138 protein-coding genes, 1 tRNA gene and 1 CRISPR repeat array are annotated in these 163,835 nt (G+C 48.1%); of the genes, 45 read left to right on the top strand and 94 right to left on the bottom strand.

Annotated elements, in window-relative coordinates; genetic code table 11:
* The coding region (locus G7Y46_RS02225) for a PD-(D/E)XK nuclease family transposase (RefSeq protein ID WP_206214161.1) at positions 1-272 on the bottom strand (272 nt) is incomplete at its 3' end.
* A 353-nt stretch (positions 273-625) separates the two neighbouring features.
* A complete protein-coding gene (locus G7Y46_RS02220) occupies positions 626-2,086 on the bottom strand; it encodes a PLP-dependent aminotransferase family protein (protein ID WP_165252140.1) in 1,461 nt (486 codons plus the stop codon).
* Between the two features lie 108 nt (positions 2,087-2,194).
* Between G7Y46_RS02220 and G7Y46_RS02215 the strand changes: the two genes are divergently transcribed.
* The 4 genes from G7Y46_RS02215 (at position 2,195) to G7Y46_RS02200 (ending at position 7,246) form a co-directional block, all read left to right on the top strand.
* On the top strand, positions 2,195-4,627 hold the full coding sequence (locus tag G7Y46_RS02215) for a molybdopterin-dependent oxidoreductase (RefSeq protein ID WP_165252138.1): 2,433 nt from the start codon (positions 2,195-2,197) through the stop codon (positions 4,625-4,627).
* An 8-nt stretch (positions 4,628-4,635) separates the two neighbouring features.
* Positions 4,636-5,253: a 4Fe-4S dicluster domain-containing protein gene (locus tag G7Y46_RS02210; RefSeq protein WP_165252136.1), complete on the top strand. Its 618-nt coding sequence runs from the start codon at positions 4,636-4,638 to the stop codon at positions 5,251-5,253.
* An 11-nt stretch (positions 5,254-5,264) separates the two neighbouring features.
* Positions 5,265-6,452, top strand: coding sequence for an NrfD/PsrC family molybdoenzyme membrane anchor subunit (nrfD, locus tag G7Y46_RS02205; protein WP_165252134.1), 1,188 nt, complete (start codon positions 5,265-5,267; stop codon positions 6,450-6,452).
* Between the two features lie 149 nt (positions 6,453-6,601).
* Positions 6,602-7,246 (top strand): molecular chaperone TorD family protein, encoded by a 645-nt coding sequence (locus tag G7Y46_RS02200; protein WP_165252132.1) that lies wholly within the window; start codon positions 6,602-6,604, stop codon positions 7,244-7,246.
* A 49-nt stretch (positions 7,247-7,295) separates the two neighbouring features.
* Here the strand turns inward: G7Y46_RS02200 and G7Y46_RS02195 are convergent, their stop codons facing one another.
* From G7Y46_RS02195 to G7Y46_RS02180, 4 genes are read right to left on the bottom strand one after another with little or no spacing between them, the layout of a single operon-like run.
* Positions 7,296-7,718, bottom strand: a complete 423-nt coding sequence (locus G7Y46_RS02195; RefSeq protein ID WP_165062984.1) for a peptide deformylase — start codon at positions 7,716-7,718, stop codon at positions 7,296-7,298.
* Between the two features lie 7 nt (positions 7,719-7,725).
* The gene (locus tag G7Y46_RS02190; protein WP_165252130.1) at positions 7,726-8,637 is read right to left on the bottom strand and encodes an ACP S-malonyltransferase; all 912 of its coding nucleotides are present in this window, start codon (positions 8,635-8,637) and stop codon (positions 7,726-7,728) included.
* Positions 8,634-9,617 (bottom strand): nitronate monooxygenase, encoded by a 984-nt coding sequence (locus G7Y46_RS02185; RefSeq protein WP_165062982.1) that lies wholly within the window; start codon positions 9,615-9,617, stop codon positions 8,634-8,636. The genes G7Y46_RS02190 and G7Y46_RS02185 overlap by 4 nt, the downstream gene beginning before the upstream one ends.
* A gap of 31 nt (positions 9,618-9,648) precedes the next feature.
* Positions 9,649-9,867, bottom strand: coding sequence for an acyl carrier protein (locus tag G7Y46_RS02180; protein ID WP_165062981.1), 219 nt, complete (start codon positions 9,865-9,867; stop codon positions 9,649-9,651).
* A 160-nt stretch (positions 9,868-10,027) separates the two neighbouring features.
* Between G7Y46_RS02180 and fabG the strand changes: the two genes are divergently transcribed.
* The 4 genes from fabG to G7Y46_RS09125 are packed head-to-tail and all read left to right on the top strand — an operon-like array spanning position 10,028 to position 15,068.
* Entirely contained in the window at positions 10,028-10,783 is a 756-nt protein-coding gene (gene fabG / locus G7Y46_RS02175) for a 3-oxoacyl-[acyl-carrier-protein] reductase (RefSeq protein ID WP_165252128.1), read from the top strand.
* Positions 10,780-12,096, top strand: a complete 1,317-nt coding sequence (fabF, locus tag G7Y46_RS02170) for a beta-ketoacyl-ACP synthase II (protein ID WP_241157014.1) — start codon at positions 10,780-10,782, stop codon at positions 12,094-12,096. The genes fabG and fabF overlap by 4 nt, the downstream gene beginning before the upstream one ends.
* 42 nt (positions 12,097-12,138) lie before the next feature.
* On the top strand, positions 12,139-12,669 hold the full coding sequence (gene fabZ / locus G7Y46_RS02165) for a 3-hydroxyacyl-ACP dehydratase FabZ (RefSeq protein ID WP_165252126.1): 531 nt from the start codon (positions 12,139-12,141) through the stop codon (positions 12,667-12,669).
* Between the two features lie 8 nt (positions 12,670-12,677).
* The gene (locus G7Y46_RS09125) at positions 12,678-15,068 is read left to right on the top strand and encodes an acetyl-CoA carboxylase carboxyltransferase subunit alpha (protein WP_241157013.1); all 2,391 of its coding nucleotides are present in this window, start codon (positions 12,678-12,680) and stop codon (positions 15,066-15,068) included.
* 8 nt (positions 15,069-15,076) lie between these two features.
* Here G7Y46_RS09125 and G7Y46_RS02155 read toward each other — a convergent pair whose 3' ends face one another.
* The 4 genes from G7Y46_RS02155 to lysA form a co-directional block, all read right to left on the bottom strand.
* The gene (locus tag G7Y46_RS02155) at positions 15,077-16,405 is read right to left on the bottom strand and encodes a putative ABC transporter permease (protein WP_241156074.1); all 1,329 of its coding nucleotides are present in this window, start codon (positions 16,403-16,405) and stop codon (positions 15,077-15,079) included.
* 21 nt (positions 16,406-16,426) lie between these two features.
* Positions 16,427-17,125 carry an HAD family phosphatase gene (locus G7Y46_RS02150; RefSeq protein WP_241157012.1) on the bottom strand — a complete coding sequence of 233 codons (699 nt, stop codon included), beginning with the start codon at positions 17,123-17,125 and terminating at the stop codon, positions 16,427-16,429.
* A complete protein-coding gene (locus tag G7Y46_RS02145) occupies positions 17,125-18,408 on the bottom strand; it encodes a homoserine dehydrogenase (RefSeq protein WP_165252124.1) in 1,284 nt (427 codons plus the stop codon). The genes G7Y46_RS02150 and G7Y46_RS02145 overlap by 1 nt, the downstream gene beginning before the upstream one ends.
* Before the next feature lie 291 nt (positions 18,409-18,699).
* Positions 18,700-20,055, bottom strand: coding sequence for a diaminopimelate decarboxylase (gene lysA / locus G7Y46_RS02140; protein ID WP_165062977.1), 1,356 nt, complete (start codon positions 20,053-20,055; stop codon positions 18,700-18,702).
* Between the two features lie 240 nt (positions 20,056-20,295).
* Between lysA and G7Y46_RS02135 the strand changes: the two genes are divergently transcribed.
* The gene (locus G7Y46_RS02135; RefSeq protein WP_165062976.1) at positions 20,296-20,553 is read left to right on the top strand and encodes a type II toxin-antitoxin system prevent-host-death family antitoxin; all 258 of its coding nucleotides are present in this window, start codon (positions 20,296-20,298) and stop codon (positions 20,551-20,553) included.
* Entirely contained in the window at positions 20,546-20,800 is a 255-nt protein-coding gene (locus tag G7Y46_RS02130; RefSeq protein ID WP_165252123.1) for a Txe/YoeB family addiction module toxin, read from the top strand. The genes G7Y46_RS02135 and G7Y46_RS02130 overlap by 8 nt, the downstream gene beginning before the upstream one ends.
* Before the next feature lie 58 nt (positions 20,801-20,858).
* Here the strand turns inward: G7Y46_RS02130 and G7Y46_RS02125 are convergent, their stop codons facing one another.
* The 8 genes from G7Y46_RS02125 to G7Y46_RS02090 form a co-directional block, all read right to left on the bottom strand.
* The gene (locus tag G7Y46_RS02125; RefSeq protein WP_165252121.1) at positions 20,859-24,542 is read right to left on the bottom strand and encodes a hypothetical protein; all 3,684 of its coding nucleotides are present in this window, start codon (positions 24,540-24,542) and stop codon (positions 20,859-20,861) included.
* Between the two features lie 134 nt (positions 24,543-24,676).
* Positions 24,677-25,486: a hypothetical protein gene (locus tag G7Y46_RS02120; protein ID WP_165252119.1), complete on the bottom strand. Its 810-nt coding sequence runs from the start codon at positions 25,484-25,486 to the stop codon at positions 24,677-24,679.
* Between the two features lie 8 nt (positions 25,487-25,494).
* Positions 25,495-26,238, bottom strand: a complete 744-nt coding sequence (locus tag G7Y46_RS02115; RefSeq protein ID WP_165252117.1) for a hypothetical protein — start codon at positions 26,236-26,238, stop codon at positions 25,495-25,497.
* A 99-nt stretch (positions 26,239-26,337) separates the two neighbouring features.
* Entirely contained in the window at positions 26,338-26,925 is a 588-nt protein-coding gene (locus G7Y46_RS02110) for a hypothetical protein (protein ID WP_165062971.1), read from the bottom strand.
* A 49-nt stretch (positions 26,926-26,974) separates the two neighbouring features.
* Complete coding sequence (locus G7Y46_RS02105; protein WP_165252115.1) at positions 26,975-29,536, bottom strand: InlB B-repeat-containing protein; 2,562 nt, start codon at positions 29,534-29,536, stop codon at positions 26,975-26,977.
* 104 nt (positions 29,537-29,640) lie between these two features.
* The gene (locus tag G7Y46_RS02100) at positions 29,641-31,638 is read right to left on the bottom strand and encodes a hypothetical protein (protein ID WP_165252113.1); all 1,998 of its coding nucleotides are present in this window, start codon (positions 31,636-31,638) and stop codon (positions 29,641-29,643) included.
* Positions 31,639-31,741: 103 nt separating this feature from the next.
* The gene (locus G7Y46_RS02095; protein ID WP_165252111.1) at positions 31,742-33,232 is read right to left on the bottom strand and encodes a leucine-rich repeat domain-containing protein; all 1,491 of its coding nucleotides are present in this window, start codon (positions 33,230-33,232) and stop codon (positions 31,742-31,744) included.
* Positions 33,233-33,329: 97 nt separating this feature from the next.
* Entirely contained in the window at positions 33,330-33,800 is a 471-nt protein-coding gene (locus G7Y46_RS02090) for a hypothetical protein (RefSeq protein ID WP_165252109.1), read from the bottom strand.
* A gap of 312 nt (positions 33,801-34,112) precedes the next feature.
* On the opposite strand from G7Y46_RS02090, the gene G7Y46_RS02085 reads away from it, so the two are divergent.
* From G7Y46_RS02085 to G7Y46_RS02075, 3 genes are all read left to right on the top strand, one after another.
* Complete coding sequence (locus tag G7Y46_RS02085; RefSeq protein WP_165062017.1) at positions 34,113-34,484, top strand: hypothetical protein; 372 nt, start codon at positions 34,113-34,115, stop codon at positions 34,482-34,484.
* Entirely contained in the window at positions 34,484-34,891 is a 408-nt protein-coding gene (locus G7Y46_RS02080; protein ID WP_165062015.1) for a type II toxin-antitoxin system VapC family toxin, read from the top strand. Before G7Y46_RS02085 ends, G7Y46_RS02080 begins: the two co-directional genes overlap by 1 nt.
* Positions 34,892-34,961: 70 nt before the next feature.
* The gene (locus tag G7Y46_RS02075) at positions 34,962-35,357 is read left to right on the top strand and encodes a molybdenum cofactor biosynthesis protein MoaE (protein WP_165062013.1); all 396 of its coding nucleotides are present in this window, start codon (positions 34,962-34,964) and stop codon (positions 35,355-35,357) included.
* Positions 35,358-35,368: 11 nt separating this feature from the next.
* On the opposite strand, the gene G7Y46_RS02070 is transcribed toward G7Y46_RS02075, so the two are convergent.
* The 6 genes from G7Y46_RS02070 to G7Y46_RS02045 form a co-directional block, all read right to left on the bottom strand.
* The gene (locus G7Y46_RS02070) at positions 35,369-35,554 is read right to left on the bottom strand and encodes a hypothetical protein (RefSeq protein WP_165251962.1); all 186 of its coding nucleotides are present in this window, start codon (positions 35,552-35,554) and stop codon (positions 35,369-35,371) included.
* Between the two features lie 204 nt (positions 35,555-35,758).
* A complete protein-coding gene (locus G7Y46_RS02065) occupies positions 35,759-39,547 on the bottom strand; it encodes a phosphoribosylformylglycinamidine synthase (protein ID WP_165252107.1) in 3,789 nt (1,262 codons plus the stop codon).
* Positions 39,540-40,271, bottom strand: a complete 732-nt coding sequence (locus tag G7Y46_RS02060; RefSeq protein WP_206214160.1) for a hypothetical protein — start codon at positions 40,269-40,271, stop codon at positions 39,540-39,542. Before G7Y46_RS02060 ends, G7Y46_RS02065 begins: the two co-directional genes overlap by 8 nt.
* 218 nt (positions 40,272-40,489) lie before the next feature.
* Positions 40,490-41,359, bottom strand: a complete 870-nt coding sequence (locus G7Y46_RS02055) for a phosphoribosylaminoimidazolesuccinocarboxamide synthase (protein WP_165252105.1) — start codon at positions 41,357-41,359, stop codon at positions 40,490-40,492.
* Positions 41,356-42,939, bottom strand: a complete 1,584-nt coding sequence (locus G7Y46_RS02050) for an ATP-binding protein (RefSeq protein WP_165252103.1) — start codon at positions 42,937-42,939, stop codon at positions 41,356-41,358. The genes G7Y46_RS02055 and G7Y46_RS02050 overlap by 4 nt, the downstream gene beginning before the upstream one ends.
* A 32-nt stretch (positions 42,940-42,971) precedes the next feature.
* Positions 42,972-43,679: a response regulator transcription factor gene (locus G7Y46_RS02045; protein ID WP_165062006.1), complete on the bottom strand. Its 708-nt coding sequence runs from the start codon at positions 43,677-43,679 to the stop codon at positions 42,972-42,974.
* A gap of 196 nt (positions 43,680-43,875) precedes the next feature.
* On the opposite strand from G7Y46_RS02045, the gene G7Y46_RS02040 reads away from it, so the two are divergent.
* The gene (locus G7Y46_RS02040) at positions 43,876-45,312 is read left to right on the top strand and encodes a Tat pathway signal protein (protein ID WP_165252102.1); all 1,437 of its coding nucleotides are present in this window, start codon (positions 43,876-43,878) and stop codon (positions 45,310-45,312) included.
* Here the strand turns inward: G7Y46_RS02040 and purB are convergent.
* Genes purB through G7Y46_RS02020 form a run of 4 tightly spaced genes read right to left on the bottom strand, consistent with a single transcriptional unit; the run spans position 45,309 to position 48,925 of the window.
* Positions 45,309-46,655, bottom strand: coding sequence for an adenylosuccinate lyase (gene purB / locus G7Y46_RS02035; RefSeq protein WP_165252100.1), 1,347 nt, complete (start codon positions 46,653-46,655; stop codon positions 45,309-45,311). The genes G7Y46_RS02040 and purB overlap by 4 nt on opposite strands.
* A gap of 41 nt (positions 46,656-46,696) precedes the next feature.
* Positions 46,697-47,368 (bottom strand): TrkA family potassium uptake protein, encoded by a 672-nt coding sequence (locus tag G7Y46_RS02030; RefSeq protein WP_165062000.1) that lies wholly within the window; start codon positions 47,366-47,368, stop codon positions 46,697-46,699.
* Between the two features lie 10 nt (positions 47,369-47,378).
* Positions 47,379-48,050 (bottom strand): TrkA family potassium uptake protein, encoded by a 672-nt coding sequence (locus G7Y46_RS02025; RefSeq protein WP_165061998.1) that lies wholly within the window; start codon positions 48,048-48,050, stop codon positions 47,379-47,381.
* 2 nt (positions 48,051-48,052) lie between these two features.
* The gene (locus G7Y46_RS02020; protein WP_165252098.1) at positions 48,053-48,925 is read right to left on the bottom strand and encodes a CMP-2-keto-3-deoxyoctulosonic acid synthetase; all 873 of its coding nucleotides are present in this window, start codon (positions 48,923-48,925) and stop codon (positions 48,053-48,055) included.
* On the opposite strand from G7Y46_RS02020, the gene G7Y46_RS02015 reads away from it, so the two are divergent.
* A complete protein-coding gene (locus tag G7Y46_RS02015) occupies positions 48,906-49,307 on the top strand; it encodes a hypothetical protein (RefSeq protein WP_165252096.1) in 402 nt (133 codons plus the stop codon). The genes G7Y46_RS02020 and G7Y46_RS02015 overlap by 20 nt on opposite strands.
* 375 nt (positions 49,308-49,682) lie before the next feature.
* Here G7Y46_RS02015 and G7Y46_RS02005 read toward each other — a convergent pair whose 3' ends face one another.
* Positions 49,683-49,877 carry a hypothetical protein gene (locus G7Y46_RS02005; protein WP_165252092.1) on the bottom strand — a complete coding sequence of 65 codons (195 nt, stop codon included), beginning with the start codon at positions 49,875-49,877 and terminating at the stop codon, positions 49,683-49,685.
* 254 nt (positions 49,878-50,131) lie between these two features.
* Between G7Y46_RS02005 and G7Y46_RS02000 the strand changes: the two genes are divergently transcribed.
* A complete protein-coding gene (locus tag G7Y46_RS02000) occupies positions 50,132-51,085 on the top strand; it encodes a hypothetical protein (RefSeq protein WP_165252090.1) in 954 nt (317 codons plus the stop codon).
* A gap of 385 nt (positions 51,086-51,470) precedes the next feature.
* On the opposite strand, the gene G7Y46_RS01995 is transcribed toward G7Y46_RS02000, so the two are convergent.
* The 15 genes from G7Y46_RS01995 to G7Y46_RS01925 form a co-directional block, all read right to left on the bottom strand.
* Complete coding sequence (locus G7Y46_RS01995; protein ID WP_165061987.1) at positions 51,471-52,316, bottom strand: hemolysin family protein; 846 nt, start codon at positions 52,314-52,316, stop codon at positions 51,471-51,473.
* A 14-nt stretch (positions 52,317-52,330) separates the two neighbouring features.
* Entirely contained in the window at positions 52,331-53,896 is a 1,566-nt protein-coding gene (locus G7Y46_RS01990; protein ID WP_165252088.1) for a hypothetical protein, read from the bottom strand.
* Between the two features lie 136 nt (positions 53,897-54,032).
* Positions 54,033-59,462, bottom strand: a complete 5,430-nt coding sequence (locus G7Y46_RS01985) for a hypothetical protein (protein ID WP_165252086.1) — start codon at positions 59,460-59,462, stop codon at positions 54,033-54,035.
* A gap of 32 nt (positions 59,463-59,494) precedes the next feature.
* Positions 59,495-60,265, bottom strand: coding sequence for a hypothetical protein (locus G7Y46_RS01980; protein WP_165252084.1), 771 nt, complete (start codon positions 60,263-60,265; stop codon positions 59,495-59,497).
* Positions 60,266-60,282: 17 nt separating this feature from the next.
* On the bottom strand, positions 60,283-61,053 hold the full coding sequence (locus tag G7Y46_RS01975) for a hypothetical protein (protein ID WP_165252082.1): 771 nt from the start codon (positions 61,051-61,053) through the stop codon (positions 60,283-60,285).
* A 179-nt stretch (positions 61,054-61,232) separates the two neighbouring features.
* Positions 61,233-61,883 carry a flagellar protein FliS gene (locus G7Y46_RS01970; protein WP_165252080.1) on the bottom strand — a complete coding sequence of 217 codons (651 nt, stop codon included), beginning with the start codon at positions 61,881-61,883 and terminating at the stop codon, positions 61,233-61,235.
* 58 nt (positions 61,884-61,941) lie between these two features.
* Positions 61,942-63,999 (bottom strand): hypothetical protein, encoded by a 2,058-nt coding sequence (locus G7Y46_RS01965; protein ID WP_165252078.1) that lies wholly within the window; start codon positions 63,997-63,999, stop codon positions 61,942-61,944.
* Between the two features lie 141 nt (positions 64,000-64,140).
* Positions 64,141-64,467 (bottom strand): hypothetical protein, encoded by a 327-nt coding sequence (locus G7Y46_RS01960; protein ID WP_165252076.1) that lies wholly within the window; start codon positions 64,465-64,467, stop codon positions 64,141-64,143.
* Complete coding sequence (locus G7Y46_RS01955; RefSeq protein ID WP_165252074.1) at positions 64,455-64,700, bottom strand: hypothetical protein; 246 nt, start codon at positions 64,698-64,700, stop codon at positions 64,455-64,457. The genes G7Y46_RS01960 and G7Y46_RS01955 overlap by 13 nt, the downstream gene beginning before the upstream one ends.
* A gap of 384 nt (positions 64,701-65,084) precedes the next feature.
* On the bottom strand, positions 65,085-66,746 hold the full coding sequence (locus G7Y46_RS01950) for a hypothetical protein (protein WP_165252072.1): 1,662 nt from the start codon (positions 66,744-66,746) through the stop codon (positions 65,085-65,087).
* A gap of 97 nt (positions 66,747-66,843) precedes the next feature.
* Positions 66,844-68,565, bottom strand: a complete 1,722-nt coding sequence (locus G7Y46_RS01945) for a leucine-rich repeat domain-containing protein (RefSeq protein WP_165252070.1) — start codon at positions 68,563-68,565, stop codon at positions 66,844-66,846.
* A complete protein-coding gene (locus G7Y46_RS01940) occupies positions 68,544-69,062 on the bottom strand; it encodes a hypothetical protein (protein ID WP_165252068.1) in 519 nt (172 codons plus the stop codon). The genes G7Y46_RS01945 and G7Y46_RS01940 overlap by 22 nt, the downstream gene beginning before the upstream one ends.
* Positions 69,063-69,323: 261 nt before the next feature.
* A complete protein-coding gene (locus G7Y46_RS01935; protein WP_165252066.1) occupies positions 69,324-70,190 on the bottom strand; it encodes a DnaJ domain-containing protein in 867 nt (288 codons plus the stop codon).
* Positions 70,191-71,078, bottom strand: coding sequence for a DUF5685 family protein (locus G7Y46_RS01930; RefSeq protein WP_165252064.1), 888 nt, complete (start codon positions 71,076-71,078; stop codon positions 70,191-70,193). It lies immediately after the preceding gene.
* A gap of 42 nt (positions 71,079-71,120) precedes the next feature.
* On the bottom strand, positions 71,121-72,377 hold the full coding sequence (locus G7Y46_RS01925) for a polysaccharide deacetylase family protein (protein ID WP_241155993.1): 1,257 nt from the start codon (positions 72,375-72,377) through the stop codon (positions 71,121-71,123).
* A gap of 477 nt (positions 72,378-72,854) precedes the next feature.
* Between G7Y46_RS01925 and dnaK the strand changes: the two genes are divergently transcribed.
* A complete protein-coding gene (gene dnaK / locus G7Y46_RS01920) occupies positions 72,855-74,606 on the top strand; it encodes a molecular chaperone DnaK (RefSeq protein ID WP_165252062.1) in 1,752 nt (583 codons plus the stop codon).
* Positions 74,607-74,732: 126 nt separating this feature from the next.
* On the opposite strand, the gene G7Y46_RS01915 is transcribed toward dnaK, so the two are convergent.
* The 3 genes from G7Y46_RS01915 to G7Y46_RS01905 all read right to left on the bottom strand — a co-directional run bounded on the left by G7Y46_RS01915 (position 74,733) and on the right by G7Y46_RS01905 (position 77,390).
* Positions 74,733-74,966: a hypothetical protein gene (locus G7Y46_RS01915; protein ID WP_165061739.1), complete on the bottom strand. Its 234-nt coding sequence runs from the start codon at positions 74,964-74,966 to the stop codon at positions 74,733-74,735.
* Positions 74,967-75,070: 104 nt separating this feature from the next.
* Positions 75,071-75,766: an ECF transporter S component gene (locus G7Y46_RS01910; RefSeq protein ID WP_165252060.1), complete on the bottom strand. Its 696-nt coding sequence runs from the start codon at positions 75,764-75,766 to the stop codon at positions 75,071-75,073.
* A 40-nt stretch (positions 75,767-75,806) separates the two neighbouring features.
* Positions 75,807-77,390 (bottom strand): lipopolysaccharide biosynthesis protein, encoded by a 1,584-nt coding sequence (locus G7Y46_RS01905; protein ID WP_165252058.1) that lies wholly within the window; start codon positions 77,388-77,390, stop codon positions 75,807-75,809.
* Between the two features lie 137 nt (positions 77,391-77,527).
* Between G7Y46_RS01905 and G7Y46_RS01900 the strand changes: the two genes are divergently transcribed.
* The 9 genes from G7Y46_RS01900 (at position 77,528) to G7Y46_RS01860 (ending at position 89,172) form a co-directional block, all read left to right on the top strand.
* On the top strand, positions 77,528-79,009 hold the full coding sequence (locus tag G7Y46_RS01900) for a hypothetical protein (RefSeq protein ID WP_165252056.1): 1,482 nt from the start codon (positions 77,528-77,530) through the stop codon (positions 79,007-79,009).
* 102 nt (positions 79,010-79,111) lie between these two features.
* Entirely contained in the window at positions 79,112-80,266 is a 1,155-nt protein-coding gene (locus tag G7Y46_RS01895; RefSeq protein ID WP_165252054.1) for a Wzz/FepE/Etk N-terminal domain-containing protein, read from the top strand.
* A gap of 53 nt (positions 80,267-80,319) precedes the next feature.
* A complete protein-coding gene (locus G7Y46_RS01890; RefSeq protein WP_165252052.1) occupies positions 80,320-80,859 on the top strand; it encodes a DUF308 domain-containing protein in 540 nt (179 codons plus the stop codon).
* Between the two features lie 47 nt (positions 80,860-80,906).
* Entirely contained in the window at positions 80,907-81,842 is a 936-nt protein-coding gene (locus G7Y46_RS01885; protein WP_165061939.1) for a serine O-acetyltransferase, read from the top strand.
* A gap of 97 nt (positions 81,843-81,939) precedes the next feature.
* Entirely contained in the window at positions 81,940-83,751 is a 1,812-nt protein-coding gene (locus tag G7Y46_RS01880) for a DUF6020 family protein (RefSeq protein WP_165252050.1), read from the top strand.
* Between the two features lie 42 nt (positions 83,752-83,793).
* Positions 83,794-84,234 (top strand): 5-(carboxyamino)imidazole ribonucleotide mutase, encoded by a 441-nt coding sequence (purE, locus tag G7Y46_RS01875; protein WP_165252158.1) that lies wholly within the window; start codon positions 83,794-83,796, stop codon positions 84,232-84,234.
* Positions 84,235-84,301: 67 nt separating this feature from the next.
* Positions 84,302-87,268, top strand: a complete 2,967-nt coding sequence (locus G7Y46_RS01870) for a thiamine pyrophosphate-dependent enzyme (RefSeq protein ID WP_241157011.1) — start codon at positions 84,302-84,304, stop codon at positions 87,266-87,268.
* Positions 87,261-87,947, top strand: coding sequence for a 2-oxoacid:acceptor oxidoreductase family protein (locus G7Y46_RS01865; RefSeq protein ID WP_165252048.1), 687 nt, complete (start codon positions 87,261-87,263; stop codon positions 87,945-87,947). Before G7Y46_RS01870 ends, G7Y46_RS01865 begins: the two co-directional genes overlap by 8 nt.
* The gene (locus tag G7Y46_RS01860) at positions 87,931-89,172 is read left to right on the top strand and encodes a phenylacetate--CoA ligase (RefSeq protein WP_165061930.1); all 1,242 of its coding nucleotides are present in this window, start codon (positions 87,931-87,933) and stop codon (positions 89,170-89,172) included. Before G7Y46_RS01865 ends, G7Y46_RS01860 begins: the two co-directional genes overlap by 17 nt.
* Here G7Y46_RS01860 and G7Y46_RS01855 read toward each other — a convergent pair.
* Positions 89,169-90,446: an immunoglobulin-like domain-containing protein gene (locus G7Y46_RS01855; RefSeq protein ID WP_165252046.1), complete on the bottom strand. Its 1,278-nt coding sequence runs from the start codon at positions 90,444-90,446 to the stop codon at positions 89,169-89,171. The genes G7Y46_RS01860 and G7Y46_RS01855 overlap by 4 nt on opposite strands.
* 421 nt (positions 90,447-90,867) lie before the next feature.
* Between G7Y46_RS01855 and G7Y46_RS01850 the strand changes: the two genes are divergently transcribed.
* Positions 90,868-92,502 (top strand): sodium:solute symporter family protein, encoded by a 1,635-nt coding sequence (locus G7Y46_RS01850; protein ID WP_165252044.1) that lies wholly within the window; start codon positions 90,868-90,870, stop codon positions 92,500-92,502.
* A 590-nt stretch (positions 92,503-93,092) separates the two neighbouring features.
* Here the strand turns inward: G7Y46_RS01850 and G7Y46_RS01845 are convergent.
* Positions 93,093-93,635: a hypothetical protein gene (locus G7Y46_RS01845; protein ID WP_165252042.1), complete on the bottom strand. Its 543-nt coding sequence runs from the start codon at positions 93,633-93,635 to the stop codon at positions 93,093-93,095.
* 271 nt (positions 93,636-93,906) lie between these two features.
* Here G7Y46_RS01845 and G7Y46_RS01840 point away from each other — a divergent pair, with 271 nt between their 5' ends.
* Positions 93,907-94,500: a QueT transporter family protein gene (locus G7Y46_RS01840; protein ID WP_241157010.1), complete on the top strand. Its 594-nt coding sequence runs from the start codon at positions 93,907-93,909 to the stop codon at positions 94,498-94,500.
* Positions 94,501-94,747: 247 nt separating this feature from the next.
* Here G7Y46_RS01840 and G7Y46_RS01835 read toward each other — a convergent pair whose 3' ends face one another.
* The 9 genes from G7Y46_RS01835 to serS all read right to left on the bottom strand — a co-directional run bounded on the left by G7Y46_RS01835 (position 94,748) and on the right by serS (position 103,353).
* On the bottom strand, positions 94,748-95,179 hold the full coding sequence (locus G7Y46_RS01835; RefSeq protein WP_165252040.1) for a hypothetical protein: 432 nt from the start codon (positions 95,177-95,179) through the stop codon (positions 94,748-94,750).
* A 505-nt stretch (positions 95,180-95,684) separates the two neighbouring features.
* Complete coding sequence (locus G7Y46_RS01830; protein ID WP_165252038.1) at positions 95,685-96,632, bottom strand: aldolase; 948 nt, start codon at positions 96,630-96,632, stop codon at positions 95,685-95,687.
* Positions 96,633-96,672: 40 nt separating this feature from the next.
* Positions 96,673-97,530: a PRC-barrel domain protein gene (locus tag G7Y46_RS01825; protein ID WP_165252036.1), complete on the bottom strand. Its 858-nt coding sequence runs from the start codon at positions 97,528-97,530 to the stop codon at positions 96,673-96,675.
* 9 nt (positions 97,531-97,539) lie between these two features.
* Positions 97,540-98,085: a YtxH domain-containing protein gene (locus G7Y46_RS01820; protein WP_165061909.1), complete on the bottom strand. Its 546-nt coding sequence runs from the start codon at positions 98,083-98,085 to the stop codon at positions 97,540-97,542.
* A gap of 111 nt (positions 98,086-98,196) precedes the next feature.
* Positions 98,197-99,204 (bottom strand): D-alanine--D-alanine ligase, encoded by a 1,008-nt coding sequence (locus tag G7Y46_RS01815; RefSeq protein WP_206214159.1) that lies wholly within the window; start codon positions 99,202-99,204, stop codon positions 98,197-98,199.
* Positions 99,205-99,365: 161 nt separating this feature from the next.
* Positions 99,366-100,661 (bottom strand): PLP-dependent aminotransferase family protein, encoded by a 1,296-nt coding sequence (locus G7Y46_RS01810; protein ID WP_165252034.1) that lies wholly within the window; start codon positions 100,659-100,661, stop codon positions 99,366-99,368.
* Positions 100,658-101,092, bottom strand: coding sequence for a hypothetical protein (locus G7Y46_RS01805; RefSeq protein WP_165252032.1), 435 nt, complete (start codon positions 101,090-101,092; stop codon positions 100,658-100,660). The genes G7Y46_RS01810 and G7Y46_RS01805 overlap by 4 nt, the downstream gene beginning before the upstream one ends.
* Before the next feature lie 24 nt (positions 101,093-101,116).
* Complete coding sequence (locus G7Y46_RS01800) at positions 101,117-102,070, bottom strand: hypothetical protein (protein WP_165252031.1); 954 nt, start codon at positions 102,068-102,070, stop codon at positions 101,117-101,119.
* Positions 102,071-102,072: 2 nt separating this feature from the next.
* Positions 102,073-103,353: a serine--tRNA ligase gene (gene serS, locus G7Y46_RS01795; protein WP_165252029.1), complete on the bottom strand. Its 1,281-nt coding sequence runs from the start codon at positions 103,351-103,353 to the stop codon at positions 102,073-102,075.
* A gap of 165 nt (positions 103,354-103,518) precedes the next feature.
* Here serS and G7Y46_RS01790 point away from each other — a divergent pair, with 165 nt between their 5' ends.
* Positions 103,519-105,816 carry a protein kinase gene (locus G7Y46_RS01790; RefSeq protein WP_165252027.1) on the top strand — a complete coding sequence of 766 codons (2,298 nt, stop codon included), beginning with the start codon at positions 103,519-103,521 and terminating at the stop codon, positions 105,814-105,816.
* Positions 105,817-105,889: 73 nt separating this feature from the next.
* Here the strand turns inward: G7Y46_RS01790 and G7Y46_RS01785 are convergent, their stop codons facing one another.
* Both G7Y46_RS01785 and G7Y46_RS01780 read right to left on the bottom strand, forming a co-directional pair.
* On the bottom strand, positions 105,890-107,263 hold the full coding sequence (locus G7Y46_RS01785) for an ROK family protein (protein ID WP_165252025.1): 1,374 nt from the start codon (positions 107,261-107,263) through the stop codon (positions 105,890-105,892).
* Position 107,264: 1 nt separating this feature from the next.
* Positions 107,265-108,479 (bottom strand): AGE family epimerase/isomerase, encoded by a 1,215-nt coding sequence (locus G7Y46_RS01780; RefSeq protein ID WP_206214158.1) that lies wholly within the window; start codon positions 108,477-108,479, stop codon positions 107,265-107,267.
* Positions 108,480-108,595: 116 nt separating this feature from the next.
* Between G7Y46_RS01780 and G7Y46_RS01775 the strand changes: the two genes are divergently transcribed.
* Positions 108,596-109,372 carry a hypothetical protein gene (locus tag G7Y46_RS01775; RefSeq protein ID WP_165252024.1) on the top strand — a complete coding sequence of 259 codons (777 nt, stop codon included), beginning with the start codon at positions 108,596-108,598 and terminating at the stop codon, positions 109,370-109,372.
* Positions 109,373-109,421: 49 nt separating this feature from the next.
* Here G7Y46_RS01775 and G7Y46_RS01770 read toward each other — a convergent pair whose 3' ends face one another.
* Both G7Y46_RS01770 and G7Y46_RS01765 read right to left on the bottom strand, forming a co-directional pair.
* Positions 109,422-109,562, bottom strand: a complete 141-nt coding sequence (locus G7Y46_RS01770) for an LPXTG cell wall anchor domain-containing protein (protein WP_165061890.1) — start codon at positions 109,560-109,562, stop codon at positions 109,422-109,424.
* 464 nt (positions 109,563-110,026) lie between these two features.
* Complete coding sequence (locus G7Y46_RS01765) at positions 110,027-110,866, bottom strand: class I SAM-dependent methyltransferase (RefSeq protein WP_206214157.1); 840 nt, start codon at positions 110,864-110,866, stop codon at positions 110,027-110,029.
* A 622-nt stretch (positions 110,867-111,488) separates the two neighbouring features.
* Here G7Y46_RS01765 and G7Y46_RS01760 point away from each other — a divergent pair.
* Both G7Y46_RS01760 and G7Y46_RS01755 read left to right on the top strand, forming a co-directional pair.
* On the top strand, positions 111,489-112,175 hold the full coding sequence (locus G7Y46_RS01760) for a phosphatase PAP2 family protein (protein ID WP_165252023.1): 687 nt from the start codon (positions 111,489-111,491) through the stop codon (positions 112,173-112,175).
* Between the two features lie 2 nt (positions 112,176-112,177).
* Positions 112,178-112,780: a helix-turn-helix transcriptional regulator gene (locus G7Y46_RS01755; RefSeq protein WP_165252022.1), complete on the top strand. Its 603-nt coding sequence runs from the start codon at positions 112,178-112,180 to the stop codon at positions 112,778-112,780.
* Positions 112,781-112,971: 191 nt separating this feature from the next.
* Here G7Y46_RS01755 and G7Y46_RS01750 read toward each other — a convergent pair whose 3' ends face one another.
* From G7Y46_RS01750 to G7Y46_RS01705, 10 genes are all read right to left on the bottom strand, one after another.
* Positions 112,972-113,493, bottom strand: a complete 522-nt coding sequence (locus G7Y46_RS01750; RefSeq protein WP_165061879.1) for an FKBP-type peptidyl-prolyl cis-trans isomerase — start codon at positions 113,491-113,493, stop codon at positions 112,972-112,974.
* A 45-nt stretch (positions 113,494-113,538) separates the two neighbouring features.
* On the bottom strand, positions 113,539-114,846 hold the full coding sequence (gene tig / locus G7Y46_RS01745) for a trigger factor (RefSeq protein WP_165252021.1): 1,308 nt from the start codon (positions 114,844-114,846) through the stop codon (positions 113,539-113,541).
* A gap of 87 nt (positions 114,847-114,933) precedes the next feature.
* Complete coding sequence (locus tag G7Y46_RS01740; protein ID WP_165252020.1) at positions 114,934-115,392, bottom strand: hypothetical protein; 459 nt, start codon at positions 115,390-115,392, stop codon at positions 114,934-114,936.
* A gap of 402 nt (positions 115,393-115,794) precedes the next feature.
* On the bottom strand, positions 115,795-118,164 hold the full coding sequence (locus tag G7Y46_RS01735; protein ID WP_165252019.1) for a methyltransferase domain-containing protein: 2,370 nt from the start codon (positions 118,162-118,164) through the stop codon (positions 115,795-115,797).
* The gene (locus G7Y46_RS01730; RefSeq protein ID WP_165252018.1) at positions 118,161-119,786 is read right to left on the bottom strand and encodes a VWA-like domain-containing protein; all 1,626 of its coding nucleotides are present in this window, start codon (positions 119,784-119,786) and stop codon (positions 118,161-118,163) included. The genes G7Y46_RS01735 and G7Y46_RS01730 overlap by 4 nt, the downstream gene beginning before the upstream one ends.
* 14 nt (positions 119,787-119,800) lie before the next feature.
* Complete coding sequence (locus G7Y46_RS01725) at positions 119,801-122,059, bottom strand: leucine-rich repeat domain-containing protein (protein WP_165252017.1); 2,259 nt, start codon at positions 122,057-122,059, stop codon at positions 119,801-119,803.
* Positions 122,060-122,127: 68 nt separating this feature from the next.
* Entirely contained in the window at positions 122,128-122,472 is a 345-nt protein-coding gene (locus G7Y46_RS01720; protein WP_165252016.1) for a hypothetical protein, read from the bottom strand.
* A 149-nt stretch (positions 122,473-122,621) separates the two neighbouring features.
* On the bottom strand, positions 122,622-122,897 hold the full coding sequence (locus G7Y46_RS01715; RefSeq protein WP_165061859.1) for a hypothetical protein: 276 nt from the start codon (positions 122,895-122,897) through the stop codon (positions 122,622-122,624).
* Between the two features lie 91 nt (positions 122,898-122,988).
* Entirely contained in the window at positions 122,989-123,345 is a 357-nt protein-coding gene (locus G7Y46_RS01710; RefSeq protein ID WP_165061856.1) for an oxidoreductase, read from the bottom strand.
* A 20-nt stretch (positions 123,346-123,365) separates the two neighbouring features.
* Positions 123,366-125,687 carry a molybdopterin-dependent oxidoreductase gene (locus G7Y46_RS01705; protein WP_165252014.1) on the bottom strand — a complete coding sequence of 774 codons (2,322 nt, stop codon included), beginning with the start codon at positions 125,685-125,687 and terminating at the stop codon, positions 123,366-123,368.
* Between the two features lie 321 nt (positions 125,688-126,008).
* Here G7Y46_RS01705 and G7Y46_RS01700 point away from each other — a divergent pair, with 321 nt between their 5' ends.
* Positions 126,009-127,799 (top strand): LuxR family transcriptional regulator, encoded by a 1,791-nt coding sequence (locus tag G7Y46_RS01700; RefSeq protein WP_165252012.1) that lies wholly within the window; start codon positions 126,009-126,011, stop codon positions 127,797-127,799.
* A 91-nt stretch (positions 127,800-127,890) separates the two neighbouring features.
* Here the strand turns inward: G7Y46_RS01700 and G7Y46_RS01695 are convergent, their stop codons facing one another.
* The 16 genes from G7Y46_RS01695 to G7Y46_RS01620 all read right to left on the bottom strand — a co-directional run bounded on the left by G7Y46_RS01695 (position 127,891) and on the right by G7Y46_RS01620 (position 143,136).
* Positions 127,891-128,811 carry a 3-phosphoglycerate dehydrogenase gene (locus G7Y46_RS01695; protein WP_165252010.1) on the bottom strand — a complete coding sequence of 307 codons (921 nt, stop codon included), beginning with the start codon at positions 128,809-128,811 and terminating at the stop codon, positions 127,891-127,893.
* A 129-nt stretch (positions 128,812-128,940) separates the two neighbouring features.
* Positions 128,941-129,588, bottom strand: a complete 648-nt coding sequence (locus G7Y46_RS01690; RefSeq protein ID WP_165252008.1) for an ElyC/SanA/YdcF family protein — start codon at positions 129,586-129,588, stop codon at positions 128,941-128,943.
* A 29-nt stretch (positions 129,589-129,617) separates the two neighbouring features.
* Positions 129,618-130,352, bottom strand: coding sequence for a B3/4 domain-containing protein (locus G7Y46_RS01685; RefSeq protein WP_165061842.1), 735 nt, complete (start codon positions 130,350-130,352; stop codon positions 129,618-129,620).
* Between the two features lie 106 nt (positions 130,353-130,458).
* A complete protein-coding gene (locus tag G7Y46_RS01680; RefSeq protein ID WP_165061839.1) occupies positions 130,459-130,641 on the bottom strand; it encodes a CcmD family protein in 183 nt (60 codons plus the stop codon).
* Between the two features lie 42 nt (positions 130,642-130,683).
* Positions 130,684-131,457, bottom strand: coding sequence for a cytochrome c biogenesis protein CcsA (gene ccsA / locus G7Y46_RS01675; protein ID WP_165252006.1), 774 nt, complete (start codon positions 131,455-131,457; stop codon positions 130,684-130,686).
* A gap of 31 nt (positions 131,458-131,488) precedes the next feature.
* Positions 131,489-132,226: a heme exporter protein CcmB gene (locus G7Y46_RS01670; RefSeq protein ID WP_241157009.1), complete on the bottom strand. Its 738-nt coding sequence runs from the start codon at positions 132,224-132,226 to the stop codon at positions 131,489-131,491.
* A complete protein-coding gene (locus tag G7Y46_RS01665; RefSeq protein ID WP_165251998.1) occupies positions 132,223-132,936 on the bottom strand; it encodes an ABC transporter ATP-binding protein in 714 nt (237 codons plus the stop codon). Before G7Y46_RS01665 ends, G7Y46_RS01670 begins: the two co-directional genes overlap by 4 nt.
* Positions 132,929-135,136, bottom strand: a complete 2,208-nt coding sequence (ccsA, locus tag G7Y46_RS01660) for a cytochrome c biogenesis protein CcsA (RefSeq protein ID WP_165251996.1) — start codon at positions 135,134-135,136, stop codon at positions 132,929-132,931. The genes G7Y46_RS01665 and ccsA (G7Y46_RS01660) overlap by 8 nt, the downstream gene beginning before the upstream one ends.
* An 8-nt stretch (positions 135,137-135,144) precedes the next feature.
* Entirely contained in the window at positions 135,145-135,816 is a 672-nt protein-coding gene (locus G7Y46_RS01655; RefSeq protein WP_241157008.1) for a cytochrome c maturation protein CcmE, read from the bottom strand.
* Positions 135,817-136,044: 228 nt separating this feature from the next.
* The gene (locus tag G7Y46_RS01650; protein WP_241155988.1) at positions 136,045-136,827 is read right to left on the bottom strand and encodes a cytochrome c3 family protein; all 783 of its coding nucleotides are present in this window, start codon (positions 136,825-136,827) and stop codon (positions 136,045-136,047) included.
* 42 nt (positions 136,828-136,869) lie between these two features.
* A complete protein-coding gene (locus G7Y46_RS01645; protein ID WP_165061794.1) occupies positions 136,870-138,111 on the bottom strand; it encodes an ammonia-forming cytochrome c nitrite reductase subunit c552 in 1,242 nt (413 codons plus the stop codon).
* Between the two features lie 99 nt (positions 138,112-138,210).
* A complete protein-coding gene (locus G7Y46_RS01640; RefSeq protein WP_241157007.1) occupies positions 138,211-139,191 on the bottom strand; it encodes a 4Fe-4S binding protein in 981 nt (326 codons plus the stop codon).
* 22 nt (positions 139,192-139,213) lie between these two features.
* A complete protein-coding gene (locus tag G7Y46_RS01635; RefSeq protein ID WP_165061791.1) occupies positions 139,214-139,468 on the bottom strand; it encodes a chaperone NapD in 255 nt (84 codons plus the stop codon).
* Between the two features lie 47 nt (positions 139,469-139,515).
* The gene (locus G7Y46_RS01630; protein WP_165061788.1) at positions 139,516-139,836 is read right to left on the bottom strand and encodes a hypothetical protein; all 321 of its coding nucleotides are present in this window, start codon (positions 139,834-139,836) and stop codon (positions 139,516-139,518) included.
* Between the two features lie 29 nt (positions 139,837-139,865).
* Positions 139,866-142,412 (bottom strand): molybdopterin-dependent oxidoreductase, encoded by a 2,547-nt coding sequence (locus G7Y46_RS01625; protein WP_165251988.1) that lies wholly within the window; start codon positions 142,410-142,412, stop codon positions 139,866-139,868.
* 145 nt (positions 142,413-142,557) lie between these two features.
* On the bottom strand, positions 142,558-143,136 hold the full coding sequence (locus G7Y46_RS01620; RefSeq protein ID WP_165061782.1) for a 4Fe-4S dicluster domain-containing protein: 579 nt from the start codon (positions 143,134-143,136) through the stop codon (positions 142,558-142,560).
* A 307-nt stretch (positions 143,137-143,443) separates the two neighbouring features.
* Between G7Y46_RS01620 and G7Y46_RS01615 the strand changes: the two genes are divergently transcribed.
* Entirely contained in the window at positions 143,444-144,829 is a 1,386-nt protein-coding gene (locus tag G7Y46_RS01615) for a PLP-dependent aminotransferase family protein (protein WP_165251986.1), read from the top strand.
* On the opposite strand, the gene G7Y46_RS01610 is transcribed toward G7Y46_RS01615, so the two are convergent.
* The 6 genes from G7Y46_RS01610 to cas9 all read right to left on the bottom strand — a co-directional run bounded on the left by G7Y46_RS01610 (position 144,830) and on the right by cas9 (position 154,188).
* On the bottom strand, positions 144,830-145,162 hold the full coding sequence (locus G7Y46_RS01610) for a DUF1648 domain-containing protein (RefSeq protein WP_165251984.1): 333 nt from the start codon (positions 145,160-145,162) through the stop codon (positions 144,830-144,832).
* Positions 145,163-145,505: 343 nt separating this feature from the next.
* The gene (locus G7Y46_RS01605) at positions 145,506-145,724 is read right to left on the bottom strand and encodes a hypothetical protein (protein ID WP_165251982.1); all 219 of its coding nucleotides are present in this window, start codon (positions 145,722-145,724) and stop codon (positions 145,506-145,508) included.
* Between the two features lie 3 nt (positions 145,725-145,727).
* Positions 145,728-146,114 (bottom strand): helix-turn-helix domain-containing protein, encoded by a 387-nt coding sequence (locus G7Y46_RS01600; protein ID WP_165251980.1) that lies wholly within the window; start codon positions 146,112-146,114, stop codon positions 145,728-145,730.
* A 57-nt stretch (positions 146,115-146,171) separates the two neighbouring features.
* A CRISPR array of direct repeats spans positions 146,172-148,051; the repeat unit is 36 nt; unit sequence GTTGGATTACCAGTCAGATTGTCACTGCTCCAAAAC.
* 735 nt (positions 148,052-148,786) lie between these two features.
* Complete coding sequence (gene cas2, locus G7Y46_RS01590; RefSeq protein ID WP_165251978.1) at positions 148,787-149,095, bottom strand: CRISPR-associated endonuclease Cas2; 309 nt, start codon at positions 149,093-149,095, stop codon at positions 148,787-148,789.
* A 28-nt stretch (positions 149,096-149,123) separates the two neighbouring features.
* On the bottom strand, positions 149,124-150,002 hold the full coding sequence (gene cas1, locus G7Y46_RS01585; protein ID WP_165063127.1) for a type II CRISPR-associated endonuclease Cas1: 879 nt from the start codon (positions 150,000-150,002) through the stop codon (positions 149,124-149,126).
* The gene (gene cas9, locus G7Y46_RS01580) at positions 149,992-154,188 is read right to left on the bottom strand and encodes a type II CRISPR RNA-guided endonuclease Cas9 (RefSeq protein ID WP_165251976.1); all 4,197 of its coding nucleotides are present in this window, start codon (positions 154,186-154,188) and stop codon (positions 149,992-149,994) included. The genes cas1 and cas9 overlap by 11 nt, the downstream gene beginning before the upstream one ends.
* Positions 154,189-155,372: 1,184 nt before the next feature.
* Here cas9 and rpsF point away from each other — a divergent pair.
* The 11 genes from rpsF (at position 155,373) to G7Y46_RS01525 (ending at position 163,543) form a co-directional block, all read left to right on the top strand.
* Positions 155,373-155,666, top strand: a complete 294-nt coding sequence (gene rpsF / locus G7Y46_RS01575; RefSeq protein ID WP_165063089.1) for a 30S ribosomal protein S6 — start codon at positions 155,373-155,375, stop codon at positions 155,664-155,666.
* Between the two features lie 26 nt (positions 155,667-155,692).
* Complete coding sequence (ssb, locus tag G7Y46_RS01570; protein ID WP_165063090.1) at positions 155,693-156,136, top strand: single-stranded DNA-binding protein; 444 nt, start codon at positions 155,693-155,695, stop codon at positions 156,134-156,136.
* A 22-nt stretch (positions 156,137-156,158) separates the two neighbouring features.
* On the top strand, positions 156,159-156,422 hold the full coding sequence (gene rpsR / locus G7Y46_RS01565; protein WP_165063091.1) for a 30S ribosomal protein S18: 264 nt from the start codon (positions 156,159-156,161) through the stop codon (positions 156,420-156,422).
* A gap of 9 nt (positions 156,423-156,431) precedes the next feature.
* Positions 156,432-157,019: a 50S ribosomal protein L9 gene (gene rplI / locus G7Y46_RS01560; RefSeq protein WP_165251974.1), complete on the top strand. Its 588-nt coding sequence runs from the start codon at positions 156,432-156,434 to the stop codon at positions 157,017-157,019.
* Positions 157,020-157,055: 36 nt separating this feature from the next.
* Positions 157,056-158,432 carry a replicative DNA helicase gene (gene dnaB, locus G7Y46_RS01555; RefSeq protein ID WP_241157015.1) on the top strand — a complete coding sequence of 459 codons (1,377 nt, stop codon included), beginning with the start codon at positions 157,056-157,058 and terminating at the stop codon, positions 158,430-158,432.
* A gap of 14 nt (positions 158,433-158,446) precedes the next feature.
* Positions 158,447-158,788: a hypothetical protein gene (locus G7Y46_RS01550; RefSeq protein ID WP_165251970.1), complete on the top strand. Its 342-nt coding sequence runs from the start codon at positions 158,447-158,449 to the stop codon at positions 158,786-158,788.
* Positions 158,789-158,815: 27 nt separating this feature from the next.
* Positions 158,816-160,135, top strand: a complete 1,320-nt coding sequence (locus G7Y46_RS01545) for an adenylosuccinate synthase (RefSeq protein ID WP_165063095.1) — start codon at positions 158,816-158,818, stop codon at positions 160,133-160,135.
* A gap of 70 nt (positions 160,136-160,205) precedes the next feature.
* A complete protein-coding gene (purD, locus tag G7Y46_RS01540) occupies positions 160,206-161,480 on the top strand; it encodes a phosphoribosylamine--glycine ligase (protein ID WP_165251968.1) in 1,275 nt (424 codons plus the stop codon).
* A gap of 2 nt (positions 161,481-161,482) precedes the next feature.
* Positions 161,483-162,892: a radical SAM protein gene (locus tag G7Y46_RS01535; RefSeq protein WP_165251966.1), complete on the top strand. Its 1,410-nt coding sequence runs from the start codon at positions 161,483-161,485 to the stop codon at positions 162,890-162,892.
* A 3-nt stretch (positions 162,893-162,895) separates the two neighbouring features.
* Positions 162,896-163,384, top strand: coding sequence for a prepilin peptidase (locus G7Y46_RS01530; protein ID WP_165251964.1), 489 nt, complete (start codon positions 162,896-162,898; stop codon positions 163,382-163,384).
* Between the two features lie 83 nt (positions 163,385-163,467).
* Positions 163,468-163,543 (top strand) — tRNA-Phe (locus G7Y46_RS01525).
* Positions 163,544-163,835: the final 292 nt, after the last annotated feature.

Below are 163,835 nucleotides of genomic sequence, written 5' to 3'. Positions count from 1 at the left end.
TATCTGTATCTTTTTGCAATATCTTTTCTAGGTTGAATTTGAAGTTCTATGTCATATACCTTATTTTCTCCTTTAGCAAACAAATCAAGGCGCACTCCTTTTGTGTGTGCCAGAGGTTCAAATGCCTGTTCTGCATTTTTGTATTCAAGGGACTCTATCTTTTTGTTTAATATACGCTCTAGCGTTTTTATGCATATATCCTCATCTGTCATAACTCTGTTGAACATGTATTGGTTTTTAATAGTTAGCTTCTGTCTTTGCTCTGATGCCATATCTTTTTATACCTTTCTAATAATTTAAGAGTACGCAATTCTCTTAAAATCTTAGATATGACATCTAATGCCTATGTATCAGAAATGCGATATTTAGTGACACCGAAAATCGCTATGAAATCAACTGTTTGCAACAGCTATTACGTCGCAAATCTGCTCAATTGCAACTTTTAATGTATACAAATCTTGCAGAAATCTTACAGAAAACTGGCACAAAACTTGTATTGGCGGCTATTGGCAACAAACACCCTACACGACCCCCGAGAACATATTGACAAATAGCGTTGCAAGACAACAAAACAGCGAAAAGTAATATTAGTTTCAGTTGCCACTTCGCTTCTTAACGTAACAACTCAAAGCCAAGCGCGACGCAGGGCTTTTACGCCCGGCTCAATATCTTCGAATGCGATGGCGGAAAAGCCAATCATCACGCTGCTCGTGGAAGCGGTATCAGGAAAACGCATGCGGGCGGTACCATACACTTTCACGCCTTGCGCAAGCGCCGTATCGATAAGTTGCTGTTCGCTCATGCCGTTGCGCACAGTTACGTATAAGTGCATGCCTGTATCGGTACCCGAAATATTCAGAATGTCGCCCATCTCGGAACGCAGACAGCGCAGAAGCTCATCATGCCGGCGACGATTACCTTTTGCCGTCTTGCGCACATGAGCGTCCCAGTACCCTTGGGCGATAAACCGGGCAAGTGTCTCCTGTTCAAGCCAAGAAACAGACGGATGCGCATAGTTAAACAGATCCCAGTAGCGTTCCAGCAATCGCGGAGGCAGCACCGCGTAAGCTATGCGCAGGCTCGGCGAGAGCGCCTTCGACACGTTACATAAGTAGATTACTCTCCCGTAAGCATCGAGCGACTGCAGCGACGGGACAGGACGTGTGGCGTAACGAAACTCGTTACAGCTATCGTCTTCGATAATGTAGGCGTCGTGTTCCTCAGACCACTTTAACAGCCGCGTGCGCGCATCAAGCGGCAAAAGCAGCCCTGTGGGAAACTGATGTGAAGGAGTGCTGAATATAATCGTAGGGCGATGCCGCTCTACAGCTGCAAGAAAAGCTTCAACACCTTGGTCGGTGGGCAGCGAAACCATAGAAAAGCCTTGGCGACGCGCCACCTCGTGCACGGTGGCATAGCCGGGATCCTCCATGCCAATAACGTCGGTTGTCCGGTTGAAGAGCTGCATGATCATGGTAAGCGCCTCACCCGTCCCCGCCTGCACAACAATCTGCTCGGGAGAACAATCGACACCACGCGTCCGGGAAAGCAGTCGCGCCAGCTCCACCTGCAACGAACCAACCTTGTCGGTGTAGGCATAGCGGGCAAGCTCGGGGGCTGTTTGGGCATACAGAACCTCGTTGAGAAGCTGCCGCCAAATGCGCACGGGAAAGGAGTCGGGCTGCAAATTGGCATGCGAGAAGTCGTAGCGCACTTCGCCACCACTTCGGTTCTCCGCGAAGAATGCCTCTCGATCGCGAGATTCGGCTAGCTTACGCACCTCATCCTCACTAGATGCGCGCTCTAACTTGAAGTAGTCGGAGTCGATGTGCTCAACAATGTATCCAGAACGCGGCACATTCACAACAAGCCCCTCGGTAGCAAGCTGAAGATAGGCTTGCTCGACAGTTGTGTGCGACACACCTAGATCTGAAGAGAGTTTACGAATGGAGACAAGCCTGTCACCTTGGACAAGCCTACCCGACGTGACAGCGTCGCGAATCTGTTCGTATATCTGCTGGTAAAGCGGTGCTCTCGCCGCCTCATCAAGCTGCAGAAATACCTCAGCCTTTCTCTTCGCGCTCACCTCAACTCCTATCTGCCCATAGCTATATTTCCGCATCTGTCCGTTTTAACACACGCAGCATCGGTTTACTCTGCCGGATGGGTGAATGACGAGAAGAGGAGGGATTCTATGAACGAAACCAAACGCAATTCACTCGCAAACGCGACGATGTCGCGCCGCGGCTTTGTGAAGGCCGCAGCCATCACAGGTGCTGTGGGTGCCGCATCGGGCAGCATGTTCAGCACAAGCTCATGGCTTGCGCCTACTCAAGCTCTAGCGGAGGAACAGTCAGAAGAAAAGACCTGCTACCTCTGTCATAACTTTCATTGCCTTGGCGGATGCGGGCTGAAAGCAACAGTTCGAGATGGACGCCTTGCCAAAATAGAACCGCGTCCCATGAAAGATGATCGCTATCGCAAGATTTGCCTACGCGGAATCAACGAAGTCCAACATGTTTACGCAGCTGACAGATTGCAGACCCCACTCAGGCGCGTCGGCGAACGAGGCGAGGGCAAATTCGAAGTTATTAGTTGGGATGAGGCTGTCAAAGAGATAGCTGACAACGTGAAAGCCGTGCAGGAAAAATACGGAGCCGGCAGTCTATATGTGAAAAAATCGGTCGAAGCTAGTCTGGGTCAAGGATTTTCATTCGTAGACGTATTTCTAAATGCCGAGGGTGGCGGACTTACAGGTCTTGACCGCGGCATCGCCAACGGCTGTGAACCGGCGCTTCAGACTGTTAACGGAAATTCGGTTAACTCGATTTGGGAGATGAAGCACGCTTCAACAATTATCAATATCGGCGACAACCTTGCCGAGAGCGGCATTATTTGGACGCAAGCGCTGGTAGATGCGCGTGAAGCAGGCGCAAAGATTATCACCTTCGATCCGCGCTTATCGCCAACAGCAGCGAAGTCCGATCAATGGGTACCGGTCAAACCCGCCGAGGACGTAGCCGTCATACTGGGAATGGCACAACATATCATTGAAAATAAGTGGTACGACGAGGACTACATGAAAAACTACACGTCGTATCCTTTCCTAGTTGATCGCGAAACTGGCGAACTTGTGGGCGAGAAGATGACCGGCACAAACCGTATCGGCAAGAAAAACGCCACAATCGTCCATTCGATGGTATGGGATGAAGCAAGTGGCACGGCAGTTCCGTACGATCAGGAAGGCGCTGTCCCCGCAATCGAAGGCGAATTCACACTGGATGGTCGCAGCGTAGCCACCGAGTTCACACTACTAAAGGAAAAATTGGAAGAATACACACTCGAATGGGCAGCCGAACGATCAGGTATTGATGCGCAAACGATAGCGCAGATTGCTGATGACTATGCAAACCGAGGTCCCGCAACTATTAATTGTGCCGAAGGCGGTCCTGATAAATACGCCAACGCCGATGTACTTGGACACGCCATTGCGATCATTGCCTCTCTTACAGGCAATTACGGCAAACTTGGGGCTAGTGTTGGGTTTTACAGCGCGGGCGGCGGCAGCTTGTCGGGTACGCTTACCGCATGGCCGCTTCCGGAATGGGCAAAGCTGTCCGAAAACAAGATGCGTTTGTATGAGGTTGCATCAAAGCCCAACGACATTCACGCCGCTATTACATTCGGAGATGCGTTCACCCTGCGTGCAGCAAACGCGAATGCCACAATCGACTGGATCAAGTCGCTCGATTTCTTCGCTATAATCGACATTTACCACTCATCTGCAGTTGACTACGCAGATATCGTCTTGCCTGCGTGCAGCAAATTTGAGAACACGGAAGAATACAAGAATGTACGCGTCTCGCAGAACCACGTCTACATTGCCCAGAAGTGTATCGATCCGCTGTTCGAAAGCAAGACCGATCTGGAAATAGAGCGGCTTATTCTCGCAGAGTGGGGATACGATCAGTATCTACCGAAAAACTATGACGAACTTAATCGCAAACAGCTATCTAACCTCAAGGGTAACTTGGAGGGAATAACTTACGAGAACCTGATTGCCAACGACTGCATGCTGCCGCTAAAGAACGGCGACAATCCAGTTGAAGATCAGGTGGGTTATCACGAGCCAATCTTCAAGACCCCAACAAAGCGGCTTGAGCTTTACTACGAGGATCTAGTCGATGAGGGACAAGCATTTCCTTCCTATGAGACATGCGATGAAGCCTATGACGGCAACCCGCTCAAGGAGACATATCCACTCGTATTCATGCAGGGAAAGACGCGCTATCGCATCCATGCGTTTTACAGCTCTTCTGAGTGGTTCCAAGAAAACTACAGCCCGTGCGTAACCATGCACCCCTCCGATGCCGAAGCACGCGGAATTAAAAATGGAGACGACGTGCTGGTGTTCAACGACCGCGGAGACTTCGTCTGCCGAGCCGTTCTTGACGAGGGTATTCGACCCGGCGTGCTATTCATGGCCGAGACGACGTACAGCAAGTATTACAAGAAGGGTTTCCTGCAAAACGTCACTAATTCGAATCTAGTAGAGCGTTGCTACAAGATGAAGTTCGGTCCCCAGATACTCTACAACGACGTGCTTGTCGACGTGAAGAAAGCGTAGGTAAAAAGATGACAAAACTTGCAATCGCAATCAACACTGATCGCTGCATAGGCTGTCAAACCTGCGCGTTCGCGTGCAAAATGCAAAACAGCGTACCGCAGGGCATGGCTTGGAATCGCGTGATAACCGAAGGATGCGATCATGAAGATGGCTCCTTGGGAACGTTTCCTAATGTAACGCGCACATATTTGCCGCTTGCTTGTCAACACTGCGAGAACCCAGCCTGCGAGAAGGTGTGCCCAACCGGAGCCACCTACAAGGATGAAAAGGGTCGCGTAGAAATCGACTACGACAAGTGCATCGGCTGCCGCATGTGCATGGCCGCCTGTCCTTATAACGCCCGCGTTTTCAACTGGGCTGAGCCCGTTCGTAAACCGGACTTCAAATACGGAGATAAAGAGGTTGTAGAAAGAGAGCGCGGCGTCATGGAAAAGTGCACGCTGTGCAAAGAGCGTACCAATCGCGACGAGCAGCCGATGTGCGTTGAATGCTGCCCTGTTCGCGCACGCGTCTTCGGCGACCTCGATGATCCGGATTCCGAAATCTCGAAGCTAAAACACGAGAAATCTGTCCGTATTCTACTCGAAGACAAGGGCACGCGCCCGCAGGTCTTCTACGTCAGCTAGGGGTGTCAACCATGCAAACCAATACTTTCAAAAAGCCTGTCTTGGGCGTGTTCGGCGTGCTTGCCGTTATCGGTGTGGCGTGCTGGATCTACCAGCTGGCAAACGGTTTAGCCGTAACCGGTATGTCAAATGCTAACTCGTGGGGTCTATACATTTGTATGTTCATGCTGTTTGTTGGTCTTTCAGCCGGCGGTCTAATCGTGGCTAGTTCGGCACACGTGTTCGGCATTGATAAGTTCAAGACCGTGGCTAAGCCCGCTGTCATCTGTTCTACAGCGTGCATCTGCGTAGCCGGCATGTTGGTACTTGTCGATCTCGGTGGCATCGCAAAGGTATGGCGCATACTTACAGGACCGAACTTCATGTCTCCTTTGCTATGGGATATGTGTATCATCACAATCTATCTCGTCATCAACATCCTTGACCTCGTCTGGATGCAAAAAGGCGACGAGGACAAGGTCCGCAAGCTATCCTACGTGGCACTGCCGGTAGCTATCCTCGTACACAGTGTGACGGCATGGATTTTCGGCTTGCAAATCGCACGTGCATGGTACACAGCAATTATGGCACCAATCTTTGTGGCTTCCGCACTCGACTCTGGCCTCGCGTTGTTGCTGCTCGGTTTAATACTGCTGGATAAAGTAAACATCGCCAAATTCGATAACAGCCTCATGGCATCACTTGGCAAGCTATTGGCAACTTTCATTGCCGTGGATGCGTACTTCGTTGCGTGCGAACTGCTCACGATGGCATACCCGGGCGCGGGCGAGGCGGTTGCTCTCTCTGAAATGCTCACCGGCGCTACAGCTCCGTTCTTCTGGTTCGAGATTATTTGCGGTTTGCTAGTACCGTTTGTGATACTAGCCATAACCAAAAACCGCGAGAAGCGCGGCATAATTGTGCTTGCCAGTGTACTCGTCGTACTTGGTGTAGCATGCAAGCGCGTGTGGCTGCTGTTTACTAGCTTCATCCATCCCAACGTATACGGTGGTCCCGGCATCGCATCTGGCACCTTCGATGCGCAGCAGAATCCCGCAGATATGTGGATGCTGCTCGGTTCCTATGCGCCAACCTTTGTTGAGATTCTCGTGGTGATCGGCGTTGTTTCGGTGGGTGTACTCATCTTCATGATTCTGTCGAATAAGCTTATTGCGGGCGAGGGTGCCTCGTCTACACACACCACAAAGACCTCTGAATAGTCTCTCCGAAAACGCACTGAGGTCATGCCTTAGCTGCGCATTCTCCCCTTGAGCCCCTGCGCTGCAATGTGCCCCCTTTAGGCGCAGGGGCAACCATGGTGCTACTGGACACTGAACCTGCCGCATCATGCCCCTAGAAAGGATCTTCGATGAACTACAACTCTCAAACATGGACAGAGCTTTCCCAAACGTTCGCTTTTTTGGGCAACTCTCTGCTTGCTCCCATGAGTCAGACAGAGCGCCATGGTGTTGACCCTTCGTTTTGGCGAGAATTCCCAAACTTCAAGAATAAGGCAGTGGCAACCGCCATCTCACACTGCCTTGCCTACGCCGAAAACAAGCGTGCGATCATGAACGAGGATGACCTTGTACGAGAGATTTCAGTAGAATATACGCACCTGTTCGTCGGTCCGCCACATCCGAGTGCCGCTCCATGGGAGACGTTCTATCGCGGAGAAAGCGTCTCTATCGGGTTCGGCGAGGCAACGTTCGAAATGCAACGTCTCTTGCGCGAAGCTGGTCTGCAAATTTCGAATGACAATAACCAATATGCAGATCACATCGGCATTGAACTTCTATACCTTGCCACGCTCTGCGAACGCGCTTCCCACGGCGAACAAAGCAGTACAGATATCGCTACCTTTACGTCTGAGCATCCCCTCTCATGGATAGGCGCCCTCGAACAGTGTATCTACGACGAATGCACAGATGGATACTACCAAGGCGTAGTTAAACTTGCAGGCGCCCTGCTATCCATGGTGGCTCACGACCCCCGAGAACATATTGACAAATAGAGTTGCAAAACAAATTGGCGACTGTTAGGAAGCCGCCAATAACCAAAAACTATATGACTTTGCCCTTTGTGTGGTCTATGCCGTGTTGAATAACTTGCGCGGTCCAATCGCGAAATTCACGCTTACGCGGCACCAACTTGCCATCTACTAACTCGTCATATTCTACAGTCATACGCTGAAAGCGCGTAACTTTATGAGGCTCATCTACAGAAAAGCATTCTTCGACAGTCTTAAACGGAGCTAACGCGCGCTTCATAACTGGATTGAACATAACATGTGGCTCGTCGTTATCGTCTACATAACAGATAGCAGCTTTCGTTTCCCCAATTTGATTAGCCGCAAGACATGCCATATCTTCGGTAGCCGCTACTGTATCAAGTAGATCCTGCGCCAGCGCAGCATCAGCATCCGTGCATTTTTCGCATGGCTTCGACAATATATCTTCGTCTTTAATTATCTCTTTGACTGCCATTGTGCTCCTAAGCGTTCAAGTAAGCGTCTAGTTGTTCGCGAGTACCTATGTTAGTACGTGTTGTAGCGCGGTCAATACGCTTCACCAAGTTTGCAAGAACACCTCCGAAACCCACTTCAACATAGTTGGTTTCGCCCTGTTCAAGCAAGGCACGCACACTCTGCTCAAACATGACTCCGCTTTGCACTTGCGCACCAAGTCGCCCGGCGGCATGTTTAGCATCGAAAGGTTGTGCGTCGGTATTGCATAAAAGAGTAAACCTTGGAGTAGCAAAATTTAGCGTATCGCAGAAATTTTTCACTTCGCAAGCCGCACTAGACATTAAGGGGGAATGAAATGCGCCGGCAGTTGCCAACTTCACGCACTTTTTCCCAGCCTCTTTCCAAGCCTGTTGCGCACGCTCTATAGCTTCACAGGTGCCCGAAATAACAACCTGCCCGGGGGCATTCATATTTGCAGGAACCAACACATCGCCATTTGCCACAGTGCAGCAAAGCTGGTGCGCGTCTTCAACAGTAGCGCCCATTAGCGCAAGCATGGCACCCGGATTTTCCTCGCAAGCACGCGCCATAGCATTCGCGCGCACCCGCAAAAGTGCCGCCGCATCTGAAAGAGAAAGCACCTCCGCTAAAACAAGTGCAGATATTTGCCCCAGCGAAAAACCAACTATGGCGCTCGGCGCAAAACCGGCATCTTTCAAAACGCTACCAACGCCGACAGATACAGCCATAGTTAGCGCTTGTGCAGCCACAGCTCCATTTATTTCTTCTTGCGTTCCTTCGCGCGATAAGCGCTTTAAATCTATGTCAAGCGCATCCGACATAAGGTCGAAAGTGTCAGACACCAAGGGCAAATCTAGCAAGTCGGAACCCATGCCGGGCTTTTGCGCCCCCTGCCCCGAACAAAGCCAAACTGTCATGCTTGCTTCCAACCACGCACGGCGTTTGCATCCGCCATCTTCTGCATATCAAAAGCGCTCCAAGCCTGCGCCTCAGCCATAAGGTCGTCAATTATTTGAAGTGCCGGCTTGCAATCGTGTACAAGAGCTGCCACTTGCCCAGCCATTACCGAACCGTTCTTAACATCGCCTTCAACCGCACGGTGAAGCGACCCAGCCAGCAAAGCTTCCAATTCAGCAGAATCTGCCTCGTTACCAGCAGCAGTCTTTTCCAGAGCCTTAGCCTGACGTGCAAAAGCATTCTTCAGCTGACGAACCGGATGCCCAGAATCGCGCCCAGTAACTATGGTGTCAGCATCGCCTGCATCCATAACTTTTTGCTTATATGCATCGTGCACAGTGCACTCTTCAGCCGTTAAGAACCTAGTGCCAATTTGCACGCCTTCAGCACCAAGAGCAAACGCTGCTGCCATACCGCGACCATCAGCCACGCCGCCTGCAGTTATAACCGGAATGCTTACGGCATCGCACACCGCAGGAGTTAGCGCCATAGTAGTTAGCTCACCAATATGACCGCCCGCTTCTTGCCCTTCGGCAACAACAGCATCAGCACCGGCGCGCTCCATTTTTTTCGCATGCGCTGTAGATGCTATAACCGGCACAACTTTTATACCAGCCGCTTTCCACATCTCTATGTAGGGCGCAGGCGAACCAGCACCTGTGGTAACAACCTCAACTCGCAAATCTGCCAAAAGCTTCGCCAGTTCAGGCGCTTCAGGGTTCATAAGCATCACATTTGCACCAATTGGTTTATTGGTTTTCGCACGCGCTTTGCGCACCTGATCTTCTACCCAAGAAAGCGGCGCTGAACCACATGCAATTATTCCCAAACCACCAGCCTCGCTGACCGCAGCAGCAAGCGATGCATCGGCAATCCATGCCATAGCGCCTTGGATTATTGGCTTTTCAATACCGAGAAGTTCGGTTACACGCGTTTTCAAATTGCGCCGCCTTTCACACCGTTGAATCGGTTTACAAAGAATCTATATAAGTGACCAAATCACCTACAGTATTCAAGCCTTCGGGTTCGCCAAAATCGATATCAAGCTCTTCTTCTAATGTGCAAGTAAGTTCTGCCATATCTAGCGAATCAATGCCTAAAGAATCGAATGTAGCATCGGCTGTTACCTTATCGGTTTCAATATCCAAATTGTCGTTCAAAATTTTTGCAATAGTATCAATAGTTGCCATTTGAATTCCTTTCTTTTCGGCCGCGGTTCATTCTAGCCTATTTCGCAACACTAACTTACTATGCCGGGCGTTTTCGTCAACTTTTCTGCTGCGCGTACAGTTATAATTCCTAAAATGCTATTTATAAATAAAAGGGGCAAAGCGCCAGTCAGAAGGACTTATGAACAATAAAGAGCAGCATGTAGCGCTAATAACAGGAGCTAACCGCGGAATAGGAGCCGCCATTGCGCTAAAACTAGCGCAGGCAGGCATGAACGTAGCAATAAATTACCGGTCTGAAAGCAGCAAAACAAGCGCCGAAGAGCTGCGTGACCGAATTGAGGAAGAATGCGGCGTGTCAGCTATGTGCGTACACGCCGATGTGTCAGGCTTTGAAAGCGCAAAAGATATGGTAGCCAAAGTGGTCGAACATTTCGGCGCGCTGCATGTATTAGTGAATAATGCCGGCATAACCGCCGACGGATTAATTATGCGCATGAGCGAAGATCAGTTTGAAACTGTGGTTGATACAAATCTTGGCGGTGCTTTCAATTGCATGCGACACGCAGTACCAGTAATGTGCAAACAGCGCTGGGGACGCATTATTAACATCAGCAGCGTAGTAGGCGTGCGCGGCAATGCCGGTCAGGCAAACTATGCAGCATCAAAAGCGGGAATTATAGGACTTACGCTGGCTACCGCCAAAGAAATAGGTGCACGTGGGGTTACAGTCAACGCCGTAGCGCCGGGCTTCATAGAAACTAGCATGACAGCGGCACTTAGTGAAAAAGCCGCCAATGCACTTACAGAGCGAATAGCGCTAAAGCGGCTTGGGCAAACTAACGATGTAGCCGCAGCCGTAGCGTTTCTAGCAAGCGAAGACGCAGGATATATTACCGGGCAAGTGCTTGGCGTAGACGGAGGGATATCGCTGTGAGCAAAATTGAAAACAACCGCAACAATACTATAGAGCCTAGGCGTGTAGTAATAACCGGAATGGGGGCAGTATCGCCCGCGGGAATAGGTGTGGATGCACTATTCAACGCCGCAGTTGATGGCAAATGCGCCATAAGCCCGCTTGAAAATGAAGTAGCAGAAGCGGTAAACATACATGTAGCAGGATTAGTTCACGACTTTGATGCCATTCAACTTGGGCTTACAAAAAAGCAGGCTAGGCGCTGGGAAAAATTTGTGCAATACGCTGTTGTAGCAGCCGATGAAGCCATGAAGCAAGCCAATCTGGTACAAAATAGCGAAGATAACAACGAATCGCCTTGGCAACTGTCAGATGGCATAGACGCACACCGTTTCGCTGTTGTATTTGGTAGCGGCATCGGAGGCATGGATACGTTCACAAACGAATCTGTGAAACTGCATGAAAAAGGTGGAAAGCGCGTAAGCCCTTTGTTTATTCCAACAATTATTAGCAACATAGCTGCCGGAGAATTAGCTATCCGTTTCGGGCTTAAAGGCGAATGCACTAACTGTGTCGTAGCGTGCGCAACCGGCACACAATGCATTGGCGATGCGTATCGGCTGATTCGCTTTGGCATAGCCGACAGAGCTCTTTGCGGCGGCGCTGAAGAATCAATATCGGATATATCTATTGCAGGATTTGCAAACTTAGGCGCTCTTACTCATGAAAGCGACCCGCTGCTTGCAAGCCGCCCATTCGACATAAACAGATCGGGCTTTGTTGCGGGCGAAGGCGCTGGGGCACTGGTGCTTGAAAGCCTAGATAGTGCGCTAGAGCGCAACGCTCATATAATTGCCGAGATAGTTGGATTCGGCGCTACCGGCGATGCGTACCATATAACAGCACCAGAACCTAGTGGTGAAGGCGTTGCTCGCGCAATGCAGATGGCGCTAGATGAAGCGGGATTTGAGCCTTCTGACATAGGTCACTTAAATGCGCACGGCACATCTACCGGGCTGAACGATTCCACCGAAGCACACGCGCTCTGCAAACTGCTAGACACAGACAAAGCTGATATACCGGTTACGTCTACCAAGGGTATAACTGGTCATATGTTAGGTGCTGCTGGCGCAATTGAAGCCATAGTTTGTGCGCTTTCGCTGGCAAATAACCTTGTGCCACCCACAGCCGGATTTGCCGAAGCCGACCCAGAATGCCCCGTTACTGTGCTTACCGAGGCACTACGCAACTATCCGCAAAAAATTGCCCTTTCTAACTCTATTGGATTTGGCGGACACAACACCACATTGGCGTTGGCTCCGTATCAGGAATAATTTTCAACTTCGCTTGACCCACGCAAGCGAAAGGAGGCAATTATGGCAAATGTAGAATTCCCGTGCAGCAAAGAAGGCGTATTGCAGCTGCTTCCGCACCGCGATCCTTTTGTGTGGGTAGACCGCATAGATATATGCGAACCCGGCGAATATATATTGGCAGAACTTGATGTGCGCCCCGACTTGCCGCTGTTTGAAGGTCATTTCCCCGGATATCCAATTTTCCCCGGAGTTTTAGTTATGGAAGCTCTGGCGCAAGCCGCATGCTGTTGCCTTATGGCTAATCAAGATGCCACAGTCAAAGTGGGTTATCTTGCAGGCATCGATAAAGCGCGTTTTCGCGAACCCGTATTGCCGGGCGACACAATAGAACTTGAAGCCAGAATACTGCAAGCCAGCAACAAATTCTGCAAAGCACAAGTGAAAGCCCGCAAAGGCAATGCGCTTGTTGCTGAGGCCGTACAGCGTTACTTCTTTGCTACGCCTGACGAAAAAGAAGACATAATAGAAAATGCCGAGAACAGCACATCGGCTGCAAAAGCATCCGATGCCACCCCAATAATACTTCCTTAAGGTGTGATATGGATCCCGAACGTTATTACAAATACAGCGATTTTGGCACAATAGATCAGCACATAGGCGCGGCTCCTGTAGAACAGCCAGAAGAAGCCGATGCTACAAAACCCGCTATGGTTTATATGCTAAGTCAGCTTAGCGAAAAACGTCCGGGACCCGTACTTATTGTTGGTTTTGGCACGCCGCTAAAAAATGCAGTACGCGCTGCGACAAATTTCGGTGTACGCCCAATATTTACAACTGGCACCGGCGACAAACTGCGCGCATTTTCTTTCGGTGGCTTAGCGCAAGTAGTGCCTTTAGGACCGAAATTCGACGAGCGCCTATTCACTAACGAATTCGCCATACTTGAAGCAGCTGAAAATATGGGGGCGAAGACTATTCTATGGTCGCTTCGCGAAAGCCCAAGTAGCCTTTTGTGCAGCGAAATACAACGCCGAGGGCTGTTTATGCTAACCCCGCACGAAGGCGACCGAGCACTTCTGATGTGGGCTAACGCAACCGCCGAAAGCCCGGAAATTCCACCCGCGCAATGGTGCAAATGCGCCCATTGTGGACTTACGCACGATAAGGCATGTGTTCAGCAGAATGAATGGAAATGTCCATCGTGTAAGAAGCTTTATCGCATCGATTCGGCAGAGCGCATAGCAATTACTTTCGACAAAGACAGTTTTCAGGAAATAGATGCCGATCTGGCAGAAATTAATCCTCTAGATTTCCCAGAATTTGATGCCATAATAGAGCGCGCCCGCAAACGCAGCGGCAAAAACGAGGGCGTATGCTGCGGAATAGCAAGCATCAAAGGCATATCTGTTGCAGTCGGAATAATGGAAACAACCTTTATGATGGGCAGCATGGGGCACGTAGTCGGCGAAAAGCTAACGCGCATGATAGAGCGTGCCACAGAAGAGAAGCTACCTGTTGTTATATTTTGCGCCTCGGGCGGTGCGCGCATGCAAGAAGGTTTAGCATCGCTTATGCAAATGGCGAAAGTTTCTGCGGCAATTGAAGCGCATTCGCGCGCGGGGTTGCTGTTTGTGTCAATAATAACCGATCCCACAACTGGCGGAGTTACAGCATCTTTCGCAACGCTGGGAGACATAATACTTGCCGAGCCTCAGGCACTAATGGGTTTTGCCGGACGGCGCGTTATACAAGACACCATAAAGCAAACTCTTCCAGAAGATTTCCAAAGCGCCGAATTTGCGCTGGAGCACGGCTTGATTGACGCAATAGTAGAGCGCACCGATATGCGCGATAAACTTGCCAATATATTAAGTCTGCACGGATACGCAAGCACCGCATACGCAAGCACCTCAGAAACAGAGAGCACGACAACGGGTATTGAAGAGTCTTTTGAAGACTTGAATGCAGCAGAGCAGATTAATACCAAAACTTCGGAAGAATACATTAAAGACACTTCATCGTTTGCGGCATTAAAAAACAGCCTGTCTGGATTGGCTGGTTCGCTCGGACATGTCTTAAGCGAACAAACGTCGGCAGCTGGCATGTGGTGGGCCATTCGCAATAAAGGCGTAGCCGATCTGCCCAACATGAAGCCTGCGACAAGCAATATAAATCTACCAGTGCGCGGTGCTAAACCTGCAGAATCTAGCAATCGAGCTTGGGAAAGCGTGCAGCTTGCGCGCAACGCAAAGCGCCCCACGTCTATGTATTACATAGAGTCCATGGTAAAAGACTTCATCGAATTACACGGCGACCGTGCATTCGGCGATGATGGTGCCATAGTTGGCGGGATAGGCAGGATAAATGGGCGCGAAGTAACGGTTATAGCCCAAGAAAAAGGACCAGATTTAAGAAGTCGCATAGCGCGCAATTTCGGCTGCCCACAACCAGAAGGCTATCGCAAAGCGCAACGCCTTATGCAACAAGCACAAAAATTTGGTCGCCCTATTGTCTGCCTAGTAGATACGCAAGGGGCATTCTGCGGACGTGAAGCAGAAGAGCACGGCATTGGCAATTCTATATCGGAATCTCTTGCGCTTATGTCGGGGCTTACTGTTCCTGTAGTTACAGTGGTGCTTGGCGAAGGCGGAAGCGGCGGTGCGCTGGCTCTTGCTGTGGCAAACCGAGTAGCCATGCAAGAAAATGCCGTTTATTCGGTACTTTCGCCCGAAGGATTTGCCAGCATTTTATGGAAAGATGGCAGTCGCGCCCCAGAAGCTGCCGAAGTAATGAAAATGAGCGCCGCCGATGCGTTAGCTATGGGTGTTATTGAAGATGTAATTCCCGAAGGTGCACAAGCTGCGCACGAAAACCCCGATCAGGCTGCGGCAGCAGTATGGGTTTACATAACCGCAGCCCTCGATGAACTTTGTGCTATGGCACCCGAAGAACTACGCGAACAGCGCTATTCCCGCTTTAGGTCGTTTTAGATAACAGCCTAAACGCTTCCTTGGCGGACGGCGTTGTCTGGGTTTATCGTCATCGACTGGAATCGATTTGCCATATATTCGTTATCGAAGTAATCGGCATAGAATTGCTGAATAGGCGTTGTAATAGGTTCTCCTGCCAAGCGCTCGTACCAGCAGTCCAACGATTCCAGCGTAAGAACCACATCGGCAAGCATAAGTACTGTAGCCACAACCGTAACAGCATAGCGCCAGTTCCAAGGAATCAAATTCACCACACGCAACAACAGCGGCAGCAATAGCTTTATCCACACTACTCCCAAAAAGCCCCACGCACACATAGCCCAACCGCAAGTACGACCATCTATGCTTAGCCATTGCCCGGTGTAATCCCACGCAACCGCACCAAACGCATACTGCATCCAAACGCTTACAAAATATTCAAAAGCGCCGCCAATAACAGCACTACACAAGAAAATAACTATAACGTTGCGCTTATACAGGCGATTAAGGAAAAGTGTCATAAGTATGGCACCGCAGCCATAAATTGGACTGAATGGACCAAACAACAACCCTGCACGGTCTTGCCATTCGCCCGGAACAACCACAAAATAGTGATACAGCGTTTCCATACCATCGCCCAAAATGCAAACCACGACAAATATCCAAAACAGATTGAAGAAGTTAAGGTCAATGTAGCCCTTACCGCTTGCATCGCGCCCTAGCGTGCCTTCTTCCTGTTCTTGGCGAATCTCATTTTCGCGCAGCATGCGCTGCAATTTTCGCTCGTCGCTTAAACTGGGATCGAGATAAACCTGAAAAGCAATAAGAATGCCGAATAATACGCCATAAAGAATCAGGTATGCGCTAACGCCGTTTAGCATTATGGAACAGACAACACCCAAAACCAGCAGCGCATACAACGCGTATATAATCAGCGCGGCAAACCTACGCTGATTGCGAAGGATGCCAATGCCGTATAACAAAACACTAAGCGAAATAAGAATCAGATCAGCTAGAAAAACAAATGTTACAACCGTGGTAGATGTGCCCATTGCAGCCATTTTGCCCGACTGAAATGCATGTATCGTATCCACTAAATCCCATACCACGTTGCCAAAACCATATAGCGCGCCCAAAATGCACAGGACACCAAATATCTTCATAGCCAGCGGCAGCTTTTCGCTATCCACCGGAGCGCTTACCATACGCTTATACCAGCTAGTGTCATACACCTCGCGTATGTCGTTGCGGATTTCGCTTAACTCTTTCCTAAAATCGGCGCTAGAGGAAAGCGTTTCGCCTTTACGCGGATGACGCCTAGATTGTTCTTCTTTTTGGCTATTATCGTTGCCCGCCATGAAATTAATCCTCCGGTTCGATCATTGATAGGCTAAGGTTAACTCAAGAAAGTCCTCTGCTGTTATTTCTGTAAACGAAGTGATAAACATATCAGCCGCTTTATTTAACTCTTCGGGCGTGCCCGCTATATCGCTATCGTATACACCCACCGTGCGATAGCCTGCCTTTGAAAGCGTGCCAACGGCATAAAGTGCGTCCTCAAAGCCCCACGTATATTTCTGCGACGTGCCAAGCGCCTTGCGCGCGGTATCGTAAACTAGCGGTTCCCGCTTTGACGAACCTACGTCTTCAACCGACACAATAGCACGCATAAAACCAGCCAGCCCCGTAGTTTCAAGCCCGGAATGCAAAAGACGAGTAGGCGTAGAAGACGCCACAGCCATAGGCACCCCAGCCGCATGCAAGCCGCATATAAAATCTAGCGCACCGGGCTTTGTTACAGCTTCGGATTCGTACCACCTAGCTGTTTCCTCGCTAATAATGCGCACTACATCTACTCCGCTTTCGCCTATGCCATATTTGTTGTGCATGTAGTTACCGCATTCAAGCAATGTGCCAGAAGTAAGAAAATCCTTGTCCTCTTTTGTGAAAGATACACCTGCACGCTGAGCCAACTTATCGTCTAGCGAATGCCACATATTCATGGAATCGAGCAGCGTGCCATCGCAATCGAAAATAACTCCTATATCCATCGTTTTGGCGCTATGCAATCTTGCCATTATTCCTCTACACGAATTAGCGAAGGTGCGCCGGACACAGTATTTGGTAAAGCGCATATTTCATCTATGGCGGCTCGCACGTCTTGTTCGCGCGCAACATGCGTTACATACACCAGATTCACCGTTCCATCTGGCGCAGCACCGCGCTGAATCATGGAATGTATGCTTACGTCGTATTTCGCAAATACGCTTGACATAGAGGCAAGCACGCCCGGACGATCTGCCGCAGTAAAGCGCATGTAATATTTCATGGAAAGGCTGGTTATAGGGCAAATTGGCAGTTTATCGGTGCAAGTGCAGCCCACTATAGGCGCAACGCCCTGCGTCAGATGGCGCGCCACTTCCAGCACGTCCCCCATTACGGCACTAGCCGCCGCACCCGCGCCTGCACCTTCTCCAAAGAACATGGTTTCGCCCACAAAATCGCCCACAACATAAATAGCGTTAAATACGCCATTTACTGTTGCCAGCTGATGACCAACCGACAGCATAGTGGGATGTACACGCACATCTATACCTTGCGGCGTTCGATGCGCAATAGCCAAAAGCTTCACCACATAACCCATATCGCGCGCGGCATCTAAGTCGGTGGTGGAAATGGTTGTTATCCCGCGTGCATACACATCTTCCATTGTTACACGCGAATTGAATGCAATAGATGCCAAAATTGCAATCTTAGCTGCGGCATCAAGACCATCCACGTCAGCCGATGGATCGGCTTCGGCAAAACCAGCAGCTTGCGCTTCGGCTAGCGCCTGCTCGTAGCTTACGCCCTCTTCTGCCATCTTCGTAAGCATGTAATTTGTAGTGCCATTCACAATGCCCATTACAGACTCTATCTGATTCGCAATAAGCGAGTGCTTTAGCGGACCAATTATAGGAATGCCACCACCCACACTGGCACCAAATGCAATTTCCACGCCAGCAGCTTCTGCTGCATCCATAACTTCTTCGCCATGTGTAGCCATAAGTGCTTTGTTCGCGGTAACTACATTCTTGCCAGCCGATAAAGCCTCTAGCACAACTGTACGGGCTACTGTCGTGCCGCCTATTAGTTCTATGACAATGTCTATATCAGGATCGTTGGTTATATCGTGGAAGTCGGCAGTAAATAGATGCCCTACGCCATGAGCTTCTGCTTCGGCGGAATTAAGAGAACATACACGAGAAAGTTCTACATCCACCCCTAAATGTCTCTGAAAATCGGTGCGATGTTTCGCCAGTATATCTATGCAGCCACCGCCAACTGTTCCGGTTCCTACCAAGCCTATCTTTATAGCCATGAATTCTCCAATGCAGCTTACTAAAATGCGTTATACCAGTATAGCGGAACTATGCGCAGGCAAACTTATTGCACCCTATTTCTTGCGCCATGCACCTCATTATGGGTGGCGGGCAATTTTTTTGGGGGAAAATGGTCAAAACTTCCGACTTTCCATGGTCGCAATGCCACATATCCTACCCCAAATGTGGAGAACACTGGGCAAACAGGAGATGCCAGTGCGCTAGTAGGCAGAATTTCGCGTCTTTCACCATGGAAAGTCGAAAGTTTTGACCACTAAAGCTGAAATTTTTTACAAATCGCGAGAATACAAGTCTTCGTAGGTTTCGCGGCGTGTAGTAACCCGTGCCTGTCCGTCAGCCACAAACACAATTGCGGGACGTGGTTGCCCGTTGTAATTGCTTGCCATAGTGGCACAGTATGCACCTGTACCAAACACGCACACCACATCGCCCAATTCGGCTTGCTGTAGAGGCATGTCAACTACGACAGCGTCGCCACTTTCGCAATGCTTGCCACAAAGCGTAACTATTTCAGTTCGCGGCTGACCGGCCTTATTGGCAATAGTAGGTTCGTAGCTGGCGTGATATAGCGCGGTGCGTATATTGTCGCTCATGCCGCCATCCACAGCCACATACTTACGAATGCCGGGAAGCGTCTTCAAAATTCCAACTGTATATAAGGTGACACCCGCATTGGCTACAAGGCTGCGCCCGGGCTCTACCAAAAGGCGCGGCAACGGCAAATTTCGCTTTTCGCACGCCTTTCGTACCGCGTCGCAGGTAACTTCGGCAAATTCATCTATTGAAGGCGGATTGTCGTCAGCAGTATAGGCAATGCCAAGACCACCGCCCAAATCTAGTTCGGCTATGGTGTGCCCGTAACCGTCGCGAATGCGCGCCATGAAATCAACCATAACCTCGGCAGCTTCACGGAACGAATGCAACGCAAATATTTGCGACCCAATATGACAATGCAGCCCCACAAGGCGCACATTGGCGGCTTCAAGCGCAGTACCCACACATGTGTATGCAAAATCATCCAGCATAGTGAAGCCAAACTTCGAGTCTTCGCAACCCGTGCGAATGTATTCATGCGTGTCGGCTTCTACGCCCGGTGTTATGCGCATATATATGTCTTGCACAATGCCTAAACGACCAGCTATTTCGCTTACACGCGCAAGTTCTATACGGCTATCGACAACTATGCGACCTACGCCAGCACGCATAGCTTCTTCCAGCTCGGTCGGTGTTTTGTTGTTGCCATGCATAAAAATGCGGTCAGTAGGGAAATTTGCGAACTGCGCACACGCTAATTCGCCGCCGCCCGACACATCCAAGCAAAGCCCCTCGTCAGCCACTATTCGCAGAACTGCTTTATTCAGAAACGCCTTGCTGGCGTATATAACATCGGAATTTTCATAGCGGCTGCGGAATGCGCGTATGTATTCTGCCATGCGCCAGCGCAGGTCGGCTTCATCAAAAACATAAAGCGCACTACCCTGTTCTTCAACAAGGTTCACCATATCAACCCCACCAATAAATAGATGGTCGTCGCGCACTTCTGCTGTGCGGGGCAACACTTTTCCAAGCTGCATAGTGGTGCGGTTATCAGGTTGTTTCGTAAGGTCTGACGCAGGTAAAGACATATTTTTCTCCTATACATAATTAATTTGCAACATTTTAACAAAGCCCAACTTGCCCGCCGATTCAGCATTGGAATTTTACAAATTGGCAATAAGGTAACTTGACATATAACGAATATATAAAATCGGAACGGTAGGGTTCGAAAACTGCGCAGCCTTCACTGTGATACCGCCAATTATATTGATTTGCAAGGTATAAAGTCATATACTTGTACAAATTATTGTACAAGTACGGAGGCTAACATGCGGACGATAACATATAGCAATTTTCGCAAAGATTTGAAATCGGAAATACAACGCTGTAGAGATAACGCAGAAAGCTTGCTTGTAACAAATCGCGATGAAACCGAAAATGTAGTGGTTATGAATGCTCGCGATTATGATTCACTAATGGAAACTATCCGCATATACGAAAATCCGGAGCTTCACAATAAAATACTTCGTGGATTGCAGCAAATTCGCAGCGGAAACGGCATTCAGCAGGAGCTGCTAAATGCATAAAGTATTTTCCGATGACGCTTGGAACGATTATTTATATTGGGAATCGCAAGACAAAAAGACGCTGAAACGCATAAATACACTTATAAAAGATATGGAACGCGATCCATTTTCTGGAATTGGCAAACCCGAACCATTGAAATTCGGACTTAGCGGCTGCTGGTCGCGCAGAATAGATGCTACAAATAGATTGATCTACACAATTCAAGACAGCAATATATGGATCTTATCTTGCAAAGATCATTACTAAAAAGGCGAGACTTGATAGTCTCGCGTCTCGCCTTTTTTACCAGTTTATTCTTGCTTCCCTATTTTTCGGCATGAATGGCAGTTTTACTTTCTTTGCGCCTGCTAGAAGAAATAACCACAACACCCACGGCAGCACAAGCAATTCCTAGCAAGCCCACCATACCGGGCAGATTTAAGTCGCCCGTCTGAGCAAGGCTGGTTAAACGTCTAATTGTGCGCGATACCGGATCTGTCGCACCTGCAGGAAGGGCGCTAACGGGCTTTATGGTTACTACAATCTCGTGGTCGTCGGCTATGTTGTTCACTTTATATGACGTCTGCGTGAAACCAGTAGCTGCCACGCCATTGTCGGTAACACCCACTACACGATATCCATTGTCAGCCTCATAGTTTAATGTGTACGAACTTCCAGCTTGCAAATACTTCACCGTGAAAGTTTCATCCGACGATGAAGTGCCCGCAATGCGACCATGCCCACCATCAATACGCGCACTTATGTTGTATTCGCGCTCCCCAAAATCGGCACGAACAGAAACGCTGGGATTATTGCCAGTGAAATAATCTGCTGGAACAACAGCCGCCCGCATACCCTCGGTAAGAACAATGTTGTCGGGCGCTGCATGCGCAACCTCAGCCCCAGTAAGCGCCGCTATTGTACGCTGCAGCGTAACTGTATTATTTACATTTTGAACAGCCGGCATAAGGTCTGTTTGCCTAGAAACGTTGCGCATGCGACTTTTCGTGGCACCGTTCAGATAATCTATAGTTGCAAGCGTATTATTAAGCTGATCAACATGGCTCTGCGTTGCTGGAACATGTTCCCATTCAACGCCATCTACCTCAAGAGTGTTCAGCCATTTGCCATTTTCGGGAGCAGATATAATAATCAATGGCAGATTACGCTTCCATGTAAACACGCCTGCAGGCAGCACGCTGCCGCCATCGCTTGCCTCCACCTTAGGCACTACATTTACAGTTAGATTAAGTGTTGTAGCAAACGACCCGGTGGGCTTTAAGTCGCGATCGGATGACGTAATTGTTACTTGCCCGGCTTCCGCATTTACTGTGTAGCGATTACCATCTGGCGTAATGTATTCACCGGTTGTTGTGTCAAAGCGGACTCCCGTAGCCGGATCAGTCAAAATGCCTGATGAATCCGGACCATCCATTGTATCTTTAAGCTCTACGCCCCACTCATCTAGTACCGTAACTCCATCAACTACGATAGTGTCAACTACACCATTATCTTCTTCGGGTACATAGGCTACGCTGTCGGCTTTGCCATCGCCATTGGTATCGGCTGCAACAACCGAGCCACCCTCAAGTTTGCCATCGCCGTTGTTGCCCGGCAAAGTGGTACCGCCGGGCAGTTCAGGATCTGCTGGAGTCGGCGGATTATCAGAACCAGTAGATCCGCCATCTTTAAGCGCGTAGCTAAGAGTTGCGCCTGCACCTGCATCTGCCACGTTTTGATAACTTACAGTAACGCTATATTCTTGCTTGCCTCCTACTGTAGAAGGTCCTGCAATTTGTGGGCTAACAGCGCCCGCACTACCTGTCAGTTTGACCGAGTTCATATCAAGCGTTTTGCCCGCATCAAGCACAATTGTCAGTGTTGCATCTGCCTCTCCACTTGCAGTTAGTGCAGCGCCCGCCGCAAGCACTTTGCCCGATGCGTCTTTCACAGTAGAACCCGGCACAACAGTTGAAAGCGTAAAACTGGCTTCAAGAGTGGCGAAGGTGAAACGCACCTGCGTATCGCGTACAACATTGTCAATTTGAATCAGACCAGCTTTGGCAGCCTCTGTTACATCCGCTCCTTCAACATCGCCGTAGAACAATTTTGCACTTTCAACCGCAAAACCACTTAGCGGTCGCACAAGCATAGTTACAGAACCCTTATCGGCAACAGTTGTCGAATCCGCCCACGTGGTAGAAGTTTCCCCGAAACCCACGCGCGCCTTAGTTTTGTCATAAACTGCACTTACAGTGTGATCTGGCACCACAATAGTGCCGTATTCAAATACAACTTCAACAACTGTATCCTCAGTTAGCTTAGATATCTGATAGCTTGCATCTATGCCCTCAAAATTCTGCCCTGCAATAGTTAGACTTTTTACGCGCGCATTAGTATCTGATGCAAATATCAGGTCTACCGCTTTGTTTTTCTCTAAAGTGTAAGTGCCATAAGTCTGACCCGTGGTGAAAACCTTTTCAGCTTCACTTACGCATGTCTCGGGCAAATTGCTTCCCACATAAACGCTACCGGGCCCTGTAGCTTTCACCGTTAGTTTGACCGGCGTTTCAGGGTCTGTGTCTTGTTTATATTTGAACGCAACTGTCAAGACTGCATAGGGTTCGTCTTTGTTTTCATTAAATGTAGCAGGCAGCGTGTACGAGTTGCCTTCCCATGTGCCATACGAACTGTCGCCCTCGGAGGCATTTTTATTCTTAATGTTGACGGTCTTTTTTGGAGCAGAGTCGCCTTTTTTCGAATAAATGGAAAGGGTAAGCGTGTCCGTTTCATATCCTTGGGTGGTAGGTTCAAATGTGAAGGTTGGAGCAGTACCGTATGCATAGCTTCCGCCACCAGATATGGTGCCATTTTCGCCTGCACTTGTTGCTATTTCGAACGCACGGTTGGCATCTTGGCTAGTTTGGGCAATAGCAAGCGAATACGTGCCAATGTCTCCAGTTTTGCCGGAATCGGACACATAGAAAGTGATAAGCCCGCTTTCGTGATAAGTAAGACCATAAGCAGCATCGCTTGAAAGCTTTATAACTTTGCTAGTTGTAGGGTCTATGCGTAGCACTTCAAAACTAGTGCCGGGAATAGGCGCAGTTGCGCCTTCAGGCCATTCAATGTCAGCTGCATTTATCGCCACCATAATTGGAGCGGAAATGTAAGCATCTGCCTCTTCTGGAACAACGTCGCGCACAGAGACACTCCAAGCGCCTTCTGTTGCCATAGTGGTACCTGCAGCTTGTACAAGTGCCTTGTAAGAGGAATCCGTTGCGAACAGGGGCGACGTGTAGATAGTCGAGCCTATCTTAATTGAACCCGCAGCATCGTTAGTATCTAAGATATGCCCATCTATCTTGTCTACACCCACACCTGCTAGCGCGAAAGTCCACTCACCGGATGGACCGTCTAAAAAAGGACCGGGCTTATACCCGCTCTCGCGCACGACCACGTAAGGATCGTCCTTCGCCTGCTGGGCAGTAGAGGCGGTAAGACCTGAACCATCCGCTACATCTAACCAGTACCAGTAAGTAGCATCCGGCGCAAGCCCGTCTGCGCGCGGTATATGCGTGAAGGCCCAGCAACGACTCTCGGTGTCGTATGTGGCACCATCGGTGGATGCTGGTGCAAGCACGGTCGCTTTCGCATAGGCACTCTCAAAATCTGGATTGCCGTTGTTCTTGTAGGCAGCAGGAGCCCACTTCCACGTGCCGGATGGTGCCTGCTCAGCACTCGAAGCGCCCGACACCCACACCGTTATGGGTGCGCCCGTCGAATAGTCTTCCTCGAGGAACTGCTCATCTGCAGGGACAACAGTAAGACCACCATATGTCACCAAGTTGATGTCGGTCGATACCTCTTGAGTACCCGTGCCCGTGTAGGTCGCGCTCTCCCCTATAAGGTCGCTTTCCGTAAGCGCTATTGCCGATGCCGGCAGCAGCCCCAATGTAAGCGCTGCTGCCGATATACAGGCTATCATCTTGTTCATGAGTGTCTTCATGGCCTTCATCCCTTTACCTTCGAATGCCCTATCCCAGTTTCTTCATCCCTTTGGGTACATTCGCACCCTTCACTGTCATAGCGGGCGTAAAGCGAACCCAGTCACGGATTCTGCTCTCTGCCCGATATGAATCATCACGAGAGAATCTCTATAACTATCTGCGCGGCTGCAACTCCCACCTCTTCCTCGGTGTTAGGGTCAAGCGCGTGGAAAGTAGCGGTGCAGAGATAGGTACCCTTGGGCAGCGCCACGCTAAGCGCGTCCTTCTGTATGTGGTAGTTCTGCTCCAAAATCCCGCTCTCGTATATCACTTCCCCCGTGTCGTCACGAGTAATAGTTACCTGCATCAGATATGGATTTCCCGGCACGTTTTCAATGCGTAAGTCGCCCTCTGCGGTGCCGCTTGCAAACTGCGCCACACTCGCAATAGAGATGTTGAACATGCCTTTCTCTACAATACGGTCCAGCTCGGCTTGTATCTCGGCTTCACTCTTCCCTTCAAGCTGTCCCAAGCTACCTGCTCGGTTGCTCGGTTTTTCTGCGAAGAAGAGCATGTATGCCAAAAAGACAGCAGCTACGAGTGCCAAGATGGCTATTGCAATACCTATCCAGAAGCCCACTCCCCGCTTATTACGTTTGCTCTCGACAGCTACACTCGTGGCAGGCGGCACGTAGTTCGCTTGAACGTACTGAGCATAGCGAGGATCGTAGTTGTAGGCTGTTTGGGCATACCCTTGCTGAGCGTAGCTTTGCCCATAGTAGCCCGGCTGTCCATACCCTTGCTGCCGTGCTGCTGTCTGAGCTTGTGCATGTACCGCATCCTGACCGGGCTGCACAGAGGGGTTTCTCATACCGAAGCTTTTGGGCGCGGCGGTGCTAGGGGCTGCAGGATATGCAGCCCCCACAGGTTGTCTAGTATCGTCTTGTCGCGAATGTCTTGACATTTAAGAGACTATTCCGCCGTCACTTCGCTAGCGAGTATGGTGGCGTTGTTCGGATGCATAGCCGATACGGTGTAAGTCACCTTCATCAACTGAACGCCAGCAGCCTCATCGGTTGCAATGCCCGTGATTGCAGATGCGTGACCTTTTAGATCGAGAGCTAGACTACCCTTAGCAGGAACAGCCCATGCCATATCTGTATATTCTTTGAATGATTGCTCGTTCTCGGTAAGCGCCTTGGTATCAGAGTTAGCAGTCACCTGCATGTAGACGGCGCCGTGACCGGTCTCAGTGGCGGATATGCTCTCGTTCTCGCCCGGCAGAGCATTCTTATTTGAGGCGGTCCAACCTTCCTGTAGCTCGGCCTTCATGCCAATAATGTAGAGGCTACCAGTCTCAACGTTATTCTGGATGGCGTAAGTACCAGCGCTCGGGCAGATGATAGGACCGCCAAGAGTCTTGGCTGCTACAGTCATCTCAAGCGGCAGCATACAGTTGATCTGGTCGGTGGTGGTGCGCAGATTAATGTCGGTCACAGCAGCGCCCGCGCCATTAGTAACAGTGCCAGCATTTTCCTCTTCATTTTTGCTCGTGTTATTCAGCTGGGTTTTGCCCGCGCCAACCTTGGAGCCATAGTTCGGTGTGCTGCCACCATCTGTACCGCCAGTACCTTCTGCGAATGCAGGCACGGCACAACCCATAGCCAGTACGGCAGACAGTGCCAGCGTACTCATAATCTTAGTGGTCTTCTTCATGGCTTTTCCTCCTTGTTGTCTATAAGCCATTTCTAACTTCGTGTATGTACTGCGGCTTCCCATCGCCGCGTGGTACCTTGCATAATTAAGCGGATGCTCCTAGCCCTTAACGTTCAGAGTTACCTTTGCTGCTGCTTGTCCTATTTCCTCGTAGGTAGTGGGATCAATAGCCGAAAAGGTAGCCGTTGCCGGATAGCTCCCAGCGTCCAAATCGCGTGCTAGAGTGATGTTTTCTATGTACTGATTGGGCTGCAGAATGCCGCTTTCGTAAAGCACATCTCCTGTGCTGTCATCGGTTATCGTCACTTGCATGTTGTATCGATTGCCCGGTACATTTTCTATATAGGCAGTACCCGATGACGTACCGTTCTCAAACTCAATGACAGAAGCGATGGAAATATTGAACATGCCTTCCTCGACCGTGCGGTCTAGTTCAGCTTGTATCTCTTCATCGGTCTTATAGGGAGCCTGACCTGTTTGAGCGCTGGGGTCGAAAAGGCTATTTCCATTGCATGCGAACAACCACACGAGCAGCCATATGGCAAGAGCAAGCACCACGCAGCCAACAATTATCAGTACAGTGCGCTTGGTGCCTGATTTTGGTGCTTGAGATGCTGGACGCTTATGCGGTGTGCCATTTGGTATCTTCATGCCTACCTGCCTGTATTTTGAATTTTTGTCTGTCATCGGTATCCTTCAAATCATCGTTTGCGTGTCGTATTTCAAGCCCCCAGACTTAGAGGGGCACGGGATGTTTCACTTGTCGTGTCTGCGAGACATCAACGCCATAAATGGCATCTTCGCTTGCATAAAGCCAGTTGCCGGAATCTTGCCCCACACCTGATTCGTCTATGTCGGCAAACCAAGTGATGGTGCTAAGCTTGCCCCAATCTGCACCCTCTTGCCTTGGGTTAGCGCTGCTGCCCAGCTGCAGAACCAGCTTGCCTGTAAGCTTGCCGCCTGCTTTAACGGCCTCACCCTCTACCGTCTTCGCCGGCGTACTTCCAATGTCTTGCGTACTGTCTAAACTGCCGTTGATCGTAATGGGGCTGCTTCCACCAGAAATGATCACAGTGCCGTCATGGTTATCGGTGGCATCGCTGGCAAACTTGTATACATAGCTGCTATCGATGTCGCCAATCGAATTAACACCCAATGCCGTCTTAATGTTCTCGGCGTTAGCAGAATCGATTACCGAGGCAGCGCTCAATTCCACTTCGCGAGGAGTCGTGCTCGTAAAGGTGAGGCTATCCGTTGCCAAAGCTTGTTTGGCACCGTTCTTCAAAGTGAAGGTGCGATTCGCTATCGTATCCAGCGGAACTGTCACCGAGTAGACCGGGGTCCATGTAGCGTAGAGTTTCACTGTGAAGTTGAGGCTTGCATCTCCTGTAGTGCCAGTGGTAGCCACACCCGCAGCCTTTGCAAGCTCAATCGCCGTTGGTGAAGCCGTACCCTCTGTCGGGTCTGCCAGCCAACAACCATTGCCCTCAGCAAGCTTAATCGCATCGCCGGTAGGAACCTCGGTGAATGCATACCAAGCAGACAACTTGTGCCCAGTAACCGAACTTGCCACATTAGACGATGTAGGCAACGTTGCCTCTGCCTGCGCTTGAACATCTGCTGTCTGCATGGCAGACAAATCCCCCGAGTATTTGTAGTAGTCGATCGTGTAGGTAATGGGTGTCCATTTCGCATAGAGCGTAGTCTCAGCAACTATCTCGGTGGTGAAGTCGAACTTGTCTCCGAACGTGATAGTGCCATCGTTAGCTTCGGTGCCCTCGAACCAGCCGTCGAAGGTGTAACCCTCGTATGCTGGCGCATCGGCCGCCTCAACCGGGCTGCCTGCCGCAACTACTTCAGTGGTCACATCACCGGTACCATCGTTGTGCTTGAAATGCACGGCGTACTCGTTCGGACCCATATCATTAAAGGTAGCGGTATAGGTGGTGTCTCGCAGCACTTTGTCAACCTTCGGAGACCAGCCGGCAAACACATAGGTGTGTTGCGCATCGCCCGCTTTAGTGGGCATCGGTCCATCGTAGGAAGGCATCTGCTCCCAACGCAGACCGGTGTCCACCTCAAGCACCTCGCCACCCTCATTAACCCACGTTACCGTGTAAGTGCTCAGGGCGTTCTCGCTGTTAATTAGGCGAATACCAAGGGCAGAAGTGGCGATGATGTCGCCTGTCAGATTGCCGTCACCGTCAGTCTCGTCGGTCACGTTCTCGCCGGGAGCCGGTCCATCCGGCACATCATTGGATGTGTTAATAACCCGGATACCCAGCGTCGTAGTAGCTGTAACATTGCCGGTCAGATTACCCAAGTCATCGCGCTCATCTTCGGTATTATCGCCGGGAGCCGGCCCATCCGGCACATCCTGCGCGGTATTGATAATCTTGATGCCAAGCGTAGACGATACCTCGTATACCGCGTACTCCCACTTGGCGTAAAGCGTCATAGGTGCAGAGACTATCGTGCTATCGAAATAGAACGGCTGGGTGCAGTAACTGTCGCGATACCAACCGCCGAACGTGTAACCTGCACGCTCGGGAGACGGAGACGGCGCTACTACTTTATAGCCGCTTCGCTTCGTCGCAGTCTCGGTGGCATACACTGTATCCCCACTCGCATCGTTGCGATCGAAGGTGACTTCGTAACTCGGCTGCGGCACGGCGGTAAAGGTAGCCTCATAGACAGTGTCCTCAAAAACGTGGTCAATAGGTTTATCCCATCCGGCGAATTCATAGGTATAGTCGTAATCCTCGGGTCTTGTAGGCTCAGAACCGGTATATGCGGGTACTGTATTCCACGGCACCGTGTCGGTAGCAAGCACCGACCCGTCGTAGTTCTTCCACTCCACCGTATAGTCCTTCACAAACTCGGAATTGGTGAAGCGGATGCCTAGCGCAGACGTAGCTATCACGTTGCCGGTAAGGTTGCCGAAACTGTCTTGCTCGGGTGTAACGTTCTGACCGGGGTCTGGAGTGTCGATACCATTCGAGGAATCTATGACGCGAATTCCCATGGTGGAAGTGGCGAACACGTTGCCCGTCAGGTTGCCCAAGTCATCCTTCTCAGGGTCGACGTTCTGCCCCGGACGCGGACCATCGGGAACGTCGGTTGAGGTATCTATGACCTTCACGCCAATAGCCGAGGTAACGGTTGCCGTAGCATCCATTTCCTCAGCAAACGCCTCCGTGTAGCCCATCAGCGATTTCACAAGTGCGAAAGCGAGCACGCACGCAAACGCCACGGCGAGGCATCTGCCTTTTCTCTGTATCTGTTGTATGCGTTGCATATGCGTACCTCTTACATAAATGTTTAAAAGTTAGAGCTTCGCTTAGGTCTGCTGGTTTTAACCAGCAGACCTTACACGATGTGTTAGTTGCTAGATGCGCCTATTTACAGGCAGAACATCGGGGAGAAGGAAATGGGAAAGTAGAATAAGGTGTAGCCTGCCAATACATTTACCCGAGACAAAGAAGATGCAGAACCATTGTAGTCTCTCTTATACAATAATCTACTTCCCGGAACGCCACTAGCAGCAGAACGATGGTTCTCCCATACAAATTCCTTGGAACCGGAATATACGGTACCGTCCTCATTCAAGTAATAGCGCTGCAACGGTTCGTTCGTAGCACTAGAAACATTATTCTGAACATTGTGAACCTTGTAATACTCGTACTGATAACCTTCTTTAGATAGTGAATTAGCATTACCAGTATTCTTGATGCCCGCATCTCCTAAAAGCTCACGAGCAGATGCAAGAAATACCTTATCTGTTGACAACTCGGCATCAATTGCGAAATCTGCACCATTCCATTCAACAGTTGCTTTGTTGACTGAAACCATATTGGTCTGCAAAGCAGATGGAATCTTATTCCAGATGCGGCTATTTGTTATATTGCTATAGTCGGATGTGTACTGCATACTCGGGGGATTCATTTCATTTCTTACTAACGAAGTCTTCCAAGTTGGGTTATTCTGTCCCTGATTATTCACTACCTTAGGCCAGAACTGCCATCCATCCGATGCACTATCTGTAAACCAAGTAGAACCATCAGGATAAGTATTTGTCTCATTCACAGGCCAATAACCAGCTTCAGTTCCTGACTTAGTTAATGCTACTCGTTTTCTATTATTTGCATCATCGAGTACGGCATCAGGATAGAGCAGACCGCTGAACTGGAAGGTTAAGCCAGCTTTGCCAGTATTGTCAGCCCTGTCATCATGCAAAAGACCAACAATGTCTAGGTCGTAGCGAATAGAATCTTTGACGTTCAGACCTTCATCCGGATCTTCCGTACCACCCTCTGTTGGTGTGCCCGGCTCCTCTGTTGTAGGCTCCTCTGTTGTAGGCTCATCTGCTATGCCTTTTATCTCGTTAGGCACCTTCCAAGATGTACCCCATGTGGTGCGGCACTCATAGGCGCTCTCGTCCTTGATGTAGTTTAGATACATGCCGTAGTAAACGGAATTTTCGCCATTTTTGGTGATATCGTTGGAGTGGTTCTTCACGTCAGTAAGGCTAAAGCACTCGTTCGTGCCTTTATCAATCAGATAAAATGCCGAGTTCTGTTCCAGCTTTGCGTTGGTAGCTTCTTGGTTTATCGTACCGTCACCATTACGCACAGTCAAACTACCTTTTGGTACATATTCGGATATGTAATACTTCACGTCTACCAACTTATGGAAGCTGCCATCAGCAATAGAATTAAGATTGGCGGCGTTAAACTGTACGTCCTTGTTTCCCGCCGTGGTTGCCGTAACCACATTGCTGTTATCGGTATAGGTAGGCATCTTGTAGTAATCGTTAGAGTCGTCGGTGTTCGTCAGGTTCAGCCGCCACGTGCAGTCAAGCTCGCCATTAGAACCGACCAAGAACAAGTCGTTGGCAAACTTAGTATAGGTACCCGCAACCAAACTCTCGTCTGCGTCGGTATCAACAGCCTGATCGGGACGAGTGGTTGGATACAGCGAAAACCAATTCTTGTAGTTCGCACCGAAGAAACGTGAGTCGTTAGTAACCTCTTCAGTGGGGCTAACTGCTTCGAACATATCTTGCCACGTAGAATCGGTGGAACCGTTAATCTCAATGCCCTTCACCATAAGAGCAGTATCACCCTTGTTCTGTATCTTAAATCCTTGGGTGATGCTATCGGAGGGATTGGCAATATCGTAACCCTCAGTGCCACCGAAGGTGACTACAACAGGAACGGATACGTTAATGGCTTGGACGGCGAGTGGGTCTATGCCTTCGTCGCTTTGTTCAACAATGGAGCCATTCGCCACACCCTCCACAGCATGAGCCGTACCGGGGATGAGCGGAAACATCGTCAGCGCAAGAGCGGCAACTGTCACCCCCGATATCATCCGTTTGGTCAAACTCGTTGTCTTCATTTCCTTCTTCCTTTACTACTCGTGGCACGCACGTGCCTTGTCCCTATGTTTATCGGGTACCTTGGATACGTGATATATCTGTATGAATTGGGGCTTTGGGGTTTTATGGTTCGAGAAGCGTAAGCGTCTCTGAACTGATGGAACCATCTGGCTGCAATCGATCGAGGTCGATTGCCAGACTTATATGGAAGCGCATATTGCCTTCAGAAAGCGCAGTTATCGTTCCTGCGTCTACATCTATAGAGAACGATTTGGCAGGGTAGGTTACTACGGGATACACATCCCCGGTTGCATAGATATATCCCTCTCCATTGAAGAGCGAGACAGTGCCCCCAACGCAAATGTCGAAGGTGTCAGAGCTCAGCTTCACGCCAAAGGGATGAAAAGTATTGCCAGTTGCAGGCACTCCCGTCTTCCAAGCGTATTCGTTTGCTTCGTTGTAGGGTGCGTATACATGAGCGTTGGTGGTGCCATCTAAAGCGTTCGCGGCTACCTCCGCCGTACCCCGCGCGTCCACAATTGTTATACCGTCGATGTTGGCGAAAGCTTCGTCATCTATGGCTTGCAGCTGCGCTGGTACCACAAAGTTACTAAGATTCGTGTTCGCAAATGCGCGCTTGCCTATGGTTTTCACTGTGTCCGGAATATAGACAGCCTCAAGATTAGCAAGACCATCAAATGCGCCATCGGCAATGGTAGATACGGTGTATTCCATGCCCGCTACAACACCAGCGTCAGGTATTACAACAGCCGACGGAATATCCTCGCCCGCCCAGCCTACTGCTAGCGTGTAGTCGTCTTGCAAGGTAAATGTAAAGCCGCTTTCGTTTTCTTCAGGGCTTTCAACTTGACCCGGCATTGCTGGGTCAGCAAAGTTGCAAAACCCTACCGCTTCCCAAGCAGCTTTAGCAGCATCGTGTTCATCTGCAGAAACACGCAGGGCAACAGTAGCACCCTGTACAACAGCGCCTGCAAACGCTGGGTATATATCGTAGGTGTCTTCAATCTGGCTGGAAACTCCAGCTTCAATGGCTTTAACTTTTCCATCTGAAACTATGGTTGACAAGCTTTCGTTTCCCCAGAAAGCACCTTCTGCAATTTGCGTGCATTCAGCTGCCACAGTAACGCTAGCGCCAATTCCGGCAGGTGCAGCTATAAGAGTAGTTTTGTCAGCTGTGTATAAGATACCGTCCTGAGTGGTAAGAGCATTTGAATTAGCCGTGCTCCCATTGGGAAATACAATGGTCTGAAGCTTGGTGCAACGGGAAAATACGCAAGCAGGGACGGCGACCAATGTGTCAGGGAGCACGGACATGCCCTCCATACCCTCCGGGACGAGGAGGAGGCTTGTTAGGTCGGCATTGCAAAGAATGCCGTTATAACTTGAGTAAACAGGGTTTTCCTCTGCCACATGTATTGCTGTGGCGTTTGGGAATAACTGGAAAAAGCCTACATCGATAGATTTAACTGTAGATGGAATAGTTATAGAGGTAACGCCAAGTGTTTTCTCGGCTTCGGCGTAATATTCACTTGTATAGGGATTTGTGGCGCTTTGGGAATTTTGGGAGTTTGCCGCGCTTGTGGAATTTGCCACATCTGCAGCGCTTGCCGCACCTTCAGCAGTGTTTGATTGAGTTACCGCACCAGCGGTTGAAATTTTTTGGGTTTCTGCGGGGTTTTCAGGGTCTAACCTAGAATCGCAGAACCCCCCCCCCCATTTCTATATTCGAACTTATGTTCGTTACTGTGTAGGTTTTCTCACCAGAAACAACTTGTTCAGGAATTTCTAGTGCACCTTCGGGGCTTGTGCTAAAACCAACCAGTGTTGCTGTGGCGGTTGCCTCATCTGCCACATAGTTTAGATCGTTGTAGGTAAGCATGGTGGCAATATCTGCATCTAAGTTCACAGGAACACTTGCGCGCACCACATCTTGCACTTCTATAGGAGTAGCAACAAGCGCATTTTCGCCTTCTTGTGTCTGCACATTTGTTGTATTGGTTTTAGAATCTGCTGCATCCGCCGCATTGCCTTTATTGTTTTCATCTGCAAAAGCTGCAAACGGCGCAAGAGAGCATGCTAGCGTTGTGGATAAAACCACAGAAGCAGCTCGTTTGAGCATAGTAGTGTCACTCATATCTATCTGTCCCTTAATGTTCATCATCTATTGCGTCCCGTGCAATAACTGCCTTGATGAACTTCGTCTTTTTTTATACCCGATGCCTTTTAAGGCTGAACAATTTATACGCCTCGCACAAAGCAAAATGCAAGCATAAATTTGAGAATGGGCAGAGCCCTTCACGATTTCAACAGATATGCATTTATCTTATCAAGATATAATACAAGTGTTCTAAATATCGAACATTATGTGAAGATTTCCCAGCTAAAAGAGTATTTTTCGCCTCTTACTTCCCTTATTAAACACAATACACTATAATGCACTTATCATTCATTTTGGATGCAATTAGGAGTAAATATGCCAGCCTTACAATTAAAAGACTGCCCCCCTGATGTATACGACACATTACGAATATGTGCCAACAACGAAGACCGAAGCATTGCCCAGCAAACTCTGCACATACTTAGAAATTATCTAGATTTATACAATCAGGTGCGTGGCACAACCAATCCCGATAGCGTGATATTTAATCCAAATTTAGCTGCGTGCCACATCAATGAAGAAACTAGATTGAAAATTAGAACAGAACAGCGCAGGAAATTATTCGAAAAGATTAGTTTATTAGAACCGATCGAGCTATCTGAGGATTTTCAAGATACGGCAGAAATGATAAGGCAAGAACGCGAATCCCGAATGGATCGTATAATTCCAGAATTAGCAGGTAAATAATGGTTGTTATGGATTGTAGTGCCGCGGTTAATATTGCTTTAGACAATGAAAAAGGAAACGGGCTTCTTATGCTCTTGCAGCCTAATGAAGAAATTATTGCCCCTACTTTTTTTCGTATAGAATTGAGAAATTCATTTTGGAAATATATTGTCCATGGCGAGATGGACGAGCTTACAGCCCAAGAACGAATGACATACGCAGAAAGCCTTATTACCAAATTTGTACATACCGAAGACTATATGACGGAGGTCTTCTCTCAAGCTGTAAAGTTTCAACATCCCGTATATGACATGCTCTATCTGTGTATGACGCGGCGCAATGGAGCCACTTTGTTCACACTAGATCAAAAGCTAATGCAGATATGTCGCGAAGCAAAAGTTAACTGCACCGAACTGGTAGATTTTTAACTAGTTGCTATCCAATTAATGTTGCGTTATTTTTGATTGCGCATAATTCGTTAACACTTTAGGAGATCTCATGTCCAAACAAGAACCATCTATAGATCAGTGGCTAAAAGAAGCGAAAACATCGCCGGAAGCAGAGCAATGCGGCATGTTTCTTACCCACAACGGCGTAGTGCGTATAACTCCGAAAGCGCAGGTGCGTGAAGGCGTTGAAGGGCTAGGCAATGTTGCGCAAGTAGAATTCAGCTACGATGCAGCTGGTGTAGACGCAGCTATAGAAGAAGCGCTTACGTGGCCCGGTGTGTATTATGTGCGCGTATGGTTAAATGAAGGTAAGTTAGGTGTGGGCGACAGTCTGATGTATGTTTTAATCGGCGCAGATATACGCCCGAACTGCATTGACGCACTACAGAAGCTTGTGGGCAAAATCAAAAACGACTTAGTTGTAGAGAAGGAAATATACGCCTAGTTACGAATTAACTAATCCCACGGATCTGGCTCATAAAAAGGCTCGATATACGGTCTGTCGCTATACGGATCGTACCCGTCATCATCTTCATTGGCGGCACGTAAATAAAGGTCGCACTTGGCAGATTTCTTAGAAGAGCCGTGTGCTTTTGCCGCGACTCTTCTCTTTTCATCAGAATCCAACTCAGATTTTTTCATAGCCTACTGCCCCATCCAATGAAAATATCAACAGTGAAATCAGAAAGACGAAGTGAAGGCTGCGTAGCTTTCGAACGTAGCCTTCCTGATTTCACGCATCGAATATAGAATCTAATCTACAATCCGTAAGTAAAGCCTGAAAGACGGAGTGAAGGCTGCGTAGCTTCTGAACGTAATCTTTCAGGCTTTACACATCAACACACCCTATTGGAAATACTTTACTCCAGCTTCAAAAATTGGCTGATACAAATTACCGGGAACGTTCTTGTACAAATTAGTTCCCGCGCGCTCAGTATGCCCCATTTTCCCAAGCACTCGTCCATCCGGACTGGTTATTCCCTCTATAGCCAACATACTGCCATTCGGGTTAACAGCCAAATCCATCGAAGGCCTAGCGCAAGAATCCACATACTGAGTAGCTACCTGCCCCGCCACAACCAGTTTATCCAACAGGTCAGGTGGTGCCACAAAGCGCCCTTCGCCATGACTTATAGCTACAGTATGCACGTCACCCACCTTGCATTCTGCAAGCCACGGCGACAAATTAGAAGCCACCCGCGTATGCACCAAACGACTTTGATGACGTCCTATCTGATTGAATGTTAACGTCGCGCAATCGGCATCTATAGGGCGAATATCTCCATAAGGCACAAGCCCCAATTTCACCAGCGCCTGAAAACCGTTGCATATGCCAAGCATTAAACCATCGCGATTTTGCAGCAAATCGCGCACAGCGTCGGTCACAGCAGGCGCACGGAAAAACGATGTTATAAATTTCGCCGACCCATCGGGCTCATCGCCCCCCGAAAAACCACCCGGCAACATAACTATTTGTGCACTTCGAATAAGTTTCGCTAATTCAGCGGTACTTTCTCGTACTGCATCGGGCGACAAATTGTTAATAACATACGTAGTGGCACGCGCACCCGCGCGCTCAAACGCTGCCGCAGAATCATATTCGCAATTATTTCCGGGAAACACCGGAATAACAACATGAGGTCGAGCAATAGCCGCGCCGCTATAAGTTGTTGCAGAGCCCGCGCTGTAGCTAATTACAGAAATATCTTCTGCCGCCTCTGTTTCTTCACGCTTAGTGCGATACGGAAACACGCTTTCAATACCAGATTCCCATATCTCTTGAAGTTCATCCAAGTTAAGTGTTTCTTCGGGCAACGCCAATTCGTAAGCTTTTGTTACCGTACCTATAACGTTAATTTCTATATCGTCTGTGGAAGCAGGCACCTGCGCACGCTCGTCCATCTCTAAGATGAACGACCCATATGCAAGACTAAACAGCGTGTCCGCAGTTGAAGTTGCACCAAAAATAGGAGGCAAATTATTTAAGCTAACACCTAGGCGATTGCCCACGCACATCTTAAACAACGCTTCCGCCACGCCACCGTAGCCAGAAATGCTAGCGGCAAGCACTTCGCCGCGACCAATAGCGGCTTCCACCCAATCTAGCACGGCGCACGCAGATGCCGCGTCAGGCACAATGTAGTTTGCAAAGTCTCTGGAATATTTGGGAGACACTAACACTATGCGACTTCCCGCGCGCTTAAATTCGGGCGATGTAATTCTGTCCACACATCCCACAGCTGTCGCAAAAGATACCAGTGTAGGCGGCACATCAAGCTGTTCAAAACTGCCCGACATAGAATCTTTACCACCAATTGCGCCAACATGGAAATCTAACTGCGCCATTAGCGCACCCAAAACAGCTGCAACTGGCTTTCCCCAGCGCGCAGGCTCGTCTCGCAATTTTTCAAAATACTCTTGGAATGTTAAATATATATCAGCACGTTTGAAGCCCGTAGCCACAAGTTTTGCCACTGATTCCAATACTGCAATATAGCTACCTACGAACGGATCAGCTTCGGTTAAGTAAGGGTTAAAGCCCCACGAAAGCCCAGAAACTGTAGTGGTCTTACCACCTAAAACTGGCAGCTTCGCCACCATTGCCAAAGCAGGTGTAAGTTGCGTGGCGCCACCAAAAGGCATAAGAATAGTAGCTGCACCTATTGTAGAGTCAAACCGTTCCGCTAGACCCTTATTCGAAGCAACGTTTATATCGGATAACAGCGCACAGAAACGCTGCTTGATAGTGCCTTTGTCATTCGACAAAACCGCCTTGCTGCCGCCTGTAGCCTTTCGCACTTCAACAGCTTGAAACTTCGGTGCCCCATTGCTGGCAAGAAATTCGCGAGAAACATCAACAATATTCTTACCGCGCCACGTCATACATACACGCGGCTCAGCTGTAACGCGCGCCACTGGAGTAGCTTCCAAATTTTCCTCGTGCGCCAAGCCAATGAATGCCTCAACATCTTCGGAAGCCAATGCGACCGCCATGCGCTCTTGACTTTCAGAAATAGCTATTTCGGTACCATCTAATCCGGCATACTTCAGAGGTACTGCGTCTAAGTCAATCTGTAAGCCATCGGCAAGTTCTCCTATTGCTACAGAAACGCCGCCCGCACCAAAATCGTTGCAGCGTTTTATCATGCGGCAAGCCTCGCCCCGCCTAAACAAACGCTGTATTTTGCGCTCGACCGGGGCGTTGCCCTTCTGCACCTCGGCACCACAGTTTTCCAAGCTGTTCAGCCCATGCGCCTTCGACGACCCCGTGGCACCACCTATACCATCACGCCCGGTACGACCGCCCAGCAAAACCACAACATCGCCCGGCGCTGGCGTTTCCCTGCGAACATGATCAGCCGGCGTAGCGCCTACAACCGCACCAATTTCCATACGCTTTGCCGCATACCCCGGATGGTAAAGTTCGTTTACCTGCCCGGTAGCCAACCCAATCTGATTGCCATACGACGAATAGCCCTCAGCTGCCGTTATACATAACTTACGCTGGGGCAACTTACCGGGCAACGTGTCAGACATGGGCGCGGTAGGATCAGATGCGCCCGTTACGCGCATCGCCTGATACACATAGCTGCGCCCTGAAAGCGGATCGCGAATGGCACCACCAACACACGTAGCCGCACCACCAAAAGGCTCAATCTCGGTAGGATGATTGTGCGTCTCATTCTTGAACAAATACAACCAATCCTGCAGTTGCCCGTCAACATCTACTTTCACGCGCACAGTACAAGCATTTATTTCTTCAGACTCATCCACGCCGCGCATAATACCCTGCGCCTTTAGCCATCGCGCACCTATAGTGCCCATATCCATCAAGCATACGGGCTTATCTTCGCGACCAAGATTGCGGCGCAATTCTAAATACTTATCAAACGCGCGTTGCACATTCGCATCGGCAATTTCAAAATCGGTTAGCTGCGTGCCGAAAGTGGTATGGCGGCAATGGTCAGACCAATATGTGTCTACCATTTTTACTTCCGTAATAGTAGGAGAGCGCCCCTCTTCACGAAAATATTGCTGCAAGAACGTTATATCAGCCAAATCCATAGCAAGCCCACGCTCGGCAATAAAGCCCGCAAGACCATCTTCGTCTAACTGAAGAAAACCATCTAACACTTCTACATCGGCAGGCTCTGGAAAATCTTGCTCTAGTGTTTTCACTGGCTCTAGCTGCGCTTCGCGTGCCTCAACCGGATTAATAACGTAATGTTTAACAGCCTCAATATCGTCTGCGGAAAGATCGCCTTCCAAAACATAAACAGTAGCCGTGCGCACATCGGGGCGCACCTGCTGTCCTATTAGAAGCATACATTCCGCTGCGCTATCGGCACGCTGGTCGAATTGCCCCGGCAGCGACTCAACGGCGAATACTTCCGCTTTCGCAGAAATGTTCGCTTCATCTAAAGTGCGATACGTGAAATCTACCTGAGGTTCGCTGAATACTCCTGCAACGCTGCTGGCAAATAATTCATCACCAGCACCTTCCACATCGTAGCGATTCAGCACACGCAGACCATGCAGCCCCTGCACGCCCAGCACATCACGCAATTCGCTTGTTAAGCGACTAACATGCGGATCAAACCCCGGCTTCTTTTCTACGTATATTCTGTTAACCATTGTCGTCCACCTTCGCAGGCTTAGTTTTAGCCTTTTCGCCAGCCTTGCCGGTAGCTTCCGGTTTTGACGCATCCGCTTCGGCATTCGCCTCATCCGCTTGCGATTTCTTACGAGCTTCCTCGGCTAACTTAGCAGCCTCAGCCTGCTGTGCCTTTTTTCGACGCGCACCTAAGCCGCGTCGGCTCTGCACCACGGGCTTCGCTTTTTCTTCCTCAGCCTCTTTCTTTGCAGCGGCAGCTTTATTGCCGGCTTTGCGCGCAGCTCTTGCGTCCTCTTCCTCAAGCGCTACCATGCGCGCCTGATAAGCCTTGCGCTCTTTGCGAATTTTTGAAAAGTCTACATAGAATGCAAAGATTATTAGCGCATACGCCAAGAACAATGCCACAATTGCCAGCCAATCGGGCTGCACGCCACGCAATGCCCACGACGCGCAAACGCACACAATAGCGCCGCCTAGCGACAACATCCATGTAATACGCAATTTCTTATAGCGGGCGGTATCTGGCTTGTAATATTTTCTGTCCAGTTCACGCTGGCGCTCTTGCTCTTTTTTGCGTGCCGCCTTTTGTGCAGCCTTTCGCTCAGCTGGCGTTTTTTTAGCCGTCCCTACCGTAACTGTTGCTGCAGCTTTCGATTTCGGCTTAGCCGAAGCCGCGCTTTTACGTGTAACTCCATGTTTATTCTCGCTGTTATACCGCTCATTCATAGGATTGCGCTGCGACATGCAAAACTCCTGTCCGGGTTCTTAAATAACTTACCAATTATAGTAAATTATCAAGCACTATCGCGCACTATTAACGACACATTGCACCATAAGTAAAGTTGGAAAGGACAAGAAATTCTGGCAATACGGAAGAACGGAGTGAAGGTTGCGTAGCCTCTGAACGTAACCTTTCCGACTTTACGCCCTGATATATCCGACGTATATCCGACGCGCAAAAGTTACAGCGGCTTACCAACCAAAAGTTCGTAAGCTTGTAAGTATTTCTGCGATGTACGCTCTATTATTTCCTGAGGCAAACGCGGAGGTGTACCTTGCTTATCCCAATTTGCCGTAAGCCAATCGCGCACAAATTGCTTATCGAACGACGGCTGATCTTTTCCGGGCGCATATTCATCAGCCGGCCAAAAACGCGACGAATCAGGTGTTAACACTTCATCACCAAGCGCTATACAACCATCTGCACCGCGCCCAAATTCAAATTTCGTATCCGCAATTATTATGCCGCGCTGACTAGCGTATTCAGCAGCCGCATTGTAAACCAGCGTAGACAGCCGCCTTAATTCCTGCGCGTCATCTTCGCCTAGTATCTGCGCGCATCGCTCGAAGCTGATGTTTTCATCATGATCGCCAATTTCAGCTTTCGTGGAAGGCGTAAACAGCACTTCGGGAAGCTTCGAAGAATTTTGTAGCCCATCGGGCAAGTGAATGCCGCACACTGTTCCTTCGCGCTTATATTCTTTCAAACCGCTACCAGCCAAATATCCGCGCACTATACACTCTACCGGGAACATCTCCATTTTGCGTACTATCATAAAGCGCCCGTCAAGCCACTCTGACCACGGCGCAAATTCATCCGGCAAATCTGCCACATCGGTGGTAATCATATGGTTATCCACCACATCGTCAAGCAATTCAAACCAGAATTTAGAAATCTGCGTTAGAACTTTGCCCTTATAGGGAATCTCGTCTTCCAAGACATAGTCGAATGCCGATATACGATCGGTTGCCACCAACATCAACTTGTCGCCCAAATCGTATATATCGCGCACCTTACCCTGAGATATCGGCTTGATTGTTATCGGATTCACGATTGCCTCCTGTCGCTTATGCGGTTGCGCTGCAAATTACTACGTGCACGAACACGCGATATTGTATCTTCATAAAGCGGAATATGTATTGTAAACGTGGCGCCTTTGCCTGTTTCGCCCTCTACGCCTATCCAGCCCTTATGGCGATCTACAATTTCTTTTACCACCGCAAGACCGATTCCTAAGCCTCCGCTTGCCCTAGCACGCCCTGCATCGGCACGCCAGAAGCGTCCAAATACCATTTTGGCTTCTTCGGGAGACAATCCAATGCCCGTGTCGCTAACAGCAATATTAGCCATAGCAGTACTGCGACGTACACTTACATCTATGCGTCCACCTTCGGGCGTATAGCGAACCGCATTCGAAATTAGATTCACAACAGCTTGACGAATCATATCGGAGTCGCCAAGTACAAGCACGCGGTCGTCGGTATAGAAAGTAAGCGTCAACCCCGATTCTGTTACAAATTGCTCGTGAGTTTGCACAACTTCGCCAATAAGTTCGCCAAGGTTTACCACGTTTTGCTTCATAGGATTGCTTCTATTTTCCAAACGCGATAACTTCAGCAATGCATCAACCAGACGGCTCAGGCGCTGAACTTCACTATTTACTCTTTCCAGATGCTCTTCGTCGGTATCGTATACGCCATCTATCATGGCTTCCATGTTTGCCTGTATAGACATTAGTGGCGTTCGAAGTTCATGCGCCACATCGGATGTTAAGCGCTGCTCTAACTTGCGATCGTTTTCAACCGAAGCAATCATGGCATCGAAAGTTTCGCCTAAATGCGCTATCTCGTCTTCACCTGTTAAATTAGAGCGCGCATTCAATTTGCCAGCCTTTACCGCAGCAGCCGTGCGTGTAAGACGATTAATCGGTGCCACCAAACGCCGCGCAAACACCATGCCAAACAGCGATGCAATCGCCACAGCAGCCAAACCCGCAAAAATCAGCGCCGCATATGAATTGTCTCTGAACTGCCTGTCCAGCTTGTTCATAAGCGTGTCAGACCCGTAAACCCACATGCGAACCGAACCTACAACTTTGTCGCCCACCTTAATTTTTGCGCCGGCAATTTGCGCAGGATCGCTAGGTTCAAATGATGTGCCATCCCCCCTAGGGGCGCTTTCATTAGAAGTTTCATAAATCGTATTGCCCGCAGCATCTAACACTTTTATGCTAACTTCGGGCGACACTTCCGCTGCCATAGCAATAGTTTCTACCGCTTCAGAGTCCAATTCGCCCGAATTCTCGTAAACCAAAGCTATACGAGTAGCGGCAGTCGAGGCTAGCGACTCTATATTTTCTGCGGTATAAGCTTGAAAATATTGACCCCAAACAGCGCTAACTACGCATACAGAAATTATGGCTGTAAGCGCCGCTATCATTGCAAACGATAGCGCAATACGTGTTACGTAGGTTAAATTTGCCCAGCGCAAGCGCGAAAAAAAGCTGCGCTTGCGCTTTGTTTCTTCCGCGTCTTCTGAAGCAAAATTTTCTTCAGAATTACTAGGGCGCTTTTCATCTGCCGCAGGCGCAGCTTCGGGCGTATTCTGATCCGTAGTAGTTTCGCTATCCATTACTTTAGATTTACAGGGCTCTACAGTTCACACTAAATAGACTGGGTAGGATCTTCAAAACGATAACCCACACCGTGTACGGTATGAAGCCACTTAGGATTCTTCGGATTATCGCCAATCTTGGCACGCAGGTTCTTCACATGACTGTCTATCGTGCGCTCGTAGCCCTCAAAGTCGTAGCCAAGCACTTTCTCAACCAATTCCATACGCGAATACACACGACCGGGATAGCGCGAAAGCGTAGTAAGCAACTTAAATTCGCTAGCCGTTAGGTCTATCTCTTTGCCATCGACCAAAACCTTATGACCTGAGATATCTATAATCAACTCGCCAAACTCTAGCACCTCGCGCTGCGGCGCATCGTTTGAATGGGCACGGCGCAGAAGCGACCTTACACGCGCAACCAATTCACGCGGGCTGAAGGGCTTTACCAGATAATCGTCCGCACCAAGCTCTAAACCTATTACGCGATCTTCCACTTCACCTTTTGCGGTAAGCATAATAATGGGAACATCCGAACTGTCGCGAACAGTGCGGCATACACGTTCGCCTGAAACGCGCGGAAGCATAAGATCCAAAATGATTAAGTCGTAGTGGTGCTTCGCGAATTCATCTAGCGCATCCTGCCCATCGCCGACAGCAGTTACCCAGTAGTTGTCGCGCTCTAAATACGCTGTTACAGCATCACGAATATTCTTCTCGTCCTCAACAAGCAAAATGCGTCGCGTATCATTATTCATAACTAACGCCTCCGAAAAGTCAGCAGCACATACCAACACAAAATAATCTTGGGAATATTGTACCTTTTGCAACCTAAGGGATGAAATCGCGTTGCCTAAATGACACAATAGAGGCATGAAAATAAACGGCAGAAAACGCCCGCAGAACAAAAGGCGCTCACAATACGCACACGCCAACACGCGAGTGCGACCGAGCGTGGCTAATTCGTCGCGTACAACACGACACAAACACGCAGCCGATCGGGCTAGCACACGAAACACCGGCGTTGAAAATGACTCCACCAACATAGCAAACATACTGCTTACCAGACGCGGATTTCTTTACGGTGTTGCAGGCGTAGCCGCTGTCGCCGCCGTAGGAACTGCCGCATTCGCAGCTACGGGTGGCTTTTCGCCAAAGCACGATACTCCGGCACTATCCGTTCCAACCAGCAGCGTTTTCACAACCGATAACTGCGAATATATTGAAAACAATCAAGCGCTTCGCGTGGTTACATCCGTTTCGCTGCCTTATGGAACTATGGTATGGGCATCCGACCCTAACGTAGCCGCCTGCTTATTGCCTACCGAAACGGGCAAACCGCTAACAAATGTAGGTCTTATTTCCCTTAGCGCAGGCACATGCCGCACAATATTAGACAAAGCGCACGGACAATCTGACGGCTTTGAAATATACGATGCACGAGCTACGTCTAGCGGGCTAATATGGACAGAAGCCGACATTTTAGATGGAAACTGGCGCGTTTATCAGGCAACACTTTCCGGCGCCCAGCTAGGAGAGCCAGTATTAATGCACGAAGGCGATACCAATTGGGAGATGCCAACATTGGCTGCCAGCGGCAATTACGCATTCTGGCAAGTGTTGCCACAACTAAACGGCAATGCCACTAAAGAAGACAGCCTTATGATGTGCGTAGAATTTGGAGGCAGCCCAGAGGCTGCGCGAACATTGTACACATCGCATGGGCGCATGGCTTGCTCTCCTAGTCCCTCAGCTTCGGGAATTGCCTGTGCCCCACGCGCCGACACTAGCGATACGCGCTACCAACTAACTCATATAGACGCAGCAACAGGCGAAGTTACCGACGCGCTGGCGTTGCCCGCCTCGATGCGCCCGATATATGTGGCATATGGCGAAAGTGGTTTTGCATTCAGCTTCGACGGCATATACAACTACGGTGATGGCATAGCGAATCTTGGCACATACACGCCTGCATCCGCACCCACATACGACTTAAAAACCGCCACAGCTGATGCCCAAAATTCGCTACGCGACAAAAACGGACAACTTTCAGAGCGCAACGCAGAAGAAGCCAACGCCAGAGCTGCCCAAGCAGTTACCGATTTGTACAGCAGCTCGACATGGTTCCGATTTCCGCGCACACCGGTTACACCGCCTGCTTGGTACAACAATTGGTTCGTTGTTAAATCTACACGCGCCGTATCGGGCGTAGATTTAGGCGCAAAGCGCTACTTCGCCTTAGATGTGGAAAACGGCGCACCAGATTATGGCGAATTCTTAGCATCGTATGGCACGTGCCAAAATTTGGTTACATACACCAATATTGACTACACACCCATAAATGGCGACCCCATTAAAGAATGCCGTATGAAAGTTTGGAAAACTGTTTAGAATTCCAAAGTTTCTAAGCGTTCAAAAATCGGATCAATTCGCGTCAAGAATGCCTTCGGATCAAAAATGGCATCTAGTTGTTCGGGTGTCAAAACAGATGCATCCGGGTCGGCCTCTATATTCTCGCGGAAACTAGGACCAGCAACCGCATTTTGAATATCGTCCCAAACGCGCATAGCATTGCGCTGCACTATTACATATGCGTCCTCGCGCGTAAGACCCGCATTCACCAGCGCAAGCAAAACCTTGCTGCTAAATATTAGCCCGCGTGTACGCCATAAATTGTGCTCCATTTTTGCCGGATAAGTTTGCAAACCATCCAGCATCCACTGCATTTTTCCAAACATATAATCTAGCGCTATGAAGCTGTCGGCTAGCGCCACACGCTCGGCACTTGAGTGGCTTATGTCGCGCTCGTACCACAGCGCCACATCATCAAGCGCCACTTGCGCGTTGGCTTTCACCACACGCGAAAGACCACATACGCGCTCGGCGGTTATAGGATTGCGCTTGTGAGGCATAGCTGAACTGCCTTTTTGCCCGCGCGTAAACGGTTCTTCAGCTTCTATAACATCGCTTTGCTGAAGCAAGCGCACCTGCATAGCGATGCTCTCAAGCGTGCTTGCCGTTGTTGCCAGCGCTGTAGCCATTTGCGCATGCCTGTCGCGCGCTAATACCTGCGTGGAAAGCGGGTCGGGCGTAAGCCCTAGCTTTTCGCACACATAGCGCTCTACAAACGGATCGATACTAGAATACGTGCCAACCGCGCCGCTTATGGCCCCCACGGCACACACTTCGCGCGCCTGCTGCATGCGAACTTTGCACCGATGCAGCGCCCAAGCCCAGCTACCAAATTTCATTCCGAAAGTCATAGGTTCGGCGTGTATACCATGCGTGCGTCCTACGCATAAAACATCGCGCATTTCCAACGCGCGGCGTTTGCAAGTTTCGCCAAGCTGACAAACGTCCGCAATTATAATGTCAGCCGCTTGCACAATCTGATAGCTTAAGGCGGTGTCTCCCAAATCGCTAGAAGTCATGCCGTAATGCACCCAACGACTAGGCTTTTCTTGACCCTCAGGTATTTCGGCATCAATGTTTTCAGCCATATTCGTTGTGAAAGCAATTACATCATGGTTCGTAACCTGCTCGATCTCAGCTATGCGACCTGCATCGGCTGCTGCATGATTGCGAATCCACTTCGCTTCCTCTGCCGTTATGCCGCACTGACCGAGCTCTGCCTGCGCTTCACACGCCAACACTTCTATTTCGCGCCAAATATCAAATTTATTCTGGAAGTCCCATATTTTGCCCATAGCTGGACGTGTGTAGCGGTCAATCATATTAAGCCCTTTCCTCTTACGCAGCCGTCCACCAAGCAAAACTATAAGGAACGAAATACTGCTCGCACTTCATCTAATACATCACTGTCGGCAACTACTATAACCTGATCGCCCGGGAATAATATTATGTCATCGTTAGCAACTTCGGCATCATCTTCGTATGCCACAGCCACCGCAAGTGCACCTTCGGGCAACTCTACATCGCCCAGCGCAACACCCTCTTCGTCGGAGTGATGACGCATGTGCCCCACGGTAAATTCAGAAAGCGAAACATTGCCATGCGTCAGCGAAGACACCACCGATACATTTCCCAGCAGCGCTTCTTCCTCAATAAGATTCGCAATAAGCGTGGTTGACGAAACGCATTCGATTCCCACTTTGCGAAAAATTCGCAAATTCTTCGGGCTATTCACGCGCGCAATAACGCGATTGACATTAAAAACGCACCCGGCTATTTCGCACGCGACCAGATTCGTGTCGTCTTGACCTGTTGCGCCAACAAATATATCAGCACGGCGCATTCCAGCATCTTCTTGGAATCGCGAATCGCAGCCGTCGCCATTTATAACTAGGCACTCGCCCTCTAGCGACACCGAAAGCAAGTCGGCTACTTGTTTGTTCTCTTCTATTATGGCAACCTGATTGCCGCTTTCCAGCAACACATTTGCCAGATAAGAGCCCACTTTGCCGCCACCGGCTATAACGATATACATATCGCGCCGCCTACCCTTGCATATACTTTGTAAACTGCTGGATATAGTCGTGGCGAACAGCTGCTAACACTGTATCACCGTTATGCAACACTGAATCGGTTGTAGGAATGCTGCTAGACGACCCGTCCTTGCGCTCGAACGCGATTATGCGCACGTTATGGTCGCGCTCTAGTTCACCAACACGCACGCTGCTCGCCGCAAAAGCATCGTCGCTATTGTCAAGTTTTAGCGAAAATTCAAGCACTTCACATTCGCCAAATGTAGCTATATGGCTGCCATGCCCGCTCATAACCTTGCTAAACATCTCTTCAGCCACAAGCGCTGTGCCGCAAACGTAATCAATTCCAAGCTGCATATAAGCGCGTTCGCGACCGGGATTATAAAGCCTTGCAATAACATGCGGAACATCGAACAATCTGTTTGCCACTTCGGCACACATCAAATTCGTATTGTCTAGCTGAGTAACTGCCGCTAAAACATCGCATTCCTCAATGCCAGCCCGCAGCAACGCCTCTTCATCAAATCCAATTCCCTGAATTGTAGAACCATTAAAGTTGCGCCCCAAATTTGCAAAAGCGTCAACCGACCGATCGATACAGCAAACATTATTGCCCGCATCAGACAACATATTCGCCAATTGCGAACCCACACGCCCGCACCCGACTATGATAACGTTGCTCATGGCTAGATTTTTGCCATCTCGTTTAGTGTATCGCGATACCAATTCGCATAATTCGGCGGACAATAGCGCTGCGCATTAGAAAAACTGATGGTGAATCCATAAACTTCTGCCAAGCCTTTTACGTGCGCGCGTATAGCCGAATCCCAGCTTGGCCACGAACCACCAGTCCAACCCCAAGCATTGTGCCACGAAAAACAGTTGCGACCTTTTGTGCTTTCAGTATTCGAAATAGCCGGCGACCACCGCGGATCAACACCGTTTTCCCAAGCAGCTTCCGCAAATGTAGCACCATAGCCAGCCAAGGGAGAACCGTCGAGATATTTATTTATACGAGAAGTCCACTCTGCAATAAACGCGTCGCGTCCAATAGAAAAATCGACCGCATAAACGCCAATGCCACCATTTGCAGCCGACTTAACCTGTGCAGCCTTAGCTTTTTCGATGCATTGCGCTTCGTGCCTGCGAGCTGCTTCTTCAGCGGCGATGCGTGCAGCCTCCTCCTCGGCTGCAATTTCAGCGACACCCGCCGACACATCGCGCTGAGAAACTTCACCCAACGCCGCGGTCTTCGTCAAATCTATTGAAGTCTCGGTGGTGGGTTGATCGGATTTCTGATTATCGTTAGAAAATGACATAAGCGCCGAACCGCCAGCAGAAGCCAGTCCTAAACCTGCTCCCCAAGCTATAACGATTGCAACGCATATAGCTACAGAAACTTTAATGGCAGCCGATCTGCGAGTAGCAACATTAGGACGTACAGCAGCGCAAGAATGCGCATTTGCGCCAGAAGCAGCATAAGAAGCAGAGCTGTGCTTGTTTGTGCGCACGCGCTGAACCTTTTTCGAGCTGGCTGCTATGTGTTTACCCTTTGTCAACTTCTCCGTTTTGCCTTCCAACACAAAAACGACCGCCGAAGCGGTGACAGCTGACTGGATTGTTGGTGGATTTGCTGCCAATGGAATAAATATGTTTTGGGATATTCTACAGCATAAAACAAGACGTGCAATCAACAATTCGTCATTGGCAACATTAACCTTTAAGCTAAGAGGAAAATTTTCTAAAACTGGTCAAAACTTCCGACTTTCCACGGTCAGAATGCCCAATAGGTCGCTTGAAATGTGGAGAACACTGGGCAAACATGAAATACCAACCCACCAACATAGGCAATTTGGCGTTTTTTACCATGGAAAACTGGAAGTTTTGACCAGTTTTTCCAAATTTTTATACCAAAGCAAAAATACACTCATAAATACCTAAATCAGTAATAATTTGCTATTTCAGCTAAAAAGATATCAACATATATTTTTGCTTTAGAGCTCCTATGCTGTTACTTCTAGAAAATCTTCGAGCGTTCGCAGTATACGTACACACATATCGCGCAATGCTGCATTCGAAAAAACTATATACAAAGGTATTTTTCTTATTTCCTGTTTGCTTGCGCGCTGCGCAAATCCGCTCAAACAATTCATTGTTTAGGGTAGTACTTCAATGTTCATTCTTAATAATTTTGCGTTTGACGTTATGGGGATGTAACAAAAGTCTTGAATGGTTATCTTGAACCGCTATATATTGAAATAAAATGCAAGAAACCCACCACATATTGTGGCAGGTTTCTTATTGATGAGACTTCTGTTACAGCCCCATAGATTTACCTGCCCAGCTAACATAACTATAAGCACATCCTGCCTCGACAACACGGCAAACACCACCTCGCTCTGCTTTGGACGAAACGTTATAGCCGAAATATTTACGCAACACCGCTAAGGTTGCCTCTTTGCTGTAGTTTTGCAAGTTGGTTTTCCTGTTTTCTGACTCAAAGTAGCTCATGCTATATCTTTGATTAAGCTGCATATAGGGATATAGGCACATCAAATAATTTAGCAACAAATGCGCTGTTAATATTTTCGAGAACACTACGAAACTATTTATAGACTGCGTTTCTTGCAAAAACCTTGCATAAATCGCACTTAATTCTTACAAAAACATTGCATAGATTCACATAAAATCTATCGTAAACCTTGCAAAAAGCTAACAGAAAAAACGGGCTTGAACTGGGGATTCTTTATGCTAATGTAATAACCATGACGATTTATATTACAGGCTACACAGCACTCGAATATTGGCGCTGGCAAATGCTGACAGGCACTTGTTTAGACAGGTCTGCAAAAACAAAGGCAACACGACTTGGACGATGCAGCGAAACACCGAACGAAATAAAAGAATTCTGCAATTCGTTTCATCAAGATTCAAGACCAATACACCTTGCTTGCGCAAATAAACGTAATTATCCAAATATTCACTTCCATTTAATCACACAAGAATTGCCGCCAAATTCACTGTTCAAAATAAACAGCAAAGTTTATGTTGCGTCTCCGGAATTAGCGCTAGCTCAAGTAGCAAATGCCGAATCTTTCATTGACACACTACTAATAATGTTTGAAGCATGCGGTCACTATACTTTAGACAATTCCGATACGCGCGGTTTTCGCCAACGCCCTCCACTTACTTCCATTAAAAAACTGCATGCTTTTACTAAACATGCAAAAAGCATCTACGGAATAAAAGCGCTTTGTAAAGCCGCGCATAACGCAATAGACGGTTCGGCATCTCCTAGAGAAACAGCTGCAGCATTACTTCTTACGCTTCCTTCTCGTTATGGCGGTTATGGGTTAGAAAAACCAAAACTAAATGAGAAAATTGAGCTTTCTAAAAGTCAGCAACATGCTTTAGGCAAGCAATTTCTTCGAGTAGACATGCTGTGGGAAAAGGCACACATAGCGCTGGAATATGATAGCGACGCCTTTCATTGCGACTCTAAAGATATATCGCGCGATTCTCGCAGACGGAACATGCTAGAACTACATAATATAAATGTATTAACGCTAACCAGAGACGAATTAAATTCTATTGACGATACAGAACGCATAGCCAAATTAATAGCACACGGACTTGGCAAACGACTAAGAATTAGATCTGACGGATTTGTACAGGCTAGATACGCCCTGCGCAACAAAGTGCTTTCTAGTCATCACTGATGAATCATTGGTGTATAGGTTTTGTATAAACAAAGCAAAAAATGAGTATCAGGTCAATTTTTACGAAAAAATGGTCAAAACTTCCGACTTTCCACGGTCAGAGTGCCCAATAGGTAGCTTGAAATGTGGAGAACACTGGGCAAACAGTGTTCAGTGATGCCTCGGCGGGTGCTATTAGGTGTGTTTGAGTGTGGAAAGCCGGAAGTTTTGACCAAGTTTCTAATTTTTTTGGACCAAACGCCCATCGTAATGCAGATTTACGCACTACTTATCAACTCGAAACAAAAGGATTTCTTTTATTAGAAGCTCATCGATACTGTCGAAAGATGAAAGCGCATTGCAATATACGACTTCAACGAATTAGGAGCGAGTAATAACTGCTTGCCTAGTTTTTTAGAACCTCGTGCTCTAAGCGTTTAACATTTATTAACGATATACGGCTGCGGCGCATTTTGAGTATCTTGAATTCGTAGCCATCCACAACCACCATTTCGCCAGTCTTAGGGACGGAATCGAGCGTTAGCATTAACCAACCGGCAATAGTTTCGTAATCGTCAGATATCTGCACAGGCCAGCCAAGCTCTATCGCGTCCTCTACGGGAAAGCGCCCATCAGCACGCCAGACACCGGGCTCTATAAAAGTTAGCAATTCGCCGCCTATGTCAGATTCGTCGGCTATTTCGCCCACAATTTCTTCGACTATATCTTCTATTGTTATTAAGCCTTCGGTTCCGCCGTACTCGTCAACCACTATTGCCATCTGCTGATGCTTAGCCTGCATTTCACCCAACAAAGGAATAACATCTTTTGTTTCAGGCACAAACATAGGCTTATACATGAAGCGCGTAACTGGCTCGTCAATAGAACCATCCATAAGCGGACCGATTAAATCTTTGTAGTGAACTATTCCTATTATGTCATCAATATTATCGTGACACACAGGAAGGCGCGAATAACCAGTACCACGCATGCGCTCTAGTGCTGCCCGACCAGTTTCGTTGTCTTCGACCAACATTACATCTACACGCGGAGTGCATATTTCATTCACAACGGTATCGCCCAAGTCGATTATGTCTTGAATCATGCGCTTTTCGTCGTCGGCAAGTTCTGGGGCCTCATCTAATAGCTCTAGAATTTCATCTTCTGACACTTCGGCACGTTTGTTTGTAAAACGCTCGAAAAAGCTAGGTTTCTGTTTTGACGAACTATCTTTATGGGAATCTTTTTCCATAATTCAATCAATCCTTACAGAAACTGTGCCAACGGTGTTGTTTGCAGGTATCCCATTATTGCGCCGGCATTCGATTCGCCATACAAGCCACCTATGAAATAAGCAACAAAGACACCAATAGCCACAGCAAGCAACAGGCTTAGCACAATACCAACAATGCCGCATACACGACCGGTACTTGCACGTGGCGCAGTACCGCCTTTCTTAGTGTAAGACTTCGCAAGAAGCACGGCAATTATTGCCAACACCAACCCAAGCGGCGGAATGAAAGCTAGCAAAATTGACAGAATGCCCAAGATAAGCGACATGGTAGCTTTGCCGCCTTTGACTGGCTCTGTATACATTACCGCATCGGGGTAGGAATTATAGGCACCCGCACCATTGCTGTAAGCAAGCGGATCGTAAAGCTGTTGCGTAGGATCGTAAGGTTGCTGCATAGAGTCGTAGAGCTGCTGTGTTTGATCGTACATTGGCTGCATAGGCTCGTAGGGCTGCTGCACTGGTTCGAATACTTGAGTTGGATCGTACATAGTAGCGGGATCAAACTCAGGCACGTTGTTGTAAGTTTGAGTATAAGGATCGGCTGGTTGCATATCGCTGTAAACCACCTCTTGCGCTGGAACTTCTATAACATGCTCAGGGCTAGGTATAACCTGAGTTGCAGAAGTTGAAACGTCTGTTGAGAATGCTGTAGAGTCGGCATAAGCAGCGGAAGCCATAGCTTCAGATTGATCGGCTACGGGCACTTGAACAGACTGCTGAGGCTGTTGGTAAACAGGCTCTACCGACACAGCAGCAGAAGGTGCCACTGCCGATGTTGGTGCCGGCGCCGGTGCTGACACTGACGTTGGCGTTGATGCCGATTGGTCAACCGCTTCAAATGAAGGCAAACTGGCAAGTATCTCTTGCGGAGTGGGAAGAGGATCGGGTGCTTCGCCGAATTTAGGAAGCCCCGACAACACCGATGCATCAACCACTGGCTGCTGCCCAACGCCAGACGCAGCAACCGCAGAACCGCCCGCAACAGAAGCAACGCGCGACTTCAGGCTTTTTATTGGCGAACTCCAACGCTTGCCACCGCGATCTTCATCGACAACCTTCGCAACGCCGGGTTCTTTCGGACTGTATCCTACAGATTCACGTAAATCGTAATTGCGCCTTACAGCAGCATCGTTATAGTAACCACTAGGATAACTGCCAGACATATCCATCATAGGCGCACGCATATTGTCAGCATATTGCGGTGGAAGCTGCGGTGGCAGCATAGGCATTGCGCCAGTGTTCGGCATACCCATGTTCTGACCCGGAAACTGACCCCACCTTGAAACCGCCACAGATTGCGCCGCCGACTGCGACAACGCATTAGCTGCCTCGCGAAGAACAGCCGCACTTTCGCGTGCCGCTTCTACAGCTTCTTTAAGCGCGCGCTCAGAGTCCTCATTCGAAACAGCAGGATTACCGCCCGCATCTAGTGTTGCCTTTGCTGCCATACCATCTTCAGCAGCCTGAGTAACTCGTTGAACCTGTACTTGTTGAGAATCAGGCTCAATATCATATTTTTTCTTATTCTTCTTTGCCATTAGCATCCCTAAACGGATAAATCTTCACGCAGTTCAGCTAATTGTAAACGAACAAAACTAACACTACGAAAAAAGCGGAAATCTATACGAAGTTAATATGTAATTGCATGCTATGAATAGGATGCTTTGGCATATTCTAGCAACGTTTTCGACGGCTCGAAGAGAAAATAGCTACGCCCACAGCCGCACAAGCAATACCTAGCAAAAGCGTTAATGCTGGCGCATTTAAGTCGCCTGTCTTTGCTAGCGACGCTAGCTGCTTTACCGCGCGATCTGTACCCATAGCCGGTCCTAATACGCGCTTGAATGTAACCTTAATATCGTGCCGCTCAGAAACATGAGCAAGCGTATATACAAAATCGCGCACATTGGCAGTAACGTCTATTCCATTATCTGTAAGCTCGGCAATTATATAACCTACATTTGGAGCAAATTTTATAGATTGAGAATCGCCCGCCTTAACATTAAAAGTAGCTTGGCTAACTAGTCTGCTTGAACTTAACTGAATGCTACCGTGACCACTATCTCCGCCTACCACTTCCACATTGACGTCAAACGTACTCTGATGCTGAGGTAGCTCAAATTTCGCAGCAACTTTCACATATTTTTCCGTTGGAAAATCGTCGCGCGTTAAATCATATGCAAGACCAGCCCCGTAAACCACCTCATCGGCATATGCCGTATCAACAGATACCAGTTCGCGTACAGTATTTATAAGCGAAGCGCTCTCAGAAGCTACATAACCTACATGTGCTGTATTACTAACTTGTTTAGCCACCCCATATGCCGCCATAGGACGTAATTCTTTAGGCTGCCAATTCGCTATAGCATCGTTTGCCTCTTCTGCTTCAAATGGAGTGCGCTCAATATTGTTTACAGTAAAAGATTTCAGCGCGTATCCATTTCTTGGAGCTACATATAAACGCAAACTTTGTGGTACATCTTCATCGTCTACAGGCCACCATACCTCGCCATTTGGCACTACCAAACCGTTTTCGGCTTCAGCTTCGTAGTCCACCAACACACCAACAGCGCGAAATACTTCAGCCGCCACGCTATGCGAGCCACTAACCTCAAGAAGCGACAACTTGCTAGCACCGGCATCGTAAATAAACTTTTCGCCAGTTTCTTTTACCGCATATACGCCCGTAATTGAATCGTAATCGAAATAGGAAGAATCGTATTGCGGGTAAACATAATGCCCATCCAGCAACACTGCTTCGATTACATTCTGAATGGGGTTATTCCCTGTATCTACAGGCGTTATCTGAAACACCGGCGACGCACCCAGCGCTACCTCATGCGTACTAGGAGCAATAACTGCACCCGTCGGCTGCTCCACATTCATTTTGTAGCGCACATCTGTAGTTATTGGTGTCTCGTCTTCGCCAAGTTCACGGAAAGTCAGCAAAAGATTACTATCGCCGTCCATCGGAAGCTGAACATAATCGGCTCCATGGGTAACGCTAGCAGTCTCGCCATTCAAAATTAGTGTATCTATGGCGTACGTGCCCACTTGTTTGTCGATAATACGGAAGGTGAAATTTTGCGCAACATTGCGCGGAAAACCTTCGGAAGCATTTGGTGTCATGTAGAAACGTACATTCTGCACAGAGCCATCAGCTTTCGTGAATGTGGACGTATAAGTTTTATACTTCGCGCCATCTACCGATACATCAGACGCAGCAGAATTCAGTACATTCACCGCAACACCATCAACAACATCGGTATGAGCAAATTCCACAACCAACCGCGTATCTTGATTGCCGCCAAGTATGCTAACCGTACCACCACGCGCCATATTAGTAACATCGTCCATGCTTACATCTGGCAAGCTACTTAGCTGTTCAATAGTTGTTGCCGTGGATACACCATTACCAGTAAATAGCAGCGCTTTCTTAACATAAGCACCACGATTAGGAGTAACGCTTATTCGCTCAACATAGCCTGACACCATTGGAATATTTGTTAGTTGTGCACCACTAGCATCAAACACGCCCACAATACCGTCTCCTGTGGACTGTATATAAATATTATTGGTTAATCCCGAAGAGATTGTTTCCGCTGAGACACCAGTTTGATTGGTGTAATCTTCTTCGCTTTGCAGCTTTAGCGACATAGTAGTTTTTGCATTTACGGTTTTAATAGTTACTAGATACGCCTCGTAATCTTCTATTGCCTGCGCTGTAGCCTGCCTAGCCATATTTCTTACCAACCGCATCTGAGACGCAGCGCTATAAACGTACTCGGTATCTAAAACTTCGCCATCGACGATAGGTCGAAAACTTACATCTACAGCAAGTCCGTCACTTTCAGCAGTTATGCCCTTAAAAACGTACCCTTTTGTGCGATTAATCCTAACTATAAAGCTAGCAGAGTCACCCATTTTTACAGACTTTGACATAGGGTCAACCGATAAAATGTCTTCCCAGTTTTCTAAAGTTGTTTCTAGGAAAGTGTTGTCGGTTTGGATAAACACCTGAACAGCCGACTCTACCTCAGCGCGCGCATTACCACTAGCACCACTTTCGCCAGCAGCCGCAGCAACAAAATTCACCTGAAGCGTGCAATCACCCGCAGGCTTCAGTTGATAGCTAGTCTGACCGCTAGCCACCAACTTACTATTACCGGAAGAATCTATTAAGAAAACATCGCCCACTTCCATGCCGGCATCCGGAGTGAACGTAAACGTGCGCCAACTGCCTTCATTAATTCTAACTTGATGAGTGCCCGCAACATCGCTTTCGGGCTTCACCACACCACCAGCGCTTGCCTGCACGCTAACCGTATAGCTACCTATCTGGTCAGCCCAATCGGAAGAGCCATCTTCCGCATCCTTCGGTTCGAAGTAAGCAACCACATCAATGTTGCCCCTTATTTCGGAAACAGTGTAACTGGGTGTTTGCCACTCGAAACGTTTATTTGATATTTCGTTGCCATGACTGTCGTACTTTACGACACGAATAGCAACTAGTTTATTGCCTTCATCAGGCATGAAATCTATAGTAGCCGATCCGTTATATTCCACAGTTGCACTTGCAGGCAACGCTTTACCGCCGCCTTCAGTACGGGCAGTTATAGTTTTATCTGATGTGTCTTCACCAACAGGAACATCTGGACTTGTAGGGTCTTCCACTACGACCTGAGAAAGCACCACATTAACAGTATTGCCACGCTGAGCATCTTCAAAAATAATGCGATAGATATACACGGGAATGCCGTTGTCATTATGTTGCATGCTCGTAGGAGAAAGCGTGTTGCCGCCCATAGAAACAGATAACACATCATGGCTTGCATCCGGCGTAACCGCAAATTCGATAGGACTGCCATCTTGCCTTACGACAGGATTTCCGTCTTTGTCGAATTCAGGCTGCCCCAATACATCTATACCCGCCCCATCTGGCACGTCGAAAAATACCGAAATAGGTGCCGGCTCAAACGTAAAGCTAACACGCAAATCGCTTAAAACTGGTGCTACGCGAAGCGTATATTGCGTTCCTGCTGCCGTCGTCTGCGCAGACCGCACAGCATCAGTCATATCCGTTAACTGGTTGTCCGCATTATCTACAATAGCAGCACTAGCAAGCTGAAAACCGGGAAGTGCCGTAGCCACAAATGTAACGCCTTGCGCATCTAACACAGTACCCGTAGAACTAGTGGTGCCCTCAATAACAACGCTACCGCTATTGGCAGGACTAGCAGCATCAACCACCGCTGCAACATTGTGTCGAACTTCGCCGCCACCAAGGTACTCTTCGAATTCTACATATATATCTATGCTGGATTGCAGCTTAGGAGTAGTGAAAGAATCGCCGCTAACAGCATAGGAAACGTATTCCGAATCGGCACTGGCATGCGGTTTTATCTTTACGGTTTTTGCACGATACGCAGTTCCTACTGTAGCGGGCTCGAAGAACAACTGGATTGCCTCGTTTACTTTCAGCTGAAATTTGTCGCTGGTATTACTGTAAGAAGTAGCAAACTGCGCTGAAGTATTTTCGCTAACCTTATTGGCAGCCTTTTTCTCACCCACGAACACAGCGCCATTAGCACCTGCAGAAACATCTGCGCTTAGCGTTTCTTCGTTACCATCTTCGTCTGTAGGCGGATTAACGTTTGATGTCTGCGCAAACGTTACTGTAAGCGTTGCGTCGTCGGTCCAAGAATCGGGAATTGTATAAGTATTGCCACTCCACTCACCCACCTCAGGATTCACAACAGCATCGCTACCAGCTTTTGGAACAACAATAGGTGCGCCAGATTTACGCTGTAGCACAACATTATCCACCTCCCAGTCCTCGTACGATTGGAAGACGAACGTGCGTGCCACGCCGTCGCCTTCAGTAAAGGTTTGCGCCTGTGCTGGAATTACCTGACCACCCGTAGAATCGCTAACCTTGGGTGTTATGGTGAACTGCTTTACCTCTTGCGGCACATCTTTCGAAATGCCAAATGTGCCAAGCTTGGCGCCAGTACCACTTATCAGAAAAGTTATCGTGTCGCCATTTTCGCCATGATTAATTTTCAGACTACCAACCTGCGGTTGTTTGGAATTAGACAAGGGTGCACTGTTTATTTGAGTTAACGTGTCGCCGTATTTCCACCATACAGAATAATTGCCGTCATTTATCATCTCTTCCGGAACGTGCATAGTGACCAAAACATCATCTATGTAAAGCGCTTCGTCGCTTGGGATGTTTTCATCACCATCTATCATCAATTGCCAAACACCAAGTGTTGTCTCATCCTGCGCGGCAGCAGCTGAATAAATGGCTGAAAAATCGGAATCAGCAGAATTGGTTAGCTGCGCATATTCAAGCCATGTCCTTTTGTGAATGCTGCCACTGGGCAGCTGTGCAACCATACTAGCATCGTTGAATTCATAGCCGCTAACTTGCCAAATAGAAGGGTTTTCGTCACCATCTTCGATAGTGCCCCCATGATACTGATCTACAAAATTCACCTTGAACGTGTAAGACTGCGCATTGGCGCTGCCAGTACTGTCGGTTACAGTAACGCGATAGTAGTAAACGCCATCATTGGGAAAATCGTCCATAGCGATAGCCCAACCAAACTTCGCATCGCCCTGCTGACCTGCAGGAACATTTTGCGGCTGCACTTCACTTTCCGAAAGCAACGCATAACCGGACGTACCCGCCTGCCAAGACGAATCGTTAATACTGAAGTTTTCGTCGGCGCTATATATACGCTCCCATTTTGCTGTGTAAGGACTTTTGCCATTTTGAGTATTCACCCACAGGCTATTAACAGCACCGCTTTTTACCTCTGACTTTTGTACGGGATTCGCAGTATGCTCCGCTATGGCAAAAGTGCTAGGGTCAACCGTTTGGTCGGTAAGTATATATACGTCAGTTGTGCCCGTACCACCCTCAGTAGTAACGTTTGGTGCATCCGGATCTACAACTGTAGGCACATTTGGCTCAACGGCACCCGAACGCTCAGATTGCCCGTTTGTATTAGCCGCAAATGCCGCAGTAGGACACATCCCAAATGCTAAAACTGTTGCCAATATGCATGCCAAAATTTTGTGTTTCAATGATTTCATGGCAAGTCCCTTATTTCCCAGTTCCCTTACTTTTACCCAAGCACATTTATTGTTATCTGAGCAGCAGCCGACCCTACTTCTTCCTCAGTTTCGGGGTCTAGTGCATAGAAAGTGGCTACACAGGGGTATTGCCCTTTCGCCAAATCCACATCCAGCTTATCGCTTTGAATATGAAAGTTTTGCTCGATAATGCCCGTCTCATACACTTGCTCGCCCGTATCTTCTCGCGTAATTACTACCCGCATTAGGTACGGATTGTTGGGCACATTTTCTATTTTGAATTCGCCTTCGCTTGTACCGTCTTGAAATTCCACCACACTAGCAATGCTTATATTGAACATACCTTCTTCTACTACGCGGTCTATTTCAGCCTGCACTTCTTCGGGCGTTTTGCCTTCTAGTTGACCAGCAGTGCCACTACGGGCCCCACGACCATCGCCGCCAAACAGCATGAAGTAAGCAAGAATGGCAGCTGCAATTAGCGCCAAAATTGCTACGACAATGCCCACCCAAAACCCTGCGCCACGTTTGCGCTTGGACGCTTGCGACGGCTGACTTGTAACAGGCGGACGATACGCATTGCTTGAATATCCGGGCTGCGCCGCCGCGTATTGTGCGTATTGCGCTTGCGCTTGCGTTTGCATTTGCGCCGCATTTGGCGCGTACGGCGCAGTTGACGCGTTGGGCGCATTCGGCGGCACAGCCCTTTCATTCATTCCGTACGTACGAACGCGATTGGCATTTGCCTGTTGCTGATAAGTATCGTCCCGGAAGATCGGGTTATGCTGATCGCGATTCGTCATACGGATGCCTGTCTTTCTTACGCGTTAGATGCGCTAATGGTATAGGTCAGGTTGAATGCGTTGTTACCATCTGCACCAGCCGTGCTGTTGAAGCCCTCAGGAGCCTTCACGACTGAACTTTGACCTGAAAAGTCAATTTCTATATCACAGGGAGTACTGGCATCCTTGGCTTTGTAAATAACCCATCCATTACCAGCAGAAAGATCTTTAACATTCTTGTTATCTGTAGTGTCAGCAGAAAGAGTCCAATTTCCAAGAGCGCTAGATGATGCCAACTTATCGCCGGAAGCGTTATATGGTTGTTTCGCAGCCATGTCTACCTTTAGGTTCGCATGCGTTGCGTCTGCAGCTGCAACACCAGCACCTACAAGAGCGCCATCCTCAACTAGTAGCCAATCTTTACCAGCTTCATTACCCGTGCTATAGTCGCATTGCACCTTGGTTACGAAAATATTAGCAGTCGTCGTATAGTTCTTAATCGTATACGTTCCAGCGGAAGGCGCTATAAGAGCACCGCCAGCCGATTCGGTTGCCAAATATAGCTTAATGGGCACTTGCACACTAAGTTGCGAAATATTTGTGCCGATATGAACTTTAGTAGAACTGTTAGAACCATCAGCAATTTCCCCTTTAGTTCCATCCTCAACAAGTGATCCCAATGCTTTAGTTTCATCATTGTTGCCGGCATCTGTCCATTGTGTGGTAGCAGCAAATGCTGGCACCGCTGTCCCGATAGCAAGCGCAGCGCTAAGCCCTATAGCACCCAATAACTTACTAGTCTTTTTCATGGCTTTTCCTCCTTTAGTTATCAGCCATTTCGTCCTGCTTATGTACGAGCGGATTTCCCTATTTATCCGCTTGATACCTCTTGTCTTATCCGTTAAGGCAGTGGTGAAATGCTCGGTCGCTCTACAGTTCTCACTTTGTGAACACACCGCCACCGCCTTAACTACTTTGACTTTCTTGATTAACCCGCCACGTTCAGCGTTATCTTTGCGGCAGCCTGACCCACTTGGTCATATGTTGTGGGGTCAAGCGCCGTGAATGTGGCAGTTGCTGGATATGTTCCCGCCTCTAAATCTTTTACCAAAACAATGCTTTCTATAAACTGATTGGGCTGTAGCACGCCGCTCTCGTACAACACATCCCCAGAGTTGTCGTCGGTTATAGTTACCTGCATGTTGTAACGATTGCCCGGCACGTTCTCTATGTACGCTGTGCCCGATGAAGTACCATCAGCAAATTCAATTACGCTAGCAATGGAAATATTGAACATGCCCTCTTCGACCACGCGGTCAAGTTCAGCCTGCATTTCTTCTTCACTTTTATAGGGTGCTTGCCCGGTTTGTGCGTTGGGATCGAACAGACTATTCCCGTTGCAAGCAAACAGCCACACGCACAACCACACAACAAGCGCAATAATTACGCAGGCTATAACTATGAAAATGGTACGCTTGTTGCCGCCTCCTTGCGCAGTCGGTCGCGCCTTGTTTTCCGCACTAGAACGCTTGTTGTTTTTGTCGTTTTCAGCAGCGCTCTCTGACTTTTGCGCTGTACGCATGCTATAGCCAGTCGGTCGCGTGTTTTTATCTTGTTGGCTGTTTTGATAGTTCGTCATTTTTTCTCTTTCAAATCGATTGCTGTCAATGATTTATGTTGTGAAATACAAAGCGGATTTACCCCACGCTTGCGGGCAATTTATATACATAGGTATTACCGGGATTAATAGCCCCAGTACCTGCGTATTGCACAGTCCAAGTAATATCTGCCACCTGTAAGTCGCTTACCAAGGCATCAGTCTTGTAGTTGAATTCATTCGCCGGGAATACAAGTGTTAAGTCGCCACTCATTTGTTTCTCGCCATTTTGAGAAGCGGCCGTCAGGGTTCCTACCTGAGTATTGGTGCTGCCATCAAAGTTGAATTGCTGATTAAATGCGTTAGTAGTTCCCACATATGAACCCGCATACTGGAATTTCAGCGCATCTTCAACCGTAACTGTAGAGTCGTCCTTGGGCCACAATAGTTGCTCTATAACGCATTTGTTACTGCTGTCGCGCACGGGTATAGACTTTGCCAGAACATTCACATCGAACGGAGAGCGAGATTCCACTACCAGCTTCTTATTTTGCCCATTAGCCGAAGTAGCCGTAATTTGATGAAGTGTTACATCTAGCGTCATATCAACACGACTATTTGTGCCATTAGTTAGCGGAAGAGCAATGTTATACACGGGCTGCCATACCGCATATAGCTTTATGTATCGTGCGGTTTTTAGTTGCTTTCCATCTTCATCAAACGCATCGTTGCCAGTAACTACGCCGCCCGATTCAGCCGGACCAGCTACGTTGTCTACCAGCGCTTTTACTGTAGGCTTATCGGCAGCATCCCCGTTCGGGTTGTAAGTGGTTGCCACAAGATTGCTATTTTGTGGCAGCGTGCGCCAGCCAACTAAAGCAAATCCGTAAGGCTTCTTGTCGTTGGCAAGGTTGTCGTTTGAAAGCAGCGTAACTTTGCTGTCTTCTCCATCGCCATAGCTAAGCGCATCGCTAGTAGCTAGCAGCGTACTTTCGTCGCATGTGTCATCGTTGTATAGCTTTACTGTATAGGTGTTTGCGTCCCACTTGACACAATATGATGCACTTAATCTATTTGCAGATACTTCTGTGCTATCAGTTTCAACTACAGCAGCATTCACTACATTGTTGGCAGGGGCATTTCCCCAACCATTAAATGTATAACCTGTTCGCTGCGCAACAGGCGGCAGCGTAACGCTTTCATTCGGTCCTGTGAAAGTTGCCGTATATGTGCTTGTGCCGCTTGTTTGCGTCCAAGCATCATCGTCGACACTACTACCTGTCGCATCTATAGTTATTTCGTAAATACGGGGTTGCCAATCGGCTACGAGCGTATAGTCAGCAAACGGCTGAAGAGTGATGTTGTTTAAACTTTGCGCATAATTGCTGCCGTTAACTTTCCAACCTGCCAAGTAGTAGCCACATATATTTTTAATATCCATTGGTGGAGCACTAAGCGTACCCTGCCCATTTTCCAGTTCTATATTTTGCACCTTGATATTGTTAGTACCATCAACCCATTGCGCATTCGGAATGCCCAAATCCCAGCTAACATGAACCGCATCAGAAGACTGCACCTGCGTGCCATCCGTTACCCAAATACCTAAGTTTGTATTCAACTCCCCTGTAGTAGATGTGTTAGGTGTTCCGTCATCCTTAAGTAAACTATTAGTAACCCACAGACCTAATTGCATGTTGCTTTCAAATGCGCCCGTAGCTTCGTTGTATTTGCCACCTGTATTGCCATCTGCCATGCCGCCTTCTTTGGTAGAGTCGGTAACATACATACCCATACTGGTAGATGTTTCTATGGCTTCATAATTGCTTATTACTGGACTGACTGTGCTGGAATCTACAACGTACAAATTCATGCTAGTAGATGTTTTTGCACTTGCGCTTCCAGTGAATGTATTTTCAGTAGAGTCGGTAATATACATATTCATGCCGACGGATGCTGCTACGCTTACTTCTCCAGTGAATGTATTTTCGGTGGAATCAGTAATGTGCATGCCCATATCGCCGGAATAATCTATGCCGGCAGCGAATGCACGCCCTGTATTGGCTATTGCTAATACGAATGCGCACAAGACTGCCAAAAAGAGCATTGTCTTTAAAGCTGAATTAGTCTTTGTTTTTTGCAGCATCGCTTTTTCTAACATGCTATCCGCCTTTTATCCGTTACATAGTCCCTTACAGGAGCTTTCTTCAATTCATGCAGCCGCTTTTGCAAACAAAAACGGCTGCCAAATTTGACAGCCGAATAGAAGACAAATATTTACTTGTATAAACCCGCGCTAAAACTAAAGATCTTCAAGACCCTCTAACCACTTTGAAGCCTTACGACTTCTGCCATCCGCTATATCTCGCAGAATTATCTCGTCGTCTTCAACGTTATATAAGACAACGTAAGTTCTAGATTTATATTCAAAAGAGAAAACTCGTCCATCTGGAACACCTCGACCAAAATCAGGATATTCTTGGACAAAACGCGCTGCTTTATCTCTTGCTGCGGTAAACCCTTTACGTATTTCAATAGGTGGACACGTTTTCCTGTACCAAAAAGCTATATTTTCTAATATCTCAAAGCTAGACTCGTGAAAATCAGAGCTGAATGTTATATGCAGCATAAAGCATCACCTGCACGATCCCATTCTTTTGCAGCAGCTTCGAGCCTGATATCTATTAGCGCGTCACTTTCTTGTGGAGTAAGACGCGTAAAACCAATCTCGCGATCGTGTTCGGCAGATTTCCTGCACGCCTCAACAATATTGCGGTAGCGCTCTTCTTCTGTGCGTGACATTCCTGTTTCACCTCCTTCCAATATAGCAATATGTATTCTAATAGTACCAGTTGCAGCCATACTATTCCTTTCCGCCCACATGTTACCCACATGCCTTTCCTGCTTAGGAGGATCTTGTAAGCGTTGCATCAGGCAAAAGGGAAAGCGCTTCGCCTCTTCGGAATAGGATGGATTAGCCACCTCTATCGCGTACATTGGCTCCGTTCAATACGTTGATATTAGCATCAAATCGAGATGAAATCAAGAACAAATGTTTGTGTTTTGTCTTCTATTCGATTGTCAAGGTTCCCCTAGTTCCGGCGGCATAAAGTCACCGGAACTGGGTGTTTACTGTTTATAAGACGCTTTGTAAATCGGTTTCAGAATGTGCTCCGCTATACCCTCAGTAAGACTGATAGGCTTAGGAATGTTCCACGTGGAACATTCCTAAATTACTCTTAACGATTAGACACAAAAACCAGTAAGCGGATTTCTTTGATATCCAGCTGAACCCGTCGAATAAGTTCCGTCATATCCTAAGACTTTGAATACTTTAGAGTCAGATTCTCCGGTACTACGCAATCTAAAACCATACTTATAGGTGTTGTTTGCCTCATCCATTTCCGTAGGCTCATATGGTACTAGCAACATATTTGATGTCCCCCAGTTCGTATTGCCTTTACCATAAGTTGCGCTATTAAACCACTGGTATTGGAAAAAGCCATCCCTGCCCTGCCTATGCCCAGCAACACTAACCAATTCGCCAAAAACTTCATAAGCACTTAGAAGAAATAGCTTATCTTCGGTCTCGCAATACCCATTATCGTCCTTCACCGGATTCATCTGTCCTGAATCGTTTTCCGACAAAGTCCAAGTTGTCGTACTTCTTTTTACAACTGGAGCTATATAATTCCTAAATGCTGCATAATTTTCCGATTCAGGAATCATGTATTCGCTTCTAAAATCGCATTTTTCCCATCCGCCATAAGCAAAAAAGCCCGTAACTACTTCGCCTTTGGTGTTCGTGTAAGTTATTTCACCATTCATGTTCCGGAATGAACATGCGTGATTATAATCACCAGCTATCAAAAAACTAAGACCTGCATAATTGCTTGCTGATCCATAATAGTTTTGCGAACTAAGATGGTCTTGGCATACACCAATCACTCTTATTGGGTATTCTTCCGTTATCCAGCGGACTTTTGCAGTATATTCTGTATTTATCGGATAACCACTTTCACCCAACTGAACGTCTTCGACAAATCTTTTATACATTGGATAATAAACCGAATCGTTTGTTCCATCTTCTTTTTGATGGAGTGATAAATCCTTTGCTTGAGCTTTTATTTGGCTTGCAGAATAAATTTGCCCCGAACTTATAAGTCCATTGCTTTTATCTTGTATAACAAGTGAGTCCTCAAGAAGGGTAGCACTTGTAGTGAACGCATCCTTTTCGCCCGTAAACACATTTGTGTCAAACGTAAATTTCACAGTGCCTATACCTTGTCGCGCTGCAGCACCATTAGCGGCCTTAGGGTTCACCTTTGCACTAGCAGAATCTAGATTCAATCGGAAAGCGCAGTATAGAGTTTCATTTTTGTTGAATTCAAAGCGTTCGTTTATTGTCTCGTTATAGCGCTGCAATTTATCAGCATCGTGAGTAGCGTACCCAAATTTCAAATTTGGCGTTGTGCTAGTGTCTATCGTGTTTTCATTCTTTATCCATAAGCTAAATAATTCCTTAGAGGAATCCATAGTATTGTTGCCATCCGCGCTGATTATCCAGCTGTTATCAACACCAGTCCAATCACTTGGCTTTGTGCATTCCACTTGGTCCAACGCAAGACGCGATTCGCTATGATTTTCGAAAAAACTTGTTGAAGTTAACGCAGCCTGACTATTGGCAGAATTGGGCTGCGCCACATCGTAAGGGTTGCTTTGACTGCCGAAATCTACATAAAACGGTGTTGACACGTTAATCTGTGCGCCAGCAGCTTTCGCTTCTGCACCTGCAGCATACGCCGTTTCGGGTGCTGCCGTTTGCGCAGCGACGGGAACCATCGTGCACGCTAAAGCTGCAGCAAATGCTAAGGATGTAATCCTTTTTGGCAAGCTTAGTTTCCTCATTTCCTTTTCCTTTACTGATCGTGGCATGCAACTGCCAAAGCCTCTGTTCTAAGGTCTGCTTATTCGTGTGAAGTTCAGCCGAATTAGCCGAAACGTATTAGGGGGTTGTAAGATCTATCTGGCGCACCTGCACTCTGCCATCAACTTGCGCTTCTGGCAGACATAGCTGCAACCAAATGTTGAAGCGCATATTGCCTTCACGACGCGCAGTTATAGTGCCCGCTTCCGCATTTATGCTGAATGCGCTGGCTGGATACCTACAAGTTGCATAGGCATCACCGGGCGCGTATATATATCCTGTACCACCGAACAGGCTTGCACTTTGTCCCACTTCCATATCAAAATAAGAAGTGCCCAGCTTTATGCCGAATGGCAAAATCGCATTACCCGATGTGGGCAATCCGGGCTGCCAAGCGTAAACACCCCTTTCGTTATATGGAACATATATGCTAGCTTTTGTGGTAGAACCAAGCGCGGCTGGAGATATATCTGCTGTGCCATGAAGGTCTACTATGGTTGTTTCATTTAGACCAGACAGCGCCGCTTCACCTATTGTTTGCAGCTGCGCAGGCACAACAAAAGTGGTAAGCGCTGTGTTTTCGAACGCGCCAGCACCTATTATTTGTACAGTATCTGGCAAGTGTACAGTTTTTAAATTTACGCAATTAGCGAAAGCAGAATTACCTATTTCGATTACGCTTGCTGGAATGTTTGCCACAACAATGGAATCAATTCCAGCAAAACCTTCCGGCGTAATGGTGGACACGCTGTATTCAGCTCCGTTTACAGCACCCATTTCAGGAATTGTCAATTCTGCTTCTGGCTTACCTTCTCCAGTCCAACCAACCGCAAGCGTAAAATCGTCTAGCAGGGTGTAGGTGAAACCATTTTCACTAACCGTATTGCCGGGTTTGGCAGGTTCAATGAAATTGGTAAAACCTGCCGCCTTCCAAGCAGCGGTATAAGGAGTAGCCACTTTTGCATTCTGTGTTGTTATAGGATTGAAAGAGGGAATAGATGCTTCGCTTTCGACAGCATTTGCATGTGTAGCACTTAGCCCTGCAACACCCGTTACGCCCAATTCAGCATTATCTAGCCTCATAGCGATGCTTTCAACATTTCCGTTCGCAACAATTGTTTGCAAAGCTGTATTGCCCCAGAACGCGCCCGATGCAATCTGCATACACTCAGGCGCTATTACCACACTGGTACCAAGCGCTGGGGGCGCAGCTACCAAAGTTGTTAAGTCTTGCATATATAACAAACCGTTCCGAGTGATGAAGTGCGCAGGGACCGCGCTTCCCGTTTCTATGGCCGAAAGCTTGGTGCATCGGGAAAATACGCAAGCAGGGACAGAGGCCGTATGTTCAGGAAGCACGGCAGCGCCCTCCATTCCCTCTGGAACGAGAAGGAGGCAAGTTTGCGCTGCGTCTAGCAGCATGCCGTTATTGCTTTTGTAGTTTTGATTGCCCTCGGCAACAGTTATTGCCTGAGCGTTGGGGAATAATTGGAAGAAAGCTAGGTCGATTTCCTCGACTGTAGCCGGAATTGTAATTGAGGTTACTTCAGGTGCTTTTTCCGCATCGGTAAAATATTCGGTTGTGTAAGGATTTAGTTCTGCGAAACTTTCACCATTTGCGGTGGGCGCGTTTGCTGCAGTCGCATTCGCGGCGGTTGCATTTGCTGCAGTCGCATTCGCGGCGAGCGCATTTTCACCCGCATCTTCATTGGTAGTTGCCGCGTTAGCGGTCGAAAAATTTTTGGAATTTTGAGACTCTACCTTGTCAGAAGTAGCATTTAAATACCCCCCCCCAAGCAAATTTTCGTAACAGTTACCTGAGTACCCGCAACATCAATTTGCTCTGGGATAACAAGATTTCCTTGTAAGGCATTACCATTCCAACCGATACAACTTGCTTTCGTAGCATCTTGAGAATTTACCTGAAAGGTAAGACCATTGCTTGATACGATAACCGGCTGCAATTCCTGCGAATCCAGATTAACGCTAGCCGACACTATTTCTGGCACATCAACTATTGCATCTTCCTTCAAACCCGGCAGGCTAGATGCTTTCTCTTCTGGAAGCGCTACTTCAGGCTGCTTGGCGTTTTGCATTGCGTCAGCAGTATCTTTTTGTCCATCTTGTGCCGTCTCGGAAGTGGAAATAGATTGAGTATCCTGAGAGGCATCCTGCGCAGCAGAATATTCGTCACTCGCTACAGCAAACGCAGCTGCTGGCGTTAACGTTGAAATCAGCGCAAGTGCGCTCAATAGCGATATAGACTTCCGTGTAAAAACACGCGAACTATTCTTCATGATATCGTCCCTTTTTCCTCAGTTCCGCCCACACTGATCATCGGAAGCGTCGCACTTATATCCCGGGTGCTTCGCTCGATTTCACCGTGTGTCCCGTGGCGAGAACTTCGGTTTTCTTTCCGTTGCTACACCTATAAAGGCGATTGCATTTAATCACCCTTTGCAAAGAATTGGCAAGTCATATCGCGAAATTTGTTTCCACAAACCACAAGCCCTCCACAAAACGGAAGTCGGAGGATGCCTTGCTGGCATACTGGCATGCTAGAAAAAGCCAAAGCCTCCATAGGCACACATGCGGCTGAAGTACGAGCAACATGTAGGTCCTAAGCATATGCAACAGCAAAGCCAATTTGGGTCTATTCCAAAACTAGTGAAACCGCGACCTTCGCCCTGTTGAGTGTATGTTTGGGCGCGGCGTGTGAACTGGCTTTCGGCGCGCGCGTAGTCGTTATTGTTTGGATCCATCTGCCTAGCACGACGTATATTGTCGTGCGCTGCAACAGTGTTTCCTGCCCCATTATTCGCAAGTGCGAATAAATAATACCATCTCGCATTACGCCCGCCAGACGGAATTTGTTGCAATATATTTATAGCGTTGCGGTAGTTTTGCGAATTGATGGCATATATCGCCTGTCTTACTTCGGGTGAATCGCCCGCTGCTTCCTCTGGATGTATGGGCGCACTTTGCGTAGCGTAGGCACCACCAAAAAGGTCGTCAAAATTGATAGTGGTCCACCCATAAGGGTCTTGACCGCTCGAACCGCCTTGTTCTCCGCCATAGCCAAACGGGTCGTAATAACCGCCGCCTGAACCACTAGAACCTCCCGCGCCGCCAGCACTGCCAGCACCCGCGCCACCCGCGCCACCCGGTCCATAGGTTGTACCACCATAGCCTCTAGGACCACTAGGACCTGCGTAACCACGCCTGCGGGCATCGCTTGCAGCATACTTTTCCGGGTTGGTTATGCGGTCGTATGCCTCGTTAATCTTATTCATGCGCTCTTCTGCTTGCGCATCCCCGGGGTTCAAATCGGGATGATTCTCACGCGCCTTCTTTCGGTACGCCTTCTTTACTTCGTCCATCGACGCGTCGCGCGATACACCCAATATGTCGTAAGGATTATCCATCTACTCTGACGGCACGCCTTCCATAGTTTTCGCTTCAGACATTTCCTTATAAGTATGATTGAATTTTTGCCAAACTCCAGCATAAAGTACGCTGCGCATTAAGTGTACGTCTTGCACAAGCGGTAAACGCTCAAATGCACTAGTCGCATCCCCCGCCAAAACGGTTAATATTTCGCGCATTTGCCCGGGATTAGCGTCTAGGCGCACAAACGGATTGTAGCTGCCTGTCTTTTTGTCTTCCGCGTAATCAACAGCGGCATCCATCAGATAAATAAATCGCCCCAAAAGCGCGCCAAATTCACCCGCCGCGCGCGCCCACATGGTGCCTTCCCAAGCAGAATCAGGCGAAAGCGAACGACCCCACACACACCCAGCGGCAAACAATTGACCCATAAGCTGACCGAACTCGCGCGCACAAGCATCGGGCGAGGCATCCGCATCAGCTTCTAGCTGGTTAATCTTGCGCATAGCGCCCTCTATGGCGCTACACTCTTCCGGAATGCGCTTTACAGCTTTAGCGTAGTGCCCCCGCATCATATGCTCAATAGTGCGCGCCCGCGCAGTTCCGTCGTCAGACACATCATCCAAGCATTTATGGTACGCCAGCGCCACACTAAGATCGGCAGCGTAATCGCTATAAATTGATTCACAATACGGCATGCGTTTTTTCGGGTGTGAAATACAATGCGCCGCTCCACAGTTTTGGGCAGGCTCAGTCAGTGAATCCAAAAACATTACCAAAAACGCAAGATCGTAACTTAGCGCTGCACGGCTAACTTGACCGTAGCGCCGCTTTAGCGTTCTGCATAACCCACAGTAAAACGCCTGATAGCGCTCTTTCTCTTCATCTGAAACCTGATCTAGCCGCGCAACCGCTATCCCGAACATACGCTAAAACCACTTCGATGGCATCTAATCGGCAGCCGCATTTTACGCAGAACCATCCGCGGCACCTTCAATATTAGCTTCATTATTTACCTGAGTATCTTCTCCACTTGCTTGTACAACATCGTTAGTTGCGCAAGCAAGCAGTTCATCTATCGTAACAAAACGATACCCCTGCGCTGCCAGTTGCGGAAGCGCGTCACGCAAAGCCGCAACCGTCTGACTTCTGTCGCCCCCACCATCGTGCATAAGCACAATATAACCGGGCTGCACACTAAGAATACGCTGCGCAATAGACGCTGCTCCCGGCTTTTGCCAATCGCGCGTATCTATATTCCAGCCAACTTCAGCAGTTATGTAAGGTTGCAAAACAGACGCGGTTTCTTCGTTGAAGTTACCACCGGGCACGCGAATAATTGAACTAGCCTGCGAACCAGTAACACGCGCTATTTCGTCAAAACCCTTTGTTATTTCGGAAACTCGATCTTCAGGCTTCATGCGCCCTAGATCAACTCCGTGTCCGTCTCCGGCAGCATGATCCCAAGAATGCGTACATATCTGATGCCCTGCCGCAGCCGCAGCCCGCACCACATCTTCCTGCGACGCAATTCTATCGCCCACGGTGAAGAACGTGGCTTTCGCACCATTGGCCGCCAGAATGTCTAGCACTTCGGAAGACCACGCATTCCACGGACCATCGTCGAACGTTAGCGCCACCACTTTTTGTCCACCGGTATCTATGTTGAAATTCCGAACAACCTCTTGAACTGGCTCTTTCGTAGTTTCCTCAACTCTAATCCCAGACATGTTGCCTGTTCTTATAACTTGCTCGCCGGGTGAGCCCACACCGGCATAGCGATGCATAGCGCCGGTGCCCTCAAAACGCACGCTAGGCGCTATTTCTTGCACTTCTTCAACAAATGGCTCGGTGGTGTTGCTTCCGTTTTCAACCAATATAACGTCGCCTTCGCAAACCAAACGACCAGTATCTTGCAAGTCTTCGCCGTTCACGGTTATATGCATAGGCTCACCGCCGCCTTGCTTAATAACGCTTCCATCAACCGCTACCAAATCGCCGGGAACTATGTTTAGGTTTTGGCTTTCTATAAGATCTTGCACAGTGGTATGAACTGTAGATTTAACATCCGTGCCATTCACCGCAGCAGTGCAAGGCCAAGGAAACAGCACCACAAATAAAAGCGCCGCAACAACGACAACAGGTATGCACACTATTGCCCAAATTGGAGTACGACTAGTTGATGCTGATGGTCGTGATGCGTTATGTGCTGCGTGCTGCGTCAAGCGATTTCCTTCGTAGTAAATTATGTTTCTAGTTGGCTGAATCTTAGCAAAATACAGGTTAAATATGCCGCTAAAAACAATGTTTTTAAAGAATGACTATTTAAATCCACGACTCCAACTTATTCCCGCAATACGAATGAGCTAGCATGGCAAAATAGCACAATCGCAACAATTTTTATTCAAAACAGTGCTTATCCGGATTCCAAATTAGAAGATATTGACAATTAATTGACTATGTCTTATAGTAGCGGAGGTCTGAAATGCACAGTATACGCTCGACACTCCAACCCATGTCGGGCGTTTCTGTATGTACATTCCGCGAATTTCGCGCAGCCTCTCCCTCTCACTACCATTTCAGAATCGGAAGTGTTTTGGCGCACAGTTTCATATTCACTTCGTATGACTTTCTTGTATTTTCCAAACGCAAACCCCACCTGTAATGTCAGACTATAGGCAAACCAAAAGAAAGGCATATAAATGACAGCTATCGGAATAGACCTTGGCACAACAAATAGCTGCGTAGCCGCAGTAGAGGGCGACTCGCCAGAAGTTATCACCAATGCGGAAGGCGGGCGCACAACGCCATCGGTGCTGGCCTTTACAAAAGAAGGCGAGCGGCTAGTGGGCGCAGTTGCACAGCGCCAAGCAGCCATGAACCCAGACCGCACAATAGGCAGCGTAAAGCGCCACATGGGTACAAATTGGCGCAAAAACATAGATGGCAAAGATTTCTCGCCGCAAGAATTGTCAGCAATGATATTGCGCAAGCTGCGCACCGACGCAGAAAACTACCTTGCCACTAGCATAACTGATGCGGTTATAACTGTTCCCGCCTACTTCAACGACATGCAACGCAACGCCACAAAAGACGCCGGCACAATAGCTGGGCTTAACGTATTGCGCATAATTAACGAACCCACAGCCGCTGCGCTGGCGTATGGATTAGACCACGGAACTGCACAAAAGGTAATGGTGTACGACTTAGGCGGCGGCACTTTCGACGTGTCTGTTATAGAAATTGGTGACGGCGTTATAGAAGTGCTAGCCACATCGGGCAATAACCATCTTGGTGGCGACGATTTTGACGAAGTGCTAACGAAGCATCTGCTAGACAACTTCCGCGCCCAGACCGGCGTTGACCTAACACGCGACCAAATGGCGCACCAGCGCGTACTTGAAGCCGCCGAACAAGCCAAGCGCGAACTTAGCAGCATGGAGTCGACCACTGTTAACCTGCCGTTTTTGGCGCAAAACGCCAGCGGTCCGCTTCATATGGAACAAACCATAACACGCACCGAATTTGACAGGCTAACCAACCACTTGGTTGAAGCAACCACGGAACCCGTTATGCAAGCACTAAACGATGCAGGCATAGCCGCAAGTGAACTAGGCGAGGTGCTGCTTGTTGGCGGCAGCACGCGCATACCGGCAGTTCAGACACATGTGCAGAAATTGACAGGGAAACGCCCTGCTAGCAGCATTAATCCAGATGAGTGCGTAGCGCAAGGTGCCGCAATTCAGGCAAACACGCTGTCAAGCGCGATGGCTGCAAAAGGCGGTGCCATGGTACCGCGTGGTGGAGAATTGCTGTTGCTTGATGTTGTGCCCATGAGTTTTGCTATAGAAACTGTAGGCGGCATAGCCACACGAGTAATAGAGCGTAACACCACATTACCCATTCACTACGAGCAAGTATTTACAACAGCCGCACCCTTCCAAACCAAAGTGGAAATCAACATTATGCAGGGTGAGCGCCCCATGGCAGCCGACAATAAATCTATAGGTAAATTCACGCTGAAAGGCATAAAGCGCGCCCCTGCCGGCGTGCCTCAAATTAACGTTAGTTTCGACATAGATGCAAACGGCATACTTACCGTTACGGCGAAAGATTTAGGCACGGGCAACGAACAGTCAATAACCATAACCGATAGCGAGCGCATGACCGATGCTGAAATAGCAGCCGCAATGGCAGATGCCGAAAAATACGCTGCCGAAGACCAAGCGCGGCGCGACGCTTTCCAAGAGCGCGAAAAGGCGCAGAAACTAGTTAATGAAGCTGAAGAGCGTATAAAAGCCGAAGGCAAACAGATGGAAAAGGATACAAAACGTCAGCTGAAAAGTGCTGTAGCTAGCGTACAAAAATACTTGATGAAGAAACCTGAAAAGATGAAACCGGAAGATAAGGGCGCTTTCAGTGCCGCTATCGCCGAGTTGGAGCGTTTGCTTTAGCCTGCGCTGCGCAATTACCTGACACAAATTGCGCTACAACGCACAAGCGACGCACAACCAATATAACAACACCAAAAAAGAAAAGCCCCGATTGCGGGGCTTTTCTTTGCCTATAAGATCTAACTCTTATTGACCAGGAGCCTTCGGGGCAGCTGGAGCGCCGGGTGCAGCCGGGGCGCCGGGAGCAGCTGGAGCACCGGGTGCGCCGGGCATAGGCTTGGTGCCATTAATATATTCAGAGAAGTCTGCCTTGCAGAAAGGGCACTTCTCAATCTTCATGCCACCAAGCATTTGAATGGGCTTACCGCATTCGGGGCACTTCATTGGGCCGGCGGATGCATCTGCTGGTCTGAAACACATATTGCTCTCCTGTTCCTCAAATTAACAGCTCTACAACAATAGAGCATCGTTAATAAACTACATGCCAAGAATAACCAATTTTCGGTGAAATGACAATTAGTGAACTATTTCACTTCTGCACTATTTTCAAATGGATACGTTACGTAGCGCCAAATTGCGCACATCGGCACAAGGAATACTACTGTAGATACAGCGTGCGCAATGTCGAACGGCAACCCAGCGGCGTAAACCCCCACTACCGCCTGCCATTGCATAGCACCACCAAACATGGCAACTATCCATGTGTTCATTATGAACCCGAACAAAAGCGATACAAAAAACCCATACGCATATACAAGTAGTGTGCGAACACCTCCAGCGCCAGCACGAACTTTAGGCGCGTCTTTACAGCCGAACAGCCCGCGCGCACCTAACACGCCTGCCAACCAACCAGAAAGCCCCCAAGCCGCCATCTGCCAAATAGTCCAAGCACCCTGCCCAAGAAACATATTAGATGCAAAAGCAGCCATAGCGCCTACAGCAAACCCGTAGCGTCTACCCAACAAAATTCCAGCCATTATGCACACGGCAGTAACAGGCTGCACGCTAGCTATGCTTGCAAAAGCCACACGCCCCGCTACAGCCACAGCGCAAAATGCCAGCGCAAACACCACATTCCGCGCAGTACTGCTAGAGCTCGCCGCGCCGCGCACATCAGCTGACACACTTGCAGGCGCACCCGCATCAATCCCCGTGTTCACCTTTTGCAAAAACGGAAAAGTGGAAATTCTTGTGCTGATTTTTTTCTCAGAATTAGACATGCAATTCGCCTTTCGAAATGAATGCTAAACATTACGCAGATTAGTGTCGATGCAATCGGCGATCAAGTACCTCTTTGCGATGTTCGCGTTCTGCACGCAATTCGCTAGGACGCTTCCTGCGCTTAGGCTGAAGCTCCGTAGGCTCATCTTCCTGCTCGAGCTCATCCGCATCATCTCTCGCCAAAAACATTGTGCGCTCGGTATGTTCGGCATGCGAACCATGCCGAGAAGCATCTGCAGCAGACGAGTAAGCACGCACTTGCCCTTCCCGCGATAAATCACGGCGAATGCGGAAGTATTCCCAAGTAAGCAACACCAGCAAAATAGACTCAACAATAAGGTAGCTAAGAACTGCGCCGCTTAGACCCGCAAACGAAACCAGCAAAAGTGGCACGAACAGCGAAAATCCGAACGTTACCAAATAAAGAGTAGTTACATCACGCTGCCTGCGCATAATAGTTATTACTTGATACAAAAAATCAATAGCTGCCGTAACGCCGCCGCACGCAAGCATTACGTACAGCAATCCGCGATACGGCTCAAAATCTACACCATATAAGAAGCTCATTACCGGCAGACCAACCCATGCCATAACAGCCCATACCGCCGCCGTTATTCCCACTATAACGCCCATTAGCCCCACTATAAGCAAGTCGAATTTTCGACGTTTAGCCGCATCTTGCCACACCCCAGTCATGCGCAGCAAAAGCGGCTTATACACAAGCTGAGCGCCTATCAATATCATCTGTGCCGGGAAATATAGCGCGTTGTAATACAGCTGGTTATCGTATGCCAGCGACCCTTCCATAACAAATTTCGGGGTATTTTCTATAACGTTAAACAGGAAAATTGCCACAAAAAGAGGTGCCGTAGCCTTAAACAGCTGCATAAAACTGGGTAGGCTAAAACCTTTAGACTTTGGCGTTTCCATAAGCGTTAGTGGCCATGTTATAACCACAAAAGTAACTACAGCTGCAATAGCCATTGCATAGCACGACACCACCGAGTTATGCGTTATTAGCATTACAATACAAAACGCAAGTACAGCTATAACAGAGCGAATAGTTTGAGAAAGTCCGCCTAAATAAAGTTTGTCTACCTGCTGTAGCCTGCCTTCATAAACGTCTGCCAAAGCATCAACAAACTTGAATAAAATTACACCCATGGAAATATTGAACATTTCGGAATCGTAGCCGCGAATGCTGCAATACAACCAACCAACAACCAACATAGCGATGCAAGTTATCCAACGGCTAACTTGATAATCGGCAAAAGAGTGTTCTTCGCTTAGATCGGATACCTGATAGGCGCGGGTACCAAAATTTCCAATAAACATAAGCAATAGCGCCACTATAAACGCCATCGAAATCATGCCAGCTTGCTCAACTCCGACAACCTGAGTAGACACCATAGTCATTACCGGAAATACTAATGCCCATGCAGCCGAACCAGCTGTGTTCCAAATAAAATCGCGAGTGGTGCGGTGTGGAGCATACGCCGCTTCAGCAGCTGAAAGCCCATCGCCTTTCATTGCGCCCACTACACGATCGAACCATTGATTTGCAAGCTTCGCTATAAAATTTTGCTTATGTTGGCGCGGTTGCTTGTTACTATGGGCTGGCATTCGGCGGTTCGCGACTCCTTTTATCGTGCGTTTAATGCGTATTTATAGTATAGTCTTCAATAGTGAATTAATTAGCATGAGTAATGTGCTATTTACACATTCGCATTGCGTTAACAGATAGGAAGGCAGCAAACCGTATGAGCGAAACTGATTCGCATATTACTTCGTCGGCTTCTACACCAGTTTCGTCAAACGTAAAATCGGTTCCGTTGTCGTCCATAACAAATACTAACGGCAACCCAGTACGTATGCCAGTTGCAGCTTCAGCTAATGGGCAAGCCGCAAATCAGCCGCACGCGCAGTCAGCACCAGCATCAGCGCCTGTAGCTACAACACCTAATGCTCAAACGGCATCTTCCGCAGCACCCTCGTCTGCTAAGCCTGCACCAACACCCGCAGTCGCAGTACCCGGTGTTGCCGCGACTACCGCACAACCAACAGCCGCAGCTGAAGCAGCACCAAAGCAACCCAACCTTCCAGTTGCGGTTCCTATGCCCGAATATCATCCCGTAGCTGGGGCAATCAACCCGTCTGGTCCGCGTCCGAAGCAGCCCAAAAAGCATAACGGGCTTTTGATTGCAGGCATAATTGTATGTGCTCTAGCGGCAATAGCGCTAATTTGTGCGCTCTGCTACATTATGAGCCGCCCGCATAGCGTAACCGTAAACGCTCCTTCAGCAGATGTTGTTGAAAAGGCATATGAATCAGCCGATATAAATGTTCCTACCCTTTCCGACTATAGCTATATAAACACCGAAGGGTTAGACGATCCGCAAATTTCCAACATTCAAATAGGTGAAGTTACGAGCAGCGGCTCAGGAGATGCTCAGAAAACATCGTGCTCTACTACCGCTCAAGTTGTGTTCGAAAATGAGTCAGTTCGCGTAGATCAGACGCTACAATTGCCGTTTACTTACAACGCATCATCTTCCCAGTGGGAAGCTGGAAAGCCATCTGTGCAGTCCTCTGGCGAAAAAGTTGAGCCCACCGGTCCTGCCGATGTAGCCGCACTACAAGCAGCATTACCGGAATTGCTAAAAGCCTACGACGCTAATATTGCCTCTCAGTATGAAGGCGCGGCAATTACTGCAAATTCGAATTTAAGCGCAACCGGTGGAGACGTAACATTTACATTAGACAAGACTAATGCTGACGGAACCCACATGCGCACCGATGCTAATGTAGGTGTAGCTTGGGACGAGACTAAAGGGTGGGTTCCCACCATAAATTGGATAGGCACAGCACCTAATAATCAAGGGGGAAACCCCAACACAAACCAGAATCAACCCACTAACGAAAACAACAACGGAAGCAACGGAAGCACTTCCGAGAACACCGGAGGCGCAAACGGTGGCGATATGCTACTTACATGCTCCACAGGAGATCTGGTAGAAGTTCCCGGAGTTATCGAATATCGCGACGATCGCGTGTTGCTGCGCTCCGACTACACTATTCGCGTAATACTAGACGGAAAAACGTATGTTACTAGCTATTTTGAATTGACCGCCAACACATTCGTAGTAACAAACGGTGCGCATGTTTCCGTTATAGGCGAAATAAGCGCTACGGGTACATTGCCACAAGCACCACTAATGATTAACCTAGATTACGAGGATTAATCCCTTGTTCACACGTAATGCAATAAGCCCGAGATGCAGCTTTATGCGCGCTCGGGCTTTAATATATACCTTAGTGTTTGTTGAGGTTGAAAGGGCTTAGAAATGACTCTGTTAGATCTTTGGAAACTTATAAAGCGCAGCGTATGGCTAGTAATTGGCTTACCTATTGTCTGCGCTATAGTGTGCGTTGCAGTTCTGTATTTTATGCCGAACGAATATTCGGCAACATCTACTATAACGGCATCTGCAGAACCTGCCGGAGTAGGCAGTTTTGCCACCGCGGCAGCTGAACAGCAGTCCAAAAATGGTGTTGAAGTCAAAGCCTCCACCAATACAAGTACGCGCGTTATAACAATTACCGCCGAAGGCAACGATCCTAATCAATGCATAAAAGCAGCCAACAGGGCTTTAAATACCACATTCATAAAGGCGTTTAGCCGCTATAACGTATCTGGCGAAGTTGTAAACATAACTGTCCGCATGGACTTAAAACGCGCCACCGCCGCTACAGATGAAAGCCCCAGCACCACGAAGAGCGCCGGCATTGCCCTTCTAGCCGGGCTGTTTGCCGCAGTATGCATAGTTGTAATCATGGATCTTGTGCGCGGCAATATTCATAGCGCACGCGATATGGAAGAAGACTACGAAGCACAACTACTTGGACGCATTCCAAAACCAAATCAGCAAGAAAAAGCGCTCGACCGCCAGCAATTGTTTGCCAATGTACGGTTTGCAAGCGGCGAACACAAAAGCGTATGCGTGCTTTCTATAGACAACGAAGCTCTTTCGGCGCAAACATGTACAGAATTGGCAGAAGCAGCCACACAGGCAGATAAGCGCGTCTTACTTGTAGATGCCGACATGAACGGACAGTCGCAACTTGCAGAAAACCTTGTAAGCGATGGCAACGGTCTATCCGATGTACTTACCGGCGAAATTCAGCTAAGTGATGCCGTGCGAATTACGCAAGGTTTCAGCTACGTACCCGCCGGAAACCCCAAACAAAGCCCAATCGCATTGCTTGATAGCCCCAAACTTTCACAAATGCTAGAACAGGCGCAGCTTGAATACGATATAGTAATTTTGAATGCCGCACCAACAACTAAACAAGCCGACTTTTCTTATGTTGCCAATGTAGCCGGATCGACTATATTGTGCGTACAGGAATTTGTAACTAAGCGTAAAGGTATTGAAGCTGCAGCTACTCAGCTTGCGATCGCAAAAGCGAATGTCATCGGATTTGTGGCTGCCGAATAAGTAAATAGGTAATTTCAAAGCGAATTACGACAACAGATTACGAGGTGGTTCTTATGGCGGAGCAAACTGGAACAAAAGCAAAACGCGATTGGGGTCTTGTTATCGGCGGCATACTGTTCTTTATTGCAGGGCTGGTTATGTTTTTCTGGCCCGGGCTTTCGCTGGTAGTTATAGCCCAAATGGCTGGTGCATTAATGCTTGTTGGCGGCATCGTTGACATAATTCACTATTTCCAATTTCGCAAAACCGGTCTTACGTCTGGCTGGGCTATTATAAGTGCAATATGCAGCATAATACTGGGTTTGATGTTTTTGCTGCACCCCATAGTAACGGCTGGCGTTTTGCCATTTATAGTGGGCATGTTTGTTATCGCTTACGCCATAATAGCTATTGTTACAGCAATTTCTGTGCGCAAGATGGGCTCAACTTGGGGTGTCATGCTTGTTAACGGCATAATATCGCTACTATGCGGACTTATGTTTGTCTTTATGCCTGACACATTTGCTATCTTCTTAAGCGTGCTCTTGCTAATGCGCGGAATTACTATGTGCATCCTTGGTTTAACTACTCATAGCGCATCAAAATTAATGTAGCCAACTTACTTAAAACCCACGCATTCTAGCGGCGGTGAAAGGAAAACATGTTCGGCGACAATTTAGACAGAATAGTTACTGCCATCGAAAAAAACTACGAGGCAGACGAGATATTCTTCACGAAACCCGGCTTACGTTTCCCCAGCAGAACTGCCGTAAAGGAAATTCTGAAAGGGTTAAGACGTGTAGTTTTCCCCGGCTATTTCGGCGAAGAGATGCTCTCTCCTAACACTAGCCCCACCTATTTCATCGGCGAAATACTGATACAAATTGAGCGCAAATTGCGCGAACAGATAATAATTGCCCTAACTTATACCGATGACTCGTGCGGCAACACAATAGATATTGGACATTGCGGCGAATGCGCACCGTGTCATATAATAGACCGCGCTGCTGAAGTCTGTACTACTTTTTTTGACGAACTGCCGCGCGTGCAGCAAGTTTTGCTAACCGATGTGGAAGCGCTATACGAAGGCGACCCAGCAGCAGGCAGTAAAGAGGAAGTAATCTTTAGCTATCCGGGGCTATACGCCATTTATGTGTATCGCCTAGCGCACATTCTCTACGAAATGGACGTGCCAATTATTCCGCGCATTATGACTGAGCTGGCTCATTCCGGCACAGGCATCGACATTGGAGCGGGTGCAAAAATTGGCGAATATTTCTTCATTGATCACGGCACAGGTGTTGTAATTGGAGAAACAACTGAAATAGGCGACCATGTAAAGCTGTATCAAGGTGTTACGCTGGGAGCGCTTAGTACACGCGGCGGTCAGCGACTAAGCGGTGTAAAACGCCATCCAACCATAGAAGACAATGTGACTATTTATTCAAACGCTAGCGTACTTGGTGGCGAAACCGTTATCGGTGAAGGCTCAGTTATTGCTGGCAGCACCTTCGTTACGTTTAGCGTACCGCCACATAGCCGTGTGTCGGTAAAGGAACAAGAGATAACCGTGCGTCAACCGGGCGAAAAAGACTAGAATAGTTTTGCAGTTATTGTTAAGGTGAACTGCGTCGCTGCGAGATAATGCACAGCGACGCAGTTCACCTTGTTATATAGTTACTAAGTAGGTTCCTTTGATTCTTGACGCATTAGACGAAATGCACCTGCGCGATTGGCTAGTATTGCTGGCATTGTCTATTGTTGTGTCTACATGCGGTGTAATTGGAGTGTCTTATGTAGCAGGCAGCGGCTGGGCTATTTTCGATACGGTACAAACAATACTTTTAATTGTAATATTCACAATTGTGGCAGCCATTGTGTTCTTCCTAATGGATGTTTTGTTTTTTTGGGTATGCCTTACACGTGCCCGCGAAGATGACCGCTTACCAAACGAGCGCAAACCGCTACTAGCACGCTTAACACCGCATTGGCAATTGAAAAGCATTGCTATATTTGCAGCCATAATGGCGCTGTTTTGGCTACCGTGGTTAATAGCGAATTACCCGGGCGGTACATACTGGGATACCTACTACCAGATATATCAGATATACCCAGAAAATCATCCTATATCGATAATTCCATGGGAAGAAATTCGCGAACAGACCATAACCGATGCTTGGCTGGTTGACCATCATCCAGTGCTAACCACGCTGCTATATGGTGCCTTCGGATACGCCTCCGATTTGCTAACCGGCAATTGGATGTTAGGCGTATTCACGTTCGTGTGCATTCAAGGCGTAGCGCATATCATAGCGTTCACGTGCGCCATAGCTTACATGCGCCAGCGCCATTGCCCACTAGTACTATGTTTTTGCGCATACCTATTCTTCTGCATAATGCCTTTTATAAGCACATGGGCGATGTGTATGGTAAAAGATAGCCTGTTCGGAGCATTATGCATCCCCTACTTCATAATGCTCTTCGAAGCTGTACGCACACGCGGCGCAAGTTTGCGCGGCGCTTTCGCTATAGTGCTTTTTTGTGAACTGGGTTTACTGTTGTGTCTTACGCGAAAAATGGGCATTTTCATGGTGGTACCCACAGCGCTTATAGCCGCCATAGTCCTACGGCGCGGCAAGCGTCCGCATCTCGCAGAAAGCGGCGCGGTGCGCGCATGTCTTATACAGGCTGGCTCGTGCGTGGCAATAATGGCGCTACTGCTTCCGCTGCTAATATTTCCGCTTACCAATATTAGTCCGGGTGGTAAACAAGAAATTCTAGGACCTCTTTTTCAGCAAACCGCACGCTATTTGGTCGATCATGGCGATGAGATATCGGCAACGGAAAAACGCGCCATACAAAACGTTCTGGACTACGATAAATTAGCCGACGAATACCAATTCGACTTCGCCGATTCTGTGAAATACCGCTATAACATAGATGCCACCCCAGAGCAGTTACTTGATTATATGAAAGCCTATATATCCATGGGGATACGCCACCCTGAATCTTATTTAGCGGCATTCGCATCGCTGGCAGGCTACTACGTGGCACCCACCGCTTTCGCCAACATACGCATGGTGACAGTGGATACGCACATGGGCGACAATGACCGCTATATGCTATGGAATCCAGATGAACTAGATTGGTTGCGCCACGGCATGGACGATGCCTATACCGCCATAGCCGAAACTCCCGGTATTAATTTACCTTTGCTAATAGTTACATATGTATTCTGGCTGCCCGCCGGCTTAATTTTTGTATTAGTGCGACGGCGCTTACGCTGCGGCATTTTGCTGGTGCCCACACTTATTCTGTTAGCATTTTGCGTAATATCTCCCGTATACGATGCGCGCTATTGCGTACCCATTTTTGACATGGCACCACTACTAGTTTGCGCTTTTGCCGCCATTTGCATTGACACACAGCCAGAAATAGCCAACTTTAACGAGGTTGAGACTGACTTTAAGCCTATGGCGCATTACAATACATTTAATTGTGTTTGAGGGGGCAAATTGAACACCGACACACCGTTAGTAGGCATAATAATGGGATCGCAGTCCGACATGGAAGCTATGCAACCATGCATGCAGCAGTTGGACGATTTTGGCATTCCCTATGAAGTAAAAATAGCCAGCGCACATCGCAAACCCAATGTGGTGCACGAATGGGCAGAAACCGCAACTTCTCGCGGTATGCGCGTTATAATAGCTGCCGCCGGAAAAGCAGCGCACCTTGGCGGCGTAGTAGCTGCATTCACACCGCTGCCAGTTATAGCGGTACCTATGAAAACTAGCGACTTAGGCGGGCTAGATTCGCTGCTTTCTATGGTCCAAATGCCAAGCGGCGTACCCGTGGCATGCGTTGCCATAAACGGCGCAAAGAATGCAGCCATACTAGCCACACAAATTATGGGTGCCGGAACTGGCGAAAACGATGCACAGATGCGCGAGAAAATAGTCGCATTCAAGCGCGAAATGGCAGAATAGGAATGCAGATGGACCATATTAGCGCTGAGAAATTCGTTTGTCACACCGAAGCAGACGGAACGCTAAAATGACCAAGAAACTCCTAATGGGCAATGAAGCCTTCGCTCATGCTGCACTGGAAGCTGGCGTTAATGTTGTAGCAGGTTATCCGGGCACACCTTCGTCAGAGTTAGTAGAAACCGTGGCACGTTTACGCGCAGCGGGCAAAGCGCTGGGCGTACACGTAGAGTGGTCAACTAACGAAAAGGCAGCACTAGAAATTTGCGCAGCGGCATCTATGTCGGGCGCACGAGCGCTTTTCACCTGTAAACAAGTTGGATTAAACGTAGCCAGCGATGCGCTAATGTCACTTAACTACGTGGGGGTGCGCGGCGGTTTAGTGCTGTTTGTTGCAGACGATCCCGGTCCTATATCTTCTCAAACCGAACAAGATACGCGCCGTTTTGCCGAATTTGCGAAAGTGCCTGTATTCGACCCTGCCACTCCCGAACAGGGCTTTGCCATGATGAAGGCGGCATTCGAGCTGTCTGAAGAATACGGCACGCCCGTTATAGTGCGTCCTACAACGCGCGTTAACCACGCTTCAACTTTCTTCGATGTAGAAGACACCACACAAGCCAGACCTCTTCCCGCAGGCGGCTTCAAACATAATCCCGATCATTGGGTCATATTCCCAAAAAGGTCTTATCAAGCTCACGGTGAAATAATTGACCGACTAAACGATATGACGCGCATATTCGCGCTAGATGCACATTTTTCGCAGTTCCTGCCCATGTTTAGCAAGGCTACTGCAGAAGAAGGCAAGCCAGCTGAAGAGCCTTATTTGGGCATTTTCACCGGCGGTGTTTCCACGCAATACGCACTTGAAGCTCTAGAAATGATAGAGCGCTGCGCCGAGCGCGCAGGCGTTGCGCTGCCACCGTACAGGTTTATGCAGATGGGCATTCCTTATCCGCTGGCAAAACGTCCTTTGCGACGCTTTATGGATGGCTTGTCGCACATATTAGTTCTTGAAGAGCTAGACTCGGTGCTTGAAGAAGGACTTATGGTAACTGCGTCTAACAACTTCCTTTCTGCGCATGTGCACGGCAAGCTTACTGGTGAAGCACCTGATCGCGGGGAAAATTCTACCGAGAGCGCAGTGGTAGCAATTTCGCACTTCTTTGACATGTACACGAAAGCGCCAAAGCAAGAAATAATCGTCGTATCAACAGCCTCTAATTCGGACAGTGGCGACAAAAAACACAATGGCAAAGATAAGCGTGCTGCGCACAGACTACCAAACCATGTTAATGACAATAAGCCGGCAGAAGAGCCTCAAATTGGCTTGATAGGCGTTGCTGCCGACTATAGCGCCAGCCAAAACTCCGCTGCTCCTGAAAGCATGTCTCAAAAGCGGGCTCAGTTGGCTGCGCGGCGCAAACAAACGCATGCCGCTCGTTACAAAGCGCCTGCATCTGCTTTGAAAGCAGAAAGTGCCAGCGCTGTTACTCAAGTCGTGCAAACTCAAACATCGCAGCAACGGCGCAAACCGGGCGAAGCAGTTGATCGCGACGGAAACAGACTTTCTATTCTTCGGCTTATGGAAGATGTAATAGGCAAAAAGGCATTGCTGCATTACTCATACGAGCTTCCACCCAGACCCCCGGTCTTATGCGCAGGTTGTCCACATCGTGGCAGCTTCTACGCTATAAAAGGCGCACTGGATAAAATTGGGGTGAAGCGTGAAAATGCTATGCTGTGCGGCGATATAGGCTGCTACACACTTGGAAACGCTCTGCCGCTTAACGCCGTTGATACATGTCTTTGCATGGGCGCAGGTATAACCATGGCGCAGGGCTTCCACATTGCCGAGCCTAATAAAAAGCAGGTAGCTTTTGTGGGCGATTCTACATTTTTCGCCAGCGCCATGACAGGCATTGCAAATGCCGTATACAACAACCACGATGTAACATTCGTCATACTTGATAATTCCACTACCGCTATGACGGGGTCACAACCACACCCCGGCACTGGCACCACGCTTATGGGAGAACACAACAAACCCATTAGCATTGAAGCAGTACTAGAAGCATTAGGTGTTCAGGTAATACTTCGCGCCGATCCTTTGAACAGGGTGCAGGCAGAAGAAATATCTATGCTTGCCTTAAAGCATGAAGGACCTTCAGCTATTATTTTCCAAAGCCCCTGCGTATGGCTAAGACCGTTCGGCATTCCGGCTGAAGTTGACACAGAGCAATGCACCGGTTGCAAACGCTGCATAACCGACATCGGTTGCCCTGCTATAGCTTTCTCCGCCGACGCGCGCGGGCGCAAAAGCGGAATGCGAGGTCAGGCAGTTATAGACACCAGCTTATGCAACGGATGCGGACTTTGCCTGCAAGTGTGCCCGTTCGGTGCCATAAAAATACCATCTATATTAGATTATGCCGCGCGCGACACAGGTGCCGTAACGCTAGAGGCGTCTAAGTCAAAACCTTCTGAAATAAATGTGACCGCAACCTTAAAGGCGCAAGAAACGCAAAGCGCAGAGACAAATGCTGCTTACGCAGAAAGCTCTGCAGCCGCACAAGCCAACATTAGCGAAGACGCTAGCAGTATTACTAATGAAACTAATGAAGATGCCGACGCAGATAACCTGCCCGCAGAAAATGAACCGGAAACAAACGAAACCGAAAGCAAAGATGACCACTTAGAAGATGCAGCAAATGACACAGAAGCCGCATCGGAAGATACGCCAGCTGCAAACGAAACAGAACCGGAACAGGCAGAGCAGCCTAAACTCGAAGAGCATCAAGAGCTTACAGAAGAGGAAAACGCTCCAAAACATGCTGCAATATCAAGTCGTGTGAAAAGACCTAAAGCAAGACCGAGAAGAGTGTCTCATTCGAATAGCCGCGCAAAGAATAGCGATACGCTTCAAATAAATGCTTCACGGGTTTTCGGCGGCACATTGACCATCAAAATAGAGGGCAACGATCCGGCAGACACCGACACAGATAACGCAAACGAAAGCGAGGATGGGCGTGGTTAATATACTTCTGACCGGAGTTGGCGGTCAAGGTACCGTGCTTGCTGCGAAGGTGTTAGCTATGGCGGCTGCCGCAAAAGGCTGGCAAGTTCGTACCGCCGAAACAATAGGCATGGCGCAGCGCGGCGGCAGCGTAGTTTCACATGTACGTATGGGGAATTTGGGCGAAAGCGTACACGCACCTTTAGTCACACACGGTACAGCAAACCTTATCGTAGCCTTCGAACCCGGCGAAGCTGCACGCTGTTTAGGCTATTTAGCGCCGGGCGGCACGGTGGTAACTGCAACCACTACAGTAGAGCCTGTGGCTGCGGCTCTTACATCGAAGCCATACCGTTCACAAGACATAATTGAAAACATAAAGCTTACGTTTTACAACGATGTAGCTAACCGTATAGCTAATTCAGTTACTGCAACTCGCGAAGGGCAGCGGCGCGCAAGCCAGCATCATCGACTTGTAGTTGTAGACGATATGGCTGTAACCAGCGCCTTAGGAGATAATCGAAAAGTGTTAAACTCCATTCTTCTTGGAGCTGCTGTAGCAAAATACTGCATGCCAATTTCACTAGACGACTTAAAAGGCGCAGTACTTGCGTGCGTAAAGCCGCAATTCGCGCAAATGAATATAGATGCCATAAATAAAGTAGCAGAGGGGATAGATTATTATGCAAATGAAGCCTGAGCAACTCGAATTAATACGCGAACAGCTGAAAACGATAAAAGATCGCTCGGCTTTCTATGCCAAAAAATTCGATGGAATAGATGTAGAAGATGTAGTCTCTCAGGCAGACTTTGAACAGTTACCGTTTTCAGAAAAAGACGACTTGCGCGCAGCGTATCCGCTAGGGCTACAAGCGGTGCCCGACGAAGAAATTGTGCGCATCCATTCGTCTTCTGGAACCACGGGTACACCGGTAATAATCCCCTACACACGCCAAGATGTAACCGACTGGGCTATTCAGTTTGCCCGCTGCTTTGAAATAGCTGGTGTCACCCCGCTCGATCGCGTGCAAATTACACCGGGTTACGGTCTGTGGACAGCAGGCATAGGCTTTCAAGCAGGCTGCGAACGCTTAGGCGCTATGGCTATTCCTATGGGACCGGGCAACACTGAAAAGCAGCTTCGCATGATGGAAGATCTGCAATCTAGCGTGCTATGCGCTACGTCGTCGTATGCACTTCTTTTGGCTGAAGAAATACAAAAGCGTGGCATCCGCGACCGACTTTCTCTGCGCAAAGGCGTAATAGGCAGCGAACGCTGGGGCGAAAAAATGCGCAAGCGCATTCAAAATGAATTGGGTATAGAAATCTACGACATTTATGGTTTGACTGAGATATACGGACCGGGTATTGGCATTTCGTGCGACGAACATTGCGGAATGCACATATTTGAGGATTATTGTTACATAGAAGTTGTTGACCCCGTTACGGGCAAAGTGTTGCCTGACGGCGAAGAAGGTGAACTTGTTATAACCACGCTTCGCAAACAGGGCGCTCCGCTAATTCGTTATCGCACACACGACCTTACACGCATCTTGCCCGGCGATTGCAAATGTTCGTGTGGCGAAAAGCATCCACGCATAGATATACTAACCGGTCGCACCGACGATATGTTCAAAGTGAAGGGCTGCAATATCTTCCCTGCACAAGTTGAGGAAGTAATTGCCATAACCGACGGTACATCTAGCGAATATCAAGTAATGATTGAAAACATCAGTGGGCGCGACGTACTTACCGTGCTGTTCGAAACACCACTGGAAGGCGACGCGCGCACAGCAGCCGAAGAACAGCTTGCTGCCATTTTCAAAGCGAAAATTGGATGCGCACCCGAAGCTAAAGGCGTTCCGCTAGGCGAACTTCCCCGAAGCGAGAAGAAAACCAAGCGTATTTTCGACAGCCGCTATTAACCAACAGGATCGGCTGCGGCAAGCGCTGAAAAAGTGTTTTTGCCGTAGCCGTTACTAATACGGACACGCGGTAGCGCCATAGGGTTGTCTCCCGGTTTTATGCGGCGATTTTCTATAGTGAATGCGCATTGCACGTTGGCTTGCTCTAGCGCAGCCCAAGCTGTTTCATTATTGTCGCCAAACGGATATGCCACAGCCTCTGTCGTGCCCAGTATCTCTTGCGCTTTTACTATGTCGTCATATATCTCTTGCTGCGACGATGCGTGGATTAAACCGCCGCGACCTATGCCTGACCCTCCTGTATGCATGCCATATGTATGCGACTGGAACGAAATATAAGGGTTAGCCTGACTTACAATGCGTTCAGGAATGTTCTCGTCTTTGCAAATAAGGAACATGGTCGCCGGCACTTCGTATTTACGGAACAGCTCTCCACCTAGCGTGTACACATTCCATTCGCCATCGTCAAAAGTTAACGTGGCGCTATTGGCGGGAAGCGTGTGGTTTCCTTCGGCAAAGGCGCGTATCTCCTGATAAGAGGGATAGTAGTAATTGTTTTCCGTAAGATACTGCAGATGCGCCTCAAGATCGGTTATGGAAAGAAGGTTGTTATTCATGTCGTCGGGCGGCGCTGCCGGATCGTAGAGATAGTGATACATGAATACCGGAATGCTAGCGGCATTGCCACTTTCAAAAGATTCCACCACATGTACGGTGCGCTCAGCCACAGCCACTTGCCCATTTTCAGTTTTAGCGGTGTAAGTTACGGTATAAGTGCCCGGCACCGATGTATCTACATTGCCAGATATTTGAACGGTAGATGTTATGTCTGGCGAATTTTGTGCATCTGGGTCTACCGCATGGCAGCCCGCCTCTAAGTATTCTTCGCCTTTAAGCACATAAGTATTGCGACTACCACCTAGTGTCATTACAACATCTTCAGCCATAACCTCTTCCGATATTACAGTGTCTTTTTGTGTTATAGGAAGCGTACTAGCTGCATCATCCGCGGGCGAATTAGTGCAGCTTTTCAGGGCAAATATGCCTAGTGCAACAATTGCTATAACTATTGCCAACACAATAATAATTGCCAATACAGGAGTTTTTCGCGACTTGCGTGCAGGTTGGCTATATGCTGCATGGCTGCGCACAGCTTGGTGCGTAGCTTGGTGCGTAGCTTGGTGCGTAGCTTGTCGATATGCGGCATGATTGCGCGACGGCTGACTGCGCCTAGCTTGGCTGCGCCCTGTGTGCGCCGACGGTCTTTCGCTCATAGATACCCCCAACTTATCCATTGCCAGTCATTATAAAGACCAATTTGCGTTTACACGACAAAAAGCAGGCAACACTTAGATATTCCACCTGTTAAAAAAATTAGTGCCACAATCACTTTATTGTGCTAAAGTATCGCCCATGAATATTAATGCAGGAAATACAGAATTTATGTTTGCGGGCAACTGCGCTATTATGACGCAGCATTTTGCCCAAAAATGTATCTGCGAAACAGCTTGTGCTGTTATGAGTGAACACATGGCTGAATGCTGTGTTAGCACTCCTCCTCATTTGGTTTACCGATATTGATGGCACGCGGGTTTTCGCCCCGGGCCATTTTTTATGCTCGGATACATGCAAAAGCCGCGTGCGCCTTCATTCTTACACTGTTCATTTCAAAGTTTCAAAATCAAGGAGAATTAAATGGTCGCTAAGATATTATTGGTGCTCGTGTTTGTGGCTATTGCCGTAGGAGTAGGAATCTACTGCAATAGAACCACAAAAACGGTTGATGGCTTCGTGCTTGGCGGGCGCAAAGTGGGTCCATGGATGAGTGCATTCGCTTACGGCACCAGTTATTTCAGCGCAGTAGTTTTCGTGGGCTACGCTGGACAATTCGGATTCAAATACGGTATAGCAGCCACATGGGCTGGCATTGGCAATGCAATACTTGGCAGCCTTTTGGCGTGGTGGGTATTAGGTCCACGCACGCGCGAAATAACGCATCGCCTTGGCGCGCAAACTATGCCGGAATTTTTTGGAAAGCGCTACAATTCCAAAGCATTACGAATTGCTGCAGCGGCTATCATATTCGTCTTCTTAATTCCATATACTGCTAGCGTCTACAATGGGCTTTCGCGCTTATTCGGTATGGCATTTGCGCTGCCCTACGATGTGTGCGTTATAGGAATGGCGGTAATTACGTGCATCTACGTTGTTATTGGCGGCTATATGGCAACGGTTATGAACGACTTCATACAGGGCATCGTTATGTTAATTGGCATAACAGCAGTTATAGTGGCAGTCATAATGAGCAACGGCGGATTCAGCGAAGCCATTACGCAACTTTCGCAAATACCCGCAGATGGCAGCGCCATGCAAGGACCATTCGTTAGTTTCTTCGGTCCCGATTTGTTTAACCTGCTAGGTGTGGTTATTCTTACATCGCTTGGCACATGGGGTTTGCCGCAAATGGTGCAAAAATTCTATGCTATTAAAAGCGGTCCAGCGGTAAAACAAGGTGCTATTATTTCTACGCTATTTGCTTTTGTCGTAGCAGGAGGAAGCTACTTCCTAGGCGGCTTTGGGCGCTTATATGAAAACCAAATTGAATACGCAGCCAATGGAACGCCAATTTATGACTCGGTTATTCCCACTATGTTGTCCACGCTGCCCGATATCCTTATTGGCTTGGTTATTGTGCTTGTGCTTTCCGCTAGTATGTCTACCCTTAGTTCGCTTGTATTAACTTCGTCATCCACACTTACAATCGACCTTATAAAAGACAACTTCGTAAAAGATATGAACGAAAAAAAGCAGCTGATTAGCATGCGCGCATTGCTGGTTGTATTTATTGCTGTGTCTGCGGGCATTGCGCTTTTGCAATACCATTCCTCTATTGTATTTATTGCTCAGCTGATGGGATATTCATGGGGCGCGCTGGCTGGCGCCTTCTTGGGACCATTTTTGTGGGGACTATACAAGAAGAAGGTTTCAAAGGCAGCAGTATGGTGCTCGTTTATTATTGGCGTAGGTCTTACAGCCGTGAACATGATAATGGGATTTGCGGGTACACCCCTTATTGCCAGCCCTATCAATTGCGGCGCACTGTGCATGATACTGTCTCTTATAGTTGTGCCACTAGTAAGCCTAATTACTCCTGCTGAAGAATTCCCAATTGATCCGCCTTCGCGCCTGTCGGCATCAGACAGGGAATTTGAAGCCGAAATTGCCGCACAAGAGGCAGAAGCCATAGCTGCCGGCAAATCCGTTTCCGTCGATGACAAAGATATAGCACCAGAAGTGCAGGAAGCTATTAATATAGTTCGTTCGAGCTAATGAGATATACAAGAATCAGAAGGGGTTACGTTCAGAAGCTGCGCAGCTTTCACTCCGCCCCTTCTGATTCTTTTGGCGCAATATGTATGCCTGACGTATGAAATCGAGATCGATATCCTGCGTTGCACGTCTCTGATTGCCAGAGATAGCACATATGAGAACGCCGCCCTTTATCGTAACTCTTCTGCTTATCGGAGATCTTGATATCCTATCTAGAATGACATCTTGGGGGATATAGGCAGAAAAGTGTGCCTGTTTTAGTCGATTGCATATGGATAGGGCGCGCTGTTGTGGAACTCTGACCAAACCAGACCATGTGTTACCTTCGTCACTTTTTAGGCGAAAAATGGTCAAAACTTCCGACTTTCCACAGTCTATAATGCCAAATTACGCCAATTACGAATCAAAATAGAATTGAAGAACCCTGTTTGCCCAGTGTTCTCCATAATTCAAGTTAGCCATGTGGCGCTATGACCATGGAAAGCCGGAAGTTTTGACCATTTTTCTAACTTTTTTGAACTAGTATGCGGATGAGTTGAATTCGCTATAACCAGCACTCTCGTATTTGCGCCTTATCTCGCTCAGATTCATTAAAACACCTCTTCTAACACCCGGTTGAAATATGATTGCCCTCGCGGAATGAGGTCAGCATATTCTTCCAGTTTGTAGACATCTAACCGATTTATAAGTTTGCGATACGAGTTAACCGCTTCTCTATAGATCTCGTAGGGTAGTTTATTGCGCGACCTCATGAGTTCAAGGAGCGTTCTTTCAAGATCGAACACATTCACCTCAACCCCATCATAGGTAATGGTAGTAGCCCCCACCTGCAGCCATTCTTGGGGAATGTAGCTTTGCCGGATCGCCGGATTTGTGATCTCGGTGCCGCCGCGCTTCGTGACCACGTCGATGCGTTCAGGTGGAAGATCTATAAGATCATGGAGGTACAGCGCCGTAGGACCCGTCACGATTGCATTAGGATAGAGCTTGGCAAGAGAGCCCAAGATGCTGTCAGATGCCTCAGTCGCATAGAGATTCCTTGCGAGGTGTCTAATCTCTCCTGACTTAACAGCTTGCCTTAAGCCATATTGACCGCCGCTTTGGGCATTCGCTTCTTTGTACGTGAGCAGCATGAGTCGTCCTAAATATATAATCGCCTACTTTTGCAGTTAATTGTAGGCGACTATGGACAATAGATTAAGGTGGAGCTTGCAGGAGGTGCTGATCTGATTTACAGGTACTGCACCGATATTCTTGCTGCCTTGGACAACAGTCAGGGATTCAGTTCATTCCTAAGGTCTTTTTATTTTATAATGCCAAACGTGCTTGCACCGATGGGCCCTGCTTGCACGATTTTATTAGTTGCCCATAGCCCCGGCTTTGCCGCGTGGAAAGGAAGTTATCATGAACGATTCTGTAACTATGTCCAAAACCAAGATCGCAAATATGCCTAGGTCGCGCTATATTGCGCAAGCCGGCATGATTGCAGCGCTTTATGCTGCTGCAACTTTAATCTGCATATTGCTGTTACAGGGGCTAGCTTGGGGTCCGGTGCAATTTCGTATTTCTGAGGCTGTTTGTGTGGTTGCGGTGCTAACCCCAGCCGCTATTCCCGGGCTTACAGTAGGATGCGTAATAGCCAATTTGGTGAATATGGTGGTAAGTGGAACCGGTGCGTTGGGTTTATTGGATGTTGTCTTTGGTAGTACTGCTACGCTTATTGGCTCTATATTGTGTTGGAAATTACGTCAGCGTCCGGCTTTGGCAATAGGGTGCTTTGTGCTTGCTAACGCGCTTATAGTGCCTGCGTATTTGCCGTTGCTTTTGCAGGGATTAGGTTTTTACACCATACCATTTACTAATATTGCTTTAGACGGCGCATATTTACCAATGTATTTATTCGGTCTTATAGCCACCGGTATAGGAGAAGCGCTGGTTATATACGTGCTTGGAATGCCACTTCTAAAGGCTCTGCAGCGTTTTCAGCGCATCGATTAAAGAATGCATGATCGCCAACATCATTCACCTGACCGCGCATCAGGTGAATGATGTTTCTATGCTGTAAATACCTATGCACAAAACCGCCATGCCACTTTTCGATATCGAGGTTGTTTAGATAGGCGTGATTTTCGGGCTGATTGCAGTCGCAATATAGACATGCATATTCTTAATCTGGACGGGTGTTCAGATTAAGAATTCAATCAGCATTCAGATTCATGTTGCATACTGATGTGTTCCTGAATAGCTATACGCTTTTTGCCCGCGTCCAAGTTTCGCCGTATTCTTGTTCCATGAATCGAGAAATATCATCCCAGTTGTCTGTATCTTTCAGCATAGCTATATGGGTTACTATTTCTTCGTCGTAATCGTGTCCATCCAGATAATCTTCGCTTGAACCTTGCGCCACAGAAAATCTTCCAAGCGCAATCATGTCTGCTATAGCGCGCACATGATTGGCAACACTGAATCTTTCGTTTTCGTGTTCAGGTATTTTGGCATCGCTGTCGCACTCGATGCCCCATGTACCCCAAGGCAGATCTTCTGTAGCAAGCATACGGGGTTCTTTCCATTGAATACCAAAGCGATGCCAATCTCCAGTAGTTCCAAGAGAACAAGGCAGATTTAATGCATGTATGTCTGTTATGTATCTCATATCTATATTATACAGACCTAGCATATTGTATGCGTTGTACTATAAATTATTGCCATACACGGATATAAGTATTAACGATGAAAGCAACCTATCTTCTGCGCAATCCGCATCCAAAGAATCGACGAGTGAACAAGAACTTGCAATTTTGCTTTAGTGAAGTCTTCTGATGTATAACCAGTAGCCAAATCACTAATAAGACCTTATAAATCATTTTGAGCGCATGAAGGATCGCACCGAAAACATACGTCTGATTAGCGAATTTCTATGCAATGGGGAAAAGTGGTTTGCCGAAAATTTTGTAAATAATGAGTAAATACTCTAATCGAAAAGACACAGTTCTCACGCAGATTCTGGCGATGCGGAGAAGCGAAATGAAAACTGCGAAAGCTTCTGAACATAGTCCTTCCGATTTCATACGTCGGGCATACATATTGCGTCAAAAAAAAAGAACCAGAAGGGGCGACGTGAAAGCTGCGTAGCTTCTGAACGTAACCCCTTCTGATTCTTGTATGATTTAGCGCTATTTAGCTTAAATATCGCTATAGCTGAATTGCTTTTTGCCTTCGAAAACTTCCAGAGCATCTTCAACACTGTAATCAGCCAGCGTAATTGCGCTGATAGCCTTGGTTAAGCGAGTAGCCTCATCTAAACTGCGCTGGTGAATGTTGCGCCCTGTTGCGTTACCACATGCGCCACCTACATGAATCTGGTCATGCAGCTGTGTTAGGAATGTTTCTGCATCTACAGTAGAGCCGCCTGCGCAAACCAAGCCGGTGCGCCCAGCTGCCATGCTGGCAACATGTAAAGCCTGTGCCGGAGTGCGTCCGTCTTCTGGCTTTGGCGGGTTCACCTTTACAAAATCGGCACCTAAGCATAGCGCCACACCAGCGGCACCAGCAATAAGATCTGGATCTTTTTCAGCAGTTACTGCTTTGCCGCGCGGATAAATCCAAAGCACTACAAGAAGCCCTTGCTCGTGCGCCTGAGCAATAAGTTGCCCAGCCTCTGCCATCATAGTTGCCTCGTATTCGCTACCCAAATAAATTGTGTATCCCAAGCCAACAATGTTTACGCCGTTTTCGCGCATCTGAAGTACTGCTTCTAAATCGGTCAGTTGTGGTGAATAGGGATCTTCCTGCTTGGTGCTAACCAAATTAGTCTTGCTGTTCATCTTTATTAGATAATTGATATCTGGATAATCAGCCGCATATTGCGCAACAAGACCGCGCTGACCTGCCAAAATACCTATAACACCTTCATTCCCTATTTGGAATAGATGCTCAGGCTTGGCATCGGCTTCATCAATACCTTCACCATAAAAATCTTTGTTCATGTGTTCGACCTTTTGGTCGCACGCAAACAACATTAGTCGTCCGGTATTGCGGGTAGCCTTTAGGAAGTTCGAGATGTACACATCGCGCGATTCCGCGGGAACATCCATAGGGACGCGAACGTCAGCAGCAGTAATCTTAGGCATTATGCCTCCTCTTTAGGTGATTTCCTACGCCAACATTGTACTATTCGTCGGAATGTAGTGCCTTGTCGAATTCGTCTTTGAAGGCACCAAACATGCCAGTGGCACGACCAAACTGCCTGCCTGTAACATATGCACCCTTATCGACCGCAGCACCGGCAGCTTTTGATGCCTTTTGTACGGTAGGCTTTGCCTTGTCAATTGCCTCTTGTGCCTTTGGCTTAACTTTTTTCACTACGCGCTGTGCCTTGTCGGCAGCTACAGCAGTTGCTGCTCCGGCTTTCTCCGCAACGCCACCGCTGACATCAATTTCTTTCACGGAATCGTCTACCAAAATGCACCCAAGCGCCGAAGAATCATCGTCATCTGAGACGTATAGCTGAGTACCCATACCGCGCTTAAAACCACGAATAGCGCTTGCGGGTATGTTTCGTTGACCTAGCAATGTATTAGCCGTTGCGCCCTTGCTAACCACCAGCGTTTCTATAGCGCCGGTTTCCGGGTGAAACAGCACATCGCCTACTATGCCAAAATCTGTGCCGTCCTCGCACATGACCGCAAGACCAAGCCACAGCACACAATCGTCTAGGTTCACACCTAGCCTTTTACATGCACCTTTGTCGATATTCTGCGACCCCTCGCGTACTACTATGTTTCCATCGACCACATCGAAACCGTTGTACGCCACAAACATATCAGCTCTATGAAACATAAGCGCCACATCGGGACGCTTCACGAGCAACCCAACGCAGCGCTTCTGTTTTGGATGGAATACGCACGCGCGTACTCTGCCCACCTTCTTTATGGCATCTGAGTCGCCCTGTTTCAGACGACCCATCCATACATGCTTACCTGTAAGCGCACTAACGCTTTGCAAGCCGCTTTCAAGCTGTTTGTTCATAAGACTAGGCTATTTCTTAGATTTCTCTTCGGCTTCTTCAATTTTCTCATCAACTTTTTTAGCGCCATCTTGAGCTGTAGCACTAACTTTGTCCACAGCGCCTTTTACAGCATCAGCCGCATTACCTAAAGCACCAGCGGCAGCAGCCTTAGCATTGTCTACAGCCTGCTTAGCTTTGTCGGCAATTTTGGGAGCTTCACCTTCAACAGCAGCAGCGCTTTCCTGTGCATTCTGTTTTACCTGAGCAGCAATACGATCGCGTGCTGCCTCAATCTTGGCGCGAAGTTCATCATTTTTATCAACCGCAGCATTTGCAGCATTGCCAGCAGCATTCTGTACATTATCGAATGCTTCTTGACCCTTTTCAGTTACCTGCTGTACGCCACTTTGAATACTTTCAGCTGCTTTAGCTCCGAGAGCCTGAGCGTCATTTGCAACACTACCAGCATAATCGGCTACCATATTGCGCGTTTCTTCGCCAGTACGCGGCGCAAATAGTAGCGCGCCAACAGCACCGATAGCTCCACCAACTATGAAATACATAAACTTGTTCATTGCTGCCTCCTAGCATTTTCGAACCGTGCCCGCATTATACGTACTAGAACCCTATCAAAACGCCTCAATGTACCTAAAACATCTGTTGGAAACTTATTCGTAAAGTTCCAGTTAGAAAAGAGGAGCTCTACTTACAGCCACATTCACCAATTCATCCATAACAGCTGTAAGCGACAAACCTGCCGCTTCGCAAGATGTTGGGAACAGCGAATGAGAAGTCATGCCGGGCGACACATCCACTTCAAAGCATTTCGCTTGCGCACCATCCCAAATAAGGTCGATACGCCCTAAATCGCGCACACTGTAAGCGCGATATACCTCAAGTGCCGCACGTTCAATTTCGGCACGGATAGCCTGCGCCTGTTCAATATCAGGCGAAAGCGATTCCAGCCGCACCGGACAGTGGAAATCGACCAATTCATCGTTCAGGCGCGCTTCGGCATCGTAAAATTCACCATGAGCCACTATTTCCACAGGCGGCAAAGCGTGAGCATCCCAGCCGCTTCCCAAAATAGATACCGACACCTCTACGCCATCGACCCATTGCTCAATATTGACCGCATCATCGTAGGAAAGCGCATCCAAAACAGCTTCGCCTAAATGCTCTTGATCGTGCACTTTATGCACGCCAAGTGCACTTCCACCATGAGCCGGCTTCACCACCACAGGAAAACCACCGGCAACACGCTCTGGTACCAAATCTAGCGCTGTAGCCGCACCCATATCCTTAAAAGCATCGCGCGCCACAAAGATACCCTGAGGCCAGCTTGCCACACCTGTATCCCCTGTTATGTCGCGATATTTTTGCACGCTGGAATGAAGCGCATCTTTATTGTAGGCGCGATGACAAACACTTGCAGGCGAACCCACAAACGGAATACCCAAAAATTCCAACAAGCTTTGTACTGTGCCATCTTCGCCGTGCTTGCCGTGAAGCGCGTTATACACAACATCGGGTTTTTCGCTGCGAAGCGTGGGAACTAAATCGGGAACCGTATCTAGCGGAATAACCTTATGACCCGCTTCTTCAAGCGCATCACACACGCGCTTGCCACTTTCCAGCGAAAATTTCCGCTCGAAAGAGCTTCCGCCCATCAGAACCGCAACCTTCAAACCCATACCAGCACCCTTTTCTCAAATCGAGTTTATCGGTGTTTCTTTCTTCATTCTAGCTCAAATATCACTCGGCAAATTGCGCGTGCACCTTTTTCGTAAATTAATAGCGAACTATTAAGTATTAGCCAAAAGCAAAGCAATAACAGTTAACTTGATTGCTATTGTTAACGCATATGAACATTGATGGGCGCGCGACTAGGATCTATAGCGCCGGCATCTATAAACACGCGGTATAACTCTAGCCTGCGTTCTATAACCTCTGCCAAGCGACGAATAGCCTCAGTCAAATTCTCCGGACTTTCGTAACTAAAATTAATACGCATGCAATTCTTGCCGCCGCTAGCCTTCGGATAGAACGAATCGCCCGGCACATATGTAACGCCTGCGTCCAGCGCCTCGGCAAGCATGCTACCCGTATCTACGTATTCTGGCAGCGTTACCCAAATAAACAGACCGCCCTCCGGATGCGTCCAAGTAGCTTCGGGCGGAAAATATTCTTCCAGCGCCGCCAGCATAGCATCGCGGCGCTCGGTATACACGCTAATAAACTTCTGCAGCACGCGCTGCCATGGTGTGTCGGTGAAATAATGCTGCACAATTGACTGGTCAATTGAACTACCGCACAAGTCGGTCCCCTGCTTTACCAACGACAGCTTTGACAACACATGCCGCGGTGCAACTACCCAGCCCACGCGCAATCCGGGTGCAAATATCTTTGAAATGGTGCCCAGATACACAACTTCATCATCTAAAGCTTTGCATGGAATTTGATGACCGCCTTCAAAACGAATGCGCCCGTATGGATCATCTTCCACAATTATGAAGTTGTATTCGTGCGAAAGTTCAACCAAACGCCGACGGCGCTCGGGTGTCATAGTAACGCCACTAGGGTTCTGGAAATTGGGAATTACATACGCAAATTTCAGCCTAGGGTTATTGTGTCCTATGCGCTCAAGTTCGGCTTCCAGCAAATCCATACGCATGCCACCTTCGTCGCACTCCACAAAGTGAACTTCAGGCTCGTATGCTGAAAATGCCTGCAAAGCAGTTAAATATGTAGGTCCTTCCGTAATAATTATGTCGCCTGCATCAATAAATGTTTTACCTATTAAATCTAGCGCTTCTTGCGCACCAGAAGTTAGCAGCACATTCTCGGGTTTACAGCGTATGCCTACATCGCGAACTAAGTCGCATACCACGCTGCGCATGCCGGGGCGCCCCTCGGTCGAGCCATACTGCAGCGCCTCTGCGCGGTCTTTTGGGCTGTGCATTGCCGCTTCAATGGCGCGGTCAACTTCTTCAACCGGCAACAAGCGCACATCGGGCATGCCACCCGAAAGCGAAATAACGTCGTCGCGCGTAGCGGCACTAAACAAGTCGCGCACCGGAGACGAGCGCATCTTATGTATGCGATTAGCAACCTTGTCGTCTGATCTGTCAAATTCCAAATGCGCAGTCATTGTCTACCGCCTCTTATTGTTCCGTATTCAGAAAGTATATCGTTCAAAACCGCGACCGCATCCTTCACAGCACGCAATGCTATTAGGTCATCATAGAAGTTTACTTCAATATGAGCGCGCCCCGCCCCCTCATCAACCCAATTTGTAGTTCCCACAAATCTTTGTGAAGGCTTAGTGCGAGAATTGTGCACTTGCGCATCTATGATTAAATGCTCCAACAAATGTGGAAGCGACGTGCGGTCAATAACGCTACCAAATGTTGGACCCGCTTTGTTTATGCATGTGTGAATCGGCAGCGCCGAACAGCGGCAACATGCCATCTTCGCCATGCGCGCATCAGTAGTATGAGGAATGCCCGGTGCCAGCACAACTTCTAAAGATAACCGACCTTCACCAACTACCACAGATTCAATGTTGACAAAATCTTCCACCGCTAGCAGCCTAACATTGTGCGCCTATGCGCTCACATCGGAGGGAACATCTAATGCGTCAACATCGCGCACATTGGAACTAGCCGAATCATCGGAAGATTCAGAATGCGATCCGTCGCCTTTTTCATCGGGATTAGCCGCTCTATCGGCATCTGACGAATCACCTGCCCCATCCGCATCGCTAGCATTCGTCGCATCTGAGGCACCATTTTCTTGTCCCGAATTTTGACCGTCTAATGTAGGATCTAACGCACCGGTGTCATTCGCTGCAGAATCATTCGCCGGCACATCCAGCGGCTTCGTAAGGGCTGTAACACCATCGCCAATACCGGGCGTAAGTTGTCCCATTCCAAACCATTCGCTAAACAACGCAGCTACCGTCCATGGAATGTCCTCGAAAAGCGTGCTCCAAAAATCGAATTCGCCATCGGTTATAGAAAGCTGTTGGCGGTCTAGCGAAAAACGATATCGCCCCTGTCCTGCCATATTGCCAAACTTGAAAGATATCGTTTTGTCTGTAGGATTAATTGAATACTTATACGCCACATCTTCATTCAAGCGTATTGTTGTGTCGCTAATTTCCACCTGCATTCCGCTGCCTTCAAGCTGCCATGTGCCCACCATATCAGCAACATCATCAAATGTGTACCATCGAAAAACGCTAAACAGAGCCACAGATGCCACCAAAGCAGCTATTAGCGCAAACACTATGACCCACATGATGCGGCGTATTATTTTTTTGCGATGGCGCTTTTTGCGGCTGCGCTCTATCTGATTTATGCGGTCTATGTGTTCTTTGCGCTTCTCAGGATTTAGCGGCAAAGAACCCTGAGAATCTTCCGACTGCTCTTCATCGGCGCCAACATCGGGCGGCAAATCACCTATGTCGCCCGCATCTTCTTCCAACGCCACCATAACCGAAGTTTGATCGACGGCATCTTTGGGTTGCTCCGCGTTTGTTCGCGTGGAGGCTAGCATTTCTATTCAGACTTTATAACCTCTAAGCCGCCCATGTAGGGCACCAACGCTTTTGGTACAGTTATTGTACCGTCGGCGTTTTGATAATTTTCTATAATTGCCGCCATGCACCTACCCACAGCAAGACCGCTGCCGTTTAGTGTATATGCAAGACGTGTTCCCTTGAAATTCTCCGGATCGCGATAGCGGATATTCGCGCGACGCGCCTGGAAATCGGTACAACAAGAGCAGCTAGAGATCTCTTTGTAGCCGTTGTAACTTGGCATCCATACTTCAACATCGTAAGTTTTTGCGGCTGAGAATCCTATATCGCCTGTGCACAGCGTTATAACACGATACGGCAACTCTAGCGTCTGAAGAATATTCTCGGCATCGGCTACCATGCTTTCAAGTTCGTCCCACCCTTGTTCAGGAGTAGCATACTTCACCATTTCCACTTTGCTGAACTGGTGAACACGTATTATGCCGCGCGTATCACGCCCCGCGCTGCCCGCTTCTTCGCGGAAGCATGGCGTGAATGCGCAGTAGCGCAGCGGTAACTGCTTAGCATCTAAGATTTCCCCAGCATGCAAATTTGTCAGCTGCACTTCAGCTGTGGGAATTAGATATAGCCCCTCAGTTGTCTTATACAAATCCTCTTCAAACTTCGGAAGCTGCGCGGTGCCTGTAAGCGTATCTTTGTTTGCCAGCGCCGGCACCCACCATTCTTTATATCCGCGGCTTGTATGCTGATCAAGCATGAAGCTAATCAATGCGCGCTCAAGCCTAGCGCCTGCACCACCCAATACATAAAAGCGGCTTTCCGCAAGTTTCACGCCGCGCTCGAAATCGATTATGTTCAAATCGCTTCCCAAATCCCAGTGCGGCTTATAGTCGAAATCGAAGTTGCGAGGCGTGCCCCAACGACGCACCTCCGGATTATCGTTTTCATCTGCACCGATAGGTGTTGTGGTATCGGGCATATTAGGAGTAGCTAGCAGCAAGTTACGCAAATCGGCATCTATTTGCTCGCGAACTTCAGCCGCCCGGTCAAGTTCTTCATTTATAACGCGCACGCGCTCTTTCGCCTGCTCAGCTTCGTCAGTGCGCCCTTCCTTCATCATGCCGCCGATTTGCTTTGATATGGCATTGCGTTCAGCCTGCAACGATTCCTCTTTGGCAATTGCTTCTCGACGCTTGGAATCTAGCGCACTAAACAAATCTGCATCAAAAGACGTATTGCGGTTTTTCATCGCAGTACATACGGCATCTAAGTTATCGCGAACAAACTTCACATCCAGCATGCTAAACTCCTTAAAATAGTTAACCGACCTAGTATATCGCAACGCGCCGCCATTCCTTGATTCCTATGCGGCTGCTGTACTTTTCCATAGAGCGGCGGCTATGGTAGCATATACTTTGAAACAGCCACTAAATACAGGTAAAACACACTACAGCGGCAGGATTGAATGCTAAACCAGCAAGTCATCTTAGATAGGTATCGAGTAATTGAACGCGCAGGTCGTGGTGGTTACGCTACGGTTTTTCACGCATACGACACTCTGTTAAAACGCGATGTAGCTATCAAGAAAATTGAAATATCAGCAGACGATTTGGAACGTGCACGCGCTCAAGCTAGCATGAAAGTACGCCCGGGTGCCATACTTCCAGACGATTTGCAGGTAACAAGCAGCGCCGATCTTCCCGAAGACCCATCTTTCTTAGACAAGCGCGACAAGCGCAAAGCGAAACGCGCACGCACGCCAAGCGCCACACGTGCGGCAAGAACAGAAACAAAGCGCGCTATCTTTTCGCCAATAGGAAATGCAGCTGACAATGATGTAGCCGCACTAGCCGAGCAGCTTCCCGGTGTAATAAACGGCGCAGGCAACGCGCAAATAGATGCGGTAGATGGCAACGGCGTGAAGATAGACTTGGACGATTTGATTCCTGTAGAACCGCGTCAATCTGATAAAAACCTACCGGTAATTAATATTGTGGATGGCACGGAATCGCCCGTATTGCCAGTTATCGGCACGCAAAACAAGCGCGGAAAACGGCGAACAACAGGCGGCGCAAACTTTCGCAACGAACACAATGCCGCCGCGCCCGAGGCTAACAGCCTAGACCCTGCTTTCTACGACAACATACCGGGTCTTACCGAAGCGCGCTCTGCCGCACACCTGAACGACCCCAATATTGTCACCGTGTACGACTGCGTGGTTGACGGCGATTTCGTCTATGTAATTATGGAATACGTAGAAGGCAAAACGCTTGCCCACATAATGAACGACCTGCAAAACGATATAACGCTAGATATAATTGCAGCCGTATTCGAAGCGGTATCCCACGCATTGGAAGTAGCACATAGCGCGAAACTGCTACATTTAGATATAAAACCTGAAAATGTAATAATCAGCAAAAAAGGTGCCATTAAAGTAGCCGATTTCGGTCTGTCTGCCCTAATGGATTCAGGAGGGCACGGCACTACTGGTGGCGGCACAATAGGCTATATGCCACTAGAACAAATGCGCCGCCGCGCGCTGGATGTTCGCACCGACGAATGGGCACTTGCCAGCCTTACCTACGAAATGCTTTCGGGTCAAAACCCCTTCCGCGCCAAAACACTACGCGAAGCCGAAGCCGCAATAGAAAACGCCGAGCTTGTATTGCCATCACAGTGTTGGGCTGACATAGATGAGGCGGTGGACGATATGATCTTCCAAGCGCTAGACCCAGAACCAGAAGGGCGTTTCGACACGGTAAAACAGTTCGCAAGTGGCATGTCTGCGCTTCTCGGAGATGCTAAAGCGGGCAAAAAACAGCTGGCTAAAGTGATAGAAGGCGAAAACGAGGCAGAAGAAGCCGCAGATAGCGAGCGCGAGGCTTTTGGCGACGGCGTACCCCTGATAGATAAACTAGGAAAGCGCGGATCTTCTATTCTAATGCATGCTTTCGCAGGGCTAGCAGGCGCTATGATGGGCGTGGTTTCGCTTCTAAATTGCCGTTTTAGCATATCGGATTCGCTTGGGCTTCTAAGCAGCATCGCCCCAGCCTTCTGGGCAATTCTTGTTGTACTAACAGGATTATGCGCGTGGAAACCGCGCTTTGGTATGCCCGTCGCTTATGCTGCGTTTAGCATAATGCTACTTTTTAATCACGCATGGGCACTAGGATTTATCATGCTTGTAGTTACCGGCGCTTGGTGGTGGCTGTTCGGAAGAAGCAGCGATGAAATGTGTCTTGCCACAATGCTGCAGCCACTGTTTGGCGCGGTAGGCTTTGCTGCCATATCGCCTATTATGGCAGCCGTTATGTTAGACGTTCGGGAAGCACTGGCAGCAGCAGGATTTGCAGTAGTTAGTGCTATAGCATTTGCAGCCCTTGGAACGGGCGACCTTGGAATGTGGGATGTAATGACAAGCGTACTGACAGCAGCAAACGCCGACATTGCCGGAAACACCATAACGCAAACATTGCTGTTAACCGTATCAAACCCCGCAACATGGCTTGTAGCGGTTAGCTGGATTGCCGCAGCAGGCGCTTTCTCGCTTCTATGTCGCCGGGGCACAAAATTGTTCGACATACTGGGCGCATGCGCAGCTGCCGCCCTGATTATAGGCGGCAGCATAGCAAATGTTTTTCTTTCGAATGCGCCATTAATGATGTTCAATTTAATAGCTGCCATAGTATGCGGTGGCGCAGGAATCATACTGGCTATTCTGGAAGTGCCCGACCGCGTTCGCCTAGAAGATGGCGAATGGTAGCGGCAATATATAGAACAGCAAAAGCCAACTACCAAACAGGCAGCGCCAAGCAGTAACGCCGAACTTTGCTAACTTACAGCTCGGGCAAACTAGCAGCCGCTACCGATTGACCCACACGACGCATCTTTTCGTCTGGAAGCGTTACAGTTATCTGGGCATCAAGTTCGGGATATTCCTCAGCCAAAATGCGATTACATTCGCTTATTAGCAAATCGCCGCCATCGCCTGAAGCCACACGACCCAACACCAGCAAAGTTTTTATCTCGTAGAATTGACTGTACAGCACCAGCGTATGAGCCAAATAGCAACCAATTGAACGATAGATATCAAGAGCATCCTGATTTCCTTCGTTCGCTAGCGCCTGAACCACTTTTAGCTTCTCAGCAGGTGACAGTTCCGGATCAAGCACTATATTCGCAGCCGGTGCCAACTTAATAACTGCATCTTGGCTGAAATATTTGCAACCCACACCAAAGTCGGTAGACCATTCGTCCTGCATGGCTTTAGGCGACAAATCCACAGGCGCAAAAGCTAGCTCGTTTATCCACCCTAACACATTGCCTTCAGCGTTAACATATCCAACTGCTTCAGACGTACCCATAGCAATGCCCAAAATTGAGCCTTGACCAGCACTCATAAAACCAGCAAGCGCTGTAACGTCGCCATCGTTTGCCACCACTAAGGGCACGTTGCCTATTTCCGCACCGGCACGGTCGTAAATGCTTTTTACCTCTTCGCGACGATCGCGCGGCACCTTAATAAACAATGATGCCACCATAGGGCTGTTCCCCACAAAAGTACCAGCAGAAGACACGCCTATCGCATCTACGCGCGGCATTTTAGAAGCTGCCGTCTTGAAGGCGGTAACTATTTCGTTAAAGTGATACTCAGGGTCTTCCGTTACCTTTGGAAACCATACAACTTCCTCAGAATAGATAGCCTCGCCATCTACCACAGCCGACACTTTGCGATCGGAGCCGCCCGCATCAAACCCAATGCGGCACCCATCCATATGTCCGCCTATCTGCTTGGCCGATTCATTAGCCGCAGGGAAATCTTCCTTCGACACCGCCACAACCTGCAGCGGTTTTTCGTACACATCACCCACAAAGCCGTAATCAAACTTACGCTCACCGTCAGGCGAATACATTTCGGCAAGCTGCTGCGCAATGTCGTCGCATCCGCATACATACACCTTGAAGCCACCTATGCTCCACAGTTCAAACTTTATAAGGCGCTCAACATAGCGCAAATTTGCCTCGGCAAATTCCTGTCCGCGAATAAAACTCTCACGCACCGAAATAAGTCCATCTTCGCGCTCTACCGCTATGGCAATTGGATGCTTGGCACCTTTCAAGTATTCGCGCATCCAAACGCCAAACGGAATGAAATCTTTGTCGAGCACTGGAACATTTTTAATCTCGTAATCTATTCCCAAGTAATTCATTCTAGTCTCCTATTATCTCGGTTAAGATCTGCTCGGTCATACATAGCGCACGTGGAACATGAAACGGTCCTTTGAATGTAGACCCTTTCGTAGGAGGCATAGTCGGTTGCCCATCGCGACGTAAATATCCGTACCATTCGCCATATTCGTCATCGGCAAAATACTCTTTGCAATAGTCTAGCGTGCGGAACAACCAGTTCAGATAGTATTCATCGCCCGTATCGCGATAAGCCTTGGAAGAAGCTATCATAATCTCGTTATGCGGCCACCAAAGCTTCATATCGTGTTCATATGCCTCGGGCGGCAAACCTTTCGCGTCGATAAAGTAGAGAAGTCCGCCAAATTCCTTATCCCAGCCGGCTTCTATCGCCAAACGGAAAATATCTTCTGCCGTTTTGTGCAGCTGCTTATCACCACGATAATTCGCCTCATCCATCATAAACCAACTGCACTCTATATCGTGCCCGGGATTTACAACGCGCCCCGCTGTGTACCACAGTTCGGGCTGTCCATCTAGGTTCACACTTTCAAGCGTACACCCAAGTTCTGGTCTGTAGTGTTCTTTCACAATACGCTCGGTGCATTCGCGCGCATGACGGTCGTATTCGGCAGTATTCGCAGGGTCTACGCGGCGCATTATGCCTATTATGTTCAGGAATATCATCGAATCGCCAAGAGAGCGCCCCGCGCGGGTTTCGGCAATAGTTTTCGGACCCATACCTGTTGGATCGGCAATTAAACCGTTATTCAAATCGTAAATTAGCTTGTATGCACGCCGTGCCCGCTGAAGATGCTCTACTTCGCCAGTAACGCCATAGTATTCGGCATTACCAATGCAATAAAAACCTTCCGAGAAGTTATAGCGACGCTGACGAAGCGGCTTCCCTTCGGCAGTAACAGTGAAATACAACCTGCCACCCGCATCTCGGTTAATGCAGTAGTCCTCAAGAAAATCTAAACAGCTTTTCGCCGCGTGCAACCATTCAGGTTTGCTGCCATACACATGACATAGATACGAAAACGTCCAAGCACAACGCCCCTGCATCCATACACTTTTATCGGTGGAATAAATTTCGCCTTTGCGATCTAAACAGGTGTACACACCGCCATTTTCGCTATCAATACCGTGTTCTAACCAAAAAGCCACACATTTATCCAGCTGATCTCGAATCCATTGTCTGCGCTGCACCAGCTGAGTAGTAACTTCCGAGGTCAAAGCGCCTCCTAACATTGCTCGAAGAAACGACGTAACAGGCATTTCTCCGTCGTTGGTATGTCGCAGCTATTGTACAATAGCTGCTTAGTTATTCGCGATATTTTGGGGGCGATAAAATGGCAACTCCGCGCTTTACGCTTACGTCATACGAGCCGGTTTACGCAGTATGTGAAGAAGTGCGTATTCCTGAAGATGTAGTAAAGCAAACAGCTCTGCGTTGGCTGCAATTAAACGTGGCGAAAGAGGGGCAAACTGCTAAGTTAACCGATAAATGGGTAGCAGAGCACACTGACGATTTCAAAACCGTTGAAGAGCTACTAATCTTCATCCGTTACAACATGTACAAAGACAACCGCGAGGTTCAGGAATTGGCAGACCAAGATGCAATCTGCCGCGAACTTGCCACACGTCTTGTAGAAGAAATTCCTCCAGAAATTCTGGAAGAGTCTATATATGCTGCGAATTATCGCCTAGAAGATATGGTAACGCGCCAAGGTATGACGGTAGAGCAATTTGCAAATCAGCGCGGCATATCGGTGGAGCAGGTTTATGTCGATGTGCGCGAGCGCACAATTGAAAGCTTGAAAGAAGATTCTGCGCTAGAGGCATATGCCACGCATGCTGGTCTTACGCTAGAAGCGGAAGACTTTTATGCCATTATTCCCGGTAATAGCATTGAAGAGAAAGCTGAAAAGCGCCGCCAGATAGAGCTAGATGGGCGCTTAGAGCAAATGGAAGCGTATGCGTTAAAGACAAAGGCGCTAAAAGAAATTATGGAAAACGCCATGATTAAGCGCAAGGAAACCGACCCTGAGTGGCTGCGCTATGGAGACACCAGCGCCGATGTGTTAGACGCTAACAAGCAATTCCCCGAGGCATTCGTAACGCTATAGACGCATTCATATATAAAAAGAAAGCCCCGCGGGGCTTTCTTTTTTGCTATCACATATCATTTTCGCGGCGGCGCTTCGATGCATACAATACTGCAGCGCCTATGCCTGCAAACGCCACACCAAGCAAAAGCGTCAACACAGGTGCATTAAGATCGCCTGTTTGGGCTAACGATTGCAACGCACGTACCACTCGGTTTGCGCCATTGTTATCGCCCGAATAGCCATTTGCTGCAAATTAGTCACTTCTAGACTTAACTGCAACCTAACTGCAATTCTTCCTAAAGTAACTGCAAAAGATTGAGCCTAGCTTGAAGGACGATTAAGCACTTACAGCCCAAAGAATTAATTGCATAACGCCCAATTACAAGCTTGCAGAAAGTTTTTTAAGGAAAAGTGACGAAGGCAACACACGGTCTGGTTTGGTCAGAGTTCCACAACAGCACTCATTACCCCTTTGCGATGGACTGAGCCTTACACACTTTTTTGTCTATATGCCTGAATTTGTATCACGCAATAGCTTTATTATCAATCCTGAAGACAAAACCCGGGGGTCTATCCCTAGGGTTAATGCTCAAAGGGATGCAGGATGACGTGAAGTGGATGCATGCGAAGCTTGGCGGTTCGCACGCTCTATCGCTCTTAGCAAAAAACCAATTATGACCCGAATTCGTAGAGGCGATAGGCGCTTCTGGCGAATTTCCCTGAGAAGAGCACAGCAAACATCTGCCTGTCCGGCGTCTTCAGCTCATTAACTAATTTCGCAGGCGTCATGCTGACCTCTTTAAGTTCTCCGTATCCTGTCTTCTTTACAAGCACATCGATATCATCCACACCGTAGACACGATCTACGCCAACATCTTTCACCGGATTCTTGATGCGAGACGCTCGAGCCCCGAACTTGGTGTATATATCCATCAGCACTCGAATCGATGGGTACTTCTCCCGCATAATGGAAAGAAGCATGGTCAATTCGTTCTGATTGAGATACATGCTGAGGCCCTCCAGCGCGACTATCGCGCAATCGGAAACCGGAAGCCCGAGTAAATCATCGGGCTCTGTCGCGTCGAGCACCCGAAGCGAGTAGGTGTCGGACTCGTCATAGAACCGCCTCCGCTCCTGTATGACGCCAGCCAAATCGCAGTCAATCCACTTTCTGCGTTGCTCGGCAACCCGAAGACATCGGCTGTCCAATCCGCACCCAATCTGCACCACAAGAGCCTCTGGAAAACGACGAAGCTGATCGCTTACCCAGTCGTCGAACACCTTCGCCCTCATAGCCATATAGTAGGAAAGCCACTTTGACCTCGAACTTGCGGGGAGGGAAAGGTCGAACAAATCACAGATTTCCTCAGCCTTCTTATCGTCAAGAATGATTCCCTGCTTGCTGGTGCTCGCCTTGCCAAGCAAGGGTATGTACAAGGTCCTGCTTTCGGCGCTGAGCAGCGTGTCGAATTGACGCATCCCTTCTAACACCTGATCAGAAGCGTTCCGCATTTCCGACATATCTCTGCGGGTACAGAGGTGCGCCCACCAACCTTGAGGCTGGTCACTTCCGTGAATCCCGGGGCATTCCGCGCGTTATTCAACGCGCCCGGCACCTCGTCGGCAAAGCTGAAAGCGCCATCCTTCGTGCTGAAAAGGTACCCTTTCTCCAGCTCAGTTCCACAAACGCTGCAACATCCCACAGTCAAGATCCTCTCACTCAGGATCGGTCGGAACCCTTTCGCTAACCGCACACCCAAACCTTTCAAACTGCGCAACGGCATCCTCGACACGTTGAAGCGCAATGCCTCAAGCGAGAGAATGTTCTGACCAATCATATCTTTCATACCTTCAAGGAAAGTTTATTCCCGTATTCTCGCGACTGCTACCATTCTAAGATGGAATATCAGCATCTTAGATGTCATGTCGAGATGACATAGATACAACAAAGCCCAACTACCATATGATTCTCCGTTGCCCGCACAGCTGCCCGCTGCCACTACGGTGCCAGCTGCCCGGTCCCAGCGCACGACACAGAACGTGTCGACAATGTGACATTGCGGCTCTTTTCGGTCCCACCAATGCCTACTACCTTCGGTCCCATATCAAAATCTGACAAAAGGAAGTGACACGCATGTCAAATAAAACACAAGGAAGAAGAGAATTGCTTGCAGGGCTGGCGCTGCTGGTTGCCTTCGCGCTATGGACCGCGCTGATCCAATGTGTAGACGTGCAGCCTATTGGTCAGAACGGGACAAACATCGGCTTCGCAACGTTCAATACGTGGTTTCATGAACTGACGGGTGTGCATATGTTTGTTTATCTGATTACGGATTGGCTTGGCATCGTGCCAATCGCAGTCTGTTTGTGCTTCGGTGCGCTGGGTGCCGTGCAGCTGATCAGGCGCAAGAGTCTGTTTCAAGTAGATGCAGATCTTCTTTTGCTGGGCGTCTATTACATCCTCGTCATCTTTGGATATGTGGTCTTCGAGATAATTCCCATTAATTATCGTCCCATACCCATAGACTCAATGATGGAGGCATCGTATCCTTCTTCTACAACGCTTTTGGTCCTAAGCGTCATGCCGACGCTGAAGTACCAAGTTGACCGTAGGGCGAAAAGCTCGGTTCTTAGGGGTGCCACAACGGTATTTACAGCTACATTTTCGGTTCTCATGGTACTCGGGCGGCTGGTCGCAGGCGTTCATTGGGCAACGGATATCGTTGGGGCTATTCTGCTGGCAATCGGGTTGTTCATGATGTACCTGTCGGCTGTTGCATTCGCAGATCGCAGAAAGGTCAAGCCGGATACGGAGGTATAAAGATGGAGTTCAGCGAGAAACTGCAAGAGCTAAGGAAGAGCAAATCGCTCACGCAGGAGGAACTCGCCTGCGCCCTTTACGTTTCCAGAACGGCGGTATCGAAATGGGAATCCGGCAGAGGCTACCCTAGCATCGATTCGCTCAAGGAACTTTCCCGATTCTTCTGCGTGTCGATAGACGAGCTCATATGTCCAAACGATATCATCGTGGCAGCAGAAGAAGAGAAGAAGGAATTTGCCAGCAGGTATCGTTCCCTCATTTGCGGTGCGCTCGATGTGCTCCTTGTTGTACTTTTATTCATACCCATCTTCGGCAACGGCGCGGATTCTACCGCTGCGGTGGCATTGCTTGACCTTACAGGTGTCAGTTTTTGGCTTAAAGCCGTGTTCGTGGCGCTTGTCTGTGCCACGGTTCTGGAAGGTGCGTTCGAGCTGCTCGCAACCAACTTAGGCAAGCCAACATGGAGCAGACACCTGCTTGCTGCGGGCATGGCTCTCTCAATCGTAAGTGTTGTGGCATTCATTGCCTCTAGGCAACCGTATGCAGGAATTGTCTGCTTCGCCCTTCTCGTGATAAAGGGCTTCTTCATTTCTCAGAAGAAGTAGATCGACGCAGGCGCTATTTCATGTTTTGAATTACTTTCGTTTCTCGAAATAGGAATTCATGCGAGAATCCGAATCTCTATTCCCAAAATCTCAAAAAATAGTAAAAATTGGGAATAGAGAAGAACGCTCAGCCGCCTCAAAATAGCCAGCTCTTCCAAAGGGACTGTAACAGAAGTCCCTTCTTTTTATCTTTATCTAAAGTCGTTGCCTTGATCGCCGCCTAGCAGTTTGCTTTGCTGTTTCATATGTTCAGCTTTTTCCTTGGCGCTTACAAAGTTTTCCGGCGCATCCTCTATTTCGATAATCTCAATTTCGAAAGTTAAATCTTTCCCCGCAAGCGGATGATTCATATCAAACGTTACCACGCCGTTCTCTACAGCTTGCACCGTAACGGGCATAGGTACACCATCATCGCTGGAAGACATCCATATGCGCTGACCAACTTTCACATTGCCCCTAGGCACTTGCTCTAGCGGAACCTGTTGTACAAAATTGTCTAAATATTCACCATAGGCATCATATTGGTCAACTGTGAAAGTCTTTTTTTCGCCAGCAATGCCTTCCATAGCTAGAATTTCGCGCTCAAAGCCATCTATAACCATATCCATTCCGGTTTGGAATTTCATCGGATTTTCAGCATCGGCGTAACCAAACACTTCGCCTTCGTCAGTTTTGCCTGTATAAATAAGTGTTACTGTAGACCCTATCTGCATGTTCATTTCTCCTTTGTATGATCGCTTAGCAAATATCCGCTAGGGCTATTCAACAACTGTTACCTCTGCTGTATCGGCAAGCCATTGAGCCGCCTTAGATCTGCGTGCCATCTTGTACAAATCAGCTGTGCGATTCGCATCCTCCCAAGATTTGCGCGTAGCCTGTGCATCCTTCTCGCCTTCGAATAATTCATCTATATCGGCATCGGTTATTTCCCAGTTATTGTGCGCAAATATAGCCTCTAGCGTGCAGTCTATAGCAGCTCTGCGCTCGGCTTCGCGTGCAATATCTTCTTTCATAGCGTCGCCATCTACAGAATTCTGCAGCATCCACTGCTGCAGATCTACCCCTTGCTCTTTCAAATTCTGCATGAATTCATGCCCGACATCCTGACGAACGAAATCTACAAAATAATCAGGCACCTCGCCATCTAAGCGCTGTGTGGCTGCATCAATAGCGCGGTCAACCTTTAGTTTGGGAAGCTCTTGTGCCTTCTGCATGCCTATATTTGTGCGCATTTGCTTACGCAGGTCTTCCATGTCGGCGCAACCCAACTTTGCCGCAAACGCATCATCCAATTCGGGAAGAACCATCTTGCGAAAGCCCTCTATATGCACTTCTGCATGAAGGTCGCCATCGCCATAGTCGGATGTGCCGTCCGCATTCTTCGCCTCAAAATCGAACTCTAAATCGTCGCCAGCTTTCGCACCGATCAGTCTTTCGTCAAAGGATTTCGGCATAGTGCCCTCGCCCAAGCCAATCATGCGCTTGGTATTGCGTATACCCGACACCAATCTGCCATCAGCGTTCTTCGATATAGTCATAACTGCTCGCACATAGTCGCCCATTTCAGCAGTATGATCAGCATCTTCTATATCTTGGAATGTATGATAGTGGTCTTGTATCTGTTTTATTTGCTGCTCTACATCGTCTTCCGTAACTTCTTCGGAAGGCATTTCTATAGCAACCGGATCATAGCTTGTAAGTTGCATTACTGGTGCAACTGGTCCCGAAACGGTGAACGTAAAAGTCGCACCTTCTTCGGGTACTTCATCAACATTAAACGAAGGCTCATCCAAAAATATGACACCCGTGCCATCAATTGCGGCAAACGCATTCTCGTTAATAAGAACCTCAGCCACGCCGCCCATAGCATTCGCGTGCCCGCCTACCTGCTGCTCCAGCACCGCACGAGGAGCTTTACCTTTCCGAAAGCCCGGTATTTCGCGCTGGCTTATCTGTTTGAAGAATTCATCAGTTGCCGCCTTCACTTCATCAGCAGACGCGACTATAGTAAGCACCGCTTCTTGCTGGGTGCCATCATCTTCTCGAGCAATATCCTTAACCTGCAAAACAGCTCCTAACTTGAAAATTTCTGCTCAAGATAGTATCTCACACATACCATCATTAGGCATTACAAGACTGCTGCATAGTTAAAGTTAATCGTAATAACCGGCATCAAATGCTGCATCTTTTGCACCACAACCTGCCTGATAGCACGTTGGGCGAAATTTAAGCACCTTGTTATATATTTCGGGTTTATTGCGCAAGTTAATCATCATGTTATAAACGGCAGCGCCATCTATTTGTATTATGCGATCATTGCTGCTTTTCATAGCGAAATAGATTTCAGCCGCTGTGTGCCCATCTACTTGCATAGGGTTTTCTATTGCGTCGAAAAAGCGCGGCTCGGGCAAATCGACGTAAGCGCAAAATTCGCGATACACGTCGTCATTTTCGGGCGCAAACAGCGTCTTGCTGTAATCTGGGCGATGCGACAGGCGCGAGGCTTCCTCGGGCAACGCTGCATCCAATTCGGCAAAATAGTCCAGCGCCGTCTGTCCACGCTGCGCTTTACCCTCAGCTATTAGCTCTTGTTCTTTCTCATACGAACCCATCAGGCACCTCTTTTCTCAAAAAATCGCTACATTGCATCATATATACGCGAATCTCAATCGTCTAGCTTGTTTAGGGGAGATGACAGCGGAGTTAATGTCATCCCCTAAATCGTGCGAGGAAAATAAATTGACAAAAATGGTCAAAAAGTTCGACTTTCCACAGTCGAAAGACCGAATTGCTTAACTGAATTGTGGAGGACACTGGGCAAACAGCATTTGGCGACGCACCAATGAGAGCTATTTGCCCTTTCTGACTGTGAAAAGCTGGAAGTTTTGACCATTTTTGTGGGAAAACCTTCCATAAGTACGTAATCGGGCGTTATGCAATTGATTTTTTGGATTACACATGTTTAATCGCTTTTCAAGCTAAGTGCTGCCTCCCCGCCCTGTCATCTTTGCTGTCTATTTTTTACGCACGTATAAACTTACCGCTTTATAGTGCACGTCTTCATCATCTAAAACGGTATCTACAGTTTCACCTGCTTTGTATCCTAAATTGGCAGCTACCTCGTATTCATCTTCAATACTTGGCGTGTCAAAACCAGCAGCTTCTAACCATGCCAAGTTTTCAGCTTCAGTGTGTGCAGCCTGAATGCTGTTGCCAATTTCACGCGCGGCTTCCACGACAGCTTCATTGCGGCTGCGGTCGGCAAACACCGTTTCCAGTATTAACAGCCCGCCCGGCTTCAACACGCGCCCAAATTCACGCAATGCCTGCTGCTGATCGTACAACAGAGTTACAACATTATTTATGTACACGGCATCTATCGTAGACGTGCCAATTCCCGCAGAAATTAAATCCTCCGGGTAAGCCACGTGAAATTCCATATTGTTGCCCTTAAGCCCGCTATCGTGCCAAGCGCGGCTCATGCCATCAATAGATTCCTGCACATAAGACGGACTCCAATCTATGCCAATCGCATGACCTTCGTTGCCGACCATGCTGCTTAGCTTGTACACCCCGCGCCCGCGCCTACTGCCTACATCTAACACGCGCTTGCCTTTCAATTCGCTTGCGGGAAGCAGCATTTTACATACCGACGCAAAGCCATATTCGAATTCTTTGTTGGCGTAGTGCTCCGCCAGCGCAGCCGTGTCTGTGGAAGATTTAGATACAGAAGCGGAAACTGCTTGTGTGGCAGCCCCGGTGGCTACAACAGGCTTGGCAACTTCGGTAGCCCCGGCGGCTGCAACAGGCTTGGCAACTTCAGCAGGTCCGGTGGCTGCAGCAGGCTTGGCAGCCTCAGCATCGCCCTCATCCAGATTGTTTAATTTTTCCACTCTGTCATATAGCCCTGCACGCGAAGCATCAACCTGCAAATTTTCGTTGAACTTGTAATACATATCGTTTCCGTAGTGCGATACAAATTGAGTAGTAGCACGCCGCGTAGTCAGTTCTGCCAAAAACACCAGCATTTCGCGATTGCCCATTGTGCCATCAACAAATTCAAAAGCGCGATCCATCTTGGCGCTAGCCTCATTTATCGCCGGCTGAACTTTCGCTACTTCTGCTTTGTATGCAGCCTCTATAGTGCGAAAAGCTGCTTGACCACTTGGAGTCTGCTGCAATACGCACTCAGCCAAAAACGCCTTCAGTATTCCTATAACCAATCGCTCGCGTTTTATTTCAGAAATCGATACCGTACCAGCATCTTCTCGACGGGCAAGGTCAGATTCAATATGCGCAATTCGCCCACCAAGCGCCTCATCAGCGGAAGCCCCATCTAACAGTTCCGGCTTAGCTTCACGCAGAACATCTCGCAAACGCATGCAAACATCTTCCAGCTGCAACGTGTCAGCACAACTGTCGCCAAGCGCATCAAACAGCAGACCTAAAAGCGCTACTCGCTCGTCAAATGCAGCGTCACGCGCCCGTGCGCGAATAGTATCGCTAGCTTCGCCTGCCAAAATGGAATCTACCTGATAATCGCTGCGATACTTTTGGAACAGCGCATAGTACACACTGAATTGATCGCATACCTCATCATCGCGCAAGAACTGCTCGAACAAATCGCGATCGACGGGCTTTTCCATGCGCTCGTACAGCGCAATAAGGTCAGCTAAATCTTCCCAACCACGCGCCGTCACAAACGACTTACCACCGCCTGGCTTGCTCTCAACCTTATAGAAGCAATCTTTCTTCGCTTCCAAAAAAGTGGTAACAGCCGGATGCAGACCCCGTCCCACAGCATATTCGCGCCACGCACTATAGTCGGGTTGCACATCTATTTCGCGAAGACGGTCAAGCGTTACTATGTCAAATTCGTGCACACTACGGTTGTATTCCGGCGGATTGCCCGCGCACACAACAACCCAACCCGCCGGCACCTTATGCTTGCCAAACGTTTTGAATTGCAAGAATTGCAGCATAGACGGATACAGCGTTTCGGAAACGCAGTTAATTTCATCCAAAAACAGAATGCCGCTTCTAAGCCCAGTACGCTCCATATAGTCGTATATTGCAGCCACTATTTCGCTCATCGTATATTCCGATGCTTCAAAATCTAAGCCCTCAAAGCTGCGGCGCTCAATGCGCGGCAAACCTAGAGCACTTTGGCGCGTGTGGTGCGTCATAGAGTAAGACACCAAACCAATTCCCAGTTCGCGCGCCACTTGCTCCATAATGGCAGTTTTGCCAATTCCCGGCGCACCCAGCAAAAACACAGGACGCTGATGTACAGGCGCTATGGCGAAAACGCCAGCTTCATCGCGCTGCAAATACGCCTCTACCGTATCTTTAATTTGCTGCTTCGCCTGAGTGATGTTCATCATAACGTCTCTTCCTTTACAACTAGCTTAATTGCCCAAGGCGGCACGGCAGGAATTTCGCGCGCCTCATCTTCCACAAAAACAAACGCTGCATCAAAATCGGGCGGAGCATCCGGGAATGTGCCCAGCCCATCTGTAAAATATATCAATCCGCGCATATCGGTAAGCTTGCCGGAGTCGCGCATGCCCTGCACATAGTCAAACACAGGGCGAAAATCGGTTCCACCAAAACCACGCACCTTAAAGCGCTCCATCAGCGCATCAACATCGCGCATATCGCGTATAACCATATCCTCCTGCAAGCGAGAATCGCTTTGTATTACATGTATGTTTACATCGGTCGCATAGTCTTGCGAACTTTTCAGAATGTCGAAAGTATGTTGCACAAAACGACGCACCAAATCGCCCTTAACCGACTCCGACGTGTCTATCGCTATAACAAAATCGCGAATACGGTCGGTTTCCTTATATTCCAGCGGCTCAATTAGCGGCATATTTCCATACAAATCTATCCCGTAGGTGTAATAGACATAGTCAAACTCATCGGGGTTTACTAGTATTTCTTCGTTTTGCACCATAAATTGCCGCAAAAATTCGGAGTAGTCGTACTGTTTGCGGTTAACAAGCGATAAATTTTGCATGAAGCTATTTGTCTCTTCGCCCCACTCCTTGCTAAAAGTGTCCAAATTCATCGCTATTTGCTTGCTTATTTCTTCCCATTCCTTTGCGTCATCTTCTCGCTCTTCATTATCTTGGAAATTGCCCATAGGATCTGCGCCTTGATCTTCGTGCGAATAAGGCATCTGCTCTGCAGCCAATTCGGTTTCAGCAGAGTCGTCTTCGCCGCCACCTTCGCTTCCCTCGTCTTCCCCGCGACTTTCTAGATCTTGCATCTGCTCGCGCATGCTTTCAGGAAGCTGCTCGGCATTTAGCAATTCTTCAACAGAAGATGCAGCTTGTTCATTATTACTGCTTTCATCCTCTGAATATTTTTCCGGAACATTCTCAACGGATTTATTGTCCGTATCGCCCATAGCGGGCCAAGCAGCATGTTCGTCGCGCTCAAACAGCGCATGCCATTCATTTAGGGTGCTACGCCCAAGCCCGCGATACTGCTGCCCCGCAGGAGTTTGCACCATATTATGAACAAGCGAATATACTTTTCCCGGCAGCATGTCGCCCGCCATTAGCCTAATCTTGCTTAGCGCCTCTTTGCGCGCCGTATCGTCTTCGCTGGAAAAGCGACCAGCGCACATATCCATAGCCACACTTTCAACAATAATGTCGCAAGTTAAATTCCACGCCTCGCGGTCTTTATGATCGGCGTTGTACGGATGCCTAAATATGCAGTGTAGAACCATATGCAAGTAGTCGCGCACAACTTCATTGAACGACTGATTGAATCTGGCTATAACACGCAAAGCCTCAAGCGCCACTATGTGCCCGTTCGTAGCCAGCGGATACGCACCGCCAGCCCGCACCGGCTGAAGCGACATTCGCCAAAGCGCCAAATCTAGAAAGCGGAACTTTAGCATCAGCTGAACGCGACATTCCTCCAATATGTCTGCAGCTAGCCGGTCTTCTTCTGCGCGGCGGCGTAACTTTTCGTCAACAGCATCTATCATAGCGCCCCACATTTCTACAAGTCGAAATCTAGCTCGGCGCGCCCAAAGCGGCAACGCCGTACTTCTAGCATATATCCGGTCATAGCGGCATCTTGCACAGCACCAACTTTATCTATTGCCGCGCTTATATTGCTGGCATTCAGATACCCTAAATCCACTAGTGCGTCTATCGCCGCTCTGTCATCATGCTTGGCAACTGCAATGCAAATATCGAAAAGATGCTGCCGCAAAATGCGCTCTAGCATTTGCCTGTTTACATCCGTTAAAAACACCGGGTCGCGCAAGCGCTCTAAAATTCGCGTGGCTTGTTCATAAAGATTAAGTCCATCACCGCTTTGTACTGCGTCAAAATTGCTGGTATTCGCAATTGCATTATCGTAGTGCTCCAGCAAAGTTGGTATGCTAAAGCCGCCAACAGACGTAAAAGCTACAAATTGCTGGTGTTGACCGCGGTCTGTATCTGGGAAACGTATTTCGAATGAACTGTGCCCTTCTAACGCTTCTGCCATGTCTATATAAAGTAAGCGAACCAAACAATTGACAGCAAAAGCACGTATGCCGATATCTACTAGGCTGCTATCCATGCGCAATTCGCACAAATTGCTTGCCCCACTAAACGCATATGGAGCAATTTCTACAACGCAATGCGGAATGGCAACATTAGGCTGTTCGTCCATATAGTGCACAACTTGCCATTTTCCGTCGCCTAATGCCGTCAAAAGCATTCCGCTTTCTATGCGGAAATGCGGGTTCTTAGCGCTAACACTAACTTTTCGCAAACTTGTTGCCGCTCTGCCGCTATGTGCACCCTGCGTTACAAGCGCCATTGTGCCTATACTTTCCAGCGTCTCAGGAATGTAAAGAGACTCTATTGCTGTATCCAAAAAAGCATCGCTGCCTATGCGCTGCAAACCTTCGTGCAGCACCACGCGTTGCAAGTTGGCGCAACCCTTAAACGCAGCGCTTCCTATTTCGCGCACAGATGATGCCAGTTCCACCTCTTCAATACATTTATGATTCAAAAGCGCCCGTTCATCTATACAAACAACGCCCTCTGGAACTTTCAGATAATGCGCATCGGGGTCTATCAGCCATTCTAAATGCATTCCATCAGCGCACTCGCGAAGGAGTGCCCCTTGCTTATCTATTTTTAACTTCGCGCCGACTTTAATGCCAAACGAGGCATGCTCGCCCGCATAGATTATATGCGTCCCATCCGTAATGGGATGCCCAATATGATCGATAGACGCAGGAAGTTGCAATTCGCGAATTGCAGTTCTTGTAAAAGCATGTTTCCCTATATGCTGTAAACCATCGTTTAATCGAACTTCGTACAATTCCGGACAATCGAAAAAAGCACGCTCTAATATTTCGCGAAGCGCATTAGGTGCCACAAATTTACGCAACTGCGTATGCGCAAAAGCATGTTCACCTATGGCGCTTATGCCTTCTGGCAAGTGCACACTTCGCAGTTCGCTCATTCCATTCATGGCTTTGCGCCCAATAGCCACACAATTTGCGTCTACTTCATAGCTTTGCACTTTTAACGCAACCGCCACAAGTCCAAGCCTGTTCTTCGTATATATAGCTATGCCGTCGGTTTCTAAATAAGGATTTTGCGTGTCAATATCTATTTCAGATAAATTTCCTTTACCGAAAGTTCCGGGATATATTTCCCTAGTACCAACACCTATGTGCAAACGTTTTATATTTGCGTTATCGAAAACATTGGGGTTTAGGCGATCTAATCGACCCGGCAGCGTTAAGTCTTCCAGTCGCTGACAGTTTCTAAACCATCCAGAGTCGTATTCAGTTACATCAGTTGGCAGAACTGCACAACGCAATTCGGCACAATTTCTGAATGCGCAATACCCAATAGACACTATAGAATCTGGCAGCTCCACAGAATGCAAGTTGGCAAGATTAGCGCACACGTCATCTGCAAGTGCCGCAACAGGTTTTTCTTCAACGATCGCAGGCACTTTCAGATTAGCGTTTGCTAACTTTATGCAGCGTTCAAGCCGCACTTCTGTGCCGTCTAAAACAACGTAATTCCAGACATTTCCCTGAGAATCGGTATGTTCCCACATTTCAGACGCACGTGCAGCCTCTACAGCAGCCGCACGTTCCAACACAGCCCTGCGCTTACGAAGACGTTCTTCCGATTCTTCAGCTTTAGCTAGAGCCTGTATTTCATCACCCATTAAAGTAGGCGAAAAACCACCAAAGCAAACATCTAGGTCGCTAAGATCGACACCTAGGCTAACACCCATTTCTTGCCTTCTGTCGGGTTTGGTTATGTTTCCAAGCAGCGCGTCCGTCGTGCGCCCCCACAAACTAGTTACGCAACAGGAGTGCTATCCCAAGGAGCACCAGCAGGATTCAGTTTGCGCCGCCGCGATAATTCATCGGCATGCAAGATGCAATAGCGAATACCTTTAAGCGTTACATAAAGACATGCTATTTCATGTTTGCTGCCATGATTGAATACATCGTATGTCAGATATTCACGATCTATCATCGGTTGATAAACAGGGCTATCGACCACTTTTTCCAACAGTATATTTGTAGACTCGCGACCAAGTTCATCCTGTTTCAAAGATATGTTATACAAGATGTCTTCTTGCTCTTCAGTTAGACGACCTAGTTCTTCTATCTCGGCTAAAATTTCTTCCTCGGTTGCCATAAACAAACCTCCGTATCGGTGCACGTTTTATTGAAATTATACCAGCTAGAAAGCTATTTACCACGCATTTCACTATCTATTCTTAAATGTCTATAAAAAAGGGGTTCGCCAAAAGACGAACCCCTAAAGTAATGAGCTAAATAAAACGCTTACACGCCAACGTAGCCCTTGGAAGGATCGCTATCGCCAACACCGATGCCAGTGTCATTAGCTTCGTTGCCGGTACGCTTGGTTGAAGTGTAGCCACCCCAAGCGCGAGCAATATACTTATCCTTTACCCAAAAAATCTGAGCCTTCATCAGGTCAGGAGCAGCAACCCCACATTCAGCCAGAGCCTCGTCCTTAGACTTGCCACCAGCGATAAGCTCGTTCAGCTTATCAGCGGCTTCATTTGCGGGCATCGCCAAAAACTCTTCTTTGGTCATCTTGACCTCCTACGGTCCTCAATGCGGCACCTTCGATTACGAATTATATTTCAAAATCTAACCGAAGGTGCCAAACAATGCCTAAAGAACTTTAGAGCTGGAACAGAACCATCGGGCGGTCGAATTCCGCCATCTTGGCCTGCATTTCCTCGAGCGTACCATAGTACATAGAGGCAGACTCTTCAACTTGAACAGCTAACGGACGCTGACCAGCTTTGTCGCCGTCAGTTCCCCAGTGCTCGGAGAAGATAGAGGTTGGGCAAGGGATGTAGAACCATTCCCAAGCGTCACCGTCGTTCCCTTCACCCTTCTTGAAAGGACCGACCTGAACCTCTTTGATACCCCACTGCTCGAGAGGAAGGCCTAGCTCTTCTTTGCAAGCGATCTCGGCTGCATGATTGCCAGAGAAGTACGTGTAATCAACTAGCAAAGCGTATTTCTGTGCCATTTAATTCACTTCCTTTCGAGTTAGTCTTGGTCGAGGCTGCGAACACGGCGAGCGTTGCACATAACACCCTTGTACGGTGCGCCGAAGCCGAGCTTGCCGATATTCATGTGAGGAACAAGGCTGTTGAAGTTGGACTTCCAAACACCGAACAGGTTGGGCTCTTCGCCGTCCTGCTCAGGGAACCACCAACCATGAGCGCAGTTCAGAATGCCCGGCTTCATAACTGGAGTGATTTCTGCCTTGAAGCGAGCCTCACCAAACATGTTGTAGACCTCAACCCAGTCGCCCTCAGTGATGTCATATTCCTTAGCAGTCTCAGGATTGATCTGTACCCACGGCCACGGATCGATCTGACGTAGAGACGGAACATGACGATGCTCTGAGTGGAACGAGCTGTAGCGACGAGAACCAGACGTGGTGATAAGCGGATATTGCTTCTTCTCTTCGTCGGTACGCAGGTCGCTGTAGGGGCTGTAGTTGGGCTCCTCGTAGTAAGGTAGCGGATCCTCGCCCCATGATTCATAAAGAATCGAGTAAGCTTCGATTTGGCCAGTAATGGTGTTAAAGCCGGGCTCGCCGTCGAAGCGGAGCAGACCCTTCTCATACTTCTCATACTCGAAGCCATGTGCACCAGGCTGATAAATGCCGAGCTCTTGGAAGCTATTCCAGTCGTAGCCAAGTTCCTTCAGCTGATCGCTGTAGAAGTCTTGGGTAGCCTGCTCGAGCAGATCCCAATCAACATGATGCTCGTCAGCCGGCTTGTACCACGGATACCACTCGGGGTTCAAACGCTGACCGAACAGCAAGCAGATCTGAACGTCAGATACGCACTCGCCAACCTGCAGAGCCTTGTTCATGGGGCCCATGAACACGGTGTTGCGGCCATAGTGGGTAAGCACGATACCGGTGTGCTCTGCCCATGTAGCCATCGGCAGGAAGTAGTCGCCAACAGCCATAGCTGTCGGGGTCATGGTTAGATCTTGGATAACAACAAACTCTAGCTTCTGCAGAGCCTTGTGCCAACGCTTCGGCTGAGCGGAGCAGGTTGGGGTTAGGAAGTTGGAGCTGTTGAACCAACCCATCTTCAGAGCATAGGGCTCGTCAGATTCCATGGTGTTCAGAGTTTCGTCAGGCTGAGTTGTAGCCATACCAGTGGACAGTCCGGGCCATGCAGCAGCGCCGATACGCTTCTCCCAAACTTCGTCGCTCATAGCGCCACGCTGGTTCATACGCCACTTGCCAAGCAGAGCAGACGGAGGACCAAGAGTTAGACCACCAGGACGGTCGATAGAGCCAGCCAGAGCAGCCAGAACGATGAATGCCTGAGACAGCTGTACGCCGTTCTTGTTCTGGTCGAATGCTAGACCCCATGCCCAACCGATAGGACGCTCGGTGCCGATGATGTGAGCAGCACGCTTGATGTCCTCAGCAGGAACAGTAGTAATAGCAGCAACCTTGTCAACCGGGTACTCAGCTGCACGAGCCTTGACCTCATCAAGACCATAAATCCACTTCTCAGCGAATTCTTTGTCGTACTCGTCGTTCTCGAACATGAGGTTCATGATGCCCAGAGCCAGAGCGGTGTCGGTCTGAGGACGAACCTGCAGGTTGATGTTGCCATCATGTGCGCCAACCCAAGTGATACGCGGGTCAACAGAAATGATATGAGTGCCAAGCTTCATCATGTCAACTAGGCAGTGACCAAAGAAGCCGTCACCGTTGGAAGGCAGAGGCTCTTTACCCCAAACCACAACCCACTTAGACAGAGTGTAAGCCGGGTCATGATAGCTGCCGGGCAGATGACCAGCATAGTCAAGCTCAGGATAGCCAGCGCCAAGCACATAGTCAGAGATAGAGCAACGCGGACCATAGCAAGACCAACCAGACTGCGTGTAGCAGCAGTTAGGTGACTGCAGAACCGAGAACGTTAGAGCATAGTAGAAGATGCAAGCTTCACGACCGGTGCCGCCAAAGCAAACGATGGACTCGGGACCATAGGTGTTCTGGAAGTAACGAACCTTCTCGCAGATGGTGTCGATAGCTTCGTCCCAAGTGGTCTGCTCCCACTTATCCTTGCCGCGATCCTCAATAGCACGCTTCATCGGGTGAATGATGCGTGAAGGCGCATAGGTGTACTCGCGCAGCGCCAAATTCATAGCGTTCACACGACCCGTAGTAATTGGGTTGTCGTCGTCACCCTCGATGCGGATAAGCTCGCCATCCTTGGTAATAACCTTAACGCCATACCCTACCGGGTGAGATCCCGGGGGCGACCAAGTGTTGGAGCGGGTAGCGACGGTGCCGTCAGAACGCTCGACACGCCATTCTTTACCGTATGCCATTCTTTCCTTCTTTCTCACGTCTCCATTACTTAATGGAACCAAAACTACAAGCCTGCCTCTTAACAGTGGTCTATGTCTTGAGACACTAATGCTTTTTATCCCTAGCTAAAAAGCATTCGCTTGAAGCCGTAAATAAGACACCGTGTTAACGGCTGCTATCAACTTAATATACGAATGGATTTTTACGTCGTACCTCTGATTTGTTTTTCGAAAATTTAGCATCAACCCGACAGGTTGATTTTTATGATGTTCAACTATATAATGCCTGTTCAGATGCTTTTATTGGGTACTAATGCTTCAGGTTGAATTGGGGTTTTCAACTTGCCACATATAACTTTAAGTTTCGGTCGTAATTCTAACAGCGCTGAAACTTCTGGTGATCTTTCAGCGCTAGGAGTAGGGCTTGCTGCTTTCATTGCATGGGTTTTTTCGGCACCGTTTGGTATGCCCATGCTATTAATGCGCGACAACGCATTTTTAGCTTCTGTTTCCAACGATGTAACCATAACCATCCACCTTGCATATATATGTGCACTTGCAATTTGCCTACTATGGATGGGGTTAACTAATCAATATTTCCTAAGATTTTACGTTGGTCGCAATGTGCTTATATTGTCGGGAATACTATGCATTGTCGGTACGGCAATGTTGGCATTATGCGGTATGTTAGACACAGCAAACGCCAGCATAACTATCGCCTGCCTAGGAAGCCTACTAGCCGGCATAGGGTCGGGTGTATTAACTTGCTTGTGGTGTACTGCATTCGCAAGATATGAATTTACGACCATTACCTTGAATTCGGCTTTCGGCATGGTAATAGGTCTTGTAATTTCAATTGCACTTGTTAACTGGATACCCGCCGTAATTTCCATTTCAATTGAAATAGCACTTGTGTTAATAACCGCAATTGTGCTGTGGCATTTGACACCAATTCCCTATTACAGACGGCGTGAAATGCCTATATTCCACGCGCTGCGCGTAAGCCGACTTAAATTTTTGCTGCAATTGGGCGTTCCTATGTTTATATTCGGCATTTCTCTATGGGTTATTGGCAGCATATGCATACACAGCGCATTCTGCACACCGGATATGGCTGGCAATCTATTGGTGGGAGCCGCATGTGCCTTGTGCGCTATTCTTTTTATCACCGCAGTAGGACTTCTGAAAAATGAAGCACACTGGGACACCCTATTTCGTTTTATGCTTCCTATTGTGGGCATAGGAATGCTAGGAGTTACACTGTTTAACAGCGCTTATCAATTGAGCGCCATTTTTCTACTAGCGCTAGGGTTTAGTGTTTTTCTTACGCTGCTTTGGGTGTTGTTTTCAGATATGGCGCAAGAATTTAGACTGTCGCCAATTTTCGTGTTTGGCATAGGCTGCGGTCTTCTTATAGCAGGTGTAGTTGCTGGATCGTTAATTACGATGCGCATCGGGGTATACGACGAATGGACCAACTTGCGATGGACAGGGCTAGCTATGGCATCCATTATTTGTCTGATGATTGCCGGTGCATTTATGCCACGCAAACGCAATGTTTTACGTATGCTAAACACAGACTTTGTGGAAGATGCCACAAAGCTGAACCAGATGGTACTAGATAGCGCCGCAGCGCACGGAACTGCCACCACCGACGAGCAGGCCGATGCTGCCAACCCAAATCATCCAGACGATTTTGACATGGAAGATTCCGAGACTAAATTGGCAACGACAGGTTCTACAGATAATCTGGATTCATCCGAATCATTGAATTCATCTAATGAAACAGCTGCTGCATCTAAGAAGCCTCAGCGTCAAAAAGGCAGTTTCTACAAACGATGCACGCAAATTGCCGACCAGTATTTACTAAGCCGTCGCGAAACGGAAGTGCTGTTCTTGCTGGCAAAGGGGCATAAAGCAGTCTTTATTGAGGAAAAGTTGTGCGTATCAAAAAGCACCGCAAAAACGCACATCAATCATATATATAAGAAGCTAAATATACATACACAGCAAGAATTATTAACTATGGTGGAAGATAGGCCGCGTCCGCACGCAGCTTCTAGCACAGCTGAATCAAAAATGGATGCAGACGCTGCGTATCTTGAAGAAGAAGTCTTGTATCACGGATTCTAATCTAGCGCAAAATTAAAGGTGTGCACACCGGTTCGCATACCCTGCATACCAGCCTGCACACCTTTGCATATCTAAAGCTGCTCTGTTAGCTCTACTTTATATTTACACAGTGCGTTTTCTTGCCAGTTGATAGGTATTCCATAATTTCTTGCACTGCCATAATTGCACAATTATCTTCTGCTTCCTCGGTAGATGCACCCAAATGCGGCAATACAATAGCGTTCTCCATTTTTACCACAGCCGGATTTGCGAAATCGGTAACGTAGTGACGAATCTTGCCAGACTGCAAAGCTTCCGTCATAGCAGCATCATCAACCAACACATCGCGCGAGAAATTCAGGAATACAGCACCGTCTTTCATCTGATTTATGGCATGCGCATCTATCATACCGCGAGTGCTATCAGTAGCAGGTACATGAATAGTTATGAAGTCAGATGCACCCAGCAAATCGTCCAAATCGGCAGTGAAGCGCATATCAGCTGAAATTGCAGCTGCTTTTTGTGCGTCCATGAACGGATCATAACCAACAACTTTCATGCCTAGCGCTTGAGCAGCCGGAACAACCAGCTTTCCTATAGCGCCAAGACCGATAACACCTAGCGTTTTACCGCTTATTTCGCCACCTGCAAATGCCTTCTTAGCCTTTTCTGCTGCCTTGCCCACATTTGGATCGTCGGCATTTTCGCGCACCCACTCAATGCCACCCACAATGTCACGGCTTGCTAGAAGCATACCTGCCAGCACCAGCTCTTTTACGGCATTGGCGTTTGCACCGGGGGTATTGAATACCGGGATACCAGCTTCAGCCAGCGCTTCCAGCGGAATGTTGTTAACACCAGCACCCGCGCGCGCCACAGCCTTCAAATTAGCCGGAATATCCATTTCGTGCATATTTGCAGAACGCACTAGGAAAACATCAGCCTGTGTCGGATCGTCCACAAGCTCGTATTCGTCGGTTAGAAGATCTAACCCTTTTGCTGAAATATTATTCAGACAATGTACTTTATACATTACATTCCTTTCGACGTACTTAGTTGTTTGAGTTTATACTTTTGAGCGAAAAACGGGCACCAAACAGCAAAAATTTCGCTATTGCAAATGTTCAAACGTCCAAACGGCGAAATTGCCGAAATTGCCGCATTAGCGCTTTATAGGCTGAACTACATCCGCCGGTTCAACATGAAAAAGCGTTTGGAAAAAATCTTTTACACGCGCCACGTTTTCGCGCATGCTATACATTGTTTGATTGTTGTATTCTCCCTTATCTGCCGCAACTCCCAGTGCCCGCATATCAAGCCCCTCAGCTATAGAAAGCGCTCTGTAAAGATGATATGCCTGCGTAACTATAACCACGCTTTGTGCCCCATAAACATACTTAGCGCGCCAGACAGAGGCATACGTGTCATAACCCGCATGATCCACATAAATGTTGCCAGCAGGCACTCCTAATTCCACGCAGTAATCTTTCATGGCATCCGATTCGTTATAGTGGGAATCTGTGTTGTCTCCCGATACGATTATTGCAGGAGCAACATCAGCAAAATAAAGATCGCATGCCACTTCTAGACGATCTGCGAGAATATCAGACGGAGTGCCATCAACATATACGCTAGCACCTAACACCAAAATGGCGTCTACATGTTCTCCCGATTCTTCTATCTGAGCAATGGTGTGCACATTGTCGCGAGTAGAATTCACCACGTATTGACTTATTCCAAAAAAGATAGCAAAAACTACAACGCAAATTACTAGCACAGATATAAGTATATTTCTTATAACCTTTTTCATCTGCCCAGCATATCAGCATGTATGACGCATCAGGATGACATATCGTCTATTATCATGCTCCTGTTCTTAGATGTAATAATTTCTTTCGCGAAAATATCAGCATCTAAATACTCTTTCACCATATCTGCAAGCTGTTCTAATGCGGCACTAAGATCGGCTGCACGAGAAGGATCTACCGATTCTATGATTAGAAATGCTTTTTGGGAATCATCGGAAAGTGCGGTGCGTACTCCATCCCGCCAGTTCCAACAACGGCAAACCGCGCCAGCATCGTCCATATAGCAAAGCTCGCCTTCCAAAGTTGGAGCATCTTCATCTTCCCCTAAAGGCTTGAAGGCATCGCCTCCTTCAGTTATGCGCAACCGGAGGTTTCCCTCAATTGAATCGATATCTTCACCGCCTACTGGCAGGGCGTAAGTTAAAGATACGGTGTTGTATACATCAACAACAGGGTTGATACTTTGAACAGGATTGCCTTTTAATACTCGCTTGAGAAGATTCTCAATTGAGCATCTAGCGCCTTTCTTGGTTTTGAACTTCTGAAAAGCATCTCGCCAAACAGATACCACCTTATTCTGCGAGATCGTATTGGATTCTAAATGCTGATCAGCTTTATGATTCGCCTCTGCAAGAAGCTTACTCAATTCCTTTTTCTTATCTTCCGTTAGCTTATTATCTGCCTTCATTCCATGCGCAACGACTATACCAATTTGAGCATCGGGGAAAAGTTCCCAGAATGAATCCTCTGCTATAAATTGCTTCATAATCGCTCCGTTCTTTTGTTGCTAAACACTGTTATTGCTGTACGAATTTTAACAACAAAACCCATATCAGAGGGCGAATCCTAACATCCGACACAAACAAAGTATTTCAAAGCGTCCGACCCTTAACATCTTCTTCGATGAGTTCGAGCTGTTTCTCGGCGCGCTTCTGACCGCGCACAATTATCAGAATGTAGACAAGCAGCGCAACCCATAGCAGCGCATAAGCTGCAATCAGATACGGTGCGGACGGAATTATCGTGCTATATATTTCTTCCAAAACGGGGTTCATTTTGTATTCCCTTTCTCAGCAAAAGGCTGCCACTTATACAAGCTAATCATCAAGTCTTTCCTTCAGCGCATCCACTCGTTCCGCGAATCTTACCTGCCGAAAGCGCGCCCTGTACAAAGCGAATGCCACACACATCATGCCAACTCCAACAAGTGCTATACAAAGCCCCATCTCGGGTGTCATACCACCTGCGCGCGTGACCACCGGATGCACCGACGACGGAATAAGACGAGTAACCATAAAGCAAATTGGCACGTCTATAAATGCAATCACACCCACAACCGATGCGAAAGCGGCACGCCTAATAGGATCATCGACCATATTTCGAAGCACGATGTAGGCAATCACAATTAACATCAAGATAAGATAAGTGGTAAGGCGCGGATCCCATGTCCACCATACTCCCCATTCGAAACGCGTCCACATCTCGCCTGTAATCATAGTCATTACAGTGAATAGCAGCGCCACTTCCATCGCAATGCGCGCACAAGTGTCGAATCGGAGTTCGCGTGTAATAAGGAACCTTACGCAGTAATAAGCTGCAAATGCAAGTGCCGCAAACGACGTTATAGCCACCGGCATATGGAAATAGAAAATCTTCTGCGACATGAGCAACTTGTTAGAAACTACCGTGTCACCAACAAGTTCAGCTCCGTTCACTGTGGCTCCACTGACGGGCGGCACCACAAAAAATGCCATAAGAAACCCGAGTGTAGTTAATATAATGCCAGCCACAATCACCCATGGTGAAAGCACATCTGGCCACTGCCCAGCTTCAGGCAGTTTGTGCGCTGTCCGCTTTTTCGAATCTGCCATAGTCCACCCCTCCCGAGCAACAACAGCCCGATTATGACACGACGAAATCGTAAAGGAACCAACTTATAAGTATCATTACCACATCGTATAATGCTGCCAGCGCAAGCGGTGTGGCAAACGATTCAGCCATAACATCGCCCCCGACAAGAACTGCTACAGTAGCAGCCACACAAGCATACAGCAGCGGAAATACGACGGGGATAAACAATAGCGCCAGCATTACATCTTTGCCTTTGACATTAGTAGTAATGGTTGACAAAAGCGTTCCTACGCCTGCAATACCTACCGAACCCACAAGCAGCGGAAGCGCGATTAGCGGCGCGGTTTCTGCTGGCAAGGCAACAGATGAGAAGAATAGCCAGAAAAGCGGCACCGCAATAACTTCAACAATAAGCAAAAAGATTAGGTTAGAAGTAGCCTTTGCTAGAAAGATTACACCTCGATCCATCGGCGCAAGCAGCAGACCTTCTAAACACCCACACTCTTTCTCGACCGAAAACGAACGATTCAAACCAAGCAGCGAAGTGAACACTACCATTACCCATAAAAGACCGCCTGAGACTTCCAGAAAATCGGTTCCCGGGGCAGCGAATCCGAGTGCCACGCCAAATACAACAATTACGAGCAGAGCATAGACACCCATCGACACAAGCATTTCTTTCGTGCGAACCTCGCGAAGCAAATCCTTAGTAAGCAGCACCTTGTACTGCGAAAAAGAAGACGGATGCTTACGTTCAACCTTCAATGGTGTATCGGTCGTGCGGCTCATGCAACACCGCCCCCGATCGTCTGCTCATACAGATGGTTAAGTTCATCTGGCTCTAACTTATCTTTACGACCAAAACATACTGCACGCCCGCGCGCCATCAAGAGCACATGATCGGCAAGCTGCATTCCCTTCTTTAGGTCGTGGCTAACCATGACAAACGTGCGGTCTTTGCGAACATCTGATATCAAGTTGTCAAACACCTGAGTAGCGTGCGGGTCTAGCCCAGAATAAGGCTCGTCAAACAACACAACCCTAGGGTCGTTCATTAACGCGCGGGCAATAGATACACGCTGAATCATTCCGCGCGAAAACGTGCGCACCTGATCTAGCCTTCTATGTTTGAGCCCAACCGCATCTAATAAGTTGACCGCGCGATTTTTCACATCGGGCACACCATAAAGACGACCATACAGCACAAGGTTTTCCTCTGCCGTAAGATCGGGATAGAGCATAGAGCTATGCGAAACCACACCAATAGAGGCGCGAACGGATTCGGATTCCTCCTTCGCATCAATTCCGCATATATAAATTGTGCCCTTACTTGGTCGCGAAAGAGTGGAAAGCATAGATAGCAAAGTGGTTTTGCCCGCACCGTTTGGTCCAAAAATAGTAAGAAATGCACCTTCGGGAAGCACGAAGCTGATATCATCGACAGCCTTTCGTGTTCCGAAGGTCTTACAAACGCCCTCTACCCGGATAGCATCAGGCATGCGCTGTATCCACTTCTGCCCGACGTGTGCGCCTAGCAAAAAGAGCCAGCAAACTTCCCAACATAAGAAGACCAAAACCAACCCACACGAAGCTGATTAACGGATTTACTCGCACATCCATCGCATACTCGCCATCGGCGCTCATGCCGCGATAGACCACGAATAGGTCTTCCAGAGGAAAGCCTATAACACTAGCCTCAAGTTTCTGTTGCTGCGTTGACTTCACCATTTGCACAGCAGGTGACACACTTCCAACGTATTGTCCGCCTCTATAGACATCAAAATGTACCACATAGTCAACATCGTCGCCATTGTCAGATTCGAAAACATCTTCACCAGTGTAGACAAGTTCAAAATCCTGTATTTTAAGCGTTTCGGCGGATTTGGTATCGGCATCGTACTGAAGATATTGATTAGTCTCAGTCACGTACATGGACGAGCCTATAAGTCCGACAAGAATAATACCCATAGCTGCATGCGCAATTGCTCCGCCAATGCGCGAAAGCCTAGGGCGCAGCGCGCTACCTTTGCGAAGCGCTTTTACAAGCATAAATACCGAATTGAAGAACAGCAAACTGGCTACTAAGAGCCCCACTACCGCTATAGCGTTATAGTATGCGGGTGCTCCTTGCTCAAGCAGTCCTTCCGCAGCACTTCCTCCACCAGCCAATATAGCCTCGTAGCTTGGAAGTAAATAGGTGCAGAAGTATGCCATAAGAACTGCGAACACAACCAACGCACATACACCCGGAATAAGCGCATTCTTAAAGAATGCCTTGCCTTGCGTGCGCCTCCATCCGAGCAGAGGACATACAGCAATTAGCGCGCAGTAGAGTACTCCAAGCGGACGCGCAATAGCGTTGTATGTTCCTGCCGATAAAGATTGACCTCCAAATGGCAAAAATGATGGCAGGGCAGATGAAACAGTCATGTAGGCTAGTAGAACGGCGAATGCCACCATAACGAGATTGTTTACGTAATATGCCGCATCGCGAGAGACTAGCGACTCTATATCATCTTCCTTCGCTTCTTTAATCGGAGCAGAGACAGAGGCAGCTTTAAGAGTGTCAGACTTATTAGTTGTCGAAACACCGAAACTCTTGTGCCGCACAATAAGCCCAACTGCACCTGCAGCCAATGATGCCACGATAAGCACCGCAAACAGCACAAGCGATACAGAATCGCCTTCGAAAGCATGCACTGATTGCACAATGCCACTTCTTGTTATAAACGTTCCCAGCACCACAAACGAAAAAGTGATACAAGCGCACATGACCGACCAGCGCTTGAATGCACCGCGCTGGCGATAAACCGTAAATGAATGGATTAAAGCCACACCGACAAGCCAAGGCAGAAGACTGGCGTTCTCAACCGGGTCCCAGCCCCAATAGCCGCCCCAGCCGAGCACAACATAAGCCCACACCGCACCAAGCCCTATTCCGGCTCCTAGCAGTAGCCACGAAAACATGAGATAAGGCGTAGAGGCGCAAACCCACGCATCGGAATCGTCGTTTACTATAAGCGCAGAAATGGCGTATGCAAATGGAATGGTCAGACCAGCATATCCGATAAATAGCGTAGGCGGATGAATAGCCATAGCCCAATGTTCAAGCAGCGTATTCATACCTAATACAGATGCCTGAGCTTTAAGCTGACCATTTTCGTCGAAGTATGCTGGGTCGAGAAGAGCAAACGGCATGTTATCGGGCGAGAACAGCAGCACTCCTACAAATGCCACAAGCACTAGCTGCGCAATAGCCAGCGCTCCGTTGTCGAGAGGACGGATATTTTTGCGAGTAGCAAACACTAATATGACACCAAACACCGAGATAAGCCATGCCCAAAATAGCAAACTACCTGCACGACCAGCCCAAAGACCAGCCAGCTTGAAAAGCCAAGCCAACTCACCCGTAGCGTCAGAACGATTGCGAACAACGTAATCAAGCGTTACATCGCCTGAGAAAAAGCACCATACAAGCACGGCGCAGCACAAAGTGAGTGCGCAAGCAGCCACTATAGCTGCCAAGCGACCTCCAAATGCCAGCGTGTCGGATACGGAACGCGCACGCGCAGCTTCAGCCGAACCAGCTGATGCCTTGTCTATGCGTAAATGTTGAACATGCGCTATTCCCAAGCACAGCAAGGAAACCACGCAAGCAGCGAAAGCTACAAGTATACCGAGCAGACCGACTATAGACATAAAAGCGCCTAACCTTCTAATGCGACATCAGTCGCTTGGAATTTACCAGACTCGTCAACCGATCCTGTTAGAACGACACGTGCACCGCTGACAATTTCATCAGACAGCGGTCCATCAAATACCACAGCAATGCGAGATTCTCCGTTGCCTTTAATGTAGAAACGTTCTGATTGCCCCGCAGCCTTCATCGTATCTGGCTCAATTTCTCCAGCAACCTTAACAACTTTACCAGTAACCTCATTGCCGTATTCTAAAAGGCGCTCTACCGTAAGTGCACTGTCGGCATTTTCATACTTGGATGGGCATTTCGTCACAAGCTCGGTACACATCAGGGTTCCGTCATCGCCGATGCGCCCCGTGCATATGGCAGTCACGTCGTTTCCGAACGTAGATGCAGCCGCACCTTCATAACGCACGGATAACTGCTGTTCGGGCGAACCATTTGGATCGTATATCTTGAATGTTAGAACGTTTTTCGAAGTGTCGTAAGAGTTCGGTACAACATTGCCCGAAACTTGAACCTTTTGACCAGCCTGCGGATTCTCTGCAGCTTCGGCTACTGACATAGTCTTCGCAGCAGTACCAGAACCCACAAATGCCAATGCCAACACAATGGCTATCACAACTACGCCAGATACAGCAATCAGACGTTTTTTCATCTTCGCGTTAATCAGAATCACGCCCACTTTCAAATAGATGAATTGGCTTCATTCGATACAAATCTTGCATAAAAATGCCCGTGAAAGGATGTTTTTCCTTCATGATAGACTAACCCAGCCCGAAGACTATTGGAAAGCGACAGTTGTATCGAAATTTGCATGACAATTTCGCCAAGCCCGACAAACCACTAAAAAGGCGACATCTAAAATGATGCCGCCTTTTCAAATAAGCTAAAAATAGCTTCCGTACTAAGAGTTGAAGTTCGCGCTGGTAATCTCTGCGGACTGCTCCGCCGACAGCCAGCCTTCTGGAACTTTCGCCTCGTCGTGACAACGCGTGCAAGCCATTACCGACTGACGATGAGCCTTGTGACAATCGCTGCACTCAAGCTGTCTGTGATCCGCGATAGTAACATGCGGATTATACTTCTGACCGCCCGTGGCGCGCGCTAAATCGTCACGCGTCATGTTGTGGCAGCCTTCGTTCAGACAGAACTCATCCGCGTTCGGCAGTTTCCTGTATGCGTTAAGGTCGGTCAAAGAGCACTCGTTAAGCGGGTAGTCGTATGTGCCACCAACCCAATGCACCACCTCACCCATCTGCTGATCGATGGTAGGTACATGGCAATCAAGGCACACCATGTCAGCACTTTCCTTATGTTGAACTACCATAAGGGTGCCCATGTCTTCAACTGAGTTGCCCCATTTGTCAACGCCAGATTCGCCACTTTTGCCCTCGTAGGTTTCAAGCGCCGGGTCCATCGGCGAGTGACATATAGCATTGCAGAAGCTAGGTTGCTCGTGCCACACCCAAAAGCCTGCACCAGCAACTATAACTATCGCACAGATAACACCTATCGTGATACCGCGCTTGCGACGCTTTGCAGCCTTAGAATTCGGTGCTGCAGGAGCAGCTTCAGTCTTGTTCTCTGGTGAAGCATCTGCACCTTCATTTACAACAACGGTGTTAGCCACAGCCTCTTCCGATGTCTCATTTACGCCTTCGTTCACCTTCTTGTTATCCTCGCTCATGTGCTACCTCCTTTCTGTAATCGATGTCCGTTTCGGCTTCGCTTACGCAAGGAGCGCGAGGCCCTCATCTACGAGCGCCTCGGACTTGTCAAGTGTGCTCCATGTTAGCTCGGAGTTATGTGCGCCTTCGCTGTTTTCAACCATCACAAAATCCCAGTAGAACTGTGCCGCACGTTGAATGTACTGTGCACGCTCAAGGGTGGCAGCGTCAAGCGAACCCTTCTTTGCCGCCAGCTCGCCAACGTATTTCGCAATCTTCTCGCTGATTGCCGTCACGCGCTCTTCTTCCTGCGCTTGAATGGCACTAACCTTAGCAGTAATGTCATCATGGCATGTCGAGCAGTTGGACTCTATTAGCTCGGGGTTCTGGGTAGGATTCGTCCAATTGTGGTTCGTGAACGTAGCCCCCGTGTCGTCTACCGATGTGCCCATATGGCAATCGGCACACGCATAACCCTGCTTTGCCATCGGTGACATTTTTCCACCATAGTTCGTCTCGAACTCGGGGTGCTGCACCTTGATCATCTTGGCTTCTGTCTCGGGATGTGTCCAATCCGTAAAGCCCATGTCGTCGTAGTACTTCAGAATAGCGTCGGGAGTCATGCCCGCAAGCCCACTGTATGGGTTTGTCGTTGCCTTCGTCTCGGGATTGAAGTAGTACTCGTTGTGGCACTGACCGCAAACCTGCGCGCTCATCTGAATCCTGTCGATGTCTTTACCAATACTGTTAGTCCAGTACTTATTTGGCAGACTGAGCGACTTCGGATCGTTTGTGTGACAATTGTAGCAACTAACCGGCTCGGTAAAATCGCCAATCAAATCGTTGAACTTCTGCTTATAAACCTCGTCGCCATCAGCATTCACAAGAGCTGTGAACTGCGGTGTCTTACACGTAATGCAGTTCGCAAGCTGCTCTTTTTTGACGGTACGCGGCGTGTTCTTGACGCTCTCTAACGTGTAGAGATGCGACGATGCCTCATCGTAGCCGAGCGCAAATGCGTAGCCTTTGTACATGGTATTGAGCGCCGGATACAGCTCTAGGTAGTTATGCTTCCCAGACTGCGGCGAATTCTCGAGATTCTTCATGTACGTGTCGTATTGATCGGGGTAGAGCCCTGCCCATTCCGCCGCTTCAACGACACCGAATTGATCTTCGGCTGGCATGTTCTCGGATTCGAAGGAGCCAGTCGTGTTAGCCTGCGGCGCACATGCCGCAAGTCCGACCACCAATGCGATCGCACTAATAGATGCAATCGCCAAACCTGCCTTCTTCCTCTTTCTCATGCTTCCTCCTCTCCTTTCATCCACTTTTTCTGACTGCGGAAAACCGCAGCCCTTCCTTGCTATTGTCATCAAGACATACCGACGCTGCTACGCAGAACATCACCCTACGGAAGCAGCGTCGATCGTCTCGACAATAACCTCTTTGTTCGCAAGATCAGAAGCCTTGCCTTCAGACTTAGCCTTCTGATTGCTTTGCGGTTTACGCGCACGCCCAACACCCATACGCAGCGCCCCTGTAGGGCATGCATCCACGCATGCACCGCATGCCATACAGTCGCCCGCGCGCACGATAACATCTACACCTTCAAGTGCCGGATTAAGTATTACGGGATCGGCGAGGCATGCCTTCTTGCAAACGTCGCAATCGATGCACTTCTCATGATCGATACGCACGTTTACAAGCCCCACTTTACCGATAACTTGATAAAGACCTCCAACAGGGCATATAGCACGACACCACACACGCTTAGCCCAGAAAAGTTCAGCTATAACGATGGCTATCAGCGTAAAGCTTCCGGCAAGTGAGCCAAATAGAAGCCCTCTGTTGATTGCCGCAATGGGCGAAAACGCCTCAAACACAGGGAATGCAAATATGGCAGAAAGTACCAAAATGCCCAAAGCAACATATATCTTCGCTTGCCGCGGAATTACGTGCTCAGAAACGCTGATACCAAGTTTGTTGCGAAGCCAGTCAACGCCTTCGCAAAGAAGATTTACAGGACACACCCAGCCACAAAATGCGCGACCACGCACTACGCCATAAACGATTAGCACAGGCAGAATGCCTAACAGCATGCCCAATGAAAACGTTTTTGCAGCCAATGCTGCTTGCAAGGTAGCAAATGGGTCAAGTATAGATATGCCAGCAATCTCCGATGCGGCAAGACTTCCAAAAAAGATGCCTTGAGCAGGGGTTGAAACCGCAACATCTTCACCTATGGAACCACCAAAAAGGCTCCACCCAGCTATGAGTAACGGTAGACAAAATACGACAAGCATAGCAACTTGCACGCATCTACGTGCGATAGTCCACTTAGCTTTCGCCTTTTTGCCGACCTTTGATTGTTCTTGCTCTGCCACTCTTAGCCTACTCCTTCGCGCACTAGACGCTTTCCTGCGCACCCAATGCTTCGTCTTCGCAATTCAAGTACACCAAGCTGATGCCAGTTACACCATCAACCCCAATGAATGAACTTGCGATTTCATGCGATGCGTTAGAACTGTCAGCCTCGATCGTAACTATCAGCTTTTCGCCTTGTGTTTCATGCACCTCCACGCCATTCATGGCAGAAAGTGCATGTTCCACACTACGCGTCTTCTTAGGTTCAGTCTCAATCACAAGCGATGAGATCACCATGTCAGCCCCTCATTTCACATATCGTTGTATCTTGGTCGCTAAAACTGCTAGCCTTGCGGGTGACATGTGATGCATTGGTTGTAGCCGGCATCAATTTTCATAGTTGCGTACATTCCCCGAGAATAGTGGTCTTCAGGAACTATGACAGCGCCAACAAGCTGCGGATTCGCTTTCTCGTTTGCGCCATGACAGCCATAGCAGCCATCAGGTCCAAGATCTGTGTAGCGCCCGTTATGGTTCGCAGGCATAGGTGCTGGTTGACCATCTAACACGCTAGCAGCGCTTTGTGTGCCACTAGAGCATCCCGCTACGACACTTACCGACATAACTGCTGCCAGAAGCGCCGCGATAATAGTTTTCTTCTTCATTTCCCTTACCCCTTATCGGCTTATCGGCTCTACAGCTTCTCGATAGCAACGCATGTCTTCTTATAATCTGGCTCTTTTGAAAGCGGGCAGTAAACATCCTGCACCACCAAATTGATAAGAGCTTCTTCTGCAAAGAACGGCGCGAACACAAGACCGTGTGGCGGACTTGTACGCCCTGCCGTCGATACCTTTATCTCGCACTCGCCATAGCGCGAACTTAAACGAACCATGTCGCCATCCTTTAAGCCCAGCTCGGCGCAATCCTCAGGATTCATGTCGAGCAACGCTTCGGGAAGTGCACGATCAAGTTCGGCTATGCGGCGCGACATTGAGCCCGTATGCCAATGCTCAAGCAAGCGACCGGTGCAGAAGACAAACGGGTATTCAGCGCTAGGCATTTCAGCCGGCGGCTCGTAGGGACGGAACACTACAGACGGGCGAGCGTTTCCACTCTTGTAGAAGCTGACACCGCCCGCTAAGTCTTGCTTGCCATACTGTTGGATGCCTATTTCATCGAAGCCGTCCTCCTGCTTGCCGTCGCAGAAACGCCACTTTGTGGCAAGCCACTTGCCGTCCACTTCACGAACGGGCCACGTTAAGCCATGGTCGTCGATGTAGGCATCATAGGGCGCAAGCTGCTTGTTCTCCATTTTCAGCTTGGCTTCCTTATTGATAAGCGCAGCTTTTTCGTTTAGATCGGGATTTGAGAATGTGCGATATTCCTCCCAAATGTTACGAGACACTTCGCGCTGGTCACCCTTGAAATCGTGCGTCTCGGTATCGTACCAATCACCGAACAGCGCCTCAAAAGCGCCCTTGCTGCCAATTTTTTCGCCATCAAGTGTACGCGCAGCAATTTCCATAAGCATCCAGAGATCCCACTTGGCATTGCCCGGCGGATCGACCGCCTTCTCAAACACCGCTGTACGACGCTCTGCATTTCCGAACTGCCCTTCGCGCTCGACCCACATGGCAGCCGGAAGTACAACGTCGGCATACTGCGTTGAAAGCGTCGGATAAACCTCACTTACCACAATGAAAGTATCGTTGATGCCCTTTTTGTCGCCCCTGCCAAGGAAGCGCGTTAAGTTTGGCATGGAAACAGCCCAGTTGTTGTGCGCTGTCCATAAAAAGTCAATGTTGCCCTTCGACATTTCGCGGAAGATTTTCACGGTATGCATGCCGGGCTTCTGGATGGCATCCAAATATCCCTCGGGAAGATTCCAGATAGCCTCTGTGTAGCGACGATGCGGCTCTTGCGCTACCAGCAGGTCGGCTGGAAGGCGGTGGCTAAACGTGCCAACTTCACGCGCTGTACCACAAGCGGTAGGTTGACCGGTCAGTGAAAATGCACCGTCACCGGGTTTCGCATAGCGCCCGGTCAGTAAGTGAATGTTGTAGATACAATGATTCATCCATGTACCGCGGTTGTGCTGATTCACGCCCATAGTCCACAGCGAGAGCACCTTGCGACTCTTGTCTGCAAATACCTCTGCCAATTCTTTGATATCAGCAGCTGGTACACCCGAAATTTGCTCGGCATATTCCAACGTGTAAGGCGCAAGGCGTGCAGCGTACTCTTCGAAGCTAATGCTTTGAACAGCATCTACCGACTTACCAACATCGCTTGCATCGTAGCCATCTTCAAAAGCGTTTCCGATATTTTCGGTACCCTGCTTGAACTGTAAATGATCGGTTACAAAAGCCTGATCGTATAGATTGTTTTGCACAAGATAGTTGGCAATGGCATTAGCAATTGCCAAATCGGAACCCGGCTTGAACATAAGCACCTTATCGGCACTAGCAGAAGTGCGCGTCTTCAGCGTAGTTAGATCGTAGTGCTTAACGCCGGTTCCGTTAATCTTTCGTGCAGTTAAGCGTGAATATAACATGGGGTGCGCCTCTGCCATATTTGCGCCCCATGTAACAAAGGTATCAGTCTCGTCAATGTCGGTATAAGAACCAGCAGGCTCGTCAGTTTGGAAAATATTCATAAAGCCAACAACGGCACTAGCCATACAAAGACGAGCGTTAGGATCAATGTTGTTGGAAAGCAGACCTGCCTTCCAGAATTTCGCAGTACAGTAACCCTCAACAATGGGCTGCTGTCCACTTCCCCAGAACGCAAGGCGGCTCTTATCTTTTTTCCATGTCTCTTTTAGTTTGCTGGAAACCAGTTCGAGAGCTTCATCCCAAGTAGCCTTGCGAAGACCCCCATCGGTGCCCTTGGTGCTCTTGTCATCGCGAATTAGCGGCTCGGTCAAACGATCTTCGCCGTATAAAACGCTGGCTAGATAATAGCCTTTAACGCAATTCAGTCCCCTATTCGATTGATTGTCGGGATCGCCTGTAACAGCAACGATCTTTCCGTCCTTTGACTCTACAATTACGCCGCAACCGCAGCCGCAGAAACGGCAAACGCCCACGGTACGCGTAGCGCCAGCCACTGTCGTTTGACCTGTTCCACTTCCAGACGGTGCCGAACAGCCCACTAGTGCCGACATGGTTCCCGCAGCCGCTGCACTCGCTAGCGCAACCGCTGTCGTTTTAACGAATGCCCTGCGTGAGATCTCCATTATTGCCCCCTTGATCGCCTTCCCTCTTGCTCTCCCTCATTGGTAGTGCTTATGGTTCCTCTTATAATGCTATTTGCGCCTTTCAGTACCACTTGCCCTTCGCTCTTTGCCCTGCCGACCCTTACCTGCTTTGCAGACTAGTCGGCTAATTCGGATCTATTGTTATTGCCGGCGCAGGGTCACTAACAACACACCGCTCAACACATAGCCCACATCCAACACAAGCATCTTGAATGACTGGTCGGAACAGCGCATGTATGTCATCGCCTTCGCGCGCACCATAGTCGATGCTAATTGCCACATCGATTAGCGGACATGCGCGATAGCAGACCTCACAGCGCATTCCCTTGAAAGAAAGACATGTCTGCTCGTCTATTACGGCGCGCCCCATGCGTACATCTTGCCTTCCTCCCACAGGCGAAAGAGCTCCAGTTGGACACGCCTCTATACATGGGAAATCTTCGCAAAGACGGCACGCTTGTTCACGCGCATTAATGACAGGTTGTCCAACGCTGGACCCGTATTCGAACGATGCCGCATGAATAGCCTTGTACGGGCAAGCTTCAATACACTTTCCGCATTTGATACAAAGAGAGTTAAACCCGCCTTCAGGCAATGCTCCCGGCGGATGCAAAGCCTTAGCTTCTGCATTCACGGCACTAAAAGCAGCCGTTACGGAAACAATACCAGCAGCACATATGGCGGCTACGCCACCTAGCTTCAAAACTTCCCCTCTCTTTTCCTCTCCTTTGAATAAGGCTCGGGCAAACGTTGCACCCGTTCCTTAAATTAGCTATGGTCAAGTGGATGCGTGTTCGCATAATTAGACCATTTTCATACTATGATGGTAGGGAATACTGGCTATAATCTAAAGGGATGCTTTTCTTGTAAGTTATGGGGACAGTTTCATACAGAGCGATTAAAGTTTCCGGAGGACAATTGACCGTCTTCCATGACAGTTTTACTGCGGGCGCTCAACCAGCGCTACTATTGCTCAACTAGCGCTTCCCGATAACTCGAAAGGGTACTAGATGCAGTTTGATGAAAATTCGACAGCCCCTTTATACATGCAAATTTTCGACCATTTTCGCACGGTAATCGAAAATAATGCAATCTCCGCCGGGCAAAAGTTACCCTCGATTCGCGGACTGGCTACACAAATAGATTGTTCGCGCAATACGGTTGAAAGCGCTTATCGCATGCTGGTTCAAGAAGGATATGCTATCAGCCGGCGCGGTTCAGGTTACATTGTTCAAGATGCCTCTATACTGCACGCTACTCCGAAATCGGATACATCTGACAATCAAACCCCCGAAAAGAAATGCTACGCTTACGATTTTACATACGGCAATTTGCAAAAGGGCACGTTTCCCACTTCAGCTTGGCGCAGCTTCACAGATGATGTGCTAATGAGTATAGAAAAGCAAATAATAAATGAATACACAGACCCACTAGGTGAAATAACTTTGCGGCGCGAGATTGCGTTTCGGCTTAATTCGTCGCGCGATATCCATTGCATACCCGAACAAGTGATAATACAGGGCGGCACTCAGCCCAGCGTGCAGAACCTGATGGCGCTTTTCGATCGCAAACACGACACGGTGCTGATGGAAGACCCCGGATACGACGGAACGCGCAAGGCTTTTCAACGTAGCGGATTTGAAGTGAAACCATGCCGCGTTGATAATGGCACGACAACATTTCTTTCAGATGTTATGCAAAGTGGTGCAAAACTTGCTTACGTTACTCCCTCTAGTCAGTTTCCTACATGTCAAGCCATGCCCCTTGATGTGCGCAATAAGATGGTGCAATGGGCGCTAGAAAATGATGCATATATCCTAGAGGACGATTACTGTCGTGAATTTCGATATCGCGAAAGACCAGCTCCGCCGTTTGCATCGCTAGACCATCAAGGGCGCGTTATTTATATGGGTACGTTTTCAAAGACGCTTTCACCAACACTTCGCATGAATTATCTGGTACTGCCGTTAGAGTTGTTAAAGAAATGGGAAGATGAATTCGGAAACTCTTATTCTGCTGTTCCGTGGCTTATGCAGGAAACTCTCGCGCGATTCATGCATAGTGGGCAGTGGGATAGGCACCTTCGCCGCATACAATCGCTAAACAAGAGAAAATACGAAACGCTGCTTGATTCGCTTTGGCGCTGTATGGGGCAGCGAATTGCGGTGCGCGAGAACGGCACCGGACTTCACGTGCTTATAGATGTACTGGACGGCAGAACGCCGGAAGAGCTGATAGAGTTGGCAATGAAAGAGAATGTAAGGGTGTATAACACGCAAAAGTATTGCATGCTCGATCATTCAACAATGCGCAGTTGCATACTTATAGGGTTCTCCGCCATTCCCGAAGAAGATATTGAACCCGGTATTAAGGCGCTATCCCGCGCTTGGTTTTGATTACATTAACGTCGTTTGACTGATCTGCTGCATCCAGAAAACCAGAATCCCAAGCCACACTAAAAGCAGGAATACCGCCGTTCCGCAAAGGATTGGTCGTGTCGCTTTCCGGCTGATTCCGTGCACAAGGCCGAGATCGTAAAGCTTATCGCTGAATGCATAGCTGAGAGCCAGCAGGATATTGCAAGCGGACATGATGAACGAGATAGGAAACATTTCCCAAGGTGAGCCAGATCTGTCTACTTGACCATGAGCGTTCCAATGCATTGGAATATCAATGCCGGGAGGAAACTGAGAGATGGCAACAAGCGTGCTTATAACTGGAATTGCCACTACAGCTATCCAAAATATGACTACGAAAACGCGTTTTGCAAGCAAGGCACTTCCGAATTCTTTAGCGTGGTTAATGGAATCAATTATACGAGTGGCTTGATCTGGTGTTTGGTATAGCCCCGCGAAAGACGCGAAGCGGGCTTGGAGCGACCTAGAGTGACGCGAAGCGGCTCTGCGCAAGCAAGCCGCGTGGCATGGGTAGGCGGACGACTCGCTAGGCTCAAGCGCCGTAGCTTATAGCAAATGCGCGTCCGCTGGGTGGCAGATAAAATACGAAAGCCCTCGCGGTAGGTGATGGCTCACCGTGCAAGAGCTTTTGTATCAAGAATAATAGCTGTAAACGCTATTTCATGTCAACGACAACACCCTTACGGTTGATGTAGATAAGATGTGCAAGACCTTTTATGCGACCGTCGGAACATGCTCTGACTTCGCGTTCGATAGCTGTGTCTGGCAGACCTTTCATTCGGTGAGAGTCGAAAACTATGTTCGACGATTGGTCAAGACCTCGACGAAGATTTCGCTCGATTGATTTCAGCTTCGAGGCCGTCGGTGCTTTCATCTCTCATAGCACTCCGTTGAGAAACATATCCGCAGTGTGTTCGTAATCTATCTCACTTTTCTTGATGAACTCAACAGCGTAGCCAGCAGCAGATAAGGCCTCAGCCGACTTGAGTTCATGAGGCCAAGGGTTTGCTCCTGCTTGGATGATTATCTTTCCCGTTCGTTTTGACATAGAGCGATTATACGCCCGGGTGTCAAGCACTTTGTGACAGGTTCTTCCATCATCCTTATATCTTTTTATCCAACCGTGAACCGGGGAATCTTTAAGGTTGTATTCTCTACATATGTCGATCACAGATTTGCCTGTCATATGAAGCTCTACAATCTGACGTTTGAAGGCATCATTGAAATGCTTTGATGCTTGCCTTGATATTCTTACTCCGTCCATTGCATATGAGCTTTCTTTGTTTAAAGTATTAGAGACAGACCAGCCATGTGCTAAAGAGCTGAATTACTAGTCAGATTGCCACTGCTCCAAAACGAGGTTTCGGAAATATCGGAAGACGAGTAAGTTGGATTACCAGTCAGATTGTCACTGCTCCAAAACAGGGAGGGCGCGCACGAGTACCGATATGCCGTTGGATTACCAGTCAGATTGTCACTGCTCCAAAACGCCGCCACGCGATTTTGAGCTTTGCCGAGAGTTGGATTACCAGTCAGATTGTCACTGCTCCAAAACAAGCCAGACGGCGGGCATACTGTAAGCGTCGTTGGATTACCAGTCAGATTGTCACTGCTCCAAAACCGGTATATGTTGCCTTCACTCGCTTTGAAGTTGGATTACCAGTCAGATTGTCACTGCTCCAAAACATGAAGCACGCAAAGAACTGCTTTTTGAGAGTTGGATTACCAGTCAGATTGTCACTGCTCCAAAACGCCTTCTAAGCGACGTGAGTGCCCTCTACGGTTGGATTACCAGTCAGATTGTCACTGCTCCAAAACAATCATCGCATCTGAAAGTCCCGTGTGTTGGTTGGATTACCAGTCAGATTGTCACTGCTCCAAAACGACCTTGTGGCGCTTGCCCTCTTTAGGTTCGTTGGATTACCAGTCAGATTGTCACTGCTCCAAAACTGCATTGCACTTTTCGTAAACTTTTTCAAAGTTGGATTACCAGTCAGATTGTCACTGCTCCAAAACCTCTATATGATACATTCCGTAGCTGCCGCCGTTGGATTACCAGTCAGATTGTCACTGCTCCAAAACGTGATACGGATATGTCAGACGTGATTTTGCAGTTGGATTACCAGTCAGATTGTCACTGCTCCAAAACCAGCGTAGTAGGCCGCTTGGCTTATACTGTGTTGGATTACCAGTCAGATTGTCACTGCTCCAAAACATTGTAGACTGCGTTAAGGTACCATTAATTGTTGGATTACCAGTCAGATTGTCACTGCTCCAAAACATTTGCCCTTCGGAATAGCCTGTCTCTAGCGGTTGGATTACCAGTCAGATTGTCACTGCTCCAAAACTGTGTTAAAACCGAGATTGCATATAGCATTGGTTGGATTACCAGTCAGATTGTCACTGCTCCAAAACAGTAGCGAAGTTCAGCGGCTTTACCTAAGGTTGGATTACCAGTCAGATTGTCACTGCTCCAAAACCAGATACCAGCACATGCCATCAAATTGGGGTTGGATTACCAGTCAGATTGTCACTGCTCCAAAACAGTAGCGAAGTTCAGCGGCTTTTCCTAAGGTTGGTTTACCAGTCAGATTGTCACTGCTCCAAAACTAAAGGAAGCAGAAAAAGAGTTGTACACAGTTGGATTACCAGTCAGATTGTCACTGCTCCAAAACCCCGTGTGGTGCCAACTGCTTTGAAATAAGTTGGATTACCAGTCAGATTGTCACTGCTCCAAAACCGTTGCCGCCGTTACCTACTTCGGTAACAGGTTGGATTACCAGTCAGATTGTCACTGCTCCAAAACGTCGGTGCGGCAGTAGAGAGGTTTTCCAGAGTTGGATTACCAGTCAGATTGTCACTGCTCCAAAACTATGGCATTGTTGAAAATGGCGAACTAAAAGTTGGATTACCAGTCAGATTGTCACTGCTCCAAAACCCGCTAAGCGCATTAAAAGCAGGCACACTGTTGGATTACCAGTCAGATTGTCACTGCTCCAAAACTGGGTGACGTAGCTTGCGTAACTCGTTGGCGTTGGATTACCAGTCAGATTGTCACTGCTCCAAAACGATTTGCATCATGTTTTCAAAGGTTCAAGAGTTGGATTACCAGTCAGATTGTCACTGCTCCAAAACGAAGAACTTGGTGAGCCAGACAGCAAAACTGTTGGATTACCAGTCAGATTGTCACTGCTCCAAAACCGTTAGAGCAAATTCTTCTTTGCGAAGAAGACGAACAAGCTGACTGGCAAGATACTTCATATTCAAGTAAACCCTGCTCAACAACAATTTTCCTCTCTGAATTATGAAGTTTAAAACTATCGTACTTTTCTATAAGAAGCATCTTTGTTCCTAAAAAAATAGCATGATCAAATACTTGAAACAACTCTTTTTCTGTCAAAAAAATCTTTAAATTAACGAAAAGCAGAGTGGCTTCTAATCCCATATCAGATACAAAATCCAAAAACTTTATTAAATTATCAAAGAGCGATTCTCCTTCAAGCGCTTCCACTCCAAAACCAAAACTCTTGAGATAACTACATATATCCCATTCTAAAGTAAATCCATAATCGCATCTAAGCTGAAAACCTAACGATGACACTATCGAGCCAATTTCGCTACTTAACTCATTTAATTCAGCACGAATATCATCATCTTCCATCATTAGTAGACGAATTCGCTCATGTAATTTTCCACCAAGCTGCCTATTTTTCCATGGTAGATCAAATGGGTCCATAATAGCCAAAAAGGCTGACGCGCAATTAACCCGTTTCCCATCATCACCCCAAACGCTATATGGCTCAACAGCTTCACTGCCCTTACCAGATAGCAACGATTCACACACTCTGGAAAACAGTGTAGTATTTTCAATTTGCAACACACTAATATGCTCAGCATCAATATCTAAAGTGTGCTCTAGTCCCGAGAAAACAACCCTCATAGAACTAAAAACTCCTCCATCGTGTCTATCTCGTCATATGCTTTCCTGCTTCCTGTTATGTAATCCATGGTTTCAAATTGCTTCTCTGTTACTTTAAGGACCTGCACAAGCCCCTCCGACGGTCTATGTTTCCGAAGCCGCATAATTGATGCACCTGCTGCTCCATCGTTTGTGACCAGCTTCGAGTACACAGATTCCTGAAGCATCAGAAAACCTTCTTTTAGCAAATACTTTCTGAACAGTCGGTATTCTTTTCTTTGTGCCGCAGTTTCTACCGGTAAATCAAAGAACACTAGTAATCTCATATATCGAATCCTAGATTGTTGCATATCGTTACAGAAGTCGTATTGTCTCAATATCTTCAATTGATATCTTCTTATTTAGAGCATTTATACACTGCTGAACGTACTGAGAAACAACAGATCCTAGCCTGTAAGAACCGTCACGATAGTTAACATACGTGTTGGATAAGTCTCCTAGCAAGCGCCGCATATCGCAATCAAACTCAACTGCAAGATTATCTACTACGAGCCTATCTACAGCAATACGAAATGGCTCCATAAAATCGCACGCAAGATTAAATTGGTTGTATTCATTACGGTGACATATTCCAACTTGCGTCAGCAAACCACGCGACACAATCTCGCGATTTACCATAGACAACAATATGGCATACCCGTAATTCAACGCGGCATTAATGGCTATATCTTGTTCACGGGTAAAACCAGACCCAAACAATGCCGAAAAGTATATTCGAGCAGCATGGGCTTCCCTGTTAGTGGTATCACCAGACCGCACCTCTTGCATCGCTTTCGAAAGCTGCACTGCTTCTATTTCATAGTCTCGCTCGTGTAAAAAACGCCACTGCTCTTTAATTTTATCCTTCACAATATGTTGCCAAACACGCTTTTTGATGGGTTCACCCCATGCCATCTGCTCAACAATACGCTTACTTGTGTTGTGTGCTCCATACAGTGGGAGATACTGTCCAACTGGATTATGCGCATTATCACTTACAACAAGAGATATCTTATTCTTCGATAACTCTGCCATAAGATACGCGCTTATAAACACCTGCATTGTATGAAGCACCACAGTAGATATCTCAGAAAGATGAACTTTGGCGGTGTCGTCCTCTTTTCTAACAACCATATATCCGCTTTTATACGAAATCCTACACGGGCTTTCTATAAATACTGTTCTAAAAGCCAATGCGAGTCCGCCTTTCAAACATACCTGTAATAGATTGGTCGACTAGATAGACTTCGGATTGGCTAAAAACTTTGGAATAAGCAAGCCTCATACATCCTACGCACTTGCCCCCACCAACAACACTTAGGTCAATCATATTAACTTTGCCAGCCGCAATCGCCGCAAGGTTCATTACAACCTGTTTCTTGTCGTCAAGGTTAGCTTTCGAAAACTCTTCATCCCATTTGCTAATTTTCACAGCATCTGAAAGCCTCGGTGAATATTTCATTAAGGAATTTTTAACTCTGTTGAACAGTTGCCAAACTTCTTCATCAGTAACTGACTCAACTATCTTTCCCTCGCGTTCATCTACTATACGCTTCGCAATAGCTACTTCTTCTAAACTAAAAGCAACTGCAACAGCATTGCGCACTTCTTTCTTACCTGTAACATAAAGTCTAGACCCATCAACATCCATAAGTTGATACTTCAACACTTTCGATCGAATAATCCTAGAAAACTCAGTTCCACTCTCTTCACAAATTGCCCTTGCATATTCTTCCAAAGCTGATTCGTCAGATTTAAGAGATGCAGCAACGCTGACCGGCACAGAAGCCAACTCTAAAACAGACTTATCTTTTTTGACTGCTTCATAAATGAAGAAATATGCAAATTGTTCACGAGAGTAGCTGCCATATTTCTTAGGATCTAATCCCTTCTTTAGTGGCAACTTTAATTGATTAGCTTTTTTCGAGTCATGCGGCGAATAAATCGTCTCATCCCAAAACGCTCCGCTAGTCTCTTCTGGCATCCGAGTAACATAGCATTGCTTATAGTTCAAATATTTACGAATACGATCAAGCTCCGCATCGGCATTCCAAGTATCGCCTTTATCTAAAATCTCACCCGTATCTTTGTCGAAGCCAGATTTCATAAAACTAGATATGAGGAACGAAGAATTAAACGGAGCATGCCCCCTCTTTACTCTTTCGCTTTCATTCTTAACAAACTTGCGAATAACGTGCTGATACTTCAATGGATGTTCATACATATCTGGATAGCGTAGTTTGATAAAACGTCCTATCTGACATGTAAGCAATGCGTCGTGCGCATGGTGAAAATCGTTAATCTCGCGACACTTTACAAAACCGTTTCGCTCTCGCAGCTCATGAGACAAACCTGCCTTCACAGACAAAACATCTGTTTCGGGCAGCATTCCTTCAAGCATCATCTGTACTATTTTTACGATTTGACTAGTTTCAACAATCTGTCTGTTAATAAATCCTTTAAGCTGTTTTTCGTGAATTTCCGCACGCAGAAGATTCTTATATTTCTTTTCGCCAATCAAATTCGCCCCATAAAGCGCATCCCAATATGGCTTCATTTCCCTGCGCATATCTGCAGGAAGCAACATCTGGTCAGACTTCCGTTGATTCTCTTCTTTGAAAACAAGAGCCTTGTTTTCAAAACTATCATCTTTGATGTAAGACTGCGGCAGAATATGATCCACTTCGTACTCCGAAAGTCTATTTATATCAAGTGGCTTACCCGAATATAAAGACTTCCCACCCTGCATAAAATAGAGCGTCAACTTCTCATTAAGGTCAGCATGTCCCTTAGTGGCAAGTTCTTTCTCTAAAGCGTCTTTTACAAACTCGGGGTTCTGCTTCTTAAATGCTTTTATATGCTCTTTCAAATCGTCGTATCTACGCTTTGTACGCTGTCCTTTACGCTCATCATCCGACCGTGTTACCTCAACAAAAATGTTCGCAGGCGCGTGTCCCGCTATTTTCACGATCTCTCGTATAATGCCCAACGCTTGATTAATACCACGTCTTAACGCAGGCGACCCGGGCAACTCTTCTAACGCAAGAGTTGCAATATCTCCAAATTTCTTTTCATTTTCTACATCAACCAATTTTTGAAACTGAAGTTTATCGTCGCGAAGTGCCTCCATAAGGACCATAGCTTTGCCACCATGCCCGTTATTAGGATCTCCCTCGCGAAGAACATCCATAATGGAATACGGACCGTTATCGGTTTGAGCCTTAATCTCAGTTAAAAACTTCCGAGAAAGCTTACCCCATCCAGTAAATCGTTTTTGACATATCTTTTTTATCTGTTCATCGTTCAATCGGTCGCCATATTTCTCGTACAACTTTTGGCGAAGAATATCCCTATCCTCAAAAATTGTATTCCAGAGAATAATTTCTTCTATCATCGGGTAGTCAGACTGCGGAATTTCATCAACCTTAAAAATATCTTTTTTGAAGAAAATATATGACGATAATCTTGATTCAAATCCTCTTTCGCCCTGAGCTCCACTTACATGGACATTCATATGTCCGGATCTCTTATTCATCCAGTCCGCTATCTTTTTATAAGTAGCGCTGCCGTTCTTAAATAACTCATCGACCATATCTGTACGATCACGATAATCAAACCGGTATTCCTTATCGCCATCCTCAGAATAGTGAGCACCATTCAATTCATTCAACACACAGAATTCTTCGTACAACAAGGAACACTTCGGAAGCACAGGTTCCCCTTGTAAATAAGTGCATGTACCAGTCATGCGCGTTATAAATTTCTCAGCACTGGCATTTTTGTCTATAACTTGCTCCCAGTTCCAAGGATATATCTTCTCGTTTTCTTTACCACGAAGCCGCTCCGACCAAGCAAAGCGCAAATTACCATCTTCTTTATCGTTAACCCTTCTGGCATTTTTCTGCGTTAGTGGACCAACATAATAAGGAATGCGAAAAGTTACGAGAGAATCTAGCTCCCTTTTCTTTGATTCCAAAAATGGATAGAACTTCTTCTGGATTTCAATAATTTCATCCATTTCTTCAAGATGAAGCTGAAATGGAATTGCACCGTTATCACTCGTTTTTAAGCGACGAAGGAACCGTTCCTCTTTAAAAGCATCCATCATCTCTATGTAGCGAATATCATCTATCGCCGGCGTATCTGCAAAAAGATTTTCAACTTCTTTGCGGAAATCGTCGTAAGAGCTTCTCCCATGAACAGCATTGTATTTCGTATAACCACTTGCTTCGCTAATGTCATATTTCGCTTTTTCTCCCGGATAAAGCTTCGGGTAGAGGGGACCTCTGAAAAATCTACTGTATTCTTTTTTAGATATATATTCCCGAGCAAGAGATTTTAATGTTTTTAGATTTTCACCATATATCTCATACTCTGCTACTTTATTTACAGATATAGACTTTCCTCGTCTAAGACTTAATATTTCTTGCAGCACAAACGACGAATAAACACCCTGCATTGCTTTGAATAGATCAATTCCATCGTCTGGGCAAATATTTTCAAAAGCCTCTATATCTTCATCGCTAGATAGATAAATTTTAGTTTTAACATCTGCTGGTTTTTCTCCGGCAATAAAAAAGATATGTGCCATTTCTGCACTAGCACCAACTATTGCGCCCGCAATAGCCTTTGACATATCGCTGGATTGCTTTTTGCTAAATATTTCATTTGGCTGAATATTGAACAGCGACCAAATAGCTTCCTTCAATTCCGATTTATGCGCATTCGTTCGTTTTAATACGTCAATAATCTTGTCGATATTTTCTTCTGCAAAACAATCGATATTATTTAACTCGCACCAATTTTGCACAGCCACACAAAGCTGCTTTACCGAATTATCCACATCTGCATTCTTGGATGTTAAGGTCGGATTATCCTGCTGTAAGAAATTCCCCCTATGTTTCACAATATTATGAAACGCAAGATATATAAGACGAATATCTGCCTTTTCATTGGTTTCCATAAGCCATTTACGAAGATGATAGATGGTGGGAAACTTATCGTAATAATCTTTTTCTGTGAAATCCTTATCATTAAATAACAGCCATATGTAATCCGAATGAGCCGCATCCCTGTCTTCTTTAAGTAGTCGGGATTGTTTAAGCCTATAAAAAAATTCAGGATCAACTTGGTTTATTTCTTCTTCAAAAATTTCCTGAAGAAGATTAAGCCTCCATCTACGTCTATCATATCGGCGGCGTTGACCTCTATGAACACGCGCACTTGAAGCTTTATCTGCTTGCAGAAAAATGCGACTCCCCCATGTAGGCTTACCGTTGAAATAGCATAGATCGCCTTTGTGATCCACAGCAGCCCAGCCTACCGAAGCTGTACCGATATCTAGCCCAATGTTGTATTCTCCAACATTTCTTAAATTCATAGTTTCCTCCCTACTATCCTGTGCTATAGTTTAGCCAATCTGATTACCAGTCAGATTGTCACTTGCGAGTCAAAATAAAGACTTAGTCTTAAATGTCTTCTAATGAAGACACCGCGTAGGCGGCAAAATATGACTCAAAAAAGAACCCTGCGGGGTTCTTTTTTTCTATACAAATAGCCACAAAACTCCAATCCATATACAGCACGACAATCCTTAATAAAATTTACCTCTTATATTTTTTGCATATGTACTATTTGTGGTACACATAATTTTTTATATTCTGCTATGTCGGCAGTTGCAGCAAAAACCGGGCATATAGGCAAAAAGTGCGCCTAATTCTCACTTGACATGCCTGCTCAGGCGAGCTTTTTCCAAGAAAAAGTCAGTTATGAACAGGTGTGAGCGGTGTTTACTAGAAAATGTGCAATCTGCGGCGGCAAGATGAAGAAAAAAGGATTTACAAAAGCAGGAAAGCAGAGGTGGAGATGTAGCTTATGCGGAGGCTCTAGCGTACACCACCGCAAGATGGCTTAAAGTGTTTGTCGGATGGCTTTTGGGTAAACTCTCAACACCTTGACGCTAGATTACGATTCAACTTATCCGCATACTAGTTCAAAAAAGTTAGAAAAAGTGACGAAGGCAACACACGGTCTGGTTTGGTCAGAGTTCCACAACAGCACGCCCTATCCATATGTAATCGACTAAAACAGACACACTTTTCTGCCTATATGCCAAAACCCGCAGTAGATTTATGCAAGGTTTTTGCTAGAAACTTGCAAGGTTTGAACAATAAAAATGTCGCAAATAAGCGAATTCGTAACGATATTGAGTTTGCAAAAGATACAAAAGCGATAGAACTGGCGTGTTAACAGATATCGCATTTCTGATACGCCGGCGTAAGATTTGCTATCTATAGTGAAAACACGGCTCGAAATCGGTGCCATTCACTAGAAGACTATAATCATAAGAACCGACCGAGATCGAGCCTAGCAGCACAGACACGCAAGCTGGGTCGCTCTTATCCCAGCTTGCAACTCTGCCGATTTGGATAGAAAGTGAAGAAATTTGACGAGAAGAAAAAACATAATACACAGTTAGGTCTTCTGCTACAATAGACAAGTTGTCCTGCCCTGTGAAGAAATATACACCTATACAGGGCCGTTTAGACCAGAGGAGGTGAGCTGATGAAGGCTTATGAACTGCTGTTTTTTGTCGCTCCTACTATCGATGACGAATCTCGTGCGGGTGTTATGAAGCGTATCGAGACTGCTGTCACTGAAGGAAAGGGCACTGTCGACAATGTTGACGAGTGGGGCAAGCGCAAACTTGCCTATGAGGTAAACGGTTTAGCCGATGCCGACTACACCCTTGTCGATTTTCACGCCGATCCACAAAGCATTGCAGAGCTTGATCGCGTACTGCGCATTAACGATGCGGTAGAGCGTCACATAATCGTGAACCGCCCCGACCGCGACTAGCGAATCGTGAACGAAAGAGGTAGACAATGAGCATCAACCGTGTAGTTATAAGCGGAAACCTTACACGCGACCCAGAAGTGCGCACAACACAGTCGGGCATGCCCGTTATGTCGATGGGTGTAGCCGTAAACGATCGCCGCAAGAATAATCAAACCGGCGAATGGGAAGACTACGCCAACTTTATCGACTGTACGATGTTTGGCACGCGTGCCCAAAGCGTATCCCGATTCCTATCAAAAGGCACGAAAGTTGCCATTGAAGGCAAACTGCGCTGGAGCCAGTGGGAACGCGACGGTCAAAAGCGTAGCAAGATTGAAGTTATAGTTGACGACTTGGAATTTATGCAAAGTCGTAATAACAACAACGACAACCAAGGTGGATACAACAATAACGCTTCCGCATACAGCGCACCGGCGATGCCTGTTGTAGATACAAACACTTCAGTTTACGACGAAGACATTCCATTCTAAGAAAGAAGATAAAGAGGTTAATATGGCCGATTACGCTAAGCAGCCTCGTCGCAAGCAGTGCCAATTCTGCAAAGACGGCGTGGAATATGTCGACTACAAAGACACTCAAATGCTGCGCAAATATACAACCGACCGCGGCAAGATAAAACCTCGCCGTGTAACAGGTGCATGTAACCAACATCAGCGCGACTTGGCGCAAGCCGTCAAGCGTGCACGCATTATGGCGCTTGTTCCCTATTCGGTGCCCGCAATTAGCGGACGCGGCGATCGCCGTCGTAACAGATAGGAGAACGCCATGCAGGTTATATTGCTAAAGGAAGTACGCGGACGTGGTGGCGAAGGTGACGTTATTGAAGTCGCACGCGGTTTCGCGAACAACTATCTGCTGCGTCAGGGTTACGCCGTAAAAGCTACCCCGGGCAATCTAAAGCAGCTAGAACAGCGTCGCAAGAATATCGAAAAGCGCGAAGAAGTTCGCGTAGCTGACGCTGAGGCGCTGGTAAAGAAACTAGACGGTGCCACCGTTAAAGTTAAAGTTCAGGTTGGCGACGAAGGGCAGCTGTTTGGTTCTGTAACAGCTCCTATGATTGCCGATGCTATTAAAGAATCTTTGGGCATTGAGGTAGATCGTCGTCGCATCGAACTGGGTAAGCCTATCAAAACTACCGGTGTTTTCCCTGTGTCGGTGAATGTTTACCGCACCATCAAGGCTACCGTGAATGTAAGCGTGGCTGCCGACACCGAAGTTGACACCGAGCCTGAGCCTACAGCTAGCGATGCTGCTGCCGAAACAGACGCAGCTGTCGAAGCACCTACAGAAGAAGCCAAAACCGCTGAAGCTACCGCAACCGAGGAAGCACCAGTCGAAGAAACGGCAGAATAGGTGCCCACATCTAAGAACACTGACAATTTCCAGACGATTCCCTTATTGGAGTCGTCTGGAAAACATGCACAGCTACCCAACGATATAGAAGCAGAACAGGCTGTTTTAGCAGCATGTATATTAAATGGAAATGTAGCTGACGAAATAGCCATCTCGCTTAAATCAGAAAACTTTTTCCGAGCTTCGCACCGTATAATTTTCGATTCTATTTTCGAAATGGTGCGCGACGGAATTTCTCCTGACCCCATATCTCTTGCCGACAAGCTGAACGCAAAAGGTCAGCTTGAAGCTGCAGGAGGTCGCATTTATCTTGCTGACCTAAACGCAAATACTTTCGCCCTGACTAACTGGCAGCGCCACGTACAAATTGTGAAGCGCACAGCTATTCAACGCGAACTTATTCGCGCAGCCGCCGAAATAAACGCTCTAGCATACAATGCCCCCGAAGACTTAAATGAAGTTGTCGAAGAAGCCGAACATGCGCTATTCAATGTTACTGAAAAGCGCGTTTCGTCCAGTTTCCAGAAGATGGACATACTTATTAATGAGGCATTCGAGGAAATTACTCAACTTTCTCAACGCGGAAATAACATGGTGGGCGTTCCTACAGGGTTTACCGATGTAGACGCGCTATTCAATGGTCTTCGCGGCGGCGATTTGGCAATTCTAGCTGCACGCCCCGGCGTAGGCAAAACTTCATTCGCACTTAATATTGCCGTAAATGCAGCAAAACTTGGCACGTCAGTTGCATTTTTCTCGCTAGAAATGAGCTCAGGGCAGCTAACCCAGCGTATTCTTTGCTCGGAAGCACGTGTAAGCTTGTCACGCATTCGCAGCGGTAAAGTTAGCGAAGGCGACTGGGGTGCCATCGCCGACGCTTCTAACACGTTGCTGAACCTTGATATGTTTATTGACGACACACCGGGCTTGTCCATCATGGAAGCTCGCGCAAAAGCACGCCGCGAATTGCGTCACATTATAGGCACCGATAAAAAAGGCATGATAATAGTTGACTACTTACAGCTAATGCAGCCACCTCAAGTCAGGCGCGACGGTAATCGCGCAGTAGAAGTTGGTGAAATTTCTCGCGGCTTAAAAATTATGGCTAAAGAAATGAACATGCCTGTTTTAGCGCTTTCACAGCTAAATCGCGCAGTAGAAATGCGTGGCAAAAAGCGCCCAATGCTAGCAGACTTACGCGAATCCGGCTCTATCGAACAAGATGCTGACATTGTTATGTTCATCGACCGCTCTATGGACGAAATGGAAGCCGAAGAAAACGGTAGACCAGATTTAGGAACCGCCGAACTTATTGTTGCAAAACATCGCAACGGTCCCACACGCGACATAACGCTAGCATTCAACCCCGAGTTCACCAAATTTGGCGACTTCTTCGACGAATCGCGCTTATAAAAACGGAAACAATTATGGGTAAGAAAAAACAAAAAGAGCTTTCTGAATCTGCGGAAAATGTAGCGCAAACAGAAAACGCATCTAGTGCGCCCGACACGCCGAACGCACTTAGCGCATCGGTCGCAAACGACGAAAAAGCCTATCGCATTCATTACTACGTCAAAATTGCTGTGTCTACATTTTTATGCGCACTTCTACTTTTAATAGGCGTTCCTGTTTTCATGGAAAGCCGCGTTACCGGCAGCTTGGCTTACACCGCACTTGGGGTGGTGTTAGTAGCCTTCGGCCTTATTCTGGCGCTTGCTGTAGTTGTGCTACTTTTCAATCCGCCATTCAAAGCTAGAATTAACAAGTAACCTTATCCATCTGCGAAAGGACATCAGATGCCATCGACAGTGCTTGTGGGAACACAATGGGGCGATGAAGGAAAAGGCAAGATAACCGACCTAATTGCCAGCGACTACGATTATGTAGTGCGATTCCAAGGCGGCAACAATGCAGGTCATACGGTTATTCATGGCGACACGAAACTGGCGCTTCACTTAATGCCATCGGGTGTAATGTATGAACATGCAGTACCCGTAATAGGCAACGGCGTTATAGTAGACCCGGGTGTGCTGGTAAAAGAAATGGCACTTCTCGAAAGCGAAGGAATAAGCTGCGAACGTTTGCGCATAAGCTGCGACGCGCATCTAATAATGCCGTATCACAAAGTGCTTGATGGCGCCGAAGAAAAGCGTTTAGGCGCACACGAAATAGGCACCACAAAGCGCGGCATAGGACCATGCTATCAGGATAAAGCGGCACGTCGCGGCATTCGTATGCAAGACCTGCTTGACGAAAAGATTTTCCGTCTAAAAGTGGAAACCGCGCTGGCGCAAAAGAATCCTATTCTGCAAAAAATATATGGTCTGCAAACTTATACCGTTGCTGAAATATGCGAAGAATACCTGCCCTACGCTCATATTTTGCGCGACCACGTATGGGAAACAGCGCAGCTTTTAAGCAAGGCACTGCGCAATGGCAAAAACATCCTGTTCGAAGGTGCGCAGGGCACCATGCTTGATATAGATCATGGCACATACCCATATGTAACATCTTCTAGCTGCGTAGCTGGCGGTGCCTGCACAGGCGCTGGCGTTGGTCCGAAGGAAATAGACCGCGTGCTGGGCATTCAGAAAGCATACGTTACTCGCGTAGGTGGAGGCCCCTTCCCTACAGAACTGAAGTTCCCCGAAGACGGTGGCACAGGTCAAGATGCAATAGATGGCGAATTGCTCTGCAAAGAAGGGCACGAATTTGGCGTAACCACCGGGCGCAAACGCCGCTGCGGTTGGTTCGATGCAGTTATAGCGCGCTATGCCGCCCAAGTAAATGGTCTTACGAACGTAGCGCTTACCAAACTAGATGTGTTGTCGGCATTCGACACCATTAAGGTATGCGTAGCCTACGAATGCGACGGCAAAGAATACGACTACTTCCCCATGCAGCAATCGGTTCTATTCCACGCTAAACCGGTTTATGAGGAATTGCCGGGCTGGAAAGACCAAGACATTTCGGACGTGCGCAAGTACGAAGATTTGCCCGTAAACACTCGCCGCTACATTGAATACCTAGAAGAACTTGGCGGCGTTCCTATGAGCATAGTTAGCGTAGGTCCCGATCGCGACCAGACAATAATTCGCGAAGATTGGCAAAGCTAAGCGAACTTAAGCTAAGCAAAAGCGGAATTCAACCCGCAAGTGTTTAATAGTACATGGAAGAGGCTTTAACATGAATATCCTAGTTCTAGGAAGCGGAGCGCGAGAGCACGCAATAACACGAGCGCTTAACGAATCGAGCATGACTGACTCTTTATTTGTGGCACCGGGTAACGGCGGTACAAGCAATGTGGCGCAAAATGTAGCCGTCGATCCGATGGATGCAGCAGCTGTTCTGGAATTTGCGAAATCCAACAATATACGTTTGGTAGTTATAGGACCAGAAGCACCACTAGTAGCAGGCGTAGCCGATGCGTTGCGCGAAGCAGGAATTGCAGTATTTGGTCCCGGTGCCGCAGGAGCCCAGCTTGAAGGCTCGAAAAACTTCGCCAAGGAATTCATGGCTAAAAACAACATCCCCACAGCAGCTTATGCTGCGTTTACGTCGGCAGCACCAGCACTTGAATATGTTCGCGAAAAAGGTGCCCCCATTGTGGTGAAAGCCGACGGACTAGCAGCGGGCAAAGGCGTAGTAGTAGCCGAAACGCTAGAAGATGCCGAAGACGCTGTGCGCGCATGCTTTGATGGAGCATTTGGAGATGCCGGAAGCAGCGTTGTTATAGAAGAGTGCATGCGCGGTCCTGAATGCAGTATGCTTTCTTTCGTTACTGGTGGACAAAGTTTCCCAATGGCACCATCGCAAGACCACAAGCGCGCCTACGATGGCGATACCGGTCCGAACACGGGCGGCATGGGCGTATATTCGCCAGTGCCAATTGTTACCGATGCAGAAATGTCCAAGATGGAAGCCATAATGCAAACCGCCGCAGCAGCAGCTGGCGAAGATTACCGCGGCACGCTGTACGGTGGTTTCATGCTAACTGAAGAGGGTCCGAAAATTGTTGAATTCAACGTTCGTTTTGGCGATCCGGAAACTCAGGTTGTGCTTCCAAGACTAAAGAGCGACTTGGCTGAAATTATGTTGGCTGTTGCCGAAGGGCGCGCCGAAGATATAAAACTGGAATGGTCTGACGACTGGGCGGTTGGCGTAGTGCTAGCCAGCGAAGGCTACCCCGGTGCTTACGAAAAAGGTCATGTCATCTTAGGCATAGAAGAAGCCGAAGCGCTTCCAGATGTTACGGTCTATCATGCAGGAACCGCGCGAAATGCCGACGATGAACTTGTTACAGCCGGCGGCAGAGTACTAACCGTTGTGGGCAAAGGCGCCACATTTGAACAGGCGCGCGAAAAAGCCTACGAAGCATGCGAGTTAATCTCGTTCCAAGGAAAGCAACTGCGCCACGATATAGGCAAAAAGGCGCTTCAGGGCAGATCTGCTTGGGAGTAAATATGCTGTCTGAGCGAATGTTATCCACAGTTGTACGAGGCTGCACGAAGCAATATCTAAAACTGGCGCCCACAAACGATGTGCGCATGCCCGCGCCAAAACCGGGACAACCTTACATGCTTTATATGCATGTGCCATTCTGCGAGCGCCTTTGCCCATATTGCAGTTTTAATCGCTTCCCATTTCGCGAAGACAAAGCACGCCAATATTTCCAAAACATGCGCAAGGAAATGCTTATGCTGCGCGACTTGGGTTACGATTTTGAAAGCGTATATATAGGCGGCGGCACTCCCACAATTTTGATTGACGAATTGTGCGAAACCATCGACCAAGCACGCGATGTTTTTCCCAGCATCAAAGAAGTATCTAGCGAAACAAACCCGAACCACCTTATTCCCAGCTATTTGGAAAAGCTGCACGGACGGGTGCAGCGCCTAAGCGTCGGTGTGCAAAGTTTCGACGACGGGCTGCTTAAGCAGATGGATCGCTACGAAAAATACGGTAGTGGTCGCGAAATTCTAGAGCGTATTGGCGAAGCTAGTCCATATTTTGTGTCAATGAACGCGGATATGATTTTCAACTTCCCAGCGCAAACTGAAGACATACTAATAAACGACATAGAGCGCGTTATAGAATCGGGAGCCAGCCAAACAACTTTCTACCCGCTAATGGCTAGCCCTAGCGTGCAAAAATCGATGGCACGCACTGTTGGGCGCGTAGATTATTCACGCGAAAAGCGCTTTTATGAAATCATTTGCGAATTGCTAACAGGGGAAATTCCCGGCATTGACATGGACACAGCAGGACCGCACGGAGAACGTGGGCTGTTCGAGTTTGGCTCGGCATGGACGTTCAACCGCAGAAAAGCTGCCCGCGCCAAAGCCAACGCTAACACTAGCACTAAGTCGCACGACAATACGTCAAATTCTTACATGATTGACGAATATGTAGTAGATTTCGAAGAGTACCCAGCTATTGGGTCGGGCGGCATTACTTACCTAGGCGACACACTTTATGTAAACACTTTCAGCATAATTGATTACAACGCAGCAATAGAGCGCGGTGTCATGTCTATGATGGGTGCCACTCGCTTTAGCTTACGCGACCGCATGCGCTATCGCTTTATGATGCAGCTGTTTGGTCTGCGGCTTGATAAGCGCAGTTTCAAGCGCGATTTCGGCATGTCGGTCGAACAAGGGCTACCGGTAGAAATGGCGTTCATGCGCTTAAACGGTGCTTTCGCCACCGACAACTCCGAAGAACTTACGCTAACCGCCCGCGGGCGTTACCTAGTTGTGGTTATGATGCGCCAATTCTTTATCGGCGTGAACAATTTACGCGACCAAGCAAGAGAGGCGCTAACCGGCGAAGAACGCGAGCTTATTTTTGGCTCGGGCGGGTGCCAGCACTAACGAATGGAAGTATTAGCAGTTGTTACAAGTGCAGCGTTTGTGGTGTTACTTGTTGCTGCATGCATAACAGACTTGCGAGCTAGATTAATTCCCAATTGGATAGTTATAGCCATGTGTGCTGTTTGGCTTGCAGGAGAAATTGTCGAAATTGCAATATGCAAGATTTCCCTTCCGGATGCGATTTGTAGCTTAAGCACAAACATTGCAGCCTCACTGATATTTGGCGGCGGCTTACTTCTGTTTACGCTAGCATTCGAGGCTATAACCAACAAAAGCTCTATGGGTGGAGGCGACATAAAACTGCTAGCCGCATGTGCTCTTTATTTGGGGCTTCAACGCAGCGCTTTGTGCCTGCTAATAGCTTGCGCTGTAAGCATTCCGCTAGCCCTAATTATTCCCCACACCCCCTTTGCGCAGAAAGACGAGGGCAAAGGAGCCCTGCCTTTTGCACCCGCAATAGCCATAGGCGCTATTATTGCAATGGTCTTTTAAGCCGCACAGAAAGCTACAACGCCTTTCACTTTATTAATATTTGCACAGTACGCGCTAAACGTTTAGAATATATCCTCGCTTATGGTCGGGTAGCTCAGTTGGTAGAGCAGCGGACTGAAAATCCGCGTGCCGAGGGTTCAAGTCCCCCTCCGACCACCAGAAACTCACAGGAGCCTCCGGGCTCCTGTTCTTTTCGATCTGCATAATATCAGGTTTTTTACCATTACATACGTCGCATACACGATTGTGGCATATAGACAGAAAAGTGTGTAATGCTCAATCCATCGCAAAGGGGGAAGAAGTGCTGTTGTGGAACTCTGATCAAACCAGACCGTGTGTTACATTCGTCACTTTTTAGGCGAAAAATGGTCAAAACTTCCGACTTTCCACAGTCTATAATGCCAAATTACGCCAATTACGAATCAAAATAGAATTGGAGAACCCTGTTTGT

The organism is Adlercreutzia sp. ZJ304, from assembly GCF_011039075.1.
In the GTDB taxonomy this organism is placed as follows: domain Bacteria; phylum Actinomycetota; class Coriobacteriia; order Coriobacteriales; family Eggerthellaceae; genus Adlercreutzia_A.
This window is presented reverse-complemented; position numbering and strand designations above follow the sequence as displayed.

What these genes read in the sequence shown, in the direction of transcription:
- G7Y46_RS01905 (WP_165252058.1), bottom strand. Translation starts at nt 77,390, where the DNA reads ATGCCAGCCCATAGTAACAAGCAACCGCGCCAACATAAGCAAAATTTT.
- cas2 (WP_165251978.1), bottom strand. Translation starts at nt 149,095, where the DNA reads ATGAGATTACTAGTGTTCTTTGATTTACCGGTAGAAACTGCGGCACAA.
- G7Y46_RS01690 (WP_165252008.1), bottom strand. Translation starts at nt 129,588, where the DNA reads ATGAAAAAGGTTATAAGAAATATACTTATATCTGTGCTAGTAATTTGC.
- G7Y46_RS01965 (WP_165252078.1), bottom strand. Translation starts at nt 63,999, where the DNA reads ATGTTAGAAAAAGCGATGCTGCAAAAAACAAAGACTAATTCAGCTTTA.
- lysA (WP_165062977.1), bottom strand. Translation starts at nt 20,055, where the DNA reads ATGTCTTTACCTGCGTCAGACCTTACGAAACAACCTGATAACCGCACC.
- G7Y46_RS01810 (WP_165252034.1), bottom strand. Translation starts at nt 100,661, where the DNA reads ATGACTGCGCATTTGGAATTTGACAGATCAGACGACAAGGTTGCTAAT.
- G7Y46_RS02000 (WP_165252090.1), top strand. Translation starts at nt 50,132, where the DNA reads ATGACGATTTATATTACAGGCTACACAGCACTCGAATATTGGCGCTGG.
- G7Y46_RS02115 (WP_165252117.1), bottom strand. Translation starts at nt 26,238, where the DNA reads ATGAAGAAGACCACTAAGATTATGAGTACGCTGGCACTGTCTGCCGTA.
- G7Y46_RS02030 (WP_165062000.1), bottom strand. Translation starts at nt 47,368, where the DNA reads ATGTATATCGTTATAGCCGGTGGCGGCAAAGTGGGCTCTTATCTGGCA.
- G7Y46_RS01775 (WP_165252024.1), top strand. Translation starts at nt 108,596, where the DNA reads ATGGCAACTCCGCGCTTTACGCTTACGTCATACGAGCCGGTTTACGCA.
- G7Y46_RS01725 (WP_165252017.1), bottom strand. Translation starts at nt 122,059, where the DNA reads ATGGGTGTTAGCCTAGGTGTCGATCTTAGCGACCTAGATGTTTGCTTT.
- G7Y46_RS01870 (WP_241157011.1), top strand. Translation starts at nt 84,302, where the DNA reads ATGACCAAGAAACTCCTAATGGGCAATGAAGCCTTCGCTCATGCTGCA.
- ccsA (WP_165252006.1), bottom strand. Translation starts at nt 131,457, where the DNA reads ATGGCAGATTCGAAAAAGCGGACAGCGCACAAACTGCCTGAAGCTGGG.
- G7Y46_RS01990 (WP_165252088.1), bottom strand. Translation starts at nt 53,896, where the DNA reads ATGGCAAAGAAGAATAAGAAAAAATATGATATTGAGCCTGATTCTCAA.
- G7Y46_RS01845 (WP_165252042.1), bottom strand. Translation starts at nt 93,635, where the DNA reads ATGCTGCTCACGTACAAAGAAGCGAATGCCCAAAGCGGCGGTCAATAT.
- purE (WP_165252158.1), top strand. Translation starts at nt 83,794, where the DNA reads ATGGGATCGCAGTCCGACATGGAAGCTATGCAACCATGCATGCAGCAG.
- G7Y46_RS02180 (WP_165062981.1), bottom strand. Translation starts at nt 9,867, where the DNA reads ATGGCAACTATTGATACTATTGCAAAAATTTTGAACGACAATTTGGAT.
- G7Y46_RS01670 (WP_241157009.1), bottom strand. Translation starts at nt 132,226, where the DNA reads ATGAGCCGCACGACCGATACACCATTGAAGGTTGAACGTAAGCATCCG.
- G7Y46_RS01750 (WP_165061879.1), bottom strand. Translation starts at nt 113,493, where the DNA reads ATGCAGATAGGGTCTACAGTAACACTTATTTATACAGGCAAAACTGAC.
- G7Y46_RS02065 (WP_165252107.1), bottom strand. Translation starts at nt 39,547, where the DNA reads ATGGTTAACAGAATATACGTAGAAAAGAAGCCGGGGTTTGATCCGCAT.
- G7Y46_RS01930 (WP_165252064.1), bottom strand. Translation starts at nt 71,078, where the DNA reads ATGTTCGGGATAGCGGTTGCGCGGCTAGATCAGGTTTCAGATGAAGAG.
- G7Y46_RS01840 (WP_241157010.1), top strand. Translation starts at nt 93,907, where the DNA reads ATGAACGATTCTGTAACTATGTCCAAAACCAAGATCGCAAATATGCCT.
- dnaK (WP_165252062.1), top strand. Translation starts at nt 72,855, where the DNA reads ATGACAGCTATCGGAATAGACCTTGGCACAACAAATAGCTGCGTAGCC.
- G7Y46_RS01665 (WP_165251998.1), bottom strand. Translation starts at nt 132,936, where the DNA reads ATGCCTGATGCTATCCGGGTAGAGGGCGTTTGTAAGACCTTCGGAACA.
- rpsF (WP_165063089.1), top strand. Translation starts at nt 155,373, where the DNA reads ATGAAGGCTTATGAACTGCTGTTTTTTGTCGCTCCTACTATCGATGAC.
- G7Y46_RS01720 (WP_165252016.1), bottom strand. Translation starts at nt 122,472, where the DNA reads ATGGCAACCGAGGAAGAAATTTTAGCCGAGATAGAAGAACTAGGTCGT.
- G7Y46_RS02110 (WP_165062971.1), bottom strand. Translation starts at nt 26,925, where the DNA reads ATGACAGACAAAAATTCAAAATACAGGCAGGTAGGCATGAAGATACCA.
- fabZ (WP_165252126.1), top strand. Translation starts at nt 12,139, where the DNA reads ATGGCAAATGTAGAATTCCCGTGCAGCAAAGAAGGCGTATTGCAGCTG.
- G7Y46_RS01790 (WP_165252027.1), top strand. Translation starts at nt 103,519, where the DNA reads ATGCTAAACCAGCAAGTCATCTTAGATAGGTATCGAGTAATTGAACGC.
- rpsR (WP_165063091.1), top strand. Translation starts at nt 156,159, where the DNA reads ATGGCCGATTACGCTAAGCAGCCTCGTCGCAAGCAGTGCCAATTCTGC.
- G7Y46_RS01600 (WP_165251980.1), bottom strand. Translation starts at nt 146,114, where the DNA reads ATGGACGGAGTAAGAATATCAAGGCAAGCATCAAAGCATTTCAATGAT.
- nrfD (WP_165252134.1), top strand. Translation starts at nt 5,265, where the DNA reads ATGCAAACCAATACTTTCAAAAAGCCTGTCTTGGGCGTGTTCGGCGTG.
- ccsA (WP_165251996.1), bottom strand. Translation starts at nt 135,136, where the DNA reads ATGTCTATAGTCGGTCTGCTCGGTATACTTGTAGCTTTCGCTGCTTGC.
- G7Y46_RS01545 (WP_165063095.1), top strand. Translation starts at nt 158,816, where the DNA reads ATGCCATCGACAGTGCTTGTGGGAACACAATGGGGCGATGAAGGAAAA.
- G7Y46_RS02050 (WP_165252103.1), bottom strand. Translation starts at nt 42,939, where the DNA reads ATGGATAGCGAAACTACTACGGATCAGAATACGCCCGAAGCTGCGCCT.
- G7Y46_RS01710 (WP_165061856.1), bottom strand. Translation starts at nt 123,345, where the DNA reads ATGGCACAGAAATACGCTTTGCTAGTTGATTACACGTACTTCTCTGGC.
- G7Y46_RS01680 (WP_165061839.1), bottom strand. Translation starts at nt 130,641, where the DNA reads ATGAACCCCGTTTTGGAAGAAATATATAGCACGATAATTCCGTCCGCA.
- G7Y46_RS01785 (WP_165252025.1), bottom strand. Translation starts at nt 107,263, where the DNA reads ATGAATTACTTGGGAATAGATTACGAGATTAAAAATGTTCCAGTGCTC.
- G7Y46_RS02135 (WP_165062976.1), top strand. Translation starts at nt 20,296, where the DNA reads ATGCGGACGATAACATATAGCAATTTTCGCAAAGATTTGAAATCGGAA.
- G7Y46_RS02105 (WP_165252115.1), bottom strand. Translation starts at nt 29,536, where the DNA reads ATGCAACGCATACAACAGATACAGAGAAAAGGCAGATGCCTCGCCGTG.
- G7Y46_RS01550 (WP_165251970.1), top strand. Translation starts at nt 158,447, where the DNA reads ATGGGTAAGAAAAAACAAAAAGAGCTTTCTGAATCTGCGGAAAATGTA.
- G7Y46_RS02190 (WP_165252130.1), bottom strand. Translation starts at nt 8,637, where the DNA reads ATGACAGTTTGGCTTTGTTCGGGGCAGGGGGCGCAAAAGCCCGGCATG.
- G7Y46_RS02080 (WP_165062015.1), top strand. Translation starts at nt 34,484, where the DNA reads ATGGTTGTTATGGATTGTAGTGCCGCGGTTAATATTGCTTTAGACAAT.
- G7Y46_RS01975 (WP_165252082.1), bottom strand. Translation starts at nt 61,053, where the DNA reads ATGAAAAAGACTAGTAAGTTATTGGGTGCTATAGGGCTTAGCGCTGCG.
- G7Y46_RS01800 (WP_165252031.1), bottom strand. Translation starts at nt 102,070, where the DNA reads ATGCTAGCCTCCACGCGAACAAACGCGGAGCAACCCAAAGATGCCGTC.
- G7Y46_RS01625 (WP_165251988.1), bottom strand. Translation starts at nt 142,412, where the DNA reads ATGGAGATCTCACGCAGGGCATTCGTTAAAACGACAGCGGTTGCGCTA.
- G7Y46_RS01895 (WP_165252054.1), top strand. Translation starts at nt 79,112, where the DNA reads ATGACTCTGTTAGATCTTTGGAAACTTATAAAGCGCAGCGTATGGCTA.
- G7Y46_RS01825 (WP_165252036.1), bottom strand. Translation starts at nt 97,530, where the DNA reads ATGAACAAACAGCTTGAAAGCGGCTTGCAAAGCGTTAGTGCGCTTACA.
- G7Y46_RS01900 (WP_165252056.1), top strand. Translation starts at nt 77,528, where the DNA reads ATGAGCGAAACTGATTCGCATATTACTTCGTCGGCTTCTACACCAGTT.
- G7Y46_RS01980 (WP_165252084.1), bottom strand. Translation starts at nt 60,265, where the DNA reads ATGACGAATCGCGATCAGCATAACCCGATCTTCCGGGACGATACTTAT.
- G7Y46_RS01830 (WP_165252038.1), bottom strand. Translation starts at nt 96,632, where the DNA reads ATGCCTAAGATTACTGCTGCTGACGTTCGCGTCCCTATGGATGTTCCC.
- G7Y46_RS01970 (WP_165252080.1), bottom strand. Translation starts at nt 61,883, where the DNA reads ATGACGAACTATCAAAACAGCCAACAAGATAAAAACACGCGACCGACT.
- G7Y46_RS01855 (WP_165252046.1), bottom strand. Translation starts at nt 90,446, where the DNA reads ATGAGCGAAAGACCGTCGGCGCACACAGGGCGCAGCCAAGCTAGGCGC.
- G7Y46_RS01635 (WP_165061791.1), bottom strand. Translation starts at nt 139,468, where the DNA reads ATGGTGATCTCATCGCTTGTGATTGAGACTGAACCTAAGAAGACGCGT.
- G7Y46_RS01995 (WP_165061987.1), bottom strand. Translation starts at nt 52,316, where the DNA reads ATGGAAAAAGATTCCCATAAAGATAGTTCGTCAAAACAGAAACCTAGC.
- G7Y46_RS01740 (WP_165252020.1), bottom strand. Translation starts at nt 115,392, where the DNA reads ATGGGTTCGTATGAGAAAGAACAAGAGCTAATAGCTGAGGGTAAAGCG.
- G7Y46_RS01760 (WP_165252023.1), top strand. Translation starts at nt 111,489, where the DNA reads ATGTCAAATAAAACACAAGGAAGAAGAGAATTGCTTGCAGGGCTGGCG.
- G7Y46_RS01755 (WP_165252022.1), top strand. Translation starts at nt 112,178, where the DNA reads ATGGAGTTCAGCGAGAAACTGCAAGAGCTAAGGAAGAGCAAATCGCTC.
- G7Y46_RS02130 (WP_165252123.1), top strand. Translation starts at nt 20,546, where the DNA reads ATGCATAAAGTATTTTCCGATGACGCTTGGAACGATTATTTATATTGG.
- G7Y46_RS02015 (WP_165252096.1), top strand. Translation starts at nt 48,906, where the DNA reads ATGTGTTTACCCTTTGTCAACTTCTCCGTTTTGCCTTCCAACACAAAA.
- cas9 (WP_165251976.1), bottom strand. Translation starts at nt 154,188, where the DNA reads ATGAATTTAAGAAATGTTGGAGAATACAACATTGGGCTAGATATCGGT.
- G7Y46_RS09125 (WP_241157013.1), top strand. Translation starts at nt 12,678, where the DNA reads ATGGATCCCGAACGTTATTACAAATACAGCGATTTTGGCACAATAGAT.
- G7Y46_RS01645 (WP_165061794.1), bottom strand. Translation starts at nt 138,111, where the DNA reads ATGAGAAAGAGGAAGAAGGCAGGTTTGGCGATTGCATCTATTAGTGCG.
- G7Y46_RS02085 (WP_165062017.1), top strand. Translation starts at nt 34,113, where the DNA reads ATGCCAGCCTTACAATTAAAAGACTGCCCCCCTGATGTATACGACACA.
- G7Y46_RS02025 (WP_165061998.1), bottom strand. Translation starts at nt 48,050, where the DNA reads ATGAGCAACGTTATCATAGTCGGGTGCGGGCGTGTGGGTTCGCAATTG.
- G7Y46_RS01650 (WP_241155988.1), bottom strand. Translation starts at nt 136,827, where the DNA reads ATGAGCGAGGATAACAAGAAGGTGAACGAAGGCGTAAATGAGACATCG.
- G7Y46_RS01630 (WP_165061788.1), bottom strand. Translation starts at nt 139,836, where the DNA reads ATGAAGAAGAAAACTATTATCGCGGCGCTTCTGGCAGCAGTTATGTCG.
- G7Y46_RS01605 (WP_165251982.1), bottom strand. Translation starts at nt 145,724, where the DNA reads ATGAAAGCACCGACGGCCTCGAAGCTGAAATCAATCGAGCGAAATCTT.
- G7Y46_RS01935 (WP_165252066.1), bottom strand. Translation starts at nt 70,190, where the DNA reads ATGGATAATCCTTACGACATATTGGGTGTATCGCGCGACGCGTCGATG.
- G7Y46_RS01860 (WP_165061930.1), top strand. Translation starts at nt 87,931, where the DNA reads ATGCAAATGAAGCCTGAGCAACTCGAATTAATACGCGAACAGCTGAAA.
- purB (WP_165252100.1), bottom strand. Translation starts at nt 46,655, where the DNA reads ATGATTGACCGCTACACACGTCCAGCTATGGGCAAAATATGGGACTTC.
- G7Y46_RS02100 (WP_165252113.1), bottom strand. Translation starts at nt 31,638, where the DNA reads ATGAAGACAACGAGTTTGACCAAACGGATGATATCGGGGGTGACAGTT.
- G7Y46_RS02145 (WP_165252124.1), bottom strand. Translation starts at nt 18,408, where the DNA reads ATGGCTATAAAGATAGGCTTGGTAGGAACCGGAACAGTTGGCGGTGGC.
- G7Y46_RS01955 (WP_165252074.1), bottom strand. Translation starts at nt 64,700, where the DNA reads ATGGCTGCAACTGGTACTATTAGAATACATATTGCTATATTGGAAGGA.
- G7Y46_RS02155 (WP_241156074.1), bottom strand. Translation starts at nt 16,405, where the DNA reads ATGGCGGGCAACGATAATAGCCAAAAAGAAGAACAATCTAGGCGTCAT.
- G7Y46_RS01765 (WP_206214157.1), bottom strand. Translation starts at nt 110,866, where the DNA reads ATGCGGAACGCTTCTGATCAGGTGTTAGAAGGGATGCGTCAATTCGAC.
- G7Y46_RS01815 (WP_206214159.1), bottom strand. Translation starts at nt 99,204, where the DNA reads ATGGGTTTGAAGGTTGCGGTTCTGATGGGCGGAAGCTCTTTCGAGCGG.
- G7Y46_RS01715 (WP_165061859.1), bottom strand. Translation starts at nt 122,897, where the DNA reads ATGACCAAAGAAGAGTTTTTGGCGATGCCCGCAAATGAAGCCGCTGAT.
- G7Y46_RS01885 (WP_165061939.1), top strand. Translation starts at nt 80,907, where the DNA reads ATGTTCGGCGACAATTTAGACAGAATAGTTACTGCCATCGAAAAAAAC.
- rplI (WP_165251974.1), top strand. Translation starts at nt 156,432, where the DNA reads ATGCAGGTTATATTGCTAAAGGAAGTACGCGGACGTGGTGGCGAAGGT.
- G7Y46_RS02125 (WP_165252121.1), bottom strand. Translation starts at nt 24,542, where the DNA reads ATGAAGACACTCATGAACAAGATGATAGCCTGTATATCGGCAGCAGCG.
- G7Y46_RS02215 (WP_165252138.1), top strand. Translation starts at nt 2,195, where the DNA reads ATGAACGAAACCAAACGCAATTCACTCGCAAACGCGACGATGTCGCGC.
- G7Y46_RS01915 (WP_165061739.1), bottom strand. Translation starts at nt 74,966, where the DNA reads ATGTGTTTCAGACCAGCAGATGCATCCGCCGGCCCAATGAAGTGCCCC.
- G7Y46_RS02150 (WP_241157012.1), bottom strand. Translation starts at nt 17,125, where the DNA reads ATGGCAAGATTGCATAGCGCCAAAACGATGGATATAGGAGTTATTTTC.
- G7Y46_RS02070 (WP_165251962.1), bottom strand. Translation starts at nt 35,554, where the DNA reads ATGAAAAAATCTGAGTTGGATTCTGATGAAAAGAGAAGAGTCGCGGCA.
- G7Y46_RS01985 (WP_165252086.1), bottom strand. Translation starts at nt 59,462, where the DNA reads ATGAAATCATTGAAACACAAAATTTTGGCATGCATATTGGCAACAGTT.
- G7Y46_RS01730 (WP_165252018.1), bottom strand. Translation starts at nt 119,786, where the DNA reads ATGATAGATGCTGTTGACGAAAAGTTACGCCGCCGCGCAGAAGAAGAC.
- G7Y46_RS02200 (WP_165252132.1), top strand. Translation starts at nt 6,602, where the DNA reads ATGAACTACAACTCTCAAACATGGACAGAGCTTTCCCAAACGTTCGCT.
- G7Y46_RS01820 (WP_165061909.1), bottom strand. Translation starts at nt 98,085, where the DNA reads ATGAACAAGTTTATGTATTTCATAGTTGGTGGAGCTATCGGTGCTGTT.
- G7Y46_RS01950 (WP_165252072.1), bottom strand. Translation starts at nt 66,746, where the DNA reads ATGAGGAAACTAAGCTTGCCAAAAAGGATTACATCCTTAGCATTTGCT.
- G7Y46_RS01695 (WP_165252010.1), bottom strand. Translation starts at nt 128,811, where the DNA reads ATGTATAAAGTACATTGTCTGAATAATATTTCAGCAAAAGGGTTAGAT.
- G7Y46_RS02090 (WP_165252109.1), bottom strand. Translation starts at nt 33,800, where the DNA reads ATGATGAACATTAAGGGACAGATAGATATGAGTGACACTACTATGCTC.
- fabG (WP_165252128.1), top strand. Translation starts at nt 10,028, where the DNA reads ATGAACAATAAAGAGCAGCATGTAGCGCTAATAACAGGAGCTAACCGC.
- purD (WP_165251968.1), top strand. Translation starts at nt 160,206, where the DNA reads ATGAATATCCTAGTTCTAGGAAGCGGAGCGCGAGAGCACGCAATAACA.
- G7Y46_RS01735 (WP_165252019.1), bottom strand. Translation starts at nt 118,164, where the DNA reads ATGATGAACATCACTCAGGCGAAGCAGCAAATTAAAGATACGGTAGAG.
- G7Y46_RS01850 (WP_165252044.1), top strand. Translation starts at nt 90,868, where the DNA reads ATGGTCGCTAAGATATTATTGGTGCTCGTGTTTGTGGCTATTGCCGTA.
- G7Y46_RS02075 (WP_165062013.1), top strand. Translation starts at nt 34,962, where the DNA reads ATGTCCAAACAAGAACCATCTATAGATCAGTGGCTAAAAGAAGCGAAA.
- G7Y46_RS01960 (WP_165252076.1), bottom strand. Translation starts at nt 64,467, where the DNA reads ATGCTGCATATAACATTCAGCTCTGATTTTCACGAGTCTAGCTTTGAG.
- G7Y46_RS01835 (WP_165252040.1), bottom strand. Translation starts at nt 95,179, where the DNA reads ATGCTAGGTCTGTATAATATAGATATGAGATACATAACAGACATACAT.
- G7Y46_RS01685 (WP_165061842.1), bottom strand. Translation starts at nt 130,352, where the DNA reads ATGAAGCAATTTATAGCAGAGGATTCATTCTGGGAACTTTTCCCCGAT.
- G7Y46_RS02120 (WP_165252119.1), bottom strand. Translation starts at nt 25,486, where the DNA reads ATGTCAAGACATTCGCGACAAGACGATACTAGACAACCTGTGGGGGCT.
- serS (WP_165252029.1), bottom strand. Translation starts at nt 103,353, where the DNA reads ATGCTGGATGTGAAGTTTGTTCGCGATAACTTAGATGCCGTATGTACT.
- ssb (WP_165063090.1), top strand. Translation starts at nt 155,693, where the DNA reads ATGAGCATCAACCGTGTAGTTATAAGCGGAAACCTTACACGCGACCCA.
- G7Y46_RS01910 (WP_165252060.1), bottom strand. Translation starts at nt 75,766, where the DNA reads ATGTCTAATTCTGAGAAAAAAATCAGCACAAGAATTTCCACTTTTCCG.
- G7Y46_RS02210 (WP_165252136.1), top strand. Translation starts at nt 4,636, where the DNA reads ATGACAAAACTTGCAATCGCAATCAACACTGATCGCTGCATAGGCTGT.
- G7Y46_RS01890 (WP_165252052.1), top strand. Translation starts at nt 80,320, where the DNA reads ATGGCGGAGCAAACTGGAACAAAAGCAAAACGCGATTGGGGTCTTGTT.
- G7Y46_RS01535 (WP_165251966.1), top strand. Translation starts at nt 161,483, where the DNA reads ATGCTGTCTGAGCGAATGTTATCCACAGTTGTACGAGGCTGCACGAAG.
- G7Y46_RS01705 (WP_165252014.1), bottom strand. Translation starts at nt 125,687, where the DNA reads ATGGCATACGGTAAAGAATGGCGTGTCGAGCGTTCTGACGGCACCGTC.
- G7Y46_RS02005 (WP_165252092.1), bottom strand. Translation starts at nt 49,877, where the DNA reads ATGAGCTACTTTGAGTCAGAAAACAGGAAAACCAACTTGCAAAACTAC.
- G7Y46_RS02195 (WP_165062984.1), bottom strand. Translation starts at nt 7,718, where the DNA reads ATGGCAGTCAAAGAGATAATTAAAGACGAAGATATATTGTCGAAGCCA.
- G7Y46_RS01530 (WP_165251964.1), top strand. Translation starts at nt 162,896, where the DNA reads ATGGAAGTATTAGCAGTTGTTACAAGTGCAGCGTTTGTGGTGTTACTT.
- G7Y46_RS01615 (WP_165251986.1), top strand. Translation starts at nt 143,444, where the DNA reads ATGCAGTTTGATGAAAATTCGACAGCCCCTTTATACATGCAAATTTTC.
- G7Y46_RS01940 (WP_165252068.1), bottom strand. Translation starts at nt 69,062, where the DNA reads ATGAAGAATAGTTCGCGTGTTTTTACACGGAAGTCTATATCGCTATTG.
- G7Y46_RS02060 (WP_206214160.1), bottom strand. Translation starts at nt 40,271, where the DNA reads ATGTCGCAGCGCAATCCTATGAATGAGCGGTATAACAGCGAGAATAAA.
- G7Y46_RS02045 (WP_165062006.1), bottom strand. Translation starts at nt 43,679, where the DNA reads ATGAATAATGATACGCGACGCATTTTGCTTGTTGAGGACGAGAAGAAT.